The 225711-nt window shown below is 62.0% G+C and carries 222 protein-coding genes, 3 tRNA genes, 2 pseudogenes and 1 riboswitch (2 of these 228 only partly in view); of the genes and pseudogenes, 140 read left to right on the plus strand and 87 right to left on the minus strand.

What is annotated here, in order from left to right; genetic code table 11:
• The 5 genes from J2X76_RS22605 to J2X76_RS22625 form a co-directional block, all read left to right on the plus strand.
• Positions 1–349 carry the 3' portion of a MoxR family ATPase gene (locus tag J2X76_RS22605; RefSeq protein ID WP_310219558.1) on the plus strand. The gene continues 491 nt to the left of window position 1, outside the view, so the window shows 349 of its 840 coding nt (coding positions 492–840); its start codon lies beyond the left edge, outside the window; the stop codon is at positions 347–349.
• Positions 350–402: 53 nt separating this feature from the next.
• Positions 403–480: riboswitch (SAM riboswitch) on the plus strand.
• A gap of 59 nt (positions 481–539) precedes the next feature.
• Positions 540–1460, plus strand: coding sequence for a homoserine O-succinyltransferase (gene metA, locus J2X76_RS22610; protein WP_310219560.1), 921 nt, complete (start codon positions 540–542; stop codon positions 1458–1460).
• Between the two features lie 12 nt (positions 1461–1472).
• Positions 1473–2654 carry a VWA domain-containing protein gene (locus J2X76_RS22615; RefSeq protein ID WP_310219562.1) on the plus strand — a complete coding sequence of 394 codons (1182 nt, stop codon included), beginning with the start codon at positions 1473–1475 and terminating at the stop codon, positions 2652–2654.
• Positions 2655–2750: 96 nt separating this feature from the next.
• Positions 2751–3773, plus strand: a complete 1023-nt coding sequence (locus J2X76_RS22620) for an aldose epimerase family protein (protein ID WP_310219564.1) — start codon at positions 2751–2753, stop codon at positions 3771–3773.
• Positions 3774–4021: 248 nt separating this feature from the next.
• Positions 4022–6148 carry a methyl-accepting chemotaxis protein gene (locus J2X76_RS22625; protein WP_310219566.1) on the plus strand — a complete coding sequence of 709 codons (2127 nt, stop codon included), beginning with the start codon at positions 4022–4024 and terminating at the stop codon, positions 6146–6148.
• A 73-nt stretch (positions 6149–6221) separates the two neighbouring features.
• Here the strand turns inward: J2X76_RS22625 and J2X76_RS22630 are convergent, their stop codons facing one another.
• The 5 genes from J2X76_RS22630 to J2X76_RS22650 form a co-directional block, all read right to left on the minus strand.
• Complete coding sequence (locus J2X76_RS22630; protein WP_113126808.1) at positions 6222–8024, minus strand: PAS domain S-box protein; 1803 nt, start codon at positions 8022–8024, stop codon at positions 6222–6224.
• A gap of 220 nt (positions 8025–8244) precedes the next feature.
• A tRNA-Gly gene (locus J2X76_RS22635) sits at positions 8245–8319 on the minus strand.
• 192 nt (positions 8320–8511) lie between these two features.
• Positions 8512–9153, minus strand: coding sequence for an Isoquinoline 1-oxidoreductase subunit (locus tag J2X76_RS22640; RefSeq protein WP_310219568.1), 642 nt, complete (start codon positions 9151–9153; stop codon positions 8512–8514).
• Positions 9154–9166: 13 nt separating this feature from the next.
• Positions 9167–11320, minus strand: coding sequence for a xanthine dehydrogenase family protein molybdopterin-binding subunit (locus tag J2X76_RS22645; RefSeq protein WP_310219569.1), 2154 nt, complete (start codon positions 11318–11320; stop codon positions 9167–9169).
• A 3-nt stretch (positions 11321–11323) separates the two neighbouring features.
• Complete coding sequence (locus J2X76_RS22650) at positions 11324–11782, minus strand: 2Fe-2S iron-sulfur cluster-binding protein (RefSeq protein WP_310219570.1); 459 nt, start codon at positions 11780–11782, stop codon at positions 11324–11326.
• A gap of 319 nt (positions 11783–12101) precedes the next feature.
• On the opposite strand from J2X76_RS22650, the gene J2X76_RS22655 reads away from it, so the two are divergent.
• The 4 genes from J2X76_RS22655 to J2X76_RS22670 all read left to right on the plus strand — a co-directional run bounded on the left by J2X76_RS22655 (position 12102) and on the right by J2X76_RS22670 (position 14663).
• Positions 12102–12611, plus strand: coding sequence for a prolyl-tRNA synthetase associated domain-containing protein (locus J2X76_RS22655; RefSeq protein ID WP_310219571.1), 510 nt, complete (start codon positions 12102–12104; stop codon positions 12609–12611).
• 57 nt (positions 12612–12668) lie between these two features.
• On the plus strand, positions 12669–13643 hold the full coding sequence (gene trxA, locus J2X76_RS22660) for a thioredoxin (RefSeq protein WP_113126813.1): 975 nt from the start codon (positions 12669–12671) through the stop codon (positions 13641–13643).
• 141 nt (positions 13644–13784) lie between these two features.
• Positions 13785–14462, plus strand: a complete 678-nt coding sequence (locus J2X76_RS22665; protein WP_310219572.1) for an LON peptidase substrate-binding domain-containing protein — start codon at positions 13785–13787, stop codon at positions 14460–14462.
• Positions 14463–14474: 12 nt separating this feature from the next.
• Complete coding sequence (locus tag J2X76_RS22670) at positions 14475–14663, plus strand: Trm112 family protein (protein WP_310219573.1); 189 nt, start codon at positions 14475–14477, stop codon at positions 14661–14663.
• A 208-nt stretch (positions 14664–14871) separates the two neighbouring features.
• Here the strand turns inward: J2X76_RS22670 and J2X76_RS22675 are convergent, their stop codons facing one another.
• Entirely contained in the window at positions 14872–16086 is a 1215-nt protein-coding gene (locus tag J2X76_RS22675; RefSeq protein ID WP_310219575.1) for a ubiquinone biosynthesis hydroxylase, read from the minus strand.
• A gap of 87 nt (positions 16087–16173) precedes the next feature.
• On the opposite strand from J2X76_RS22675, the gene tesB reads away from it, so the two are divergent.
• The 6 genes from tesB (at position 16174) to J2X76_RS22705 (ending at position 23665) form a co-directional block, all read left to right on the plus strand.
• Complete coding sequence (tesB, locus tag J2X76_RS22680; RefSeq protein ID WP_310219576.1) at positions 16174–17058, plus strand: acyl-CoA thioesterase II; 885 nt, start codon at positions 16174–16176, stop codon at positions 17056–17058.
• A 223-nt stretch (positions 17059–17281) separates the two neighbouring features.
• Positions 17282–17620 carry a P-II family nitrogen regulator gene (locus J2X76_RS22685; protein ID WP_007773854.1) on the plus strand — a complete coding sequence of 113 codons (339 nt, stop codon included), beginning with the start codon at positions 17282–17284 and terminating at the stop codon, positions 17618–17620.
• Positions 17621–17648: 28 nt separating this feature from the next.
• Positions 17649–19076 (plus strand): ammonium transporter, encoded by a 1428-nt coding sequence (locus J2X76_RS22690; RefSeq protein ID WP_113126818.1) that lies wholly within the window; start codon positions 17649–17651, stop codon positions 19074–19076.
• A 240-nt stretch (positions 19077–19316) separates the two neighbouring features.
• Positions 19317–22019, plus strand: a complete 2703-nt coding sequence (locus J2X76_RS22695) for a DNA translocase FtsK (protein ID WP_310219581.1) — start codon at positions 19317–19319, stop codon at positions 22017–22019.
• Between the two features lie 74 nt (positions 22020–22093).
• Positions 22094–22750 (plus strand): outer membrane lipoprotein carrier protein LolA, encoded by a 657-nt coding sequence (locus tag J2X76_RS22700; RefSeq protein WP_113126820.1) that lies wholly within the window; start codon positions 22094–22096, stop codon positions 22748–22750.
• Positions 22751–22861: 111 nt separating this feature from the next.
• On the plus strand, positions 22862–23665 hold the full coding sequence (locus J2X76_RS22705) for an exodeoxyribonuclease III (protein ID WP_310219582.1): 804 nt from the start codon (positions 22862–22864) through the stop codon (positions 23663–23665).
• A gap of 185 nt (positions 23666–23850) precedes the next feature.
• Here the strand turns inward: J2X76_RS22705 and J2X76_RS22710 are convergent, their stop codons facing one another.
• Both J2X76_RS22710 and J2X76_RS22715 read right to left on the minus strand, forming a co-directional pair.
• Complete coding sequence (locus J2X76_RS22710; protein ID WP_113126822.1) at positions 23851–24306, minus strand: cyclic nucleotide-binding domain-containing protein; 456 nt, start codon at positions 24304–24306, stop codon at positions 23851–23853.
• Between the two features lie 69 nt (positions 24307–24375).
• Positions 24376–25059, minus strand: a complete 684-nt coding sequence (locus tag J2X76_RS22715; RefSeq protein ID WP_046637381.1) for a response regulator transcription factor — start codon at positions 25057–25059, stop codon at positions 24376–24378.
• Between the two features lie 243 nt (positions 25060–25302).
• Here J2X76_RS22715 and J2X76_RS22720 point away from each other — a divergent pair, with 243 nt between their 5' ends.
• The gene (locus J2X76_RS22720) at positions 25303–25854 is read left to right on the plus strand and encodes a L,D-transpeptidase (RefSeq protein WP_310219584.1); all 552 of its coding nucleotides are present in this window, start codon (positions 25303–25305) and stop codon (positions 25852–25854) included.
• 171 nt (positions 25855–26025) lie between these two features.
• On the opposite strand, the gene leuC is transcribed toward J2X76_RS22720, so the two are convergent.
• Positions 26026–27435 (minus strand): 3-isopropylmalate dehydratase large subunit, encoded by a 1410-nt coding sequence (leuC, locus tag J2X76_RS22725; protein ID WP_113126859.1) that lies wholly within the window; start codon positions 27433–27435, stop codon positions 26026–26028.
• Between the two features lie 321 nt (positions 27436–27756).
• Here leuC and ppk2 point away from each other — a divergent pair, with 321 nt between their 5' ends.
• Entirely contained in the window at positions 27757–28671 is a 915-nt protein-coding gene (gene ppk2, locus J2X76_RS22730) for a polyphosphate kinase 2 (RefSeq protein ID WP_113126824.1), read from the plus strand.
• Between the two features lie 123 nt (positions 28672–28794).
• Here the strand turns inward: ppk2 and J2X76_RS22735 are convergent.
• Both J2X76_RS22735 and J2X76_RS22740 read right to left on the minus strand, forming a co-directional pair.
• Positions 28795–29053: pseudogene (locus J2X76_RS22735) on the minus strand (amino acid ABC transporter permease); the annotation flags it as partial.
• A complete protein-coding gene (locus J2X76_RS22740; protein ID WP_310219586.1) occupies positions 29035–29217 on the minus strand; it encodes a hypothetical protein in 183 nt (60 codons plus the stop codon). The gene J2X76_RS22740 and the pseudogene J2X76_RS22735, both read right to left, overlap by 19 nt.
• 166 nt (positions 29218–29383) lie before the next feature.
• Between J2X76_RS22740 and J2X76_RS22745 the strand changes: the two genes are divergently transcribed.
• Together J2X76_RS22745 and J2X76_RS22750 are read left to right on the plus strand one after the other, a co-directional pair.
• On the plus strand, positions 29384–30664 hold the full coding sequence (locus tag J2X76_RS22745) for an MFS transporter (RefSeq protein WP_310219588.1): 1281 nt from the start codon (positions 29384–29386) through the stop codon (positions 30662–30664).
• Between the two features lie 120 nt (positions 30665–30784).
• On the plus strand, positions 30785–31297 hold the full coding sequence (locus J2X76_RS22750; protein ID WP_310219590.1) for a nuclear transport factor 2 family protein: 513 nt from the start codon (positions 30785–30787) through the stop codon (positions 31295–31297).
• A 66-nt stretch (positions 31298–31363) separates the two neighbouring features.
• Here the strand turns inward: J2X76_RS22750 and rplS are convergent, their stop codons facing one another.
• Positions 31364–31909 (minus strand): 50S ribosomal protein L19, encoded by a 546-nt coding sequence (rplS, locus tag J2X76_RS22755; RefSeq protein ID WP_113126826.1) that lies wholly within the window; start codon positions 31907–31909, stop codon positions 31364–31366.
• Between the two features lie 265 nt (positions 31910–32174).
• On the opposite strand from rplS, the gene J2X76_RS22760 reads away from it, so the two are divergent.
• Entirely contained in the window at positions 32175–32921 is a 747-nt protein-coding gene (locus tag J2X76_RS22760) for a sulfite exporter TauE/SafE family protein (RefSeq protein ID WP_113126827.1), read from the plus strand.
• Here the strand turns inward: J2X76_RS22760 and trmD are convergent.
• The 5 genes from trmD to ffh all read right to left on the minus strand — a co-directional run bounded on the left by trmD (position 32903) and on the right by ffh (position 36643).
• A complete protein-coding gene (gene trmD, locus J2X76_RS22765; protein ID WP_310219591.1) occupies positions 32903–33598 on the minus strand; it encodes a tRNA (guanosine(37)-N1)-methyltransferase TrmD in 696 nt (231 codons plus the stop codon). The genes J2X76_RS22760 and trmD overlap by 19 nt on opposite strands.
• Before the next feature lie 5 nt (positions 33599–33603).
• Positions 33604–34170: a ribosome maturation factor RimM gene (rimM, locus tag J2X76_RS22770; RefSeq protein WP_113126829.1), complete on the minus strand. Its 567-nt coding sequence runs from the start codon at positions 34168–34170 to the stop codon at positions 33604–33606.
• Positions 34171–34289: 119 nt separating this feature from the next.
• Positions 34290–34655 (minus strand): 30S ribosomal protein S16, encoded by a 366-nt coding sequence (gene rpsP / locus J2X76_RS22775; RefSeq protein ID WP_113126830.1) that lies wholly within the window; start codon positions 34653–34655, stop codon positions 34290–34292.
• Positions 34656–34733: 78 nt separating this feature from the next.
• On the minus strand, positions 34734–35048 hold the full coding sequence (locus J2X76_RS22780) for a chorismate mutase (protein ID WP_113126831.1): 315 nt from the start codon (positions 35046–35048) through the stop codon (positions 34734–34736).
• A 14-nt stretch (positions 35049–35062) separates the two neighbouring features.
• Complete coding sequence (gene ffh, locus J2X76_RS22785) at positions 35063–36643, minus strand: signal recognition particle protein (protein WP_310219593.1); 1581 nt, start codon at positions 36641–36643, stop codon at positions 35063–35065.
• A gap of 299 nt (positions 36644–36942) precedes the next feature.
• On the opposite strand from ffh, the gene J2X76_RS22790 reads away from it, so the two are divergent.
• From J2X76_RS22790 to J2X76_RS22850, 13 genes are all read left to right on the plus strand, one after another.
• On the plus strand, positions 36943–37188 hold the full coding sequence (locus J2X76_RS22790; RefSeq protein WP_113126861.1) for a type II toxin-antitoxin system VapB family antitoxin: 246 nt from the start codon (positions 36943–36945) through the stop codon (positions 37186–37188).
• The gene (locus tag J2X76_RS22795) at positions 37188–37625 is read left to right on the plus strand and encodes a type II toxin-antitoxin system VapC family toxin (protein ID WP_310219595.1); all 438 of its coding nucleotides are present in this window, start codon (positions 37188–37190) and stop codon (positions 37623–37625) included. The genes J2X76_RS22790 and J2X76_RS22795 overlap by 1 nt, the downstream gene beginning before the upstream one ends.
• A 63-nt stretch (positions 37626–37688) precedes the next feature.
• A complete protein-coding gene (locus tag J2X76_RS22800) occupies positions 37689–38771 on the plus strand; it encodes an MBL fold metallo-hydrolase (protein ID WP_113285176.1) in 1083 nt (360 codons plus the stop codon).
• A gap of 207 nt (positions 38772–38978) precedes the next feature.
• The gene (locus J2X76_RS22805; protein ID WP_310219598.1) at positions 38979–39545 is read left to right on the plus strand and encodes a sigma-70 family RNA polymerase sigma factor; all 567 of its coding nucleotides are present in this window, start codon (positions 38979–38981) and stop codon (positions 39543–39545) included.
• Positions 39538–40467 (plus strand): FecR family protein, encoded by a 930-nt coding sequence (locus J2X76_RS22810; RefSeq protein ID WP_310219600.1) that lies wholly within the window; start codon positions 39538–39540, stop codon positions 40465–40467. Before J2X76_RS22805 ends, J2X76_RS22810 begins: the two co-directional genes overlap by 8 nt.
• A 138-nt stretch (positions 40468–40605) precedes the next feature.
• Positions 40606–43149 (plus strand): TonB-dependent receptor domain-containing protein, encoded by a 2544-nt coding sequence (locus tag J2X76_RS22815; protein WP_310219602.1) that lies wholly within the window; start codon positions 40606–40608, stop codon positions 43147–43149.
• A gap of 28 nt (positions 43150–43177) precedes the next feature.
• A complete protein-coding gene (locus J2X76_RS22820) occupies positions 43178–43768 on the plus strand; it encodes a biliverdin-producing heme oxygenase (protein WP_310219603.1) in 591 nt (196 codons plus the stop codon).
• A 223-nt stretch (positions 43769–43991) separates the two neighbouring features.
• Positions 43992–44909 carry a diaminopimelate epimerase gene (gene dapF, locus J2X76_RS22825; protein WP_310219605.1) on the plus strand — a complete coding sequence of 306 codons (918 nt, stop codon included), beginning with the start codon at positions 43992–43994 and terminating at the stop codon, positions 44907–44909.
• The gene (gene mtaB, locus J2X76_RS22830) at positions 44906–46186 is read left to right on the plus strand and encodes a tRNA (N(6)-L-threonylcarbamoyladenosine(37)-C(2))-methylthiotransferase MtaB (protein WP_310219607.1); all 1281 of its coding nucleotides are present in this window, start codon (positions 44906–44908) and stop codon (positions 46184–46186) included. The genes dapF and mtaB overlap by 4 nt, the downstream gene beginning before the upstream one ends.
• Before the next feature lie 17 nt (positions 46187–46203).
• A complete protein-coding gene (ftsY, locus tag J2X76_RS22835) occupies positions 46204–47868 on the plus strand; it encodes a signal recognition particle-docking protein FtsY (protein ID WP_310219608.1) in 1665 nt (554 codons plus the stop codon).
• 61 nt (positions 47869–47929) lie between these two features.
• Complete coding sequence (locus J2X76_RS22840) at positions 47930–48613, plus strand: septation protein A (RefSeq protein WP_113126842.1); 684 nt, start codon at positions 47930–47932, stop codon at positions 48611–48613.
• Positions 48610–49197: a DUF2585 domain-containing protein gene (locus J2X76_RS22845; RefSeq protein ID WP_113286758.1), complete on the plus strand. Its 588-nt coding sequence runs from the start codon at positions 48610–48612 to the stop codon at positions 49195–49197. The genes J2X76_RS22840 and J2X76_RS22845 overlap by 4 nt, the downstream gene beginning before the upstream one ends.
• Before the next feature lie 549 nt (positions 49198–49746).
• On the plus strand, positions 49747–50949 hold the full coding sequence (locus J2X76_RS22850) for a GGDEF domain-containing protein (protein ID WP_310219612.1): 1203 nt from the start codon (positions 49747–49749) through the stop codon (positions 50947–50949).
• 18 nt (positions 50950–50967) lie between these two features.
• On the opposite strand, the gene J2X76_RS22855 is transcribed toward J2X76_RS22850, so the two are convergent.
• The 5 genes from J2X76_RS22855 to ccmA form a co-directional block, all read right to left on the minus strand.
• Complete coding sequence (locus J2X76_RS22855; protein WP_310219614.1) at positions 50968–51570, minus strand: DsbE family thiol:disulfide interchange protein; 603 nt, start codon at positions 51568–51570, stop codon at positions 50968–50970.
• Positions 51567–51752 carry a heme exporter protein CcmD gene (gene ccmD, locus J2X76_RS22860; RefSeq protein ID WP_310219615.1) on the minus strand — a complete coding sequence of 62 codons (186 nt, stop codon included), beginning with the start codon at positions 51750–51752 and terminating at the stop codon, positions 51567–51569. Before ccmD ends, J2X76_RS22855 begins: the two co-directional genes overlap by 4 nt.
• Before the next feature lie 5 nt (positions 51753–51757).
• The gene (locus tag J2X76_RS22865) at positions 51758–52528 is read right to left on the minus strand and encodes a heme ABC transporter permease (RefSeq protein WP_113126847.1); all 771 of its coding nucleotides are present in this window, start codon (positions 52526–52528) and stop codon (positions 51758–51760) included.
• Positions 52529–52616: 88 nt separating this feature from the next.
• On the minus strand, positions 52617–53276 hold the full coding sequence (gene ccmB / locus J2X76_RS22870; RefSeq protein ID WP_310219617.1) for a heme exporter protein CcmB: 660 nt from the start codon (positions 53274–53276) through the stop codon (positions 52617–52619).
• Between the two features lie 304 nt (positions 53277–53580).
• Complete coding sequence (gene ccmA, locus J2X76_RS22875) at positions 53581–54225, minus strand: heme ABC exporter ATP-binding protein CcmA (protein ID WP_310219619.1); 645 nt, start codon at positions 54223–54225, stop codon at positions 53581–53583.
• 53 nt (positions 54226–54278) lie between these two features.
• On the opposite strand from ccmA, the gene J2X76_RS22880 reads away from it, so the two are divergent.
• The 5 genes from J2X76_RS22880 (at position 54279) to J2X76_RS22900 (ending at position 59755) form a co-directional block, all read left to right on the plus strand.
• Positions 54279–54503 carry a hypothetical protein gene (locus J2X76_RS22880; RefSeq protein ID WP_113126850.1) on the plus strand — a complete coding sequence of 75 codons (225 nt, stop codon included), beginning with the start codon at positions 54279–54281 and terminating at the stop codon, positions 54501–54503.
• The gene (gene acnA / locus J2X76_RS22885) at positions 54496–57189 is read left to right on the plus strand and encodes an aconitate hydratase AcnA (RefSeq protein ID WP_310219621.1); all 2694 of its coding nucleotides are present in this window, start codon (positions 54496–54498) and stop codon (positions 57187–57189) included. The genes J2X76_RS22880 and acnA overlap by 8 nt, the downstream gene beginning before the upstream one ends.
• Before the next feature lie 199 nt (positions 57190–57388).
• Positions 57389–58126, plus strand: coding sequence for a sulfite exporter TauE/SafE family protein (locus J2X76_RS22890; protein ID WP_310219622.1), 738 nt, complete (start codon positions 57389–57391; stop codon positions 58124–58126).
• A gap of 196 nt (positions 58127–58322) precedes the next feature.
• The gene (locus tag J2X76_RS22895) at positions 58323–59072 is read left to right on the plus strand and encodes a thioredoxin family protein (protein WP_113131601.1); all 750 of its coding nucleotides are present in this window, start codon (positions 58323–58325) and stop codon (positions 59070–59072) included.
• A gap of 293 nt (positions 59073–59365) precedes the next feature.
• On the plus strand, positions 59366–59755 hold the full coding sequence (locus J2X76_RS22900; protein ID WP_113131600.1) for a DUF2794 domain-containing protein: 390 nt from the start codon (positions 59366–59368) through the stop codon (positions 59753–59755).
• A 24-nt stretch (positions 59756–59779) separates the two neighbouring features.
• Here J2X76_RS22900 and J2X76_RS22905 read toward each other — a convergent pair whose 3' ends face one another.
• From J2X76_RS22905 to J2X76_RS22920, 4 genes are all read right to left on the minus strand, one after another.
• Positions 59780–60337 carry an N-acetyltransferase family protein gene (locus J2X76_RS22905; protein ID WP_310219624.1) on the minus strand — a complete coding sequence of 186 codons (558 nt, stop codon included), beginning with the start codon at positions 60335–60337 and terminating at the stop codon, positions 59780–59782.
• A gap of 106 nt (positions 60338–60443) precedes the next feature.
• Entirely contained in the window at positions 60444–61226 is a 783-nt protein-coding gene (locus J2X76_RS22910) for a Bax inhibitor-1/YccA family protein (protein ID WP_113131598.1), read from the minus strand.
• A 234-nt stretch (positions 61227–61460) separates the two neighbouring features.
• Positions 61461–64004: an ABC transporter permease gene (locus tag J2X76_RS22915; protein WP_310219627.1), complete on the minus strand. Its 2544-nt coding sequence runs from the start codon at positions 64002–64004 to the stop codon at positions 61461–61463.
• On the minus strand, positions 64001–64714 hold the full coding sequence (locus J2X76_RS22920; RefSeq protein ID WP_113129330.1) for an ABC transporter ATP-binding protein: 714 nt from the start codon (positions 64712–64714) through the stop codon (positions 64001–64003). Before J2X76_RS22920 ends, J2X76_RS22915 begins: the two co-directional genes overlap by 4 nt.
• Before the next feature lie 77 nt (positions 64715–64791).
• Here J2X76_RS22920 and J2X76_RS22925 point away from each other — a divergent pair, with 77 nt between their 5' ends.
• The 4 genes from J2X76_RS22925 to J2X76_RS22940 all read left to right on the plus strand — a co-directional run bounded on the left by J2X76_RS22925 (position 64792) and on the right by J2X76_RS22940 (position 66904).
• Entirely contained in the window at positions 64792–65442 is a 651-nt protein-coding gene (locus tag J2X76_RS22925; protein ID WP_113285757.1) for an arylesterase, read from the plus strand.
• A gap of 66 nt (positions 65443–65508) precedes the next feature.
• Entirely contained in the window at positions 65509–66099 is a 591-nt protein-coding gene (thpR, locus tag J2X76_RS22930; RefSeq protein ID WP_113129328.1) for an RNA 2',3'-cyclic phosphodiesterase, read from the plus strand.
• Positions 66100–66135: 36 nt separating this feature from the next.
• Entirely contained in the window at positions 66136–66438 is a 303-nt protein-coding gene (locus J2X76_RS22935; RefSeq protein WP_113129327.1) for a 4a-hydroxytetrahydrobiopterin dehydratase, read from the plus strand.
• A 55-nt stretch (positions 66439–66493) separates the two neighbouring features.
• The gene (locus tag J2X76_RS22940) at positions 66494–66904 is read left to right on the plus strand and encodes a YkvA family protein (RefSeq protein ID WP_113129326.1); all 411 of its coding nucleotides are present in this window, start codon (positions 66494–66496) and stop codon (positions 66902–66904) included.
• A gap of 12 nt (positions 66905–66916) precedes the next feature.
• Here J2X76_RS22940 and J2X76_RS22945 read toward each other — a convergent pair whose 3' ends face one another.
• Positions 66917–67480: a sigma-70 family RNA polymerase sigma factor gene (locus tag J2X76_RS22945; RefSeq protein WP_113129325.1), complete on the minus strand. Its 564-nt coding sequence runs from the start codon at positions 67478–67480 to the stop codon at positions 66917–66919.
• A gap of 328 nt (positions 67481–67808) precedes the next feature.
• Here J2X76_RS22945 and J2X76_RS22950 point away from each other — a divergent pair, with 328 nt between their 5' ends.
• The 3 genes from J2X76_RS22950 (at position 67809) to J2X76_RS22960 (ending at position 70178) form a co-directional block, all read left to right on the plus strand.
• Positions 67809–68369, plus strand: a complete 561-nt coding sequence (locus J2X76_RS22950; RefSeq protein ID WP_113129324.1) for an invasion associated locus B family protein — start codon at positions 67809–67811, stop codon at positions 68367–68369.
• A 221-nt stretch (positions 68370–68590) separates the two neighbouring features.
• Positions 68591–69829, plus strand: a complete 1239-nt coding sequence (gene rlmN, locus J2X76_RS22955) for a 23S rRNA (adenine(2503)-C(2))-methyltransferase RlmN (RefSeq protein ID WP_310219629.1) — start codon at positions 68591–68593, stop codon at positions 69827–69829.
• 223 nt (positions 69830–70052) lie between these two features.
• Positions 70053–70178, plus strand: a complete 126-nt coding sequence (locus J2X76_RS22960) for a hypothetical protein (RefSeq protein WP_310219630.1) — start codon at positions 70053–70055, stop codon at positions 70176–70178.
• A gap of 3 nt (positions 70179–70181) precedes the next feature.
• Here the strand turns inward: J2X76_RS22960 and J2X76_RS22965 are convergent, their stop codons facing one another.
• Both J2X76_RS22965 and J2X76_RS22970 read right to left on the minus strand, forming a co-directional pair.
• The gene (locus tag J2X76_RS22965; RefSeq protein ID WP_310219631.1) at positions 70182–70823 is read right to left on the minus strand and encodes a LysE family translocator; all 642 of its coding nucleotides are present in this window, start codon (positions 70821–70823) and stop codon (positions 70182–70184) included.
• A 72-nt stretch (positions 70824–70895) separates the two neighbouring features.
• Positions 70896–71753, minus strand: coding sequence for an SDR family NAD(P)-dependent oxidoreductase (locus tag J2X76_RS22970; RefSeq protein ID WP_310219632.1), 858 nt, complete (start codon positions 71751–71753; stop codon positions 70896–70898).
• A 260-nt stretch (positions 71754–72013) separates the two neighbouring features.
• On the opposite strand from J2X76_RS22970, the gene J2X76_RS22975 reads away from it, so the two are divergent.
• On the plus strand, positions 72014–73237 hold the full coding sequence (locus J2X76_RS22975) for an argininosuccinate synthase (protein WP_113285750.1): 1224 nt from the start codon (positions 72014–72016) through the stop codon (positions 73235–73237).
• 55 nt (positions 73238–73292) lie between these two features.
• Here the strand turns inward: J2X76_RS22975 and J2X76_RS22980 are convergent, their stop codons facing one another.
• Together J2X76_RS22980 and J2X76_RS22985 are read right to left on the minus strand one after the other, a co-directional pair.
• Positions 73293–74468: a multidrug effflux MFS transporter gene (locus J2X76_RS22980; RefSeq protein WP_310219897.1), complete on the minus strand. Its 1176-nt coding sequence runs from the start codon at positions 74466–74468 to the stop codon at positions 73293–73295.
• 22 nt (positions 74469–74490) lie between these two features.
• Positions 74491–74955: a MarR family winged helix-turn-helix transcriptional regulator gene (locus tag J2X76_RS22985; protein ID WP_310219633.1), complete on the minus strand. Its 465-nt coding sequence runs from the start codon at positions 74953–74955 to the stop codon at positions 74491–74493.
• A gap of 148 nt (positions 74956–75103) precedes the next feature.
• Here J2X76_RS22985 and J2X76_RS22990 point away from each other — a divergent pair, with 148 nt between their 5' ends.
• A complete protein-coding gene (locus tag J2X76_RS22990; RefSeq protein ID WP_310219635.1) occupies positions 75104–75745 on the plus strand; it encodes a LysE family translocator in 642 nt (213 codons plus the stop codon).
• An 18-nt stretch (positions 75746–75763) separates the two neighbouring features.
• Here J2X76_RS22990 and J2X76_RS22995 read toward each other — a convergent pair whose 3' ends face one another.
• A complete protein-coding gene (locus tag J2X76_RS22995) occupies positions 75764–76060 on the minus strand; it encodes a hypothetical protein (protein WP_113129316.1) in 297 nt (98 codons plus the stop codon).
• Positions 76061–76372: 312 nt separating this feature from the next.
• Here J2X76_RS22995 and J2X76_RS23000 point away from each other — a divergent pair, with 312 nt between their 5' ends.
• The 7 genes from J2X76_RS23000 to ppa all read left to right on the plus strand — a co-directional run bounded on the left by J2X76_RS23000 (position 76373) and on the right by ppa (position 85701).
• Entirely contained in the window at positions 76373–78463 is a 2091-nt protein-coding gene (locus tag J2X76_RS23000; protein ID WP_310219637.1) for a M3 family metallopeptidase, read from the plus strand.
• 149 nt (positions 78464–78612) lie between these two features.
• Positions 78613–79728 (plus strand): ABC transporter ATP-binding protein, encoded by a 1116-nt coding sequence (locus tag J2X76_RS23005; protein WP_310219640.1) that lies wholly within the window; start codon positions 78613–78615, stop codon positions 79726–79728.
• Complete coding sequence (locus tag J2X76_RS23010) at positions 79721–80680, plus strand: extracellular solute-binding protein (protein WP_310219641.1); 960 nt, start codon at positions 79721–79723, stop codon at positions 80678–80680. The genes J2X76_RS23005 and J2X76_RS23010 overlap by 8 nt, the downstream gene beginning before the upstream one ends.
• A 10-nt stretch (positions 80681–80690) precedes the next feature.
• Positions 80691–82370, plus strand: coding sequence for an iron ABC transporter permease (locus tag J2X76_RS23015; protein ID WP_310219642.1), 1680 nt, complete (start codon positions 80691–80693; stop codon positions 82368–82370).
• Between the two features lie 115 nt (positions 82371–82485).
• Complete coding sequence (gene typA / locus J2X76_RS23020) at positions 82486–84309, plus strand: translational GTPase TypA (RefSeq protein WP_113129311.1); 1824 nt, start codon at positions 82486–82488, stop codon at positions 84307–84309.
• A gap of 203 nt (positions 84310–84512) precedes the next feature.
• Entirely contained in the window at positions 84513–85019 is a 507-nt protein-coding gene (locus tag J2X76_RS23025; protein WP_113129310.1) for a GNAT family N-acetyltransferase, read from the plus strand.
• 148 nt (positions 85020–85167) lie between these two features.
• Positions 85168–85701: an inorganic diphosphatase gene (gene ppa, locus J2X76_RS23030; protein WP_113129309.1), complete on the plus strand. Its 534-nt coding sequence runs from the start codon at positions 85168–85170 to the stop codon at positions 85699–85701.
• 4 nt (positions 85702–85705) lie between these two features.
• On the opposite strand, the gene J2X76_RS23035 is transcribed toward ppa, so the two are convergent.
• Positions 85706–86020, minus strand: coding sequence for a DUF167 domain-containing protein (locus J2X76_RS23035; RefSeq protein ID WP_310219646.1), 315 nt, complete (start codon positions 86018–86020; stop codon positions 85706–85708).
• Entirely contained in the window at positions 86017–86307 is a 291-nt protein-coding gene (locus tag J2X76_RS23040; RefSeq protein ID WP_113129307.1) for a YggT family protein, read from the minus strand. Before J2X76_RS23040 ends, J2X76_RS23035 begins: the two co-directional genes overlap by 4 nt.
• A 142-nt stretch (positions 86308–86449) precedes the next feature.
• Here J2X76_RS23040 and J2X76_RS23045 point away from each other — a divergent pair, with 142 nt between their 5' ends.
• Entirely contained in the window at positions 86450–87685 is a 1236-nt protein-coding gene (locus tag J2X76_RS23045; protein WP_162736414.1) for an MFS transporter, read from the plus strand.
• A 97-nt stretch (positions 87686–87782) separates the two neighbouring features.
• Here J2X76_RS23045 and J2X76_RS23050 read toward each other — a convergent pair whose 3' ends face one another.
• From J2X76_RS23050 to hemC, 5 genes are all read right to left on the minus strand, one after another.
• A complete protein-coding gene (locus tag J2X76_RS23050) occupies positions 87783–88262 on the minus strand; it encodes a TerB family tellurite resistance protein (RefSeq protein ID WP_310219650.1) in 480 nt (159 codons plus the stop codon).
• A 23-nt stretch (positions 88263–88285) separates the two neighbouring features.
• Complete coding sequence (locus tag J2X76_RS23055; RefSeq protein WP_310219652.1) at positions 88286–89968, minus strand: heme biosynthesis protein HemY; 1683 nt, start codon at positions 89966–89968, stop codon at positions 88286–88288.
• 15 nt (positions 89969–89983) lie between these two features.
• Positions 89984–91270 carry a mitofilin family membrane protein gene (locus J2X76_RS23060; RefSeq protein ID WP_310219654.1) on the minus strand — a complete coding sequence of 429 codons (1287 nt, stop codon included), beginning with the start codon at positions 91268–91270 and terminating at the stop codon, positions 89984–89986.
• Positions 91271–91360: 90 nt separating this feature from the next.
• Positions 91361–92071 (minus strand): uroporphyrinogen-III synthase, encoded by a 711-nt coding sequence (locus tag J2X76_RS23065; protein ID WP_310219656.1) that lies wholly within the window; start codon positions 92069–92071, stop codon positions 91361–91363.
• A gap of 4 nt (positions 92072–92075) precedes the next feature.
• A complete protein-coding gene (gene hemC / locus J2X76_RS23070) occupies positions 92076–93005 on the minus strand; it encodes a hydroxymethylbilane synthase (protein WP_310219657.1) in 930 nt (309 codons plus the stop codon).
• 71 nt (positions 93006–93076) lie between these two features.
• On the opposite strand from hemC, the gene tsaD reads away from it, so the two are divergent.
• The 5 genes from tsaD to J2X76_RS23095 are packed head-to-tail and all read left to right on the plus strand — an operon-like array spanning position 93077 to position 96597.
• On the plus strand, positions 93077–94174 hold the full coding sequence (tsaD, locus tag J2X76_RS23075; RefSeq protein ID WP_310219659.1) for a tRNA (adenosine(37)-N6)-threonylcarbamoyltransferase complex transferase subunit TsaD: 1098 nt from the start codon (positions 93077–93079) through the stop codon (positions 94172–94174).
• Positions 94171–95169 (plus strand): NAD(P)H-dependent glycerol-3-phosphate dehydrogenase, encoded by a 999-nt coding sequence (locus tag J2X76_RS23080; protein WP_310219662.1) that lies wholly within the window; start codon positions 94171–94173, stop codon positions 95167–95169. The genes tsaD and J2X76_RS23080 overlap by 4 nt, the downstream gene beginning before the upstream one ends.
• 36 nt (positions 95170–95205) lie before the next feature.
• Positions 95206–95496, plus strand: coding sequence for a YciI-like protein (locus J2X76_RS23085; protein ID WP_113128595.1), 291 nt, complete (start codon positions 95206–95208; stop codon positions 95494–95496).
• Positions 95497–95504: 8 nt separating this feature from the next.
• A complete protein-coding gene (locus J2X76_RS23090) occupies positions 95505–95945 on the plus strand; it encodes an EVE domain-containing protein (RefSeq protein ID WP_310219664.1) in 441 nt (146 codons plus the stop codon).
• A 7-nt stretch (positions 95946–95952) separates the two neighbouring features.
• The gene (locus J2X76_RS23095) at positions 95953–96597 is read left to right on the plus strand and encodes a methyltransferase (protein ID WP_113285735.1); all 645 of its coding nucleotides are present in this window, start codon (positions 95953–95955) and stop codon (positions 96595–96597) included.
• A 304-nt stretch (positions 96598–96901) separates the two neighbouring features.
• On the opposite strand, the gene J2X76_RS23100 is transcribed toward J2X76_RS23095, so the two are convergent.
• Positions 96902–97318, minus strand: a complete 417-nt coding sequence (locus J2X76_RS23100; RefSeq protein WP_310219666.1) for a hypothetical protein — start codon at positions 97316–97318, stop codon at positions 96902–96904.
• A 286-nt stretch (positions 97319–97604) separates the two neighbouring features.
• On the opposite strand from J2X76_RS23100, the gene sdhC reads away from it, so the two are divergent.
• The 20 genes from sdhC to J2X76_RS23200 all read left to right on the plus strand — a co-directional run bounded on the left by sdhC (position 97605) and on the right by J2X76_RS23200 (position 116008).
• The gene (gene sdhC / locus J2X76_RS23105; RefSeq protein WP_113128591.1) at positions 97605–97997 is read left to right on the plus strand and encodes a succinate dehydrogenase, cytochrome b556 subunit; all 393 of its coding nucleotides are present in this window, start codon (positions 97605–97607) and stop codon (positions 97995–97997) included.
• Positions 97998–98008: 11 nt separating this feature from the next.
• Positions 98009–98389: a succinate dehydrogenase, hydrophobic membrane anchor protein gene (sdhD, locus tag J2X76_RS23110; RefSeq protein ID WP_113128590.1), complete on the plus strand. Its 381-nt coding sequence runs from the start codon at positions 98009–98011 to the stop codon at positions 98387–98389.
• Positions 98390–98395: 6 nt separating this feature from the next.
• Positions 98396–100252 (plus strand): succinate dehydrogenase flavoprotein subunit, encoded by a 1857-nt coding sequence (sdhA, locus tag J2X76_RS23115; RefSeq protein ID WP_310219667.1) that lies wholly within the window; start codon positions 98396–98398, stop codon positions 100250–100252.
• Positions 100253–100254: 2 nt separating this feature from the next.
• The gene (locus tag J2X76_RS23120; protein WP_113128588.1) at positions 100255–100719 is read left to right on the plus strand and encodes a DUF3052 domain-containing protein; all 465 of its coding nucleotides are present in this window, start codon (positions 100255–100257) and stop codon (positions 100717–100719) included.
• Positions 100712–101491 (plus strand): succinate dehydrogenase iron-sulfur subunit, encoded by a 780-nt coding sequence (locus J2X76_RS23125; protein ID WP_113128587.1) that lies wholly within the window; start codon positions 100712–100714, stop codon positions 101489–101491. The genes J2X76_RS23120 and J2X76_RS23125 overlap by 8 nt, the downstream gene beginning before the upstream one ends.
• Before the next feature lie 174 nt (positions 101492–101665).
• Positions 101666–102208 carry an AprI/Inh family metalloprotease inhibitor gene (locus tag J2X76_RS23130; protein ID WP_113128608.1) on the plus strand — a complete coding sequence of 181 codons (543 nt, stop codon included), beginning with the start codon at positions 101666–101668 and terminating at the stop codon, positions 102206–102208.
• Positions 102209–102238: 30 nt separating this feature from the next.
• A complete protein-coding gene (gene zapE, locus J2X76_RS23135; protein WP_310219669.1) occupies positions 102239–103396 on the plus strand; it encodes a cell division protein ZapE in 1158 nt (385 codons plus the stop codon).
• A 183-nt stretch (positions 103397–103579) separates the two neighbouring features.
• Positions 103580–104542 carry a malate dehydrogenase gene (gene mdh, locus J2X76_RS23140; protein ID WP_113128585.1) on the plus strand — a complete coding sequence of 321 codons (963 nt, stop codon included), beginning with the start codon at positions 103580–103582 and terminating at the stop codon, positions 104540–104542.
• A gap of 36 nt (positions 104543–104578) precedes the next feature.
• Complete coding sequence (gene sucC, locus J2X76_RS23145; RefSeq protein ID WP_310219670.1) at positions 104579–105772, plus strand: ADP-forming succinate--CoA ligase subunit beta; 1194 nt, start codon at positions 104579–104581, stop codon at positions 105770–105772.
• Between the two features lie 19 nt (positions 105773–105791).
• Positions 105792–106697 carry a succinate--CoA ligase subunit alpha gene (gene sucD, locus J2X76_RS23150; RefSeq protein ID WP_310219672.1) on the plus strand — a complete coding sequence of 302 codons (906 nt, stop codon included), beginning with the start codon at positions 105792–105794 and terminating at the stop codon, positions 106695–106697.
• A gap of 238 nt (positions 106698–106935) precedes the next feature.
• A complete protein-coding gene (locus J2X76_RS23155) occupies positions 106936–109932 on the plus strand; it encodes a 2-oxoglutarate dehydrogenase E1 component (protein ID WP_310219674.1) in 2997 nt (998 codons plus the stop codon).
• Between the two features lie 12 nt (positions 109933–109944).
• Positions 109945–110271, plus strand: a complete 327-nt coding sequence (locus J2X76_RS23160) for a YciI family protein (RefSeq protein WP_310219675.1) — start codon at positions 109945–109947, stop codon at positions 110269–110271.
• Positions 110272–110300: 29 nt separating this feature from the next.
• Positions 110301–111557, plus strand: a complete 1257-nt coding sequence (odhB, locus tag J2X76_RS23165; protein ID WP_310219677.1) for a 2-oxoglutarate dehydrogenase complex dihydrolipoyllysine-residue succinyltransferase — start codon at positions 110301–110303, stop codon at positions 111555–111557.
• Between the two features lie 15 nt (positions 111558–111572).
• Positions 111573–111989: an MAPEG family protein gene (locus J2X76_RS23170; protein WP_310219679.1), complete on the plus strand. Its 417-nt coding sequence runs from the start codon at positions 111573–111575 to the stop codon at positions 111987–111989.
• Between the two features lie 4 nt (positions 111990–111993).
• Positions 111994–112494 carry a hypothetical protein gene (locus J2X76_RS23175; protein WP_113128578.1) on the plus strand — a complete coding sequence of 167 codons (501 nt, stop codon included), beginning with the start codon at positions 111994–111996 and terminating at the stop codon, positions 112492–112494.
• Positions 112491–113243: an SDR family oxidoreductase gene (locus tag J2X76_RS23180; protein WP_310219681.1), complete on the plus strand. Its 753-nt coding sequence runs from the start codon at positions 112491–112493 to the stop codon at positions 113241–113243. The genes J2X76_RS23175 and J2X76_RS23180 overlap by 4 nt, the downstream gene beginning before the upstream one ends.
• A gap of 81 nt (positions 113244–113324) precedes the next feature.
• On the plus strand, positions 113325–114731 hold the full coding sequence (gene lpdA, locus J2X76_RS23185) for a dihydrolipoyl dehydrogenase (RefSeq protein ID WP_310219684.1): 1407 nt from the start codon (positions 113325–113327) through the stop codon (positions 114729–114731).
• Positions 114732–114807: 76 nt separating this feature from the next.
• Positions 114808–115080: a type II toxin-antitoxin system ParD family antitoxin gene (locus J2X76_RS23190; protein ID WP_310219685.1), complete on the plus strand. Its 273-nt coding sequence runs from the start codon at positions 114808–114810 to the stop codon at positions 115078–115080.
• A complete protein-coding gene (locus J2X76_RS23195) occupies positions 115070–115375 on the plus strand; it encodes a type II toxin-antitoxin system RelE/ParE family toxin (RefSeq protein WP_310219686.1) in 306 nt (101 codons plus the stop codon). The genes J2X76_RS23190 and J2X76_RS23195 overlap by 11 nt, the downstream gene beginning before the upstream one ends.
• A 138-nt stretch (positions 115376–115513) precedes the next feature.
• A complete protein-coding gene (locus J2X76_RS23200; RefSeq protein WP_310219687.1) occupies positions 115514–116008 on the plus strand; it encodes a cytochrome b/b6 domain-containing protein in 495 nt (164 codons plus the stop codon).
• On the opposite strand, the gene J2X76_RS23205 is transcribed toward J2X76_RS23200, so the two are convergent.
• Together J2X76_RS23205 and J2X76_RS23210 are read right to left on the minus strand one after the other, a co-directional pair.
• Entirely contained in the window at positions 116001–117080 is a 1080-nt protein-coding gene (locus J2X76_RS23205; RefSeq protein ID WP_113285763.1) for a TraB/GumN family protein, read from the minus strand. The two genes, J2X76_RS23200 and J2X76_RS23205, sit on opposite strands and share 8 nt — an antisense overlap.
• An 82-nt stretch (positions 117081–117162) precedes the next feature.
• Positions 117163–118098: a tyrosine recombinase XerC gene (locus J2X76_RS23210; RefSeq protein ID WP_310219689.1), complete on the minus strand. Its 936-nt coding sequence runs from the start codon at positions 118096–118098 to the stop codon at positions 117163–117165.
• A gap of 152 nt (positions 118099–118250) precedes the next feature.
• Here J2X76_RS23210 and J2X76_RS23215 point away from each other — a divergent pair, with 152 nt between their 5' ends.
• The 18 genes from J2X76_RS23215 to J2X76_RS23300 all read left to right on the plus strand — a co-directional run bounded on the left by J2X76_RS23215 (position 118251) and on the right by J2X76_RS23300 (position 139618).
• Positions 118251–119180, plus strand: coding sequence for a GNAT family N-acetyltransferase (locus J2X76_RS23215; protein ID WP_113285721.1), 930 nt, complete (start codon positions 118251–118253; stop codon positions 119178–119180).
• Positions 119181–119185: 5 nt separating this feature from the next.
• A complete protein-coding gene (locus tag J2X76_RS23220; protein WP_310219692.1) occupies positions 119186–119683 on the plus strand; it encodes a GNAT family N-acetyltransferase in 498 nt (165 codons plus the stop codon).
• Between the two features lie 41 nt (positions 119684–119724).
• Entirely contained in the window at positions 119725–120867 is a 1143-nt protein-coding gene (locus tag J2X76_RS23225) for an AAA family ATPase (protein WP_310219693.1), read from the plus strand.
• A gap of 49 nt (positions 120868–120916) precedes the next feature.
• Positions 120917–123139: a primosomal protein N' gene (locus J2X76_RS23230; protein ID WP_310219694.1), complete on the plus strand. Its 2223-nt coding sequence runs from the start codon at positions 120917–120919 to the stop codon at positions 123137–123139.
• Between the two features lie 68 nt (positions 123140–123207).
• The gene (locus J2X76_RS23235; RefSeq protein WP_310219695.1) at positions 123208–123591 is read left to right on the plus strand and encodes a DUF4345 domain-containing protein; all 384 of its coding nucleotides are present in this window, start codon (positions 123208–123210) and stop codon (positions 123589–123591) included.
• Between the two features lie 261 nt (positions 123592–123852).
• Entirely contained in the window at positions 123853–124419 is a 567-nt protein-coding gene (locus J2X76_RS23240) for a F0F1 ATP synthase subunit delta (protein WP_113128569.1), read from the plus strand.
• On the plus strand, positions 124419–125948 hold the full coding sequence (gene atpA, locus J2X76_RS23245; RefSeq protein ID WP_113128568.1) for a F0F1 ATP synthase subunit alpha: 1530 nt from the start codon (positions 124419–124421) through the stop codon (positions 125946–125948). Before J2X76_RS23240 ends, atpA begins: the two co-directional genes overlap by 1 nt.
• Before the next feature lie 42 nt (positions 125949–125990).
• Positions 125991–126869, plus strand: a complete 879-nt coding sequence (locus J2X76_RS23250) for a F0F1 ATP synthase subunit gamma (RefSeq protein WP_113128567.1) — start codon at positions 125991–125993, stop codon at positions 126867–126869.
• Between the two features lie 23 nt (positions 126870–126892).
• Entirely contained in the window at positions 126893–128323 is a 1431-nt protein-coding gene (atpD, locus tag J2X76_RS23255; protein WP_113128566.1) for a F0F1 ATP synthase subunit beta, read from the plus strand.
• Between the two features lie 74 nt (positions 128324–128397).
• Complete coding sequence (locus J2X76_RS23260; protein ID WP_113128565.1) at positions 128398–128805, plus strand: F0F1 ATP synthase subunit epsilon; 408 nt, start codon at positions 128398–128400, stop codon at positions 128803–128805.
• A gap of 150 nt (positions 128806–128955) precedes the next feature.
• Complete coding sequence (locus J2X76_RS23265) at positions 128956–129849, plus strand: LysR family transcriptional regulator (RefSeq protein ID WP_113128564.1); 894 nt, start codon at positions 128956–128958, stop codon at positions 129847–129849.
• A gap of 183 nt (positions 129850–130032) precedes the next feature.
• Entirely contained in the window at positions 130033–130512 is a 480-nt protein-coding gene (locus J2X76_RS23270; protein WP_310219698.1) for a formate dehydrogenase subunit gamma, read from the plus strand.
• A complete protein-coding gene (locus J2X76_RS23275; protein WP_310219699.1) occupies positions 130509–132065 on the plus strand; it encodes an NADH-quinone oxidoreductase subunit NuoF in 1557 nt (518 codons plus the stop codon). Before J2X76_RS23270 ends, J2X76_RS23275 begins: the two co-directional genes overlap by 4 nt.
• A gap of 255 nt (positions 132066–132320) precedes the next feature.
• Positions 132321–135200, plus strand: coding sequence for a formate dehydrogenase subunit alpha (gene fdhF / locus J2X76_RS23280; protein ID WP_310219701.1), 2880 nt, complete (start codon positions 132321–132323; stop codon positions 135198–135200).
• Positions 135201–135421: 221 nt separating this feature from the next.
• Positions 135422–136249 (plus strand): formate dehydrogenase accessory sulfurtransferase FdhD, encoded by an 828-nt coding sequence (fdhD, locus tag J2X76_RS23285; RefSeq protein ID WP_310219898.1) that lies wholly within the window; start codon positions 135422–135424, stop codon positions 136247–136249.
• Complete coding sequence (locus J2X76_RS23290; protein WP_113128558.1) at positions 136239–136598, plus strand: formate dehydrogenase subunit delta; 360 nt, start codon at positions 136239–136241, stop codon at positions 136596–136598. The genes fdhD and J2X76_RS23290 overlap by 11 nt, the downstream gene beginning before the upstream one ends.
• Before the next feature lie 74 nt (positions 136599–136672).
• Positions 136673–138331, plus strand: a complete 1659-nt coding sequence (locus J2X76_RS23295) for an OFA family MFS transporter (RefSeq protein ID WP_113128557.1) — start codon at positions 136673–136675, stop codon at positions 138329–138331.
• A gap of 237 nt (positions 138332–138568) precedes the next feature.
• Positions 138569–139618 (plus strand): aldo/keto reductase, encoded by a 1050-nt coding sequence (locus J2X76_RS23300; RefSeq protein WP_113128556.1) that lies wholly within the window; start codon positions 138569–138571, stop codon positions 139616–139618.
• A 137-nt stretch (positions 139619–139755) separates the two neighbouring features.
• Here J2X76_RS23300 and J2X76_RS23305 read toward each other — a convergent pair whose 3' ends face one another.
• From J2X76_RS23305 to J2X76_RS23330, 6 genes are all read right to left on the minus strand, one after another.
• On the minus strand, positions 139756–140235 hold the full coding sequence (locus J2X76_RS23305; protein ID WP_038546443.1) for a chemotaxis protein CheW: 480 nt from the start codon (positions 140233–140235) through the stop codon (positions 139756–139758).
• A complete protein-coding gene (locus J2X76_RS23310; protein WP_310219705.1) occupies positions 140235–142022 on the minus strand; it encodes a PAS domain-containing methyl-accepting chemotaxis protein in 1788 nt (595 codons plus the stop codon). The genes J2X76_RS23305 and J2X76_RS23310 overlap by 1 nt, the downstream gene beginning before the upstream one ends.
• A 294-nt stretch (positions 142023–142316) precedes the next feature.
• Positions 142317–143246 carry an arginase gene (gene rocF, locus J2X76_RS23315; RefSeq protein ID WP_113128554.1) on the minus strand — a complete coding sequence of 310 codons (930 nt, stop codon included), beginning with the start codon at positions 143244–143246 and terminating at the stop codon, positions 142317–142319.
• A gap of 43 nt (positions 143247–143289) precedes the next feature.
• A complete protein-coding gene (locus tag J2X76_RS23320) occupies positions 143290–147792 on the minus strand; it encodes a translocation/assembly module TamB domain-containing protein (protein WP_113128553.1) in 4503 nt (1500 codons plus the stop codon).
• A gap of 29 nt (positions 147793–147821) precedes the next feature.
• A complete protein-coding gene (locus J2X76_RS23325) occupies positions 147822–149747 on the minus strand; it encodes an autotransporter assembly complex family protein (RefSeq protein ID WP_405030078.1) in 1926 nt (641 codons plus the stop codon).
• A 168-nt stretch (positions 149748–149915) separates the two neighbouring features.
• Positions 149916–150179 (minus strand): glycine zipper domain-containing protein, encoded by a 264-nt coding sequence (locus J2X76_RS23330; RefSeq protein ID WP_007759184.1) that lies wholly within the window; start codon positions 150177–150179, stop codon positions 149916–149918.
• A 316-nt stretch (positions 150180–150495) separates the two neighbouring features.
• Here J2X76_RS23330 and J2X76_RS23335 point away from each other — a divergent pair, with 316 nt between their 5' ends.
• The 4 genes from J2X76_RS23335 to hemA all read left to right on the plus strand — a co-directional run bounded on the left by J2X76_RS23335 (position 150496) and on the right by hemA (position 155702).
• Complete coding sequence (locus J2X76_RS23335) at positions 150496–150984, plus strand: (2Fe-2S)-binding protein (RefSeq protein WP_113128551.1); 489 nt, start codon at positions 150496–150498, stop codon at positions 150982–150984.
• A gap of 119 nt (positions 150985–151103) precedes the next feature.
• Entirely contained in the window at positions 151104–153449 is a 2346-nt protein-coding gene (locus J2X76_RS23340; RefSeq protein WP_310219710.1) for a xanthine dehydrogenase family protein molybdopterin-binding subunit, read from the plus strand.
• Positions 153450–153461: 12 nt separating this feature from the next.
• Positions 153462–154259: a xanthine dehydrogenase family protein subunit M gene (locus tag J2X76_RS23345; RefSeq protein WP_310219711.1), complete on the plus strand. Its 798-nt coding sequence runs from the start codon at positions 153462–153464 to the stop codon at positions 154257–154259.
• Between the two features lie 228 nt (positions 154260–154487).
• Positions 154488–155702, plus strand: a complete 1215-nt coding sequence (hemA, locus tag J2X76_RS23350; RefSeq protein ID WP_310219712.1) for a 5-aminolevulinate synthase — start codon at positions 154488–154490, stop codon at positions 155700–155702.
• A gap of 36 nt (positions 155703–155738) precedes the next feature.
• On the opposite strand, the gene J2X76_RS23355 is transcribed toward hemA, so the two are convergent.
• Both J2X76_RS23355 and dxr read right to left on the minus strand, forming a co-directional pair.
• On the minus strand, positions 155739–156500 hold the full coding sequence (locus J2X76_RS23355; protein WP_310219713.1) for a phosphatase PAP2 family protein: 762 nt from the start codon (positions 156498–156500) through the stop codon (positions 155739–155741).
• Positions 156501–156668: 168 nt separating this feature from the next.
• Entirely contained in the window at positions 156669–157856 is a 1188-nt protein-coding gene (gene dxr, locus J2X76_RS23360) for a 1-deoxy-D-xylulose-5-phosphate reductoisomerase (protein WP_310219717.1), read from the minus strand.
• Positions 157857–157986: 130 nt separating this feature from the next.
• Here dxr and J2X76_RS23365 point away from each other — a divergent pair, with 130 nt between their 5' ends.
• Together J2X76_RS23365 and J2X76_RS23370 are read left to right on the plus strand one after the other, a co-directional pair.
• The gene (locus J2X76_RS23365) at positions 157987–159219 is read left to right on the plus strand and encodes an FAD-dependent oxidoreductase (RefSeq protein WP_310219719.1); all 1233 of its coding nucleotides are present in this window, start codon (positions 157987–157989) and stop codon (positions 159217–159219) included.
• A 42-nt stretch (positions 159220–159261) separates the two neighbouring features.
• Positions 159262–159801 (plus strand): DUF2937 family protein, encoded by a 540-nt coding sequence (locus J2X76_RS23370; RefSeq protein WP_113284271.1) that lies wholly within the window; start codon positions 159262–159264, stop codon positions 159799–159801.
• Positions 159802–159809: 8 nt separating this feature from the next.
• Here J2X76_RS23370 and J2X76_RS23375 read toward each other — a convergent pair.
• The 3 genes from J2X76_RS23375 to J2X76_RS23385 all read right to left on the minus strand — a co-directional run bounded on the left by J2X76_RS23375 (position 159810) and on the right by J2X76_RS23385 (position 163781).
• A tRNA-Arg gene (locus tag J2X76_RS23375) sits at positions 159810–159886 on the minus strand.
• 55 nt (positions 159887–159941) lie between these two features.
• Entirely contained in the window at positions 159942–161105 is a 1164-nt protein-coding gene (locus J2X76_RS23380; RefSeq protein ID WP_310219722.1) for a M20 aminoacylase family protein, read from the minus strand.
• 246 nt (positions 161106–161351) lie between these two features.
• Positions 161352–163781, minus strand: a complete 2430-nt coding sequence (locus tag J2X76_RS23385; RefSeq protein ID WP_310219724.1) for an autotransporter domain-containing protein — start codon at positions 163779–163781, stop codon at positions 161352–161354.
• Between the two features lie 478 nt (positions 163782–164259).
• Here J2X76_RS23385 and J2X76_RS23390 point away from each other — a divergent pair, with 478 nt between their 5' ends.
• Complete coding sequence (locus J2X76_RS23390; protein WP_310219725.1) at positions 164260–165378, plus strand: D-alanyl-D-alanine carboxypeptidase family protein; 1119 nt, start codon at positions 164260–164262, stop codon at positions 165376–165378.
• Between the two features lie 13 nt (positions 165379–165391).
• Complete coding sequence (locus tag J2X76_RS23395; protein ID WP_310219726.1) at positions 165392–166567, plus strand: GTP-binding protein; 1176 nt, start codon at positions 165392–165394, stop codon at positions 166565–166567.
• A 174-nt stretch (positions 166568–166741) separates the two neighbouring features.
• Here J2X76_RS23395 and J2X76_RS23400 read toward each other — a convergent pair whose 3' ends face one another.
• The 5 genes from J2X76_RS23400 to J2X76_RS23420 all read right to left on the minus strand — a co-directional run bounded on the left by J2X76_RS23400 (position 166742) and on the right by J2X76_RS23420 (position 170603).
• Positions 166742–166975 (minus strand): sulfurtransferase TusA family protein, encoded by a 234-nt coding sequence (locus tag J2X76_RS23400; RefSeq protein WP_310219728.1) that lies wholly within the window; start codon positions 166973–166975, stop codon positions 166742–166744.
• Complete coding sequence (locus J2X76_RS23405) at positions 166972–168288, minus strand: murein L,D-transpeptidase family protein (RefSeq protein ID WP_113128602.1); 1317 nt, start codon at positions 168286–168288, stop codon at positions 166972–166974. The genes J2X76_RS23400 and J2X76_RS23405 overlap by 4 nt, the downstream gene beginning before the upstream one ends.
• A 181-nt stretch (positions 168289–168469) precedes the next feature.
• The gene (locus tag J2X76_RS23410) at positions 168470–169423 is read right to left on the minus strand and encodes an acetyl-CoA carboxylase carboxyltransferase subunit alpha (RefSeq protein ID WP_113128540.1); all 954 of its coding nucleotides are present in this window, start codon (positions 169421–169423) and stop codon (positions 168470–168472) included.
• Between the two features lie 63 nt (positions 169424–169486).
• Complete coding sequence (gene xerD, locus J2X76_RS23415; RefSeq protein ID WP_310219731.1) at positions 169487–170431, minus strand: site-specific tyrosine recombinase XerD; 945 nt, start codon at positions 170429–170431, stop codon at positions 169487–169489.
• Positions 170432–170444: 13 nt separating this feature from the next.
• On the minus strand, positions 170445–170603 hold the full coding sequence (locus J2X76_RS23420) for a hypothetical protein (protein ID WP_113128538.1): 159 nt from the start codon (positions 170601–170603) through the stop codon (positions 170445–170447).
• Between the two features lie 147 nt (positions 170604–170750).
• On the opposite strand from J2X76_RS23420, the gene J2X76_RS23425 reads away from it, so the two are divergent.
• From J2X76_RS23425 to J2X76_RS23435, 3 genes and pseudogenes are all read left to right on the plus strand, one after another.
• The gene (locus J2X76_RS23425) at positions 170751–171356 is read left to right on the plus strand and encodes a shikimate kinase (RefSeq protein WP_310219734.1); all 606 of its coding nucleotides are present in this window, start codon (positions 170751–170753) and stop codon (positions 171354–171356) included.
• Positions 171356–172498, plus strand: coding sequence for a 3-dehydroquinate synthase (gene aroB / locus J2X76_RS23430; protein ID WP_310219737.1), 1143 nt, complete (start codon positions 171356–171358; stop codon positions 172496–172498). The genes J2X76_RS23425 and aroB overlap by 1 nt, the downstream gene beginning before the upstream one ends.
• 11 nt (positions 172499–172509) lie before the next feature.
• Positions 172510–173382, plus strand: a pseudogene (locus tag J2X76_RS23435) (HlyC/CorC family transporter); the annotation flags it as partial.
• 42 nt (positions 173383–173424) lie between these two features.
• Here the strand turns inward: J2X76_RS23435 and J2X76_RS23440 are convergent.
• Together J2X76_RS23440 and J2X76_RS23445 are read right to left on the minus strand one after the other, a co-directional pair.
• Positions 173425–174339 (minus strand): sterol desaturase family protein, encoded by a 915-nt coding sequence (locus tag J2X76_RS23440; protein ID WP_310219739.1) that lies wholly within the window; start codon positions 174337–174339, stop codon positions 173425–173427.
• Positions 174340–174627: 288 nt separating this feature from the next.
• Positions 174628–174909, minus strand: a complete 282-nt coding sequence (locus tag J2X76_RS23445) for a BolA family protein (protein ID WP_310219740.1) — start codon at positions 174907–174909, stop codon at positions 174628–174630.
• A 102-nt stretch (positions 174910–175011) separates the two neighbouring features.
• Here J2X76_RS23445 and J2X76_RS23450 point away from each other — a divergent pair, with 102 nt between their 5' ends.
• The 4 genes from J2X76_RS23450 (at position 175012) to J2X76_RS23465 (ending at position 179646) form a co-directional block, all read left to right on the plus strand.
• Positions 175012–175659, plus strand: coding sequence for a DnaJ domain-containing protein (locus tag J2X76_RS23450; RefSeq protein ID WP_113128533.1), 648 nt, complete (start codon positions 175012–175014; stop codon positions 175657–175659).
• Positions 175660–175720: 61 nt separating this feature from the next.
• Positions 175721–176713 (plus strand): cobaltochelatase subunit CobS, encoded by a 993-nt coding sequence (cobS, locus tag J2X76_RS23455; RefSeq protein ID WP_113284278.1) that lies wholly within the window; start codon positions 175721–175723, stop codon positions 176711–176713.
• A 28-nt stretch (positions 176714–176741) separates the two neighbouring features.
• On the plus strand, positions 176742–178646 hold the full coding sequence (cobT, locus tag J2X76_RS23460; protein WP_310219742.1) for a cobaltochelatase subunit CobT: 1905 nt from the start codon (positions 176742–176744) through the stop codon (positions 178644–178646).
• Between the two features lie 10 nt (positions 178647–178656).
• Positions 178657–179646, plus strand: coding sequence for an esterase-like activity of phytase family protein (locus J2X76_RS23465; protein WP_310219743.1), 990 nt, complete (start codon positions 178657–178659; stop codon positions 179644–179646).
• Between the two features lie 12 nt (positions 179647–179658).
• Here J2X76_RS23465 and J2X76_RS23470 read toward each other — a convergent pair whose 3' ends face one another.
• The 3 genes from J2X76_RS23470 to rpmB form a co-directional block, all read right to left on the minus strand.
• Positions 179659–179991, minus strand: coding sequence for a pentapeptide repeat-containing protein (locus J2X76_RS23470; protein WP_310219744.1), 333 nt, complete (start codon positions 179989–179991; stop codon positions 179659–179661).
• A gap of 91 nt (positions 179992–180082) precedes the next feature.
• Positions 180083–180724 (minus strand): queuosine precursor transporter, encoded by a 642-nt coding sequence (locus J2X76_RS23475; RefSeq protein WP_113284280.1) that lies wholly within the window; start codon positions 180722–180724, stop codon positions 180083–180085.
• Positions 180725–180839: 115 nt separating this feature from the next.
• Entirely contained in the window at positions 180840–181139 is a 300-nt protein-coding gene (gene rpmB / locus J2X76_RS23480; protein WP_007753701.1) for a 50S ribosomal protein L28, read from the minus strand.
• 251 nt (positions 181140–181390) lie between these two features.
• Here rpmB and J2X76_RS23485 point away from each other — a divergent pair, with 251 nt between their 5' ends.
• Genes J2X76_RS23485 through J2X76_RS23495 form a run of 3 tightly spaced genes read left to right on the plus strand, consistent with a single transcriptional unit; the run spans position 181391 to position 183785 of the window.
• Positions 181391–182164, plus strand: coding sequence for a DUF3108 domain-containing protein (locus J2X76_RS23485; protein WP_113128599.1), 774 nt, complete (start codon positions 181391–181393; stop codon positions 182162–182164).
• Between the two features lie 45 nt (positions 182165–182209).
• The gene (locus J2X76_RS23490; RefSeq protein ID WP_310219746.1) at positions 182210–183097 is read left to right on the plus strand and encodes an EamA family transporter; all 888 of its coding nucleotides are present in this window, start codon (positions 182210–182212) and stop codon (positions 183095–183097) included.
• A gap of 34 nt (positions 183098–183131) precedes the next feature.
• Entirely contained in the window at positions 183132–183785 is a 654-nt protein-coding gene (locus tag J2X76_RS23495) for a lysoplasmalogenase family protein (RefSeq protein ID WP_310219749.1), read from the plus strand.
• On the opposite strand, the gene J2X76_RS23500 is transcribed toward J2X76_RS23495, so the two are convergent.
• Both J2X76_RS23500 and gloB read right to left on the minus strand, forming a co-directional pair.
• Positions 183782–184201, minus strand: a complete 420-nt coding sequence (locus J2X76_RS23500) for a cupin domain-containing protein (RefSeq protein WP_113128526.1) — start codon at positions 184199–184201, stop codon at positions 183782–183784. The genes J2X76_RS23495 and J2X76_RS23500 overlap by 4 nt on opposite strands.
• Before the next feature lies 1 nt (position 184202).
• A complete protein-coding gene (gene gloB / locus J2X76_RS23505; protein WP_310219750.1) occupies positions 184203–184973 on the minus strand; it encodes a hydroxyacylglutathione hydrolase in 771 nt (256 codons plus the stop codon).
• Positions 184974–185061: 88 nt separating this feature from the next.
• Between gloB and J2X76_RS23510 the strand changes: the two genes are divergently transcribed.
• The 3 genes from J2X76_RS23510 (at position 185062) to J2X76_RS23520 (ending at position 188137) form a co-directional block, all read left to right on the plus strand.
• Positions 185062–185802, plus strand: a complete 741-nt coding sequence (locus J2X76_RS23510; RefSeq protein WP_113284285.1) for a class I SAM-dependent methyltransferase — start codon at positions 185062–185064, stop codon at positions 185800–185802.
• Between the two features lie 299 nt (positions 185803–186101).
• Positions 186102–187211: a histidinol-phosphate transaminase gene (gene hisC, locus J2X76_RS23515; protein WP_310219753.1), complete on the plus strand. Its 1110-nt coding sequence runs from the start codon at positions 186102–186104 to the stop codon at positions 187209–187211.
• Positions 187208–188137 carry a prephenate/arogenate dehydrogenase family protein gene (locus tag J2X76_RS23520; RefSeq protein WP_310219755.1) on the plus strand — a complete coding sequence of 310 codons (930 nt, stop codon included), beginning with the start codon at positions 187208–187210 and terminating at the stop codon, positions 188135–188137. Before hisC ends, J2X76_RS23520 begins: the two co-directional genes overlap by 4 nt.
• Positions 188138–188143: 6 nt before the next feature.
• Here J2X76_RS23520 and J2X76_RS23525 read toward each other — a convergent pair whose 3' ends face one another.
• The gene (locus tag J2X76_RS23525) at positions 188144–189148 is read right to left on the minus strand and encodes a DUF2125 domain-containing protein (RefSeq protein ID WP_310219757.1); all 1005 of its coding nucleotides are present in this window, start codon (positions 189146–189148) and stop codon (positions 188144–188146) included.
• A gap of 66 nt (positions 189149–189214) precedes the next feature.
• Here J2X76_RS23525 and J2X76_RS23530 point away from each other — a divergent pair, with 66 nt between their 5' ends.
• Positions 189215–189766 (plus strand): gamma-glutamylcyclotransferase, encoded by a 552-nt coding sequence (locus tag J2X76_RS23530; protein WP_310219760.1) that lies wholly within the window; start codon positions 189215–189217, stop codon positions 189764–189766.
• Here J2X76_RS23530 and J2X76_RS23535 read toward each other — a convergent pair.
• The 4 genes from J2X76_RS23535 to ftsE form a co-directional block, all read right to left on the minus strand.
• Positions 189751–190542 (minus strand): 1-acyl-sn-glycerol-3-phosphate acyltransferase, encoded by a 792-nt coding sequence (locus J2X76_RS23535; protein WP_310219761.1) that lies wholly within the window; start codon positions 190540–190542, stop codon positions 189751–189753. The genes J2X76_RS23530 and J2X76_RS23535 overlap by 16 nt on opposite strands.
• A gap of 84 nt (positions 190543–190626) precedes the next feature.
• Positions 190627–191358, minus strand: a complete 732-nt coding sequence (locus J2X76_RS23540; protein ID WP_113126139.1) for a YdcF family protein — start codon at positions 191356–191358, stop codon at positions 190627–190629.
• 64 nt (positions 191359–191422) lie between these two features.
• The gene (locus tag J2X76_RS23545) at positions 191423–192373 is read right to left on the minus strand and encodes an ABC transporter permease (RefSeq protein ID WP_113126154.1); all 951 of its coding nucleotides are present in this window, start codon (positions 192371–192373) and stop codon (positions 191423–191425) included.
• Between the two features lie 100 nt (positions 192374–192473).
• Positions 192474–193133, minus strand: a complete 660-nt coding sequence (ftsE, locus tag J2X76_RS23550; protein WP_007770735.1) for a cell division ATP-binding protein FtsE — start codon at positions 193131–193133, stop codon at positions 192474–192476.
• 207 nt (positions 193134–193340) lie between these two features.
• Between ftsE and J2X76_RS23555 the strand changes: the two genes are divergently transcribed.
• From J2X76_RS23555 to J2X76_RS23565, 3 genes are all read left to right on the plus strand, one after another.
• Positions 193341–194000 (plus strand): hypothetical protein, encoded by a 660-nt coding sequence (locus J2X76_RS23555; RefSeq protein WP_113284293.1) that lies wholly within the window; start codon positions 193341–193343, stop codon positions 193998–194000.
• A gap of 62 nt (positions 194001–194062) precedes the next feature.
• Complete coding sequence (hpt, locus tag J2X76_RS23560; protein WP_113126137.1) at positions 194063–194605, plus strand: hypoxanthine phosphoribosyltransferase; 543 nt, start codon at positions 194063–194065, stop codon at positions 194603–194605.
• 131 nt (positions 194606–194736) lie between these two features.
• Positions 194737–195114: a response regulator gene (locus J2X76_RS23565; protein ID WP_113126136.1), complete on the plus strand. Its 378-nt coding sequence runs from the start codon at positions 194737–194739 to the stop codon at positions 195112–195114.
• 27 nt (positions 195115–195141) lie between these two features.
• On the opposite strand, the gene J2X76_RS23570 is transcribed toward J2X76_RS23565, so the two are convergent.
• The 4 genes from J2X76_RS23570 to argH all read right to left on the minus strand — a co-directional run bounded on the left by J2X76_RS23570 (position 195142) and on the right by argH (position 200993).
• Entirely contained in the window at positions 195142–197859 is a 2718-nt protein-coding gene (locus J2X76_RS23570) for a TIGR02302 family protein (protein WP_310219764.1), read from the minus strand.
• A gap of 135 nt (positions 197860–197994) precedes the next feature.
• Positions 197995–199263, minus strand: coding sequence for a diaminopimelate decarboxylase (lysA, locus tag J2X76_RS23575; RefSeq protein ID WP_310219766.1), 1269 nt, complete (start codon positions 199261–199263; stop codon positions 197995–197997).
• Positions 199264–199278: 15 nt separating this feature from the next.
• Entirely contained in the window at positions 199279–199485 is a 207-nt protein-coding gene (locus J2X76_RS23580) for an LPS translocon maturation chaperone LptM (protein ID WP_113126133.1), read from the minus strand.
• Between the two features lie 104 nt (positions 199486–199589).
• Positions 199590–200993: an argininosuccinate lyase gene (argH, locus tag J2X76_RS23585; RefSeq protein WP_113284296.1), complete on the minus strand. Its 1404-nt coding sequence runs from the start codon at positions 200991–200993 to the stop codon at positions 199590–199592.
• A gap of 23 nt (positions 200994–201016) precedes the next feature.
• Between argH and tlpA the strand changes: the two genes are divergently transcribed.
• On the plus strand, positions 201017–201685 hold the full coding sequence (gene tlpA, locus J2X76_RS23590) for a thiol:disulfide interchange protein TlpA (RefSeq protein ID WP_310219769.1): 669 nt from the start codon (positions 201017–201019) through the stop codon (positions 201683–201685).
• Positions 201686–202018: 333 nt separating this feature from the next.
• On the opposite strand, the gene J2X76_RS23595 is transcribed toward tlpA, so the two are convergent.
• From J2X76_RS23595 to J2X76_RS23625, 7 genes are all read right to left on the minus strand, one after another.
• On the minus strand, positions 202019–202900 hold the full coding sequence (locus J2X76_RS23595; RefSeq protein WP_113126130.1) for a 3-hydroxybutyryl-CoA dehydrogenase: 882 nt from the start codon (positions 202898–202900) through the stop codon (positions 202019–202021).
• Positions 202901–203046: 146 nt separating this feature from the next.
• Complete coding sequence (locus tag J2X76_RS23600; protein ID WP_310219770.1) at positions 203047–203976, minus strand: electron transfer flavoprotein subunit alpha/FixB family protein; 930 nt, start codon at positions 203974–203976, stop codon at positions 203047–203049.
• 20 nt (positions 203977–203996) lie between these two features.
• Complete coding sequence (locus J2X76_RS23605; protein WP_310219772.1) at positions 203997–204755, minus strand: electron transfer flavoprotein subunit beta/FixA family protein; 759 nt, start codon at positions 204753–204755, stop codon at positions 203997–203999.
• A gap of 139 nt (positions 204756–204894) precedes the next feature.
• Complete coding sequence (locus J2X76_RS23610) at positions 204895–205641, minus strand: rhomboid family intramembrane serine protease (protein ID WP_113126127.1); 747 nt, start codon at positions 205639–205641, stop codon at positions 204895–204897.
• Positions 205642–205666: 25 nt separating this feature from the next.
• The gene (locus tag J2X76_RS23615; protein ID WP_310219775.1) at positions 205667–206239 is read right to left on the minus strand and encodes a cob(I)yrinic acid a,c-diamide adenosyltransferase; all 573 of its coding nucleotides are present in this window, start codon (positions 206237–206239) and stop codon (positions 205667–205669) included.
• A gap of 15 nt (positions 206240–206254) precedes the next feature.
• Positions 206255–206458 carry a twin transmembrane helix small protein gene (locus J2X76_RS23620; RefSeq protein WP_113126125.1) on the minus strand — a complete coding sequence of 68 codons (204 nt, stop codon included), beginning with the start codon at positions 206456–206458 and terminating at the stop codon, positions 206255–206257.
• Positions 206459–206474: 16 nt separating this feature from the next.
• Positions 206475–207308: an SDR family oxidoreductase gene (locus J2X76_RS23625; protein ID WP_310219779.1), complete on the minus strand. Its 834-nt coding sequence runs from the start codon at positions 207306–207308 to the stop codon at positions 206475–206477.
• A 70-nt stretch (positions 207309–207378) separates the two neighbouring features.
• Between J2X76_RS23625 and J2X76_RS23630 the strand changes: the two genes are divergently transcribed.
• Positions 207379–208359, plus strand: coding sequence for a YihY/virulence factor BrkB family protein (locus tag J2X76_RS23630; RefSeq protein ID WP_310219780.1), 981 nt, complete (start codon positions 207379–207381; stop codon positions 208357–208359).
• Here the strand turns inward: J2X76_RS23630 and gluQRS are convergent.
• Positions 208288–209178 carry a tRNA glutamyl-Q(34) synthetase GluQRS gene (gene gluQRS, locus J2X76_RS23635; protein ID WP_310219782.1) on the minus strand — a complete coding sequence of 297 codons (891 nt, stop codon included), beginning with the start codon at positions 209176–209178 and terminating at the stop codon, positions 208288–208290. The genes J2X76_RS23630 and gluQRS overlap by 72 nt on opposite strands.
• Positions 209179–209211: 33 nt before the next feature.
• Here gluQRS and J2X76_RS23640 point away from each other — a divergent pair, with 33 nt between their 5' ends.
• Both J2X76_RS23640 and J2X76_RS23645 read left to right on the plus strand, forming a co-directional pair.
• Positions 209212–209853 (plus strand): DNA-3-methyladenine glycosylase, encoded by a 642-nt coding sequence (locus J2X76_RS23640; protein ID WP_113126153.1) that lies wholly within the window; start codon positions 209212–209214, stop codon positions 209851–209853.
• Positions 209854–209954: 101 nt separating this feature from the next.
• A complete protein-coding gene (locus tag J2X76_RS23645) occupies positions 209955–210512 on the plus strand; it encodes an HNH endonuclease (RefSeq protein ID WP_113126121.1) in 558 nt (185 codons plus the stop codon).
• A gap of 43 nt (positions 210513–210555) precedes the next feature.
• Here the strand turns inward: J2X76_RS23645 and J2X76_RS23650 are convergent, their stop codons facing one another.
• Positions 210556–211071, minus strand: coding sequence for a disulfide bond formation protein B (locus J2X76_RS23650; protein ID WP_113126120.1), 516 nt, complete (start codon positions 211069–211071; stop codon positions 210556–210558).
• 262 nt (positions 211072–211333) lie between these two features.
• Between J2X76_RS23650 and J2X76_RS23655 the strand changes: the two genes are divergently transcribed.
• The 10 genes from J2X76_RS23655 (at position 211334) to J2X76_RS23700 (ending at position 221240) form a co-directional block, all read left to right on the plus strand.
• Positions 211334–211410, plus strand: a tRNA-Arg gene (locus tag J2X76_RS23655).
• A 323-nt stretch (positions 211411–211733) separates the two neighbouring features.
• Positions 211734–213077, plus strand: a complete 1344-nt coding sequence (locus J2X76_RS23660; protein WP_310219785.1) for a DUF6538 domain-containing protein — start codon at positions 211734–211736, stop codon at positions 213075–213077.
• A gap of 99 nt (positions 213078–213176) precedes the next feature.
• The gene (locus tag J2X76_RS23665) at positions 213177–213359 is read left to right on the plus strand and encodes a hypothetical protein (protein WP_310219787.1); all 183 of its coding nucleotides are present in this window, start codon (positions 213177–213179) and stop codon (positions 213357–213359) included.
• Positions 213360–213828: 469 nt separating this feature from the next.
• On the plus strand, positions 213829–214860 hold the full coding sequence (locus J2X76_RS23670; protein ID WP_310219790.1) for a hypothetical protein: 1032 nt from the start codon (positions 213829–213831) through the stop codon (positions 214858–214860).
• A 453-nt stretch (positions 214861–215313) separates the two neighbouring features.
• Entirely contained in the window at positions 215314–217014 is a 1701-nt protein-coding gene (locus J2X76_RS23675) for an AAA family ATPase (RefSeq protein ID WP_310219792.1), read from the plus strand.
• Between the two features lie 140 nt (positions 217015–217154).
• Positions 217155–218213, plus strand: a complete 1059-nt coding sequence (locus J2X76_RS23680) for a hypothetical protein (protein WP_310219794.1) — start codon at positions 217155–217157, stop codon at positions 218211–218213.
• 227 nt (positions 218214–218440) lie between these two features.
• Entirely contained in the window at positions 218441–218938 is a 498-nt protein-coding gene (locus tag J2X76_RS23685; RefSeq protein WP_310219796.1) for a hypothetical protein, read from the plus strand.
• Positions 218939–219726: 788 nt separating this feature from the next.
• Entirely contained in the window at positions 219727–220437 is a 711-nt protein-coding gene (locus J2X76_RS23690; protein WP_310219798.1) for a hypothetical protein, read from the plus strand.
• A 13-nt stretch (positions 220438–220450) separates the two neighbouring features.
• On the plus strand, positions 220451–220897 hold the full coding sequence (locus J2X76_RS23695; RefSeq protein ID WP_310219800.1) for a hypothetical protein: 447 nt from the start codon (positions 220451–220453) through the stop codon (positions 220895–220897).
• Positions 220898–220979: 82 nt separating this feature from the next.
• Positions 220980–221240 (plus strand): hypothetical protein, encoded by a 261-nt coding sequence (locus J2X76_RS23700; protein WP_310219801.1) that lies wholly within the window; start codon positions 220980–220982, stop codon positions 221238–221240.
• 75 nt (positions 221241–221315) lie between these two features.
• Here J2X76_RS23700 and J2X76_RS23705 read toward each other — a convergent pair whose 3' ends face one another.
• On the minus strand, positions 221316–221489 hold the full coding sequence (locus J2X76_RS23705; RefSeq protein ID WP_310219803.1) for a hypothetical protein: 174 nt from the start codon (positions 221487–221489) through the stop codon (positions 221316–221318).
• Positions 221490–221531: 42 nt separating this feature from the next.
• Here J2X76_RS23705 and J2X76_RS23710 point away from each other — a divergent pair, with 42 nt between their 5' ends.
• The 3 genes from J2X76_RS23710 to J2X76_RS23720 all read left to right on the plus strand — a co-directional run bounded on the left by J2X76_RS23710 (position 221532) and on the right by J2X76_RS23720 (position 223547).
• The gene (locus tag J2X76_RS23710) at positions 221532–222023 is read left to right on the plus strand and encodes a hypothetical protein (protein ID WP_310219805.1); all 492 of its coding nucleotides are present in this window, start codon (positions 221532–221534) and stop codon (positions 222021–222023) included.
• Positions 222020–222577: a hypothetical protein gene (locus J2X76_RS23715; RefSeq protein ID WP_310219807.1), complete on the plus strand. Its 558-nt coding sequence runs from the start codon at positions 222020–222022 to the stop codon at positions 222575–222577. Before J2X76_RS23710 ends, J2X76_RS23715 begins: the two co-directional genes overlap by 4 nt.
• A gap of 349 nt (positions 222578–222926) precedes the next feature.
• A complete protein-coding gene (locus J2X76_RS23720) occupies positions 222927–223547 on the plus strand; it encodes a recombinase family protein (RefSeq protein ID WP_310219809.1) in 621 nt (206 codons plus the stop codon).
• A gap of 78 nt (positions 223548–223625) precedes the next feature.
• Here the strand turns inward: J2X76_RS23720 and J2X76_RS23725 are convergent, their stop codons facing one another.
• From J2X76_RS23725 to J2X76_RS23735, 3 genes are all read right to left on the minus strand, one after another.
• The gene (locus tag J2X76_RS23725; protein ID WP_310219812.1) at positions 223626–224450 is read right to left on the minus strand and encodes a hypothetical protein; all 825 of its coding nucleotides are present in this window, start codon (positions 224448–224450) and stop codon (positions 223626–223628) included.
• A 69-nt stretch (positions 224451–224519) separates the two neighbouring features.
• The gene (locus J2X76_RS23730) at positions 224520–225242 is read right to left on the minus strand and encodes a hypothetical protein (RefSeq protein ID WP_310219814.1); all 723 of its coding nucleotides are present in this window, start codon (positions 225240–225242) and stop codon (positions 224520–224522) included.
• Between the two features lie 319 nt (positions 225243–225561).
• Positions 225562–225711: the 3' portion of a hypothetical protein gene (locus J2X76_RS23735; protein ID WP_310219816.1), read on the minus strand. Its footprint extends 321 nt past the window's final position; only the last 150 of its 471 coding nucleotides appear in the window; the start codon falls outside the window, past its right edge; its stop codon occupies positions 225562–225564.

A 225711-nucleotide genomic window follows, 5' to 3' on the forward strand; every position in this document is an offset into this window, starting at 1 on the left:
GCCGGACGCCTTCCTGCGCCGCTGTTTCTTCCACTATATCCGCTTCCCGGATGTCGATACGCTCGCCCGCATCGTCGAGGTTCATTATCCCGGCATCAAGCAGACATTGGTGCGCAATGCGCTGACGCAGTTCTACGAAATCCGCGAAATGCCGGGGCTGAAGAAGAAGCCTTCGACGTCCGAAGCGCTGGACTGGATCCGGCTTCTGGTCTCCGACGATGTCGACCCGTCCGATCTGCGCGGCGACGTCAAGAACGCGCTTCCGAAGCTGCATGGCGCGCTCTTGAAGAACGAGCAGGACGTGCATCTGTTCGAGCGGATGGCCTTCATGGCTCGACGGGAGCGGTGAGCGGAAGATTTTGCTCCCATTGACGCCGGCCATAGCAAGGCGTATTTGAGCTTCTGAGAATTCGTGGTGATTTGGCCGGCCGGCTTGCAGCCACGTTAAAAAAGTCGCTAAAGGGCCGCGAGAAGATGTCTTCCCACGGACCGGTCGCGATTTTTGTCGTCGCCGGTTTTTTATTTTGTTGGGTAAAGACATGCCGATCAAGATTCCCGATACGCTGCCCGCATTCAGCACGCTCGTTTCCGAGGGTGTGCGGGTGATGACCGAAACCGTGGCGGTGCGGCAGGACATTCGTCCGCTGCAGATCGGGCTCCTCAACCTCATGCCGAACAAGATCAAGACCGAGCTGCAGATGGCGCGCCTCGTCGGCGCCTCGCCGCTGCAGGTCGAGTTCTCGCTGATCCGCATCGGCGGCCACAAGGCCAAGAACACGTCGGAAGATCATCTCCTCTCGTTCTATGAGACCTGGGAAGAGGTGAAGCATCGCAAGTTCGACGGCTTCATCATCACCGGCGCGCCGATCGAGACGCTTGCCTTCGAGGACGTCACCTATTGGGACGAGATGAGACAAATTCTCGACTGGACCGCGACCAACGTGCATTCGACCATGAATGTCTGCTGGGGTGCGATGGCGGCGATCTATCACTTCCACGGCGTGCCGAAATACGAGCTGAAGGAAAAGGCGTTCGGCGTCTATCGCCACCGCAACCTCGTGCCGTCCTCGATCTATCTCAACGGGTTTTCGGACGATTTCCAGGTGCCGGTGTCGCGCTGGACGGAGGTCCGCCGCCCCGATATCGAAAAGCACCCGGATCTCGAGATCCTGATGGAATCCGACGAGATGGGCATTTGCCTGGTGCATGAGAAGGCCGGCAAGCGGCTCTACATGTTCAACCACGTGGAATACGACTCCACGTCGCTGGCGGACGAATATTTCCGCGACGTCAACGCCGGCGTGCCGATCAAGATGCCGCATAACTATTTCCCGCATAACGACGACACGCTGACGCCCTTGAACCGTTGGCGCAGCCATGCACATCTTCTGTTCGGCAACTGGATCAACGAGATCTACCAGACGACTTCGTATGATCTGGAGAAGATCGGTACCGAATAGGGTCTCGACGCGATGTTCATTCCCTTCTTCCTGCAGCTCAAGGAAGCGAAGATCCCGGTGACGCTCCGGGAATTCCTTGCGCTTCTGGAGGGCATGGAAGAAGGGATCGCGGATTTCGATGTGGAGGCCTTCTATTTCCTCGCCCGCACCGCGCTGGTGAAGGACGAGCGGCATATCGACAAATTCGACCGGGTCTTTTCGTCCTATTTCCAGGGACTTGAATCGGTCTCCGGCAGGTCGGGCGTGGATGTCGCTAACATCCCCGAGGAATGGCTGCGCAAGCTCACCGAAAAACACCTGACCGACGAGGAAAAGAAACTCGTCGAGTCGCTGGGTGGTTTCGAGAAGCTGATGGAGACGCTGCGCCAGCGGCTGGAGGAGCAGAAGGGCCGGCATCAGGGCGGCTCGAAATGGATCGGCACCGGCGGCACCTCCCCCTTCGGCGCCTATGGCTACAATCCGGAAGGCGTGCGGATCGGCCAGGACCAGTCCCGCCATCGCCGGGCGGTGAAGGTCTGGGACAAACGCGAATTTGCCGATTTCGACGACAAGGTCGAGCTCGGCACTCGCAACATCAAGCTGGCGCTGAAGCGGTTGCGCCGCTGGGTGCGGGAAGGGGCGGTCGAGGAATTCGACCTGCCCGGCACGATCCGTTCCACCGCCGAACACGGTTATCTCGATGTCCAGACCCGGCCGGAGCGGCGTAACGCGGTCAAGCTGCTGATGTTCTTCGATGTCGGCGGCTCGATGGACGACCATATCCGCGTTGTCGAGGAACTGTTCTCGGCGGCTCGTGCAGAGTTCCGGCATATGGAGCATTTTTACTTCCACAATTGCCTCTACGAGGGCGTGTGGAAGGAGAACCGCCGCCGGTCGGACCGGACGCCGACGCTCGACCTCATCCGCAGCTACGGCGCCGACTACAAGGTGATCTTCGTCGGCGACGCGTCGATGAGCCCCTACGAGATCACCCATACCGGCGGTTCGGTCGAACACTGGAACCAGGAGCCGGGCGAGGCCTGGCTCAAGCGGGTCACCGATCATTTCCACCGCTGCGTCTGGCTCAATCCGGTGCCGCAGGACCATTGGAGCCATACGACTTCCATCACCCTGGTGCGGCGGCTGATGACCGAGCGGATGTTTCCCCTGACACTTGGCGGGTTGGAACAGGCGACCCGCACGCTGACCCGCTGAGTTTGCTTTTCCCTGAACTTTATCGGTTCCCGGCGTTGCGGCCTGCCGTCAAATCGCGCAGTTTGCCGCAAAATCTATTGGTGGAGGAGCAATCCCATGGCGGATCAGAATTTCGAAGTTTTCGGCACCACGGAAAAGGGCGAAACCGTCCATCGCGTCCGGATTTCCGGCGGCGGGCTGACGGCCAGCGTCATCACCTGGGGTGCGGTGATCCAGGATCTCAGGCTCGAAGGCCATCAGCCGCCGCTGGTGCTCGGTTTCGAGCGGTTTGAGGACTACCTGAACCATTCCCCCTATTTCGGCGCAACGCCGGGGCGTTCGTCCAACCGTACCGGCGGCGGTCGTTTCACGCTGGATGGCAAGCCGTATCAGCTCGAGCTGAACGAACGGGGCGTCACCCACCTTCACGGCGGCTCCGACGGCATCGGGCGCCGCAACTGGACGATCGTCGAACACGCCGCGGACAAGGCGGTGCTGCGGATCACCGATCCGGATGGCCGAGCCGGGTATCCCGGAAACTGCACGATCACCGCGACCTACCAGCTCAAAAAGGACGGCGTGCTTTCCGTCGTCTACGAATCCACCACGGACCAGCCGACGCCCGCCAATATATGCCAGCATTCCTATTTCAATCTCGACGGCCGTGAGGATGCGCTCGGCCACGACATCATGATCGCCGCCGACCATGTGCTCGTCCTAGACGAGAAACAGGTGCCGACCGGCGAATTGATGGACGTCGCCGGCACGCCTTTCGATCTCAGGGACATGGGGCCGATGAAACGTTTCGACGAGAACGCGCAGGTCCTGTTCGATCATAATTTCTGCCTCTCTCCGGAGCGAACGGACAAGCGCTCGGTCGCTTTGGCGCGCAGCATCCATTCCGGCGTATCGTTGGAGGTTCGCACCACCGAGCCGGGCGTCCAGCTTTATGCCGCCTTCAAGCTGCCGCAGATCCCCGTGCCTGGACTTGACGGACGCCGCTATGGGCCTTTTGCCGGGTTCTGCCTGGAAACCCAGGTCTGGCCGGATGCCATCAACCATGCCCATTTCCCCAATGCGGTGCTGCGTCCGGGCGAGGTGCTGCGGCAGGAGACGGACTACATCTTCTCGAAGCAATGATTGCCAGGGCCTTTGCAGGGCCGGGCTCATCGCAGCCTGGCCAAGCAACTCCTGTCGCGGCGCGTTGCCTTGCTTCGGTGAGGTTTTGCGAGGGAAAGTTATGGCCACGCGTTTTACATTGTGGAACGCAGTAAGATTTTGACATTAGTTAAATTTCAACCGATTTCGGCATAGTTTTCTTGAGGATTGGCACTGCCGCCCGCCGGGCGGGAGGCCCTCTGCCTTTGCGGAGCACATTCGAGGGACTTATGGACGAGATCAGCATCAAGAAGCCGCTGTCCAGGCGACTTACCTTCTTCGGTTTTGCAGCCGTGCTTTTTGCGAGTGCGGTTATCGGCGGACTTGCCTGGGAACGGCAGTCGAACATGACCGAGCAGGCGTTGCAGACGGAGCTCAACAGCGATCTCGCGGTCATCCAGGACGATATGGCCGCCCAGGGGCGTGCCGCGTCCGCGCTGGCGTTGACGATCGCATCCTTGCCGGAAACTTCCCCGCTCATTCTCGCCAACGATCGGCAGGGTCTGCTCTCCCGCTTCGCCAGCATGAAGAGCGTCAAGGACGCGAGCGGACTTGAAATGATCACCTTCAGTACTGCGGCGGCCGATGCGATTGCCCGCGTGCATGATCCGGATGTCTTCGGCGACAATATCAAGGCGCGCCGCAAGATGGTGGCGACCTCGCTCGGCGACAAGAAACTGGTGGTCGGCATCGAGACCGGCCGCACCGCCGTAAGCCTGTTTGCGACCGCTCCGGTCGTCACGGACGGCAAGGTGGTCGGCGTGGTGGATGTCGGGCTGAAGCTGGTCGATGCCTATTTCTCCCGCCTGACCAAGGAAGTGAACGCCTATGTCACGCTCTACACCAAGGGTGCCGACAAGTTCGACAAGCAGGCTTCCACCTATGGCGGCAATCCGATCCTCAGCGGCCCGGAACTGCAGGAGGCCTATGACAAGGGTTCCGTGCGCCGTTATGCCGATATCGGCGGAAAGCACTATGCCGTCGAGGCCGTTCCGCTCCTCGATTTTTCCGGAACCAAGGTCGGTGTTCTCGAAATCGCCTCCGACATCACGCCGCTGGTCGCCGCCAGCGAAACGGCGCTGTGGATGACCGCACTCGGCACCGTCGCGGTTTCGATCCTGTCGCTGATCGGCTTCCTGATCTTTGCCCGGTCGCTCGGCGGCACCGTGCGCCGCCTGACCACTACGATGACCAAGCTCGCCGCCGGCGATCTCGGCGCCGAGGTGAGCGGACAGGAGCGCCAGGACGAACTCGGCGCCATGGCGCGTGCCGTCCAGGTGTTCAAGGCATCGGCGCAAGAGAATGTCCGGCTGGAGCAGCAGGCAACGGAGGCGCGCGAGGCGCAGGACCACCAGCGCCGCCGCCAGTCGGCGATCGACAACGCCAAGGGCGAGGATCTGCGCGCCTTCGTGCATGCGATCGAGGAAGGCTTCAACCGCCTCGCCGGCGGCGACCTGACTGTCCGCATGGATCGTGCGGTTGCCGAGGAATTCGAGCCGATCCGCGCCAAGTTCAACAGTTCGGTCGGCAATCTCGAAGAGGCGATCGGCTCGGTGGTCGGAGCCGTCGGCACGATCCGCGCCGGCCTGCAGGAAATCTCGATCGCGTCCAACGATCTCGCCAAGCGCACGGAACAGCAGGCCGCGAGCCTCGAAGAGACCGTGGCGGCGCTCGGCCAGGTGACCTCGGCCGTCAACGACAGCGCCAGCGGCGCAAGCCGCGCCCAGGGCGTCGCATCGCTTGCCCAGCAGAAGGCCCAGCTCGGTGGCGAGATCGTCGCCAATGCGGTCGCCGCCATGGCGGCCATCGAAGGCTCCGCCGAGCAGATCAACCGCATTATCGGCGTGATCGACGACATCGCCTTCCAGACCAACCTGCTCGCGCTCAACGCAGGTGTCGAAGCCGCCCGTGCAGGCGAAGCCGGCCGCGGTTTTGCGGTTGTCGCACAGGAAGTCCGCGGGCTTGCCCAGCGCTCGGCCGATGCCGCAAAGGAGATCAAGGCTTTGATTTCCACCTCGTCGGCGCAGGTCAAGCAGGGCGTCGAGCTGGTCACGGCCTCCGGCAAATCGCTCGACGACATCGTCAGCGAAGTCGCGCAGATGAGCACCTTCGTCAACACGATCACCTCCAGCACCAGCGAGCAGGCGACCAGTCTTCGCGAAGTGGCGGCCTCCGCCGACCAGATGGACAAGGTGACCCAGCAGAATGCCGCGATGGTGGAGGAAACCACCGCCGCTGCGCAGAGCCTGACGCAGGAAACCGACAACCTCGCCGATATGGTCGCCCGCTTCAAGACGAATGCCGGTCCATCCTCGCAGGGGCAGGCGTCTGGCAGCTATCGCGCGCGGGCGGCCTGACGGGGCACTTTCGAAATTGACGATGCCGTCGTCGGCCTGACGCTGCCGGCGGCATCCATGCCGTCATTCCCGGTCATGCCGGCTGACGGATGCGACGCAGTTCGCCTTCCAGCAAGGTCATGTTCACGGGTTTTCGAATGGTCGTCTGGCCGCTGAAGGATTCATGATCGTGGAGCTGTTCATATCCGGTGCAGAACAGGAAGGGCACGCCCCGGGTCTGCAGCCATTCCGCAAAAGGATAGACCGGCTTTCCGCCGAGATTGACGTCGAGAACAGCGACGTCGGGTAGCGGCGAGCCGCCGACCAGGCGCATGGCTTCGTCGGTCGTCGCCGCCGGCCCGACGACTTCCCAGCCGCGCGATTCGAGTTCGTTGCAGAGTTCCATGGCGATCAGCGTCTCGTCCTCGACAACGAGTATCCGTCCCGCCGAGCCGGTCTGCGACGACTTGGGTTCGGCTTCGTGTCCGGCGACCGGGCCAGCCGAGACGTCGGGACGGTAGACGGACTGCGGCAGCGTCGCGACAAGGCACATGCCGGTTGTCGGCCAGTCGATATCGAGCCTGCCGGCCAGCTGTCGGGTAGCGACTTCGGCCACCAGGGTGGAGCCGAAACCCCTGGAGACGGGTTTGTGCACCGGCGGGCCGCCGGTCTCGGTCCAGCGGAGTTCGAGTTCGGAAGACGGCAGGATGCGCCAGGCCACGTCGACCCGCCCTTCTGCAACCGACAATGCCCCGTACTTGATGGCGTTGGTGCCAAGTTCATGGATGAGGAGGCTGATCGGCTGTACGGCATTGGGGGTGAGGGTGACGGCGGGGCCGCCGATCATCAACTGGTTGGCGCTCTGATAGGTCCGGGTTTCCTCCGTAAGGACCGCGGCGAGGTCACCGCCCTGCCAGCGGTTCTGGGCGAGCAGGGAATGTGCGCGGCTCAGCGTCGAAACGCGGCCCCGAACCGCGACGATGAACTCCTCCTTGGTTTCGGCGCGTGTCAGGGAAACCAGGGCCTGTACGACCGCCAGGGCATTCTTGGCCCGGTGATCGACTTCCCGGGCCAGCAACTGGCGGGAATCTTCGCTTGCCTTGCGTTCGGTAATATCGCGCAGGATGACGGTCGCGAGTTTTCCTTCGCCGATCTGTACCTGCGAGATCGACGCCTCGAGAGGGAATTCCTCGCCATTGGCGCGCAGGCCGCTGATGGCTCCCAATGCGCCCATCCGCCGGTTGGTGACCCCCGTCTCCTTGAAGAGGCGGATATGTTCGGCATGTCTGTGGCGAAACCGCTCGGGAATGAACCGCTCGATAGGCGAGCCGAGCGCATCCTTGCGGGCCACGCCGAACATGCGCTCCGCGGCCGGGTTGAACAGCACGATCCGCTGACTTTCATCGACGGTGATCAGCGCGTCCATCACCGATTCCACAATCCCTTCCATGCGCCTGCGGCTTTCCAGGAGGGCATCCTCGGCTGCCTTGCGTTCGGTGATGTCGCGCAGGATGACGGTTGCCAGGCGCGCGCCGCCGACCTCGACCTGCGAGATGGAAGCTTCGATCGGAAATTCGTTGCCATCCGCCCGCAGGCCGCTGATCGCACCGAGCGAGCCCATCTGCCTGGTGGTCACGCCGGTCTCGGTGAACCGGTGGATATGCGCCGCGTGGGTCGGGCGATGTCGTTCCGGCATGAAGCGGGAGATGTGCTGGCCCAGAGCTTCGGCGGCCGGCAGGCCGAACATCCGCTCGGCTGCGGGATTGAACAGGATGACCCGTTGCTCTTCATCGATGGTGATGATCCCGTCCATTGCCGAAGCGACAATGCCTTCGAGGCGTTGCATGGTCTCGATGGCGGTTTTCTGACTGAGTTTCTGGTTTGAGCGAGATTCCATGACGGCACCTCTCCAATTAACCGCCGAATCAGCGGCGCAACGTCGCGCAGTAAGTTGCATTGATATTCCATCTCGCGTGTTTGGTGAAGGCGGGCGGAAATCAATAAATTCATCGGGAAGCGAGGAGGAGAGCGGCCTGCGCCGCATAAACCGCACCGTCACGAAGTGACGCATGCCGAAGCAAGATGCTGCGGCTACATGTCGATATTCTAGGAGAATTTGGAGCGGGCGAAGGGATTCGAACCCTCGACCCCAACCTTGGCAAGGTTGTGCTCTACCACTGAGCTACACCCGCTCATCAATCCACCGGTCCGTGGTAGTAAGCTAGACCGTGGCGCCGCGGCTCGTTGCCGGCGACGGGCGCTATATGGCCCAGTCCTTTTTCAAATGCAACAGGGAAATGACGATTGGCGCGAAGAAAAATTGCGATCCCGCCAAAGCCCCTGCAAACCGCCGGTTCCGGGCGGAACCGGCGGCCACTTCATTCTCAGGAGGCGGGGCAGGCTGCTCCGGACTTCACCCAGGCGGTGATCAGTTCGCCGAATTCGGCCTGCGTGCCCGGCACCGGTTCGCGGCCGGCGCCCGGTTTCCAGCCCCAGCCGACCAGTTCGTCATGAGCCATGTGCTCGACGATCTGGTCCATGGTCTTGCCGCCGTTGCGGGCCGGGTCCTTGATCTGCTGGCAGATCTGGGTGAGCGATTTTCCGGCCCAGGCCATTTCGATCGGCGCGAGATGCCAGGCGGGGTTGCCCGGAATGCTCTTGATCGTGTCGGCCTGGCCGACGACGGGCGTGTTGTCGGCGCTGTGGCAGGTGGTGCACTGCATGCCCGGCAGGCCCATGCCGCCGTCGCCGCGGAAGACCGGCGGCTGGTGCGGGTGCATGTTGGCACCCTGCAGCGGCCTGTCCGTCGCCGGGTGACAATTGACGCAGCGCGGATGCTGGATGACCTTGCCGGCCTCCTGGAAGAGCGCCACGGAGCGTTCCCGCTCGTTGGCGATCGACTGGAAGGAGGCGGCAGGTTTCAGCGTCTTGGCATCTTGGGCGACCGAGGCGGGCGACAGGAGCGTGCCGGCGCCCACGAACAGACAGAGGGCGGCAACGCCGGTGAGTGCGAGTTTCCAATTCATCGGGTTTTGATCCTCAGGCCGAAACGATGTTGACGATGGGCAGCTGCCGGACCGGTGCCCCGGTCAGGCGTCGCCAGGCATTGGCAACCGCGGGGCCGACGGGCGGCACGCCGGGTTCGCCGACGCCGCTCGGCTTTTCGCTCGACTTGATGATCTCGACCGCCACGTCCGGCATCTCGTTGATGCGGATGGAGCGGTAGTCGTGGAAGTTCGACTGCACGATCTTGCCGCCCTTGGCCAAGGTCACCGCGTCGAAAAGGACCGCGCCGAGGCCGTAACCGACGCCGCCTTCCATCTGCGCCTTGATGACGTTGGGGTTGACCGCGACGCCGCAATCGACCGCCACCCACACCTTGTGGACGCGCGGCGCGCCTTCCGGCCCGACCGAGACCTCGACGATCTGGCCGACGAAAGTGTCGAAGCTTTCCACGACCGCCACGCCGCGAGCGCGGCCTTCCGGCACCGGAGAACCCCAGTTGGCCATTTCGGCCACCTTTTTCAGCACGCCCGCATGGCGCGGCTTTTTGTCAAGCAGCGCCATGCGACCCTCGACCGGGTCCTTGCCGATCTTCTGGAAGAGTTCGTCCACGAAGGTCTCGACCGCAAAGCCGGTATGGGTATGGCCGACCGACCGCCACCAGAGGGGTGGAATGGAAAGCTGGACGTTGTGGGCGCTGACTTTCAGGTTGGGGATCGTGTAGGGCAGGTTGGATGCGCCTTCGACCGAGGTCGGGTCAAGATCTGCCTTGCCCATGATCGACTGGCCGACGATCACCTGTTCCCAGGCGGTGATCTGGCCTTGAGCATTGATGGCACCGCGCATCTTGTGGGCATACATCGGGCGGTAATAACCGCCGCGAATGTCGTCCTCGCGGGTCCACATGTGCTTCAGGGGACGGGTCCGGTCGGTTGCGGCATAGACGGCCGCCGCCTCCTGCATGTAGGGCGAACCGAACTGCGCCTTGCGGCCGAAGCTGCCGCCGGCGAGCTGGGTGTTCACCCGCACCTTCCCCTCGTCGAGGCCGAGGACCTTGGCGGCGACCGCCTGGTCCATGGCGGGGAACTGGGCGCCGTTATAGATATCCACCGATCCGTCCGCCGCCTTGATGAAGACGGCGTCGAGCGGCTCCATCGGCGCATGCGCCAGGAAGGGGAAGACGATCTCGGCCTCCACCGTCTGCAGGCCGGGTGCCTTGAAGGCATTGTCGACATTGCCGTTGTTGGTCGCCTCCAGGCCTTTTTCGCCGAAGAGCTTCCGGTAGTCGCTGGCAAGTTCCTCGGAGGAGCGGGTCTCGGCCTTGGAGAGATCCCATTCGATGCTCAGCGCATCGCGGCCCTTGAGCGCCGCGAACGTGTTGTCCGCGTATACCGCGACGCCGGACGGCACCTGCTTGACGTCGACCACGCCCTCTACCTTGCGGGCTTCGGCATCATTGAAGCTCTTCACCGTCGCGCCAAAATGTTCCGGATGGGCGACGACGGCAATCAGCAGGTTGTCCGGCGTGATGTCGAGCGTAAAGATCGCCGTGCCGTTTGTCTTGCCGAGGGTATCGAGCTTCGGCAGTTCGGTGCCGATCAGCACGAAATCCTTGGGATCCTTGAGTTTCGGCTCCGCGGGCGGTGTCAGGCGCGCCGCCTTTTCGGCAAACGCGCCAAAGCCGCTTTCCTTGCCGGAGGCGGCGTGTCTGATGCGGCCCTTCTCGATCGTGATCTGGGAGGTCGGCACCTTCCACTCGTTGGCCGCGGCAACGACGAGCATGGCGCGTGCGGCGGCCCCGGCCTTGCGCATCTGTTCATAGGAATTGGCGATCGAGCTCGAACCGCCGGTGCCCTGCAGGCCGAACATCAGGTTGGCATAGATCTTGTTGTCGGTCGGCGAATGGACGGCGCGCATCTGGCTCCAGTCGGCATCGAGTTCCTCAGCGACCAGCGTCGCAAGGCCGGTGAACGGGCCCTGGCCGAATTCGATATGCTTGGAAAGCACCGTCACCGTGTCGTCGGTGCCGATCTTGACGAAGGCGTTTATCGGCGCAAGGGCCGCATCGCCGCCCGCATGTACGCCGGCCGGCGCTGCCGAAACGAATTTCGGGGCGATGGCAACGCCGATCACCAGTCCGGAGCCGGCGATAAAGTCACGGCGGGTGGTTTTGATGTTCTGGATCGTCATGGCTCAGCCCTCCATCGAACTGGCGGCATTGTGGATTGCCGCGCGGATGCGATGGTAGGTGGCGCATCGACAGATATTTCCGGCCATCGCGCCGTCGATATCGGCATCCGTCGGTTTCGGCACCATCTGCAGCAAGGCGACCGCCGACATGATCTGCCCGGACTGGCAGTAACCGCATTGCGGCACGTCGAGGCTGGTCCAGGCTGTCTTGACCGCATCGGCCTCGGTGCCGGAAATGCCTTCGATGGTGACGACCTCCGAACCTTCGATCATGGAGATCGGGGTCACGCAGGAGCGGCGCGGCATGCCGTCGAGATGGACCGTGCAGGCGCCGCACTGGGCAACGCCGCAGCCGTATTTGGTGCCGGTGAGTTTTTCGAAATCCCGGATGACCCAGAGAAGCGGGGTCTCGGGATCACCGTCGAACGTTCTTTCCCGTCCGTTGAGCGTGAAGGTGACCATGAGGCGGACCTTTCGGTTGAGAAGCCGGCGTCGCGCCGGCGCTGCGGATTGAGCGGCTGTTATCGGCCGGGGCCGGTATGGAGGGCGAGGAATGTCGCGCCGAAATAAACTTGAGCTAACTGGAGAAGTTATTGTTTATCAGCTGGGTACGGTCGACCGACGGAATTGCCGGATGCCGGTTCTCCACGTCTGGTAAAATGGTCGCACCATCATATCAGGTCAAGCGCTTCACGAGATCGTGTGAGCCTCGCTTGGCCCGCCGCTACATTGTGGTTATGGTTATAGTCCAATCCCCGCCAACAGAGCCAATTCCATCAGCATGAGCCAGACACAGCCGAAAACCGCCGAGGATCTTTTCCGTTTTCTCGACAGCCTGAACATTTCGCATTCGACCAAGACGCACCCGCCGGTCTTCACCGTGGCGGAATCCGAAAGCCTGCGGGACGAGATCCCCGGCGGCCATACCAAGAACCTGTTCGTGAAGGACAAGAAGGACCAATATTTCGTCCTGACGGTCGAGGAGCGCGCCACTGTCGACCTGAAGACCGTGCACAAGGTGATCGGCGCTTCGAGCCGGGTCTCGTTCGGGCGGGCGGAAATGCTGCTGGACTATCTCGGCGTGGTTCCGGGTTCTGTGACGGTGTTCGGCGCCTTCAACGATACCGGGCGCAATGTGACCTTCATCCTCGACGAAGACCTGATGAAGCACGACATCATCAACGGCCATCCGCTGTCGAACGACGCCACCACATCGATCGGACGCGACGATCTCATCCGCTTTCTGGAAGCGACCGGCCACACGCCGCTTGTCTTGAAAGTTACAGACTGACATACGATCTTTGCAGCCTAGAAGGCGAAGATGCGAAGCGTTCCCGGGAGAACATTCATGAGCGGCAGCAACAACCCCTATGGCGGTTCTTACGGCGGACAGATGACCGCTTCGGCGAGTTTTGGCGCGGCGCCTGCTGCATCGGGTCCTGCAGGGGGGTATGTCTCCGATACGAGCACGGCCGGTTTCACCAGGGACGTTCTCGAAGAATCGCGCCGCCAGCCGGTTCTCGTCGATTTCTGGGCGCCCTGGTGCGGTCCCTGCAAACAGCTGACGCCGGTGCTCGAAAAGGTGGTCAATGAAGGCCAGGGGCGCGTCAAGCTCGTCAAGATGAACATCGACGACCACCCGTCTATCCCCGGACAGCTCGGCATCCAGTCGATCCCGGCGGTCATCGCCTTCGTCGACGGCCGTCCGGTCGACGGTTTCATGGGCGCGGTGCCGGAAAGCCAGGTTCGCCAGTTCATCGACAAGCTCGCCGGACCTCCGGGCGCCGAACAGGCCGCCGAGATCGAAGCGGCGCTCACCGAGGCGGAAACCCTGCTTGCCGGCGGTGAGATCCAGGAGGCCGCGCAGCTTTACGGTGCCGTCCTCCAGGCCGATCCGGAAAATGCGAAGGCCGCCGCCGGCATGATGCAGTGCCTGATCGCCATGGGCGAAACGGCCCGCGCCGGCCAGATGCTTGCCTCGCTCCCGGAAGAGCTTGCCAAGGATCCGGCGATCCAGGCGGTCGCCAGGAAGCTCGAGCAGATCGAGGAAGCCCGCAAGCTCGGCGATCCCGTGGCTCTCGAGCGCCAGCTCGACGCCAATCCGGACGATCACGATGCCCGCCTGAAGCTCGCCAAGATCCTCAACGTCCAGGGCGAGCGCGACAAGGCCGCCGAGCATCTTTTGACGATCATGCGCAAGGACCGCACGTTCGACGACGACGGAGCCCGCCGCCAGCTGCTGCAGTTCTTCGAAGTCTGGGGGGCGAAGGATCCGGCAACGATCGCCGCCCGCCGCCGCCTGTCCTCCATCCTCTTTTCGTAGGCCCGCCTTTTCGCGAGCTGAGGCCAATCCCTAAAGGATTGGTCTTGCGTTCTGAGGTGGGTGCCCCACATTATTTGGTGCGGCGAATCCTTGCCCGAACCAGTGATCGTCTGGCCAGTGATTCCGGGAGGTGTCGGACCCATGCATGTGGGAAACGCAAGATATCTGAAGCGCGAGGATCTGCCGGAGACGATCCCCGTCTTTCCTCTCACCGGCGCCCTGCTTCTGCCGGGCGGACAGCTGCCGCTCAATATTTTCGAGCCGCGCTATCTCGCCATGTTCGATGCGGCGCTTGCGGGCAACCGGCTGATCGGGATCGTGCAGCCGTCGCTGCTCGAATCCGGCGAGGCTGCCGAAGGGCCGCGCGCGCCCCTCTCGACCGTCGGCTGCATCGGCCGCATCACCTCATTTGCCGAAACGGGTGACGGCCGCTATATCACCTCGATCAGCGGCGTTTGCCGCTTCCGGCTGATCGAAGAGGTGGGCGGAGGCCATCCCTATCGCACCTTCAAGATCGCGCCTCTCATGACCGACCTCTCCACCGAGGACGACGAGAGCACGGTCGATCGCGCGGAACTGCTGCGCGTCTTTCGCGCCTATCTCGACGCCAACAAGCTGGAGGCAGATTGGGAAAGCGTGGAGCGCGCCGGCAACCGCACGCTCGTCAACTCGCTGTCGATGATGTCGCCCTTCGGACCGGCCGAGAAACAGGCACTCCTCGAAGCCCCTGATCTTCGCACGCGCGCCGAAACGCTGATCGCGATCACGGAAATCCTGCTGGCGCGGGATTTCGGCGATTCCGACACCATCCTTCAGTAAGGCCCCAGATCGATGGACGAGAAACTCAGCAAGGTCGATCCGAAACTGCTCGAGCTGCTCGTCTGTCCGCTCTCCAAGAGCCGGCTGTCCTTCAACCGGGAAACCAACGAGCTCATCTCCGAGAAGGCGCAGCTCGCCTACCCGATCCGCGACGGCATCCCCATCATGCTGATCTCGGAAGCCCGCAAGATCGAGGATTGAGGTTGGCTGGGGGTGCCCCTCATCCGCCTGCCGGCACCTTCTCCCCGCACGCGGGGCGAAGGACGCTAGACTCACGAACTGCATTTCCCATTTGCGAGCTGCACCCCGCCGGCGTTCATTGCTTGAGCAAACCGGTGCGGCATAACCCCTTCGCCCCGCAAGCGGGGAGAAGGTGCCGGCAGGCGGATGAGGGGCTCCGGTCGCGGGCTTAGATTGTTTGCCCCGCCAGCAGCTTCGGCCCGTCCTCGCCGCTCTTTCCCGCCGCCTGGTCGATGAAGAAGCTTTTCAGCTTCGGCAGCCGTTCTACGACGCCCAGCCCGAAGTCACGAGCGATGCGGATCGGGGTGATGTCGTTGGAGAACAGCCGGTTCAGGACGTCGGTGGTCACGCCCATGCGGAAGGTGTCGAACCGCCGCCAGGACTGGTAGCGCTCCAGCACGTTGAGCGCGCCGATGTCGAGGCCGAGCCGGTCGGCCTCGACCACCGTTTCGGCCAGCGCCGCGACATCCTTGAAGCCGAGATTGAGGCCCTGACCGGAGATCGGGTGGATGCCGTGGGCGGCGTCGCCGGCAAGGGCGATGCGCGGCGCGACGAAAGCGCGGGCGAGCGTCAGGCCGAGCGGGAAGGCGCGCTTGCCGCCGACCACCGTCAGTTCACCCAGCTTGTGGCCGAAGCGGCGCTGCAGTTCCTCCTCGAACACCAGATCGTCGGAGGCGACCAGCCGGTCGGCTTCCGGGGTCCGTTCGGTCCAGACGAGTGAGGAACGGTTGTTGGTGAGCGGCAGGATCGCAAACGGCCCGGATGGCAGGAAATGTTCCTCCGCAACGCCCTCGTGCGGCCGTTCGTGTGCGACCGTCGCGACGATGCCCGACTGGCCGTAATCCCAGGTGACGGTCTTGATGCCGGCCATGTCGCGCAGCTTCGAGCGCACGCCGTCGCAGGCGACCAGGAGACGGGCCTCGACCGTCGAGCCGTCGGAGAGCGACACCGAGCAGCGGGTGCTGCCGGACTGGACGCCGGTGGCGGACAGCCCATGGCGGATGGCGATGCCGAGGCGTTCGGCGGCGCCGCGCAGGGCCCTCACCATCGCGACATTCGGCACCATGTGGGCAAACGGCCTGCCTTCCTCGATTTCGCCGTCGAAGGTGAGGAAGACCGGCCGCACCGGATCGGATGTGCGGCTGTCGGTGACGATCATCCGGTTGATCGGCTGCGCATCGGCTGCGATCTCGTTCCACACGCCGATGACATCCAGCATGCGGGTCGCCGCGGCGATGATGGCAGAGGCCCGCTCGTCCTTTTCCCAGACGCCCGCCGGCGCCGCCTCGATCACCTCGACCTTCAGATGCGGCGCCGCCTGCTTGACCGCGACAGCGGCGGCGAGACCCACATAACCGCCTCCTACAACCAGCATGTCCAGCATTTGCCTAAACTCCCGTGAGACTTGAGAATATCGTATCCTGGATATAGATCATCCCGCAGCCGCTTCCTATCACCGGAGTTCGTCATAATGTCGCGCCAGACCGAATCCTCGTCCGCCATGGAACAGCTGATCGCGACGCTCGACCTCGAAAAGCTCGAGGAGAACCTCTATCGCGGGACCAGTCCGGATGTCGGCTGGCAGCGGGTGTTTGGCGGGCAGGTGATCGCCCAGGCGCTGATGGCCGCCCAGCGCACCGCCGAGGCCGACCGTTTCGTGCATTCGCTGCATGCCTATTTCATGCGCCCCGGCGATCCTTCGGTGCCAATCCTTTATCAGGTGGAGCGCATCCGCGACGGGTCAAGCTTCGCCACCCGCCGTGTCGTGGCGGTGCAGCACGGCAAGGCGATCTTTTCCATGTCCGCCTCCTTCCAGGTGGAGGAGGGCGGCTACGAACACCAGATCGACATGCCTTCGGTCACGCAGCCGGAGGACCTGATGGGCGAGAAGGAGTTCAAGGAACTCTTCATGAAAAATGCGCCGGAGAGCGTGCGGCGCTACTGGAGCCGGGAGCGGCCGATCGAAGTGCGCCCCACCTCGCTCGCTCACTACCTCACGAGGGACAAGCTCGAACCGCGGCAGGACATCTGGGTACGCACCGTCGGCGACGTGCCGCACGACCGGCATTACCAGGCAGCCATGCTCGCCTGGCTCTCGGACATGACGCTGCTCGATGCCTCGCTTTATCCGCATGGTACGTCGATCTTCGATCCGAGGCTCCAGGCGGCGAGCCTCGACCATGCCATGTGGTTTCACAGGCCCGTCACATATGACGACTGGCTGCTCTACACCCAGGACAGTCCGAGCGCTTCGGGTGCCCGCGGAATGACCCGCGGCAGCATTTATACCCGTTCTGGCACACTGATCGCCTCGGTTGCCCAGGAAGGATTGATTCGGAAAAGGGCAAATGATTAATCTCTGTGCAATTTTTGAAAATTGCACAAGTTTTGGTCGCCTTTGCGCCATCCAAATGCCCGTTTCTTAGGGCTGGCTTTGTAAGCCTTTACATTTCAATAACTTATAGAGCCGATCAAAACTGGCACGTCCCTTGAATGTATCTCGCCAGTCGCTGTCATGATCTGACGACGATGAGGAGAGTCGGCCCCGGCCGAAGACAAACAAAGGATGGGAAAGCCAGATGAAAATCGTGATGGCCATTATCAAGCCGTTCAAGCTGGATGAGGTGCGCGAAGCCCTCACGGCTGTCGGCATCCAGGGCCTGACCGTGACCGAAGTGAAAGGTTACGGACGCCAGAAGGGACATACGGAAATCTATCGCGGCACTGAATATGCCGTAAGTTTTCTGCCGAAACTGAAGATCGAAATCGCCGTCCCCTCCGACCTCGTCGAAAAGGCCGTGGATGCGATCGCTTCGGCCGCCAAGACCGGCCAGATCGGCGATGGCAAGATCTTCGTCTATTCGATCGAGCAGGCCGTGCGCATCCGTACCGGCGAAACCAACACAGAAGCGCTTTAAGCACGGCTGACAGGGGAGTTTTTTAGCTATGCAATTTAATAGGATTTCCACTCTTGGACGCCTGGGTGCCGCTGGCGCGGCGCTTCTCGCGCCCGCCGTCGCTTTTGCGCAGACGGCTGCCGCACCGGCCGCTGCTGCCGCCGCCGCTCCGGCAATGACGATGGACAAGGGTGACAACACCTGGATGCTCGTTTCCACCATTCTCGTCCTGCTGATGACCATCCCGGGCCTCGCCCTCTTCTACGGCGGTCTCGTTCGCGCCAAGAACATGCTCTCGGTGCTGATGCAGGTCTTCATGATCACCGCGGTCGTGATGATCATCTGGGTCACCTACGGCTATTCGCTGGCCTTCACCAACGGCGGTTCGCTGAACAGCTTCGTCGGCGGCTTCTCCAAGATGTTCCTGGCGGGCGTCACCACCACGTCGCTGGCTGAAACCTTCACCAAGGGCGTCGCCATTCCGGAACTGACCTTCGTCTGCTTCCAGATGACGTTTGCCTGCATCACGCCGGCCCTGATCGTCGGCGCCTTTGCCGAGCGCATCAAGTTCTCGGCCGTCATGCTCTTCGTCATCCTGTGGGTCACCTTCGTCTACTTCCCGATGGCCCACATGGTCTGGTTCTGGGGCGGCCCGAGCGCCTATGCGGATCCGTCCGGCCTGATCTTCTCCTATGGGGCGATCGATTTTGCCGGCGGCACCGTCGTGCATATCAATGCCGGTATTGCGGGCCTCGTCGGCGCGATCATGCTCGGCAAGCGCACCGGCTACAAGAAGGACATCATGGCTCCGCATTCCATGACGCTTACCATGGTCGGCGCTTCGCTCCTCTGGGTCGGCTGGTTCGGCTTTAACGCCGGCTCCAACCTCGAAGCCAACTCCTACGCATCTCTGGCAATGATCAACACCTTCGTCGCGACGGCTGCCGCTGCCGTGTCGTGGTGCCTGGTCGAAACCTTCTCCCGCGGCAAGGCCTCCATGCTGGGTGCCGCCTCGGGTGCGGTTGCCGGTCTCGTCGCCGTCACCCCGGCTGCCGGCTTTGCCGGCCCGATGGGCTCGATCGTTCTCGGCCTCATCGTTTCGCCGGTATGCTACTTCTTCGTCGACGTGGTGAAGAACAAGTTCAACTACGACGACTCGCTCGATGTCTTCGGCGTCCATTGCGTCGGCGGCATCCTCGGTGCCATCGGCACCGGCATCCTCGTCAACCCGGCGCTCGGCGGTGCAGGCATCGTCGACTATTCGACGGCCGATTTCGCCGCCTCCTATTCCGGCACCGCGACCCAGGTCTGGGCGCAGCTCAAGGGCGTCCTGACGACCCTCGTGTGGTCCGGCATCGGTTCGGCGATCCTCTACAAGGTCGTCGACCTGATCGTTGGCCTGCGCGTTACCGTCGAAGCCGAACGCGAAGGTCTCGACCTTTCGACCCACGGCGAAGCCGCTTACCACGCTTCCTGATCAAAGGGCTCGCGGCGGCGGGGGGACCGCTGCCGCGAGACATTGCACCAAAGCTTTCGCAAGCTTCGCCCGGGCCTCGGCCCGGGCTTTTTTGTACATGTTTTCAGCCGTCGCGCGCCCCGTCGTGGTTAAAGGGACATTAACCACCCTCGCGCTAATATGCTCTGGAATTGCGTGAATCAGCCTTCAGGGCTGCCGATTCGCGCTTCGAGTTGCGTTCAAGGACGGCGGGCAGACACGATGGGCAGAAGCAGTTCAGCGGCTATGGCAAACCGGTCCACCCGCCTGGTACTCACCGCGTTCGTGTGGCGGCAGGCGGTGGCGCTTGCGGGGTTCGGCATCTTCTTCGCATTGGCGCTGGCCGTCGCGGCGCTCGCCACCTGGAACGTCGCCGACCCGAGCTTCTCCTACGCCACCGACAATGCGCCGACCAATATACTCGGCTTTCCCGGGGCCGCCTTCGCAGACCTGATGATGCAGTTTCTGGGGCTCGCCAGCCTCGTCGCGCTGCTGCCGGTGCTGGCCTTTGCCCTCGCCTTGATCGCCGGGCGCAGATATGACCGGGTCCCGGCCCGTCTTGCGGCCTGGGGCGGCGGCACGCTGCTTGCCTCGGCCACGCTCGGCTGTTTTCCCGCGCCGCTCACCTGGCCGATCCCGAACGGCATCGGCGGCGTCATCGGCGACATGATCCTGCGCTTCCCGGCGCTGTTCGTCGGCGCCTATCCGACCGGCTCCGTGGCGATCGTGCTCGGCTGCGTCTTCACCGCTCCTTGCATCTGGCTGATGCTGTTTGCCTCGGGCCTCGTCGGAGAAGCCTTTGAGGACGAGGCCGAAGATGACGACCAGCCGGTTGCCGCGGTCAAGGCCCGTGCCAAGCGCGAGGAAGTCGAGGAAGAGGACGACGAGGACCGGTTTGCCGGCTTCCTGGCATTCGGTGCCCTTGCCCACTACTGGTACATTGCCCAGGCGCGGTTGCGCCGCCTTGCCGGCATCAAGCCGCGCCGCCCGATGGATTTCGACCAGCCCTACGATTTCAACGAGGACGAGTTCGGCACGCTGAACGAACCGGTCCGCGCGCGCTCCACCCCCGTTACCCCGGGCCGCCGCATGGAGCCCTCGCTCGATGGTCCGGCCGAGCGGGTGACTTCGCCGCGCCGGGTGGTGGCCGCCCCGCCCATTTCCGGCCATGACGATGACGACGACGATTACGATCCGCCGTTCGACCGCGACGGCATGCCGCCGCGCCCGGCCGGCATCCTGGCCGATGACGACGAGGACGACGACGCGCCGTTCGTCGCCTCGCGCGCGCCTCAGACCGTCAACGGCGTCCGCGTCCAGCAGCGTGTCGCACCCTCGGCAGCCCCACCGAAGCCGAGTGCCCGTGTCGCCCGCGAGGCCCAGGGTTCGTTCATCGCGCCGGACGGATTCCAGCTTCCCTCCGTGCATCTCCTCAACGAACCGAAGGCCGTCGCCCGCGACGCCTCGCTGTCGGCCGACGCGCTGGAGCAGAACGCCCGGCTGCTGGAAGGTGTTCTCGAAGACTTCGGCGTCAAGGGCGAGATCATCCATGTCCGCCCCGGTCCGGTCGTCACGCTTTACGAACTCGAGCCGGCGCCGGGCATCAAGTCGTCGCGCGTCATCGGCCTTGCGGACGACATTGCCCGTTCGATGAGCGCGATCGCCGCCCGCGTCGCGGTCGTTCCCGGCCGCAACGCGATCGGCATCGAACTGCCGAACCGCAACCGCGAGACGGTCTATCTGCGCGAAATGATCGGCTCCAAGGATTTCGAGGGCAGCAAGGCGAAGCTCGCCATGGCGCTCGGCAAGACGATCGGCGGCGAACCCGTCGTTGCCGACCTCGCCAAGATGCCGCACCTGCTCGTCGCCGGCACCACCGGTTCGGGCAAGTCGGTCGCCATCAACACGATGATCCTGTCGCTTCTCTACCGCTACACGCCGGAGAAGTGCCGCCTGATCATGATCGACCCGAAAATGCTCGAACTCTCCGTTTATGACGGCATCCCGCACCTGCTGTCGCCTGTCGTCACCGACCCGAAAAAGGCGGTCGTGGCGCTCAAATGGACCGTCCGCGAGATGGAAGAGCGCTACAAGAAAATGTCGAAGATCGGCGTGCGCAATATCGACGGCTTCAACAGCCGCGTCGAGCAGGCGCTCGAAAAGGGCGAGGTGCTGACCCGCACCGTGCAGACCGGCTTCGACCGCCATACCGGCGAGGCGATGTACGAGACCGAGGAATTCGATCTCCAGCCGATCCCCTATATCGTCGTCATCATCGACGAAATGGCAGACCTGATGATGGTCGCCGGCAAGGATATCGAAGGTGCCGTGCAGCGCCTCGCGCAGATGGCGCGTGCGGCCGGCATCCATGTGATCATGGCGACGCAGCGCCCTTCGGTCGACGTCATCACCGGCACGATCAAGGCCAACTTCCCGACCCGCATCTCCTTCCAGGTGACCTCGAAGATCGACAGCCGCACTATTCTCGGCGAACAGGGCGCCGAACAGCTGCTCGGCATGGGCGACATGCTCTACATGGCCGGCGGCGGCCGCATCCAGCGCGTCCACGGGCCTTTCGTCTCCGATACGGAAGTGGAAGACATCGTCGCCTACTTGAAAACCCAGGGCCAACCCCAATATCTCGATGCGATCACGGCCGATGACGACGAGGATGGTGATGGTGCCGGTCCGGCCGGCATGTCCAATCTCGCCGAGTCGGACGACCCTTACGATCAGGCGGTGGCGATCGTGCTGCGGGACGGCAAGGCGTCGACGTCCTATGTCCAGCGCCGTCTCGGCATCGGTTACAACCGGGCCGCCTCGCTCATCGAGCGGATGGAGCAGGAAGGGTTGATCGGGCCGGCCAACCATGCCGGCAAACGCGAGATCCTGGTGCCGACCGAGGGCGATATCCTCGAACGGTAAGGCTTTCGTGATCACCGGGGGCCGGCCATCAAGCCGCCGCCTTTGGTGCGGAGGAGTAACGAAAGGAGACCAGAATGAAAAACGAAAAGACCATCCTTTCAGACATCGCTTCCGGCGCGCTCGGCCGCCGGCAGTTTTCGCTCGGGCTTGCCGGCCTGGCAGCGGCCGCTTTCGCGCCGAACCTCGGTTTTGCCCAGAGCGCCGGCAGTGCTGCGGCCCAGAAGATCGCCGACCATTTTTCCTCGGTCAAAACCATGATGGGCGAATTCGTGCAGTTCGGCCCGCGCGGCGAACAGACCGGCGGAAAATTCTTCATCGAGCGCCCCGGCAAGCTGCGCTTCAACTTCGAGGATCCGTCGCCGATCCGCGTCATCGCCGACGGTAACAACGTCGTTGTCGGCAATATGAAGCTCAAGACCTGGGATATCTATCCGCTCTCCAAGACGCCGCTCAGCCTGCTGCTCGCCAGCCGCATCGATCTCGGCAACCAGATGGTCCGCAACGTCAAGGAAGAGTCCGATCTCACCACGATCGTGCTCGGCAACAAGACGGTGTTCGGCGATTCGACCATCACCATGATGTTCGATTCCAAGACCTACGACCTGCGCCAATGGACGATCACCGACGCCCAGAACAAGGATACGTCGGTGATGATCTACAACGTCCAGAACGGCGTGAACCTGGACGAAAAGGTCTTCACCATCCCCTATGAGGACGTCCGCAAGGGCTGACCCCGGCAGGGCCGGAACTGAATAAGGGGCTGCGCTTGGTTGCGCGGCCCTTTTCGCTTCTCAGGGATCGCAAAATTTCCTAAAGCTCGCGGGCGAAGCCCGAGGGATATCATGACATTTTCGATCACGACCTGGAATATCAACTCCGTGCGGCTGCGCATGCCGATCGTCCAGCAGTTCCTCGTCCGCCACAAGCCGGACATTCTCTGCCTGCAGGAAATCAAGTGCCAGGAGCCTGAATTCCCGCTGCAGCCGCTGAAGGATCTCGGTTACCAGCACGTCATCATCCACGGTCAGAAGGGCTATCACGGCGTCGCCATCGCCTCGAAGGTGCCGCTCTTGGAAGATCACCGCCAGAACTACTGCAATGTCGGCGATGCGAGGCACATTTCGGCGATCTTCGAGCGGGGGTCGCGGCGCATCCGCCTGCATAATTTCTATGTACCGGCCGGCGGCGACGAGCCGGACCGGACGATCAATCCGAAATTCGGCCACAAGCTCGATTTCGTCGAGGAGATGAAGGCGCTGAAGGCCGACGGCATGCCGGGCATCTCGTCGATCCTGGTCGGCGACCTCAACATCGCGCCGCTGGAGCACGATGTCTGGTCGCACAAGCAGCTCCTGAAGATCGTCAGCCACACGCCCGTCGAGACCGAGGGCATGAAGGAAGTCATCGCCAAGGGCGGCTGGCTCGACCTGATGCGCCAGTACACGCCGGAGCCCGAAAAGATCTATACGTGGTGGAGCTACCGCGCCAAGGACTGGGAAGCGGCGAACAAAGGCCGCCGGCTCGACCATATCTGGTCTTCGCCCGACCTCGGCCCGTTCCTTGAGCGCATCGAGGTGCTGAAGGAAGCCCGCGGCTGGAACCAGCCTTCGGACCACGTGCCGGTGACGGCGGTGTTCAAGTTCTGACATCGAAGGGACGCGTCTGCGTCTGCCCCTCACCCTAGCCCTCTCCCCGCACGCGGGGAGAGGGGACGTGCCCCAAGACGGCTTTCGGGTATGACTGGGATCGTGCGGCACATGTCCTTCGCCCCGCATGCGGGGAGAAGGTGCCGGCAGGCGGATGAGGGGCAGCTGAGCGCAGAAAGCCCCAGTCAGGCAAACCGGTCCTGCATCGCCGCCGCCGCCTTGGCGAGGCTGGCGATGTTGTCGCGGATGCGGCTTTCGATCACCCGGCCGACCTGCGGATATTCCTCCAGCAGGCGATGGAACAGGGAGCGGCTGATCTTCAGGGCTTCCGCATCCTCGATTGCCACGGCCGTGAACTTGCGCTCCACCATGGTGATGAGCGCCAGTTCCGACAAAAGCGTGCCGGGGCCGACCGTCGCTTCGACTTTCATCTCGCCGTTGCGGTCAGCCATCAGCAGCTCGAAACGGCCCCTGGCGACAATGAAGGCAGATTCAGCCGGGGATCGTTCCCTGAACAGTTGCTGGCCCGTCGTCACCTGCCGCCGCTCGGCGCCGAAGGCGATGAGGCGGAGCTGGTCTTCGTTCATGTCCCGGAACAGCGGGACCTGCGACAGCAGGCGGATATCTTCGGTCAGCGACATGGGGGCCCTAGTTTCTCTGCTTGCCGCAATTCCGGACGGAAAACCGCAGCACACTTTTCCTGGAATTGCTCAGGGTACGATCTTGTAGCCGCCGTTTTCGGTGACCAGGATTTCGGCGCTCGACGGATCGCGCTCGATCTTCTGGCGAAGACGGTAGACATGGGTTTCCAGCGTATGCGTGGTGACGCCGGAATTATAGCCCCAGACTTCTTCCAAGAGCACGTCGCGGGTCACGACCTTCTGGCCAGCACGATAGAGATAGCGGATGATCGCCGCTTCCTTTTCCGTCAGGCGGATCTTCTTGCCGTCCTCGGTGGTCAGCAGCTTCTGGCTCGGCTTGAAGAGATAGGGGCCGACCGTGAAGGTGGCGTCCTCGCTCTGCTCGTACTGGCGAAGCTGGGCGCGGATGCGGGCAAGCAGAACGGCAAAGCGGAAGGGCTTCGTCACATAGTCGTTGGCGCCCGCTTCGAGGCCGAGAATGGTGTCGGAATCGGTGTCGTGGCCGGTCAGCATGATGATCGGCGCCTTGAAGCCGTTCTTGCGCAGCAGTTTCACCGCCTCGCGGCCATCCATGTCCGGCAGGCCGACATCCATGATCAGCAGGTCGATCTGGGCGTTCTTGGCGGTCTGCAATGCCTTGGCGGCATTCGCCTCCTGGAGAATTGCGAACTCGTCGTAAAACGACAATTGTTCGACGAGCGTTTCGCGCAGATCGTCGTCATCGTCCACCAGGAGTATCGTGCGCGCTGCCATGCGTTCTTGCCTTTCGTCTCGCCGTTGCGTCCGGACTGCCATTACAGTCAATCGAAGCGCATTTAGGGCTCCTCGATCTAAATCCCTACAGCATCGACCCGAAAATCGGAATCGATTTTCGGAAAGTATGGTGCTTCGATTCAATATGCTAAAGCGTCGTTTCCGTATCCGGAGGATGCGCGGCGCTTTAGTGTGCTATGAATTCAAACGAAATCATATTCAAAGCAAAACCTTGTGAGAGAAATGCAGCGTTTTCGCGAGGGAAATCACAAAAAGAGAGCTGTGGTTACCGTCCGGACCGCGCCGCGCGACCGGCGCCGGGCGATCGTCTCCTTCGGGGGCATTACCGTGCCGGCGGCGCTGGGGCGGTCGGGCACCACGCCCTTCAAGCGGGAAGGCGACGGCGGAACGCCGATCGCGGCAATGCGACTGCTCAAGGGCTATGTCCGTGGGGATCACGTGCAGCTGCCGCAGACCGCGCTTTCGATGACACGGATCGGAAAAGACATGTTGTGGTGCGACCAGCCGGATCACCCCTCCTACAACCGTCCCGTCAAAGCCCCTTTCAGGCCAAGCCACGAGGAAATGATGCGGGCCGACGGGCTCTACGACATCTGCCTTGTCCTCGACTGGAACATTTCCTCGCGTGCCCGCAACCGTGGTTCGGCGATCTTTTTCCACCTCATCAAGCCGGGATACCAGCCGACCGCCGGCTGCATCGCCGTCAGTTTACAGGATATGAAGCGGTTGCTCCGGTTCATGCGCAAGGGGACGGTGGTGCAGGTGCTGGGGTAAGAGCACCGGAAACGAAAATGCCCGGCGCTGGGGCCGGGCATTTTCGTTTCCATCATCCTTGGGCTTGCCCGAAGGATCCAAACCGTCTCGACCGATCCAATCGTTGCAGATGCTCGGGACAAGCCCGAGCATGACGGCGGAGACTAAGCTTCTTCACATCCCGTGAGTTGCCTACTTCCACTCGCGGATATCGACGAAGTGGCCGGCGACCGCCGCCGCCGCCGCCATGGCCGGCGAGACGAGGTGGGTGCGGCCCTTGTAGCCCTGGCGACCTTCGAAATTGCGGTTCGAGGTGGATGCGCAGCGCTCGCCCGGCTTCAGGCGGTCGTCGTTCATCGCGAGGCACATCGAGCAGCCCGGCTCACGCCATTCGAAACCGGCATCCTTGAAGATCTTGTCGAGGCCTTCGGCTTCCGCCTGTTCCTTGACGATGCCCGAGCCCGGAACGACCATGGCCGAGACGGTCGAGGCGACCTTGCGGCCTTCGACGACCTTGGCGGCGGCGCGCAGGTCTTCGATGCGGCCGTTGGTGCAGGAGCCGATGAAGACGCGGTCGACCGCGATATCGGTGATCTTGGTGCCCGGCTTCAGGCCCATGTAGTCCAGCGCGCGCCACTTGGAGCTGCGCTTGGTCTCGTCCTGGATGTCATCCGGGTTCGGAACGGTGCCCTGAACCGAGATCACGTCCTCCGGCGAGGAGCCCCAGGAGACGATCGGCGGCAGGTTGGCAGCGTCAAGCACGACGACCTTGTCGAAATGCGCGCCTTCTTCCGTCTGCAGCGTCTTCCAGTAGTCGAGCGCCATGTCCCAGGCCTTGCCCTTCGGGGCGCGGGGCTTGTCCTTGATATATTCGAAGGTCTTTTCATCGGGCGCGATCAGGCCGGCGCGGGCGCCGCCTTCGATCGTCATGTTGCAGACGGTCATGCGGCCTTCCATCGAGAGCGACCGGATCGCTTCGCCGGCGAATTCGATGACGTGGCCGGTGCCGCCGGCGGTGCCGATCTCGCCGATGATGGCAAGGATGATGTCCTTGGCGGTGACGCCCGGCGGCAGCTGGCCGTCGACGCGCACCAGCATGTTCTTCGCCTTCTTCTGCACCAGCGTCTGGGTGGCGAGCACGTGCTCGACCTCGGACGTGCCGATGCCGTGCGCCAGCGCGCCGAAGGCACCGTGGGTCGAGGTGTGGCTGTCACCGCAGACGATGGTCATGCCCGGCAGGGTGAAGCCCTGTTCGGGACCGACGATGTGGACGATGCCCTGGCGGACGTCCTTTTCGGAGTAATATTCGACGCCGAAGTCATGGGCGTTCTGGGCAAGCGCCTCCACCTGGATGCGGCTTTCCTCGTTCTTGATGCCTTCGTAGCGGTCGAGGGTCGTCGGCACGTTGTGGTCGACAACGGCGAGCGTCTTTTCCGGCGCGCGGACCTTGCGGCCGGCCATGCGCAGGCCTTCGAAGGCCTGCGGCGACGTCACCTCGTGAACGAGGTGACGGTCGATGTAGAGAAGACAGGTGTGGTTTTCATCCTCGGAAACGACGTGGTCGTCCCAGATCTTGTCGTAAAGGGTGCGGGGTGCGCTCATGGCTGCTGTCCGTAAAGCTGACTGAAACAGGAAATGGGTATCCGGCAGCACGCGGCTGCCTCAAGCTGAGGAAGGTCAGCTAAGTCGGTCGCAAAGCGCCCCGGATACGCGCGCGAAAAAGCGTGCCGGCAGACGCTTGTGGTCCTGCAGCACGACGATATGGTTCGCGAGGCATCCGAATTTCGATCCCATAGCGGCTGCAATAGCAGTTTCTGCAGAAATCGGCAATCGAATTGCGTCGTCGGAAACCTGTCGCATGATTGTCATAAAGCTTTCGCGGAAACGTGGTTGATCTCAATTTCCAGAACGGAGGAATGCCTTATGTCCGAACCCATCCAAGACCAGCTCAGCCGCATCAAGGACGAAATCGCCGACAGCTTCGATGAAGAGCTGGAAATGCAGATGGAGGAGGACCGGCTGGACGAGCTGGTCGCCGAGGGCATGTCGGAGCCGGCAGAGCCGACGATCGACCGGAAGATCTATTTCCGCGAACTCTTCCGCCTTCAGCATGAACTCGTCCGCCTGCAGGACTGGGTGCAGTACAAGAAGCTGAAGATGGTCGTGTTGTTCGAAGGCCGCGACTCGGCCGGCAAGGGCGGCGCCATAAAGCGCGTCACCCAGCGCCTCAATCCGCGCGTCTGCCGCACCGTCGCACTGCCGGCGCCGACGGAGCGCGAGCGGAACCAGTGGTATTTCCAGCGCTACGTCCCGCATCTGCCGACCGCCGGCGAAATGGTGCTGTTCGACCGCTCCTGGTACAACCGCGCCGGCGTCGAGCGCGTCATGGGCTTCTGCACCAAGGACGAGCTGGAGGAATTCTTCCGCTCGGTGCCGGAATTCGAACGCATGCTGGTCCGCTCCGGCATCGTCCTCCTCAAATACTGGTTCTCTATCACCGACGAGGAGCAGGAATTCCGCTTCAAGATGCGCATCCACGATCCGCTGAAGCAGTGGAAGCTGTCGCCGATGGACCTCGAAAGCCGCGTCCACTGGGAAGAATATACCAAGGCCAAGGAAGAGATGCTCCAGCGGACCCACATCCCGGAAGCGCCGTGGTGGGTGGTGCAGGCCGTCGACAAGAAGAAGGCGCGGCTGAACTGCATCGCCCATCTTCTTGCCCAGGTGCCTTACGAGACCGTGCCGAAGGAAGCGATCGACCTGCCCGGCCGCGTTCGTCACGACGATTACATCCGCCATCCCGTGCCGGCGGACATGTACGTCCCGGAAGTCTACTGAAGAGGGCCGCGCGTCCGGCCGGAGGCACCGTCGATCTCCGCCATCCGCTGCTCATCCAAGCGGTGCGGAAACATGGCGGGTCCGCGCCTCCGTTCATGTCGCAACCGTCGCTCGGGCGGAGGGCTAACGTTCCCTCCGTCCGCGCAACCGGCTCTCGATGCCGCGACAAGCCGATCGTCAGCAGCAAATAGATGTAGGTGACGATCGAATAGGTTTCGAAGAAGGGGAAGGAAGCGGCGGCATAGACCTTGGCCATCTGCGTCATGTCGGCGAGGCCGAGCATCGAGACGAGTCCTTCGCCAGTCGAGACGAAGTCATTGGAAAGCGGCGGCAGGATCACCCGCATCGCCTGGGGGAAGACGATCAGCCGGAAGCGCTGCCAGCTCGTTGAGCGCTATGACCGCCGCGATGCGTCGGCAAAGAACCCCGAAGACGACCAGCCACCAGGGGAAACCCCGCGGTGCGGAAGGCTTGCGGCGCAAGAGCGCCATGCCTCCATTCGCCCATCTTGTCGTCGAGGAACCATTTCCTGTTCAGGGCGAGCATTCTGGCACTCCTGACAAATGGTGTGCGAATCCCTCTCGTGAAAAGCCGGCGGATCGCAAGCGGCTGGCGGCGGGCATCTTCTCCTTGCCGCGGGTGGGTGGCTCCTCTACATCCCCCTCACCGAATACGCCGCGCCTTTCGCGGCAAAAGCATTGGAGTAAATAAGTTGGTTCAGGAAAAAGAGCTAATTTCAAAGATCGTGTGGCGGCTCATGCCGTTCCTCGGCGTGCTTTATCTGATTGCCTATATCGACCGTCAGAACGTCAGTTATGCCAAGCTGGAAATGGTCGGCGCGCTCGGCATGAGCGAATATGCCTACGGGCTCGGCGCGTCGCTGTTCTTCATCGGCTATTTCCTGTTCGAAGTGCCGAGCAACCTCTTCCTTACGCGTTTCGGCGCCAGCCGCTGGTTCGCGCGCATCATGATCTCCTGGGGCATCGTCACCATCGCGCTCGCCTACACGCAGAACGCCACCATGTTCTACATCCTGCGCTTCCTGCTCGGCGTCTGCGAAGCCGGGTTCTTTCCGGGCGTCCTTTATCTGCTGACCCTCTGGTTCCCGAAGGATTATCGCGGTCGCATGGTCGGCCTGTTCATGATCTTCAGCGCGCTCGCCAATGCCGTTGGCGCGCCGGTCGGCGGCATGCTGCTCGATCTCGACGGGCTTCTTGGCCTTGCCGGCTGGGAATGGGTCTTCCTTGCGACCGGGGTTCCGGCGGTGCTCGCGGGTATCGTCACGCTCTTTTATCTCGACGATACGCCGGAAAAGGCGAAATTCCTGACGGAGGATGAAAAGCGCTGGCTGCACGATCGGCTGGCGCGCGAGAATTCCGGAATGGAGGAACATGCGGACAACGGGTTCAAGGCGCTCGTCAATCCGCGGGTGCTTCTGATGGCGCTCTGCTATATCGGCTTTCCGCTCGCCGCCTACGGCCTCAGCTACTGGCTGCCGACCATCGTCAAGGGTTTCGGCGTCTCGAACACGACGAACGGCTTCATCAACATCATTCCGTGGGTGATCGTCGCGCTCGCGCTCTGGGTGGTGCCGGCTGCCGCCGACCGGGCGGAAAGCAAAACGCCCTATATCGTCATTCCGGCGTTTATCGGGGCTGCCAGCCTTGCCCTGTCGGCGATCTTCACCAATCCGACCCTGCAGTTCGGCTTCCTCTGCATTGCCGCTGCGGGCATCTTCGCCGGCCAGCCGGTCTTCTGGAGCCTCCCCTCGCGCTTCCTGCGGGGCGCGGGTGCGGCGGCCGGCATCGCGGCGATCAATTCGGTCGGCAATCTCGGCGGCTTCATCGCACAGAACGTCGTCCCCTGGATCCGGGATTCGACCGGAAGCACTATCCTGCCGATGGTCTTCCTGGCCGTCTGCCTTGCCGTTGCCGGCGTCCTCGTCATTATCGTCGGCCGCATGATGGCGGCGAGACAGGCTGCCTCTGACTGACCAATTGCCGCCCTTGGTTCCCTTTACGGAACCAAGGGCGGTAAAACTGCCTCCTTCCGCCCCATCGGCGTTTCTCCTATGTCTTCTGGCAAGCCAGATCAAAACACTCGGAGGAAGTCGATGATACCAGCCTTGAAACATGCCGCTTTGGGTTTGGTCCTGTTCGGGGCCGCGATGGGCACGCTTGCCGCGCCGTCGCTGGCGCAGGAGGCCGTGACGGCCGCAGCGGACAAGGAGGCGCTGTTCACCAGCACGGACCCCAAGCTGCACGCAAACAAGCAGGTTGCCTACGGCATCGTTCGCGACCTGCTGGAAGCCAACCAGTGGGACAAGGCCGATCAGTATCTCACGGAACGTTACATCCAGCACAACCCGAACGCCGCGTCAGGGCGCAAGGCAGTGGTGAGCTATTTCATCGACATCCTCAAGCGGTCGCCGAGCGCGGTTCCGGCCAAGATAAAAACCCCGGTCGTCTTCGTCACGGCGGAAGGCGATCTGGTGACCGTGGGGACGGTGCGCGAAATGAAAGATCCTCGCGATCCCTCCAAGAGCTATACCACCACCTGGTACGACACATGGCGTATCGTCAACGGCAAGGCCGACGAGCACTGGGATTCGGCCGTCAGGAACTGAACCCGCCCATCGCGCAATAAAAAAGGCGGTCCAGGGACCGCCTTTTTCACATTCGATTTCCGAAGCTTATTCGGCAGAGGCTTCAGCAGCCTTGGCGGCTTCGGCAGCTTCGGCTGCGGCCTTTGCTTCAGCGGCTTCCGCTGCTGCCTTTTCGGCGGCGAGAGCCTGGGCTGCTGCAACCTTCTCGGCTTCGAGGCGTGCCTTTTCGTCGGCAACGGCCTGACGCTCGGCGTCGTTCAGCTTGCGGGCGCGAACGCCGGTGTCTTCAACGATACGAGCCGACTTGCCGCGCCGATCGCGCAGGTAATAGAGCTTGGCGCGACGGACCTTACCGCGGCGAACGACTTCGACGCTTTCGACCATCGGCGAATAAACCGGGAATACGCGCTCGACGCCTTCGCCGTAGGAGATCTTGCGAACAGTGAAGCTTTCGTTGAGGCCGCCGCCGGAACGGGCGATGCAGACGCCTTCATAGGCCTGTACGCGGGTACGGTTGCCTTCGGTGACCTTCACGTTGACGCGGAGCGTGTCGCCGGCGGAAAATTCCGGAAGGGTGCGCTTGGCGGCGATCTTGGCGGCCTGTTCGGCTTCCAGTTCCTGGATGATGTTCATCGTCTCAAACCTTTGGTTCTTCTGAAACAGCCAGAGCGCTCGGGTTACATCCCTTTGGTCAAAGCCTCGGAGATTTGCCTTTCCGGCAGAGCGAATTCGCCATTCTTTGTTGCTGGTCGACGGGATATTTCCCATTTCCGGCTGGGCCAATACACGAAAGACTTCCGTTTGTCATCCCGTTGATTGCGATTTTGTGACGAAAAAGCCCGCTATTGCTGCCGTTCGCACAAGCCGCTATCTGGTGGCCAGGGATGAGGAAACTTCAATGACAATCACAATGATAGTCCTGCTCGCCGCAGCGGGCTTCCTGTCCGGCGCGGTCAACGCGATCGCCGGCGGCGGGACCTTTCTGACCTTCGGGGCGATGACGCTTGCCGGCGTTCCGCCGATCTTGGCCAATGCCACGTCCTCGATCGTGCAGTTTCCGGGCTATGTCACCTCGACGATCGCCTATTGGGACGAGATTTCCAGCCGCTGGCGCAGTGCGCTGGTATTGGCGCTGGTTTCGGTGATCGGCGCTTTCGCCGGCGCCTTCCTGCTGCTGTCGCTCGACAATCCATCCTTTCGCGCGCTGGTGCCCTGGCTTCTGGCGGCCGCAACGGCCGTATTTGCGGCGGGGCCGTGGCTGAAACCGAAGGCGTCGGCGGAGCGTTCCGCCAACTCCCCCGGTTCGGTCATCGGGCAATTCCTGACGTCGATCTATGGCGGGTTCTTCGGGGCCGGCATGGGCATCATGATGCTCGCCGTCCTCGGGGTGACGACCGGCGGCAGCTATCACCATCTCAATGCGCTGAAGAACATGCTGGCGATCCTGATCGCGGCGGTCGCCATCATCGTCTTCGTCGGCGGCGGCGTCATCGCCTGGCCGGAAGCGCTCGTGATGATCCCGGCCGGCGCGCTCGGCGGTTATGCGGGCGTGTGGATGGCGCGACGGGTGCCGCAGGCGGTGCTGCGCTGGTGCGTGGTCGCGGTTGGTGCGGCTCTGACGGTGTATTATTTCGTGACGGGGTGACCCGGGATCAGGTCCGGCCGGCGCTCCAGCGTCAGCCGCCGGCTCTCCTCCAGCCGCCATTTCTCTATTGCAGCATGATTGCCCGAGGTCAGCACCGCCGGGATCTCCCGCCCTTCGAACATCTGCGGCCTGGTATATTGCGGATGTTCGAGAAGTCCGTTTTCAAAACTCTCATGGGTGCCTGACAGCGCATTGCCCATGACGCCCGGCAGGACGCGCACGACCGCGTCGAGCAGCGTCAGCGCCGCGGGCTCGCCGCCGGACAGAACATAGTCGCCGATCGACACCTCTTCGAGATTGCGCGCATCGATCACCCGCTGGTCGACGCCTTCGAAACGGCCGCAGACGATCACAACGCCGTCGCCGCCGGCAAGCTCGCGCACTCTTTCCTGGGTCAGCGGTTTTCCGCGCGGGCTCATCAGCAGGCGGGGTCGGCTGTCATTCTCGGAGACGCTGTCGATCGCCTTGGCCAGAATATCCGGCTTCAGCACCATGCCGGCTCCGCCGCCGGCCGGCGTGTCGTCCACCGTGCGATGCCGGTCCTCGGCAAAATCGCGGATTTGCACCGTTTCGAGCGACCATTGCCCGCGCTCCAGCGCCTTGCCGGCCAGCGAAAAGGTCAGATGCCCCGGAAACATTTCCGGGTAGAGCGTCAGGATGGTGGCGCGGAAGGTCATCGCGCCTACTTGCCCTTTTTGGGGAAACCCGGTGCCGGACCGTCGTCTTCCGGGTTTTCGGTCAGGCCGGCCGCCTGCGGATCGATGAGGATCTTGCCGCCTTCCAGGTCGATCTCCAGCACGGCGGCCTCGGAGAAGGGGATGAGGGCGGGACGGCGGCCGGGGCCTTTCAACTCCAGCAGGTCGCCGGCGCCGAAATCGTAGACCGCGCTCACCGTGCCGTAACTCTTGCCCTCTTCGTCGACCGCTTCCAGGCCTTCGAGATCGGCGTAATAGAATTCGTCTTCCTCGAGTTCGTCGTCGGGCAGGTTGTCGCGGTCGATGAACAGTTCGAGGCCGGCCAGTGCTTCAGCCGCATTGCGGTCGTTGATGCCCCTGAAGCGGACGATCGCGACGTTCTTGGCCTCGCGGATTTCGAGGATCTCGAAAACCCTTCCATCCTCGCTGTGCAGGTGGCCGTAATCGCCGAGCGCGGTCGCGTCGGCCGTGTACGTGCGCACCCGCACCTCGCCCCGGAGACCCTGGGCGGCGCCGATGGTCGCCATCAGAACGGGATTTTCGAGCTTGGTCATGAGGGTCGTGATCTCGGTTGTCGTGCGCTCATTTAAGCTTTGCGCGCCCAAAAGCAAACAGCAAAACGGGCAGCGCGTTGCCGCGCCGCCCGTCGTTTGGGAAAGACCGGTTGCGAAGCTTATGCTTCGGCGGCAGCGGCTGCTGCTTCTTCGGCCTTCTGGGCGCGTTCCTTGGCGCGTTCCTGGGCCTTCTTGCCCGGCTGACCCTTGTCCGGGTTGTTCTTGGCTTCGCGCTGGGCGATGCCGGCTTCAGCGAGGAAGCGCAGAACGCGGTCGGTCGGCTGGGCGCCGTTGTCGAGCCAGTGCTTGATGCGCTCGGCGTTCAGCTCGACGCGCTTTTCATTGTCCTTGGCGAGCATCGGGTTCCAGGAACCGAGCTTTTCGAGGAAGCGGCCGTCGCGCGGCGAACGGGCGTCGGCAACAACGACGGTGTAGTACGGACGCTTCTTGGAGCCGCCGCGGGCGAGACGAATTTTCAGGGCCATTTCAATTACTCCTAGGTTTTTCTGGCCGCCGTCAGGCCGGCCGGGGTTCTTCTTGAGGCCGCCATCAGGCGGGCTGGTTCAGGCTATTTTCGTGCCGACATGTTCGGCGGCGATGGCTTCATGATGCCGGATCACTTCCTTGATGACGAAGTTCAGGAACTTCTCGGCGAAATCCGGGTCCAGATGCGCTTCCTTCGCCAGGCGGCGAAGACGCTCGATCTGGAATTCTTCGCGCGCCGGGTCGGCCGGCGGCAAATCGTACTGGGCTTTGAGGACGCCCACTTCCTTGGTGCAGCGGAAACGCTCCGCCAGCATGTGCACGAGCGCCGCGTCGATGTTGTCGATCGACTGGCGGTAGCTCGCAAGTTTGGCTTTCACTTCGGCGTCAACCATGGGTGCGTCCTCCCTCACTTCTTCTTTGGCAGGCCGGGAAGGCCCGGGAAACCGCCACCGAGGCCGGGCAGCTTGGCGCCCCCAAGACCCGGCATGCCTCCCCCTGGAATACCGGGCATCGAGCCCGGCTTGAAGCCCGCGGCCTCCGCCTGCTTCTGCAGCGCTTCGAGCTGTTTCGGATCGAGCTTGGAAAGGTCGGGCATTCCGCCCATTCCACCCATTCCGCCGCCCATGCCGCCAAGCCCCATCTTCGAGGCAAGGCCGCCCATCATCTGCTTCATCATGCCGCCCTTGCCTTTGCCGCCCATCATTTTCATCATGTCGGCCATCTGGCGGTGCATCTTGAGCAGCTTGTTGATTTCGGCCGCATCCGTGCCGGAGCCGGCGGCGATGCGCTTCTTGCGGCTGTGCTTCAGCATGTCCGGGTTGGCGCGCTCGGCCTTGGTCATCGACTGGATGATGGCGATATGGCGGGCAAACGTCTTGTCGCTCATGCCGGCGGCCGAAAGCTTGTCCTTCATGCCGCTCATGCCGGGCATCAGCCCCATGATGCCGCCCATGCCGCCGAGCGACTGCATCTGCTTCAGCTGTTCGGCCAGATCGTTGAGGTCGAACTTGCCCTTGGCCATCTTCTCGGCCATGGCGCGCGCCTTCTCGGCGTCGATATTCTCGGCGGCTTTCTCGACCAGCGAAACGATGTCGCCCATGCCGAGAATGCGGTCGGCAATGCGGCGGGGATGGAATTCGTCCATCTCCGTCATCTTTTCGCCGGTACCGATCAGCTTGATCGGCTTGCCGGTGACGGCGCGCATCGAAAGGGCGGCACCACCGCGGCCGTCGCCGTCCATGCGGGTCAGAACGAGGCCGGTAATGCCGACGCGTTCGTCGAAATTGCGGGCGAGGTTGACGGCGTCCTGGCCGGTGAGAGAGTCCGCGACCAGCAGGATTTCATGCGGGTTCGAGCGGCGCTTGATCTCCGCCATTTCCGCCATCAGCGGCTCGTCGATATGGGTGCGGCCGGCGGTGTCGAGGATGACGACGTCATGGCCGCCGAGCTTCGCGGCCTGCACCGCGCGGGCGGCGATCTCGGTCGGCGACTGGCCGGCGACGATCGGCAGCGTGTCGACGCCGGTCTGCACGCCGAGCTGGCGGAGCTGTTCCTGGGCTGCCGGGCGGCGCGTGTCGAGCGATGCCATCAGCACCTTCTTGCGCTCGCGATCGGTCAGCCGCTTGGCGATCTTGCCGGTCGTCGTCGTCTTGCCGGAGCCCTGGAGGCCGACCATCATGATCACGACCGGAGCGACCGCATGCAGATCGATGCCGACGCCTTCCGAGCCGAGCATCTCGATCAGCTCGTCATGGACGATCTTGACGACCATCTGGCCGGGCTTGATCGACTTCAGGACTTCGGCGCCGATGGCCTTTTCGCGCACCTTGTCGGTAAAGGAGCGCACGACTTCCAGCGCCACGTCCGCTTCGAGCAGCGCACGGCGAACCTCGCGCAGAGCGGCGGAGACATCCGCCTCGCTCAATGCGCCACGGCCGGTTAGTCCACTCAAGATGGAGCCAAGACGGTCCTGGAGGCTTTCGAACATCGTTTCTTCCTTCTCGCGTTTCGGGACCACCGAAACGTCGGGTTCCTATCCGCCAAAAACAAGGCGCAAAGCCAAAAAGCACCCGAGGGCGCAACGCGCTGTCGGGTGTTGACCTCCGGGCTCAGTTTGTCGGCCCCGGTCGGCGGCTCCAAGTCGCAACTTGTCAGCAGATTGGCGGGCTTAAACAGGAAATGGGCGGCAAAGTCAAGGCTGGCACCTCGATCGCGTCCGTCGCTTGCAGGGATATTCATTTTCTCTATAATGAATATTCCTGGAATTCTCCATCGGAGAGGATCGGCATGTCCCTTTATATCCGCGACGACAAGGTGGACGAGCTGGCAAACGAGGTGATGCGCCGGCTTGGCACCAAGACCAAGACGGAAGCGGTGCGCGTGGCGCTGGAGAACGAGCTGAAGCGGGTCGGCGAGGAACTGTCGCTGGAGGAGCGCGTAAAACGGCTGCAGGACCGCGTTGCCGCTCGCATGGGGCCGCACGCTGCCAATTTTGATGAAAAGGCCTACATGGACGAGATGTGGGAAAGCTGATGTTTCTCGACGCATCGGCCGTGGTTGCCATTTTGACCCGCGAAGAAGAAGCCGGGACCTTGCTTGCCAAGATTGCCGGCTCCAAGACGCTCGTCCACTATTCATCGGTAACGATGTGCGAGGCCGTGATCGCAATTTCCCGAAAAACCGCAATCAGCCTTTACGGAGACCAGCGTCCCACTCCACCTGAGTTGATCGCGCAAGCGCAGCAGGACGTGGACGAGTTCATGCGGAGCATCGGTGCCATCGAAGTCGTCTTTCCGCAGGGGCTGCATGTCGCAGCCCTCGAAGTGGCGCGAACTTATGGCCGGTTCGTCGGCCATCCAGCCAAGCTCAATTTTGGTGACTGCTTTTCCTATGCCGCCGCACGAGTGCTGAAATTGCCGCTCTTGTTCGTGGGCAACGATTTTTCCAGGACGGACATAGAGATCGCATAAATGTGTCCGCTCCCTCCGCAACGTCTCTTCCCACGCGCGAGAGGGCGCTGCTAGATAATGCCCATGAACCGACGAAAATTTCTGAAATGGTCCGGCATCGGTGCGATCGCCGCCCTCGTGGGCGGGTTCGCGGCAAGGGGAGCCATGGCTGCCAACAAATATTACTCCGGTCCCGTTTCCGATCATTTCGACGGGACGTATTTCTTCAATCCGGGCGGCGAAGACCCGCGCGGCGGTCTTGATCTGCTGCGCTGGAAGCTCGGCGGCAACAATATCGCCTGGCCGGCGAGTTTTCCGAGCCCGTTTCCGCAGGCGGTGCCGGAAAGCCGCGTCTCGGGCGATCGGCTGACCGTCACCATGGTCGGCCACGCCGCGATGCTGATCCAGGTCGCCGGCCTCAACATCCTGACCGACCCGGTCTGGGACGATCGCGCCAGCCCGGTGCGTTTCGCCGGTCCGAAACGGGTCAATCCGCCTGGCATCCGCGTCGGCGATCTGCCGCCGATCGATGTCGTGCTCGTCACTCACAATCACTATGATCACATGGACCTCGAAACCCTCTGGGTTCTGCAGGGCCGCGACAAGCCGCATTTCATCACGCCGCTCGGCAACGACTCGCTGATCCGGTCGCGTATCGAGGATGCGAAGATCACGGTGATGGATTGGGGCGGCCGCGGGGAGATCGCCCCCGGCATCGTCCTCCATTGCGAACCCTGCCATCACTGGTCGGCGCGTGGCGTCGGCGACCGGCGCATGGCGCTATGGGCCGCCTTCGTCTTCGAAACCCCGGCCGGCAAGATCTACCATATCGGCGATACCGGCTTCCACCAGGGCATCAATTATCGCGCTGCCCGCGAAAAACACGGGGCCTTCCGGCTCGCCAACCTGCCGTTCGGCGCCTACGAACCGCGCTGGTTCATGCAGGCGCAGCACCAGAACCCGGACGAGGCGGTAGAGGGCATGCTTCTCTGCGACGCGGCTTTCGTCGCCGGTCATCATTGGGGCACGTTCAATCTCACCGACGAAGGGATCGAGCAGCCGTTGCAAGCACTTCATGCCGCTCTCGACGCACGCCGCATTTCCCGCGACCGTTTCCGGCCGATGCGGCCGGGCGAAGTCTTCGAAGTGCCGGCGATTTCCGTCTGAGCATGCCGGGACTGTTGCGGAAACGCGACAAATCTGCCCCGATCAGCGAAAATTTCAGTCTCGGCCGTGGGCAGGTGCGCGGTTATTCAAGGCGCTGATTTTGCACAAAAACATGAATTTTCTAATCATGTTTTTATCATCCTCCTTGGATTCATTCCAAATCATTGATGTTGAATCATTTTTTAGGCGGCGCTAAACGCCGACCGATTGGTCGGGCAGGTCCCGGCCGCGGGGTTTAAGGACTTGGACATCAGCCTAATCGAACAATTGCAGCAGACCGAGGAGGGGAAGCTGCGGCGGTTCTTTCTTCGGCGTCTGCGCAACAGGGAGGATGCAGCGGATGCCACACAGGAGACCTTTCTGCGGCTTTTGACGGCGTCGCCGAAGGAGGATCTGCGCAATCCGCATGCCTATCTTTTCCAGGTCGCCCGGTCCGTCGCCCATGGCATCACCGCGCGGCTGATACGCGACAGCGCGCTCTTCGTCGAAGAGATGGGACAAGCACAGGTCGCAGACGAGGCCCCGAGCCCGGAGCGGGTGGTGGCCGCCCGCCAGCAGCTCGGGCTTCTGATCGAAACGATTTCCGCGCTGCCGCCGAAATGCCGGGTCGTATTCGTGCTCAGCCGGCTCGAAGGGCTTTCCAACGGGGAGCTAGCGGAGAAGCTCGGTATTTCCCGGAATATGGTTGAAAAACACATCATCCGTGCACTCATGGCTTGCCGTCAGGCGCGCCTTGCGGCATTGCCTCCGGCCGGGGGAAATGCATATGACTAATATTTCGGATAAGGCCCGCGAAGACGCGATTGCGGAGGAAGCGGCCGGCTGGGTGGCGCGTCTCGGATCCCGGGACGCGACGGAAGCGGACCGCCGCCGCTTCGAATTCTGGAAAATGCAGGATCCGGCACATGCCGCGGCCTTCGAGGAGATGAGCGCGCTCTGGGGCGATCTCGCCTCGGTGCCAAAAACGGTTGCCCCGCGCCGGCGCCGCATGGTCGGCGGCGGCATGGCCGCCTTGCTTCTGATGGGCTGTCTTGGCGTTGTCGCCAACGATACCGGCCTCGTCGCCTGGTATCGTTCGGATTTCTACACGCCGGTCGGCGTCGTCAAGCGCATCGACCTCGACGACGGATCGGTGGTGACGCTCAATACCGATAGCGCCATCCAGGTCCGATACGGCCAGACGGAACGCCGGATCGTGCTTCTGCGCGGCGAAGCCTTTTTCGACGTCACTCCGAACCCGGCGCGGCCTTTCGTCGTCAGCGGCAACGAAGCGCAGGCGATTGCGCTCGGCACCCATTATGCGGTGCGGGTCGGCGACTATGACGAGGTCATGGTGGAAGAGGGGCATGTCGCGGTCACTTCCGGTTCGCAGCGTGCGGTGCTCGATGCCGGCGGCACGGCGAAGCTCGATGCCGAGGGGCGCCTGGTGACCGGCTCCGGCGACGTCGCCAACCTGACGAGCTGGCGCGGCGGCAAGCTGGTCTTTTCCGGCCTGCCGCTGGGCGAGGTGCTCGACCGGATCGGCCGTTACCAGCACGGACGCATCGTCGTGCTCGACGACCAGGCTGCGCAGCTGCGGGTCAGCGGCGTGTTCGCCGCAAATGACATCGACCAGACGTTCGCCGCCCTGCAGGAGAGCCTGCCGATCCGTATCATCCGGCTTTCCGACTGGGTCACGCTGGTCCGTTCGCGCTGAGAACTGCCCGATCGAAAAATTGAGTGTTAAAATCATCTTTTTTCGAAAACCGACGTCAGGAGGTGGAGCCCTCTTCCACTCATAGCCATCAGGGGCCGCGATGAGAGCGGTCATGATGTTTGAGTACAGGGGGTCGACATGAGTTTGACGGGACCGCGTTTTTCGCGGCATGTCCGGGTGGCGCTGGCGGGCGCATCCTTGCTGGGCGGCATGGCACCGGCCAAAGCGCAACAACCGGCGCAAGGTGTCCAGTCACAGCAGGTCGCCATTTCCATTCCGGCCGGACCGCTTGAAAACGCACTTCTTGCACTGGGCCGCCAGACCGACCTGCGTCTCGTCTATCGCAGCGAAATCACCTCGGGCAAGACCACAGCGGGCGTGACCGGTTCGCTGACACCGTCTGCCGCCCTGTCGCGGCTGCTCTCGGGGACGGGGATCTCCCATCGGATCAACGGAAATACCGTAACGCTCGAGGCCGGCACTTCGGCGGCGGGCATGCCGGACCAGGCGGACGATACGACGCTCAAGCCGATCGTGCTGCGGGACGGTGGCAACGGCTATGCGGCCGACGCGCCTTACGAGACGGCGGGCTCGACGAGCTATATATCGTCCGAGCAGATCCAGCGCTTTCGCGGTTCAAGCGCCGGCGATGTATTCAAGAACGTGCCGGGCGTCATTTCCGCCAGCAATCACAGCAGCGGCTCCGTCAACGTCAATATCCGGGGCTTGCAGGGCCAGAACCGCGTTCGGGTTGCGATCGACGGCACGCAGCAGACGACAACCACCTGGCGCGGTTACGGCGGCGTCGACGACCGCACCTATATCGATCCGGACCTGATCGGCGGCGTCGGCATTTCCAAGGGGCCGACGGGCGGCGCGGTGGGTGCCGGCGTCAATGGCGGTGTGGTCGAGATCACCACGTTGAAAGCCAAGGATATCGTCGAGGGCGGCAAGCAATATGGCGGCCGCATCAAGATCGGCGCGCAGGACAACACGACGAGGGACTTCACGGTCAATTCCTATGACCAGCAGACGGATTCCGCCGAATTCTTCGATTTCACCAATGGTTCGGGTAGCTTCGCGATTGGCACGGTGCAGGACAATTTCGATTTCGTCATCGCCGGCGCCCGCCGCTATCGCGGCAACTATTTCGCCGGCAAGCACGGCAAGAACTATTACGAGTTCCAGGGCAGCAACCAGTTCCTCTCGCGTACCAAGCAGGGTGAGGAGGTCTTCAACTCGTCCAATGAATCCACCTCGTTTCTCGCCAAGGGTACGCTTCGCTTCGACGACGACCAGAGCCTGGAACTGGGATATATCCGCTATGAAAGCCAGTTCGGCCAGATCATGACCTCGCTTCTGACCTCCGGAGACAACACATTCCGGCAGGCACCGCTATCCGATGTCACGACTGACACGTTCACCAGCCGCTATCGCTATAATCCGAGTGACCTGATCGACCTGAAGGTCAATGCATGGCTGAGCATCGTCGATCAGAACTCCATGTCGACCGGTCTGGGCCTATACTACCCGCAGTTCAACATCATACCGGGTGACGATCCCCGCTACGCCATGACCCATACCTGGGGCGGCGACATTTCGAACACGAGCCTGTTCGACACGGAATACGGACCATTCAAGGCCAATTACGGTGTGTCCTACCTCCTAGAGGATATGGATTCCAGGCGCTATGTTAGCCGCAGTCATACAACCGACCGGGGTGTCCAGATGAACCCCAGCATCGGCAACCGGTCGATCGCTAGCGTGTTCACCGACGGCCAGTGGGAGGCGACCGACTGGCTGACCCTCAATGCCGGGCTGCGCTATGACGGTTACTGGATGAACGACAAGGGTATCGAATCCAGGACCGGCATCCGCCATAAGGAAGGCGGCCGGTTCAACCCGTCCGTCAGCGCCATCGTGGAGCCGGTCAAAGGGCTGCAGTTCTATGCGCTTTATGCCGAAGGCATGCGCCCGCCGACCATGCGCGAAACGATGGGGAATGACGGCAACGTCATCCAGAACCCCTATCTGAAGCCCGAGGTCTCGAAGAACTGGGAGGTCGGCATCAACTACAGCAAGGATGGCCTGTTGCTCGCCGACGACGCGTTGCGCCTCAAGCTGTCCTATTTCAACAACAACTACACCGACTATATTTCCCGCGTGCCGTCCAATGCAGGGCCGGGCCAGCCGGTTTTCACCTTCGACAATCTCAGGAGCACCCGGTTCTCCGGTATCGAAATCTCCGGCTCCTACGAGGCCGGCCCGTTCTTCAGCGAAGGATCGGTGACCAAGTATCTGAGCTACGAGTTCTGCCGCACCCTTTCCACCTGCTCGGACACGACCGTGTCGATGGACTACGCCGCCAACCACATGCCGCCCGAAATCATGGCGAGCCTGACGCTCGGCATGCGCCTGTTCGACGACAGGCTGAGTTTTGGCACCCGCTTCACGCACGGCGGCGCGCGCCTGTCGCCGGTCACGCAGGAAGCCAGGATGTATACGGGCATGTGGATTCCCTATACGACCGTCGATGCGTTCGCCACCTACAAGATCACCGACCACTTGACGTTCGATCTCCAGGCGGAGAACCTGACGGATCGATTTTACGTGGATGCGCTCGACGGGTTCACGCCCGCTCCCGGCCGAACAATCCGAGCGTTCCTGACGGCCAAATTCTAAAACATATAAGCATCCGGACATTGCACCCATGCAGACCGAACTTCAAACACCCGCCGCCCAGACCCGCATCCAGCGCCTCAAAGCCCTGACCGACGCCACCCATGAGCGTCTCGACAAGCGCATCATGGCGGCCGATCCTTTTGCCAGCCGTGAGCGCTACGCTCTGTTCCTCGCCGTGCAGCACCATTTCCACGCCGATGTCGATCCGCTGTTTACCGATCCGCGGCTCAATCGCCTCGTGCCCGATCTTCCGAACCGCGTCCGGCTTGAAGCGCTGCGGCAGGATATTTTCGATGTCACCGGCAAGGTGCCGCCGGTGCTCACCGCCGGAACGGGCGGGCTGAGCATCCCGGCTGCACTCGGCTGGCTTTACGTCGCCGAAGGCTCGAACCTCGGCGCCGCGTTCCTCCTGAAGCAGGCGGCTCGGCTCGGCCTCTCGGAAGAATTCGGCGCCCGCCATCTTGTAGGCCATCCCGCCGGCCGCGGCCTGCACTGGCGCACCTTCGTCGCGGCCTTCAACGGGTTCGACATGTCCGAGGCAGAGGAAATGGACATGGCCGAAGGCGCCAAGGCGGCGTTCCGACGGGTGCATGCTCTGGTGGATGAGTTTTTCGTTTGACGGCCCCACAAGCGGCGCATTCCAACGTTTCCACCAGCTTATCCTCTTTTGTGCTCCGCCCTCGCAGCCATGCCCATCATTTTGCTCTGTGCGCGGTATTCCGAGACAAGCGCGGCCTGTCGCCACGCCGAGGGCTATCCCCACGTCCCCACTGGTAATTCCTCGCCTTTTCCGCCATATACAGCCGGATAAGCGGGCATCCGGCCCGGAATGGATCGATGTCATGACGGAACTGGTGGAATTCGCGCGGATGAACGGGCTTGGCAACAAGATCCTGGTCGTCGACATGCGTGGGCGCACCGACTGGGTGACGCCGCAGGCCGCGATCGCGCTCAATGCCGATCCGGCCACCCAGTTCGACCAGATCATGGCGATCCACGATCCGAAGGCTCAAGGCACCGACGCCTGGATCGACATCCTCAATTCCGACGGTTCGAAGGCGCAGGCCTGCGGCAACGGCACGCGCTGCGTCGTGCAGGCGCTTAGCTCCGAGACCGGCCGCAAGACGTTTACCTTCCAGACGGTCGCCGGCATTTTGAATGCCGTCGAGCATGAGGATGGCACCATTTCTGTCGATATGGGCAAGCCGGTGTTCGAATGGGACCGCATTCCGCTGGCGGAAGAATTTTTCGATACCGGCCGGATCGAGCTGCAGATCGGCCCGATCGACGCGCCGGTCCTGCATTCTCCTTCGGCCATGTCGATGGGCAACCCGCATGCCGTCTTCTGGGTCGACCGTGATCCGATGAGCTTCGATCTCGAACGGTTCGGCCCGCTCCTGGAAAACCATCCGATCTTCCCAGAAAAGGCCAATATCACGCTGGCGCAGGTCACGTCCAATTCGTCGCTGCGCACCCGCACCTGGGAACGCGGCGCCGGCCTGACGCTCGCCTGCGGTTCGGCCGCCTGCGCCTCCGCCGTTTCCGCGGCCCGCACCGGCCGCACCGGCCGCACGGTGACGATCGACGTCGCCTCCAGCCCGGTGCGCCAGCCGCTTACCATCGAGTGGCGGGCAGACGATCACGTCGTCATGACCGGGCCTGCCGAATGGGAATGGTCCGGCAAGGTCGATCCGCAGAACGGCGGCTTCACCCGCGACCGGGAGACTGGTTCCGGCGAGCCCGAGGCTCGGGTCAGTTGAGCGGCGTCGAGGTTATCACCTTCGGCTGTCGGCTCAATACCTATGAATCGGAAGTGATGCGGGCGGAGGCGGAAAAGGCCGGGCTCAACAATGCCATCCTGGTCAATACCTGCGCCGTGACCGGCGAGGCCGTGCGCCAGGCCCGTCAGGCGATCCGCCGGGCGCGCCGCGAAAACCCGCATGCGCGCATCATCGTCACCGGTTGCGCCGCCCAGACGGAAAAAGACACCTTTGCCGGCATGGGCGAGGTCGATGCGGTGCTCGGCAACGAGGAAAAGCTGAAAAGTGCCTCCTACCGGGCGCTGCCGGATTTCGGGGTTTCGGCGGAAGAAAAGCTGCGCGTCAACGACATCATGAGCGTGCGCGCCACCGCGCCGCAGATGGTCAGGCATATCGATGGCCATGTGCGCGGCTTCATCCAGGTGCAGAACGGCTGCGATCACCGCTGCACCTTCTGCATCATCCCCTATGGCCGCGGCAATTCCCGCTCTGTGCCGATGGGTGCCGTGGTCGAGCAGGCCCGCAAGCTTGTCGAAGGCGGCTATCGCGAAATCGTGCTGACCGGCGTCGATGCCACCAGCTATGGCGCCGACCTTCCGGGCCAGCCATCGCTCGGGATTCTCGCCAAGACGCTGCTCAAACAGGTGCCGGAGATCCTGCGCCTGCGCCTCTCCTCGATCGACAGCATCGAGGCGGACAGGCATCTCTGGGACCTGATCGCCGACGAGCCGCGATTCATGCCGCATCTGCACCTGTCGCTGCAGCATGGGGACGACATGATCCTGAAGCGGATGAAGCGCCGCCATTCGCGGGCCGAGGCGCTCGCCTTCACCGAACAGGCGCGGCGACTGAGGCCCGGGATCGCTTTCGGAGCGGACATGATCGCCGGTTTCCCGACCGAGACGGAAGAGATGTTCGAGAATGCCGCGACGATGGCGGAAGAGGCGGGGATTTCCTTCCTGCACGTCTTCCCGTACAGCCCGCGGCCGGGCACGCCCGCGGCCCGCATGCCGCAGGTCGACCGGGCGCTGGTCAAGGATCGCGCCGCGCGGCTGCGGGGGCGGGGGGACGCGCTCTATCGCGCCCATCTCGACCGCATGGTCGGCACCGAGCAGGCGATCGTCGTCGAGAACAACGGCATGGCGCATACGGAAAACTTTTCGCTGGTAGCCGTGCCCGGTTTTGTTCCGCGCGCGTTGAAGCGCGTTATGTTGACGGGCCATAACGGCAAACATCTGGAAATGCAGGTCGCGTCCGTCCCATCCCGGGCGGCGTAACCGGAACGGGTTCTCTCATGGCATTGGGCTTCATCAAACGTGTCTTCACCTTCGGCAAGCCCGCCGAGGAACCGAGCCCCGATGCCGTGAGGCCGGAAGACCTGGCCGCCGTCCAGGCGGAACTGGAGCCCAGATCGCGCCATGAAGACCTGCCGGTCTCGCCGGTCGATCCGGTCGCGCCGGCGGAGATCGAGACGGCCGGCGGGCCTGTCGCGGATGTGGCGGCGGAGAATGTCGAGCCAGCTGAGCCGACGACTGCCGACGATGACGAGCCGCCGCTTCTTCCTGGTGTCGAGGCCGCGTCGGATATCGGCATGGTGCCGTTGTCGCTGCTGCAGGCGGAAGCCGAGGCCGATGAAGAAGCCGCAGCGCCTGCGGAAGCACTCCCCTCCGTCCTGCCGGACATCTCCGCCTCAAGGGGGGAGATCACGGATGCGCCGTCGGTTCCGACATCTGACGTTGGTCCAGCATCTGACATTGGTGATGTGGACCCCGACGCTGCCCCCACGAGTTCCAAGTCCGCTTTGGAGCGAGGAGCAAGCCACGATTCGATCTCCCCCCTTGAGGGGGAGATGTCCGGCAGGACAGAGGGGGGTGAGGCGCGGTCTGCGGAGCAGAGCAATCGATCCGGTGGATCGATTGCAGCAACGAACGCCCTGAGCCAAAGCGAAGGGCCGGATCGGCCAATAGAACCCACTCTCCCCAAAGGCTTCTCCACCGCCCGCCCGGAACCCAAGCCCGAACCCGTCGCCGCGGCCCCCAAGCTCACGTGGTTCCAGCGCCTGCGCGCCGGCCTTGCCCGCACCTCCTCGCAGCTCACCGGCCAGATCAGCGCGCTCTTCACCAAGCGCAAGCTGGACGAGGACACGCTGGAACAGCTCGAGGATCTGCTGATCCAGGCCGATCTCGGGGTCGAAACCGCCATGCGCGTCACCGGCGCGCTCTCTTCCGAGCGATACGGCAAGGATGTGACCGGCGAAGACGTATCGCGGATCATGGCGGACGAGATCACCAAGGTTCTGGGCCCGGTCGCAAAGCCGCTGCAGCTCGATCTCAATCACAAGCCGCATGTCATTCTCGTCGTCGGCGTCAACGGCACCGGCAAGACCACGACGATCGGCAAGCTGGCGGCAAAACTGTCCGGCTCGGGCCTCAAGGTCATGCTCGCCGCCGGCGACACGTTTCGCGCGGCCGCCATCGAGCAGCTGAAGATCTGGGCGGAGCGAACCGGCTCGCAATTCATCGGCACCAAGCTCGGCGCCGATGCCGCCGGTCTCGCCTATGACGCCTACGAGCAGGCGCGCGCCAACAAGTCGGACGTGCTGATCATCGATACCGCCGGGCGGCTGCAGAACCGCGCCGAGCTGATGGCGGAGCTCGAAAAGATCGTCCGTGTGCTCGGCAAGCTCGATCCCGATGCGCCGCACACGGTGCTGCAGACGCTCGACGCCACCACCGGCCAGAACGCCATGAACCAGGTGGAGATTTTCCGCAACGTCGCCGGCGTCAGCGGGTTGATCATGACCAAGCTCGACGGCACGGCGCGGGGCGGCATTCTCGTGGCGATCGCCGCCAAGCACAAGCTGCCGGTCTATTTCATCGGTGTCGGCGAAGGCGTGGACGATCTCGAACCGTTCGAGGCTCAGGATTTTGCGCGCGCCATTGCCGGTATCGCGCATTGATGCCACAAATCTGCCTTGGCGCTCGCGCAGGGCCAGGGCAGGACAAGCAGGTTTCCAGCATATGAAATTCGAAAGCGATACGACACCCACTGCAGCCGACCGGCACCATCCGATGCTGAAGCTCGCGCTCGAGCTCGGGCCGCTGCTCGTGTTCTTCTTCGCCAACCTGCGCGGAGAATGGCTTGCCGCGACCTTCCCGTCGCTGTCGGTGCTGGGCGGCCCGCTGTTCATCGCAAGCGGCCTGTTCATGGTCGCGACGGTCGTCTCGCTGGTCGTCTCGAAAGTCGTTCTCGGCCATCTGCCGCTGATGCCGTTCATTTCCGGCATCGTCGTGCTGGTTTTCGGCGGGCTCGGCATCTGGCTGCAGGACGAGCTGTTCTTCAAGATGAAGCCGACCATCATCAACACGCTGTTCGGCGTCGCGCTGCTCGGCGGCCTGCTGTTCGGAAAATCGCTGCTCGGCTACGTCTTCAACGCGGCCTTCCAGCTCGACGAGGCCGGCTGGCGCAAGCTCACCATCCGCTGGGGGATCTTCTTCCTGTTTCTGGCCGTCCTCAACGAGATCGTCTGGCGCGGCGCGAACGCCTATTTCCTGCCCGACGCCAAGGCGGCGGATAATTTCTGGGTCGCCTTCAAGGTCTGGGGCACGATGCCGATCACGCTGATCTTCACGATGACGCAGATGCCGCTGATCATGCGCCACACGGTGCAGGATGCTTCGGGCGAGGCAGAGGTGGAAAAGTGACGGCAGCGGATTTTTCCCCATCGAGTTCGTCTTCGCGGCGCTGGCTTCTCGCCGCCCTCATTCTCTTCCTGCTCCAGATCGCTATTCTTTATGCCATGGGTCGCATTCCGATCTGCGAATGCGGTTATGTGAAGCTCTGGGAAGGCGGGGTGAATACCAGCGGCAATTCGCAGCATCTCTCCGACTGGTACACGCCCTCCCACATCATCCACGGCTTCCTCTTCTACGGTCTCGGCTGGCTCGTCCTGCGCCGCGCGCCGCTGACTGCCCGGCTGTCGCTGGCGGTGCTGATCGAGGCGGCCTGGGAGATCGCCGAGAATTCTCCGCTGATCATCGACCGCTACCGTACCGCGACCATGGCGCTCGGCTATACCGGCGACAGCATTCTCAATTCGGCGATGGACACGGTGTTCATGGCGCTGGGCTTCCTTGCTGCGTCGCGCCTGCCGGTCTGGCTGACGGTCGCGATCGCCATCTTCTTCGAACTGGCGACCGGCTACATCATCCGCGACAACCTGACGCTCAACGTGCTGATGCTCGTCTGGCCGGTCGATGCGGTGCGGGTCTGGCAGGGCGGGCTATAGGCCGCGGCCGCCATGGGCGGGGACGATTTTCTCCGCCCCGCGCAAAATACCCTCATCCAATCAATCCATTACCCGAATTTGCTTTCCCTTCCGTCCCCGCCTCCCCGAAACAACCGGATAATCGGCGCGTCATCGGATGGGAAACCGGGTTCGCGAACCGGCCTCCTCATCAGGGTTTTCGGACCCCGGTTTCCGGTGATGGCTGCCAGGGTGATCGGCGAGGGCCTGGCAATCCTCGACAGGCCACCCAAAAGCAGCCGGGGCAGGCACAGATACCTACCTCCCTTATACCAATACCGCCTGCCCCGTTCCCACACCCGAAACCGCGCCGGAGTGACGTCCGGCGCGGCCAAAGGTGCTTGCGGTCGGAAACGGAAGTCCAGGTCGATGGTCGAAGACGGTCGGCCCGCTCCCGGGGCTCCAGGCGCCCGAATGATACAGCTTTGATCCATGTTTTTAGGGCGACCGGTCAAATTTTCTTAACGACAAACATCTAGATTCCCTCGCCAGCACCGAATGTTCGGGGGGATGTTTTCGTGCGGGGGTCTCATGGAATCGCACGATAACTTCGCCTATCTGCTGCCGTTCATCTTTTTCGTGTTCGGCTGTACGTTCCTGTTTCTGGCGCGCTGGGGTTCAGCTTCATCTCGATATTGGGGCCTTGGATATATCGGGACGTCGCTGGGCTTTGCCTCGCCGCTCATCCTGACCGCGGCGCCGATTCCTGCCCAGGCCATTGTCTCGAACGGCTTTTTTCTGGCCGGGTTCTTCTTCTACGGCCACGCCTTTCTTGTCCGTTTCGGCCGGCCCCTTCTGGTCACGGAGCGGATGTTATTGTGTGGGGCCGCGTTTCTCGGCATATCCTATCTCATCCTCGTCGAGCGCGACCTGAGGGGAGAGCTGGCGGTCAGCGACATATCCTGCTCGATCCTGCTGATCATCCCGCTGTGGCAGGCCCGCCACCATATCCGGCGGCCGATCGACCGGCTGCTTGCGGTTATGGTCGGATTGGCGGTGGCCGACAACCTCGTCAGGGTGTCGGCTCTCCTGATCCTCACGTCGTCCGAGAGCTACGCATCCCTCGACGACTTTCTGTCCTCCGATTACGCCTTCTTCATGCAGATGACGGCGAGCGTCTTCGGTTTCCTGCTTGCCTTGACGGTGCTCGGCACCGTCATGCTCGATGCGGTGTGGCAGCATCGCCATGCGGCCGAGCATGATCCGCTGACCGACCTCCTCAATCGCCGCGGCTTTGAACGGCTGGTCCCGGATTTCCGCAAGGAGAGTTTCCCCTCCGGCGCAGTCCTGGTCTGCGATATCGACCATTTCAAACTGGTCAACGACCGTTTCGGTCATGCGAGCGGTGATATGGTGATCGTCGGCTTCGCGTCGGCGCTCCGCGACGGATTGCCGGCCGATTCCCTCGTGGCCCGTTTCGGCGGTGAGGAGTTCGTGGCGTTCCTGCCGGGCGCCACGCTTGTTCAGGCTGGCGCATCCTGCAACGCGATCCGGCTGGCCTTTGCCGCGCGCGACTGGCGGGAGGGCGGCGTTGCCCACAGCATCACGGCGAGTTTCGGCGTGTCCTCCACCGCTCGCGGCGATCATTCCATGCATGATGCGATCGGGCGGGCCGACGCCTGTCTTTACGCGGCCAAATCAGCGGGCCGCAACACCGTCGTTCTGGAAGGTCAGCAGACGGAAGGCGCTCCGCCGCAACTCAGGATTGTTTCCGCGTCCGATCTTCGTGCCTGATCGGTTCCCGGCGCCCGATCAGCCCTTGGACGATGCCTTTTCGATCGCCGGCAGGAGGTCCTGGGTCAGGCTGCGCTGATCGAACGGGCCGACGCGCTTGTAGAGGATGGTGCCGTCCGGCCCGACCAGATAACTTTCCGGAATGCCGTAGACGCCCCAGTCGATCGCCGCCTTGCCGTTCGGATCGACGCCGATCGCCTTGTAAGGGTTGCCGAGTTCGCCGAGGAAACGCAGCGCGTTGTCGTTGCGGTCCTTGTAGTTGATGCCGACGATGGTGAGCCGGCTATCGTTTGCCAGTTCCTTGAGGATCGGGTGCTCCTGCCGGCAGGGCACGCACCAGGAGGCGAAGACGTTGACGAGCGTCAGCTTGCCGGCGATGGCGGCCGTCGTCAGGGCCGCGGTGTTGGAGCCTTCGAGCGGCGGAAGCGCCAGCGACGGCGCTTGTCTGCCGATCAGGGCCGAGGGAATGGCCGAGACGTCCCGGCCGTTGACACCCTGGTCGTAGAGCATCTTGCCGGCGACGGCGGCAAAACCGAGGAAGATCACCAGCGGGATCAGCGGCAGCGCATAACGCGCCAGGCTTTTGCGTGCGGCAGGCCGGTTTTCGGTCTCGATGCTCATGCCGTTTCACCCTTGCTCGCGTCATCCTTGCTCTGGGCGGAACGGCGGCGGATGCCGGCGGCTTCGAGCTCGGCCAGTTCCTGCCTGCGGGCGCGGCCATCGAGCCACGTCCAGGCGATCAGACAGAGGATGACCATGGCGGCAACGGCATAGGACATGGAGATATAGAATGTGTGGGTCATGATCTTTAAGCCTCCGACCCGCTCTCACGGCCGGCCAAACGCGCGGCCATACGGCGCTGGGCTGCGACGCGGCGGCGCCAGATCTCGTTGCGCATCGCCATCACATGCAGGGTGAAGAACAGAAGAGTGAAGGCGATCGCCATGATCAGAAGCGGCCAGAGGAATTCCTGGTCGATGGTCGGGCCGCCCATGCGGATGACGCTGGCGGGCTGGTGCAGCGTGTTCCACCAGTCGACCGAGAACTTGATGATCGGAATGTTGACGAAACCGACGAGGATCAGCACGGCCGAGACGCGCGCCGCCCGCGACGGATCGTCCATGGCGCGGTTCAGCGCGATCAGGCCGAGATACATCAGGAAGAGCACGAAGACGGAGGTGAGGCGCGCGTCCCACACCCACCACGTGCCCCACATCGGCCGGCCCCAGAGGGAGCCGGTGGCAAGCGCGATCAGCGTGAAGGCGGCGCCGAGCGGAGCGGCCGCCTTGTGGCTGACGTCGGCGAGCGGATGGCGCCAGACCAGCGTGCCGATCGCCGAAACGGCCATCACCGTGTAGCACATCATCGACAGCCAAGCGGCCGGCACATGCACATACATGATGCGTACCGTCATGCCCTGCTGGTAATCGCCCTCGGTGGCAAAGCTCAGGTAGAGCCCGACCGCAAACAGGATCGCGGTGACGGCCGCCATAAAGGGGAGGAGGCGGGCCGCCAGCGCCAGGAACCGCGTCGGGTTGGCCAGGTCGCTGAACTTGCTGATGGCGAGGCTTTCGGTCATGGACACTTTCTAATCTGCGCGCGGAAAAGCAGCTTGATCCCGGTCAACCCGATCCGATTCAACCTGATCCCAGTCAATCCGATTCTAGTCAATCGCCGGCATTGCGCAACGCCAGTGCCGCGCCGAGCGGACCGAGCACGGCAAAAAACATCGTGATCGCCACCAATATCAAGAAAGGCGGCATAAACGGGGCAGGGTCCTCGACGGCCGCATAGGAAGCGCTGACCCCGAAGATCAGCACGGGGATTGCGAGCGGCAGGACGAGGATCGAGACCAGCAGCCCGCCGCGCGGCAGCGCCACCGCGACGGCCGCGCCGACCGCGCCGATAAAGGTCAACGCCGGCGTGCCGACCAGGAGCGTCAGCATGGTGGCGCCGATCGCCACCTCGTTCATGTTCATGAACAGGCCGAGCAGCGGCGAGGCGATCACCAGCGGCAGGCCGTTGCCAAGCCAGTGGGCGAGGCATTTCATCAGCACGGTCAGGACGAGCGGGTGTTCCTGCATCAGCAGCAAATCGAGCGATCCGTCCTCGCGATCCGTCTGGAACATCCGGTCGAGGCCGAGCAGAGCAGACAGCAGTGCGCCGATCCAGACGATTGCCGGGCCGATGCGGGAAAGAAGGTTGAGATCCGGCCCGACGCCGAACGGGATGACGGCGACGACGGTCATGAAGAAGAGCACACCGATCAGGGCGCCACCGCCGGCGCGGACGGAAAGCTTGAGATCGCGGAGGAGCAGGGCGGTCATCGGCGGGCGCTCCGTGTCCGGGGTTTACCCCGCTCCGCCCTGCCGGGCGTCTCCTCCAACTCCGTTCCCGTCATCCTCGGGCCTGACCCGAGGACCCACTTTTCGTGCGGGAAGGCGTCGATCGGGTCTGGCTGGCCAAATGCGGATGCATGGATCCTCGGGTCAAGCCCGAGGATGACGGCGAGAGGGCGGCGGCTGACGGCGAGCCCTGGGATGATGCTGGGTATGAGAGCGACTGGCCGATCTCCCCCCTTGAGGGGGAGATGCCCGGCAGGGCAGAGGGGGGTAGCCACGGGCAGGACGATCACCACCTCTCCTCCCCCACGCCCGCAAATCCTGTCATCTTCAGTTCCCTTGCATTCTCCAGTCCCAGCGGCTGGTGAGTCGCCGCCAGCACGATGCCACCGGTCGCCAGATGCGCATTGATCAGCCCCGTGAACACCCCCTCCGCGCTCACATCCAGCGCCGCGGTCGGCTCATCGAGGATCCACACCGGGCGATACGCGACCAGCAGCTTGGCGAACGCCATGCGGCGCTGCTGGCCGGCGGAGAGATAACCGAAGGGCAGGTGGATGATCCCCCCGAGGCCGACGGCGTCGGCGGCCTCGCCAGGGGAGATGCCCTCGCCGCCATCAACGTCGCCGAAAAACTCCTTCCAGAAGGAGAGGTTCTCCGACACCGTCAGTTCCGCCTTCATCGCGTTGCGATGGCCGAGATAGTGGCAGGCCTCGGCGGCGCGCATGCCCGATTCGGCCTTGTCCGAAATCCATGTGACGCGGCCCGTTTCCGGGCGCAGCAATCCGGCGACGACCCGTAGCAGGGTCGATTTTCCCGACCCGTTGCGACCGGTAAGGACGAGGCTTTCACCGGCTCCGAGGGTAAAGGAGATATCCGTGAAAATCAGGTCTTCGCCGCGTCTTGCGCTCAGGTTTTCGGCGACAAGCCGCATGCTGGAGACCTTCATTAAGATTTTAATCATCGCGTTCCGAAAATTTATTCGGAATGGGCGCCAAGCGTCTGGAACCCTTCTTAGAAATTATCTATAAGCACTGCAACCACGCCAGCGGCCGGCGTGATTTCAATCTTCCGCCGGACCTGAAGATCGCAAAAAAATCTTCTCGTGCGGACAGCGGAAATGGTCGTACCCGCATCCTGATGTGCATGAAGTGCATAGGCGTCCGCACGCGCGTGTTGGCTCTTTATCAGCGGGGTTTATTCCGTGGCTAAATCACTCGACAGCTTCAATTGTCGCTCCGTCCTTACCGTAGGCGGTAAGGACTATGTCTACTACAGCCTTCCGAAAGCCGAGCAGAATGGTCTGCCGGGCGTTTCGAAGCTGCCCTTCTCCATGAAGGTGCTGCTCGAAAACCTGCTGCGTTTCGAAGACGGTCAGTCGGTCACCAAGGAACAGATCCTCTCGGTTGCCGAGTGGCTGAACAACAAGGGCCTGACCGAGGCTGAAATCGCCTACCGTCCGGCCCGCGTGCTGATGCAGGACTTCACCGGCGTTCCGGCCGTCGTTGACCTCGCGGCCATGCGCGACGGCATCAAGGCTCTCGGCGGCGATCCGGAAAAGATCAACCCGCTCGTTCCGGTCGATCTCGTCATTGACCACTCCGTCATCGTCGATGAATTCGGCACACCGACGGCTTTCGCCAAGAACGTCGAGCTGGAATACCAGCGTAACGGCGAGCGCTATCGCTTCCTCAAGTGGGGCCAGCAGGCATTCAAGAATTTTCGCGTGGTCCCGCCCGGTACGGGCATCTGCCACCAGGTGAATTTCGAATATCTCGGCCAGACCGTCTGGACCAACGAGGAAGACGGCGAAGTGACCGCTTACCCGGACACCTGCGTCGGCACCGATTCGCACACCACGATGATCAACGGCCTTGGCGTTCTCGGCTGGGGCGTCGGCGGTATCGAAGCCGAAGCCTCGATGCTCGGCCAGCCGGTCTCCATGCTGCTGCCCGAGGTCATCGGCTTCAAGCTGACCGGCAAGCTCAAGGAAGGCGTCACCGCGACCGACCTCGTGCTCACCGTCGTGCAGATGCTGCGCAAGAAGGGCGTGGTTTCCAAGTTCGTCGAATTCTTCGGCCCGGGCATGGACAACATGCCGGTCGCGGACCGCGCGACGATCGGCAATATGGGTCCGGAATACGGCGCGACCTGCGGCTTCTTCCCGGTCGACGCCGAAACCGTCAACTATCTCAACATGTCCGGCCGCACCAAGGAGCGCATCGCGCTCGTCGAAGCCTATTCGAAGGCGCAAGGCATGTGGCGTGACAATGACGGTTCCGACCTCGTCTTCACCGACACGCTCGAACTCGACCTTAACGACGTCGTCCCGTCGATGGCCGGCCCGAAGCGTCCGGAAGGCCGCATCCCGCTCGAAAAGATCGCTTCCGGTTTCGCCGGTTCGCTGGAAGGCGAATACAAGAAGCCCGGCCAGCTTTCCAACCGCTATGCGGTCGAAGGCACGGATTTCGATCTCGGCCATGGCGACGTGGCGATTGCCGCCATCACGTCATGCACCAACACGTCCAATCCGTCGGTTCTGATCGCCGCCGGTCTGCTGGCCCGCAACGCGGTTGCCAAGGGCCTGAAGTCCGCTCCGTGGGTCAAGACGTCGCTGGCACCGGGATCCCAGGTCGTCGGCGAATACCTCGCCAAGTCCGGCCTGCAGGAATCGCTTGACGCGCTTGGCTTCAACCTCGTCGGCTTCGGCTGCACGACCTGCATCGGCAATTCCGGCCCGCTGCCGGCGCCGATCTCCAAGACGATCAACGACAAGGGCCTCATCGTTTCGGGCGTGCTTTCGGGCAACCGCAACTTCGAAGGCCGTATCTCGCCGGATGTCCAGGCCAACTACCTCGCTTCGCCGCCGCTCGTCGTCGCTTACGCGCTGGCCGGCACGGTGCAGAAGGATCTGACTGCCGAGCCTCTCGGCATCGGCAGCGACGGCAATCCTGTCTTCCTCAAGGACGTCTGGCCGACCTCTGCAGAAGTGCAGGAGTTCATCCAGAAATACGTCACCCGCGAATTGTTCGAATCCAAGTATGCGGACGTGTTCAAGGGCGATGCGAACTGGCAGGCCGTCCAGGTTCCGGCGGGCGAAACCTATGCGTGGGACGACAAGTCGACCTACGTGCAGAACCCGCCATACTTCGTTGGCATGGGCAAGAAGGGCGCAGGCCTGAAGAACATCAAGGGCGCCCGCGTCCTCGGTCTCTTCGGCGACAAGATCACCACCGACCACATTTCCCCGGCCGGTTCGATCAAGGCTGCTTCTCCGGCCGGTGCCTATCTGACCGAAAACGGCGTCGCCGTCGCGGACTTCAACCAGTACGGCACGCGCCGTGGCAACCATGAAGTCATGATGCGCGGCACCTTCGCCAACATCCGCATCCGCAACCACATGCTCGGCCCGAACGGCAAGGAAGGTGGCTACACCATCCACTATCCGTCCAAGGAAGAGATGTCGATCTATGACGCGGCCATGAAGTACAAGGACGAGGGCACCCCGCTCGTCATCTTCGCCGGTGTCGAATACGGCAACGGTTCGTCGCGCGACTGGGCCGCGAAGGGCACTAACCTTCTCGGCGTCAAGGCGGTCATCGCCCAGTCCTTCGAGCGTATCCACCGCTCGAACCTGGTCGGCATGGGCGTCGTTCCCTTCGTCTTCGAAGAGGGCACGACCTGGGCCAGCCTCGACCTCAAGGGTGATGAAACCGTCACCATCGAAGGCCTCGAAGGCGATATCAAGCCGCGCGAATGGAAGATCGCCAAGATCACCTATGGCGACGGCACGGTGAAGGAAATCAACATCCTTTGCCGCATCGATACGCTCGACGAGGTCATCTACATGAACAACGGCGGCATCCTGCAGACCGTTCTGCGCGATCTGGCTGCCTAAGTGACGAACGCCGCCCGCAGGCTTAGCCTGCGGGCCACCAATTTCTCCACGAGAGTTACGCTGCCCCTCACCCTAGCCCTCTCCCCGCACGCGGGGAGAGGGGACTTCAGAGTTTGCGGCTCGTACCTTCTCCCCGCGAGCGGGGAGAAGGTGCCGGCAGGCGGATGAGGGGCAGTTCCAACACATAAGGTCCCGTGCCTTGACCGTCGTCATCCTCACCGGAATGGCCGTCACCGTTTTCCTGACATCGCTGCTTTCGGGAATCTTCGGCATGGCGGGCGGACTGATCCTGCTCTGGGTGCTGCTTTTTCTCTTTCCCGTCGGCACCGCGATCGCCATCCACGGCGTCATCCAGATGGTATCGAACGGGTCGCGCGCCTGGTTTTCCCGCGCCTATATCGACTACCGCATTCTCGGCATCCTCTGCCTCGGTCTCATCATCTCCAGCGTCATCCTGCTGATCGTCGACTACCAGCCGGACCTGATCGTCGTGTCGATCGCGATTGGGCTGATGCCGATCCTTGTCTGGATGCCGGTGTCGAAGCTGAGGCTCGATGCCTCGAAGCCGCTGCATGCGCTGGTCTGCGGGTTGATCGCCGGGGCGCTGACGGTCGGCGTCGGCGTGTCGGGGCCGACGATCGACATCTTCTTCATCCGCACCACGATGGACCGGCGCAAGGTGATCGCCACCAAGGCGGCGGTACAGGTCGCCTCGCATGCGACGAAGGTGGTGTTCTACTGGAATGCGGCCTCGCAGCTGCCGACCACCGAGTGGATCGCGGTGCTGGTGGCGGCGCCGGTTGCCATACTCGGGGCGCGGGCGGGCAATGACATCCTGCAGAGGATGACCGACCAGAATTTCCGCGCCTGGACGCGCTGGATCGTCACCGGTGTCGGTGCCGTTTATTTTACTCAAGGGTTGCTCAAACTGATTTGACCCGGGCGCGTTTTTCGCAAAATTTGGCACCCGACGAAACGCATTCGGGAAACCGATCAATTATCCGCTCTTCACCCCTTCGTGACTTTCTCTTGAAGGTTCCCGGTGGTTACTTTCCGCCATCCAGTGCGTTAGGCCCTTGATCGCCGCGAGCAATCGTGGATAACAGTTGCCCTGATAAAAAGGTCTGCCACCCATGCCCTTTCGTTTTCGCTCCGTAATCCTCGTTGCGGGCCTGGTCTATGCCGGCGCCGCATTTGCGGGGGAGGTCAGGGCGCCGAAGGGCGTGATCGAGCTTTTCACGTCTCAAGGATGCTCCTCCTGTCCGCCGGCCGATGCCGCGCTCGGCGAGCTTGTGGCCCAGGGCGACATGGTCGTGCTCTCCTATCACGTCGATTACTGGAACTACCTCGGCTGGACCGACACGCTGAGCTCGAAGGAGAATACGGAGCGGCAATATGGTTATGCCAAGTCGCTCGGGCGCAGCGGCGTCTACACTCCCCAGGTCGTCATCAACGGCCGCGACCACGTCAAGGGCACCGATCTCGCCGTCATCAACGACAAGGTGAAGACGCTTAGCCAGAACGGCAAGGGGCTCGACGTTCCGGTCACCGCGGCGATGCGCGGCGACGAGATCGAGATCGAGATCGACGCCGGCAAGGGACAGGCGGACGTCGTCGTCGCCTATTTCACCAAACGCCAGCAGGTGGATGTCACCAAGGGCGAAAACAGCGGCAAGACAATGGAATACTGGCACGCCGTTTACGACGTGCAGTCGGTCGGCACATGGAACGGCCAGAGCATGAAGCTGACCTTGCCGGGCAAGCTGATGGGCAAGTCGAAGAAGGATGGCTGCGCGATCCTGCTGCAGGCGTCGGGGCCGGGCGGCGAGCCGGGCGCCATCCTCGGCGCCACCGTGCTGATGGCGGGCCGCAAGAAATACTGACCGCTGGCGTGGTTCAAAGCTTGCCGGACTGTCGTGATTGATTGTTGGCGGCCCGATCCAATAACATTGGGGGGCTGGGGGTAAGGGTCAATGCGACCAGACCGGGCCATATGGCGCAGAAAAACGGCGCCAACCAACGCCATCAATCTCGCTTCGAAATCGGGCGCTCTTTTGTTCGAAATGGGGCAAGAATAAAATCGTCCGGTTCACCGCCGGCGGGATTGCGGGGTTGATTTTTACCGCCTCTCGGGCACACTGTCATATCTCTGACATTTGACGATTTGGGAGTCTTGATGACAGATCAGCCGGATTTGCCGGGGGGACAGAGACCCCAGGACACAGCCGTTGTCGTCGATCTCAGTGATTATCGGCAAAACCGCGATCCAGCACCGGTCACCTTCCACCGGCGGGAACTCGATGCGATATTAAGGATTTACGGCCGCATGGTCGGCGAAGGAGAGTGGAAGGACTACGCGATCGATCACCTGAAGGATCGGGCGGTGTTCTCCATCTTCAAGCGCTCCGGCGAAGCGCCGCTTTTCCGGATCGAGAAGGACCCGAAACTCGCCGCCAGGCAGGGTGCCTATTCGGTGATAAACACTCACGGGATGATCCTGAAGCGCGGCCACGAGCTGCCGCAGGTGCTGAAAGTGTTCGACAAGGTGCTGAAGCTGATCGACTGAGGCGGCCCGTTATCCGCCGATCCGCTATTCGGTAAACAGCGAGCCGGGATAGGCTGCCGGATCCGGATCGGTTTCATTGCCTTCGCCAAGGGTTGCTTGCATCAGCACCGTATCCTGCCATTTCCCGTGCTTGAAGCCGGTGCCTTTCAACGTGCCGGTCAGCTCGAAGCCGAGGCCGCGGTGGAGCGCCACGGAGGCCGGGCTCGCGCCGCCGATGACGGCGACCATCTGGCGAAAACCGAGCTTCTCGCAACGCACCAGCAGCTCTTTGAGCAGCGCCTTGCCGACGCCCTTGCCGCGCGCTTCGGGCGCGAGGTAGATCGAATCCTCGACCAGCCAGCGATAGGCGGGGCGGGTGCGGAAGGCCGACGCGTAGGCGTAACCGAGAAGCGTGCCGTCTTCCTGTTCCGCCGCGATATAGGGATAGCCCTTGGCCCGGATCGCCTCGAAACGGCCGGTCATCTCGATCTCGTCCGGCGGAGTGATCTCGTAGCTTGCGGTGCCGTTCAGCACGCTGTCGCGATAGATTTCGGTGATAGTGGGAAGATCGGCGGGGGATGCGTCGCGCAGATGAAATGTCATTGATATTGAGGCCTTCGAAAGAATGGCCAAGCCTATGCTGCGGCGCGAAGCGGGGCAACAAAAAAGGCGGCCCGGAGGCCGCCTTTTCCTGTTCGTATTCCTCGAATTAGTTGTTCCGGTTGCCCAGGAACTGCAGGAGGAACGTGAAGAGATTGATGAAGTCGAGGTAAAGGGTCAGTGCACCCATGATGGCCTTGCGGCCAGCAACCGCGACGTCGTCGCCGTCAAAATACATTTCCTTGATCTTCTGCGTGTCGTAGGCGGTGAGGCCTGCGAAGATCAGAACGCCGATGACCGAGATCGCCCAGGCGAGCGGGGCGGAACCCAGGAAGATGTTGACGATCGAAGCGATGATCAGGCCGAACAGGCCCATGATCAGGAACGAACCCATGCCCGACAGGCTTCTCTTCGTCGTGTAGCCGTAAAGCGACAGCGCGCCGAAGGACGCAGCGGTGATGAAGAACGTCTGCACGATGCTCTGGGCGGTGTAGACCAGGAAGATCGACGACAGCGAGAGACCCATCAGAGCGGCATAGCCCCAGAAGGTGGCCTGTGCCGAGCTGACGCTCATCTTATGAACGCGGAAGCTCAGGAAGAACACCACTGCGAGCGGTGCGAGCATGACGACCCAGCGAAGCGGCGAACCGTAGATCGCAGCGCCAAGGCTGGTCAGCAGGATGCCGTTCGGAAGCCGGGCGACAGCTGCGGCTGCATCCGTCGTCGTTGCGAGGGCCGAGATACCATAGGCGGCGATACCGGTGATGGCCAAGCCGACAGCCATCAGGTTGTAGACCTTGAGCATATAGGCGCGCAGGCCCTCATCGATCATCGCGCCGGACTGGGCGCGACCCTGCGCCGCCCGGGTCTGGTAGTTGTTAAAGTCAGCCATTGTTTCCTCTTTAAGCTCCGGAATTATTCACGGTGTCGGGCCCCCTTTTTTACGGACCCAGGCGCCGCTGCGGAGCTCCAGCAAGCCTGCGCATAAATATGATGCGAGATCGCTTGACATACAAGAGGTGCGGCAAGCGAAAAACGCAAGCCATGGGCGCTATTTAGCAACCTATGGGACGCTCTGACGGGAATTTGATCCGTGAGTTAACGCAAAATACCACCTTGGCGCGAATTAGAGCTCGCGGAGCACCGGTGCGGCTTTCTGGCCCAATATCCGCCAGGTGCCGGCAAGGCCTATCCCGACCGTCAGGACCAGCGAAACGGCGAGTGTCAGCACCGCCACATCGGGCAGAAAGACCGATTGCAGCCGCATGATCCGGCTGACGATGAACCAGGCGGAGAGGCCTCCGGCGACGAGCGCAAAGAGCGCGGTCGCGGCACCGAGGATCAGGTATTCGTAGCTGAAGGCGCGCATCAGCATGCTGCGCGTGCCGCCGAGCGTCTTCAGGATCACCGCGTCATGGGTGCGTGCCCGGTTGCCGGCCGCAAGCGCGCCGGCGAGCACCAGCACGGAGGCGATCAGCGCAACCGCGGCCGCCGCCCGGATCGCCGTCGCAAGCTGGCCGACGAGCTGGTCGACGATGTCGATCGCGTCCTTCACTCTGACGCTGGTGATGGTCGGATAGGCGTTGGTGACGGAGCGCAGGATCGAGGCTTCCTGAGGGGCGGTGGCCTTGGGGTCGCTCAGCGTTGCGAGCCAGGCATGCGGCGCGCCGCGGAAAGTGTTGGGCGAAAAGATCATCACGAAATTGATCGACAGCGATTCCCACTGCACCGTGCGGAAATTGGCGATGCGGGCGGTGATGTTGCGGCCGAGTACGTTGACGGTGACGGTGTCGCCGAGTTTCAGGCCGAGTTCGCCGGCCTCGTTCGCCGAGAAGGATACGAGCGGTTCGCCGGTATAGTTGTCGCCCCACCACTGGCCCGCTGTCAGCGCCGAGTTGGAAGGCAGCTTGTCCTCGTAGGTGATGCCGCGGTCGCCGCGCAGCACCCAGCGGCCGGCCGGCGGTACGCTCATCTGGGTCACGTCCTTACCGTTGAAGGCAAGAATTCGTCCGCGCAGCATCGGCACCTGGGTGATCGTACCTTCCGGCGCCTGCTGTTTCAGGATGTTGACGAAGCCTTCTCGCTCCGACCCCTGGATGTCCACGAAGAAGAAATTCGGGGCCTTTTCTGCGATGCTGCCGGTCAGCTGACGGCGCATGTTGCCGTCGATCAGGGCGAGCGTCACCAGCAGGGCAAGGCCCAGACCAAGCGACAGCACGACCGACGGCGTCAGCGCGCCGGGCCGGTGGATATTGCCGATCGCCAATCTCAGCGCCGGCGAGTTGACCCGCGGGCTTCTCCTGGCAAGGGCGGCGATCAGTGCCGCGACGAGGCGCAGCAGTACGAAGGCACCGGCGACGGCGGCGAGGAAGACGGAGGCGATGAAGCGCTCTTCCGCCGAGACGATCGCAAGCGCCGCGAGGGCCGCGAGCGCCACACCCGCGGCGAGGAGATAGGGCCAGGAGGGAAGGCGCGTGTTGTCGAAACTCTGTTCGCGGAAGAGCGCGGTTGCCGGCACTTCGCGGGCATGGCCGAGCGGCAGGACGGCGAAGGCGAAGGTGATGAGGATGCCGAACAGGGCGGCCAGCGCCAGCGCCGACGGATAGAAGGTCACTTCCTTCGGAACCGGCAGCACGCCTTCCAGGAATTGCAGCGCCACGAAGGGCGAGATGGCGCCGATGACGAGACCGATCAGGATGCCGACGACCGCGAGCAGCATGATCTGGATCAGATAGATCATCGTCACCACCGAGGCAGGCGCCCCGAGGCATTTGAAGGTGGCGATCGTGGTGCGCTTGGCGTCGAGGAAGGCGCGCACCGCATTGGCGACGCCAACGCCGCCGACGATCAATGCGGTCAGCCCGACCAGCGTCAGGAATTGCGAGAAACGATCGACGTTTTCGGTCAGCGAGGGGGCGGCGCGGTCGCTGGTGCGGATGGACCAGCCGGCGCTCGGGAATTCGCGGTTGGCGCGGGCGGCGAGCGTCGAGCGGATCGAAGGCTCGTCGAGCCGGATCTTGTAGGCATGTTCGACGAGGCTGCCGGTGGTGATCAGGCCGGATGCGGCGAGTGCCTCGCGGCTGACGATCAGGCGGGGTGCAAAACCGAAGCCTTCAGAGAGCGCGTCGGGCTCGGTGGTGATCGTGCCCCGCAATGTCAGCCGGGCATTGCCGAGCAAAAGCTGGTCGCCGTCCTTGAGGCCGAGGCGTTCCAGCAGCAGCGGCGCCGCGAGCACGCCGAAAGTGTCTCCCTGCCGGGCAAGAAGATCGGGCAGCGGCGCGGAAGGCTCGGCGCCGAAACTGCCATAGAGTGGATAGGCGTCGTCCACCGCCTTCACCTCGACCAGCGCCTGCTCGGAGCCATCGGGCTTGCGTGCCATGGAGCGCAGGCCGGTGGAGACGGAAACCTTGCCGAGGCTCGCCAGGAACGCGCGTTCCTGGTCGGTGGCTTCACGGTTGTTCAATTCGAAACGGATATCGGCGGCAAGGATTTCCTGGCCCTGCGAGGCGATTGCGCCGGTGATCGCCCGCGATACGGAATTGACGGCCGCGATCGCCCCGGTGCCGAGCGCGATGCAGGCAAGGAAGATGTAGAAGCCGGCGAGCCCGCCGCGCATCTCGCGCAGCGCCAGGCGGAAGGAAATCGAGAGGCGCGGAAAGGCCTGCCTCATGCGGAGACCGCCTGAACCGGGTGATGGGCGGCGGCGCTGTCGCCGACGATCTCGCCGGAGCGGACGCGGATCTGGCGCGAGCAGCGGGCGGCGAGCGCGTTGTCATGGGTGACGAGCAGCATGGTCATGCCACGCTCGGCCTGTTTCGAGAACAACAGGTCGGCGATCTGCCGGCCGGTCTCGGTGTCGAGATTGCCGGTCGGTTCGTCGGCGATCAGCACCGAGGGCGAGGGGGCCAGCGCCCGGGCGATCGCCACGCGCTGCTGCTCGCCGCCGGAAAGCTGGCCGGGATAGTGGCTCAGCCGTTCGCCGAGGCCGACGGCGGTCAGTTCGCGCCGGGCGATGTCGAAGGCGTCCTTCACATTAGCGAGTTCGAGCGGCACGGCGACGTTTTCGAGCGCCGTCATGTTGGCGATCAGGTGGAAGGACTGGAAGACGATGCCGATATTGCGGCCGCGGAAATCGGCGAGCCTGTCTTCGGACAGGGAATGAAGGGGAGCGCCGTTGATGACGATTTCGCCGCTGTCGAGGCGTTCGAGGCCGGCCAGCACCATCAGAAGGGTCGACTTGCCGGAACCCGAAGGCCCGACGATGCCGACGGCTTCGCCCGCGTGGATGTCCAGGTCGATCTGCTTTAGCACATGCACCGAGGCCGCCGCGCTGCCGAGCGTCAGATCGGCTTTCTTCAGCGTGATGATGGTTTTAGTCAAATCGAACCGTCCTATATTAGGCGTGAAGCGTAACCCGAACACCGCGTGGCGGTAGCGCTCAATCTAGGAGACGGATCGTGAGTTTTAAAGCAAGCCTGCTTCACTTCATTGTCATGTCCGGGCTGGCACTGGCGGCCTTGCCGGCCGCGGCGCAGGACCGGGCGATCCAGCTCGTCGGTTTCGGCGACAGCCTGATGGCGGGTTACCAGCTTGCGCCTTCCGAATCCTATACCGCCCAGCTCGAGGCGGCGTTGAAGGCCAAGGGCGAGAATATCGTGGTCACCAATGCCGGCGTTTCGGGCGATACGACGGCGGGGGGCTTGTCCCGCATCGACTGGTCGGTGCCCGACGGCACGGATGGCGTGATCCTCGAACTCGGCGCCAACGACGCGCTGCGCGGCATCTCTCCCGATCAGTCTGAGAAGAACCTCGATGCGATCCTGGCGCGGCTGAAGGAGCGGAAGATCCCGGTCTTCCTGGTCGGCATCCTGGCGCCGCCGAACATGGGCGGCGATTATGCCGAGAAGTTCAACCCGATCTACAAGCGGCTGGCCGACAAATACGCGGTGCCGCTCTATCCATTTTTCCTCGATGGGGTCGCGACCATTTCCAGCCTGCAGCTCTCCGACGGCATGCATCCCAATGCCAAAGGCGTCGCGGTGATGGTCGAAAAGACCGTCGAACCTGTCAAAAGCTTCCTGGGGGCTATTAAGGATACGGGAAAATAACAGCTTGCGCGGAACCCCGTTGCATGATTCGCTGTTAGCATCTGCAAAAGATTCGAGGAGGTCCCTATGCCGAGACTTTTCACCGCCCTCGAAATTCCGCGCAACGTAGCGATGAGCCTGTCTCTCCTGCGCGGAGGGATCCCCGGCGCCCGGTGGATCGACGTGGAGAACTACCACATCACGCTGCGCTTCATCGGCGACGTGGACGGACGCACGGCGGACGAGATCGTCGATCGTCTCGACCGCATCGACCGGCCGGAATTCCAGGCAACGCTGACCGGGATCGGCTCCTTCGGATCGAAGAAACCGCATTCCATCTGGGCCGGCGTTTCGCCCTCGCCGGAAATCTACGCGCTGCAGGCCGAAATCGAACGGATCTGCCAGCGCATCGGCCTGCCGCCGGATCCCCGCAAGTTCACGCCGCATGTGACGCTGGCGCGGCTCAAGAACTGCCGGCTGGACGACGTGGTTCACTACCTCTCCGGTCGCGGCAATTTCCATACCGCTGCCTTTACAGTCCCCCGTTTCGTGCTGCTGTCATCGAAGGAATCGGTCGGTGGCGGGCCGTACCTGACGGAGGAAATCTTCCCGCTGCAGGAGGCAAGCTACGGCAGTGCCTATGCAGGCGAGATGGAGCCGGTGAAGAGCCTCCTTTAAACCCGAAGGAGCCCTTTATCCCGAAGGAGCCTGTCGATGAATTACGAAAAGCTGGACGCGGCCGCCGTCGAGCGCGAACTCGCGACGCTTCAAGGCTGGGAACTGAAGCCTGAAGGCGATGCGATCTTCAAGAGCTTCAAGTTCAAGACCTTCATCGAGGCCTTCGGTTTCATGGCCGAATGCGCACTGTCCGCCGAAAAGCTCAACCACCATCCGGAATGGTCGAACGTCTATTCGCGGGTGGACGTGCTGCTGACCACTCATGATACGAAAAGCCTGACCAACATCGACTTCAAGCTGGCCAGGGCGATGGACAAGGCATCCTTGCGCCGCAATTGAACTTCATGGTCGAGAGCCCATATTGGATGGCACACGTTGAGCGAACGGAGCGACCATGGACGACGTGAAGATCGGTGAAATCCTGCTGCCGGGTGACGTGGACACGCAAGACCGCCGCGAACGGCGGGTGCGTGCCAAGTTCTGGCCGACCCTGAAGCGGGCCGTCCGGCAGGTGCCGTTCAGCCGCGACCTGATCGCCGCCTATTATTGCGCGATCGACCGGCGGACACCGACGCGGGTGCGGGGCGTGCTGCTTGCGGCGCTCGCCTATTTCGTGATGCCGATCGATTTCCTGCCGGACATGTTCGTTCTCGTCGGTTTCACCGACGACGTCGCGGTGCTCGCGGCCGCCTTCCGGATGATCCAGGGACATATCGCCGACCGTCATTACGAGGCCGCCGACCTGGCGCTCATGGACAATCCCGACCTCGCCCCGGACCGCGCCGAGGGCGTGCGCGGCAAATAGTCACGGCCGCCCCTACGGCTCCGCAGAATCGGCAAGAGCCCTTCGAAGACGCTCGAATGCGAGGCGAATTCGCGACTTCACGGTGCCGAGCGGAAGACCGGTAGACGAGGCGATTTCCGAATGGGACTGGCCGAGGAAGAACGCCGCGCGCACCAGTTCCATCTGTTCCCCGGGGATATTGGCAAGGGCCGCGCGCACCTGCGCATCCCGTTCCTCGCCTTCGAAGATCGTGTCGGCGCCGGGCGCCTCGGTGACCAGGTACAGGGGTTCGTAGACGTCCAGCTGCTTGTGCCTTGCCCGGCGTTCCGCATCGATGCGGCGGTTGCGGGCGATGCGGAAAAGCCAGGTGGACAAGGAGGATCGGGTCGGATCGTAGAGGCCGGCGCGGTGCCAGAGAACGGCCATCACCTCCTGGACAAGCTCCTCCGCATCGTCCGGCCGCATCGACCGTTTGACCAGCCAGGATTTCAGACGCGGCGCGAAATAATCGAACAGCTCGGTAAAAGCTGCCTGATCGCGCTCATCGGCCACTGCCCTTACCAAGCCGGCGAAGTGGTCTCTTTCGTCTACATCCATTTACGCTGCGCAAGGTTTCCGATGAGATTCGCGTCATATTCGACCATTCTAATGTCATTGTGAGAGTTAGGAAAAGAACAAACTCTCGCCCCAATCCTTGTGTCACTGATTGACGAAACGCATGGGATTTCTGCTGGTTGGGTCTTTTTCGGTAAATCGGGAGTGCCATTCTCGTGCGCCGGTTGGCCAAGCCAGGGAATTCGGCGGATTCCAATCGTCTGGTTGACGGTTTGGTAACCAGGATCAAGTCAAAATGCACCGAATCAGGATCATGCCTGGCAAGGCTTGCCCGCTCGGGCCGTGGAACGAACAAAACCGGCAGGAGACCATGTCTGTAAGAACAATCGCAACCGCATTGGCAATCTTGGCTGCAAGCTCCGGTCTGGCATCGGCCCAGGCGCCCAAGGCCACCGCCCCGGCCAAGCCCCAGCCGGCCCAGGCAGCGCCTGCAGCCGGACCCACCCGTATCCAGCAATTCAAGGCATGGGGCGCCTATTCCTACAAATCGGGCGCCAGCAACGTCTGCTACGTGCTTTCGGTGCCGACCACCAAGGAACCGGCCAGCGTCGATCACGGCGATATCTTCTTCATCGTCTCGCAGCGGCCCGGCCAGAACATTTCCTATGAGCCCCAGGCCATGGTCGGTTACGTGTTGCAGCCGAATTCCAAGGTGACGGTGACCATCGACAAGAAGAACTTCACGATGTTCACGAAAGACAAGGCGGCATGGGTCGAGAACGCGGCCGAGGAGCCGGCGCTCGTCGCGGCGATGAAGACCGGTCACAACATGAGCGTCAGCGCCGTTTCCGGCCGCGGCACCAAGACCTCCTATGCCTATTCGCTGCAGGGCATCGCGGCGGCGCTGAAGCAGATCGAAACCTGCAAGTAAACGTCTGCTCGCAAGAACAGTCGAAGGCCGGTCCCGTGACCGGCCTTTTGCATTTCTTGAAGAATAGTGACGTGGCGGCTATTTGATGATAAAGCCCCGCCTCAACGAAGGTCCGGCACATGTGCCCGATGGGCCGATACAGGTTTCACGCATTCAACATGCCCTGACTTTCCCGCTGATCGAGCGTGGGAAAGCCGCATGTGTTCGAACGGGATAGAAGAATGTCAGTCTCAGAGGCTCTGGCGCCGGTCGCCATCAAGAAGCCGCTCGTCGCCAACCCGGATCTGTTCGGCACCAAGCCGTCGCTGATCGGGCTTTCGCGCGAGGACATGGCGGCAGCGCTCAAGGAAAAGGGCGTACCGGAAAAGCAGGTGCGCATGCGCGTCAGCCAGCTCTGGCACTGGCTCTATATCCGCGGCGTTTCCGATTTCGATGCGATGACCAACGTCGCCAAGGACATGCGCGAGATGCTGAAGGCGCATTTCACCATCGCGCGTCCGGAGATCGTCGAGGAACAGGTTTCCAATGACGGCACCCGCAAGTGGCTCTTGCGCTTTCCGCCACGCGGCGCCGGTCGCCCGGTCGAGGTCGAGACCGTCTACATCCCGGAAGAAGGCCGCGGCACGCTGTGCATCTCGAGCCAGGTCGGCTGTTCGCTCACCTGTTCTTTCTGCCACACGGGCACGCAGCGGCTGGTGCGCAACCTGACGGCGGAAGAAATTCTTGCCCAGCTTCTGCTGGCGCGCGACCGGCTCGGCGATTTCCCGGGCACCGACACGCCGCCGGGCGCCTTCGTGCCGACCGGCGAGCGCAAGGTCACCAATATCGTGATGATGGGCATGGGCGAGCCGCTCTACAATTTCGACAGCGTCAAGACGGCGCTCCTGATCGCGACCGACGGCGACGGCCTGTCGCTGTCCAAGCGGCGCGTGACGCTCTCGACTTCCGGCGTGGTTCCGGAAATCTACCGCACCGGCGACGAAATCGGCGTGATGCTGGCGATCTCGCTGCATGCCGTGCGCGACGAGCTGCGCGACATGCTGGTGCCGATCAACAAGAAATATCCGCTGAAGGAACTGATCGGGGCCTGCCGCAACTATCCGGGGCTCTCGAACGCCCGCCGCATCACTTTCGAATATGTGATGCTGAAGGACGTCAATGACAGCCTGGAGGACGCCAAGGCGCTGGTCCAGCTGCTGAAGGGCGTCCCGGCGAAGATCAACCTCATCCCCTTCAACCCCTGGCCGGGCACGAATTACCAGTGTTCGGAATGGGCGCAGATCGAGAAATTCGCCGACTTCATCAACCAGGCGGGTTACGCCTCGCCGATCCGCACCCCGCGCGGCCGCGACATCCTCGCCGCCTGCGGCCAGCTGAAGTCGGAATCGGAGCGCATGCGCAAGACCGAACGTCTCGCCTTCGAAGCGATGATGATCGCCGGACACGGCGAAGACGATTGATGAGCAACCTCGTCCGGAACGAAAGGACGAAGTTGACGGCGACCTACTTCAATGGGGCCGCCGTCGCTGTCGCGGCGGTCTGAACGCTCGCGCCACTGATTTCCAGCCTCAATACTCCGGCCGGAATACCCAATCTTTCAACGGCCATTTCATGTCTGGTTTGTCTTTTGGCATCCGGCATATTACATTTTATTGCAAGGCGTCTGCTGAAAGGGTTGATCGAATGAACATCCCCGAATTCCTGACATTCCTGATCATGCCGGTCGGGTTGATTGTTTTTGCCGGGATCATGCTTTACGTCACGCGGCAGGACCGGATCGACGCCAAGAAGAACAACTCTTCGCACTGACCTCTATCGCGCCTGGGTGAAGAAGATCTTCGCCGCAAAAACCGAAAAAACACCCGCAAACGTATAGTCGAGTCCGCGCAGGACCTTCGGATTGGCCTGCAGCCAGCCCGAAAGCCAGTCGGCCGCCAGGACGACGATCAGGTTCACCGGCATGCCGATGGCGATGAAATAGAAGCCGAGGAAGATCAGCTTGCCGGTTACATGGGGATCGCCAGCGGTGACGAACTGCGGCAGGAAGGTCATGAAGAAGATGATGACCTTGGGGTTCAGGATATTGACCCAGAAGCCCGTCGAGATGTTGGCGAGCGGGCTGCTTGCGGTCTTTTCGACCTGTTCCACCGAAAAATTCGAGCCGAAGCGGATCGCCTGGACCGCCAACCACAGGAGATAGGCGGCGCCGCCGGTCTTCAGGATGAAGAAGGCGGTCGGCGACGCGGTGATCAGTGCCGAGATGCCGAAGGCGACCAGCAGCGTATGGCAGACGACGCCGAGGCTGGTGCCGAGCACCACGAACAGAGCCGGGCGCCGGCCCTGGCCGAGTGCGCGGCTGATCGATAGGGTCATGTCCGGTCCCGGCGTCAGCGCCAGAAGCAGGCCGGCGGCGGTGAAGGCAAGCAGGGTGGCAAGGCTCGGCAGGAATTCCATGGGTACGCTCGAATAGCCGGGTAAAGGAATGTTCCATTTACCCGGCTTTCGAAGCCGTGCCAAATCAATCTATCAACGTCCGTTGATGAATTCCTTTGATGCATCGGCAAAATCCGGATGCCAGCGCGACAGCGGCGGGCGGTTTTCGATGATATCGCCGATTGCCCAGGCCATACGGCGTTCGTCGGTTGCGCGGTCCACGTCGTTGTCGGGGCAAAGGATGTAGAAATCGCCGCGCACGAGGCTCGCCAGCATGAACTCGACGGTCTGTTCCGGTGTCCAGGCGCCAGCTGGCTTTTCGATGCGGTCGCCTTTGGTGAGGCTGGTAAACACGAAGCCGGGGATGAGGAGATGCGCCGAGACCTGGCAGTTCGGCGTGTTGCGCAGCTCGTGCTGCAAGGCTTCGGTGAACGCCTTCACGCCGGCCTTGGCGACATTGTAGGCGGGGTTGCCGGGCGGGGTGGTGATACCCTGTTTGGAGCCGGTATTGATGATCAGCGACGGTTCGCCATGGGCGATCATTGCCGGGCCGAACGTCCGTGTCCCGTTGACGACGCCGAGAAGATTGACCGCGAAAATGCTGTCCCAGTTGACCTGCGGCCCGAAGATCGAGCTTCCCGGGCTGATGCCGGCATTGTTCATCAACACGTGGACCCGGCCAAAACGCTGGATGACGGCGCGTTCGAGCGCCTCGATCTCGTCCGGCTTCGAGACATCCGTGCCGATGGCAGCGACATCCGCATCCCCGTCCTCGGCGAGAGCCGCGACTTCGCGGCACGCTTCGGCGAGCCGGTCGCCTTCCAGGTCGGCAAGGACGACGGAGAGGCCCATCTTGGCAAATTCCTTCGCGCTCGCAAGGCCGATGCCGGATGCGGCACCGGTGATCACGGCGACATTGTCCTTTTTCAGAGCGGGATGAGTGATGGTCATTTGCAGATCTCCTCTAGGGCGCTGCTGTTCAAAGGTCGGGCGGGATATGGTAACCTCATCAAAACCTGTCAACATGACAAGGGCGTCACAACAGAGGCTGTTGTCATTCGCGTCCTTCACCAGCGGATGAACATCGGCCGCCATCTCTGATCGGTCTCTCCCGGTTTTTCTTGCGTGCCTCAAGAAACTCGCTAAAAGTGCCGCAATTCCCGACAGAGCGGTTTTTTAACCGCTTCCACCCGCAGACGGACGCAATCGACATGGCACTCCCGAAAGACGTAAAGAAGGTCGTTCTCGCCTATTCCGGCGGTCTCGACACCTCGATCATCCTGAAATGGCTGCAGACCGAGCTCAACGCCGAGGTGGTGACCTTCACCGCTGATCTCGGCCAGGGCGAGGAACTGGAGCCAGCCCGCAAGAAGGCCGAGATGCTCGGCATCAAGGAGATCTATATCGAGGACGTGCGCGAGGAGTTCGTGCGCGATTTCGTCTTCCCGATGTTCCGTGCCAATGCCGTCTACGAAGGCGTCTACCTGCTCGGCACCTCGATCGCCCGCCCGCTGATCTCCAAGCACCTGATCGAGATCGCTAAAAAGACCGGCGCCGATGCGATCGCCCATGGGGCCACCGGCAAGGGCAACGACCAGGTCCGTTTCGAGCTTTCGGCCTATGCGCTGAACCCGGATATCAAGGTCATCGCGCCGTGGCGCGACTGGGCCTTCAAGAGCCGCACCGATCTTTTGAACTTCGCCGAGCAGAACCAGATCCCGGTTGCCAAGGACAAGAAGGGCGAGGCGCCGTTCTCCGTCGATGCCAACCTGCTGCACTCCTCTTCGGAAGGCAAGGTTCTGGAAGACCCGGCCATCGAGGCTCCGGAATATGTGCATATGCGCACGATCTCCCCGGAAGCCGCGCCGGACAAGGCGACCGTCATCAAGGTCGGCTTCAAGAAGGGCGACGCGGTTTCGATCAACGGTGTCGCGATGTCGCCCGCGACCCTGCTTGCCGCGCTCAACAATTACGGCCGTGACAACGGCATCGGCCGTCTCGACCTCGTCGAGAACCGCTATGTCGGCATGAAGTCGCGCGGCGTCTACGAGACCCCCGGTGGCACGATCCTGCTTGCCGCCCATCGGGCGATCGAGTCGATCACGCTCGACCGTGGTGCCGCGCATCTCAAGGACGACATCATGCCTCGATATGCGGAGCTTATCTATTACGGCTTCTGGTTCTCGCCGGAGCGCGAAATGCTGCAGGCGCTGATCGACAAGAGCCAGGAGCATGTGGAAGGCGAAGTGACGCTGAAGCTCTACAAGGGCAATGTCATGGTCATCGGCCGCGAGAGCGAAAAATCGCTTTATTCCGACAAGCTGGTCACCTTCGAGGACGACCAGGGCGCCTATGACCAGAAGGACGCGGCCGGCTTCATCAAGCTCAATGCGCTGCGCCTGCGCACGCTCGCCAAGCGCAATCTCGGCAAGTAATTTCCGATAGCCCGATCATTGAAGCCCGCTTGCCCGACGAGGCAGGCGGGCTTTTTCATGGCCTGCGGCTGGCGATCCGGAAACCGATGTAACCGAGCACTGCAATCAAGTGCATGGCCGGGATGATGATGCCGAAGGCGGGCAGCGGCGAGCCGATCGAGGCGGCCGCGACACCGCCCAAGAAGCCGGCGCCCATCTGGATGAAGCCCATCATCGCCGAGGCCGAACCGGCAATATGCGGGAAGGGGATGAGGCCTGCCGCGGTCATGTAGGGCGACACGAAGGCGATGCCGAACGCGCACATGGCGACCGGCCCCATGACCGACAGGAAGGACGGCGGCAGGTAGTGGACCGAAAGGGCCATGACGAGGCCGCCGCTGCCGCTGAAAATCAGTCCGACGAGGGGCGCGCGTTCCGCCGGCAGCCATTTCGAGATGACGCGGAGACAGACAGACCCCATCAGGAAGAAGCCGGATTGCATCAGCATGCTCAGGCCGAACTGGGTCGGCGTCAGCCCGACCTTCTCGATCAGGATGAACGGCAGCACGGCCGCCTGGGCATACATGGAGCCGACCGCGCCGGCGAGAACGACCGCGGTAAACAGGAAGCGCGGCAGGGCGACGATTTCCGCATAGGCCTGGGCGAGCCGCAGCGGCTTCAGCCGGCTGCGATCGGGGACCGTGGTTTCCGTCAGGCAGACGGTCGACAGGAAGACCAGCAGCGCGCCGAAACCGACCATCAGCAGGAAGACCGATCGCCAGCCGAACGCGGCCAATGCGAGGCCGCCGACCGTCGGTCCGAGGGACGGCCCGATCGCCAGGATAATGCCCATCGTGTTGATGATCCGGGCCGCGTCGCCGCCGTTGAACTGGTCGCGCACGATGGCGCGCGACACCGTGATGCCGACCGATGCGCCGATACCCTGGATGAGGCGGCCGGCGAGCACCCACTCGACCGTCGGCGCAAAGGCTGCCAGCAGCGAACCGGCGAGATAGATCAGCAGGAAGCTCAGCGAGGCCGTCTTGCGGCCGAAAGCGTCGGAGACGGGGCCGGCGACCAGCTGCGCCAGCGCAAAACCGGCGAAATAGAGCGACAGCGTCATCTTGATCGCCGCTTCCGTGGTCGAGAAGGCGTGCACCAGTTCCGGCATGGCGGGCGTGTAGATCGCCATCGAGATCGGCCCGATCGCCGTCAGCAGCGCGCCGATGATCGTGGTTCGGCGCTCGCTCATCCGAGCGGGGACAGGCGGCATGTTATCGGTTTTCATCGGATGCGGTCTGGAGCATGGCGGAAGGGGCTGCGGTCTGGAGGTTGGCGTTGAATACGGCAAGCGCCTCGCGCAGGATGCGGTTGTTTTCCTCGTTCAATCCGTCGGTCGCCTGGGCCAGGATGGCGTTCAGTTCCTTGCGGATCGAGCCGATCATCTCGTCGGAGGCGCCGGTGAGGTTCACCCGCTTGGCACGGCGGTCGGCCGCGCATTGCTGCCTTTCGACCAGTCCTAGTCCCTCCAGCTTGTCGAGATAGGCGCAGAGCGTCATCGGTTCGACGCCCATGCGCGCGGCGATGTCCAGCTGGCGGCTGCCGTCGACGGCTGCGATGGTGAGGAGCGCCCGTGCCTCGCCGGGCGTCAGGCCGAGACCGGCCTGGGCGATGCGGCGCTCGAATGCGGCGCGCAGCAATCGGGCACTGTCGACGATCAGAAATCCCAAACGGTCCATTGTCCGGCGCCTCTCGCCCTGTCTGTCAATTTTGTAAGGCACCCTTACTATCTTTCGGGTGGGAGGCAAATGGAAAACCGGGTCCGACTGCATTGACACCGGCGAAACCTGCGAGGAAATTGTCGCAGCCTTCCGACGGAGCCTCTCCATGTCCTCATCGCTGCTTGCCGGTGCCTTTTTCGCGGCGCTCGCCTATACGCTCATTCCCGGGCCCGCCTTCCTGGCGCTGCTTGGCATCGGTGCCGGCCAGGGGAGGCAGGCCGGCGCCTTCTTCATGGGCGGGCACCTAGCGGGGGATATCCTCTGGTCCGGGCTGGCGCTGGTGGCGATCATCGGCGCCAAGACGATCGGCACGACGTTGTTCGATATACTGGGGGTTTTCTGCGGCCTCTATCTGGGCTGGATCGGCTGGAGCGCCTTGCGGGCGAAGCCGAAGGAAAACGGCGGCGGCCTGATGACGGTCGAAAAGCCGCTGCGGCGCGGGCTGATCTTCGGGCTGACCAATCCAAAAGGGTATCCGGTGGCGCTGGCGACGTTCACCGCGCTGCTCGCGAGTTCAGCCGACGCGCTGGATTTCAGCGAACTGCCGGTGCTGCTTGCGGTATCGCTGATCGGGTTCCTGACGGCAGACGTGGTACTGATCGGGATTATCGGCGCCGGCGTGGTTCGGCGGTTCTACCGCAAACACGAGAGGGTGATCGTCCGGCTTTCCGGCCTGCTGTTCATGGGCTTTGCGATGCAGGCGCTCTGGCATTCGGCGCCAGGCCTGTTCGGCTACCGGCGCGCCTGAGGGGTCAAGGCTGGCTGATCAGACTTCGATAAAGGCCATGACCGCGCGCAGGACGTTGGCGCGGGACGTATCGCCAAGCGACATGGCGATTTCGAGCTGGTTGCGATAGAAATCGTGGAAGTTGAAACCGGTTTCGTCGGTGACCTGCGACAGGTCCATCAGCTGGCCCTGAGCATCGACGGCATGCGTGGGAAGTTCTTCGGAGAGCGTTATGTAAGTGTCCTGGTCGATCTTGCCGGCCTGGTAGTTTTCCAGCGCAAGGGCGCGCAGATCCCGCGGGGTGATCGCCGAATAGTCGATCGGCGATTCATCCATGTCGGGCACCTGAAAGGTGATCTGGCTCTGCCGACTTCCATGCTCCGATGTTTTCTCGACTTTATTGTTTCGAGAGTGGTCTCTTTGCAGTAAGTTGGTAGACCAGCGCAAGGAACTGATTTCCATGGCTATATCCTGATTCATCGGATACTGGGTAAAAACTACCTTTGATTACTGCACTGCGTCAAATGGTTAATAACCGTTAATTGTTGTGTATGATTTCTTAGCGAAAACGAAAATGGGCGGGCGCATACCCATTCCTGCCGCCTTCTCCTATATGAAGGGCGAAGCATCGTTGCGAAGGATATCTGCATGTCTTCTAATCTTCCTGTGAACCCCGCCCTCGTGGACTGGAACGGCCATCACGGCCTGCCGCGTTTCGATCAGGTGAAGGACGAGGATTTTGCGCCCGGTTTCGACGCGGCACTCGGCCTGCACGAGGCGGAGATCGATCAGATCGCCAACAACCCGCAAGAGCCGACCTTCGCCAATACGGTCGTGGCGCTGGAGACGGCGGGAGACGAGCTGTCGCGGGTCTCGTCGCTGTTCTGGGGCAAGGCCGGCGCCCATACCAACGAGAACATCCAGGCGCTTGAGCGCGAGATCGCGCCGAAGATGTCGCGCCATTATTCGAAGATCGGCATGAATGCGGCGCTGTTTTCCCGCATCGACACGCTCTGGGAAAAACGCAAGGAACTTGGCCTGACGCTCGAGGAAGAGCGGGTGCTGGAGCGGCACTGGAAGGGCTTCGTCAAGGCCGGGGCCAAGCTCGCCAAGGCCGAACAGGAACGGCTTGCCGATATCAACGAGAAGCTTGCCGGGCTCGGCGCCAGGTTCGGCCAGAACGTGCTCGGCGACGAGAAGAGCTGGTCGCTGAAGCTGACCGAGGAGGAGGATCTCGACGGCCTGCCGGCCTTCCTGCGCGATGCCATGGCAGCCGCTGCGCGCGAGCGCGGCGAGACGGACGGCTATATGGTGACGCTGTCGCGTTCGATCATCGAGCCGTTCCTGACTTTCTCAACCCGCCGGGATCTGCGCGAACAAGCTTTCAGGGCCTGGGCGGCGCGCGGCGCAAACGGCGGCGACACCGACAATCTCGGCATCGTGCGCGAAACGCTGGCGCTCCGGGCAGAAAAGGCAAGGCTGCTCGGATACGAGAACTTCGCCGCCTACAAGCTCGACAACACGATGGCGAAGACCGCGGATGCGGTGAACTCGCTGCTCCGCAAGGTCTGGGACAAGGCGCGTTCCAAGGCGCTGGAAGAAGAGGCGAGCCTTGGCGGGCTGATCGCCGAGGAGGGCAAGAACCACGAGGTCATGCCCTGGGACTGGCGGCATTACGCCGAGAAGCTGCGCCAGCGGACCTTCGATTTTTCCGAAACCGAGCTGAAGCCCTATCTGCAGCTCGAAAAGATCATCGAGGCCTGCTTCGACGTCGCCGAGCGGCTGTTCGGCGTCACCGTGGTGGAGGTGAAGGGCATTGCCGCCTATCATCCGGATGTGCGGGTGTTCGAGGTCCGCGACAAGGACGGCTCGCTGAAGGCATTGTTCATGGGCGACTATTTCGCGCGGTCCTCCAAGCGCTCCGGGGCCTGGATGAATTCGCTCCAGTCGCAGCACAAGCTGCCGCTGAAGAACGGTGCCACGGGCGAGCTGCCGATCATCTACAATGTCTGCAATTTCGCCAAGCCCGCCGAAGGCAAACCGGCGCTCCTGTCGCTGGACGACGCCCGCACGCTGTTCCACGAGTTCGGCCATGCGCTGCACGGCATGCTGTCGGATGTCACCTATCCGTCGGTGTCGGGCACCGGCGTGTCGCGCGATTTCGTCGAACTGCCTTCGCAGCTTTACGAACACTGGCTGACCGTGCCCGAAATCCTTGAAAAATACGCCGTGCATCACGAGACCGGCAAGCCGATGCCGAAGGCCTTGCTCGACAAGGTGCTGGCGGCGCGCACGTTCAACGCCGGTTTCGCCACGGTGGAATTCACCTCCTCGGCGCTGGTCGACATGGCGTTCCATACCCGCGGCGCGGTCGAGGATCCGATGGCGGTGCAGGGCGAGGTTCTCAGCGAGCTCGGCATGCCGGCCTCCATCGTCATGCGGCACGCGACGCCGCATTTCCAGCACGTGTTTTCGGGCGACGGTTATTCGGCCGGCTACTATTCCTACATGTGGTCGGAAGTGCTCGACGCGGACGCATTCTCCGCCTTCGAGGAAACCGGCAACGTGTTCGACCCCGTCATGGCCCGCAAGCTCAAGAACAACATCTATTCGGTCGGCGGCTCGATCGACCCGGAAGACACTTACAAGGCCTTCCGCGGCAAGCTGCCGGACCCGCAGGCGATGCTGAAGAAAAAGGGGCTGGCGATGGTCGAGGAGCTTTCGGGCAGCGACGCCTGAGGGCTACTGCGATCCCGGTTTCAAGTGACGCGGCATGCCGGTGATTACCAATCGTCGGCCTGTCATTCGGCTGTCATGAAACCGTAACACCACTGTCATGGAACCTTAATAGGAAACCGGCATCGCCCCCAACCGATGCCGGTTTCCCCATGAGCTTTCAGCCCCCAGCGACACATGCCGCCGTCTCGACGGCCGGGGTGGAATTGCATTACGGCGCGACGCCGGTTCTGAAGGGCATCGATATCTCGCTATCGAAGGGCAAGACGCTTGCCCTGCTCGGTCCTTCCGGTTGCGGCAAGACCACGCTTCTGCGCCTCGTCGCCGGATTGCTGGCGCCGACCAAAGGTTCGATCTCGATTGCCGGCCAGGTGGTTGCGGATGCCGCGACCGGCACTTTCGCGCCGCCCGAAAAGCGCAATCTCGGCATGGTATTCCAGGACTATGCGCTGTGGCCGCATCTGACGGTCGGCGGCAATGTCTCCTTTCCGCTCGAAATGCGCGGCCTCGGCAAGGCCGAACGCCAGTCCCGGTCGATGCGGGCGCTGGAACGGGTGGGCCTCGGCGCCTATGCGGATCGCCGCCCGAGCGATCTTTCCGGCGGCCAGCAGCAGCGCGTGGCGATCGCCCGCGCCATCGTCGCCGAACCGCAGCTCATCCTGTTCGACGAGCCGCTCTCCAACCTCGACCGGGAACTGCGCGAAAACATGGTCGGCGAACTCGCCGAACTGATCGCCACGCTCGGCCTGACCGCCATCTATGTCACCCACGATCATGCGGAAGCGCTGACGCTTGCCGACGATGTCGCCGTCATGCGTGGCGGGCTGATCGAGCAGCTCGCCTCTCCCGACCAGCTTATCGAGAGGCCGGCGACGCCGGAAGTGGCGGATTTCCTGCGGCTCGGCGGCATTGCCGATCTCGACTACCGCGACGGGCTCTGGGTGTTCAAGGGCAGCGACGTGGCGCTGCTGCGGGATGCCGGGGCTGCCGGTGCCAGCGCCCGCGTGCTCATCCCGGTCGGGGCGATCTCGGCCGGCGACGTCGGGCCGGGGCGGCTTGCGGCCACCGTGCTGCGCTCGCAGTTCCGCGGCGACGGGCACCTGGCGACCGTCTCGCTCGTCGGCCCTGCCCATATCGAATTGCAGGTCCTGAGCCGCGTCAAGCTTCGGCCGGGCGACGCCGTCGGCCTTTCGATCGACACGCATCAGGTCCGCTGGTTTGCCGGCGATATTCATTCGTCCAAAAAGGAGAGTTTGGAACATGCTTAAATCATTGAAGGGCATCACTTTCGGCGTCGTTGCCGCTGCACTTATGGCCGGCGTTGCCCATGCCGACGTCACCGTCTATACCGCCGGTCCCCAGAGCCTGATCGACAAGCTCTCGGCCGGCTTCACCAAGCAGACCGGCATCAAGGTCAATGTCTTCCAGGCAACGACCGGCAAGGTCATGGCCCGTATCGAAGCGGAAGCTGCGAACCCGGTCGTCGACGTTCTCGTCTCGGCTTCCTGGGATACCGCGACCGATTTCGCCAAGCGCGGCTGGCTCGTCAAGTATTCGAGCCCGAACGCCGCCAAGGTTCCCGATTTCCTGAAGACCGACAGCGCCGTCGCGCAGGGCATCTCGGCGCTCGGCATCGCCTGGAACACCAAGAGCGGCACGCCGAAGCCGACCGAATGGGCCGACCTGACGAAAAAGGAATACAAGGACCTCGTCAACATCCCGGATCCGGCGCAGTCCGGCTCGTCCTTCGAGCTGACCGCCGCTCTCGCCGGCCAGGACAGTTTCAAGCTGTTCAATGATCTCAAGGCCAATGGCGCGATCATTGCCGGCGCCAATGCAGACGCTCTGAACCCCGTCCTGCAGGGCGCCAAGGCTGCCGTGTTCGGCGCCGTCGATTACATCACGCTCGCCGCCAAGGCCAAGGGTGAATCGATCGACGTGATCTTCCCGGCTTCCGGCACGGTCATCGCGCCGCGCCCGGCGATGATCCTCAACTGGTCCAAGAACCAGGACGACGCCAAGAAGTTCATCGACTACATGCTCTCCGACGAAGGCCAGAAGGCCGTCGCCGACGAAATGCTGATGCCGGCCCGCACCGACATCCCGGCAAACCGTCCGCTGATCAGCGACCTGAAGCTGCTGAAGTACGATATCGCCGCCGTCTACGGCAAGCGCAAGGAAACGCTGGCCGAGATCACCAAGATCTACGGCGGCAAGTAAGGAACGGCTCATGAAGGCGAACGGCGTCACTGGGGCGGCTCCGGCCGCCTGGCTCGCGATAGCGGGTCTGGTCCTCGTCGTTGCCGTTCCCTTCATCGCCGTGGTGCTGCAGGGCATCTTCCCCAATCTCGGACAGGGCTCGTTTTCGGGCCCTTTCTCCTCGCTTTTCGCAACACTTGCCGATAGCGCGCTGATCGGCATGGCCGGCAATACGCTTTTGCTCGGCGGCTGCGTGGTGCTTGCCTCGGCTGTGGTCGCCGTGCCGCTCGGCGTCTTCCGGGCGCTTTACCGCATTCCCTACGCGCCGTTCTGGGATGTGGTCCTGCTCGTTCCCTTCATGATCCCGCCCTATATCGCGACGCTCGGCTGGATCATGACCTTGCAGCCGCGCGGTTACCTGCAGCAGCTGGTCGGCTTCAACCTGGCGCCCTTCCTGTTCTCGCTGTTCGGCATGACGCTGGTCATGGCCTTCAACACCTTCCCGGTCGTCTATTTCGCGGTGTCGCGCACGGTGGAAGCCGTCGGTTCGCGCTATGCGGATGTCGGACGCGTGTTCGGAGCGACGCCGGCGCGGGCCTTCTGGCGGATCACGCTGCCGTTGTCGGCTCCCGGCCTTGCCGCCAGCCTGATGCTGGTCTTTGCCGCCGCGATCGAGGAATACGGCACGCCGGCGGCGCTCGGCCGCCGCGCCGGGTTCCAGGTGCTGGTGACGGGCATCGACCTTCGCATCACCGACTGGCCGATCGATCTTCCGGGAGCCGCGATCCTGTCGCTGCTGCTGGTCGCCATGTCGCTCGTCACCTTCCTGGCCCAGCGCTGGATCCTGTCGCGGCGTTCCTACCAGACGGTGGGCGGCAAGCCGACCGCCAAGGACAAACGCCCGCTCGGTGCCCTGAAGGTGCCGGTCATGATCGCCTTTGCGGTCGTCGCCTTCCTGGCGACCGGGGTGCCGCTGCTCTCGATCCTCGCGACCGCCCTGTCGCGGACGATTTCCGGCGGGCTCTCCTTCGGCAATCTCAGCCTCAACAATTTCATCCTGGTGTTCGGCAACAGCGCCGGCGCCGTCGGGGCGCTGGTCAACAGTTTTTCGCTCGGTATCGCCACGGCTTTGATCACCGGCCTGATCGGCGTGACGGCGGCCTATACGGTGGTCAAGACGCGGATGCGCGGGCGCATGACCATCGACGTGATGACCATCCTGCCGAATGCGCTGCCGGGCATCGTCGTCGCCGTCGGGCTGATCCTCGCCTGGAACATGCCCTGGCTGCCGGCGACGCCCTACAATACCGGGTTCATCCTGCTGCTCGCCTATTGCTGCATTCTGCTGCCGCAGCCGGTGCGTTATACGACGGCGGCCTTCCAGCAGATCGGCGACAATCTGGAGGCGGCGGCGCGCGTCTTCGGCGCCAGCGGCATCATCGCCTTCCGGCGCATCCTGCTGCCACTGGTGTTTCCGAGCCTTGCCTCGGCCATGCTGCTCGTCTTCGCGCTCGCCTCGCGCGAGCTTGTCGCCTCGGTCGTCGTGGCGCCTGTCGGCATGCAGACGATCGCGACCTTCATCTGGCGGCAGTTCGAACAGGGCTCGATCGGTCTCGGCATGGCCATGGCCTTCATCGCCATCGTGATCACCACCCTTCTGCCGCTGCTCCTGCTGACCCTGTTGAGGCGAAGCGGGCTGGTGGCGGAATAGCCGTCAACCATCATCGCGCTCACCCCTTTCGCAATTGCGAAAAACAGGGTATGAGGCCGCAAAACGAATTGGGTGCCGCCTCCCGTCGCCGCGCCAAAGCTCAGAGATTCAAAACATGAAAATGCGAAATATCGCGATTATCGCACACGTCGACCATGGGAAGACCACGCTTGTCGACGAACTTCTGAAGCAGTCGGGCTCGTTCCGCGACAACCAGCGCACCGTCGAGCGCATGATGGACAGCAACGATCTCGAAAAGGAACGCGGCATCACCATCCTTGCCAAGGCGACCTCGATCGAGTGGAAGGGCGTGCGCGTCAACATCGTCGATACCCCCGGCCACGCCGACTTCGGCGGCGAAGTCGAGCGCATCCTTTCGATGGTGGACGGCGCGATCGTTCTCGTCGACTCGTCTGAAGGCCCGATGCCGCAGACCAAGTTCGTGGTTGGCAAAGCGCTGAAGGTCGGCCTTCGCCCGATCGTCGCGATCAACAAGATCGACCGCCCGGACGGCCGCCACGAGGAAGTCATCAACGAAGTCTTCGACCTGTTCGCCAATCTCGACGCTACCGACGAACAGCTCGATTTCCCGATCCTCTACGGTTCCGGCCGCGACGGCTGGATGAACTACAATCCGGAAGGTCCGAAGGAAGAAGGCCTCGCGCCGCTGCTCGATCTCGTCCTGAAGCACGTTCCAGAGCCGAGCGTCGGCGAAGAAGACGGCGCCTTCCGCATGATCGGCACGATCCTCGAAGCCAACCCCTTCCTCGGCCGTATCATCACCGGCCGCATCCATTCCGGTTCGATCAAGCCGAACCAGTCGGTCAAGGTGCTCGGCCAGGACGGCAAGCTGATCGAAAACGGCCGTATCTCGAAGATCCTCGCCTTCCGCGGCATCGAGCGCACCCCGATCGACGAAGCGCATGCGGGCGACATCGTCGCCATCGCCGGCCTCTCCAAGGGCACCGTGGCCGACACGTTCTGCGATCCGTCGGTCACCGAGGCGCTGCATGCCCAGCCGATCGACCCGCCGACCGTCACCATGTCCTTCATCGTCAACGATAGCCCGCTCGCCGGTACCGAAGGTGACAAGGTCACCAGCCGCGTCATCCGTGACCGCCTGTTCAAGGAAGCCGAAGGCAATGTCGCGCTGAAGATCGAAGAGGCCGAAGGCAAGGATTCGTTCTACGTTTCCGGCCGCGGCGAATTGCAGCTGGCGGTTCTCATCGAAACCATGCGCCGCGAAGGTTTCGAGCTTGCCGTCTCGCGTCCGCGCGTCGTCATGCACAAGGATGAGGCCGGCAACCTGCTCGAGCCGATCGAGGAAGTCGTCGTCGACGTCGATGAGGAACATTCCGGCGTCGTTGTGCAGAAGATGTCGGAGCGCAAGGCCGAGATGGTCGAGCTGCGTCCGTCGGGTGGCAACCGCCTTCGACTGCGCTTCTACGCTCCGACCCGCGGCCTGATCGGCTACCAGTCGGAACTGCTGACCGACACGCGCGGCACGGCGATCATGAACCGCCTGTTCCACGACTACCAGCCCTACAAGGGCCCGATCGGCGGCCGCGTCAACGGCGTGCTGCTCGCCAACGGCGCCGGCGAAGCCGTCGCCTATGCGATGTTCAACCTGGAAGACCGCGGCCCGATGATCATCGAGCCGGGCGAAAAGGTCTATCAGGGCATGATCATCGGCATCCACTCCAGAGACAACGACCTCGAAGTCAACGTGCTGAAGGGCAAGCAGCTCACCAACATCCGCGCCGCCGGCAAGGATGAAGCCGTGAAGCTCACCCCGCCGATCCGCATGACGCTCGACCGCGCGCTCTCCTGGATCCAGGAAGACGAACTGATGGAAGTGACGCCGAAGTCGATCCGTCTGCGCAAGATGTATCTCGACCCGAACGACCGCAAGCGCTACGAAAAGTCGAAGATCGCCTGATTTCGATAGCTTTCATTGGACCCTTCAAAACCCCAGTAGAAATACTGGGGTTTTTTTGTGCCTGTGGCCCGCCCGGCCTTGTGGCAATGGTTAAAAACACGTTAACGTTGCCTCGTCGTCCACATGAGAAGTCTGTGGGCAATCCCTGCTACGCATAATGGCGGAATGGCGGATTGCCTGCTTCGGGGCCTAGAGTAAGCGTTATGAAAACGTTGTCGATCGATGTCCGGCGGGCTGAACCGCAAGACGCCCGCGCCATTTCCGAGGCGCATCGCCAGGCGTGGACACAGGCCTATGCAGGGCTCATTCCCCACAAGCCGCTGACCCAGATGCTGGAGCGGCGTGGCGAGGCCTGGTGGCGCAAGGCGACGCGCGGTCCGGCCACGCTTCTGGTTCTCGATGTCGCCGACCAGGTCGCCGGTTATGCCACGATCGGCCTCAACCGGGCGCGTGCATTGCCTTATGACGGCGAAGTCTACGAGATCTATCTGCGGCCGGAATTCCAGGGCATCGGGCTTGGCCGCCGCCTGTTCGGCGAAGGCCGCCGGCTCCTGAAGTCGCTCGGCTGCGAAGGCCTGGTCGTCTGGTGCCTGGAAGACAGCGAGCATGCGGCGCGTTTCTTCCGGCGGCATGGAGGCGTGGATCTCGCCGAAGGCATGGAAGATTTCGGGGGTACCCAGCTCCGCAAGATCGGCTTCGTCTGGCCCTGATCCGCCGGATCGAAATTACTCTGGAATTTGAATATTTTCTAATGTTGCAACGCGTGCGGCAGTTTAACAATGGCGCAAAGCCTTGTTGCCTTGCAGCATGATTCCCGCTATCGACGCATAACTTTGTCGAACCTCATCGGGGACCAGAATGCGTATCGATGCAATTTCCGTTGGCAAGAATCCGCCTGAAGACGTCAACGTCATCGTTGAAGTGCCGGTCGGCGGCCATCCGATCAAGTACGAAATGGACAAGGAAGCCGGCGCTCTCGTCGTCGACCGTTTCCTCTACACGCCGATGACCTATCCGGGCAATTACGGCTTCGTCCCGCACACGCTGTCGGAAGACGGCGACCCGATCGACGTGCTGATCTGCAATACCCGCCCGCTGGTTCCGGGCTGCGTCATCAACGTGCGCCCGATCGGCGTGATGATCATGGAAGACGATGGCGGCAAGGACGAGAAGATCATCGCCGTGCCGGTTCCGAAGCTGACCCAGCGCTATGACAAGATCAAGAACTATACCGACATGCCCGAGATCACGCTGAAGCAGATCGAGCATTTCTTCGAGCACTACAAGGATCTGGAGCCCGGTAAGTGGGTGAAGATCGGCGGCTGGCAGGATGTCGACGTCGCCAAGAAGCTGATCGTCGAGGCGATCGAGCGCTACAAGGCCCAGAAATAAGCCGTCAGGCTTTCAGAACCTTTTCGAGCTTTTTCTCCAGATCCTCCGGGTCGCCATCGATCCGGAGGATTTTTTTGCGCGCGGTTTCGCCAGAGAGGATCGAAATGGAGGATTTGGGGAGGCGGAACGTCTCGGCCAGCAGCAGGATCAGCGCCTTGTTGGCCTTGCCGTCCTCGGGCACCGCGGTGACACGCGCCTTGAGGAAAACCTCGCCATCGGCGGCGGTCTCGATGCCGTCGACAGCATTGCGGCCCGAATTCGGCGTGAGCCGGATTGCGAGCCGCAGATGATCGGAATGCTTGCTGCAGGGACCGCTCACGCAAACAGCGGATAGATCGACGTCCACATCAGCGAGCGGATGAAGAAGATGATCAGGAGCAGGATGACCGGCGAGATGTCGATGCCGCCGAGATCCGGCATGATGCGGCGGATCGGGCGCAGAACCGGGTCGGTGACGTTGAACAGGAAACGTCCCACCGCATCGACGAACTGGTTTCGCGAATTGATGACGTTGAAGGCATAGAGCCACGAGAAGATGGCGCTGGCGATCAGCACCCAGGTATAGAGGTTCAAGGCCAAATCGATGGTCTGAAACAGGGCGAGCATTAACGTCTCCATTTCTTTGTTGACAGACATGTAGACATTGGCGAACTAACGGGCAAGTGCCGCACCCGCGCCTCTACCGAATCATGTTTAACGGGCGGCAGGCGTCCTGCCGGTCTCCGGGCCCCGCTGAAAGTGCTGCATCATGTCTCTTCCCGTCTCGGGCGATCGTTTCGCCGCCTTCCGGCACTCGTCCTATACCCGCTTCTTCTTCTCCCGGCTTTTCTCGGCTTTCGCGATCCAGATCGTCAGCGTTGCCGTCGGCTGGCAGATGTATGACGTGACCAGCAATCCGCTCTATCTCGGCCTGATCGGGCTCTTCCAGTTCCTCCCGTCGCTGGTCCTGATCCTCGTCACCGGCTCCGTCGCCGACCGTTATAACCGGCGTGCGATCATGGCGATCTGCATGGTGGTCGGGGCGCTCTGCGCCGGCGCGCTGCTGGTGCTCACCATCACCCACTCCTTTTCGCCCTGGCCGGTGTTCGGCATCCTGATCGTGTTCGGCATCGAGCGCGCCTTCATGGGGCCGGCAGTCCAGTCGCTCGGCCCGAACCTGGTGCCGGAGCAGGATCTGCCGAATGCGGTCGCCTGGAATTCCTCCTCCTGGCAGACGGCGGCGATCCTCGGTCCGGTGGCCGGCGGCCTGCTTTACGGCGTCAGCGCGGTTGCCGCCTATTCGGTCGCCTTCGCCTTTCTCATCCTCGCCGCGGTTCTGGTCTTCATGATCCCGAAGCCCGCGCAGCGCAATGCGGTGGACAAGGTGAGCTGGGAGCAGATCCTTGCCGGCTTCAGGTTCATCTCCGGTGAAAAGATCGTGCTCGGGGCGATCTCGCTCGATCTGTTCGCCGTGCTTCTCGGCGGCGCCGTGGCGCTGATGCCGATCTTTGCACGCGATATTCTCGAACTCGGGCCCTGGGGGCTCGGCATGCTGCGTGCCGCGCCGGGCGTCGGCGCCATCATCGTCGCGATTTACCTCGCCTTCTATCCGATCCGCCACCATGCCGGCGTGGCGATGTTCATCGGCGTCGGCCTGTTCGGCATCGGCACGCTGATCTTCGGCCTGTCGGCGACGCCCTGGCTGTCGATTTCGGCGCTGATGCTGATGGGCGCGTCGGACATGATCTCGGTCTATGTGCGCGAAACGCTGATCGCGCTGTGGACGCCGGACGAGGTGCGCGGCCGGGTCAACGCGGTCAACATGGTGTTCGTCGGTGCGTCCAACGAGCTTGGGGAATTCCGCGCCGGTACGATGGCCTCGATCTTCGGCGCCGTGCCGGCCGTGGTGATCGGCGGTATCGGCACGCTGGCCGTTGCGATCGCCTGGTCCGTCGGTTTCCCGAAGCTGCGCCGGATCGACAGTCTCGAAGCGCCGGAGCGGTAACGGAAAGCGTATCATCCGGCCTTTTCGCCGAGCGGCGACGCATCCGCGATATCGGAAGTGGTGGGGTACAAGGGAGGCATCGGCGGCAGGCGTGCCGTCAGTCTCCGTCGTCATCCTGTGCGGTTGCGCGTGCGGCGGCCTGCTGGCGCTCCAGAACCCGGTCGCGCGCGGAGACGCCAAGCAGGTCGGCGATCCTCCAGATCACATGATCCTCGATCTCGCTCCGCTGCCCGTCCGCATAAACGATATCCCAGAGGATGCCGAGAAGCTCGACGCGGTCTTCCTCGTCGACGAGATGTTTTCTAAGGTCGGACGTGAAGCGATAATAATCGACCGCCTCGCTGCCGGCCTGATGGCCGACCTCGATCAGTGCCTTCAACCGGTCCTCGCTGAGGTCGTAGCGCTCGCGCAGCAGGTCGCGAAATTTCTGCTGTTCCTGGTCGGAGATGTTGCCGTCCGCCTCCATGACCTGGAAACAGAGCGCGACGAAGGCTACCCGCGGATCGTCGGGGGCGAATTCGTGCGCATGATGGGATCCGGTCAGAGTGTGGAGGAAGGCCTGAATGCGGTCTAACATCTATCTCCAGGCCCTCGCCATTCTCAAAAGAGCCGGAGCCTCGTTGCGGGCTGCCCGGCCTCGGGATCTTTCACACCCGGATCATCCGGCGGACGGCCGAAAAAGGGAACGGGCTCCTCCCCATTTTCAGGGGTTTTTCCGGTTTTCGGCGTCACATTCGCGGAGGCTGGTGTTTTTGCTGCAACAGCCAATTCCCTGTGGGGCGGCTTGATCTCCTGGGGAGCGGGCTTGGCCTCCTGCGGGGCGGGCTTGATCGGGACGAGAATCGGCTTCGGAGCTTCTTCGGCCTTCGCTTCTCCCACCGGGGCGACCTTTGGCGCGGGAGACACCTTGCTGGCCGACGGCGCTTCGCTGACGGGCGGCAAGCTGGCGATCGCCGTGTCGGCCGCCAGCGAACCTTCCTCGACCGGACCTTCGAGCTGGTCGAACGGCGCCTTCCATTCGAAAGCGTCGATCCGGCCGGTGACGGGGGAAAGCGGCAGCCACTTTTCCGAGACGAAACCATCGGCCACCCAGGCAGGATCGCGCGGTGCGCGCAGCGCCTGCGCCATCCAGTGGCGAACGCGGCCCTGGTCGCCGGTCTCGGCCTCCTCGATATCGGCAAGCAGCAGGTAGACGGCTTCGCGGGGCTCCATGCGAGCGGCGGCCTCGGCCTTTGCGCGGGCTTTCTTGAATTCCTGCGCGTCGAGCGCCGCCTGGGCGACTGCGAGCAGCGACTCGACATTGTTGGGGCGCATCGCCTCCAGCTTTTCGGCGCGTTTCAGCCGGTCGATCGTACTGTCGCCGCTGCGGGCGCGGATATAGGCGCGGGCGATTTCCGGATGCGGACCGAGCTTCCAGACGCCTTCGAGGGTGGAGGCGGCCTTGCGGATGTTGTCCTCGCGCAGCCAGGCCTTGGCGGCGATGACGGCGGCGGGCACCAGATCCTTGGCGAGCTTGAGCGCCGCCATGGCGTCGTCGCGCGCACCTTTCGGATCGCCCTCCAGCCGGTCGTTGGCCTTGGCGGTCAAAAGCACCGCCTTCCAGCGCTCGGCCTGCGGCTTTTCGAGGATGTTTGCCATGCGCTGCTGGTCGAGCAGGCGGATCGCATCGTCCCAGCGGCCGGCCTGGCTGCGGGATTCGAGCGTCGCCTGGGCGGCCCAGGGCAGGTAGGGCGCATGTTCGACGGCCTTTTCGGCATATTGGCGGGCGGCCTCGTTGGCGCCGAGCCGGCGGGCTTCCATGTAGAGGCCGCGCAGGCCGAGTTCGCGGGTTTCCGGATCCTCGGCCATCTGCTCGAACTTCTTGCGCGCTTCGTCGTGCTTGCCTTCGATCAGCGCGGCCTGGGCTTCGAGGAGATGGATCAGCGGCTCCTGGTCGGCGCTGATCAGGCCGCGGGTGCGCAGACTCATCTTGCGGGCAAGCAGCGCATTACCGGCGCCGGCAGCGATCAGGCCGGTCGAGAGCGCCTGATAACCACGGTCACGCTTGCGGGCGCGAAAATAGCGGCGGACGGAATAGGGCGATGTCCAGATCACCCCGACGATCCACCAGAGGATCATCGCCAGACCGATCAGCGCGACCACGGCGGTGGCGGCCACCATCAGGCTGGTTTCGATCAGGTGGTCCTGCCAGGTGATGGAAATCAGGCCGGGGCGATCCGCAAGCCAGGAGAAACCCCAGCCGAGAGCCAGCACCACAACGAGAAAAATGAAAAGTCTGACCATCCGGTTCTTCCGTCCTCAGCCTTGGGTGCCGGCGACGGCGCGCGAAAGCGTTCCGCCCACGAGATTTTCCACCTGAATGCGGGCATCGAGCTTCTGCTTGAAATCCCGCGAAACGGCCTTTGCCGGTTCCGGCAGCGCGTCCCATTCACGGGCGGAGGCCTGGAGATTGCCGTTGCGCAGCGCCTCTTCCATGCGGGCGACGACCGCATCCGGCGTATCGCCCTGGACATCGCCGACGCGGCGGACCTTGACGACCGACATGGCCGACGAGAGCAGCCGGCCGGCAATGCCCTCGTTCGGGTCCCGCTGGACGGTCGCTTCCAGCATCGCATCTGCGACGCGGGGGAAGTCGCGCTGCAGCTCGGCGCGGGCCGGCACGCCGGCCGAGGCGAACTTTTGCAGGTCGGCGATCGCCGGATCGTCGCCGGCGACGGTCTTGAAGGTCTGGAGCTCGGTCTCGAACGGGCCGCCGCGATCGATGCCGGCCTTGAGGGCCGCGGCTGCGACAGCGCGAGCGACCTGCTGTTCCGGGCCGCGGTCGTTCAGCTTCGCTTCGGCCTGGTCGAGGCGCTGGGCGAGGCTGGAATCGGCGCTCGCGGAGGACTGGACCGTGGCACGGAGGCGATCGAGATCGGCCTTCAGTGCCGCAAGCGCCTGTTCGCCGGCGCCGCTCGACGTCCGTGGCGCTGATTCGAGTGCCGTAACGCGGTTGGCGAGCGCAGCATCGGGGGCCGCTGCAGCTGCAGGCCGGTTTTTGAGTGCCGCGATTTCCTGGCGCAGTTCGGCGAGTTCGGCGGAGAGACCGGCCGTGTTCGAGGCGGCGGGAGCGGGCGTGGCGCCGGGAAGATAACCGGCATATTGCATGCTGCCGGCGAGCAGGAGTGCGACGAGGCCGCCGAAAATGCCGGCGGCGATCAGCGTTGACGTAGCAGGGCTCGGGCGCCGGGGCGGAGCGGGGCTGGGCTCCGGTTCGGGGGCGACGGTTGCGGGTTGCGGTTCCTTCGGTATTTCCGCAGCGTCGTCGAAACGCGGCTCGTCGGTCGGCGAGCGGTCGAAGGCAGGTTCATCGACGGGCTCGTCAGCCCTAGAAAGGCCCGGGGCGGGGTCTTTGGCGAGCTCAGGATTTGCCGGCTCATCAGCGCTTGCGGAAACGTCTTCGGCGGGCTCGTTCGCGCTCACCGCATCATCGGTGTCGTTGCTGCGGACAGGCTCGGCGACCACGTCCGATTGCTCGGCGGTTAGGTCGATCGTGACCGGTTCCTTGTCTGTCTTCGATCGGCGGGGTGGTTGTTCCGGTACCATCTCGACCTCTTTTTGCATGCGCTCACAGGAAACTAGTGGGTGGGTTATCGGAAAGAAAGGGGCGGGCGGGATTTTGCAGCCACCCCTCGACTAAAGGAGTGCGAAAATACCCTCCTCGTCAGGGTGGCGGGCGATCTTGATATTTCTATGAAATTCCCGCGGAATGATTTCGGCCACATTGTCACTGAGGCAAAGCAACCGCATGGATGCGAGCTTTTTCAGGTGCGGCGCAGCGAAACCCCAGAAGAGCCTGGCGGTTTCCCGCGAGTAGAGAAGTACGGCATCGGCAGGCGGATCGAGCAGCGCGCCACGGACGAATGTTTCATCGTAGGCTATGGGCGCCATTTCGTAGACTTCGGAGACGGCGAACGCTACGCCCTTGCCGTGAAGTCCCTCTTCGAATTTCGGCGACCGGGGCTTGCCGGCCAGATAGAGCAGCGGGGCATCAAGCCTGGGTGCATAGCCGGCGATGAGTTCCGCAAGTCCGGCGCCTGTGCCGGGTCCGGCGCGAACATCCCGGAAGCCGGCATCCGCGGCCGCGTTCGCCGTCGTTTCTCCAACTGCGTAAAGGGTTTGGTCGAGAAACGGCGTCAGGCGCTGACCCAGCGCGGACAGTACGCGGACGGCTTCGGCGCTGGTGACGGCGAGCGCGGTATGTGGACCGGCGAGCGCCGCCGCGGCAGCGTCCGGATGGTGGATCGCCCTGGTCAACGGCAGCAGGACCGGCTCATGGCCGAGGTCCTGCAGCCGTTCGGCGGTGCGCCGGGCCGGGTTTTCGGGGCGGGTGACGACGACCCGCATCGCTTTACGACCAGCCTTCGAAGAAATCGGGGCCGGCGGCGGCGCGGACGGCTTCGCCGGCCTGGCGGCCGAGTTTTTCCGCGTTTATCCGTTTGCCTTCGGTTTCGATCGAATGTTCCCTGCGGCCGTCCGGCGTCAGGATGAGACCTGAGAATTTCAGGTGGTCGCCTTCGCAGATCGCATAACCGCCGATCGGGGTGCGACAGGAGCCGTCGAGTGCCGCGAGGAAGGCGCGTTCGCAGGAAACGGCGTCATAGGTCGGGCGATCGTTGATCGGGTCGAGCAGCGCGTCGATACGGGCATCGCCGACACGGCTTTCGACGCAGATCGCGCCCTGTGCCGGCGCGGGCGGAAAATCCTCCGGGTCGAGCAGTTCGGTGACGACGTCTTCCTTTGCGAGGCGCTTGAGGCCTGCATAGGCAAGCAGCGTCGCATCCACCTGGCCTTCGGAAAGCTTACGCAGCCGGGTTTCGACGAGGCCGCGGAAGGTGATGACCTGGATATCCGGCCGGATCCGGCGGATCAGCGCCTGGCGGCGCAGCGAGGAGGATCCCACCATGGCGCCATCGGGAAGTGCCGCCAGCGTATGGGCGGTGCGGCCGATGAAGGCATCGCGAAAATCCTCGCGGGGAAGATAGGCGGAAAGCCGCAGGCCGTCGGGCAGCCTGGTCGGCATGTCCTTGGAGGAATGCACGGCGAAATCGAGATCGCCGGAGAGCAGCCCTTCCTCCAGCTCCTGGGTGAACAGGCCCTTGCCGCCGAGTTCCGAAAGCGACCGGTCGGTGATGCGGTCGCCGGTGGTTGACAGCACCACGACTTCGAACATGTCCTCCGGCAGGCCATGCGCCGCCATCAGCCGCGTGCGGGTTTCGAACGCCTGCGCGAGCGCCAGCGGGCTGCCGCGCGTGCCGATCCGGAAAGGTTTTGTTTGCATCCGCGTCATTCCATTGTTACCGGAGGCTTTCGTAGACCGGTTTATCCGGCATCGCAATTATCGATAGGCGTATGGCGACCTTTCTTCGCATCCTTGGCATCGAAACCAGCTGTGACGAGACGGCGGCTTCCGTCGTGGCGCGCCACGAGGACGGCCGTGGCGAAATCCTCTCCGATGTCGTGCTCTCCCAGCTCGACGAGCACAGCGCTTATGGCGGCGTCGTGCCGGAGATTGCCGCGCGCGCGCATGTCGAGGCGCTGGACGGGCTGATCGAGGAGGCGCTGACGCGCGCCAACGTTTCGCTCGACGAGATCGACGCCGTGGCGGCGACTTCGGGGCCGGGCCTGATCGGCGGTCTGATCGTTGGGCTGATGACGGCCAAGGCGATCGCGCGCGCCGCCGGCAAGCCGCTGATGGCGATCAACCACCTCGAAGGCCATGCGTTGACGGCGCGGCTGACCGACGGGCTTGCCTTTCCCTACCTGATGCTGCTCGTCTCCGGCGGCCATACCCAGCTGGTGCTGGTGCGCGGCGTCGGCGAATACGAGCGCTGGGGCACGACGATCGACGACGCGCTGGGCGAGGCCTTCGACAAGACGGCAAAGCTGCTCGGCCTGCCTTATCCCGGTGGGCCGGCGGTCGAAAAGGCGGCGCTGAAGGGCGATCCGGACCGGTTTTCGCTGCCGCGGCCGCTGGTGGGCGAAGCGCGGCTCGATTTCTCCTTCTCCGGCCTCAAGACCGCGGTGCGCCAGGCGGCGACCGAGATCGCACCCTTGAGCGACCAGGACGTCGCCGATATCTGCGCCTCGTTCCAGAAGGCGATTTCGCGGACGCTGCGCGACCGGATCGGCCGAGGCTTGGCGCGGTTCACACAGGAATTCGCGCATCTCGATGTCGACAAGGCGCTGGTGGTCGCGGGCGGGGTCGCCGCCAACCAGGAAATCCGCCGCACGCTGCAGGCGCTCTGCATCGAAAACGGTTTCCGCTTCATCGCGCCGCCGCTCAGGCTCTGCACCGACAATGCGGCGATGATCGCCTGGGCGGGGCTCGAGCGGATGGCGGAAGACCTGCCGGCGGATGGCCTCGATGTGGCGCCGCGTTCGCGCTGGCCGCTCGACGGGCAAGCAAAAACCCTGCTCGGCTCCGGCAAGCGGGGAGCCAAGGCATGAGCGGGCGGGAACGGCCAGGAGAACGGATCGTCGTCATCGGCGCCGGTGCCTTCGGAACGGCGCTTGCCGCTGTCATCTCGCTGGAAGGCCGGCATCCGGTCACCCTGATCGGCCGCGACCCCTCGCTGATGAGCGACCTGCGCGACGACCGGGTGCATGATGCAGCCCTTCCGGGCGTGCCCCTTCCGGATGCGCTGGAGTTTTCCGCCGAGCCGGATGCGATCGGCGAGGCGGATCTCGTGCTTTTCGCCATGCCTTCGCAGGCGCAGGCGGATGCGGCGCGGCATTACGGACCTTATCTCGCAGAAGGCGCCGTCGTCGTCACCTGCGCCAAGGGCATCGACAAATCGTCCGGCCGGCTGCTGACCGATGTTCTGGAGGCGGAGTTGCCGCACCATGCCGTTGCCGTCCTCTCGGGGCCGGGTTTTGCGGCGGATATCGCCCGCGGCCTGCCGACGGCGATGGCGATTGCGGCTGCCGATCAGGTTCTGGCGGAGCGGCTCGCCAACGCGCTCTCCAGCCGCACGTTCCGGCTTTACGCCTCGACCGACCGGATCGGCGTGCAGCTCGGCGGGGCGCTGAAGAACGTGCTGGCGATCGCCTGCGGCATTATCGAAGGCGCGGGGCTTGGCGAATCGGCCCGTGCGGCGCTGATCTCGCGCGGCTTGGCCGAAATGTCACGGCTGATCGAGGCGATGGGCGGCAAGGCGGATACCGTGCGGGGCCTGTCGGGCCTCGGCGATCTGGTGCTGACCGGCACCAGCCATCAATCGCGAAACCTGCGTTTTGGCATCGCGCTCGGCAGGGGCGAGGGTAATCAAGCCGGCGGGCAGCTTGTCGAGGGCGCTTTCGCGGCATCCGTCGCGGCGGGGCTTGGCGAAAAATTCTCGGTCGAACTGCCGGTCACCAACGCGGTGGCCGATATCATCGACGGCAGGCTCGATATCATGATGGCCATGGAACAGTTGATGACCCGGCCGATCACCACCGAATAAGATCATTTCCCATATGGGGCATCCAAGGAGAGACTGATGCTGTTTGCGTTTCTGTGCACCGACAAGCCCGGCCATCTGAACGTCCGGATGGAAACCCGTCCGACCCATGTGGAATATCTGAACAAGCTGAATGCCGAGGGCACGCTGAAGTTCGCCGGCCCGTTCCTCGACGATGACGGCAAGCCGAACGGCAGCCTCGTGGTCGTCGAGGCCGCCGACATGGCCGCCGCCCGCACGATCGCCGAGGCTGATCCCTATTACATGGCCGGCCTGTTCGAGAAGGTCGAAGTGAAAGCCTGGAACTGGGTCTTCAACAAGCCGGAGTGAGGCGACAGATGGCGTACTGGCTTTACAAATCCGAACCGTCGTCCTGGTCCTGGGAACAGCAGAAGGCGGCGGGCGACAAGGGCACCGAATGGACCGGCGTTCGCAACTACCTGGCGCGCAACAACATGCGGGCCATGAAGATCGGCGACAAGGGCTTCTTCTACCACTCCAATGACGGGCTGGAGATCGTCGGCATCGTCGAGGTCTGCGCACTGTCGCATCCCGATTCGACGGCACAAGGCGACCCGAAGTGGGATTGCGTCGATATCCGCGCCGTGACCGACATGCCGAAGCCGGTGACGCTGAAGGACATCAAGGCGAACCCCAAGTTCGAGAAGATGTCGCTTGTGACCTCGATGCGGCTTTCGGTTCAGCCGGTGACGGATGAGGAATATTTCGAGATCTGCAGGCTTGGCGGTCTCGACAATCCGCCGAAATCGCCGGCCTGACGCGCTCTTGAAGACCGATCCGCGGACCTTCATCCTTCAGAATACCGAGATCATGCGGCCGCCGCATGTGCCGGAAATCCGGCTGCATCTGGCGAGCGAAGCGCATGACCTCTGGCAGAAGACGGAGGAGGACCTGGAGGAAATCGGCCTGCCGCCGCCCTTCTGGGCCTTTGCCTGGGCGGGGGGCCAAGGGCTCGCCCGTTATATCCTCGATAATCCCGATGTGGTTGCCGGCAGGCGGGTGCTGGATTTCGCGAGCGGCTCGGGGCTGGTGGCGATTGCCGCAAAGCTCGCCGGCGCCGCCGACGTGCTGGCGGCGGATATCGATCCGTGGACGCAGAGCGCGGTGGCGCTGAATGCGGCGGAGAACGGGGTGACGGTTCGGTTTACCGCCGAGGATCTGATCGGCCGGGCGGTGGAGGCGGATGTCGTTCTGGCCGGCGACGTCTTCTACGATCGGGAATTTGCGGCCGCACTCATTCCGTGGTTCGCCCGGCTGGCGGGCGAGGGGAAGCTGGTTCTGGTCGGCGATCCCGGCCGCAGTTATCTGCCGAAGGACCGGCTCAAGCAGCTTGCCGTCCATCAGGTGCCCGTGACCCGGGCGCTGGAGGACAGCGAGGTGAAGAAGACGACGGTCTGGCGGTTTGGGTAGAGGTGCGTTTTATTTTATAGGATGTGCCCAAGTTTATAGGACGTGCCCAAGCCCGGCCTCCTCTGCCCTGCCGGGCATCTCCCCCTCAGGTGGGGAGATCGGCTGGGCGCGGGCTCACAGCCCTGCATCCCCCGTCTCATCCTGAGAGCCTTCCGACTGAGATGCACGACTTTTGCTTGGAAGCGACGGTCATGCCGCTTGTAATCTCCCCACCCGAGGGGGAGATGCCCGGCAGGGCAGAGGGGGCCGGCTGGCGCAGGTGCCTATGCTTCAGCCGCCTGAGGCCTGTAAACGCCTTAAGCCCTCAATTCCCGCCACGGATGACGCAGACGCCGGATTCGAAGGAGCAGGCGCCGTCGGCGGCAAAGGCGTGTCCGCGCAGGCCGCCGTCGACATCGATGATCTTGGCTTTCGGCGCCAGCGTTGCGCCGCCTTCGGCGTCTCCCGGCCAGTAGCCGCGCGTGATATAGATGCCGAAGTCGCGCGGTGGGGGAGCCTGCAGCGCGCCGCTGAAGATGCCGAGCCTGCGCACGAACGAGGCCGACCCGGTATAGACGATACGATAGAACTCGCCTTCCGGTGCGGGATCGTCGCGGTTGGTTTCGATGCGATAGATGCTGCCGGCCGTGTCGGACCAGCGATCGCGGGCATCGGCGGCCGAGGCAACCGTCGCAAACAGAGCTGCGGCGAGGAAAACAGGCTTCATGTGATTCGCGATCATGGCGAACTCCGGCAGGTATGGTTAACCATTTACTAACACGAAATGGGTTGTCCGTTCGCCACGGCAACGATTTCTTTGCAAATCTTGGTTAACGTCGCCCGCAGGTTTGAGCCGCGTCAGCCACGAGAAAGACACAATCGATTAAATTGGAAATCGGTTTGAATTGTTCTTGTCGTCAGACATCCGTGCGATTAAACCACGCCAATGATGCAATGCACATTTCTTCGGCATACGTGCATTGTTGGGCGCCCGCCCTTGATACCGCATACGACGCCGCGAGGTTCTGATGGCGAATGTGACAAATAACCGGCCCCTGTCGCCGCATCTTCAAGTCTACAAGCTAATCCCCACCATGGCCATGTCGATTGTGCACCGCATCACCGGCGGCGCGCTCTACTTCGGCACCATCCTGGTGGCGTGGTGGCTGATCGCCGCCGCCAGCGGCCCGGCCTATTACGACTGGGCCAACTGGGCGCTCGGCAGCATTCTCGGCAAGCTTGTGCTGCTCGGCTATACCTGGGCGCTGATCCACCACATGCTCGGCGGCTTCCGCCACTTCATGTGGGACCTCGGCCACGGTTTCGAGAAGGAATTCTCCACCAAGCTCGCCATCGCCAATATCATCGCATCACTCTGTCTGACCGTGCTGGTCTGGGTGATCGGCTTCCTCGTTCGGTAAGGTTCTCATCCATGGATATGCGTACCCCGCTCGGAAAGGTCCGCGGACTGGGCTCCGCCAAGGACGGCACCGATCACTTCTGGCGCCAGCGCCTGACGGCCGTCGCCAACGTGCCGCTGATGATCTTCTTCGTCATCTTCATGATCATCTACGCCGGAAAGCCCTATCCGGAGGTGATCGCCGCGCTGTCGAACCCGTTCGTCGCCGTCGTCATGGGCCTCATCGTCATCTCCGGCGTCATTCACATGAAGCTCGGCATGCAGGTGATCATCGAGGACTATGTCCATGGCGAATTCGGCAAGGTCGCGCTGATCATGCTCAACACCTTCTTCTCGATTTTGATCGCCGGGCTCTGTCTGTTCGCCGTTCTGAAAATCGCATTCGCAGGATAACCCGTCATGGCATCAGTCACACCCATTGCTCCGAACGGGGCCGCCCAGAACGGCAAAGCCTATACCTATGTCGACCATTCCTATGACGTGATCGTCGTCGGCGCCGGCGGCGCCGGCCTGCGCGCCACGCTCGGCATGGCCGAGCAGGGTTTCAAGACCGCCTGCATCACCAAGGTTTTCCCGACCCGCTCGCACACTGTCGCAGCGCAAGGGGGGATTGCCGCCTCGCTGCAGAACATGACGCCGGACTCGTGGCAGTGGCATCTCTACGACACCGTCAAGGGTTCCGACTGGCTCGGCGATGTCGATGCCATGCAGTACATGGTCATGGAAGCGCCGAAGGCGGTCTACGAACTCGAACATTACGGCGTGCCCTTCTCGCGTAACGAGGAAGGCAAGATCTACCAGCGGCCGTTCGGCGGCCACATGCAGAACTTTGGCGCCGGCCCGCCGGTGCAGCGCACCTGCGCTGCGGCAGACCGCACCGGCCACGCCATCCTGCACACGCTCTACGGCCAGTCGCTGAAGAACAACGCGGAATTCTTCATCGAATATTTCGCGCTCGACCTGATCATGTCGGAAGACGGCCGCTGCACCGGCGTCGTTGCCTGGAACCTCGATGACGGCACGATCCATCGTTTCGCCGCCAAGATGGTGGTGCTGGCGACCGGCGGTTACGGCCGCGCCTATTTCTCGGCGACCTCGGCCCATACCTGCACCGGCGACGGCGGCGGCATGGTGGCCCGCGCCGGCCTGCCTCTGCAGGACATGGAATTCGTGCAGTTCCACCCGACCGGCATCTACGGTTCGGGCTGTCTGATCACCGAAGGCGCGCGCGGCGAAGGCGGTTACCTCGTCAATTCCGAGGGCGAACGCTTCATGGAACGCTACGCACCTTCGGCCAAGGACCTTGCCTCGCGCGACGTGGTTTCCCGCTGCATGACGCTGGAAATCCGTGAAGGCCGCGGCGTCGGCAAGAACAAGGACCACATCTTCCTGCATCTCGACCATCTTGATCCGGCCGTCCTGCACGAACGCCTGCCGGGCATTTCCGAGAGCGCCAAGATCTTTGCAGGCGTCGACGTGACCCGCGAGCCGATCCCGGTCCTGCCGACCGTGCATTACAACATGGGCGGCATCCCGACCAATTTCTGGGGTGAAGTGCTCAATGCCGACAGCAACAATCCGGAACGCATCCTGCCGGGCCTGATGGCCGTCGGCGAAGCGGGTTGCGCCTCGGTTCACGGCGCCAACCGCCTCGGCTCCAACTCGCTGATCGACCTCGTGGTCTTCGGCCGCGCCGCCGCCATCCGCGCCGGCCAGGTCATCGACCGCGCCGGCCCGATCCCCGCCCTCAACATCGCGGCTTGCGACAAGATCATGGATCGTTTCGACCGTCTGCGTAACGCCAATGGCGGCACGCCGACCGCGGTTCTGCGCGACAAGATGCAGCGTACCATGCAGGACGACGCCGCCGTGTTCCGTACCCAGGAATCGCTGGAATCGGGCTGCAAGCGGATGTCGGCGATCTGGGGCGAGATGAAGGACGTCAAGGTCACCGACCGTTCGATGATCTGGAATTCCGACCTCGTCGAGACGCTCGAGCTCGAAAACCTGATGGCGAACGCGATCACCACGGTCTACGGCGCGGAAGCACGCAAGGAAAGCCGCGGGTCCCACGCCCGCGAGGACTACACGTCCGGCCCGTTCGCCGGCCGCGACGACGAGAACTGGCGCAAGCATACGCTCGCCTGGGTCAACGAAACGGGCGACGTCAAGCTCGACTACCGCCCGGTCCATACCGAGCTCATTGCCGAAGGCATCGATCCGTACAAGATCGAGCCGAAAGCGCGCGTGTACTGATCATGGCGGCGGCGGGTGCGGGATATTCCGGAACGCCGCTCGTCAAGAAGCTGGGTTTCAAGCCTGGGATGACGGCAGCGTTCGTTGCGCTGCCGGACAGTCTGGAAGAGCTGGAAGCCCTGGTTGAATTCGCCGCCTGCGACCGGTTTTCCTCCTGGGAAGCGATGCGTGCGGCAGGCAAGGCTTATGATGCGATCCACGCCTTCACGATCATGAAGGCGGAGATTGAAAACGAGCTTTCCGGTCTTCAGGACCGAATCAGGCCGGATGGCATGATCTGGGTCTCCTGGCCGAAGAAGGCTTCGAAGGTTAGGACGGACGTGACCGAGGATGTCGTGCGTACGGCGGCTCTCGATCTCGATCTGGTGGATGTCAAGGTGGCCGCGGTCGACAATATATGGTCGGCGCTGAAGCTGGTCATTCGCAAGGATCGGCGCAAGGAAAGAACGGATAGGTCGCATGGTTGAACTCGCTCTCCCCAAGAACTCTCAGATGACCGAAGGCAAGGTCTGGCCGAAGCCGGCAGGCGCCAAGAATGTCCGTGAGTTCCGCATATACCGCTGGAACCCGGATGACGGCAAAAATCCGAGCATCGATACCTTCTATATCGACGTCGACGATTGCGGCCCGATGGTGCTCGACGGTCTGCTCTACATCAAGAACAAGATCGATCCGACGCTGACGCTGCGCCGCTCCTGCCGCGAAGGCATCTGCGGCTCCTGCGCCATGAATATCGACGGCACCAACACGCTCGCCTGCACCAAGGGCATGGACGATATCAAGGGCACGGTAAAGGTCTATCCGCTGCCGCATATGCCGGTCGTCAAGGATCTCATTCCCGACCTCACCAATTTCTACGCCCAGCACCGTTCGATCGAGCCGTGGCTGAAGACGGTATCGCCGCAGCCGGCCAAGGAATGGAAGCAGAGCCACGAGGACCGCCAGAAGCTCGACGGCCTCTACGAATGCATCCTCTGCGCCTGCTGCTCGACCTCCTGTCCGAGCTACTGGTGGAACGGCGACCGCTATCTCGGTCCGGCCGTGCTGCTGCAGGCCTATCGCTGGCTGATCGATTCCAGAGACGAAGCCAAGGGCGAACGCCTCGACAATCTCGAGGATCCGTTCCGGCTCTATCGCTGCCACACGATCATGAACTGCGCCCAGACCTGCCCGAAGGGCCTGAACCCGGCCAAGGCGATCGCCGAAATCAAGAAGATGATGGTCGAGCGTCGCGTCTGAGGCATTTTCGACAGTCGATCCCTGTCCTGGCGGGGATCGAGCGCATTGCCATCTTCTCGATCGAGCCCGCCAAAATGTTCCAGTACGACTTGATTAACCAAAGCGGTTTACGATAATTCGGTCTCAATTCAGTGGCATCGGTGGCGGGTACCGGCTGAAAGCAGGAGTGTGATGATGCAGTTCAGATATGTGGCGACGGGACTTGTTCTTGCCGTGGTGCTGGCCGGTTGCCAGCGGACTTCCTATAGCCCTTACAGCGATCTGCCCTCCCAGCCTTCCCAGCCCGCGCCGCTCCAGGCACAGCCCGTGCCGTCCGTTCAGGGCGGCCAGCTGCCGCCGCCTCCCGGTACCGCAGGTGCTTCCCAGTTTCCGAGCGCGCCCGGCGCAAATCCCGCCATGGCATCGGCCAATTCGGCCGCGCCGCCTGCGAGCGCGCTCGATGTCAAGAAGGAAGCCATGGTCGGCAACTGGCGTGTGTCCAATGGCGGCTCGTCCTGCGACATGTTCCTGACGCTCACCAATCTCGGCGGCGGCTCGCGCGGCGGTACCCGCGGCTGTGCCGGCGAGCTCACCGCCATGGGCTCCTGGGAAGTGTCCGGCAAGATGGTGCAGTTCAAGAACCGCGCCGGCGACGTGATCGGCCGCGTCTACAAGAGCGCCGAGAACCGCTTCGACGGCACGATGAATTCCGGCCAGCAGGTCAGCCTCAGCCGCTAAGCGGTCCCCCACAGTCTCGAGGGCGTCCGGTTGGAACCCATCCCCGAATACACGACGAGCGTCGGTGAGGAGCTGAAGGTTCTTGCCGTGTCGGGCGCTTTGATCGCCGACACGGCGCAGCTCGCGGTCGCCGCCAAGCTCGACCATCTTCTGATCTGCCTTCGCGAGACCAAGCCCGCCAAGAAGAAGAGCGCGCTCGGCTGGCTCTTCGCCAAGGGCAGCGGCCGGCCGCGCGAAATCCGCGGTCTCTACGTGCATGGCAGCGTCGGTCGCGGCAAGACCATGCTGATGGACATGTTCTTCAAGAAGGCGCCGAGCGAGAAAAAACGCCGGGCGCATTTCCATGAATTCATGGCGGACGTGCACAACCGCATCCACGAACACCGCCAGAAGCTGAAGCGTGGCGAAACCAAGCAGGCGGATCCCGTGCCGCCTGTCGCCGCCGCGTTGTTTGCCGAGGCGGAGCTTCTCTGCTTCGACGAGTTTTCGGTCACCGACATCACCGACGCGATGATTTTGGCGCGGCTGTTCACGGAGCTGTTTTCGCTCGGCTGCGTTCTTGTCGCCACCTCGAACGTTGCGCCGGAGGATCTCTACAGGGACGGACTGAACCGCGGGCTGTTCCTGCCGTTCATCGCGCTGCTCAACCGTTATGTGGACGTGGTTACCCTCGACTCGCCCAACGATTATCGCATGCAGAAGCTTGCGAGCCTGCCGGTCTATGTGACGCCGCTCGATGCCCGCGCCGATGCGGCGATGGAATCCGCCTGGCATCAGGTAACCGACGGCAAGAAGGCGGCGCCTGCCGAGATCCCGATGAAGGGCCGCAGCATTCATGTGCCCTCGGCCGCAGGGCGCGCGGCGCGTTTCGATTTCAAGGACATCTGCGGCAAGCCGCTCGGGGCCTCGGACTATCTGGCGCTCGCCGACCGCTTCGATGCCATCTTCGTCGAGCACGTTCCGCAGCTCGGCCCGGAAAAGCGCAACGAAACCAAGCGTCTCATCAATCTTGTCGATGCACTCTACGACCACACGGTGCGGCTCTACGTCTCCGCTGCCACGGCGCCGGAGGACATCCTGCTCGAGCGAAAAGGCACGGAAGGTTTCGAGTTCGACCGCACGGTTTCGCGTCTTTTCGAGATGCGCAGCCCCGACTATCTCGCGCTGCATCAGGAAAAGCGACGTTGATTTTTAACGGTTTGGTGACAGAAATTCTTACGTTTACGTAAGAATTTGATCATCTAACCGATTGAAAAACTTGAGCCAAAAATAATCGATTGCCATTTTGAGCGGATGGCGCTATGCGGTCTGGCACATGGGTAGGCGAGCCGTAGTCTGCCATGGATTCGGATCTCGAAAGGAAGCTTTTCGATGGCGCGCAAGAAGATCGCACTTATTGGTTCTGGCATGATTGGTGGCACGCTGGCGCATCTCGCCAGCCTGAAGGAACTGGGCGACATCGTCCTCTTCGACATCGCCGACGGCATTCCGCAGGGCAAGGGCCTTGATATCGCCCAGTCCGGCCCGGTCGAGGGCTTCAACGCCAAGCTCTCCGGCGCCAGCGATTACGCTGCCATCGAAGGCGCAGACGTCTGCATCGTCACCGCCGGCGTCGCCCGCAAGCCGGGCATGAGCCGCGACGACCTGCTCGGCATCAACCTCAAGGTCATGGAACAGGTCGGCGCCGGCATCAAGAAGTATGCCCCGAACGCCTTCGTGATCTGCATCACCAACCCGCTCGACGCGATGGTCTGGGCTCTCCAGAAGTTCTCGGGCCTGCCGAAGAACATGGTCGTCGGCATGGCCGGCGTGCTCGACTCGGCCCGCTTCCGCCTGTTCCTCTCGGAAGAATTCAATGTGTCCGTCCAGGACGTCACCGCTTTCGTTCTCGGCGGTCATGGCGACACGATGGTGCCGCTCGCCCGTTACTCGACCGTCGGCGGCGTTCCGCTCACCGACCTCGTCAAGATGGGCTGGGTCACCAAGGAACGTCTCGAAGAAATCATCCAGCGCACCCGTGACGGCGGCGCCGAAATCGTCGGCCTGCTGAAGACCGGTTCCGCCTATTACGCTCCGGCCGCCTCGGCGATCGAAATGGCCGAATCCTTCCTCAAGGACAAGAAGCGGGTTCTGCCGGCTGCTGCCCATCTCTCCGGCCAGTACGGCGTCAAGGACATGTATGTCGGCGTTCCGACGATCATCGGCGCCGGCGGCGTCGAGCGCATCATCGAAGTCGAGTTCAACAAGGACGAAGAGGCCGCCTTCCAGAAGTCGGTCGGCGCCGTCGCCGGTCTTTGCGAAGCCTGCATCAATATCGCACCGGCTCTCAAGTAACCAGCGCGCCGAAGTCATCGAAACAGGGATAAACCCATGAACATTCATGAATATCAGGCCAAGGCTCTGCTGAAGGGCTATGGTGCGCCGGTTGCGGAAGGCGTAGCCATCCTGAAGGCTGAAGAAGCCGAAGCTGCTGCGAAGTCGCTTCCCGGCCCGCTCTATGTCGTCAAGAGCCAGATCCATGCGGGCGGCCGCGGCAAGGGCAAGTTCAAGGAACTCGGCCCCGACGCCAAGGGCGGCGTTCGCCTGGCCTTCTCGATCGAGGAAGCCAAGGCGCATGCCAAGGAAATGCTCGGCAACACGCTGGTGACCGCTCAGACCGGTGAAGCAGGCAAGCAGGTCAACCGCCTCTATATCGAAGACGGCGCCGACATCGCCCGCGAGCTTTACTGCTCGCTGCTCGTCGACCGCTCCGTCGGCCGCGTCGCGTTCGTCGTTTCGACCGAAGGCGGCATGGACATCGAAGCCGTTGCCCATGATACCCCTGAGAAGATCCATACGATCGCCATCGATCCGGAAGCCGGCGTCACGGCTGCCGATATCGCCGCGATCTCCAAGGCCCTGGAACTCGACGGTGCTGCCGGCGAAGATGCCAAGTCGCTCTTCCCGCTGCTCTACAAGGCCTTCAATGAGAAGGACATGGCCCTTCTCGAGATCAACCCGCTGATCGTCATGAAGAACGGCCATCTGCGCGTCCTCGATGCCAAGATGTCGTTCGACGGCAATGCGCTCTTCCGTCACGACGACGTCAAGGCGCTGCGCGACGAGACCGAAGAGGACGCCAAGGAAATCGAGGCCTCCAAGTGGGATCTCGCCTACGTGGCTCTCGACGGCAATATCGGCTGCATGGTCAATGGTGCCGGTCTCGCGATGGCGACGATGGACATCATCAAGCTCTACGGCAAGGAGCCGGCGAACTTCTGCGACGTCGGCGGCGGCGCCGGCAAGGAGAAGGTGGCTGCGGCCTTCAAGATCATCACCGCGGACCCGAAGGTCGAGGGCATCCTCGTCAACATCTTCGGCGGCATCATGCGTTGCGACGTCATCGCCGAAGGCGTTGTCGCGGCGGTGCAGGAAGTGGGCCTGAAGGTTCCGCTCGTCGTGCGCCTCGAAGGCACCAATGTCGAACTCGGCAAGAAGATCCTGAACGAATCTGGTCTCGCTATCACGGCGGCTGACGACCTTGACGACGCGGCGAAGAAGATCGTCGCGGCGATCCAAGCCTAACCTGGAAGGACCGGAACCAATGTCTATTCTCGTCAATAAAGACACCAAGGTCATCGTCCAGGGCCTGACCGGCAAGACCGGCACCTTCCATACGGAGCAGGCGCTCGCCTACTACGGCACCAAGATGGTGGGTGGCGTTCATCCCAAGAAGGGCGGCGAATCGTGGTCGTCCGGCGTCGACGGTACGTCGCTGCCGATCTTCACCTCGGTTGCCGAAGCCAGGGAGCGCACCGGCGCCGACGCGACCGTGATCTACGTTCCGCCGGCAGGTGCCGCGGACGCGATCATCGAGGCGATCGAAGCCGAAGTCCCGTTCATCACCTGCATCACCGAAGGCATCCCGGTCATGGACATGGTCCGCGTCAAGGCTCGCCTCGACCGCTCCAATTCGCGCCTGCTCGGCCCCAACTGCCCGGGCATCCTGACGCCGGAAGAATGCAAGATCGGCATCATGCCGGGCTCGATCTTCCGCAAGGGTTCGGTCGGCATCGTGTCCCGCTCGGGCACGCTGACCTATGAAGCCGTGTTCCAGACCTCGAACGAGGGCCTCGGCCAGACGACCGCTGTCGGTATCGGCGGCGACCCGGTCAAGGGCACCGAGTTCATCGACGTCTTGGAAATGTTCCTCGCGGACGACGCCACGACCTCGATCATCATGATCGGCGAAATCGGCGGCTCGGCGGAAGAAGACGCGGCACAGTTCCTGAAGGACGAAGCCAAGAAGGGCCGCAAGAAGCCGATGGCAGGCTTCATCGCCGGCCGTACCGCGCCGAAGGGCCGCACCATGGGTCACGCCGGTGCCGTGGTCTCCGGCGGCAAGGGCGATGCGGAATCGAAGATCGCCGCGATGGAATCGGCAGGCATCAAGGTTTCGCCGTCTCCGGCCCGTCTCGGCAAGACCTTGGTTGAAGTCCTCAAGGGCTGACGCCACATAAAGGACACTCGCCGCCCCTAGATAGATAGATGGCGATTGATCCGACAAGCTTGGGACAGGCGAACCGCCATATTGCTTCGCCTGTCCATGTTTTGCGTCTCCCAGTTTCTGAAGACGCGTGACCGCCAAGGGCGGTTCGGTATCAAGACGAAGACCAAGAAAATGCGGAGGCCGGAAGTGTTCCGGTTCCGATTACGTCAGGAGGCGGGCGCGGCGCCCGCAGATAACCATGGCACGGCAAGAAGCCAACGAGCAGTTCCTCATCACCTCTTTCCTCGACGGACAGAACGCGGCCTATATCGAGCAGCTGCATGCCCGGTACGAAGACGACCCGACATCCGTCGCGCCGGAATGGCAGGCTTTCTTCAAGGCGCTCGCCGACAACCCGGATGATGTGAAGGCGGCCGCCAAGGGAGCCTCCTGGCAGCGCAGGAACTGGCCGATCGCGGCCAATGGCGAACTGGTCTCGGCGCTCGACGGCAACTGGCCGATCGTCGAAAAGGCGATCGAAACCAAGGTCAAGGCGAAGGCGGAAGCCGCCGCCGTCGCAACCGGCAAGCCGGTCAGCGAAGCAGAAGTGCTGCAGGCGACCCGGGACTCGGTTCGCGCCATCATGATGATCCGCGCCTATCGCATGCGCGGCCATCTGCATGCCAAGCTGGACCCTCTCGGCCTTGCCGCTCCGGTGGAAGACTATAACGAGCTTTCGCCGACGGCCTACGGCTTCACGGAAGCCGATTACGACCGCAAGATCTTCATCGACAACGTGCTCGGCCTCGAATATGCGACCGTCCGCGAGATGATCGAGATCCTGGAGCGCACCTATTGCTCGACGCTCGGTGTCGAGTTCATGCATATCTCCAATCCGGAAGAGAAGTCCTGGATCCAGGAGCGGATCGAGGGCCCCGGCAAGGGCGTCGAATTCACCGCCAACGGCAAGAGGGCCATCCTTCAGAAGCTGGTCGAGGCGGAAGGTTACGAGCAGTTCCTCGACGTCCGTTTCAAGGGTACCAAGCGCTTCGGCCTCGACGGCGGTGAATCGCTGATCCCGGCGCTCGAACAGATCATCAAGCGCGGCGGCCAGGAAGGCCTTGAAGAAGTCGTTCTCGGCATGCCGCATCGCGGCCGCCTGAACGTGCTCTCTCAGGTCATGGGCAAGCCGCACCGCGCCATCTTCCACGAGTTCAAGGGCGGCTCCTTCAAGCCCGACGAAGTCGAAGGTTCGGGCGACGTGAAGTACCATCTCGGTGCTTCCTCCGACCGCGAATTCGACGGCAACAAGGTGCACCTGTCGCTGACCGCGAACCCGTCGCATCTGGAAATCGTCAACCCGGTGGTCATGGGCAAGGCCCGCGCCAAGCAGGACATGCTTGCCAAGGCCTGGGATGGCGACATCATTCCGCTGAAGGAACGTTCCAAGGTCCTGCCGCTCCTGCTGCACGGCGATGCCGCGTTTGCGGGCCAGGGCGTGGTTGCCGAAATCCTCGGCCTTTCCGGTCTGCGCGGCCACCGCGTCGCCGGCACGATGCACGTCATCGTCAACAACCAGATCGGCTTTACCACCAACCCGGCCTTCTCGCGTTCGTCGCCCTATCCGTCCGACGTCGCCAAGATGATCGAGGCGCCGATCTTCCACGTCAACGGCGACGATCCGGAAGCGGTCACCTATGCCGCCAAGATCGCTACCGAATACCGGATGAAGTTCCACAAGCCTGTCGTCATCGACATGTTCTGCTACCGCCGCTTTGGCCATAACGAAGGCGACGAGCCGGCGTTCACGCAGCCGAAGATGTACAAGGTCATCCGCGCCCACAAGACGGTCGCGCAGATCTATGCCGACCGCCTGATCGCCGAAGGCCTGGTCACCGACGGCGAATTCGAGAAGATGAAGGCCGACTGGCGCGCGCATCTTGAAACCGAATTCGAGGCCGGCCAGAGCTACAAGCCGAACAAGGCCGACTGGCTGGACGGCCAGTGGTCGGGCCTGCGTTCGGCCGACAATGCCGACGAACAGCGCCGCGGCAAGACCGCCGTGCCGATGAAGGAACTGCGGGAGATCGGCCGCAAGCTGTCGACCATTCCGGAAGGCTTCAACGCGCACCGCACCATCAAGCGGTTCATGGAAAACCGTGCCCAGATGGTCGAGACCGGCGAAGGCATCGACTGGGCGATGGCGGAAGCATTCGCTTTCGGCTCGCTCGCCGTCGAGGGTACCAAGATCCGCCTGTCGGGCCAGGATTGCGAACGCGGCACCTTCTCGCAGCGTCACTCGGTCCTCTACGATCAGGATACCGAAGAGCGCTACATCCCGCTCGCCAACCTGTCGCCGACCCAGGCCCGTTACGAAGTCATCAACTCGATGCTTTCGGAAGAGGCGGTTCTCGGCTTCGAATACGGTTATTCGCTGGCCCGCCCGAACGCGCTGACGCTGTGGGAAGCCCAGTTCGGCGATTTCGCCAACGGTGCGCAGGTCGTGTTCGACCAGTTCATCTCGTCGGGCGAACGCAAGTGGCTGCGCATGTCCGGCCTCGTCTGCCTGCTGCCGCACGGTTATGAAGGCCAGGGTCCGGAACACTCTTCGGCTCGCCTGGAGCGCTGGCTGCAGATGTGCGCCGAAGACAACATGCAGGTCGCCAACGTCACGACGCCGGCGAACTACTTCCACATCCTGCGCCGCCAGACCAAGCGCGACTTCCGCAAGCCGCTCATCCTGATGACGCCGAAGTCCCTGCTGCGCCACAAGCGGGCGACCTCGACGCTGGCCGAACTGGCCGGCGAGTCCTCCTTCCATCGCCTGCTCTGGGACGATGCGGAGGTCATCAAGGACGGTCCCATCAAGCTGCAGAAGGATGCCAAGATCCGCCGCGTCGTGCTCTGCACCGGCAAGGTCTATTACGACCTTCTGGAAGAACGCGAAAAGCGCGGCATCGACGACATCTACCTGCTGCGCATCGAACAGCTCTATCCGTTCCCGGCCAAGGCCCTGATCAACGAGCTGTCCCGCTTCCGCAACGCGGAAATGGTCTGGTGCCAGGAAGAGCCGAAGAACATGGGTGCATGGTCGTTCATCGACCCGTATCTGGAATGGGTTCTGGCCCATATCGATGCCAAGTATCAGCGCGTCCGCTACACGGGCCGGCCGGCAGCGGCCTCGCCTGCAACGGGCCAGATGTCGAAGCATCTCGCACAGCTCGAAGCCTTCCTCGAAGACGCGCTGGGCGGCTGAGGGGTAGGGCGGATGGCCTATTTTCACCTGAAGCTCGTTTCGCCTCGGCCGGGCTTTCCGCATGACGCAACGCCGGACGAGATGACGGCGATGCAGGCCCACGCCGTCTACTGGCGGGGCCTTGCGGAGAGCGGCGTCGCGATCGCCGTCGGTCCCGTCTTCTCGGAAGGCGGGGCTTTTGGCATCGCGGTGGTGGAAGCGGCGGATGCCGCTGCCGCCCGGGCGCTCGGCGACAACGATCCGGTGATCAAGGCAGCTCTCGGCTTCCGCTTCGAAACGTCTTCCATGCCATCCATCATTCTTCGGACGTCTGCGGCGGGTGCCGCGGCCGCCGTCTAAACGAAAACAACCATTCAGGAACTCACACAATGGCCACTGAAATCCGCGTCCCAACCCTCGGAGAATCCGTCAGCGAGGCGACCGTCGGCACCTGGTTCAAGAAGGTCGGCGATACGGTCAAGGCCGACGAGCCGCTCCTCGAGCTCGAAACGGACAAGGTGACCGTCGAGGTTCCGTCTCCGGCTTCCGGCGTCCTGACCGAGATCGTTGCCGCCAACGGTGAGACCGTCGGCCTCGGAGCCCTGCTCGGCCAGATCGCCGAAGGTGCTGCCGGTACTGCCGCCGCCGCTCCGGCCGCAAAGCCCGCCGAAGCGGCACCGGCCAAGGCTGCCGAACCGGCCGCTCCGGCGCCGGTCGCCGCTGCCGCCAGCGCTTCTGCCGCCGCCACCTCGATGCCGGCTGCTCCGGCTGCCGCCAAGATCGCTGCCGACAACAACATCTCCACCGCCGATATCGACGGTTCGGGCAAGCGCGGCCAGGTTCTGAAGGGCGACGTGATCGCCGCCGTCGCCAAGGGCATCTCCGCTCCGGCTGCGGCCCCTGCCGCTCCGGCGGCACCGCGTCCGGTTTCCTCGGCTGACGACGCGTCGCGCGAAGAGCGCGTGAAGATGACGCGCCTGCGCCAGACCATCGCCCGCCGCCTCAAGGACGCGCAGAACACCGCCGCCATGCTGACCACCTACAACGAGGTGGACATGAAGGCGGTCATGGACCTGCGCAACCGCTACAAGGACGTGTTCGAGAAGAAGCACGGCGTGAAGCTCGGCTTCATGGGCTTCTTCACCAAGGCCGTCACCCACGCGCTGAAGGAACTGCCGGCCGTCAACGCCGAGATCGACGGTACCGACATCATCTACAAGAACTACTGCCATGTCGGCGTCGCCGTCGGCACCGACAAGGGCCTCGTCGTTCCGGTCGTGCGCAATGCCGACCAGATGTCGATCGCCGAAATCGAGAAGGATATCGGCCGCCTCGGCAAGCTCGCCCGTGACGGCGCGCTGTCGATGGCCGACATGCAGGGCGGCACGTTCACCATCTCGAACGGCGGCGTCTACGGTTCGCTGATGTCCTCGCCGATCCTCAACGCCCCGCAGTCCGGCATTCTCGGCATGCACAAGATCCAGGACCGTCCGGTCGTCGTCGGCGGCCAGATCGTCATCCGCCCGATGATGTACCTGGCGCTCTCCTACGACCACCGCATGGTGGACGGCAAGGAAGCCGTGACCTTCCTGGTGCGCGTCAAGGAAAGCCTCGAAGATCCGGAACGCCTGGTTCTCGATCTCTAAGACGGGAACGAACCTATGGAAACGCTCGGGGCCACTGCAACGCCATACATGACGCTGCTGGCCTTGAGCGTTGTCCTTCTGGTCTTCCACGTCCTGATGCAGGGCGTGCTTTCGACCCGCGAACTCGGTTCGCAGTGGAATGCCGGGCCGCGTGACGAGGGGCTGGAACCCAAGGGCAAGATGGCGGGACGCGCCGCACGCGCCTCCGGGAATTTCCGGGAAACCTATCCGGCTTTTGTGGGCCTGTTGCTGGGCGTCGCCTTTGCCGGCGACGATACGTTTCGCCTCGGATTGATCGGGGGCTGGATCTGGCTGGCCGCGCGGATCGTCTATATCCCCCTCTACATGGGCGGCGTTTACTATATCCGGTCTCTCGTCTGGACGGTCAGCCTGATCGGACTTCTCATCATGACCATCGCGCTGTTCCGATGACGCCATGACCGCATCTTTCAAAGCATGGTTTCCCATATTCTGCCTGCTGCCAGGCCTTGCTGCCGCCGCCGAACGCTGCGCGATCGAGAAGGCCGTGTTCGTCGAGGCAACTGCCGGGACGGTGCTTTCGTTCAAGCCGGTCGGTTCGAATGCGGCTGTCGTCAGCCACCTGTTCACGATCACCGGGGGCAAGCTGAAGCTCGACGGCAACGTGATGTATGACGACGAGTCCGAACGGCCGGGCGGCATGGTGACGAACAACTGCCCGCAGGGCGATGCGACCGGCGCGGAGCTTCGGGCCTGCACCCTCTGGACCGGCGTGCCCTATGCCCTTGATGTCGCGACCGGCCGTATCGACATATTGGGTGCCGCGGACACTCCGGCGCCGGACGCGATCCTGATGCCGGGTTTCGGCCCGGCGATCCGCCATTCGGCGCTATGGGGAAAGAGCGGTCTCAGCCGGGTGCCCTGGGACCTCTACCAATTCAAGGAATGCAAGGCATGAGCGAAACCCCTGTTCTTCTGGTGACCGGCGGAAGCCGCGGCATCGGCGCAGCGGTCTCGCTGATGGCCGCCAGCCGCGGCTGGCGGGTTGCGGTGAACTATGCGTCCAATCGAGAGGCTGCCGACAAGGTGGTCGCCGAAATCAGGGCCGCCGGCGGCGAGGCGATTGCCATCCAGGCGGATGTCGGCAATGCCGCCGAGATCGTCTCGATGTTCGAAGCGGTCGACCGGCATTTCGGGCGGCTGGACGGGCTGGTCAACAATGCCGGGATCGTCGACATGCCGCAGCGCATCGACGAGATGAGCGCCGAACGCATCGAGCGGATGATGCGGGTGAATGTTACCGGTTCGATCCTGTGTGCCGGAGAGGCGGTGCGCCGGATGTCGACGAAACACGGGGGCAGGGGCGGGGCGATCGTCAATATCTCTTCGATGGCGGCGAAGCTCGGCTCCCCGGGCCAATATGTCGATTACGCAGCCTCGAAGGCGGCGATCGACACGCTGACCATTGGCCTGGCGCGCGAAGTCGCGACCGAGGGCGTGCGCGTCAATGCGGTCCGCCCGGGCATTATCGACACGGATATCCATGCGTCCGGCGGTCTGCCGGACCGGGCGCGCGACATGGCGCCCAGTGTACCCATGCAACGGCCGGGCAGGGCGGAAGAAGTGGCGGATGCCGTCCTCTATCTTCTGTCGCCAGCGGCTTCCTATGTAACCGGCGCCATACTCGATGTGAGCGGTGGGCGCTAAAGCAATTCCAGCAAAAATCCGCAGCGGTTTTGCGTTCGGAATTGCGACGAAACGAAGAGATGAAGAGAAGGAAAAAGAACTATGGCTTATGATGTCGTCGTCATCGGAAGCGGCCCCGGCGGTTACGTCTGCGCGGTGAAGGCCGCCCAGCTCGGCCTCAAGGTCGCGGTCGTGGAAAAGCGCGCCACCTATGGCGGGACCTGCCTCAACATCGGCTGCATCCCTTCCAAGGCGCTGCTGCATGCGTCCGAAATGTTCGCTCACGCCGCCCACGGCATGGATGCGCTCGGCGTCGAGGTCTCGGCTCCGAAGCTCAACCTCGAAAAGATGATGGCCCACAAGGACGCGACCGTTAAGTCGAATGTCGACGGCGTCTCCTTCCTGTTCAAGAAGAACAAGATCGACGGCTTCATCGGCACCGGCAAGATCGTCTCAGCCGGCAAGGTCTCGGTGACCGGCGACGACGGCAAGGTCCAGGAACTTGAAGCCAAGAACATCGTCATCGCCACCGGCTCCGACGTTGCCGGCATTCCGGGCGTCAATGTCGAGATCGACGAAAAGGTGATCATCTCGTCCACCGGCGGCATCGCGCTCGAAAAGGTGCCGGCGCACCTGATCGTGGTCGGCGGCGGCGTCATCGGCATGGAACTCGGCTCTGTCTGGTCGCGCCTCGGCGCCAAGGTGACCGTCGTCGAATATCTCGACAAGCTGCTCGGCGGCATGGACGGCGAAGTCTCCAAGCAGTTCCAGCGGATGATGGCCAAGCAGGGTATGGACATCCGCACGGATGCCAAGGTCACCGGCGTCGAAAAGACGGCTTCGGGCGCCAAGGTCACCTACGAACCGGTCAAGGGCGGCGAAGCCCAGACGCTCGAAGCCGATGTCGTGCTGATCGCCACCGGCCGCAAACCGTATACGGCGGGCCTCGGCCTCGAGGAAGCGGGCGTCAAGCTCGACAACCGCGGCCGCGTCGAGATCGACGGCCACTTCAAGACCAATGTCGAAGGCATCTATGCGATCGGCGACGTGGTGCGTGGCCCGATGCTCGCCCACAAGGCGGAAGATGAAGGTGTTGCGATGGCCGAAATCATCGCCGGTCAGCATGGCCATGTGAATTACGACGTCATTCCGGGCGTCGTCTACACGCAGCCGGAAGTGGCCTCCGTCGGCAAGACCGAGGAAGAGCTGAAGGCGGCGGGTATCGCCTACAAGGTCGGCAAGTTCCCGTTCACCGCCAACGGCCGCGCCCGCGCGATGCTGGCGACGGACGGTTTCGTGAAGATCCTCGCCGACAAGGACAACGACCGGGTTCTGGGCGGCCATATCGTCGGCTTCGGTGCCGGCGAAATGATCCACGAGATCGCCGTGCTGATGGAATTCGGCGGCTCCTCGGAAGACCTCGGCCGGACCTGCCACGCGCACCCGACCATGTCCGAAGCCGTCAAGGAAGCGGCGCTCGGGACCTTCTTCAAGCCGATCCATATGTGATCGGACGATCGTAAGCGAAGATTGAAAAGGGTAGGATTTTGTCCTACCCTTTTTTCGTTGGAGCACAGTGACTGCGATGAACGAAAAGATCAGTGTCAGTTTGCCGTCTCACATGGTCGATGCGATCAGATCGCGCGTCGAGGCGGGTTCCTATGCCTCGACCAGCGAGGTTATGCGGGCGGCTCTGCGGGCGCTCGATCGGGAAGAGCATGTTCTCGATCAGGTGGCGGATGCGAAAATCCGGGAGGCGCTGGAAGATCCGCGGCCAGCTATACCAGCGGAGGAAGTTTTCGATCGACTGGAGCGCCTGCACGCAGCTCGGGTGAAGAGTAATCCGAATGGTTCGTGAGGTTTTGTTTCATCCGCTTGCGGATGCGGACCTTGAGGCTATCTACCATTTTATTGCCAATGACAGCCCGGAGCGAGCGATCGCCTTTGTCCGGCGCATCCGGGCTTTCAGTGCCACTCTGGCGACGATGTCGGAACGCGGCCGGCGCCGGGACGATCTGGCAGAAGGCGTAAGGACGATCGTATTCGAGCGCCGGGTCATCGTGGCGTATCGTCTGGCAGATGGCAGCATCATCATTCTGCGGATTTTCTACGGGGGCCAAAACATCGATGGCGCCGAATGGCCTTCGGGATAGCAATTACGGTCAGCTGAAATTATGATTGGTCAATTCCAGGATTAAATCTTGGACAGGCTTGCCGGTTTCGCTTGAGCGTCCGCCAGACAGGCATAGACTGGATACCATCACTCTAACCTTCTGAAAAAGGTCAAGAAAATGGTTTCATCCTTCTCGGTGCCGCAACGTATCACGCATTGGCTGATGGCAGCGCTCATTCTTTTCAACCTGCTTTTCACCGATGCCATGGAGACTGCCGGGCGGCTGATGTTCCGGGGGCAGGCGCTGACGCCGGAGCAGGTGAGTGCGGCAAATATCCATGCCTATGTCGGCATCAGCGTGCTGGTGCTCGCGGTGATCCGGCTCTGTCTGCGGTTCGCCCAGGGCGTGCCGCCGGAGCCGGTGGAGGAGCCGCCGTTCCTGCGGATGGTGGCAAGGGTTGGCCACTGGGCCTTCTATGCGCTGTTCTTCTTGATGCCTCTTGCCGGCATCGGCGCCTGGTATTTCGGGAACAAGACCGCGGCCTTCGCGCATACGGGCCCATTGAAACTGTTGATGTGGGCATTGATCGCCGCCCATATCGGCGGCGTCCTGGTCCACCAGTTCTATTGGAAGACGAACGTGCTGAAGCGGATGACAAGCGGCGTCAATTGACCGCCGTCACCTTGAAGCCCTGTTTGCGGAAGAGTTCGACAAGGCCTTCCTCGCCGGGCAGGTGAAGCGCCCCGACGGCCATGAAGGCACCGCCCTGTCCAAGGATGGGCGCTGCCCGCTCTGCCATGATGTGGTTGCGCTTGCTGACCACGAGGTTCTCGAAGTCGCCGTAACCGGCTTCGTCCTCGGTGCCGTCGGGCGCCACGGCCTTCAGCATCGGCATCGCGATGCCGATCTCGCCGGAAAGATAGACTTCCGTCAGCGTCTCGAAAATGTCGTCGACGCGCTTGCCGAGCTTGATGGTCTCGATCAGCGACTTCAAGTGAAGATCGATCGGAATGGCGTTCAGCGCCGCGGCCTGTTCCTCGAGCGTTTCCAGCCCCTTGACCGGCTTGCCTTCGGCGGTGGCCTGTTCGGCGATCTTCCTGTCGAGGAAGGCGACGTTCTGCGCCTTGCGGGCGAGCTCGCAGGCCGGCACGGAGACGAGCGCCATCAGCATCCATGGACGCATCCGCGAGACGGCCGAAAGCGGCACCCCGCGTGCCTTGAGGCCGGTTTCGAGCAGCGCGACGTCGTCCTTCGACAACAGCGAATCGATCGTGCTGCCGTCCGTCAGCATCATCAGTTCCGGTTTGGCCAGCATCTTGGCCATGGCCCTCTTTTCGTCGATCACCTCGTCGGATTCGATGATAATAGTCTTTGCTTTCGAGCGCGCCTCGGCAGCGCCCAGCGGCATTTTCAGCACCCGCGGATCGGAGACGTGCATCGTGCCGAGCAGATAGGAGGGCGTCAGCCCGTCCTTCTCGATCTTCCAGAAGATGCCCTTGCCGTTCGGCACCTTTCTGCCTTCGGCGACGATCTGATCGTAGACCGGCGATTTCGCGGCCTTCATCTCGTCGAGCAGGTTGCGGCCGTCGCAGGCGGGCGTTTCCGCCCGAGCCGGCGACAAGGAGCCGAGGACCAGAAGGAGGGAGGCAAGTGCAAGGACATGCGCCGCCGCGATCAGCCACAGCACGAAACCTTGGGCGCGCTTCATGAAAGCGCCGGTGGGAGAGGCAAGGGCGGGAGTCATCATGTCATCCGTCTGCGAGGGTCGCCGGCATGTTAGCGGTGGCGGCTGCACAAGCGTTTAACGCAACTGGTTAAAACTTGGTTCACGCGCGGGGATGGGCGCGGTCGTAGACGTCCAGCAGCCTGGACGAATCGACGCCGGTATAGACCTGGGTGGTCGAGAGGCTGGCATGGCCGAGCAGTTCCTGGATGGTGCGCAGGTCGCCTCCACCGGCGAGCAGGTGGGTGGCGAAGGAGTGCCGCAGCGCATGCGGGGTTGCCGTCTCCGGCAGGCCGAAGGCGCTTCTGAGCTTCTGCATTTCTCGCTGGACGATCGCCGGCTGCAGCGGGCCGCCGCGGGCGCCGCGGAACAGCGGTTTTTCCGCCTCCAGATGGTAGGGGCAGAGTTTCCTGTAGGCTTCAACGGCGTCGAATACGATCTGCAGCAGCGGCACGAGACGGGTCTTGCCGCCCTTGCCGGTGATCCGCAGCGTCGTCGCGCCCGGCGTCAGGTCGTGGGGCTTCAGCCCGAGCGCTTCGGAGATGCGCAGGCCGCAGCCGTAGAGAAGGGTCAGCACGGCGGCATCGCGGGCGGCGATCCACGGTTCTTCCTGCAACTGCGCGCCTGTCGTGACCAGATTGAGCGCCTGCCGGTCCGTCAGCGGTTTCGGCAAGGACTTCGGCTGCTTCGGCGCCCGGATGGCGCCGGCGGCTGCGGCGTTCACCAGGCCCTTGCGTTCGAGATAACGAAGAAATGAACGGAGCCCGGCGAGATGCCGGCCGAGCGAGCGGGCGCCGGAGCCTTCGCGGCGGCGCGAGGCGAGGAAGGCGCGCAGGTCGGCAGGGCGCAGGGTGTGGATATCGGCAATCCTGGTGGGGCCGCCCAGATGTGTGGTCAGAAACGTCAGAAACTGGCGGCTATCGCGCTCGTAGGCATCGAGCGTGTTCTCCGAGAGCCGGCGTTCGCTTGCCAGGCTCTCCAGCCATTCGCGACGCTTTTCGATGACATCGGGTGCGGCGATAATCAGCAGCTCGTTCAAGATCTGACCCGTTGAATTTGGAGGGGTTGCGCCCCAGATTGCTCTGGACGGCGTTACGAAATCCCTAAACCTGCCTTAGTCTTGGCAGACGTTGTCATCGTTCGATCATACGGGGCTGCGATATCCGACAGGTCCTGTCTGCGGGAGTTTCTATGGCGCGCCGTGATTCTACGACCACTTTTGGACATCTCGCGGAAACAATCGCTCTCGTCTCACAAGGCAAACCCGGCCACATCGTCGACACATTGATTGCCGAACGCGGCCAGAGGATCGTCCAGAACCCACTCTGGCCGGTGATGCGGCCGTTTCTCTACACGCTCCTGCGCTATGGCCGGGCGATCAGGTTCGCCAACGACATCTCGACGCTCAATGGTTTCCAGTGCTTCGAGTACATGAGCAACCTCCTGAAGCTCGACGTGACGGTCGCCAATGCCGAGCGCATTCCCGAAAAGGGCGGGTTCATTCTGGTCGCCAATCATCCGACCGGGATTGCCGACGGGGTTGCCGTCTTCGACCTCCTGAAATCGCGCCGGCCCGACATGATGGTGTTCGCCAACCGCGATGCGGTGCGCGTCAATCCGCGTTTTGCCGAGATGATCATCCCCGTCGAGTGGCGGGAGGAGCACAAGACCAAGCTCAAGGCCCGTGAGACGCTGGTCCTGACCAACAAGACCATTGCAGACGGCAAGGTCATGGTGCTGTTCCCGTCGGGACGGATCGCCTATTGGGCGGACGGCAGGCTGAACGAGCGGCCATGGAAAACGTCGGCCGTCAGCCTCGCCCGCAAATACAACCTGCCGATCCTGCCGATCCACATGCGGGCGCGCAATTCCGGCCTGTTCTACTGGTTCGCCAAGTGGTCGACGGAATTGCGGGACATGACGGTGTTCTACGAGCTTCTGAACAAGAAGGGCGACCATTTCGATTTCACGGTCGGGCAGATGATCCCGCCGTCGGCGCTGGAAGGCGACATGACGGAGGTGACCAAGGCCCTTGAGCAGCACACCGTGTTCGAGCTTGCCGCCGATGGCGATGCGGTGTTCAAGCCCGCCGAGAAACCGCAGACGGCGTCGGCGGCGTGAAAGACATGAGCCCCGGAGATATCGGTTCCGAAGCGTTAGGCACTGAAGATCTGGTTCTGGAAGGCCTGGGTATTGTGATTGCTCCCTTCGGCAACCGGCTTGCCAGCGACATCGGACTGCTGGCCGAGGCTGCGAGGCAGGAAGGTTATAATCATATCCTGCGGATTGCCGAGGAATGGTCGGCCGGGACCAACCGGTTCGAACGGCGCGGCGAAAGCCTGCTCGGTGCCCATGATCGGGGGCGGATGATCGGGGTCGGCGGGATGACGGTCGAACCGACGCGGGCCGACTGGCTGCGGATGCGCCGCTTTTATGTGTCGCAGCCATATCGGGGCAAGGGGATAGGCCGGCGTCTTGCCGAGCGGCTGCTCGAACATGCCCGCGCCTTCACCCCGGTCGTGACCGTCCATGCCGGCAGCGATGACGCCCGCCGTTTCTGGCAGGCCATGGGATTTCAGCCGCTGACCGGCGAGAGCTATACGCATAGCCTGCGTCTCGCCTGAGTTGCATTCTTTTCATCCCGCTCTTCGGCTAGGAATAGGGCATGCTGCTTCGCTCGATGTTTGCCGCCAACTACCGGTCGCTGCGCTCGATCCGCATGGATCTGGCCGGCGTCAACCTGTTCATCGGCGAGAATGGCGTCGGAAAATCCAATCTCTACCGGGCGCTGCAGCTCGTACAGGCGGCGGTTCGCGGCAATCTCGCCTACGAGATCGCCGCAGAGGGCGGCATGGCGTCGGCGCTCTGGTCGGGCACGCGTCGACAGGAGAAGAATTTCCGTATCAAGCTCGAGGTCGAAGTTCTTGACGAAGAGCGGGCGGTGACGTTCCGCTACCGGGTCGAGGCGGGGCTTCGGCCACCTGTCGATGCAGCGGGCTTTGCCTTCGAGCCGCAGGTGAAGGAGGAGGAGCTTGTCGTCGAAACCGGTTCGCGGCCGGTGACGATGATGAAGCGCGCCGGGCCGGGCATCATGGTGCGGGGGACCGGCGGCCGGATGGAGCAATATCCCGAACAGGCGATGACCTCCGAGACGGCGATCGCCCTTCTCGGCGATGCCGGGCATTATCCGGAAGCCGGCGCTTTTCGGCGGATGGTCGATGGCTGGCGGTTCTTCCACGGGTTCCGCACCGACCGGGATTCGCCGTTGCGGCAGCCATGCCTTGCGGTGACCTCGCCGCTGCTTGACGAGGACGGTGGCAATATGGCGGCGGTCTTTGCGACGCTGGTCCATACCCGCGGAGATACGGTGGAGCTCGACCGGGCGATCGCCGATGCCTTCGGCGGGGCGAAGCTTCGGGTTCCGGAACCCGGCGAGCACGCCGAATTCGGGCTCGTCTTTCCGGATTTTCCTGCCCGGGTGTTTCAGCCGCGCGAGCTTTCCGACGGGCAGATCCGCTTTCTAGGGCTCGCGGCGGCGCTGATGTCCTATCGCCAGCCGCCGCTGATCGCGCTCAACGAACCGGAGGCCAGCCTGCACCCGGACATGCTGCCGCCGCTGGCCGAGATGATCGCGCAGGCGGCTCGCCACAGCCAGGTCTGGATCGTCACCCATTCCGAACTGCTTGCCGCCGCCGTTCAGGAGCGTTGCGGCACGCGACCGCGGCGGGTGATCCGCAGGCAAGGCGCCACCTGGATCGACGGCATGCGGCTGACCGGCGTCATAGACGGTGAAGACGAGGACGAGTGATCCTGTTTAGGGTTCACTTTTGTTCCGGGTTTGGGCATGGTCGCCGCCCATGGGCATAGATTCGTCCGATCTCTTCGGTTCGCTGTTCGAAGCGCCGTCATTGGTAAGGGTGGTGCCGGTGCTGGTACCGCTGCCGGTGCCGGTTGCCTATAGTTATGCCGTGCCGGACGGTGTGCATGTCGAGCCCGGTTCGGTCGTGCAGGTGCCGGTCGGCCCGCGGCAACTGATCGGCGTCGTCTGGGACGGCGAGAACGACGACAAGCTCGATCCGAAGAAGCTGAGGCCGATCACGCTGGTCTTCGATTGCCCGCCGCTGTCCAAGGAGATGCGCGATTTCGTCGATTGGGTGGCGAGCTATACGCTGTCTCCGCCCGGCCTCGTGGCGCGCATGGCGATCCGCGCACCGGCCGCGCTCGATCCCGAGCCTATGGTCGAAGGTCTTCGATATCTCGGTGGCCAGCCGGAACGTTTGACGCCGGCGCGCGCGCGGGTGCTCGATATCGCCGGCGAGGAAGAAATTCCCTGGACCCGCAGCGGGCTGGCGCATGCCGCCGGCGTTTCCGTGAGCGTCGTTGACGGGCTGACAGCGCAGGGAATATTCGAGACGGTGTTCCTGCCCCCGCCGCCGGTCGTGGCGAGGCCGGACCCGGATTATACGAGCCCGCGCATCGAGGGGCCGCAGAAACAGGCCTCCGTGGAAATCCTGGAATCGATCCGGGCAGGCGGGTTCTCCACCTCGCTGATCGACGGGGTCACGGGTTCGGGCAAGACGGAAGTCTATTTCGAGGCGATCGCCGAAACGCTCAGGCGCGGCAAGCAGGTGCTGATCCTGCTGCCGGAAATCGCGCTGACCTCGAGCTTCCTCGAACGTTTCCAGGAGCGGTTCGGCGCCAAGCCCGGCGAATGGCACTCAGATCTTGCCCCCCGCATGCGCGAAAAGGTCTGGCGCGGGGTGGTGACCGGCGAGGTGAAGGTGGTGGCGGGGGCACGCTCGGCGCTGTTCCTGCCTTTCGAGGATCTCGGCCTGATCATCGTCGACGAAGAGCACGACCCTGCCTACAAGCAGGAGGACCGGGTGTTCTACAACGCCCGCGACATGGCGGTGGTGCGGGCCCGGATCGGCGATTTCCCGATCGTGCTGGTGTCCGCGACGCCCTCTGTCGAAAGCCAGGTCAACGGGCTTGCCGGCCGCTACAACACCGTGCATCTGCCGACCCGTTTCGGCGATGCGGCACTTCCGGATTTGCACCTGATCGACATGCGGCGGCATCCGCCGGAGCGCGGCGGCTTCCTGTCGCCGGTGCTTCTCAGGGCGATTGGCAGGACGATCGAGCGCAAGGAACAGGCGCTGCTCTTCCTCAATCGCCGCGGTTACGCGCCGCTGACGCTCTGTCGCGTCTGCGGCCACCGGTTCCAGTGCCCGCAATGTTCGAGCTGGCTGGTGGAGCACCGGTTCAAGAGCCAGATCCAGTGCCATCAGTGCGGTTATTCGGAGCGGACGCCGGAAGCCTGCCCGGAGTGCGGCACGTTCGACCATCTGGTCGCCTGCGGCCCCGGGGTAGAGCGGATCGCGGAGGAAGTCGAAAAGCATTTTCCGGATGCGCGCACCATCGTCATGTCGTCGGACCTGCTCGGCGGCGTCAAGCGCATGCGGCTGGAACTGGAGGCAATCGCCAAGGGAGAGGCGGATATCGTCATCGGCACCCAGCTCGTCGCCAAGGGACATAACTTCCCGCTGATGACGCTGGTCGGTATCGTCGATTCCGATCTCGGCCTGTCCAACGGCGATCCGCGCGCCGCCGAGCGCACGTTTCAGCTTCTCTCCCAGGTGACGGGCCGGGCCGGGCGAACCGGCCTCAAGAGCCACGGCCTGCTGCAGACCTTCCAGCCGCAGCATCCGGTGATGCAGGCGATCGTCTCCGGCGACGCAGGTGCCTTCTACGAGCGCGAGATCGCCGAGCGCGAAAAGGCGATCCTGCCGCCCTTCGGCCGGCTGGCCTCCCTGATCGTCTCGGCGGATACCCGGGCGGATGCGGAAACCCATGCGCGGGGCCTCAGGGCCGCCGCGCCGAAAGTCACCGGCATTTCTGTGCTGGGTCCGGCGGAAGCACCGTTGGCGCTGGTGCGCGGCCGCCATCGCTTCCGGCTCCTGGTGCATGGCCGGCGCAATTCCGACATGCAGGCGTTTCTGCGGGCGATGCTGGAAAACGGCCCGAAACAACGCGGCTCGGTGCAGATCCAGCTCGATATCGATCCGCAGAGTTTTCTTTGACCGCGGTTCTTTGCGACTTGTTTACCGGTTGCGCTAGAATCTGGCGATTCGAATGATGCGAGGCCGCGATGGAACTCTATTTTCCCACTGAACTCGGCGAGCAGGTGGCTTTCGTCTGCGCGGCGGCAACCGCGGCACTCGGCCTTCTCGTTTTCCTGTTTCCTGCGACCGTTCTGCGCCTGGCGGCGTTCCAGATCGGCGAGGTCCGTCCGGAAGGTTATGCCGCGGTCCGTTCGAGTGGCGCCCATCATCTCGGCTTCGGCCTGGCGGCGATCATGCTCGCCCAGGACTGGATCTACATGACGCTCGGGATCGCGCTCGGATTTGCCGCTCTCGGACGGTTGCTGTCCTGCGCTCTCGATCGCGGCTTCACGCCCAGAAATATCGCGTTTTCCTTACTTCAGGTTGTGCTGGCCGGCGGCCCGCTCGCCTATGTCTTCGGCTATATCTGACGCGTCTGTTCGAAAGTCGAAGCCTCAGCCGGCCGAAAATCCTTCCGCTTCCGGTATAAAATCGCTCTCAGCCCTTGCGCGTCCGGCTTTTTCCGTTATCAGGCGTGTTGCGAGTCCTTACAGCCTATGCTAGACGGACCGCGAAAGTCGGAAAGGGTAGGGCGCCAGCCCTACAGGTTCTGAGAAAAAATCAAACGATTTCAAGCTCTTGCTTCACCTCTCCCGCAGGGTCTGGCGCTTGGATGGCAATACAGGGAAACTGTGCCCGTGGCTGACACGTCCCAGCTTATTTCCGGTGTAGCGGAGCGTTACGCTTCCTCGCTTTTCGAACTGTCTCTCGAGACCGGTTCGGTCGACAAGGTCGGTGCCGATCTTGATCGTTTTCAGGCGCTGCTGGATGAGAGCGAAGACCTGCGACGCCTGGTCGCAAGCCCGGTGTTTTCCGCCGAGGACCAGCAGAAGGCCGTAATCGCCGTTGCCGAGAAGGCTGGCATTTCCGGTCTCGTCGCCAATTTCCTGAAGGTCGTCGCCGGCAATCGTCGCCTGTTTGCGATGCCCGGCATGATCCGCGCCTTCCGCCAGATCGCCGCAGAGCATCGCGGTGAAATCACTGCCGAGGTCACCTCGGCGCATGCGCTTTCCCAGGCGCAGGAAAACGAACTCAAGTCGGCGCTGAAGGGCGTAACCGGCAAGGACGTCGCAATCGTCGTGACGATCGATCCGTCGATCCTCGGCGGCCTGATCGTCAAGGTCGGTTCTCGTCAGATCGACACCTCCCTTCGCACCAAACTTTCCACCCTTAAGCTTGCACTGAAAGAGGTTGGCTGATGGATATCCGCGCCGCGGAAATTTCCGCAATTCTGAAAGACCAGATCAAGAACTTCGGCCAGGAGGCTGAGGTTTCCGAAGTCGGACAGGTTCTGTCCGTCGGCGACGGCATTGCCCGCGTCTACGGTCTGGACAACGTCCAGGCCGGCGAAATGGTCGAATTCCCGGGCGGCATCCGTGGTATGGCGCTCAACCTCGAAGCCGACAATGTCGGCGTCGTCATCTTCGGTTCCGACCGCGAGATCAAGGAAGGCGACACCGTCAAGCGGACCGGCGCCATCGTCGACGTTCCGGTCGGTCCGGAACTGCTCGGCCGCGTCGTCGATGCGCTCGGCAACCCGATCGACGGCAAGGGCCCGATCAATGCGTCGCGCCGTTCGCGCGTCGACGTCAAGGCTCCGGGCATCATTCCGCGCAAGTCGGTTCATGAGCCGATGTCGACCGGCCTCAAGGCCATCGACGCGCTCATCCCGGTCGGCCGCGGCCAGCGCGAGCTGGTCATCGGCGACCGCCAGACCGGCAAGACCGCGATCATTCTCGACACGATCCTCAACCAGAAGGCCATTCACGACAATGGCCCCGAGTCGGAAAAGCTGTTCTGCGTCTACGTCGCTATCGGCCAGAAGCGCTCGACGGTTGCCCAGTTCGTCAAGGTTCTCGAAGAGCGCGGTGCGCTGCAGTACTCGATCATCGTTGCTGCGACCGCCTCCGATCCGGCTCCGATGCAGTATCTCGCACCGTTCGCCGGCTGCGCCATGGGCGAATATTTCCGTGACAACGGCCAGCACGCCCTGATCGGTTACGACGACCTTTCCAAGCAGGCTGTCGCCTATCGCCAGATGTCGCTGCTGCTGCGCCGCCCGCCGGGCCGCGAAGCCTATCCGGGCGACGTCTTCTACCTGCATTCCCGCCTTCTGGAGCGTGCTGCAAAGCTCTCCGACGAGCGCGGCAACGGTTCGCTGACGGCTCTGCCGGTCATCGAAACCCAGGGTAACGACGTTTCGGCCTTCATTCCGACCAACGTGATCTCGATCACCGACGGCCAAATCTTCCTTGAAACCGACCTCTTCTACCAGGGCATCCGTCCGGCCGTTAACGTCGGTCTCTCGGTTTCCCGCGTCGGTTCTGCCGCGCAGATCAAGGCGATGAAGCAGGTTGCCGGCTCGATCAAGGGCGAACTCGCCCAGTATCGCGAAATGGCCGCCTTCGCCCAGTTCGGTTCCGACCTGGACGCCTCGACGCAGCGCCTCCTGAACCGCGGCGCACGCCTGACCGAACTCCTGAAGCAGCCGCAGTTCTCGCCGCTGAAGACGGAAGAGCAGGTCGCCGTGATCTTCGCCGGCGTCAACGGCTACCTCGACAAGATCGCCGTCAACCAGGTTGGCAAGTTCGAGCAGGGCTTCCTCTCGTACCTCCGTTCCGAAGGCAAGGCACTCCTCGATACGATCCGTAGCGAGAAGCAGCTTTCCGACGACACGCGCGCAAAGCTGAAGGCAGCTCTCGACAGCTACGCCAAGTCTTTCGCCTGAGAACGGATCAAGCCCACCTAACCCCCAGGGGACCGATAACGGATGCCTTCACTTAAGGATCTGAAAAACCGGATCGCCTCCGTCAAGGCGACGCAGAAGATCACCAAGGCGATGAAAATGGTCGCCGCGGCGAAGCTGCGCCGTGCCCAGGAGGCGGCCGAGGCCGCCCGTCCTTACGCGGAACGTATGACCAAGGTGCTGGCCGGCCTTTCGGCCGCCAATGCCGGCAATGCCGAAGCGCCGCTCCTGCTTTCCGGCACGGGCAAGGACCAGGTTCATCTCCTGATCGTCGCGACCGGCGAGCGCGGTCTGGCCGGGGGCTTCAACTCCTCGATCATCCGCCTTGCCCGCGATCACGCGCTGAAGCTGCTTGCCCAGGGCAAGACGGTGAAGATCTTGACCGTCGGCCGCAAGGGCAACGACATCCTGCGCCGCTCGTTCCGCGAAAACATCGTCGACTACGTGACGTTCCGCGAAGTCAAGCAGCTCGGTTTTGCCCAGGCGGACGAGGTGGCACACAAGGTGCTCGCGCTCTACAATGCCGGTGAATTCGATGTCGCGACGCTGTTCTTTGCACGCTTCCAGTCGGTGATCTCGCAGGTGGCGACCGCCTCGCAGATCATCCCGGCCAAGTTCGAGACCACCGAGCCGGCAACCGCCTCCTCGGCGCTCTACGAATACGAGCCGAGCGAAGAGGAAATTCTCGAAGACCTGCTGCCGAAGAACGTCGCCGTGCAGATCTTCCGGGCCCTGCTCGAAAACAACGCTTCCTTCTATGGCGCGCAGATGTCCGCAATGGACAACGCGACGCGCAATGCCGGTGACATGATCAACAAGCTGACGCTCTCCTACAACCGTCAGCGCCAGGCACAGATCACCAAGGAACTCATCGAAATCATTTCGGGCGCGGAAGCGCTCTGAGGTAAAGAAAGAGGGTAAGAATCATGGCTACCGCAACGGGCACGTCCCTCGGCAAGGTGACCCAGGTTATCGGCGCTGTCGTCGACGTCGCTTTCGACGGCGAACTGCCGGCGATTTTGAACGCGCTTGAAACCGACAACAACGGCAACCGCCTCGTTCTCGAAGTCGCGCAGCACCTCGGCGAAAGCGCCGTCCGCACCATCGCGATGGACTCGACCGAAGGTCTGGTTCGTGGTCAGCAGGTTACCGATACCGGCGCTCCGATCACCGTTCCGGTCGGTCCGGAAACGCTCGGCCGCATCATGAACGTCATCGGCGAACCGGTCGACGAAGCAGGTCCGCTGACCACTTCCGGCAAGCGCGCCATCCACCAGGACGCACCGCCCTACGTCGACCAGTCGACCGAAGGCCAGATCCTCGTCACCGGCATCAAGGTCGTCGATCTTCTCGCGCCTTACGCAAAGGGCGGCAAGATCGGTCTCTTCGGCGGCGCAGGCGTCGGCAAGACGGTTCTGATCATGGAACTCATCAACAACGTCGCGAAGGCGCACGGCGGTTACTCCGTGTTCGCAGGCGTCGGTGAGCGTACCCGCGAAGGCAACGACCTTTACCACGAAATGATCGAATCGGGCGTCAACAAGCATGGTGGCGGCGAAGGTTCCAAGGCTGCGCTGGTTTACGGCCAGATGAACGAACCGCCGGGCGCCCGCGCCCGCGTCGCTCTGACCGGTCTCACCATCGCTGAAGACTTCCGCGACAAGGGCCAGGACGTTCTGTTCTTCGTCGACAACATCTTCCGCTTCACCCAGGCAGGTTCGGAAGTGTCGGCTCTGCTCGGCCGTATTCCTTCGGCCGTGGGTTATCAGCCGACGCTGGCGACCGACATGGGCGCCATGCAGGAGCGCATCACCACCACGACCAAGGGTTCGATCACCTCGGTTCAGGCCATCTACGTTCCGGCCGACGACTTGACCGACCCGGCACCGGCAACCTCGTTCGCCCATCTGGACGCAACGACGGTTCTGTCGCGCTCGATCGCCGAAAAGGGCATCTATCCGGCAGTTGACCCGCTCGATAGCACCTCGCGCATGCTCGACCCGATGGTCGTCGGCGAAGAGCACTACGAAATTGCTCGTAAGGTGCAGACCACGCTGCAGCGCTACAAGTCGCTGCAGGACATCATCGCCATCCTCGGCATGGACGAACTGTCCGAAGAGGACAAGATGACGGTTGCCCGCGCCCGCAAGATCGAGCGCTTCCTGTCGCAGCCGTTCTTCGTCGCCGAAGTCTTCACCGGTTCGCCGGGCAAGCTGGTTGCGCTCGAAGACACGATCAAGGGCTTCAAGGGCCTCGTCAACGGCGACTACGACCATCTTCCGGAAGCTGCCTTCTACATGGTCGGCTCGATCGAAGAAGCCATGGAAAAGGCCAAGAAGCTGGCCGAAGCCGCCTGATCCTGAACGAGATGGCGCGCGGGAATTCTCCGGCGCGCCTTTCCCGCATAACCACGTGAAGGAAGTGGACCGTAATGGCCGACGCTTTCAACTTTGAACTGGTTTCGCCCGAGCGCCTGCTCGTCTCGGAAAAGGTCACCCAAGTGGTGATCCCGGCGACACTTGGCGAAATGACCGTGCTTGCCAATCACGCGCCGACGATGACGACAATCAAGCCGGGCGTGGTTTCGGTGAAGCTCGCATCTGGCGAAGTCAACAAATACGTCGTTTTCGGCGGGTTCGCCGACATCCTGCCGACCGGCTGCACGCTGCTGGCCGAATCCGCGGTTCCGGCCAGCGAGCTGACCCACGCGACGCTGCAGAAGCGGATCGAAACCACGCAGGGCGAGATCAACCACGCGCAGAGCGACGAACACAAGACCAAGCTCGAACAGTTCCTGGCGGAATTGACCCACCTCAACGGTATCGTCGTTCCGGCCTGATATTCCAGAATTCTCTGAAAAAGATCGAGGCGGTCCGAAAGGCCGCCTTTTTCTTTGGGCGGCGTCGTGTCGGCGGATGCCATCCTTGCGGCCGGATGCCGGCTTGTATGTATGGCGCCATCTTGTTAGCCCTTGGGGCGGAGGAACGCGATGATCGACAAGCTGGAATTCTTCATTGCGCTTGCACGCGAGGGCCATTTCGGCCGCGCGGCGGAGGAGTGCGGCATTTCACAACCCTCGCTATCGGCCGCGATCCGCCAGCTCGAGGAGCAGCTCGGCGTGCAGCTTGTCGTGCGCGGCTCGCGCTACCAGGGCCTGACGCCGGAGGGTCAGCGCGTGCTGGAATGGGCAAAACGCATCGTCGGCGATGCGCGCACGATGCGCGAGGAAATGCGCGCCGCCCGCAAGGGCCTTGTCGGCCATATCAGGCTGGCGTCGATCCCGACGGCGCTGGCGATGATCCCCAGGTTGACCGAGCCCTTCCAGGCCAAGCACCCGGAGGTAACCTTCTCCGTCGTTTCCCGCAATTCCCTGCAGGTGCTTTCGCAGCTCGACAATTTCGAGATCGACGCGGGCATTACCTATCTCGACAACGAGCCGCTGGGGCGGGTGACGAGCGTGCCGCTCTATGCGGAGCGTTACAATCTGGTGACCGCCGAAGGGGCGCCCTATGCCGACCGGGACAGCGTCACCTGGAAGGAGATGGCCGATCTTAGGCTCTGTCTATTGACGCCCGACATGCAGAACCGCCGGATCATCAACCAGCACCTCGCGGAGGCGGGGGTCACGGTGAAGCCGATGCTCGAATCGAACTCGATGGTGGTTCTTCTCTCGCATGTGGGGACCGGGCGCTGGGCGAGCATCATGCCGCGCAACGTGGCGCGATCATTCGGGTTTGCAAAAGAAATCAGGACTATCCCGATCGTCGATCCGGAAGCCACGCATATCGTCGGGCTTGTCGCCACCCACCGCGAACCCTTCACGCCGCTGGTCTCCGCCCTGCTTCACGAAGCCCGCAGCCTCACTCCCGCCGCCATGGCTTGATAGCTTTTTTCTATCGCGTAACCGATCTCCTTTATTGACGGTTGAGGTATCGGTTGCGACATTCCATTCCCAGTAGGCGAAGTACGGTTGTCGGACAACTTCGTCAGCTTTCTGATCCGTCTATGTGCATCTGGCGCCGACGCCAGGTGGCCCGGGAGCGGATCAGCCGGGAGGCTATGACATATGAATATGCGAATTTCCGCCGGTGAATTCACCGAGCGGTCGCTTCAGATCATCAGGGATCTGAAGCATCTGGAAGGCCCGATGCTGCCGATCCTGCATGCGATCCAGGCGGAGTTCGGTTATGTGCCGGAAGAGGTGAAGCCGGTCATCGCCAGCGAACTCAACCTGTCGCGCGCCGAGGTGCATGGCGTCGTCACCTTCTACCACGAATTCCGCGACCACCCGGCCGGCCGGCATGTGCTGAAACTCTGTCGTGCCGAAGCTTGCCAGTCGATGGGCAGCGACCGCATCGCGGATCGCGCCCGGGAGCTTCTCGGTATCGACTTCCACCAGACGACGCTCGACGGGGCGGTGACGCTGGAAGCGGTCTACTGTCTCGGGCTCTGCGCCTGTGCGCCTGCCGCCATGCTCGATGGCGAAGTTTTTGGTCGCGTCGATGAGCACTGTCTTAGCGAAATCGTTGCGGAGGCACGCCGATGACGGTGACGATTTTCGTTCCCCGCGATGCCGCCGCGCTGGCGCTGGGTGCCGAGAAGGTAGCCAAGGCGATCGCCCAGGAGATCGAGGCCCGCGGGCTCGATGCCACGATTGTCCGCAACGGTTCGCGCGGCATGTTCTGGCTCGAGCCGCTGGTTGAAGTGCGCACGGAGCACGGCCGTATCGCCTATGGCCCGGTGAAGCCCGGCGACGTCAAGGGACTGTTCGATGCGGGCTTCCTGGAGGGCGGACAGCATGCTTTGCATCTCGGGCCGACCAAGGACATCCCCTTCCTGCGGCAGCAGACGCGGCTGACTTTCTCCCGTTGCGGCGTCACCGATCCGCTGTCGCTCGACGACTATCGCCACTATCAGGGCTTCAAGGGTCTCGAAAACGCGATTGCCATGACGCAGGCGCAGATCGTCGCCCAGGTCACCGACAGCGGCCTTCGCGGTCGTGGCGGTGCCGGCTTCCCCACCGGCATCAAGTGGAAGACGGTGATGGATGCGGCCGGGCCGCAGAAGTACATCGTCTGCAATGCGGATGAGGGCGACAGCGCCACCTTCGCGGACCGGATGATCATGGAAGGCGATCCCTTCGTGCTGATCGAGGGCATGATCATTGCCGGCATCGCGACGGGCGCCACCAAGGGCTATGTCTATATCCGCTCGGAATATCCGCATGCGATCGCAACGATGACGGAAGCCGTCGAGATCGCCCGTGCGGCCGGCATTCTCGGTCCGTCGGTAATGGGCTCGGCGCATGCCTTCGACATGGAAATCCGCTCCGGCGCCGGGGCCTATGTCTGCGGCGAGGAAACCTCGCTGCTGAATTCGCTCGAAGGCAAGCGCGGCATCGTGCGCGCCAAGCCGCCATTGCCGGCGCTGCAGGGATTTCTGGGCCGTCCGACGGTGGTCAACAACGTCATTTCGCTGGCGTCGGTGCCTGTGATCATGGATCGGGGGGCCGCCTTCTATCGCGATTTCGGCATGGGTCGTTCGCGTGGGACGATCCCGATCCAGATCGCCGGCAATGTCAAATATGGCGGCCTTTACGAAACTGCCTTCGGCCTGTCGCTTGGCGAGATCGTCGATCATATCGGCGGCGGCACCGCGACCGGCCGGCCGGTGAAGGCGGTGCAGGTGGGCGGACCGCTCGGCGCCTATTTCCCGCGGGCGCTGTTCGACACGCCGTTCGACTACGAAGCTTTTGCGGCCCGGGACGGGCTGATCGGCCATGCCGGCATCACCGTGTTCGACGATTCGGCCGACATGCTGAAACAGGCGCGGTTCGCGATGGAGTTCTGCGCCATCGAAAGCTGCGGCAAGTGCACGCCGTGCCGCATCGGTTCGACCCGCGGGGTCGAGACGGCCGACAAGATCAGGCAGGGCATCGAGCCGGAGAAGAACAAGGCGTTGCTGGCAGATCTCTGCAATACGATGAAGTTCGGCTCTCTCTGCGCGCTCGGCGGGTTCACGCCCTATCCGGTGATGAGCGCGATGAACCATTTCCCGGAGGATTTTTCTCCGGCTCCGATGGTGGAGGCGGCGGAATGATGGTTTTGAGCACGTCAACTCCGGCTGAGTTCCTGAGCACCCCCCTCTGCCCTGCCGGGCATCTCCCCCTCAAGGGGGGAGATCGGCTGGGGGCTCGCTCATCGCTTTCCGTTGCACCTCGCATCCTCCGTGTCGGCTCACTTGAAACGGCGGTTCCGCCTTTTGTGATCTCCCCACCCGAGGGGGAGATGGCCGGCAGGCCAGAGGGGGGCATTCTTGCTCCCGCGTTTACTTTTTCCAGCAAGGAGACACACAATGTCCCTCGTTCATGAAATCGACTACGGCACGCCGGCTTCCCGATCCGAAGCCCAGGTAACCCTCACCATCGACGGCCGCGCCATCACCGTGCCGGAAGGCACGTCGATCATGCGCGCTTCGATGGAAGCAGGCATACAGGTGCCGAAACTCTGCGCCACCGATATGGTCGACGCCTTCGGGTCCTGCCGGCTCTGTCTCGTCGAGATCGAAGGCCGCAACGGAACGCCGTCGTCCTGCACCACGCCGGTGATGCCGGGCATGGTGGTGCATACCCAGACCGGCCGGCTGAAGGATATCCGCCGCGGCGTGATGGAGCTCTACATCTCCGACCACCCGCTCGACTGTCTCACCTGCGCCGCCAACGGGGACTGCGAATTGCAGGACATGGCAGGCGCGGTAGGCCTTCGCGACGTGCGTTACGGCTATGAGGGCGACAACCACGTCCGCGCCCGCAACGATGGCGCGATCAACGCCAAGTGGATGCCGAAGGACGAGTCGAACCCTTATTTCACCTATGATCCCTCGAAATGCATCGTCTGCTCCCGTTGCGTGCGCGCCTGCGAAGAGGTGCAGGGCACGTTCGCGCTGACGATCGAGGGGCGCGGTTTCGAAAGCCGTGTTTCGCCTGGTGCGCACGAACATTTTCTCGATTCCGAATGCGTCTCCTGCGGCGCCTGTGTGCAGGCCTGCCCGACGGCGACGCTCACCGAAAAGTCGGTCATCGCGATCGGCCAGCCGGAACATTCGGAAGTCACCACCTGCGCCTATTGCGGAGTCGGCTGCTCGTTCAAGGCGGAAATGCGCGGCGAAGAGCTTGTCCGCATGGTGCCGTGGAAGGATGGCCAGGCGAACCGCGGCCATTCCTGCGTCAAGGGCCGTTTTGCCTACGGTTATGCGACCCACAAGGACCGCATCCTCAATCCGATGATCCGCGAAAAGATCTCCGATCCGTGGCGGGAAGTGACCTGGGAAGAGGCCTTTTCGCACGTGGCTTCCGAGTTCCGGCGCATCCAGTACCAATACGGCCGGGATTCGATCGGCGGCATCACCTCGTCGCGCTGCACCAACGAGGAGACCTTCCTCGTCCAGAAGCTGATCCGCGCCGGTTTCGGCAATAACAATGTCGATACCTGCGCCCGCGTCTGCCATTCGCCGACGGGTTACGGCCTCGGCCAGGCGTTCGGCACCTCGGCCGGCACGCAGAATTTCGACTCGGTCGAGCATACCGATGTCGTCATCGTCATCGGCGCCAACCCGACCGACGGTCATCCGGTGTTCGGCTCGCGCCTCAAGAAGCGGCTCCGTCAGGGCGCAAAACTGATCGTCATCGATCCGCGCCGCATCGATCTCGTCAAGACGCCGCATGTGGAGGCCGATTATCACCTGCCGCTGCAGCCGGGCACCAACGTGGCCGTGCTGACGGCGCTGGCGCATGTCATCGTCACCGAAGGCCTGTTCGACGAAAAGTTCATCCGCGAACGCTGCGACTGGTCGGAATTCGAAGACTGGGCGGCCTTCGTCGGCGAAGAACAGCACAGCCCGGAAGCCGTCGAGAAGTTCACCGGCGTGAAGCCTGAGCTGGTCCGTGGTGCTGCCCGGCTTTTTGCCAAGGGCGGCAATGGGTCGATCTATTATGGCCTCGGGGTCACCGAGCACAGCCAGGGTTCGACGACCGTCATGGCGATCGCCAACCTTGCCATGGCGACCGGCAATATCGGCCGCCCGGGCGTCGGCGTGAACCCGCTGCGCGGCCAGAACAATGTCCAGGGCTCCTGCGACATGGGCTCGTTCCCGCATGAACTGCCGGGTTATCGCCATATTTCCGACGATGCGACCCGCGACACTTTCGAAAAGTTGTGGGGCGTGACGCTCAACAACGAACCGGGCCTGCGCATCCCGAACATGCTGGATGCGGCCGTCGAGGGTACGTTCAAGGGCATCTACATCCAGGGCGAGGACATTCTGCAGTCCGACCCGGACACCAAGCACGTTTCGGCCGGCCTTGCCGCGATGGAATGCGTCGTCGTCCACGACCTCTTCCTGAACGAGACGGCCAATTACGCGCATGTCTTCCTGCCGGGTTCGACCTTCCTCGAAAAGGACGGCACGTTCACCAATGCGGAACGCCGCATCAACCGCGTGCGCAAGGTGATGAGCCCGAAGAACGGTTATGCCGACTGGGAAGTCACCCAGAAGCTTGCACAGGCGATGGGGCTTGCCTGGAACTATGCGCATCCGTCGCAGATCATGGACGAGATCGCCGTGTCGACGCCGAGCTTCGCGCTGGTTTCCTACGACTATCTCGACAAGATGGGCTCGGTTCAGTGGCCGTGCAACGAGGCCCATCCGGTCGGTTCGCCGATCATGCATGTCGATGGGTTCGTGCGCGGCAAGGGCAAGTTCATCCGCACCGAATATGTGGCGACCGACGAACGCACCGGTCCACGTTTCCCGCTGTTGCTCACAACCGGCCGCATCTTGTCCCAGTACAATGTCGGCGCCCAGACCCGGCGTACCGAAAATGTCGCCTGGCATGCGGAAGACCGGCTGGAGATCCATCCGCACGATGCCGAACAGCGCGGCATCAAGGAAGGCGACTGGATCAAGCTCGCCAGCCGTTCGGGCGATACGACGCTGAGGGCGCTGATCACCGATCGTGTGGCGCCGGGCGTGGTCTACACGACCTTCCACCATCCGAACACGCAGGCGAACGTCATCACCACCGACTTCTCCGACTGGGCGACCAATTGCCCGGAATACAAGGTGACCGCGGTGCAGGTGTCGCCGTCGAACGGCCCGACCGAGTGGCAGAGCGATTACGACGAACTGTCGCGGCGGTCCCGGCGGATTGCGGGGAAGCTGGAGGCGGCTGAGTAGGATGGCTGCGAGTGCCTGGCTTACCCCCCTCTGCCCTGCCGGGCATCTCCCCCTCAAGGGGGGAGATCGGCCAGAGGCATGGGCGGCATTTCAAGGCGCTAGGCACAAGTTTGCTTATTGGCTCACTTCGATAGAGGGTGGGGCCTTGCCACATCCGATCTCCCCCCTTGAGGGGGAGATGCCCGGCAGGGCAGAGGGGGGTATTCTTGCTCCAACATCCAATGGCTGAATTCAATACCACCATGTCCGCCCCCGAGATCGCACGCCGCAACGGCGTGACCCGCGCCGGTTCGCGGGTGGTGCCGGAGGAGGTGCCGATCGCCTTTTCCTATGGCGGGTCCACCCATGCGGTGATGATGGGCTCTCCGGCCGACCTTGAGGATTTCGCCGTCGGCTTCAGCCTTACGGAAGGCATCATAACGTCGATGGCGGAGATCGAGAGTATCTCCGTCGTCGAGGAGGGTGCAGGCCTCGATGTGCAGGTGGTGCTTGCCGAGGACAAGGAAGATGCGCTGCGCGCCCGGCGCCGGCACATGGCCGGGCCGGTCGGCTGCGGGCTCTGCGGCATCGAATCGATCGAACAGGCCATGCGCCCTGTTCCGGACGTTTCCTTGGTGGCAATGGCCTTGAGCCCGAAAGAGGTGAGCGAGGCGGTCGCGGCGCTCAACAGCGCGCAGCCGCTGCATCGGGAAACGCATGCGGTTCATGGCGCCGGTTTCGTCGTACCGGGCAAGGGACTGGTCGCGGTCCGCGAGGATGTCGGCCGCCACAACGCGCTCGACAAGCTGGCGGGAGCGGCCATCCGCCGGGGTATCAAGGGGTCGGAGGGCGTCGTGGTCGTCACCAGCCGCATCTCGGTCGAGATGGTGCAGAAGACGGCGATCCTCGGAAGCGCCGTGCTGATCGCCATTTCCGCCCCCACCGCGCTTGCCATCCGCACGGCAGAGGAGGCGGGCATGACACTCATCGCGCTGACGCGCGGCGAGGATTTTGAAATCTTTACGCGTACCGATCGCATAACCACTGGAGTTGTCACCGATGTCGCATGACCAAAGCCCCGAGCAACTGGTGCTCGACAAACTGGTCCGGATGGCGAACCAGATCGCCACCTTCTTCCTGTCGCAGCCGGAAAAGGTGCGCGCCGAAGGTGTCGCGACGCATATCAACAAATTCTGGGAGCCGCGCATGCGCCGGCAGTTTTTCGAGCATCTCGACAAGGGCGGAGAAGGGCTTTTGCCGCTCGTCATCGAGGCTTCCGCGCTGATCCGCCGGCCAGAGGCCAAGGTCGGGTCGGGCGTCGGTGTCGGCCAGGATGCGGCTGAAGGTGCGCCGGGCGGCAAGGGTCCCGCCGAAGGGGAGTCGCTTTCCGAACCGAGCATTCCCGAAAGCGCCGCATGAATTCATCCATCCGGCAGGTGAGGGGCCGGAGGGGGGATAGAGCCTAGCCATCATCCAGAGGGAGGATATTTTAAATGGCAATTGCAGGAACGACGAACGAGGGCCTGACAGGCAATGTCGGGCTCCTCGATAGGGAACGTATTATCGCAAAACCGGGTTTCAATCGCTGGCTCGTGCCGCCGGCAGCACTCGCCATCCACCTTTGCATCGGCATGGCTTACGGGTTCAGCGTTTTCTGGCTGCCGCTTTCCAAGGCCATTCCGGGAGCAGCAGATCCATCCTGCGCCAGTCTGAACCTCCTGTCTGCTCTGTTTACGACAAGCTGCAACTGGCGCGTGGCGGATCTGGGCTGGATCTACACGCTGTTCTTCGTGCTCCTCGGTTGCTCGGCCGCTATCTGGGGCGGGTGGCTGGAACGGGTCGGCCCGCGCAAGGCCGGTTTCGTGTCGGCCTGCTGCTGGTGCGGCGGCATCATCGTCGCGGCGATCGGCGTCATGACCCATCAGCTGTGGCTGATGTGGGTCGGTGCCGGCGTGATCGGCGGCGTCGGCCTCGGCCTCGGCTATATCTCGCCCGTTTCGACGCTCATCAAATGGTTCCCTGACCGCCGCGGCATGGCGACCGGCATGGCCATCATGGGCTTCGGCGGCGGCGCGATGATCGGTGCTCCGCTCGCCAACCTGCTGATGAACTATTTCAAAACCGATGTCTCGGTCGGCGTCTGGCAGACCTTTATCTGCATGGCGGTGATCTATTTCTGCTTCATGATGGGCGGTGCCTTCGGTTATCGCATCCCGCCGGCCGGCTGGCGTCCGGAAGGCTGGACGCCTCCGGTCTCCAAGACGACGATGATCACCACCAGACATGTCCATCTGCGCGACGCGCACAAGACCAAGCAGTTCTGGCTGATCTGGGCGGTGCTTTGCCTGAACGTCTCGGCCGGCATCGGGGTGATCGGCATGGCGTCGCCCATGCTGCAGGAAATCTTCGCCGGATCGCTGATCGGCCTGCCGAACCTGACCTTCTCGCAGCTCGATGCGAGCCAGAAGGCACAGATCGCCACGATTGCCGCCGGTTTTGCCGGGCTGCTCTCGCTTTTCAATATCGGCGGCCGTTTCTTCTGGGCGTCGCTCTCCGACAAGATCGGCCGCAAGAACACCTATTATACGTTCTTCGTGCTCGGCATCGTGCTTTATGCGCTCGCTCCGACGCTTGCCGACATGGGCAGCAAGGCGCTCTTCGTGCTCGCTTTCGGCATCATCCTGTCCATGTATGGCGGCGGCTTCGCCACCATCCCGGCCTATCTTGCGGACATCTTCGGCACCCAGTTCGTCGGCGCCATCCACGGCCGTCTTCTGACGGCCTGGGCGACTGCCGGCATCCTCGGTCCCGTCGTCGTCAACTACATCCGCGAAGCGCAGCTCACGGCGGGCGTTCCGGCCGGGCCGGCGCTCTATACCGGCACGATGTATATCCTCGCCGGCATGCTGGTTCTGGGGTTGATCGCCAACTCGCTGGTCCGGCCGCTTCCCGACAAATGGTTCATGTCGGACCACGAAGTCGCTTCGCTGCAGGCAAAGACGGCTGCAGCGAATGCCGGCCCGACCGGTTCCTTCGGTATCGGCACCGGCGGTCTGGATGCCAAGGCGGCGCTTGCCTGGGCGGTCGTCGGCATCCCGCTTCTCTGGGGCGTCTGGGTGACGCTGAAGAGCAGCTTCGTGCTGTTCGGCTGATATCCATCGGCAAGGATCAAGGAAAGGGCGGCTTATGCCGCCCTTTCTGTTTGGCCGCACGAAAATGTGAGGATAAAAACGGAGGCGGCTCCGGTTGACGCCGCCGGAAACCGGATTACATTACGTCCCGGAGCCCGACTTCGCATTCCCGCGAGATGCACGCGCCCGCGTGCCAGATCCGGCTCAGCACGACTGCCTTTATCTCTTCATAACCTTCAGTGCACACGGGAGTTCTCCATGCGCTACAATCAATTGGGCAATACAGGTCTTTTCGTCTCCGAACTCTGCCTCGGCACGATGACCTTCGGCGAAAACCAGTCAGGCGCCGTCTGGAGCGCCGTCGCGGGTCTCGGCCAGGAGACGGCCGACAGGATCGTCGAGCGGTCGCTTGCCGCGGGCGTCAATTTCATCGACACCGCCAATGTCTATTCCGAGGGCCGCTCCGAGCAGATCCTCGGGCAGGCGATCAGGAACCTCGGCGTGCCGCGCAAGGACGTGGTCATCGCCACCAAATTCTACGGCCAGATGGGCGGCAAGCCCAACGATCGTGGCGCGTCGCGCGGCCATATCATGGATTCGGTCGAGCAGAGCCTTAAGCGGCTGCAGATGGACCATATCGACCTCTATCAGATCCACGGGACCGACACGGTGACGCCGATCGACGAGACGCTCAGGGCGCTTGACGATCTCGTGTCGCGCGGCCTGGTCCGCTATATCGGCCTTTCCAACTGGGCAGCGTGGCGAATGGCGAAGGCGCTCGGCATTTCCGAGCGCAAGGGTTATGCCCGGTTCGAGACCGTGCAGGCCTATTATTCGATCGCAGGCCGCGACCTCGAGCGCGATATCGTGCCGCTGATGCAGGAGGAAAAGCTCGGCCTGATGGTCTGGTCGCCGCTCGCCGGCGGGCTGCTCTCCGGGAAATATGGTCCGGGTGCGCCGGGCAATGGCGAAGGCCGCCGTGCCGCCTTCGACTTTCCGCCGGTCGACAAGGACCGCGCATGGGCCTGCGTCGCGGCGATGCGCGAGATCGGCGCCAGGCACGGCGCGAGCGTCGCGGAAGTGGCGCTTGCCTACATTCTGGCGAAACCTTTCGTGACGAGCGTCATTATCGGCGCCAAGCGGTTGGAACAGCTTGAAGAGAATTTGAAGGCCGTGAAACTGCGGCTCGATGCGGAGGACATGGCAAAGCTCGACGAGGTGAGCGCGCTTGCTCAGGAATATCCGGGCTGGATGCTCGCCCGCCAGGGTGCGGGGCGCCTGCCGGCACCGTTCGAGCCGAAGGAATAGTCATGAAAAAAAGCCCGCGGCGGTTCAACGCTGCGGGCTTCGAAGTCGCGTGGCGGGTTTGAGGTCTTGCCGGCCAACCGCCTTGGCCTTGAGGTCTATTGTATGCCGCAGGCATGTCCTACGGCTTCGGTTGCCGATCAGGCAGCCAGATCGTCGGCTTCGGTGCCCTTGAACATCTTGGCGAGGTTCAGGAAGCAGATCATGCCGTTTTCATTGGCGATGATGCCTTCGGAAAAGGACTTGTCGAAGGAGGCGGAGATTTCCGGAACCGGCTGAACCTGGCTCGAGGGGATCGTCAGGATGTCCGAAACCCGGTCGACCAGCATGCCGATCACCATGTTGTGGACTTCCGCGACCACGATGGCGCTGCGCTCGTTGGCAACCGTGCTCTTCATGCCGAGCTTGTAGGCAAGGTCGATGATCGGAATTACCGAGCCGCGCAGGTTCATGACGCCGATGACATCGGCCGGAGCGTGCGGGATCGGCGTCGAGGGCGCCCATCCGCGGATTTCGCGGATCGTCGTCGTCTTGACGCAGAATTCCTGGTCATGGAGACGGAATGCGATGATTTCCAGCGTTTCGCCGCTGTAGCTTGTGGAGTTGATCGTCGTAGCCATCAGAATTCTTCCCAACTATCCGTTGCCAGAGCGGCAGCGGCGGCACCCGTTGTGGTCCGCGCGACCGTTGCCATGAGTTTGCGTGCCGGCGATGCAACGGGTCGTGCATCAGGTCGCGCTATTGCAATCTTATGCGAAGAATGTTGCGCAAATCTAAATCGCGCCAGGAGATCTCGCAGGGTTTCGGCTTCGCGCGCCAGGCTGTGGCTGGCGGCAGTGGTTTCCTCGACCATGGCAGCGTTCTGCTGCGTGTTCTGGTCCATGGAGTTCACGGCCTTGCTGATCTCCTTGATGCCCGTGGACTGTTCCCGGGCGGCCTCGACGATCGCCGCGACATTGCCGTTGATTTCGTCCACCTGGGACATGATCTCGTCGAGCGCCTTGCCGGTTTCGTCGACGAGGGTGACGCCCCGCTTCACCTGTTCCGAGGAGGTCGAGATCAGCGTCTTGATCTCCTTGGCGGCGCTGGCGGAACGCTGGGCGAGTTCGCGGACTTCCTGGGCGACGACCGCAAAGCCCTTGCCCGCTTCCCCGGCGCGGGCGGCTTCAACGCCGGCGTTGAGTGCCAAGAGGTTGGTCTGGAAGGCGATCTCGTCGATCACGCCGATGATGTTGGATATTTCCCGCGAGGAACTCTCGATCTGGCCCATCGCACTCACCGCGTTGCGGACCACGGCGCCGGAATGTTCGGCGCTTTTTTTCGCGCGCGAAACCAGACCGCCGGCTTCTTCCGCGCGCTTGGCGCTGTCGGTCACCGTGCGGCTGATTTCTTCCAGCGCCGCGGCAGTCTCCTCGACCGCCGCCGCCTGCTGTTCGGTGCGCTTGGCAAGGCTGTCGGAAGCCTGGCGAATCTCGCTGGAGCCGCCGGCAATGCCCACGGCATTCTCGCCCACGGTGCCCATGGCATCCGCCAGCTTTGCGATGGCGTCGTTGAAATCGGTGCGGATCTGTTCAAGCGTCGAAATAAACGGTCTTTCGATCCGGACGGTCAGGTCGCCGTTGGAAAGGGATGTCAAACCACCGGCGATGTCATCGACGGCACGAACGCGCTCGGTGATATCGGTCGCAAACTTGACAACCTTGAAGACCCGGCCGTCCGCATCGAAGATCGGGTTGTAGGAGGCTTGGATCCAGGTCGTCTTGCCGCCCTTGCCGATGCGCTTGAATTCGGCAGCGATCGCTTCGCCGCCGGCAAGCTTCTTCCAGAATTCGGGATATTCGGCGCTGTTACGGAAGGATGCTTCGCAGAACATGCTGTGATGTTTGCCGACGATCTCGGACAGCTGATAACCGAGACAGGCGAGAAAGTTCTCGTTGGCGGTCAGGATGTCGCCTGTCGGAGTGAACTCGATGACAGCCTGGGTGCGCGAGATGGCGTTGATCTTGCCCTCGTCCTCGGCCGATTTGAGCTTCGCGGCGGTAATGTCGGTTGCGAACTTGACGACCTTGTAAGGCTTGCCGCCCGAGATCACCGGATTGTAGGAGGCCTGGATCCAGATTTCCCGACCGCCCTTGCCGATGCGCTTGTAGGCGGCGGCGTCGTAATTGCCCTTGCCGAGGTTTGCCCAGAAATCCCTGTAGGCCTGCGACTTCACGTATGTCGGGTCGCAGAACATGCTGTGATGTTTGCCGACGATTTCGGAGAGCGTGTAACCAAGGGTCTTGCAGAAGTTCTCGTTGGCCGTGAGGACATTGCCGGATAAATCAAATTCGATAATGGCCTGCGACTTGTTGAGTGCTGCAAGTACTGATTTGGCGTCAGCACCTGGGAGTGAAAGTATGGACATCTGGCTTGCTTGCCCCCGACCCTGAGTTCGCGTTTCGCTCAAGCCATCATCTGCCCTCCCAGGGGGAATTCCGCAGTGCAGGTGACATTTGAGTTCTGCAAAAAATAGCCGGTAAAAATTAACGCAAGGTCAATTGTTTTTTATATTACCAATGGGAAAATTACGTAGGCGACTTGGTAATCGTCAAATCCTTGTCACCCAAAGTATATGCTCAACGGTCCCGTTTCGGAAAAGTACTGGTCGGTACGTTTTCAAGAATAGTGCAGCGTTGCTTTTAAAGCGCGGCCTGAAATGTCAGGCCGAACGTGTCGGGCGATCGAGTACGCGTCGACCGAAGAGGCTGGCGGTCAATTCCACCATGATCCTCGCGCTCTTGCCGCGATCGTCGAGGAAGGGGTTGAGCTCGACCAGATCGAGCGAGGCGACGAGGCCGGTATCATGGAGCATTTCCATGATCAGATGCGCCTCACGGAACGTCGCGCCGCCCGGCACGGTGGTGCCGACGCCCGGTGCGATATCGGGGTCCAGAAAATCGACGTCGAGGCTCACGTGCAGGAGGCCATTGGCGGCGCTGACCGTCTCGATCACCTGGCGCATGATCGCAGCAATTCCATGCTCGTCGATGGCGCGCATATCGAAGACGTTGACGCCATGATCGGCGATCAGTTTCCGTTCGATCTCGTCGACGGACCGGATGCCGATCTGGAAGACGTTTTTGGGATCGACCATCGGGCGGCCGCCGTCAAGGATCGGCGCGAATTCCGCCTGGCCTGTAAAAAAGGCGACCGGCATGCCGTGGATATTGCCGGAAGGCGACGTTTCCGGGGTGTTGAAATCCGCATGGGCATCGAGCCAGAGCACGAAGAGCGGTCGGCCGATCTCGGCGGCATAACGCGCCATGCCCGGCACGCTGCCCATGGAAAGCGCGTGGTCGCCACCCATGATCACCGGAACGGTGCCGGCCTTCGCCTTTTCGTAGGTCCGGGCTTCGAGCGCACGGCTGAACGCAGCCACGACCGGCAGGTTCTTCGCGTCGCTTCTATCCTGCAGATCGCCTGCCGGCTCGGGACGCAGGTCGCCGCTGTCGGTGACCCGAAACCCCAGTCCTTCCAGCGCCTTGACGATGCCGGCAAGCCGGAAGGCCGCAGGGCCCATGGCGCAGCCGCCGCGGCCGGAACCCTCTTCGAGAGGCACGCCGATCAATGTGATGTCCTTGGAGGTCATGCTTTTCTCCCGAGCAAGCAGGAATCAGATGGAATATGCGAAATCAATATTCGCGCTCGTAAAAAACGCCGGCCTTGCCGCCTTCGGTGCCGGCGCCGGCCTTGAGCTTCACACCGCGGCCGACATCGAGGTTGATCGTCGCCTCGGCCCCGCTTTCGCCGCCCTGTTCGACCTGGATATAGGTGCGGTTGTTGATGTAGCGGCCGACCGACACGGTGGTCTGGCCAGTGGCATCCGTGTTGATGTCGAGATCGTCGACACCGAGATTGTTGCGCAGCGTTTCGAGCAATGACGTCGAGCCGCCGCCGGCGAGTTGCGCGACGGCGTCTGCCAGCTGGGCAATCTGCAGCGGCGAAAGCCGCGACATCGACTGGCCGAAGATCAGTCGCGCCAGAACCTCGTCCTGGGGCAGGGCGGGGGCGGAGGAGAAGGCGATCGTCGGGTCGTTGGCGACGCCGGTGACCTTGACCGTGATCGTCGTCGCGGCGGAGGTGGTGTTGGCCTCCATGTTGAGGATCGGGATCAGGCCGCCGCCGAAGGTGATGTCGCCATCGGTGAAATCCAGCCGCTTGGCGAGGATGACGATACGGCCGCGGCGCATCTTGAAGCCGCCGGCGACGACCGGCGCAATCGCCGTGCCCGTCACGGTCAGATCACCGCCGAGTTCGGCGTCGATGCCGCGTCCGCGCACGAAGATACCGTTCGGCGCGCTGATCTGGAGGTTGAGCGCGATCGGGTTGGAACTGCCGCTGGCGTCCTTAGGCCGCAGCTTTTCCATCTGCCGCAGCACGTCGGGCGGCGCGTTGCGATGGCGGATATCGATGGCGGAAAGCGAGGTCGGCAGACGGGCGGGTACCGTGATCGCCGCCTTGGTCAGGGTAACTTTGCCGCCAAGGATCGGGCCTGAGGTGAGCGGCCCGGTGATCGTCAGGGCGCCGTCGGCGGTTGCGGCAAAGAGGGCTCCGTCGGCATAGGCCGCCTGGGCGAGGGTAATCTTCAGGTCGGCAGGAAACCCGGAGGCCGGCGTGATGCCGACCGAGCCCTGCACCGACACCGTTCCGCCGCCCGAAAGCTTGCCCGTGAGCCGTGAAATATTGGCGCTATTGCCGTCGAACGCGACATTGGCTGCGAGATCGGTCAGCGCCAGATTGCGCCGGACATCGACGAGCCGGGCCCCGGACGAGGACGCAGTGCCGGTGATCGCCGGTGCCGCCGCCGTGCCGCCGATTGCAAGGTCGACCTTGCCGGTCCCTTCCAGCACGAACCCCTGGGCGGCCATCTGTCCGGCGAGGATGGAGAAGGGCAGCTGCCCGTTGAATTTCAGATTGAGCGGCTTGTCGCCCGCAAGCGAGACGGAGCCGCCCCCCGACAACGCTATGCCGCCTCCGCCCGAAAGGCGGGTATCGACCGTGACGGTGCCGTTCTGGAACGTGCCGCCGGCGGTGATGTTGAAGGCCGCGATACCTGCCGACGTGGTCTGCGCAATACCCGCATCGGCCCAGCGCAGGTCATAACGAACGGCCGGCGCCTGCGGCGTTCCCGTCGCGGTCACGGTGCCGGAGATCGTACCGCGGGCGCCAAGGCTCGGCGCCACGGCGTTGACCAGGCTGGCGGGCACGGCGTTGGCGCGGGCATTGATGTCGAGCGCGGGAATGCCGTTTTTCAGGATGACCTTGCCTGCTGCGGTGAGATCGAGCCCGCCGGAGCCGGTCAGGCGGGTCTTGTCTAGTGTGACTGTCCCGTTGGCGAAGCTGCCGCTTGCTTCGACTCGAAACGGGCTGATGCCAGCATCGCGCGACTGGCGAAGCTGTGCATCACTCCATTCTAGGTCATAACGTACGGCCGGGGCAGACGCGGTGCCGGTTGCGTTGATCGTGCCGGAAATCGTGCCCGCCGCATTGATCGCGGGCACGAAGGCGTTGATGAGGTTGGCGGGCAGAGCCTTGATGTTGGCCATGAGGTCCAGCGCCGAGCCGGCCGTGCCATTCACCGTGACGCTGCCGGTCCCGGTGGCGATGGTCAGGTCGGTCAGGCGCGCGCCGCCATTGGCGATCGCGATGCGGGTCGGCGCGGCAAGCCGGACCGCGATGCTGCGCGGCGCCGCCGTGAAGCTCTCGATGCCGACCGAGATGTCGGTGCCGGTCTGGATGTCGCCGACCGCCGTGAGCGGGGCGTTGTCATACTGGGCGGCAAGGTTGAAATTGGTCCGGTTGCCGCCCTGAGTAACGCCGAGGTTGATGTCGTTGATCCCGACCGCGCCGGCGCCGATACGGGCGGCACGAACCGTGCCCTGGGCGGCGATCGCCTTGATGTCGGGAATGGCGAGGTCGATATTGGGCTGGGCGATTTCGATCGTGCCGCGGCGAAGCGCACTGCCGGAAGCCCTGATCGCTGCGCCTGCCTTGCCGCCGGTGTTGCTGAACATCACCGTTCCCTTGAGATCGCCCTGCGCCTGCTGGGCCGCGAGTGCCGCCAGCAGCGAAACGTCCGGGAAATCGAAGGTCAGCTGGCCTTCCGGCAGGAAGGCAGGGGAGAAATTCAGGGCGCCGGTCAGCTTGTTCGGGCCGATCTCGGCGGTGATGGCCGGTGCGCTGGTGCGGCCCTGCACTGAGGCGACATCCGCATTGATCCGGATCGGCTGGCCGTCGAGCGAACCTATGGCCGCCAGCTTGCCCTTGGGGGCGTTCGGATCGGCGGTGCCTTCGAGGGTGAAGCTCATGTCCTGGAGCTTGCGGCCGACCAGCCGCGCATCGGCGGAATTGACCACCGCCTTGACGCCCATGGCGGCAAGCGGTCCCTTGGCGGAAATATCGAACCCGGCGGCGCCCTCGGCTTCGGGCAGCCAGCGCTTGAGATCGGGTACGCGGCCGGCGAGGCGGCCGGTGACGTTCTGGTTCTCGAAAAGCATGTTGCCATGCGCTTCGATTGCGTTGGACCGCATCACGAAGTTCTCGAGGCTGATGCGGCCGCCGCTGACCATGTTGACATAGCCTTCGGCGGAAAGCTTGCCTTCGAACTTGGAAACCAGCGCCGGCGGCAGGACGGCCGGGTTGGCGAAAATCCTGAAATTGCCGGTCACCGCCTGTTTCGACATGTCATAGGCGCCGGAAAGCGTGCCGTTGACATTGCCGCTGTCGAAGGTTGCGGCATCGAGGCCGATTGCCGGGGGAGCGAGCCTCAACGGCGCATCGAGCGTGACCGGTCCGCGGATCACCCGGTCGAGATCGTCGCTGGTGAAATCCGTGCGGGCCACGGTGAAGCGGCTGCGGATGCTGCCCGAGCGGCTGATGAGGTTGAGATCCTCGCTTTCCGCCTGGAGGCGGATCTGGCCGAAGCGCCCCTGCGGCAGGTCGGCGGCGCTTAACGCGGCCGTCGCGTTGAAGCGGGCGGAGGTGGCGGCGCCGGTCAGGGTAAAATTGATGCTCTCGAAGGAGAAGCGGCTCTCCTGGCCACTGATCGGCCAGACGAAGTCGACCGGTCCCTTGACGCCGTTGAGGCTGGCCGTGAGGCTGTTGTCGCCCGTCTGGTCCCATGCGCCCTTGGCGGCGACCTTCACGGCGCCGGAGGTGAGTTCGCCGCGTTCGATGTCCACCCGGCCGGACGGCGCATAGACCGCGGAAATGTTGATATTGGTCGTGCCGCCGAACAGCGGCCGGAAGGCCGGCGGCAGAAGCGTCGACAGCTGCCCGCCGCCGGTGACCTCCACCCTGTGCCTGCCGTTTTCGATCTGTACGTGCCGGCCGTCGACCGAGATGACAGGGGTGCCGGCAACGCTGCCCTGCAACTTGCCGGCCCATTCGGAAAGCGGGCCTTCGCCGCCGAGCGCCAGTTCCACCGCGGGAGCACCGGGCAGGCGCAACAGGCGGGCGAGGAGGCCCCCCTGCGGCTCGGAGACGGATGCCTTGAGGGTCAGGCGGTTCTGGGACGGCGCATAGACCACGTCCGCGAAGGCCTTGGCGTCCGGCTCGTCCTTGCGGGTCGCCTGCAGGTCGAGCGAGATGTCGGGGCCGGTGGCGTTGATCGAACCCTTGACCGACAGGGAGAAGTCACGTCCCGAAAGGGCCTGCGAAAGGTTGATGTCCGGCAGGTCGATCTGCGCTACACGAATGCCGACGGGCAGGGGCGATCCGGAGGAATTCGTGGTGGTTGTCGTCTGGCTGGCTGCCGGGGTCTTCGGCGGGCGTGGCGCCCGGATGAGATTGACGGTGTCGGCAGAGATATGCTCCGCGCGGAAGACGCCGGTCACCAGCGAGGTCGGAGACCAGTCGATCTTGATGCCGCCGATCTGGGCATAGGGGCCCATGTCGTCCGAGAGCGTAAGCGCATCGATACGCAGGTCGCCGGTCAGAAGCCCTTCCGGCGGGGTGAAGGAGACGCCGCGGTCAGGTGTGGAGACGATGGCGGAAATGCGGTCCGCGGCGACGCGTCCGCCGACCGGGGTGAGAGCCACGAAAAGGACGACGCCCAACGCCATGACGAACAGGATCGCGACCACGCCAAGCGCGGCCTTCAAGATCCATTTCAACAGGCGAACCATCAGCATCATGCCTTGAACGTTACCCTTTCTACTGCCTTTCAGAATGCCTGTCCTATGCCCGCATAGATACCGTACTGGCTGCCGCCGTCATAGCGCTGCAACGGGATTGCAACGTCCAATCGGAGCGGTCCGAAAGGCGTGGCATATCTCACGCCGATCCCCGCGCCAGCACGTATATCAGAAAAATCAGGCACGATTCCGGTCGATACCGTACCGACATCGACAAAAGGTACAATGCCTATGTTTTCTGACACTTTTACCCTCACTTCGAAAGATCCCAGCGTATAAGATCGTCCACCTGTGGCTTCATCGGCACTGTTGTAGGGCGAAATTTCCCGATAGGCGTATCCGCGCACCGATCCGCCGCCGCCGGCGAAGAATCTGCGCGTCGCCGGAATTCTTTCAAGGTCGCTTCCGCCGACCAGCGTTCCGGCCGCAAGACGGGCCGCGAGCACGACCTTGTCTTCCTGTCCGAGCCCAAGATAACCCGAGATCGAGCCCTCGAAGGACGAGAAGATCGTCCCGTCCATCAGCTCGTAGCTCGGCTTGGCGGAGAGCGTCGCGTAATATCCCTTGGTCGGGTCGAGCTTGTTGTCGCGCGCGTCGCGCTCGAAGCTGATCGGCAGGCTCAAGGTGAGATACTGATTGTTGCCGAAGGCGTCGTCGGCGTCGATATAGGCGATCTCCCCGCCGCCCTTGAGCTTGTCGGTTTCGTTCAGCTCGTAAGCGATGCCGGCCGAGTAGATGATGGTCTGCGCCTCGTAGACGTCGGGCGTCTCGCTCTTGGCTTCCAGGCGGGATTCGAAGGTCGCCTCCGGCACGAAGGCGCCGGGCTTGGTGAAGATGATGCCGGCGGAATAATCGAAGGTGGTGACGTCGGTGGTGGCGCCGATGCCGGACACCTTGCCTTCGATGCGCAGCGATTCCGCTTCACCGAAGAGGTTGCGGTGGCCCCAGTAGCCTTCGAGGCCGGCGCCGTCGATCGAGGAATATTCGGCGCCGAAACCGAAATAGCGATGCTTGCCTTCAGAGACCTCGATGGTCAGCGGCAACGAACCGTCCGCCGCCAGCTTGTCCGCCTCGTGGATCGTCACGCTCGAAAAGACGCCGAGTTCGCGCAGGCGGTCGTTGGCCTTCTTCAACTGGACTGGCGAATATTGTCCGTGCTTGTCGAGCCGCGAATAGCGGCTGATAAAGGCGGCATCGACGGTCCGCGATCCTTTCACGGAGACGGTGCCGAGCGGGGCGACGGGACCGCTGACGGCGCCGAGCACGACATCGATCGTGTCGGTGCGATGATCGGCTGTCACCTGTCGCTTGGTCAGTTTCGCGAGCGGGCGGCCTTCATTCTTCAAATCGACGAGAAGCTGTTCGCTGGCCTTGAGGATCAGCCGCGAACCGGCCTCGCCGCCGGCAACGAGATCGTATTTTTCCGGATCGTGGCCGACCGCGTCACCCTCGAAGCGAACCGAGCCGAGCTTGAAGACCGGGCCTGGATCGATGCGGACCGCAACCGGCACGGGTGCTGCGTGATCGAAGGTCGGGTTGGGCGGCAGGCGGTCGATATCGGTGCCGGCGACCGAGATATGCACCGTGCCGCCGTATCGGGCCTCTTCGTAAAGCACGGCGATGAGTCGGTCGCGGTCCTCGCGCGCCTTGATGATGACGCCGAGATCGCCGGAGACCGGCTGCTTTTCGTCGGTAACGAGGGAGGCGGCGGTTTCGAGGCGCTTCTTGAGGTCTTTGTCGGCGTTACCGGCGTCGAGGGTCGCGTCGTAGCGGACGGGATCGATCACCTCGACGGCGTCGTCGTCATCCCCGAACAACGTGATGCCGAAGAGTTTGAACGCGTAGGCGTTGCCGGAAAGCGGCGGGGAAACGAGAAGTGCAGCGGCGAGCATCGCGGCGGTGCCTGCTCCCCTCAGCTTCCGTTTTTCTGTCCGCCCAGTGTTTTCGTTCCGCATACGCAAACTGCTGTGGATCCCCCGGCTGGAAGCCCTCATAGCATCCGACGAAGCGACCTATCTAACTGCAAAAGGTGAAGCCGGGTACCCCTTGGCAATGATTTCATGAAAGAAAAAGCCCCGGAGCGTGCTCCGAGGCCACATTTTCTCATGCAATCCACGCGTTTGTCAGTAACGGCGCGGGCAGCTGTCGATATAGCGGCGGCCGTAGCGGTCGCGGTAGTAGCACTGCCCCGGCTGTTCGGCGACGGAGCCGATCAAGGCGCCGGAAACACCACCGATCGCAGCGCCCACGGCGGCGCCGCGAACGTTGCCGGTGGCCAGGCCACCGATCACGGCGCCGGATGCCGCGCCGATGCCGGCGCCCTGTTCAGTTGCCGTGCAGCTCGCGAGCGACGCGCCGACCATCAAAAGCACCAAGGCTTTCTTCATGAGATCCTCCTGTTTGTTCTTCGTTTGCCCGGCTGTCTTGCAGGCGTCAGACGTTTCCGTCGGCCAATACTGCAGCAACCATCAAGGGGAACAATAGGTCGCGATGTGGAAGAGTCCATATGAGCTCAATATTTTACGCCAGGATTTTTGCTTTTGTCTTGCCGGTGGTTGCCGCGGCATCCCGCGGAATCGTAACGTGGCGACCTGTCAGATCGCGGGCCAAAATATTGCCGATTCCATACAAAGTAGCGGTTGATCCGCTAATTAAAAAAGCAAATGATGGGCGCGTGTCCGGGAGGGACGCGAGGAGGACAATATGACGAAAGTGACGCTGACCGTGAACGGCCGCACGATGAGCGGCGAGTGCGAGGATCGCACCCTGCTCGTGCATTTTATCCGTGAAAAACTTGGTCTGACGGGAACGCATGTCGGCTGCGATACGACCCAGTGCGGTGCCTGCGTCATCCATATGGACGGGCATTCGGTGAAGAGCTGTTCGATCCTGGCGGTGCAGGCTTCCGGTTCGACGATCACGACGATCGAAGGCCTTGCCGGCCAGGGTGAGCTGCATCCGGTGCAGGCGGCCTTCAAGGAACATCACGGCCTGCAATGCGGTTTCTGCACGCCCGGCATGGTGATGACGGCTGTCGACCTTATCGGCCGCGAAGGCGGAAAGCTGACCGAAGAGACGGTCCGCGCCGGGCTCGAAGGCAATATCTGTCGTTGCACCGGCTATCACAACATCGTCAAGGCCATCCTCGCCGCCGATGCCGAAATGGCCGGCGGCCGGCAGGCCGCTGAATAGGTGAGTAGCGAGTAGTCGTTAGTGAGCAGTGGTTCACGCGCCGCTTTGGCTTGAACTGCTTTCTACCGACTAATTCCTAATCACTACTCACTTAACCACCATCTCGGGAGGAGATGAAAATGGGTGTTGAAGGAATCGGTGCACGCGTTACCCGCAAGGAAGACAAGCGCTTCCTGACCGGCAAGGGCCGGTATACGGACGACATGACCGTCCCGGGCATGAAATATGCCTACTTCGTCCGCAGTCCCTATGGGCATGCGAAGATCAGGAACATCGATGCGACCGCGGCGAAGGCCATGCCGGGCGTGATCGACGTGCTCGACGGCAAGCAGCTCCAGGCGGACGGCATCGGCAATCTCATTTGCGGCTGGATGATCCATTCGAAGGACGGGACGCCGATGAAGATGGGCGCCTGGCGTCCGCTGGCCGTCGATACCGTGCGTTACGTGGGCGATGCGATCGCGATCGTGGTTGCGGACTCCTCCGGCGAGGCCCGTGATGCTGCGGAGGCGGTGGTTATCGACTACGAGCAGCTTCCGGCCGTGACCGAAGCCGTTGCCGCGCTTGCCTCCGGCGCGCCGCAGATCCACCCGGAAGCTCCAAACAACCTGATCTTCGACTGGCAGATCGGCGAGCCGGATGCGGTCGACAAGGCGATCGCCTCGGCTGCTCACGTCACCGAGATCGAGATCCACAACAACCGCCTGTCGCCAAACCCGATGGAGCCGCGCGCCACGCTCGGCATCTACGATACGGCGGAGGATCACTATACCTGTTACACGACCAGCCAGAACCCGCATGTGGCGCGGCTGGTGATGAGCGCGTTCTACAATGTCGCGCCGGAAAACAAGCTGCGCGTCATCGCGCCTGATGTCGGCGGCGGTTTCGGCTCGAAGATCTATATCTATCCGGAAGAGATCATCTGTCTCTGGGCCTCGAAAAAGACCGGCGTGCCGGTGAAATGGACATCCGACCGTACCGAAGCCTTCCTCACCGACGCGCATGGCCGCGACCACGTGTCGAAGGTAAAGATGGCGTTTGACGCCAACAACCGGATCACGGCGCTGAAGGTCGATACGATCGCCAATCTTGGCGCCTATATGTCGCTGTTCTCCTCGGCGGTGCCGACCTATCTCTATGCGACGCTGCTGTCCGGCCAGTACGACATCCCGGCGATCCATGCCAATGTCCGCACCGTCTATACCAACACGGTGCCTGTCGACGCCTATCGCGGCGCCGGCCGCCCGGAAGCGACCTATCTGTTGGAACGGACGATGGAGGCGGCGGCCCGCGAACTCGGCGTCTCGCCGGCGGAACTGCGCAAGACAAACTTCATCCGCTCCTTCCCGCACCAGACGCCCGTCATCATGAACTACGACGCGGGTGACTACGAAGCCTCCCTGAACGCGGCCATGCAGGCGGCCGACTGGGCGGGTTTTGCCGCCCGGCGGTCGCAATCGGAAGCCCGGGGCAAGAAGCGCGGCATCGGCATAAGCTGCTATATCGAGGCCTGCGGCATTGCCCCGTCGGCAGCGGTCGGCTCGCTCGGCGCCGGCGTCGGCCTTTGGGAATCCGCCGAAGTGCGGGTCAATGCGGTCGGCACGATCGAAGTGCTGACCGGCTCCCACAGCCATGGCCAGGGCCATGAAACCACGTTCGCGCAGCTTGTCGCCGGCCGCCTCGGCGTGCCGATCGAGAGCATCAACATCGTGCACGGGGATACCGACAAGGTGCAGATGGGCATGGGCACCTACGGCTCGCGCTCCGGCGCGGTCGGCATGTCGGCGATCGTCAAGGCGCTCGACAAGGTCGAGGCCAAGGCGAAGAAGATCGCCGCGCATCTGATGGAGGCCTCCGAAGAGGATATCGTCATCGAGAACGGTGAATTGAAGGTCGCAGGCACCGACAAGTCGGTGCCGTGGTTCCAGGTGGCACTCGCCTCCTATACCGCCCACAACCTGCCTTCGGGCATGGAGCCGGGCCTGAAGGAAACCGCCTTCTACGACCCTTCCAACTTCACCTTCCCCGCCGGCTGCTACATTGCCGAGGTGGAGATCGATCCGGATACCGGCGAGACGGATATCGTCCAGTTCGTCGCGGCCGACGATTTCGGCAATATCATCAACCCGATGATCGTCGAGGGGCAGGTGCATGGCGGCATTGCCCAGGGGGTCGGCCAGGCGCTGCTCGAGAACGTCCAGTATGACGCGAACGGCCAGCTTCTGACGGCAAGCTACATGGATTATGCCATGCCGCGCGCCGACGACCTGCCGTCGTTCAGCCTCTCGCACCAGAACACGCCTTGCCCCAGCAATCCGCTCGGCATCAAGGGTTGCGGCGAGGCAGGAGCGATCGGTTCGCCACCGGCGCTGATCAACGCCATCACCGATGCGATCGGCCATGACAGGCTCACCATGCCGGCGACCCCGATGAAGGTCTGGCAGGCATTGCACGCGGCTCACTGAGGAGAAACAGACATGTACGCTACCAGCTATCATCGTGCATCCTCGGTGGAAGATGCCGTCAAGCTCAAGTCCGCCAATGAGGAAGGCAAATACCTCTCCGGCGGCATGACGCTGATCTCGACCATGAAGCAGCGGCTCGCCGCGCCGAGCGACCTGATCGATCTTCGCCACATTCCGGCAATCCGGGGTATCCGGATCGAAGGCCGCAAGGTGACGATCGGCGCCGCCACGCCGCATGCGGACGTGGCCGCTTCGCGCGAGCTTGCCGCCATCTGTCCGGCGATCTGCAAGCTCGCAGGGCATATCGGCGATCCGCATGTGCGCCACATGGGCACGATCGGCGGTTCGATCGCCAACAACGATCCGGCCGCGGACTACCCCGCCGGCCTGCTCGGGCTCGGCGCGACCGTTGTCACCGACCGCCGTTCGATTTCGGCCGACGACTTCTTCACCGGTCTTTTCGAGACGGCGCTGGAGGAGGGCGAGATGGTGACGTCGGTCACATTCGAGGCGCCGGAAAAGGCGGGTTACGCCAAGTTCAACAATCCGGCCTCGCGTTTTGCGATGACGGGCGTGTTCGTGGCCAGCACTGCCGGCGGCGTGCGCGTCGCGGTGACGGGCGCCGGCTCGTCCGGGGTCTTCCGTCACCCAGGCTTCGAACAGGCGCTGGCTTCCAACTGGTCGCCGGATGCGCTGAACAATGTCGCGGTCGACCCCTCTAACCTGATGTCGGACCTGCATGCAAACGCCGAATACCGCGCCAACCTCGTGAAGGTCATGGCGAAAAGGGCGGTGGCGTCTGCCGGTTAAGGCGAATCGAGAGCATCGGTAAAAGCCTGGAAGAGCGGGGAACACCGCTCTTCTTTTTGCTGCTTGACGTGGATCAATTCTCACATTTTCGAAATCGCTTACCTTTTTATTGGAATAATTCAAAAAAAGCGGGCCTTTTGCCGCAGGTTGGTTCTATTCGCGCGGTCCGGGGTTGACGAAAAGCGCGGCTGAAACCAAAACCGAAGCAGGTTCTGGAGTGTGATGAGCATGGACTTTGAGGCATTTTTCAAGAGCGAACTGGACGGGCTTCATGGTGAAGGCCGTTACCGCGTGTTCGCCGATCTGGAGAGGCACCGCGGCAATTTTCCCCGCGCCACGCGCCATACTCCCGATGGCCCGAAGGAAGTGACCGTCTGGTGTTCCAACGATTATCTCGGCATGGGCCAGCACCCCGCCGTGATCGAGGCGATGAAGGAAGCCATCGATCACTGTGGCGCGGGTGCGGGAGGCACCCGGAATATTTCTGGCACCACACACTACCACGTCATGCTGGAGCAGGAGCTTGCCGACCTGCACGGCAAGGAAGCGGGCCTGATCTTCAATTCCGGCTATATGTCGAACTGGGCGACGCTCGGCACGCTCGGCCAGAAGATCCCCGGCCTGATCATTTTCTCCGACGCGCTGAACCACGCCTCGATGATCGAGGGCATCCGTTACGCCAAGTGCGAACGGGTGATCTGGAAGCACAACGACCTCAATGACCTCGAAGCCAAGCTGGCGGCCGCCGATCCGAACGCGCCGAAGCTGATCGCCTTCGAAAGCGTCTATTCGATGGATGGCGACATCTCGCCGATCAAGGACATCTGTGACCTTGCCGACAAATACGGCGCGATGACCTATCTCGACGAAGTGCATGCGGTCGGCATGTACGGCCCGCGCGGCGGCGGCATTGCCGAACGCGAAGGCCTGATGGACCGTGTGACGATCATCGAAGGCACGCTCGGCAAGGCTTTTGGCGTGATGGGCGGTTATATCGCCGCCTCCAGCGCGCTCTGTGATTTCATCCGCTCCTTCGCCTCGGGCTTCATCTTCACCACCGCCCTGCCGCCGACGCTGGCAGCCGGGGCGATCGCCTCGATCCGGCATCTGAAGGCAAGCCCGTTCGAGCGCGTCCGCCATCAGGACCGCGTCAGAAAACTGCGCACGATGCTCGACCACCAGGGCATTCCGCATATGCACAACCCGAGCCATATCGTTCCGGTCATGGTCGGGGACGCGGCCAAGTGCAAGTGGATCTCGGATATCCTGCTCGACACCTGCAACGTCTATGTGCAGCCGATCAACTATCCGACCGTGCCGCGCAAGACCGAACGCCTGCGCATCACCCCGACGCCGCTGCACAGCGATGCGGATATCGAGCACCTGGTCGGCTCGCTGCACCAGCTCTGGTCGCGCTGCGCGCTGGCGCGGCACGTGGCTTAGTCGTGCTGGTATCCTTTATTCGATAAGTTTCCGCTCTCAGTTATGGCGCGCGGAGACAGTAATATCATCATGTCCACGAGCTATCTTGAGATAGTCTTGCTGTATGGCCCGTTTGAGCTCGCTACTTGACGATCGCAGGTCATCGAACATGGTTGCCGCCTGAAATAGAAACAAAATCAGCGCGACGTTAGTGACCCAAAAATAATTGGCCAAGGAGTATCGCAGCATTTTCACGAGGTGTTTGCGGAGAAGCTTGTCCACCAGCAGTGTCCCCGCCACGCCGAGAAATGCTCCGCCGACAACGTCGGTCATATAGTGAAATCCTGCATACATTCGCGGAAAACCCACGATCGCGATAGACCAGATGAAAAACAGCACTCCGAGGCGCCGAGAATGCAGGAAGATAGCTGTTGCCATGGCCATGGCTAACGCCATGGTATCGCTGGGAAACGAACTCCAGTCCCTTAGGATTTCATCTCCTATGCCGAAGGGGGGAATGAAATCGGGAATATTGGCGTGAAGTGGCCTCGGGCGCGCCGGGAGAAAATCCTGCAACAGCCGGCTGGATGCGATCGTCAGAATAGCCCCGATTACCAGATTGCATATAAATGCATTTTTCCGATCATCTCTGGTGCAAAAGAAAACATACATTGCGAAGATGACGCATGGGAACATCTTGAATGTTGGTCTGGTCAGAATCTTTACCAGAACAGCATCCGCGATCTCGCTGTGATGGGATAGCTTTTGAAGTGCATCAACAATAGGAAGATCTATCCAATAGCTCAGGAACTGGTACACGATACAAAGCCTCCATCCGCATGGAAATAATGCCACGTGCGAACGGTGTTTGAAGGATGTACTTTATCAGTAGGGCTGAGCTTTAATAAGTAATGTCCTACCCCGGCCGATTTAAGCAATTTGAGCGCCGGCCCAGGACTTTGACGGATGAGAGGCTGTGACGGACGGTTAAGCCGCCATCTCCTTCTGCGCGACGATCTCTCCGGCCCGACGTCTCGCCTCGGCATCGGCAGCAAACACCTCGTCCATTGTCGTCGCCGCAGCGACCCCGGCCATGTCGTCCATGACCCGTTCTGCGACATCGGCCATTTCAAGAAAACCGATGCGGCCGGCGCAGAAGGCGTGGAAGGAAATCTCTTCAGCAGCGTTCATGACGGCGCCCTGCACGCCGCCGCGCTCCAGCGCGGTGCGCGCCAGCCTCAATGCCGGGAACCGCACCTCGTCCGGTGCCTCGAAATCGAGCCTGGCGAGCCTGGCGAAATCCAGCCGCTCGACATCGAGCTTCGAGCGGTTCGGATAGGTCAGCGCGTAACCGATCGCGGTGCGCATGTCCGGACAGCCGAGCTGGGCCAGCACCGAGCCATCCGCATAACCGACCATCGAATGGATGACCGACTGCGGATGGACGATCACCTCGATCTGGTCTGGGCGGAGGTCGAAGAGATGTTTCGCTTCGATCATCTCCAGCGCCTTGTTGAACATCGAGGCGCTGCCGATCGAGATTTTCAGGCCCATGGACCAGTTGGGGTGGGCACGGGCGATATCCGCCGTCACGCCCGCCATCTGCTCGCGGGTCCAGGTACGGAAGGGGCCGCCGGAGGCGGTGAGCACGATGCGTTCGACCGCATGGTGCTGGTCGTCTTCGAGCGACTGGAAGATGGCGCTGTGCTCGCTGTCCACCGGGATCAGCCGTCCGCCGCCCTCGGCGACCGCCTTGACGAACAGTTCGCCGGCCGAGACGAGGCATTCCTTGTTGGCGAGCGCGATATCGGCGCCGCGTTCCGCGGCGGCCAGCGTCGGGGCAAGGCCGGCGGTGCCGACGATCGCGGCCATCACCCAGTCGGATGGCCGCGCGCCCGCCTCGATCAGCGCCTCGCGGCCGGCGGCGACCTCGATACCGGTGCCGGCAAGAGCATTCTTCAGTGCGGCATATTGGCGATCGTCGGCCGTCACGGCGAGCTTGGCGCCGCATGCCTTCGCCTGTTTCGCCAGAAGCGCGATATTGCTGTTGCCGGTGATCGCCACGACGTCGAAGGCCTCGCGACCGCCGAGCTGGTTCACCACATCGAGCGTATTGACGCCGATCGAGCCGGTGGAACCGAGGATGCTGATGCGGCGCTTGCCGGTTTCGGCCATGCTGTCTTCCATTTCCTAAAGCTGCCTTCGGTCTACAAGCGAAAGCCGCGGCTCACAAGAGCGGGCTTGAATTCGGCCCCGCTGCGACCAAGTGCAGCTTGCACAACGGATTGTCTTTGCGCGAAGTGGGATGATGAACGAACAAGGTGAAATTCGGACGACCTGTGTGATTGCCGGTGCAGGCCCGGCGGGGCTGATGCTGGGCCTTCTGCTGGCGCGGGCCGGCGTCGATGTCGTCGTCGCCGAGAAGCACGCGGATTTCCTGCGCGATTTTCGCGGCGACACGATCCATCCCTCGACGCTGGAGGTGATGCACGAGCTCGGCCTGATCGACGAATTCCTGCGGCTGCCGCACACGCGGGCGCCAAAACTCTCCGCCGAGATGGGCGGCAAGACGATTACGATCGCCGACTTTTCACGGCTGCCGGTCAGGAACCGCTTCATCGCCTTCATGCCGCAATGGGATTTCCTGAGCTTTCTGGCCGCCAAGACGCAAGCCTATCCGAACTTCCGGCTGATCATGCAGGCGAAGGTGGTCGACGTGCTGGAGGAGCAGGGAGTAATCCGTGGCCTCAGCCTGGAGACGCCCAAAGGAAAACTCACGATCCACTCCACGCTTGTCGTCGGCGCTGACGGCCGCAATTCCGTCGTCCGCGAAAAGGCGGGGCTCGAGGTGGAGAGTTTCGGCATTCCGAGCGAAGTGGTCTGGATGAAGCTGTCGAAACAGCCGGGCGATCCCAATGAGGTCATGGGCCATGCCGGCCCGCGCCAGGGTTTCGTGCTGATCGACCGCGGCGACTATTGGCAGTGCGGTTATGTCATCCGCCGCACCACGTTTGCGGAAATCCGCGAAAAGGGCATCGAGGCCTTCCGGCGGATGGTGGCCGATGTCTCGCCGTTGCCGGCGGCGCGAATGCAGGAAATCCGCAGTTTCGAGGACACGAGCCTGCTCACGGTGCGGATCGACCGGCTGAAGCAATGGTGGCGCTCAGGGCTGATCTGCATCGGCGATGCGGCGCATGCAATGTCGCCGATCGGCGGCGTCGGTGTCAATCTGGCGATCCAGGATGCGGTGGCGGCCGCCAATATCTTGATCGCGCCCCTGCGCGAAAGGCGCCTGACCGATGGCGATCTCGCCGCCGTCGAAAAGCGGCGCAGCTTTCCGACCAGAGCGACGCAGAAGCTGCAGTTGATGATGAGGAGCAGCCGGCGCACTGATCAGGCGGATGATCGGAAAAGCAAAGGTCCGCCGGGCTTCATCCGGGGCATCGCCCGCTTTCCGCTGCTTGCCCATCTCGCGGGCCGGCTGATCGGCCTCGGCTTTCGCATGGAGCATGTGCGGGCCGGGCAAGGCAACCTTTGACGCCCCCGCGTCGTTGATCGGCGAAACAACCGAGGTTTTGCCATGCTCATGCTCGGAAGAATGCTCACGATGGCGATGGCGCTGCTTGGCGGGATCTTCTTCTCGCAGGCGCCGGAATTCGCGCAGCAGTACCGCCAGCGGATCGGCGGGGCACTCGACGAGCTGAAGATCCTGATCTCGGAATTCGACGCCCAGGCCAACCATAACGGCCTCGATCGCCAGGAGGCGCTCAACATCTATTCCGCCTCGCCGCAGACCTTCCTGCGCAATCAGGGCGAAGCGATGCGGCGAACCTTTTCGCGTTATGAAATGCTCGCGAAGCAGCAGAAGGAGCTGACGCTCGCGCCGCCCTTCACCAAACCTTTCGTGGTGATGCGCAACCCCGATTCGACGACGTTTGCGAACGCCTGGCGCGATTACGTGCCCGGCGTGCCGGTGGATTTCGCCGGTCTCACCTGGGCGGCAGGCGGGCTTTTCTGCGGCTGGCTGATTGCTGCACTGCTGGGCGCCGCCCGTCGTGGCGTGCTCCGCTCGGTCAGGCGGCCGAAACGAATGGACCGGACGCCGACGATTGTTCGATGAGAAGCGAGTGGTGATCCCAGATGGATTCGAACCATCGGCCTCAGGATTAGGAATCCTGCGCTCTATCCTGCTGAGCTATGGGACCACGTGAGGAATTCCATACAAAAGGCGAGGCGTTTAGCCAAGCCCTTTCATTGGCCTCATTCCGTCAACCGATGTTCGGCGAGACGCACCCAATACGAAATGCCGTATGAAATCGCCTCGTCGTCGAAATCGTAGTGCGGGTTATGGAGGGCGGCCGTATCGCCGTTGCCGATGAAGATGAAGGCGCCGGGACGCTTTTTCAGCATGAAGGCGAAGTCCTCGCCGGCCATGGTCGGATCGACATTGGCATCGACATTGGAAGCGCCCGCCACCTCGGTCGCGACGGCGACGGCATGTTCGGTTTCCCGGTCGTGATTGACGGTCACCGGGCATTTGCGTTCGTAATCGATCTCCGCCTCGGCGCCATGGGCGCCGACGATACCTTCGACGATCTGGCGGATCCGCGTTTCGGCAAGATCGCGCGTCTCTTCGCTGAGCGTGCGGACCGTGCCCCAGAGCGTCGCTTGGTCGGGAATGATGTTGTGGGTCGTGCCGGCATCGAAGCGGGTAACCGAAATGACGATCGAGCGCACCGGATCGGCATTGCGGGCGGCGATCGCCTGCAGGCTGCCGACCAGCTGCGAGCCGATGAAGATCGGGTCGATGGTCTTGTGCGGCTGTGCCGCATGGCCGCCGCGGCCCTTGATGGTGATGGTGAAGCGATCGGGCGCCGCCATGATGCCGCCCTTGCGGATGGCGAACTGGCCGAGCGGAATGCCCGGCATGTTATGCATGCCGTAGACTTCCTCGATGCCGAAACGTTCCATCATGCCGTCTTCGACCATTGCCAGCGCACCGGCGCCGCCCTCTTCGGCGGGCTGGAAGATCAGTGCGACGGTGCCGTTGAAATTGCGGGTTTCCGCAAGGTATTTCGCCGCGCCGAGCAGCATCGACGTGTGGCCGTCGTGGCCGCAGGCATGCATCCTGCCGGGGTGTTTCGAAGCCCAGGGCTTGCCGGTGATCTCGGTGAGCGGCAGGGCATCCATGTCGGCCCGAAGCCCGATCGTGCGGCCGCCCGGGCCCTTGCCGCGGATGATGCCGACGACGCCGGTGCGGCCGATGCCGGGCACGACCTCGTCGACGCCGAATTCCCTCAGCTTCTGTTCCACGAACGAGGCAGTGTTCTCTACCTCGTAAAGAATTTCAGGATTTTCATGAAGATATCGTCGCCACTCGCTGACTTCGCCCTGAAGTTCGGCAGCCCGGTTCAAAATCGGCATAAGATTCCCTGTTGTTGGCTGGTCACGCGGTTATAACAAGTCCTCCCGGGTGGAGTGTGCCTGTCATGATCGACGTAATCAATCTTCCTGCAAGTTGCCTCCCTTGCAGGATAAGGCAGATTTCTATCAAGGCGTTGTGATAGCTGGCCTTTTTCGGGGCATTGCAATGAACATCGCCGGTCGGTCGCCTGCGCCAGCGAAACACATTTCGATCCGGTGACGGCTCCATCCTCATATTCAGCGGGGTCAGAATATGGCTTTCATCCCGATCCGCCCGGTATATGCTTTCGATTGATCGGTGTTCACCGAACCTTCGACGGCGCCGTAGATGTTGGTTGTCGCGCTTACCGGGACGTCGAAGCCGATACCAACAGTGGCGCCGAGAACGTTGCGGTCAGAGGCGTTTTCGAGGCTGAATTCGGTATTGTTCAAAGAGGCGACGTAGCTGTCTGATCCGAGGTTCTGGCGACCGGTGATGGCGCCCGAGAACGAAATGGAGCCTTTTCTCCCAGCCTCCATGGCAAAATGACGGCTGAATTCCAACTGGAAACGTCCTTCCAATGAATGACTGTCGCGCCCTGCATAGCTCAGGTTCTGGGACGAACCCGATTCGTCGTAGCCTTCGTAGTAGGCTCCCACATATCGCAGGCCCGCACTTGGCGTCATCGTCCAGTCCGACGCGATCGAATACCTGCGGCTGAGCGAGAACTCGGGTGACGCATACCAGCCCAGGAAATTGCCTTCTGCGGTTTCAGCGCCGGAATTGATCGAACGTTTGCTGTCGCTGTCTATCATGCCCAGCGTCAGAGACGCATTGAGTGTCAAGTCGCCGACGGGGGCGGCGGCATAAACGCCCGCAAAGCCGGTGCTTCCTTCGAGCCAGTTTCCGCTTTCCGCGGAACTCGCCGATACCGCGCCGCCGCCCGCAAAGATGCCCAGCCGTTTATTGTCGAATTGCCGATCCGCGCCGAAGATAAGGCCATAATGGTAGATATTGCTTTCCGGCGTGCTCCCGGAACCTGACTGTTCCCGGCCACCGCCAAAGACGCGCGCCCAAAGCAGGGTCCCATACGGATCGACAACCGTTCCATGGGTGATGGACGCAATCGCGTTTTCGGCAGGCGACTTCCTCGTGGGCTCGGCGTAGAAGGTTGGGCCGGTATTCACTTCTCCAAGCGTGGCGGTGGGACGGTCGATATCAATCGCCAGAATGCTGCCGATCACATCCGAAACCGAATTCGTATAGCTGCCGACCGCCTTGCCGACTTCCGGGGCGGCCGAGATCACGTCAATGCTTCCCGACGTGTCGGCATTGGCCAGGATCGCCAACTGGGAGCTGTTGTCGAGCCGGATGGTGTTTCCGGCTGCGATGTAGTTGGCAGCGGGAATGTGATAGCTGCCCGATCCGAATGCCGTCGTGTTGCCGGTCGTGTTGTTGTAATCCACAACTCCGGTGAATTTCGCATTCGGACTGATATTCAGGGTGTTTCCACCCGTGGCGAAATAGACCGACGCGACGTCGCCGGATATCGTTCCGCTGTTGGTCACGATGCTGCCGGACACGTCCAGACTGAGACCATAGACGTTGCCGCTTATCGAGCCGCTGTTTGTCAGCCGGCCGCCTCGCAGCGTCACGCCGTTGCCGCTGGCCGTGATTTCGCCCATGTTGACGATACCAACGGTCCCGCTACCGGTGACGGCGTCGATGCCGGTCAGCGCGTTGATGCGGCCGGAGTTGGTAATGGTGACGTTTCCGCTGTCTGTCTGGGCGTAGATGCCGATCGAATCGGGCGCGTTGACAACGCCCCCCGTGCTATTGGTCACGGTTATGTTGCCGGAGGTGTCGGCACGCGCGTGGATGCCGTAGTGACCGCTACCCGCATCGGCATGGGCGGTGTCATCATGAGAATTGAGTTCGCCGCTGTTATAGACGGTTACGTCTGCCGCGGTGCTCCACGCCTGCAGAGCGATGCTGTCTTCGGCGGTTACCGTGCCCGAGTTGGTCACGTCAACCGCACCGGAGGCCGACCAGGCTATCAATCCCTGCAAGGTCTCGGAGGTAACCACCCCGGAATTTTCGATCGTCGAAAGCCCGTGCCAGTTTATCGCCCGGATGCCAGCAAGGTAGGCGTCGACCGTCCCGCTGTTGTCAATCGACACTTCCACCGGCGCGAGGTCGCTATCGTTGTAGCCTCCGTCAGCATAAATGCCCCTGTCCGTGGTCGCAGTGACGCTGCCGCTGTTGATGATCGAGACGGCCCCCTGGTTCGTCGTCACGGTAATCGCAGGGCCGCTCGTCGATGTCACCGTTGCGGCGCTTTCAACGGAAATATCACCTGAGACCTGGTTTCTCAGCCAGATCGCCCCCAAGCCGCCGCCATCCGAACCGACGACCACATCACCGCCAAGATAGAGTTCGAGATCATGGTCCTGTGCGTCGGTATAGGTATAGATTGCCGCGTAGGCGGGATTGTAGATCGTCGTGCTTCCAGTGATGCGAAGCGTATGTTGCGTCGGCGTCGTGGAGGCGTTCAGCGGCGCCATCCTGACATAGACCGTGGTTTCGTCGCTGATCGTCAAAGACGAAGAGCCGGCATTCGTAATTTGCTGGATGTAAGACGCGTCGCAATTTTGAGACGCAATCGATCCCGTAGATACGCAGGAGGCCGATGCCATGTCAGGCGCCGACCAAACTGGTATGGCTGTGCAAGAAAGAAGAAAAACACGCCATTTGAAGTTCATTCTGGTAACGGAACCGAACATTTTTGAACATGCTTTCCGCGAAGAAAAAAACTTTTGCAATTGTGTCCGCATTATGGCCGGATTCGCGTCGTTTGCAATCTGTTAACCTATCGGTTTCTTGGGGCGGGCTGGCTCGCATTTTTTCCATCCGATCGCGCACGGCTCCCGCTGAAGCGGTTTTTCGGTCATTGTGACTGAGGAACAGGGCGATGGGTGGCGATCAAATTCTGTCGTGCATTGCGCCTTGATGCTTGCCAAATCAGGCTGGCATAGGCTTAAAAGAGCAGGGTGAAAGACACACTGGGCTTGAGCGTCTTGGGCCATGCAATATCAGCAGAGAGCTTTGCCATCGGTTGGCCACATAAGCCGCATATGCGCCACACTCGTTAAGCCGCAACAACGAGGGACTATCTTGCCGACCTTCAGCCTCCGATCCGCCTCCGCCACCCGGCTGATCTGCGCCCTCTCGGCGCTTGCCCTTGTCGCTGCCGCCGGAACCGCTGCCGCCAATCCGAAAATCGTCGTCGATGTAAAGACCGGCAAGGTGATCGCCCATGAGGATGCGTTCCTCAAATGGTATCCGGCGTCGCTCACCAAGCTGATGACGGCCTATGTGACCTTCAAGGCGCTGAAGACCGGCAAGCTCTCGCTCGACACGCCGGTGGTGATGAGCAAGGTCGCCGCCGACCAGCCGGCGAGCAAGATGTACTTCACGCCCGGCACGACGATGACGATGGACAACGCGTTGAAGATGATGCTCGTCAAGTCGGCGAACGACATGGCGGTTGCGGTGGCCGAGGCTGTCGGCGGCACGCAGGAACAGTTCGTGGCGATGATGAATGCCCAGGCCAAGGCACTCGGCATGAATTCCACCCAATATATCAATCCGCACGGCCTGCCGGGCAAGGGTCAGTTCTCGACCGCGCGGGATCTCGCGCTGCTGACGCTGAGGCTCAAGCAGGATTTCCCAGAATACCAGAGCTATTTCTCGCTCGAGGGTATCGATACCGGCTCCAAGCAATATCCCAATTTCAACACGCTGATCGGCCGTTTCGACGGTGCCGACGGCATGAAGACCGGTTTCATCTGCGCCTCCGGCTTCAACCAGATCGGTTCCGCGACACGGGACGGCCGTTCGGTGATTTCCGTGGTGCTCGGCTCGGACAGCCTCGCCGGCCGCGCCGACGACACCGCCAACCTGTTGCAGCAGGGGCTGAGCTCGGCCGTGCCCCAGGGCGTGGCGCTGCCGGCGCTAGCACCCTATGGCGATACGGCTCCCGTCAACGACGTCAGCGCCGAAATCTGCAATCCGAAGGCGGCCAAGGTGCGCAGCGAAACCCGTGACGATACGGGCCGCACCATCCAGCATTCGCCCTATATCCATGAAATGGCCCGCCCGCCGGTCTACACGATGCTGACCCTGATTTCCGGTGGCGAGGCGCCGCCCCCGCCGCCCAAGGGCGCCAAGAAGGCAACGGTTGCCGCCAATGCCGTCAACGTGCCGATCCCGCAGCCGCGCCCGACATTCTGAACGGGAATAGATGATGTCTTCTGCCCAGAACCGGATCCCGGTCTCCATCCTCACCGGCTTTCTCGGTGCGGGAAAATCGACGCTGCTCAACCGTATCCTCAAGGATCCCGGCACCAGCGACACGGCCGTGATCATCAACGAGTTCGGCGAGGTCAGCATCGACAATTTCCTGGTGGAGGCGTCCGGCGATGCGCTGCTGGAAATCGCCAATGGCTGCCTCTGCTGCACGGTGCGCGGCGAGCTGGTGGATTCGCTCGCCTCGATCATGGACGGCATCCAGACCGGTCGGCTGAAACCGATCCGCCGGATCGTCATCGAAACGACGGGCCTTGCGGATCCGGCACCGGTCATGCAGTCGGTGATGGGCAATCCGGTCATCGCGCAGAATTTCGAGCTCGACGGCGTCATCACCGTGGTCGACGCGGTCAACGGGGTATCGACGCTCGACCGTCACCAGGAGGCGGTAAAGCAGGTGGCGGTGGCGGACCGGCTGATCATCTCCAAATTGTCGATGGCGGATGCTGCCCAGCTGGCGGCCCTCAAATCGCGGCTCGCGGAACTCAATCCCCGGGCGCCCATCGTCGATGGCGACAGCAACGAGGCGGGTACGGCGGCCATCCTCGTGAACGGACTTTACGATCCGGCGACCAAGATCGCAGACGTGGACCGCTGGCTGCGCGACGAGCTGGCCAGCGATGCCGGCGAGAATCATGACCATCATCACCACGACCATGGTCACGACCACCAGCATGGCCATGATCATCACGGGCACGGCCATCACGACCACCATCATCATGACGTGAACCGCCACGGCGACGACATCCGGTCCTTCTCGATCATTCATGACAAGCCGATCGAGCCGATGGCGATCGAGATGTTCATCGACCTGTTGCGCTCGGCGCATGGCGAAAAGCTGCTGCGGATGAAGGCGATCGTGGCGCTTTCCGACAATCCGGACCGGCCGCTGGTGCTGCATGGGGTGCAGAGCGTCTTCCACCCGCCGCAGCGCCTGCCGAAATGGCCCGACGGTTCCGACCGGCGCACCCGCATGGTGCTGATCACGCAAGGACTGGAAGAAGCCTTCGTCTCGGATCTTTTCGCCGCGTTTACGGGCCAGCCCCGCATTGACCGGCCGGATCGTGCGGCGCTGGAGGACAATCCTCTCGCGGTTCCTGGCCTTCGCATGTGATCGTTTTAGGGCGGGCTTGCCCCTCACCCTAACCCTCTCCCCGTAAACGGGGAGAGGGGACTTGCCCCATTCGCGGTTGGTGATTGAGGCGATGTCGGTGTGGCATCCGTCCTTCGCCCCGCGTGCGGGGAGAAGGTGCCGGCAGGCGGATGAGGGGCTAATCGGAGGATTCGCCTATCCCTTGCGGATCAGGAAACGATGTCCCGTCTCGGTCTTTTCCGAACGGACCAGTTCGTGGCCTTCCTGCGTGCAGAAATGCGGAATGTCGAGGCCGGCCAGAGGATCGGTGGTTTCGATCGCAAGTTCCGCGCCGCTCTCCATGTTTTTCAGCCGGCGGCGGGTCTTCAGCACGGGCAGGGGGCACTTCAGGCCTCTCAGATCGTAGAGGCCGTCGGTGGTCGAGGTCATTCCTTGCTCCAGAACTTCCAGAACGGCTTTTTCTGCGGTTCGCTGATCGGCGGTGCCGCGTAGGCAAGCGGGTTCTGGGCCGGGATCGGAACCGTGGTCGTGTTGCCCTGGGCCGTGGTGATCGTCGGGATGGTGCCGGTGCTCTGCGCGACGTTGCCCTGCGCTGTGGGGGAGGCGGTTGCCTCGGCCGGCAGGCGGTCCTGCTTCATGCGGTCGGCGGCGGAGCCGGGGCGAAACGTGACGGGAGAGGCTGACGCAAGCACGGTATTGGCCGGCTTGTTCTGGGAGGCCATCCGCTTTTCCATCATTTCCTGGAATTCCGACTGGCTGAGCAGCTTGCCGGCTTCGAGCGAGGTTCCGGTCGGTGCATAGGCGATATCGCGGCCCTTGCGCTTGCCGGCGACCACCGCCTTGCGTTCGGCCTCGGTCGGCTCGTACCAGACCTTGCCGTCGAACTTCTCCAGCGCCTTCGCGTAGGAGACCTGATAGGTCTTTTCGTAGGAGGTCAGCGCCGAGACGAGCGCCGGAGGCGTCGACATGGGCGGGCAGGCAGCCGCGGGAGCAAAGGTGCCATTGCCGGAGAGCTGCTGGTTGAAAACGTATTTCTTGTCGCAGACATTGACTTCCGGCGGGCGCTTGGTGACTTCGAAATTGTCGTAGCCGACCTTGATCATCTTCCAGAAGTCGAAGTTCTGGCTGTCGCGGTGGCGCGCCATGTTCTCCGCGGTCATCCGGAACGGCAGAGCCTGGAGCTGCACGGAGGTCTGGCCGCCCTTGAAGGCGTCCCGCGCAAACGCATAGATCTCCAGAACCTGTTCGTCGGTCATCGAATAGCAGCCGGACGACGAGCAGGCGCCGTGGATCATCAGGTTCGATCCGCTGCGGCCGTTGGCGGCGTCGTAGCGGTTCGGGAAGCCGGTGTTGATGGCGAGGTAATATTTGGAATTCGGGTTCAGATGCGCCGGCGTCAAGCTGTAGAAGCCTTCGGGAGCCTGGCGGTCGCCTTCCTTGACCTTGGGGCCGAGCTTTCCGGACCAGGCGCAGATATCGTAGCTCTTGATCACCTCGAACCGGTTGTCGGCCTTTGCCTTCCAGATTTCCAGCTTGCCCTCTTCCTTGAGGATGCGGATCATGATCGGCGAGGTGCGCGGCATGTCCTTCTTCTGCATCTCGGCGAGAATGCTCGAAGGCAGCGGCTGCTCGACCTTGTTCTTGACGCTCTTCAGGTCGATGCTCGCGGAATCGAGCGTATCGTTGCAGCCCGTCAGGGCGGTTGCCACGAGGAGAGCGAGAGCGATGTGTTTCAGGCGCATCGGTACGGACCACATAGACTTGGAACGACGAACGAATTCGGTACAGGACTTCGATAATGAAGCGGTAATCTTTAGATATTCTTAACCGCTTGCGCCGGCCTGTCCAGCAAAACCGCCCGGCACCCAATGTTATCAGCAATATGGCCCAAATTTGGCTAATTGAGCGGCAGAGCTCTACCGATCAGAGATTGCGGCCGATATCGAGGAATTTTTGCCGGCGGGCCGCCCGCACCTCGTCGCCCGAAAGCCGCCCAAGGTCTTCCAGCGCCGAGGCGATCATCTTGCCTGTCGCGGTGATGACGGCCTCGGGCTCGCGATGCGCGCCGCCGATCGGCTCGGGAATGATATCGTCGATGATGCCGAGGCTCTTCAGGTCTTCGGCGGTGATCTTCATGTTGGTCGCAGCCTCGCGGGCGCGGGTCGAATCGCGCCAGAGGATCGATGCCGCGCCTTCCGGCGAGATGACAGAATAGATCGAATGCTCCAGCATGTAGACGCGGTTGCCGGTGGCGATCGCGATCGCGCCGCCGGAGCCGCCTTCGCCGATCACGACGGAAACCATCGGCACCTTGAGGCCGAGGCACATTTCGGTCGAGCGGGCGATTGCCTCCGCCTGGCCGCGTTCCTCGGCGCCGACGCCCGGATAGGCGCCCGCGGTGTCGATGAGCGTGATGACCGGCAGGTGGAAACGATCGGCCATTTCCATGACGCGGATCGCCTTGCGATAACCTTCCGGGCGCGGGCTGCCGAAATTGTGCTTGAGGCGGGTCTTGGTGTCGTGGCCCTTTTCCTGGCCGATGACGGCGACCGGCATGCCGTTGAAGCGCGCAAGACCGGCCTGGATGGCGGCATCCTCGCCGAAATTGCGGTCGCCGGCGAGCGGCGTGAAATCGGTGAAGAGATGGGCGGAATAATCGACGAAATGCGGCCGCTGCGGATGGCGCGCGACCTGCGTCTTTTCCCAGGCGCCGAGCTTGGAATAGATTTCTCGGGTGGCTTCCCTGACGCGGGTCTCCAGCCTGCCGATTTCCTCGGACGTATCGATGCTTTCGTCTTCCGAGGCGAGCTTTTTCAGCTCGTGAATCTTGCCCTCGAGGTCCGAGATTGGCTTTTCGAAATCGAGATAAGTCTGCATGGGAGCCGGTTTCCGGTTGTTTTATCTCAGGAACACGGAGTTCCCATTTTCTGTTTGGGGCTTCTATTCCCGGTTTTTGGCCTGTTTTGCAAGAGGGTGGTGTGTTTGAACCAGCTCGCGCAGCCGTTCTTCCAGTACATGCGTGTAGATTTGTGTGGTGGAAATGTCCGAATGGCCGAGCAGTTCCTGCACAACGCGAAGGTCCGCCCCGTTCTGAAGGAGGTGGCTGGCGAAGGCATGGCGCATCACATGGGGGGAGATTGCGGCGGCTCTAAGTCCGGCGCGGGCGGCCAGCCCCTTGAGGTCGCGGGCGAAGACCTGTCTCGGCAGATAACCCTCCTTGCCGGCCGAGGGAAACAGCCACGGGCTGTCGCCGGACTTTGCGAGCGCCTGTCGCCGGACCTCACCATAGGATGCGACGGCGGCGATCGCCGAGCGTGACAGCGGCACCAGGCGTTCCTTGTTGCCCTTGCCGCGGATGACCAGGAAACGGCCCTCCTGATCGAGCACCTTGACCGGCAGAGACACGAGTTCGCTGACGCGCATGCCGGTCGCGTAGAGAAGTTCGAGCAGCGCCAGCATCCTGAGGCGCGCGAGCTGCTCCGGGCCGGGTTCGGCGGCCTCCTTGGCGGCAAGCTCGAGGAGCCGCGTCACCTCGTCCTCGCTCATGATTTTCGGCAGCGAGCGGCCTTTTTTCGGCGCGTCGAGGATCGTCGTCGGATCGTCGCCGCGCAGGCCTTCGGCATAGAGGAATTTGTAGAACTGCCGCATCGCCGACAGTTTTCGCGCCTGGGAGGAGGCGGCAAAACCCTGGGCGCCGAGATGGGCGAGATAGGCGGAGAGATTGGCGCTTTGCGCCGTCAGGGCCGAAGTGCTGCTCGCCAGCAGGAAGGATTGCAGGTCTTCGAGGTCGCGTTCGTAGGATGACAGCGTGTTGCCGGCGGCTCCCCGCTCGGCGCTCATCATTTCGAGAAAGGCTTCGATATGGGCTCGGGAAAGATCGGCCATTATCCGTCCGCCCTTATTGCTGCGGCGTTGTCTGGTTCAGCCGCTCGGAGGGTATGCGAACCGTCACGTCGCGTTCGTGCGGATCCACCAGCATGACGAGAGCCACCATGCTTCCATAAACGATGCCTGCGATCGCCGCCAGCACGAAGAGGAAACGGAAAAGGGTGGGCATTCACGACTCCCGGAGTTGCGTCGCACTATATCGATAAAGGTTTACATATCGGCAAGAACAAACAATCCCCCGCATTCTTTGAGGGTTGCGACGGCTTGACGCTGCCGGTGCATTTGTCGATACCGTTTTTTCGAAACGGACCGAACAATGACAGAAGCCGCAACTTCCGCCGCATCGGCACTCAGCGAAAAGGCGCGCGCCGTGCTCGGCAAGCGCAACCTGATCTTTGTCGGGCTGATGGGGGCCGGCAAATCGGCGATCGGCCGGCTGGTGGCGCAGACGCTTTCCATTCCCTTCATCGATACGGATGCGGAGATCGAGAAGGTTTCGCGCATGACCATCAGCGAACTCTTCGCCGCTTACGGCGAGACGGAATTCCGGGCGCTGGAAACCCGCGTCATCGAACGGCTGCTGAGGGGCGGTCCGCGCGTCGTCTCGACCGGCGGCGGCGCGTTCATCAACGAGGCGACCCGCCATCAGATCAAGATCGGCGGCATCTCCGTCTGGCTGAAGGCCGATCTCGACGTTTTGTGGGAACGGGTGAACAAACGCGACCACCGGCCGTTGCTGAAGACCGAGAACCCGAAACAGACGCTGGAAAACCTGATGAGCCAGCGTTATCCGATCTATGCCGAGGCGGATCTGACGGTTCAGTCCGAGAATGTTCGCAAAGACCTGATGGTCAACGAAGTGCTTGCGGCGGTGGCCAATCTGGCGAGCGAAGGCGAATTGCCGAGCGAAGGTGAATTTTGATGAACATGTCTTCCCGAACCGACGAAAGAGGCTCCGAGCGCCTGGTGCATGTGCCGCTCGGCGAACGCGCCTATGACATCCTGATCGGGCCCGGCCTGATCACGCGTGCCGGCGGTGAGATCACCTCCCGCCTGAAGGGCCGCAAGGCGGCCATCGTCACCGACGAGCATGTCGGCCCGCTCTATCTCGAAGCGCTGATGGACAGCCTGCAGACAGACGGGATCGAAGCCGTCTCGCTGACGCTGCCGGCCGGCGAGAAGACCAAGAGCTTCGACCACCTGGCGACCGTCTGCGACATGGTGCTTTCGGCCCGCATCGAGCGCAACGACGCGGTGATCGCGCTCGGCGGCGGCGTGATCGGAGACCTCGCAGGCTTTGCGGCCGGCATCGTGCGCCGCGGCGTGCGCTTCGTGCAGATCCCCACCTCGCTTCTGGCGCAGGTGGATTCGTCTGTCGGCGGCAAGACCGGCGTCAATACCCGCCACGGCAAGAACCTGCTCGGCGTCTTCCACCAGCCGGATCTCGTGCTTGCAGACACGGCGGCGCTCGATTCGCTTTCGGAGCGCGAATTCCGGGCCGGTTATGCGGAAGTGGCGAAATACGGCCTGATCGACCAGCCGGATTTCTTTGCCTGGCTCGAGAAGAACTGGAAAGCCGTATTTGCCGGTGGTCCGGAGCGGATCGAGGCGATTGCGGTCAGCTGCCAGGCGAAAGCCGATGTCGTGGTCGAGGACGAGCGCGAGACCGGGCGCCGGGCGCTGCTCAATCTCGGCCACACGTTCGGTCACGCGCTGGAGGCCGCCACCGAATACGACAGCAGCCGCCTGGTGCATGGCGAGGGCGTGGCGATCGGCATGGTTCTGGCGCACCAGTTCTCGGCGCGCCTCAACCTTGCAAGCCCGGACGACGCGGCGCGGGTCGCGGCCCACCTGAAAGCCGTCGGCCTGCCGACGTCGATGAGCGACATTCCCGGCAAACTGCCGCCGACCGAAAAGCTGCTCGAGGCCATCGCGCAGGACAAGAAAGTCATGGGCGGCAAGCTCACCTTCATCCTGACCCGCGGCATCGGCCAGTCCTTCATCGCCAACGACGTGCCGTCGTCCGAGGTGTTGAGCTTCCTGGAGGAAAAACGGCCGAAATGACGTCCAGGGCGGGCCTCAAGTCGCGTGCCGTCAACGCGGTGATCCGCGGGCTCCTCCGCCTGTGCGGCGTTTCCCTGTCGCAGGAGACGTTGTCGCTTTCCGGCCATGACGACCTGCACGAGGCCTTGGATGCGGCCCATCGCGAGGGCAATTTCGACAAGGAGGATCGCGACCGCCTGAGCGGCCTTTTCGAGCTCGAAGAGCTGGAAGTCTCCGACGTCATGAAGCACCGGACGGTGATGCGGGCGGTCAATGCCGACGATCCACCGGAAGTGGCGGTCCGCACCGTGCTCGAAAGCCCCTATACGCGCATGCCGCTCTGGCGCAATTCGACCGAGAACATCATCGGCGTGGTGCATGCCAAGGACCTGCTCCGGGCGCTCGCCGAGCCGAATGTCGAGCCGGAAAACCTCGATATCGTCAAGATCGCCCAGAAACCGTGGTTCGTGCCCGACAGCACCAGCCTCAAGGACCAGCTCAGTGCCTTCCTGAGGCGCAAGGGACATTTCGCGGTCGTCGTCGACGAATATGGCGAGGTGCAGGGCATCGTCACGCTCGAAGACATTCTCGAGGAGATCGTCGGCGATATTGCCGACGAGCACGATATCGAAATCCAGGGCGTGCGCCAGGAAGCGGACGGCTCGATCGTCGTCGACGGCTCGGTGCCGATCCGCGATCTCAACCGCGCGCTCGACTGGAGCCTGCCGGATGGCGAGGCGACGACCATCGCCGGCCTCGTCATCCATGAATCGAAGCTCATTCCGCAGGAGCGGCAGGCGTTTACGTTCTATGGCAAGCGATTCATCGTGTTGAAGCGGGAGAAGAACCGCATTACCAGGCTGAGGATACGGCCGGCGGAAGATGTGACGCTGCCGGCGGAGTAGTTACCGCCACGTCCGCGGACAGTCGTCCTTCGCGCTCCGGTTTCAGTTGCCTTTCGGGCGCCGCCCGAGGATCTGGCGGACCCCTTCCTTGGTGAAGGGCTGAGCCAATTGCGGCAGGAAACCTCGGGCGATCTGCCCCTTGATGCCGATATCCGTGGATGAAGGGCGGTCGGGATTGAAATAGGTGCCGAACAACAGGTCGAAGACGACGATATTCTCGCCGTAATTGGTGTTGCCCTCGCGAATTTCCTGCGAGTGGTGCCACCGGTGAAGACGTGGAGTGCTGAACACGAAGTCGAACGGCCCCGTCTTCATGTCGACATTGCAATGGGTGAGGATGCCGATGAAAGCGGTTACCGCGGCAAGCCACCAGAAGACCTGCAGCGGCGCGCCGAGAAGATAGAGCGGGATCTGGCTGAGCGTGAGCTTGAACAGCGAATCGACCACATGGAAGCGTCCGGTATTGACCACCCAAAGGCGGGTCACGCTGTGATGCAGCGCATGAAAGCGCCAGAAGAACAGCTTTTCATGGGCGATGCGATGCGACCAGTAGAGGCCGAATTCGGCAATGGTCACGGCCAGCACGATCTGGATGATCATCGGCAAGGCCGAGGGCCAAAGGCTGAATTGCAGCGTGGCCAGCGGCTGCAACACGCTGGCGGCGAGCATCGGGAAGATCGCGGCCAGGAGCGTGGCGATCTCCAAAAGCCCCTTGGTGAGCAGCGTATGGGCGATATCGTTTGCCGTTTCGCCGTCCGGCTGGAGCCACCGCCCTTCGTAGGGAATGTATCGTTCGAGACCGAAAAGAACCGCAATCGCACTCAGATAGACGGCTGAGAACGCCACCATCGGATGGTCGCTGGAGAAGGAGAAATAGGAGCCTGTAAGGCCGGAAAAGAACACCAGCGGCCATGAGCAATAGGAAAGGACCCGCTTTACAGGTTCAATTTTCGACATGGACCCGAGTTCCCCAGCAACCACCTGACCTGCAGCCAGCGGATCAACTCCCGTGGAACCGCAGTCGCCCCGTTCCCTCGTCTGTGCCACGCCTGCCGTAATAGTTTCTTCCCCGCCGCGTCCATTGCGGATGTCGGCTGGCCCGGCGGGATAATGACCAAATTCGGCGCCGGAGCAATCGCAATCCGTCACTTTGTCTGCGAAAATTTGAGGCCGTTCCTGCGGCATCCGACATCGATCGAGGCTGGGATCTTGGCCTTGGGCCCCGTCGTCCCTATCTAAGTTCCGCTACCAGCGGGTCGGCTCGCCCGGTGCCGAGGCTTCCACCGCAAGCGCGTGAAGTCCGGCGTCGAGTTCGGGTTTCAAGAGGGCATTCACCGTGCGATGCCGGTCGAGCCGGCTCATTCCGGAAAATTTTTTCGAAACGATGCGGACCCGCATGTGGGTTTCGCCGGTTCCGGTGATGTCGGGCTGATGGCCGGCGTGCTGATGGCTTTCATCGATGACGACCAGCCGTTCCGGCTGGAGATGGTCGGTGAGCGTGATTTCGATTCGGGATTTGACGGACATCTCGGTCTCCGTTGCGACGCAAAAGGGCATCCCACAAACCAGTAAGAAAGGACTTTGTCAATTCTTGCCGCGCCCTCTTCGTCGCCCCATAATGAGGGCCTTATGAAATTAGATTCCAAATATTTCGACCGTATCCGGACGCGCCGGAACAGGGAGCAGGAAGCGGCGCCGCAGGCCCCCACCTGTCAGTGGGACGGGTGCGACAAGCCCGGCGTCCATCGCGCTCCCGTGGGCCGCAACGCGGAAGGCCAGTTCTTTCTGTTCTGTTTCGAACACGTCCGGGAATACAACAAGGGCTACAATTATTTCTCCGGCCTGTCGGATGGCGAGATCGCCCGATACCAGAAGGAAGCGATCACCGGCCACCGGCCGACCTGGACTGTCGGCGTCAACAAGGCCGCCAAGGATGCGCCGCTTCATTCCACGGCCCGTTCGGGTGCCGCCGGAGCGGCGGGCGCCACCGGCACCCAGCAGCGCTTCAAGGATCCGTTCGGCTTCGTTTCGCAGGCGCGGGCCACAGGCGGATCGCGCTTCCAGACGCAGGGGCGCAAGCTGAAGACATTGGAGGCCAAGGCCTTCGATACGATGGAGTTGGCCGCCAATGCGACCGCGGCGGAGATCAAAACCCGCTACAAGGAACTGGTCAAGAAACACCACCCGGATGCGAACGGCGGCGACCGCGGTTCGGAAGAACGTTTTCGTGCCGTCATTCAAGCATATCAGTTGTTGAAGCAGGCGGGTTTCTGCTAAGCCGTAAAAATTATGGCAGTGAGGATGACGGCCGGGCGGCGGCTCGCGCCTTGGAGAGACGATGAGTAAGATTGATCTAGATATTTCCAACCTTCCCGATACCACCGTTTCGGTCCGGGAAGTCTTCGGCATCGACAGCGATATTAAGGTTCCGGCATATAGCAGCGGCGACCCCTACGTTCCGGATCTCGATCCGGACTATCTGTTCGACCGCGATACGACGCTCGCCATTCTCGCAGGCTTTGCTCATAACCGACGCGTCATGGTGTCCGGCTTCCACGGCACCGGCAAGTCCACCCATATCGAGCAGGTCGCCGCCCGTCTCAACTGGCCGTGCGTGCGCATCAACCTCGACAGCCATGTCAGCCGTATCGATCTCGTCGGCAAGGACGCGATCGTGCTGAAGGACGGCAAGCAGGTCACCGAATTCAAGGACGGCATCCTGCCCTGGGCCTACCAGCACAATGTCGCGCTCGTCTTCGACGAATACGATGCCGGCCGCCCGGACGTCATGTTCGTCATCCAGCGCGTTCTGGAATCCTCCGGCCGCCTGACCCTGCTCGACCAGAGCCGTGTCATCCGTCCTCACCCGGCATTCCGCATCTTCGCGACCGCCAACACGGTGGGTCTCGGCGATACGACCGGCCTCTATCACGGCACGCAGCAGATCAACCAGGCACAGATGGACCGCTGGTCGATCGTGACGACGCTGAACTACCTGCCGCATGAGAAGGAAGTCGATATCGTCGCCGCCAAGGTGAAATCCTTCGGACGCACGGCCGAGGGCCGCGAGACGGTGTCGAAGATGGTGCGTGTCGCCGACCTCACCCGGTCCGCCTTCATCAACGGCGATCTTTCGACCGTCATGAGCCCGCGTACCGTCATCACCTGGGCGGAAAACGCCGAGATCTTCGGTGATATCGCGTTCGCCTTCCGCATCACCTTCCTCAACAAGTGCGACGAACTGGAACGCACGCTGGTTGCCGAACAGTACCAGCGCGCCTTCGGCGTCGAGCTGAAGGAAAGTGCCGCCAACATCGTCCTCGGAGCGTAAGCCCAGAGGGAGTTGAGAGGACGAGGTCATGGCAGGTCGCGGAGACAATTCGAAAGCCAAATCCGGCGGTCCCGTCGATACGGAACCGTTGCGGCGGGCGATCACCGGCTGCGTGCGGTCGATCGCCGGCGACGCTGAAGTCGAGGTCACGTTCGCCAACGAGCGGCCGGGCCTTGCCGGCGAACGCATCCGCCTGCCGGAAATCTCCAAGCGGCCGACGGCGCACGAGCTCGCGGTGACCCGCGGGCTCGGCGATTCCATGGCGCTCAGGCTCGCCTGCCACGACACGGCCACGCATGCCAGCATGTCGCCGCAGGGCGCCGATGCGCGCGTCGTCTTCGACGCGGTCGAGCAGGCGCGCGTCGAGTCGATTGGCGCATTGCGTATGGCCGGCATGGCCGCCAACCTCAATTCCATGCAGGCCGAGAAATATTCGAAGGCGAATTTTTCCGGCATCGAACGGCAGGAAGACGCACCGATCGGCGAAGCGGTCGCCATGCTGGTGCGCGAAAAGCTGACCGGCCAGAAGCCGCCGGCCAGCGCCGGCAAGGTGCTCGACCTCTGGCGCCCGTTCATCGAGGACAAGGCGGCCGGCGATCTCGACAATCTTCGCAACGTGATCGAGGACCAGCAGGCGTTCGCCAAGCTGGTGCGGCACATGCTCACCTCCATGCAGATGGCGGAGGAGTTTGCCGACGAGGACACCGATCCGGAGGAGATGGAGAACCCGGACCAGGACGACCAGCCGCGCAGCAACGAGACCGAGAACGACGAGGTCGAGGAAGAGGCCGGTTCCGACGCGGCACCTGCCGAACAGAGCGATGCTTCCGACGAGGAACTCGATGACGGCGAGATGGACGGCGCGGAAATGTCCGACGAGGACATGTCTGACGACAGCGACGAACATTCCGAGACGCCCGGCGAGACCCGGCGCCCGAACAGCCCGTTCGACGATTTCAACGAGAAGGTCGATTACAGGATCTTCACCCAGGAATTCGACGAGGAGATCCACGCCGAAGAGCTTTGCGACGAAGCGGAACTCGACCGGTTGCGTGCCTTCCTCGACAAGCAGCTCGCTCATCTCCAGGGCGCCGTTGGCCGGCTTGCCAACCGCCTGCAGCGCCGCCTGATGGCGCAGCAGAACCGCTCCTGGGACTTCGACCTGGAAGAGGGTTATCTCGATCCGGCTCGTCTGGTGCGCCTGATCATCGATCCGATGCAGCCGCTCTCCTTCAAGAAGGAGCGCGACACGCAGTTCCGCGATACGGTGGTCACTCTCGTCATCGACAATTCCGGCTCGATGCGTGGCCGGCCGATCACGGTTGCCGCCACCTGCGCCGATATCCTCGCCCGCACGCTGGAGCGCTGCGGCGTCAAGGTCGAGATCCTCGGCTTCACCACCAAGGCCTGGAAGGGCGGGCAGGCGCGCGAAAAGTGGCTGGCGAGCGGCAAGCCGCCGACGCCCGGCCGTCTCAACGACCTGCGCCACATCGTCTACAAGTCTGCCGATGCGCCCTGGCGCCGCTCGCGTCGCAATCTCGGCCTGATGATGCGCGAGGGCCTGCTCAAGGAAAATATCGACGGCGAAGCGCTGATGTGGGCGCATAACCGCCTGATCGCCCGCCGCGAGCAGCGCAAGATCCTGATGATGATTTCGGATGGCGCGCCGGTCGACGATTCGACGCTGTCGGTCAATCCGGGCAATTATCTCGAACGGCACCTGCGTGCGGTGATCGAGCAGATCGAGACGCGTTCGCCGGTCGAGCTTCTTGCAATCGGCATCGGCCACGACGTGACGCGCTATTATCGCAAGGCCGTGACGATCGTCGATGCGGACGAGCTTGCCGGCGCCATGACCGAGCAGCTTGCCGAGTTGTTTGCGGAAAACGGTGGCCGTTCGGCGGGTGCAGGCCGCATGCGTCGGGCCGGTTGAGGTCCGCCGCTTGAGACTCTGCCGCCTCGCCGTCTGGGCCGGTCTTTTTGGCGCCATCGCTTTTCCGGTGGCGCCGGCGACCGACAATGTCCCGGTTCGGGTGCAGGCGATCACCGAATTCAAGCGGGGGTCGGCGGAAACCCGGTTCGGTCCGCTCGAATTCCTCGGCGGTATCGAGTTTTCCTCGTCCGACAGCAGGCTCCAGTCCTTGTCGGCTATCCGCTTTCGCGCCGACGGGGAACGTTTCGTGTCGGTGCTCGACACCGGTTCCTGGTTGACCGGCCGTATTCAGCGGGATGCCAAGGGGCGGCTTGCCAACCTCACCGAGCTTGCCATCAACCCGATCCTCATCCGCGGCGGCCGGGTCGGCACGAAATACAATTCGGATGCCGAGGGGCTGGCGCTGCGGGACGGCCAGGCGATTATCGGCTTCGAGCAGCTGCATCGTGTCGACGCCTATCCCGATCCCGGGTTCGAGATGTCCGCGCCGCTGAAGAGCCTCGATCTTCCAATCCCGCGCCACGAGTTCCGGATGAACGCCGGCATGGAGACGGTGGCGGTATCGCCGAAATCAGGACCGCTCAAAGGGTCGCCCATCGTGGTCACCGAGCATAGCCTCGATGATCAGGGAAATCTGTTCGCCGCGATCCTGGAAGGCCCGCTGAAGGGCGTGTTCAAGGTGGTGCGGCACGATCCTTATGACGCGACGGACGGCGCCTTTCTGCCCAACGGCGATTTTCTGCTGCTGGAGCGCCGCTTCAGCTATCTCGGCGGCCTTGGCATGCGCATCCGCCTGATCAAGGGCGAGAGCATTCGCCCCGACGCCGTCGTGGATGGCGAGGTGCTGGTCGATGCCGACATGGGTTATGCCATCGACAACATGGAAGGCCTGGATGTCGTCATGGGGCCGGAAGGCCGGCCGCATCTGATCCTCATCTCCGATGACAACGGCAATCTGCTGCAGCGTAACGTCATGCTGGAATTCCGGCTCAACCGGTAGCGGTTTCCGGCTTCAGTCCTGTTTCGCGGCGTTGTACGCATCGAGCAGGGCCTGAACGGGTATGCCGTCGATCTTGGCGCCCGTCATTCTGCATCCCACGAACTCGGCGCCCGAAAGGTTGGAGTTGTGCAGCCGCAGGCCGGACAGATTGACGTCATCGATGGACCAGCCCGACATATTGCTGTCATTGATCGTCGCGCCTGCAAAATTGATCTGATTGAAACTCGCGCCTGACAAATTGGTGTTGTGGAAGCGTGTGCCGGACAGGTTCACGTCGTCAAACGACGAGCCTGAAAGGGTTGCCCGGGTGGCTTCCAGAATATCGAAGACTTCGTGAATCTGCATGGTGGCCCGTCCAGAAAAGTTGCGACGCGGCGCAGACTGCCGCGCAACCTTTCAACTTGCAAGCCGGATCGAGCCGGGACTTTACTGAAAGTCAGGCTGCAGCCTTCGCCACCTGCGGCATCGGCTTCAGCACGTTCATCAGCGCGCCATAGGGCAGCAGCAGCACGACGCCGACCAGGACCTTGACCACGAGATCGCCGAGTGCCCAGGAGATCCAGCGCGGGGCTTCCGCCGCAAACGCGCCGAGGATCGGGGCGGACTGGATCGCGAAGTCCTCATTGGGGCCGATGAAGGCGAAGAGCGGGGCGAAGGCCAGCGAGAAGAACAGGATCGTATCGATCACCGTGCCGATCAGCGATGCCGCGAGCGGCGCCTTCCACCAGGTCTTGCGGCGCAGTTCGTTGAAGACCGAGATATCGAGAAGCTGGCCGATCAGGAATGCCGTGCCGGAAGCGATGGCGATGCGCGGAACGGAAATCCAGAAGGACAGCGCAACGCCGACGACGAAGCCGACCAGCACGACGCGCCGCGCGATCGACGGGCCGAACTGGCGGTTGGTCAGATCGGTGATCAGGAAGGCGACGGGATAGGTGAATGCGCCCCAGGTGAGGAGGTCGCCAAGGGCGATGCTCCAGAGCGTTCCCGTGACGGGAAACTGCACCAGGAAATTGGAGGCGACGACAACGGCCGCCATCAGCAGGGCATAGATAAGAGTATAGCGGGAGCTCAGCATTTTTTTATCCTGGGTGATGCCACCAGTTGGAGTTATGAAGGCCCAAGAGAAAAGGCCTGGCCGGTGTTACCCGTTCAAGCCTTCCTCAAAGCCGGATGATTTGTCGTCGGACCGATCAGGCCGCAGCAGCGACTTCAGCGGTCTTCTTGACGATCTGGCGGCGCAGCAGGCGGGCGCGCATCGACAGTTCGGTCTCGTCGGCCTTCAGCAGGAAGGCATCGAGGCCGCCACGATGTTCGACGGAGCGCAGAGCGTGCGCCGAAACGCGCAGGCGATAACGCTGGCCGAGAGCGTCGGAGATCAACGTGACCTGGCACAGGTTCGGCAGGAACCGACGGCGGGTCTTGTTGTTGGCGTGGCTTACGTTGTTGCCGGTCAGAACGCCCTTGCCGGTCAGTTCGCACACACGAGACATGGATACACCTTTGTTCTTCTTCAATCGGATGGTACTTCCGGACAATGCCCGGTGCGCCGATCCAACTGGTCCTGAGTGGAAAGTTGCGGTTCTATAGTCAGTGGGGCTCGTCGCGTCAAGCCAAAACCTTGACTTCCGCCCAAGAGATTCCGCCCGCAGTGCCGTAAAGCGGCTATTTTCTTGCCATCATGCACCGTCTATATGTCTCCAGGAAGACGCTTTCCGGCGTCCGCATCGGTCAGGGCAGAATCATGAACCTTCGCGGCAGTTTCGTCAGTGCCTTCGTGCTCATCTTCGGGTTCACGGCCGTTCCGCTCGGCTCGGCGGAAATCCGGCATGTCAGCGAATACGATATCTCGCTCGGAATCCTGCCGATCGCCAAGGCGTCTTTCGCCAGCGAATTCAACAGCAGCGACTACAAGATCAGCGGAACGTTCAAGTCCGCCGGGATCGTCAACATCATCAGCCGGATCTCCGCCGAAACCAGCGTCAGCGGGCGCATGCAGGCCGACAAGCTGCAGGCCGACCGCTACAACCTCGTCTATAGCGCCGGCCGGCGCACGCGTGTCTACGACGTCGAATACCGCAACGGCAATGTCACCGAGACGACCGTGAAACCGGAGCCGAGCCGCAATCCGGAAACCTGGATCCCGGTGACCGACAAGGACCTGCGCGCGGTGCTCGACCCGTTGAGCGGCCTGATCTTCCCGGGCGATGCCAAGGTCTGCCCCAGCCGGCTACCGATTTACGACGGCGAGTCGCGCATGGATCTGGTGCTGACGCCGAAGGGAACTAGGCCGTTTTCGACCGACGGCTTCAAGGGGGAGGCGATCGTCTGCTCGATCCGCTACCTTCCCAGATCCGGCTTCCGGCGCGGCCGCAGCGATATCGAATACTTACGCAAGACGCCGATGGAAATCTGGTTTGCCAAGGCGCAGTCGGTAAATGTATATGCTCCGGTCTATGCCGTCATCCCGACGAGGATGGGGCAGGTTTACGTGACCGCCGTCAAATACGGCGGCTGATGGGGCGCTCGTCCGGGCGTCCATAGAGCGTTCGGGGGAGCGGGAGTGAAAGTCCGGGGAACGTTGATCGGTTTTACGGCGATCCTCATGTGGTCGCTGCTGGCCCTGATGACGGCTGCATCCGGAAAAGTGCCGCCTCTCCAGATGAATGCGATGACGTTTGCGATCGGCAGCCTGCCGGGCATCGTGCTTTTCATCCTCAAGCCGCAACGGATCGTCCTACTGAAGCAGCCGGCCAAGGTCTGGATCATCGGCATTGGCGGCCTTTTCGGCTACCATTTCCTGTATTTCACCGCGCTCCGGAACGCGCCGGCCGTCGAGGCGGGGCTGATCGCCTATCTTTGGCCGCTGTTCATCGTCGTCGGATCCGCGCTGCTGCCGGGCGAGCGATTGCGCTGGTATCATGTGCTAGGCGCGATCGCCGGGCTGTGCGGCACGATCACGATCGTTTCGCGCAAGGAGCTCTCGTTCGACGACGCCTATCTGCTGGGTTACGGCGCGGCTTTCCTCTGTGCCTTCACCTGGTCGGGTTATTCGCTGTTGACGCGGAGCTTCGACCGGGTTGCGACCGATGTGGTCACCGGCTTCTGCCTCGGCACCTCGCTTCTTTCGCTGATCTGCCATCTGGCGCTTGAGACGACCGTCTGGCCGGCCGATGGCGGCGAGTGGGCGGCGGTCGTCGGGCTCGGTCTGCTGCCGCTTGGCGCGGCCTTTTATGCCTGGGACTATGGGGTCAAGAACGGCGACATCCAGATCATCGGCGCGGCGAGCTACGCGGCGCCGCTGCTTTCGACGCTGATCCTGGTCGCTTCCGGCTTTGCGGAGCCGGACTGGCGCATTCTGATTGCCTGCCTGCTGATCACCGGTGGGGCGGTGCTGGCCGCGCGGGATATGTTCCGGCCGAAGCCGATTGCCGAGGCCATTGCCGAATAGGCGTCCCTGATGGATCGGGGACGTGGGGGAAGACATGGTTCTGTTGATATGGGCGGTGCTTGCCGCCTCGATTGCGCTTGCGGTCGGTTATTTCCGCTGGGTCAGAAGGCCCGCCGGCCATCTGCGCACAGTGCTGAAGGCCACGCCTGTTCTGCTGCTTGCGCTCTACGCGGTTCTGGCCGGCGCGCCTGCGCTGTTCATCGTTGCGCTGATATTCGCGGCGTTCGGCGATGCCTGCCTTGCCTATGAGGGAGAGGCAGCCTTCGTTTCGGGGCTCGTGGCCTTCCTCGCGGCGCATCTTGCCTATGCGGCGCTGTTCTGGCCGTCGATAGATCCCGGCCTGCTGGTCGCTTCCGCCTGGCGTTACACGGCGGCCTGGCTCTTCGTCGTGATGACGGGCATGACGCTTTTCATGCTGTGGCGTCCGGCCGGGCGGCTTGCCATCCCGGTCACCGTCTATGGGATCGTTCTCCTCGCCATGGCGCTCTCGGCGCTCTCGGTAAAGCCGATCCTGCCGTCGGCGGGGGCTGCCCTGTTCGTGATGTCCGACACGGCGCTGGCGATCCAGACATTCCTGGTGAAGCCCAAGGCGCCGGTGATCGCCAGGCTGAAGCCCTTCGTCTGGGGCACCTATTTCGCGGCACAACTCGTCTTCACGCTGGCAATTGCCGGCCTGCGCTTGTCCTAAGCCGACGGCTCCCAGCCGGGCGGTGCCATCTCGAAGCGCGAAAACTCGAAGCCGGGTGCCACCGTGCAGCCGACCAGCGTGAAGCGGCCGAGCGGTTCCGCCGCCTGCCAGGCATCGGCGGGGACCACTGCCTGCGGTCTCGCGCCCTTGGCAAGATCGATGCCGAGCGTCACCTCTTCGACGGTTTTGCCATCGGAAATCCGCAGGCGCAACGGATCGCCGGCATGGAAGTGCCAGATTTCCGCCGCGTCGCGAACCCGGTGCCAGTGGGACCGTTCGCCGGCTTCCAGCAGGTAATAGATCGCCGTCGAATGGCCGCGTGAACCGCCCTCTGAATCGCGAAAGGTCTCGACATACCAGCCGCCTTCCGGATGGCGCTGCATGCCGAGCGCGGCAATGATCTCCTGCGGCGTCATTTTAGAAATTGTCCTTGCGCTTGCGGATTTCCGCAAACACTTCCTCGTTGGACTTGCTCTCCATCAACAGGTTGCGGCGGATGGCCGGATCGGTGGCGCGCAGGAAGGGGTTGGTTTCCTTTTCCAGCCCGACCGTCGTCGGAATGGTGAAGCGGCCGGCGGCGCGCTGCTCTTCGATCTCCCTCGCGCGGCCCTGCAGTCGCTCATTGTCGGGATCGACGCTCAGCGCGAATTTCGCGTTCGAAAGCGTATATTCGTGACCGAAATAGACGGCCGTCTCGTCCGGCAGGACGGCGAGCTTCTGCAGCGAGTGCCACATGTCCGCGGCGGGACGTTCGAACAGCCGGCCGCAGCCGAGCGCGAACAGCGTGTCTGCCGCAAACAGGATCTTGTCGTCCGGAAAATGGTAGCAGATATGGCCGGCGGTATGGCCGGGCGTCTCTATGACGCGCACGAGATGTTCGCCGAACTGGAATTCGTCTCCGTCCGCCATGGTCCTGTCGAGACCGGGGATCGCCACCGCCTCGTTGAACGGGCCGATGATCTCAAGCCCGAACTTTTCCTTGAGCGCCAGGTTGGCTTCCACGTGGTCGCCATGGTGATGGGTGGTGAGGATGTGGGTTATCTTCCAGCCACGGCGGGCGGCCGCGTCGAGGATGGGCTTTTCCTCCGGCGCATCGATCGAGGCCGTCAGCCCGCTTTCCGGGTCGTGCACGAGAACGCCGTAATTATCGCTGCGGCATGAAAAAATTTCGAGTTCCAGTGGTCTCATAACATAACCCCATTGCTGAAAGAGTTTTGCGTCACAATGTAGAGACTGGTCCCTTGAAGTCCAACCACCGTCTGGTACCAAATTAAGCATGCACGCCGATATCGTCGATCTCCGCGAATTCTACCACTCGCCCCTCGGCCATCTCGCCGAGCAGTCGATCGCCTTCGCGCTCTCTTCCCTCTGGGCAAGGCTGCCGGAAGAGCGGCTGGTCGGTCTTGGTTATGCCGTGCCCTATCTCGACCGCTTTCGCGCCGATACGGAGCGCACCTTCGCCTTCATGCCGGCGGGGCAGGGGGCGGTGAACTGGCCGGTCGGAGAGCTCTCCTCCACGGCTCTGGTTTTCGACGAGGAACTGCCGCTGCCGGATTCCTCCGTCGACCGGGTGCTGATGGTGCATTCGCTGGAATTCGCCGAAAACCCGCGCGAGACCCTCAAGGAGCTCTGGCGGGTGCTGGCGCCCGGCGGGCGGCTGGTCATCGTCGTGCCGAACCGGCGCGGCGTCTGGGCACGCATGGAGCATACGCCGTTCGGTTCCGGCCGGCCCTATTCGCGCGGCCAGCTTACCTCGCTGCTGCGCGAGACGAATTTCACGCCCGGCGCCAGCGCCGAGGCGCTGTTCTTCCCGCCGTCGAAGATCCGCGCCGTGCTGAAGCTGCGCCACGCCTTGGAGCGCCTCGGCCGGCGCTTCTGGCCGGTGTTTTCCGGGGTGATCGTGCTGGAAGCCCAGAAGCGCCTTTATCAGGGCCTGCCGGTTGCCGCCCGTGCCTCGCGGCGCGTCTTCGTGCCGGTGCTGGCGCCGCAGGGCGTGCCGACGACGCGGACGCAGTGAGCGCCGGATTGCCCCTCATCCGCCTGCCGACACCTTCTCCCCGCAAGCGGTGAGAAGGACGCAAGCCGCCCGCTCCTCATTTTTTTTGCTCATATCCTCGGACAGGAGGGAACGAAACGGTGCGTCAGATCCCTTCTCCCCGTCAGAACGGGGAGAAGGTGCCGGCAGGCGGATGAGGGGCATCGCCGGCGCCCGCATCTCTCCTGGGAGCCCCAAGCACATACTCGACAAAGGCCTTTTTCGGCTTTAATGCCTCAAGATCACCCGCCGTTTCAGGCATTTCCGAAAAGGTTGATCCGATGAGCATCGTCACGAGTGAGCCCGTTCCGCGTCCCGGCATTCTGGATATCGCCGCCTATGTGCCCGGCAAGGAACATGCTCCGGGCGTGGCGCGCGTCTTCAAGCTCTCCTCCAACGAGACCCCGCTCGGCGCGAGCCCGAAGGCGATCGAAGCTTTCAAGCAGGCCGCCGGCAATCTCGAACTCTATCCGGACGGGCAGGCGATAGCGCTGCGCGAGGCGATCGCCTCGGTGCATGGGCTGAACGTCGCGAACATCATATGCGGCAACGGCTCGGACGAGTTGCTCGGCCTGCTCTGCCACGTCTATCTCGGCGCCGGCGACGAGGCGATCATCACAGAGCACGGTTTCCTCGTCTACAAGATCCAGATCATGGGCGCCGGTGCCACGGTGGTCGAAGTGAAGGAGAAGGACTGCACCGTCGATGTCGACGCGATCCTCGCCGCCGTCACCGACAGGACGAAGATGGTGTTCATCGCCAATCCGGGCAATCCGACCGGCACCTATGTCCCGGTCGCCGATATCCGCCGGCTGCATGCCGGCCTGCCGAAGGGCGTCATCCTCGTGCTCGATGCCGCCTATGCGGAATATGTGCGCAAGAACGACTACGAAGCCGGCCTCGAACTGGTGTCTTCCAACAAGAACGTGGTGATGACCCGCACCTTCTCTAAGGTGTACGGGCTTGCGGCGCTGCGCATCGGCTGGATGTACGGCCCGGCCGGCATTCTCGACGCGCTGAACCGCGTGCGCGGCCCGTTCAACATGAACGCTCCGGCAATCGCTGCCGGTGCCGCGGCCATCCGCGACCAGGCCTTCGTCGAAAAGGCTGTCGAGCACAACAAGCTCTGGCTCGACAAGCTTACCCATGCGCTGGAAGTAATCGGCCTCAAGGTGACGCCGTCGGTCACCAATTTCGTGCTCATCCATTTCCCGGATGTCGAGGGCAAGCGGGCGCCGGAAGCCGATGCCTTCCTCACCAGCCGCGGTTACATCCTGCGCGCCGTCAAAGGCTACGGTTTCCCGAATGCGTTGCGCATGACGGTCGGCTCGGAAGAGGCCAATCGCGGCGTCATCGAGACGCTCGGCGAATTTATGGGCAGAAGCGCATGAGCACGCCGCATTTCGAACGGATCGCGCTGATCGGCATCGGCCTGATCGGCTCCTCGATCGCCCGGGACGTCAAGGAACTGGGGCTCGCCCGCGAGGTGGTGATTTCCAGCCGCAGCGTCGAAACCCTGAAACGCGCCGAAGAGCTGGCGCTCGGCACCCGTTATGTCGCATCCGCGGCCGAGGCGGTGAAGGATGCCGATCTCGTCATCGTCTCGGTGCCGGTCGGCGCATCGGAGGAAGTGGCCAAGCAGATCGCCGGCAGCCTGAAGCCCGGTGTTATCGTCACCGATGTCGGCTCCACCAAGGCGTCGGTCATCGCGCAGATGGCGCCGCATATGCCGCAGGGCGTGCATTTCATTCCGGGCCATCCGCTGGCGGGCACTGAAAAATCCGGCCCCGATGCCGGCTTCGTCGGCCTGTTCCGGGATCGCTGGTGCATCTTCACGCCGCTGCCGGATACGGACCAGGCGGCCCTCGACAGGCTTAAATCCTTCTGGACGGCGCTCGGCTCGCGCATCGACGAGATGGATCCGCAGCACCATGACAAGGTGTTGGCGATCGTCTCCCACCTGCCGCATATCATCGCCTACAATATCGTTGGCACGGCGGACGATCTCGAGACGGTGACCGACGCGGAAGTGATCAAATATTCCGCCTCCGGCTTTCGCGATTTCACCCGCCTTGCCGCGTCCGACCCCACCATGTGGCGGGATGTGTGCCTGCACAATAAGGATGCGATCCTGGAAATGCTGGCCCGGTTTTCGGAAGACCTCGCCTATCTGCAGCGGGCGATCCGCTGGGGCGAGGGCGACAAGCTGTTCGAACTCTTCACCCGCACCCGCGCCATCCGCCGCTCGATCGTCCAGGCGGGCCAGGACGTCGACGCGCCGGATTTCGGCCGCCACGCGCTGGACGTCAAGAAGTGATCCTGCTCAGATCGGCGGGATTTCGCCGATCTGGATGAAGCCGCCGGCAAACACCTTGCCGCGGTTGATGGTGAGATCGAGCGACGCGCTCTTGCCGCGGCCGAGCGCCGACAGCATGTTGGCAGCGGTCTTCAAGGTCGGCGCGAGCTGCGGAAAGGCCTGGGCCAGGCTGTCGCGCCAGGCATCGATCTGTTCGATCCGGAGCTTCAGCTTGCCAGACAGGTAACCGCGCTCGTCGAAGGAGAAGGGGCCGGACACGGTGATCAGCTTGCCGTCTCCGAGATCGGCGGTAAGGCTGCGCATCTGGCCCTCGGTGCCGTAGAGAGCGGTCCCGTTCGGATCGCTGCCGTCGATCATGCCGGCGCGGCCTGTCAGCGTCAGGTCGAGATTGGCTGTGAACCGCGGCAGAAGCTGCGGCATGTCCTTCATCACCATGTCGGTATTCTGGAGGGTCAGGGCTGCGTCGAGATCGCTGCCGTTCTGGCGCAGGTGGATTTCCGTGTGGCCGGCGCTGATGTTGAAGGCCTGGCCGGTCGCGGACGACAGAATGTTGGTCCTGGCGTTTTCGATCACCGTGGACGTGCGCTCGACGCCGCGAAACCGGGTGGTCAGGCTCGACTGGAAATTCTCCCAGGTGGTCGAGACCGAAAGCCCGTGGCCGGTGCGGATCTCGACGGGGGAATCGAGTTCCCAGACGATATGGCCGGGATTGTAGACCTGGGCTGCGGACCGCAGGGCGCCGAACGTGGCAGAAATGCCGTTGCCGCGATCGTCGACCGCGACTTTCGAGCAGAACAGGCCGATCCGGAACGGGTAGCCGCGATAATCCGCGTCCGTGCATTCAGCCGAGAGGCCACGCTTTTCCTGGCTGCCGAGCAGGGCCAGCGTCCGCTCCTTCAGCACCGAGGCGCCATAGAACCACCCGCCCGTATAAAGGGCGATCACCAACACCACTCCGGAGGCGAGGAGCCATAATTTTCCGCTGACGCCAGTTCGGCTTGACGCTGCCATGATGTTCTCCAATGGTGCTGAAAACTTGGGGCGGGATGCTTCAGATGGAATGGTGTGGCGCGGGATATGGACGAATTTTGGGTGTTTGGCTACGGGTCCCTGATGTGGAATCCGGGTTTTGCGTTTGAGGAAAGACTGCCCGCCCGTGCCTTCGGCTTCCGCCGCTCCCTCTGCGTCTGGTCTCACGTGCATCGCGGCACGCCGGATAACCCGGGCCTGGTCCTCGGCCTCGACCGTGGCGGTTCATGCCGCGGCGTCGCCTTCCGGGTAGACGAGGAGAACCGCCCGGACGTGCTTGATTATCTGCGCCGCCGGGAACTCGTCACCAATGTCTATCTGGAACGGGTCCTGCCGGTGACGCTCGGCGACGGGCGGCAGGTGAAGGCGGTCGGCTATATCGTCGATCGCAGCCATCTCCAATATGCCGGCGCGCTCGAGGTCGAACAGGCGGTGGCGATAGTGCGCAGTTCCATCGGCAAGTCAGGTCCGAACGATGCCTATCTCTTCAACACGCTGGCGCATCTGAAGGACATGGGCATCCGCGATCATTGGCTGGAAGCCGTCGGCGCGGCGGTGGCCGACGCCAGCACCGGCACCGGCGTTCAGGCCGCCGTCTGAGCCTTCAGTTCCGCAAGCCGTTTCGCGGCTGACTGCGGCAGGGGCAGGTGCGGATTTGCCGCCACGGTCTCGACCAGCAGCTTGTCGCTTTCCCGTTCCAGCGTTTCCACCAGATGCGCGTAGAAGGCGTCCGGATCCATGCCGGGCGCGATCGGCGGCAGGATGCGGACCTTGAAGTGGCCGGGATATTTGATGAGCTTGCGGCGGCCCCAGAACAGGCCCCAATGGGCGACGACCGGCACGACCGGCACCTGAACGTCGCGATAGATGCGGGCGATGCCGTAGCGGTATTGCGGCTCGGCGCCCGGTGGCCGGCGCGTGCCTTCCGGATAGATGATGAGCTGGCGGTTGTTGGCCATCTCCTCCTTCGTCCGGTTCATCACGTCGACCATGACCTTGCCGCGGGCGCCGCGGTTGACCGGGATCATCTTCTGCTTGGCGGCATACCAGCCGAACAGCGGGATCCACATCAGCTCGCGCTTGAGGATATAGACCGGATCCCGCTGCCAGGGCAGGAGAGCGACGGTGTCCCAGGCGGACTGATGTTTGGGCGCGAAGATGCAGCCGCCTTCGGGAACGTTTTCCAGGCCCTCGATCTCGAACGTGGCGCCGACGATCCTTGCCATCAGCCAGTTGCAGGACGCGGCCCAGGCTTTCGGAATCCGGTAGGCCGCCTTGCGCGGCATCAGGAAATAGACCGGGCTCAGCACGATCATGCGGACGATCAGGTTTGTGTAGAAGGCGATATTGAAAAGAACCGAACGCACCAGCAGCATGAAAGGCTTCCTCTTGGACAGGCGTTGCCTACACGAGATCGCGCCGTGAAAAAAGCGCCGGTGCGCTGCGGGCAAGGAAAAGTATCAATTGGCCGGCTTCGAGGCGGTCTTCGGCGGGTCGTCGTTGCGCAGCCCGGTGCCGCGCTCGATCCCGAACCAGTCGCGGAAGGTGGCAAGCACGACCTTGCCGTATTCGGAAAGCATGGTGCGCAAGACGTCCGGCTCTGCGAACCAGGCTTTCCGGGTCAGGTCGGAATTGATGACGGGATAGGGGATGAACACCGTCACCGGGTCGGCGCGGCGCAGTTCGTGCAGGCTGCGCAGCATGTGGTAGTTGTTGGTAACGACCAGCACGGACTTGTAGTGGTGGTCGTGGATCCAGCGGGTGATCTCGTTGGCATTGCCGATCGTGTCGATGGCGTCGTAGCCGATATCGACGCAGCAGGCGAAAAGGTCGGGCGAGGCCTGTGTGACCTTGCGGATCTGGGTCGGGCTGGTGGACGGATGCGCGCCCGAGATCAGCAGCCGCTGGCCGGCTCCGTCCCGCAGAAGCCCGAGCGCCTGCTCTATCCGCAGATAACCGCCGGTCAGGACGACGATCGCATCCGCCTTGACGCCATCAGGCGCCTTCAGCGACGTGACGGCGTTCGCGAACCATAAAAATCCGCCGAAAAGCAGCGCCAATCCGAGCACGCTGGCCATGATGATGCGGCGCGCGGCCCATCGCAGCCGGCTATTGCGCGAAAACACTCCACCGAACCACCGCCGCGGGTGGCGCTCCGTTCCATTGTCGGGTGTGGTCGGGGCCGGTGTCATGACTGTCCATAGCCGGAGATTCGTGGCGAGAACAGGGCCAACCTACAGAGGGACGGGGCCCGATTCAAGAAGCTGACAATCCGTCGGATCGTGCGGGATCGGAACGGATCAGGTCGATTTCGTCGATCGTGCGCATCACTGTGAACCTGGCAGTCAGCGTCGTCAGCAACGCGATCACGATCATCGTGGCAAAGATGCCGAGATAACCTCCGATGCCGATCGTGAAGGAGCCGAAGAGCGCGGTTGCCTGGTCGCTTTCCGGCGTCGCCAGCGAGTTGGCCTGCCACATGTTGGCAATCGCGAACATCACGGCCGCGAGCGCACCGCCGGCGGCCGAGCCCTTGATGCTGATCTTCAGGAAATGCTTCTGGAACTCGCCGGCCACGAACGAGCCTTCGGCGCCGACGAAATGCAGCACCTCGACGATATGGCGATTGCCGGAGAGAGCGCCCCGCGTGGCGAAGATCACCGTCAGGATCATCGCCGTGAAGACGAGAACCAGGACGCCCATGCCGATCAGAACCGTGGTGTGCGCCATCGATACCAAGCGGTCCACCCAGGTGCGGTGGTCGTCGAGGAAGGCCTGGGGGATTTCCGTCTTCAGGAGATCGCGCATTCCGGCGAAATCGGGCGGGTTCTGTTCGTCGATGGTGACGATGACCAGGCGCGGCACGGGCAGGTCTTCGAGGTTCAATCCGGTGCCGAGCCACGGCTCCAGAAGTCGTGCCGTGGCGCTCTCGTCCATGATCGTGCCCTCGCGGGTGCCGACGAAGGTAAGTGCCAGGTCGCGGGCTTTTTTCAGAGCCGCATTCATGTCGAGCCCGTCGTCGGGCTTGATCTGGATGGTGATCTCGCGGGAAATCTGGCTCTGCCAGCTCGATGCCGTCGCCCTCACCATGCTGACCGCGCCGAGCGTCAGGCAGGCGAGGAAGGCCATGATGGCGATCACCACCATCAGCGCATTGCCCTGTATGTTGGAAGGCGGCAGGATCGGCGCGGTCGGCCGTACCCGCATCTCGACGCGGCGCGCCTGCTTCTGGCCGGGCGGCGGAGCCTGCTGCTCATTCGCGGGCTTCTTCGATTGGGCGCTCTTCGTCGCTTTCGGGCGGCTCAGCTCATTCATAGATGTCGAGCCGCCCTTCGGTGAGGATCATCCGCCTGGCATCCACCTGGTCCATTAGCGCCAGATCGTGGGTGGCGATGACGACGGCGGTGCCGAGCCGGTTGAGTTCGAGGAAGAGATTGAGCAGCCGGCGCGCCATCGGCGGGTCGACATTGCCGGTCGGTTCGTCGGCGAGCAGGATTTCCGGCTGGTCCATCAGCGCGCGGGCAATCGCGGCGCGCTGCTTCTCGCCGCCAGAAAGAACCGCCGGCAGGACGTTGATGCGCTCGCCGAGCCCGACCCATTTCAGGAGCTCGATCACGTCGTTGCGGTAGGAGCTTTCCTCCTTGCCGCGCACGCGAAGCGGCAACGCGACGTTCTCGTAGGTCGTCAGGTGGTCGAGGAGGCGGAAATCCTGGAAGACGATGCCCACCCGCCGGCGCAGCATCGGCAGTTCGGCGCGCGGGATCTGGGACAGGTCGCGGCCGAACATGTGGATGATGCCGCGGGTCGGGTGCAGCGACATGAACAGCAGGCGCAGGAGGGTGGTCTTCCCAGCGCCCGACGGGCCCGTGAGGAACTGGAACGAGCGCTTGGGGATGTCGAAGGTCATATCCCGCAGGATCTCCGGACCCATCCCATAGCGCAGACCAACGTTTTCGAAATGAATCAACGGATGACCCGGTCCTTGCTCTTTCGACTCTCTGGTGCCCGTCTATCTCTTAACGACCCGGGTAAACGAACGGTAAATCACGCGCGGAAAAGGGCTAATTTCAGGCCTTATTTGCGAAGCGTTAACCATTTGAATTTACGACTAGGCGGGATTCGATTCAATGCCCGCCATCCCGAACTACGGGGAAAACGGGCCGAAGAGGGCCCCATGAGCACATTTGGCAGCCATCAGGGCAAGACAACGGCGCGGATGGACATCCTGCCGCCGGAACCTTCCATCCGCACCACAAGGGTGAGCCAGCGGCGCGGCGAGGTGATCGACGCCCAGTTCGTCCCTGTTCGCGAGACCTTCCGCCGCGGTCCGACGCCGCGCTCGCACAACGACAATCGCACCAGGCGCGCGCCATCTGCCGCTGCCGTACCGTCGTTGGCAGAGCGGGCGCTTGCCGGCATCGAGCGTGGCCTGAGGGGCCTTTCCGCCGATTTCTTCTCGGCGATGGTGGCGGTCGTCTTCGTTACCGTTTTCAGCATTGCGGGGGGCTTCACCTTTCTGTTCGCCGGCTCGGCGACGGCAGAGAGCGGGCCAACCCTCGACATCACCCATGTCACGATGACCCCGCAGGATGCCAACGGCATGCGCGTGCTCTTGATCAACGGCATCGTGGAAAACCGCAGCGGCGACAATCGCGTCATGCCGCAGATCCGCGCCGAACTGATGTCCGGGCAGTCGCTCGTTGCGACGACGCTGATCTCGCCGCCCGTCTCGTCCATCGAAGGCGGTCAGAGCCGCGGCTTCTCAGCGCGCGTGCCCCACCCCGGTGGAAAACTGCCCGATCTGCGGCTTTCCTTTGCCGAACGGGGCGCCTGACGCTTTCTCTTTCTCGGCCGATTGTGGTATCGCGGTTTTTTACGGACACGTAGGAGAACCTCATGCCCGTCGTACGCGGCAAAAACATCGAGCCGCTTTATACCGCCGAACAGATCGCCGAGCGCAACCACGCGATCGCGGCACAGATCGCCACAGGGCCGACCAAGGATCTGCTGGTCATCGCCATCCTCAAGGGCTCGTTCATCTTCGCCGCCGACCTTTTGCGGGCGCTGCATGACGTGGGCCTTGCGCCGGAAGTGGAGTTCGTCACGCTCTCGAGCTATGGCGCCGGCACCGTTTCGCAAGGCGTGCGGATCGTCAAGGACATCGACAGCGACGTGAAGGACCGCGACGTGCTGCTGATCGACGACATCCTCGAATCCGGCCGGACGCTGAAATTCGCCAAGGAATTGCTTTACGAGCGCGGTGCCCGCAACGTCTCGATCGCCGTGCTGCTTGACAAGCGCGTCAAGCGCCAGGAGAATCTGGAGGCGGATTACGTGGGTTTCGAATGCCCGGATTACTTCGTCGTCGGTTACGGCATGGATGTGGCATACGCCTTCCGCGAGCTGCCTTTCGTGGGCGTCGTGACCGGAGACGCCTGAGCGATACGCCCGCGCCGGGTGAGACGAGGTGTTAACCATGTCGGTCCGCAATGGACCGGCGTTTACTCCTCGACAAGAAAACTCTGTTGATTTGCGTCCCATACAAACAAAACACGGGAGCGATCACCGCCATGGCAAAAATCCTGATTACCGAGGACGAGGATTCCCTTCGCATGTTCGTTGCGCGGGCGCTTCGTCTCGATGGTCATGAGACCCATGAAGCGGCTGACGGCGCCGAAGGGCTTGAAAAGCTGAACGAAGGTCCGTTCGATCTGCTGCTGTCCGACATCCGCATGCCGGTCATGGACGGTATCGAACTGGTGCACCAGGCATCCGCCAGGTTCCCGGAACTCAAGATCCTGCTGATGACCGGTTATGCGGAGCAGCGGGAGCGGGCCGACGATCTTGCGACCAAGATCATCGACGTGGTGCAGAAGCCGTTCGCGCTGCCCGATATCCGCCGTGCCGTCGCGGCGGCGCTGTCCTCGGGGAACTGCCGGGCCGCCTGAGGCGCCGGAGCCCAAGTTTCCGTTTAATCAGCGAATGTCCAGAAGTCGCTCCAGATACTGCCGCTCCGCTTCGCCGGAGAGGGCATTGCCGAGTTTTTGGCGGATCGCTTCGAGGATTTCCCGGGCGCGCTGGACGTCGATCTCGTCCGGTACCTTCACCTGATCGCCGAAATCCGGGCCTACCGTGGCGCGCGGGCGGCCAAGCGGGTCGCGGCCGTTCTGGCCGCCTTGCGAGGTCATGTTCTCGCCCGGTCCGCCGCGGTCCTGGCCTTGGCCCTGACCCTGCTGCTGCATGGCCTGCATCATCTGCTGCATCATGTTCTGGGCGCCCTGACGCAGCGCGTTGAGGGCGTTGCCCTGTCCCTGCACGGCCTGCTCGCCCTGGCCTTCGCCGAGCGCCTTGCCGGCATTGCCCATCTCGCTCTGCGCCTTGCCGAACCCTTCGCCGGGCTGCATTCCAAGTCCCTTGAGGGCTTTCTGCAGTTCGTCCAGCTTCTTGCCGAGGCCTTCCTGCTGTGCGCGCAGGTTCTTCAGCGCCTCGCGAAGCTGCTCGGCGGTCATCTGGTCGGTGTTCTGCTGCCCTTGCTGACCCTGTTGGCCCTGCTGACCTTGTTGCTGCTGGCCCTGCTGCTGGCCTTCCTGGCCCGGGCGTTCGTTCGGATCGCCGCGCTGCATGCGGTCGCGCAGCGCCTGGTCCAGCTTGAAGGTCTGGTCCATCAGCCGCTGCTGTTCCTGCATGATCTCACCAAGCTTGTCGATCTGCTGGCGCATCTGGCTGTTCTGCTGCTGCTGGCCCTGCTGGCCGCGCTGCGGCCTGCCTGCCTGCAGGTTGTTCATCATCCGCTGCAGTTCGTTGAGCATCTGCTGGGCGGCATCGCGATTGCCGGACCGAGCGAGGTTCTCGATCTGGTCCATCATGTTCTGCAGGTCGCGCTGGCGGATGACGTTCTGCGACTGCATGGTGTTGGGTGCCTGCGGGGCGTTCTGCATCCGCTGCGCCAGTTCGTTCATGAACTGCTGCATGGCTTCGCGCAGTTCCTGCATCAGCTTTGCGATTTCCTGGTCGGAGGCCTTGTTCTGCAGCGCTTCGGCAAGATTGCGCTGGGCGTCGCGCAACCGGCGTTCGGCCTGCGACAGGTCGCCATCCTCGATGCCGAGGGCGATTTCCCAGAGATATTCGGCCGTATCCTTCAGCTGTTCCTCGTTGCGGGCGAGCTTCATGCGCTCGAGCGCCGAGCGGATCAGCAGGAAATGGCTGAGGTTCGGGATGGTTTCGTCGGGACGGATCGCCAAGGCCTCGTTGAGCTCGATGGCGCGGGGCATCCGGCGGGTGTCGAGCGCGAAGACCTGGCGCTCTTCGGCGACGGCTGCGGCGAGCGGTTCGGAGAAGCCGCGCGATGGCAGCACCATTTCATGGGTCGGGCTGCGGCCGGTCTGGCCGGCGCCGTCCTTGGCGATCAGGGTGATCTTGACCCGCTTGCCGGCAAGCGGGTGCTCGATAAGGCTGCGGCTCGTCAGGCCCTTGACCTCGCGGCTGTTCTGCCGCGGCAGATCGAGCCGGTAGTCCGGTGGCGGATAAAGCGGGGTGGCGGCCGGATCCGTCGGGCCGACGGGCTCGATCAGCGCATGGGCTTCGCGAATGCCGTAATCGTCCTTGCCGGTGAAGCCGATCTCCAGCGCGCCGTTGACCGAGGGCTTCGGCTGGCCTTCGAAGGCAATTTCGGGGGGGCGATCCGGGATGACCTCGAAGGCCCAGGTCTGGCCATTGACGGTCAGGCTGCCGCTCTCGCCGACGTTGAGCGCATAGGTGCGGGGCGGCCGCTGCTGGTTGGGTTGTTGCGGTGCGGCCGGCTGGGCAGGTGCCTGGGCCGTCTGCTGCGCCTGCTGTCCCGGGGCACTCTGTGGCTGCTGCTGGGCTGCGGCTTCTGCCGCCTTCTTGGCTTCCTCGGTGATCAAGGTCGACGGCTGCCCGCCGGCCTTTGGGGCAAAAACAACGGCCTCTCCGCCTTCACCGCCGGTGACGCGCACGGTCAGGGCCGAATTCTGCGGGGTGGAGACGGAGGCAACAGCCGCGGTCGCCTCGCGGCCCGTCAAAAAGATCGGCGCACGGCCGGTATAGGAGGGCGGCGTCAGCCATGCGTCGATGCGCAGGTCCGGATTGATGCTCGGCGCCGGCGGCGCAGGCCGGAAGGCATCGGCAGGAGAGCCGCCGCCGTTCGAGAAGGAATAACCGAGCGCGACGACGAAGACGAGCGCGGGAATGGCGCGAAGCGCGAACCGGTCGTGCCGGGCGATATCGGGCTGCGGCAGGCCGGCATCGAGCGCTGCAATGCGCTCGGCCATGCGGATCTGGTGTTCCTTCCAGAGCGCGCGGGAGAAGGGTGTTTCGAAAGCCGGTTGATCGTCCTGCACGCCGACCGGCTGGTGCGGCAGGTTGTTGCGGACTTCCAGAAGCCGGTCGGCTTCGGCCACCGCCGGCCAGCGCAGGCGGCTGAACGGCAGAAGCGCATAAACGAAGGCAAAGGCGAAGCCGCCGACCAGGATCCAGCGCACCCAATCAGGAGCGACCCGGAAAATCCCGAACCAGGCGGCCGACAGGAAGAGGGCCGCGATCCCGAGAGGGGCGAGCAGCAGCGGCAAAATCCGTTCGAAAAACAACACGATCCGTGCGAAGGACCGTTTCAGTGCGACGCGACGCGCAAGCACAGGATGCAATTCGAAGGCACCTTTGCGGATGAAGCTCATGCGGTCCGTCTCCAGTCGTGGCGGCGCAAATCAAGCTTTCAAGATAACGATGTTTGTGGCGAAGACGAGGGCAGGGGGCGGGCCGCCCCCATAATTTCCCGGATTTCCCGCAAAAGTGAACGTCGTGTCAGGCGCTCATGCAAGCCACGCGGGCACGGAGTCGAGGCCGATGAGTTCTTCGTAAGTGCCGCGCGGACGCACCACATGGAACTCGGAACCCTTTACCAGAACCTCGGGCACCAGCAGCCGCGTGTTGTAGGTTCCCGCCTGCACGGCGCCATAGGCGCCTGCCGAAGCGACGGCAATCAGGTCGCCGGGCTTGGGTTCCGCCATCTCGCGGTCGAGCGCCAGGTAGTCGCCGGTTTCGCAGACCGGGCCGACGACGTCGCCCTTGATGCGCGGCGCATCGGCGGCCGGCACGACGACCGGGCGGATCATGTGATAGGCGTCGTAGAGCGTCGGGCGGATCAGGTCGTTCATCGCGCCGTCGACGATCACGAAGGACTTTTCGCCGCCATCCTTCACGTAGATGACCTCGGTCACCAGAATGCCGGCATTGCCGACGATCAACCGGCCCGGTTCGGTGACGATCTTGCATTCCAGCGACCGCAGCTGGCGCTTGACCGTTTCCGCATAGGCATCGGGAAGCGGCGGCGGGTTGTTGTCCTCGCGATAGGGAATGCCGAGGCCTCCGCCGATATCGACGTGATCGATGCGATGGCCGTCGCCGCGCAGCGTATCGACCAGTTCGCGCAGCAGCCGGAAGGCATGTTCGAAAGGCTGCAGTTCGGTGATCTGGCTGCCGATATGCATGTCGATGCCGGTGACGTCGATGCCGTCAAGGGTTGCAGCATGGGCGTAAACGGCGCGGGCGCGCTCGTAAGGTATGCCGAACTTGTTTTCCTTCTTGCCGGTCGAGATCTTGGCATGCGTGCCGGCATCGACGTCCGGATTGATGCGGAAGGAGACATGCGCCTTTCTGCCGGCCTTCAGAGCGCGCAGGTTCAGGACCTCCAGCTCCGGCTCGGATTCGACGTTAAAGCAGTAGATGCCGGCTTGCAGCGCCAGATCCATTTCCGGCACGGTCTTGCCGACGCCCGAGAACATGATGCGGCTTGCCGGAATACCGGCCGCCAGTGCCCGGCGCAGTTCGCCGCCGGACACGACATCGACACCGGCGCCGAGCCGGCCGAGCGTCTTCAGCACCGCCTGGTTAGAATTCGCCTTCATGGCGTAGCAGACCATGGCGTCGACGTCGGAAAACGCCTTTGCGAAAACCTTGTAATGACGCTCCAGAGTGGCCGTCGAGTAGACGTAGAAGGGCGTGCCGACGGCCTTCGCGATTTCCGGGATCGGCACGTTCTCGGCGTGCAGCACGCCGTCGATGTAATGGAAATGGTTCACGGCAAAACTCGAAAATTACAGAAGCGGATCAAGCAGGAAGGGGCGCTCGGCAACCGGTTCGGCTTTCTGCGCGCCCGGCTTGCCGCTCTTGCGGACGTTCTGCTGCTCCACCGGCGTGCTGGGGCGGTCGAGGCCGCCCTTGCGGCCGCAGCCGACGACAACGATGCCGGCGAGGCTCAGAACAAGAGTGATGCGGGCGATTTTTACCAGGGACTTCGACATTCTATTCCTTCTCCGGCACGGCTGCGGAACTTTCATAGCGAAGTTCCACGCGCTTGTGCAGTCACTATCCGGCATCACTTCTCAAGCGTTCGTCGCGGCCGTCGTCAATTCCTGGCGCGCCACCAGGCAATCTGCTTGCGGACTTCGGCAGGCGCCGTGCCGCCGAAGCTGGTGCGGCTGGCGACGGAGGCATCGACCGACAGGACGTTGAAGACCTTGTCGGTGATCGCCGGATTGATCGACTGCAGCTCTTCGAGCGGCAGTTCGGAAAGGTCGCAGCCCTTCTCTTCGGCAAGCGCCACGGCGCGCCCGGTGACGTGATGGGCTTCGCGGAAGGGAAGGCCGACCTCGCGCACCAGCCAGTCGGCAAGGTCGGTCGCGGTCGAGAAACCGGCGCCGGCCGCAGCCCGCATCTTGTCGGCGCGGATGGTCATGTCGCGCATCATGCCGGTCATCGCGGCGATCGCCAGTTCCAGGTTTTCGGCGCAATCGAAGACCTGTTCCTTGTCTTCCTGCATGTCCTTGGAATAGGCGAGCGGCAGGCCCTTCATGACGGTCAGCAGCGCCACCAGCGAGCCGTTGATGCGGCCGGTCTTGGCGCGCACCAGTTCGGCGGCATCCGGGTTCTTCTTCTGGGGCATGATCGAGGAGCCGGTCGAGAACGCGTCCGACAGGCGCACGAACCCGAACTGCGGCGTCGACCAGATGACGATCTCTTCGGCAAGGCGCGACAGGTGCACGGCGCAGATCGCCGCCACCGACAGGAATTCCAGCGCGAAATCGCGGTCGGAGACGGTGTCGATCGAGTTGCGGGTCGGCTCGCGGAAGCCGAGCGCCTTCGCCGTCATGTGGCGGTCGATCGGGTAGGGCGTGCCGGCAAGGGCCGCGGCGCCGATCGGACTTTCGTCGAGATGGTCGATCGCGTGGCGCACGCGGGCGCGGTCACGGCCGAACATTTCCACATAGGCCATGCAGTGATGGCCGAAGGTGACCGGCTGGGCGGTCTGCAGATGGGTGAAGCCGGGCATGACGGTATCGGCATGTTCCTCGGCGCGATCGAGGAAGGCGGCGATCAGGCCGGTCAGCATCTTCTCGGTCTTGACGAGTTCTTCCTTGACCCAAAGCCGGAAATCGAGCGCCACCTGGTCGTTGCGCGAGCGGGCGGTGTGCAGGCGTCCGGCCGCGGGGCCAATCAGCGTCGCCAGCCGCGCTTCGACATTCATATGGATGTCTTCGAGCTTGCGCGAGAACTCGAACTGGCCGCTTTCGATCTCTGACATGATCGTGTTCAGGCCGGATACGATCTTGTCTTTATCTTCGCTCGAAATGATGCCCTTTTCCGCAAGCATCGTCGCATGCGCTATTGAGCCGCGGATATCCTGGGCGAAGAGCTTCTTGTCGAAACCGATCGAGGCATTTATCTCCTCCATGATCGCATCCGGCCCTGAAGCGAAGCGTCCGCCCCACATCTGGTTGGAGGATACTGCGTCCTTCGTGCCGTCAGCCATGATGCCTAGTCCTGGAGTAGTTGATGACGACCAAAAGACCTTTCGGCCTTCCGTCCGCCAGATTGATCGTGATTGCCGCCGTCGCGGGAATACTTGCCGGTGCCGTGGCGGTATACGTGAGGAGTGTGGGGTCTGGCAATGGCGAGTCCGGCCTCCTCGCCCAATCCGCCGGTGCCTGCGAAGGCGCGATCGAAAGGGTGAAGTCGGTTTCGCAATTCGCAAGGGGCCAGGTCGCCGCCATGGTTGCCGCCCAGCCGCCGCGACCGCTCGACCTTGCCTTCAAGGGGCCGGACGGAAAAGATCTCAGGACGGCCGATTTTGCCGGCAAGACGGTGCTGCTCAACCTCTGGGCAACCTGGTGCGGCCCGTGCCGGGAAGAGATGCCGGCCCTGAACGCGCTGCAGAAGGGCATGGGGAGTAAGGATTTCGAGGTCGTGGCGGTCAATATCGATACCGGCAGCGACGAAAAACCGAAGGCTTTCCTCGCGGAATACGGGGTCGATACGCTCGGCTACTATCGCGACAGCTCGATGGGCGTCTTCAATTCGCTCAAGAAGGAAGGCCTCGCCTTTGGCCTGCCGGTGACGCTGGTGATGGACAGACAAGGCTGCCTGATCTCGGCGATGAACGGCCCGGCTGCCTGGGACAGCCCGGATGCAAAGGCGCTGATTGCGGCAGCCAAGGCGCCCTAAGCCGACAACTTTCCAATTGAAGTAATGTAAATCTCTACTCTATGCTGCTTTTGGTTGTGATGACGAAAGCAGACGCGCACTGCCATGCTCCTCGGAGAGGATAGGCCGCTTCGACCCGGCGAGGGCCTCGCCATTCAACCGGAGGAGTGATCTATGTGGTCCAGGCCATTTAGCATCACGGTCACCATACGGAAAACCCGCACGAACTGGCAAGTAACCGTGCGGGTGTTATTCCGGAGGTGATCTAGAGGGGCGGGCGAAAGCTCGCCTCTCACTCCCTCAATATAGTTGGCAATGCCTTTTCTGACAAGGCAAGGCCACAGCAGGGTCCGCTTACCGCGTCGGAACCGGCACTTCGCCGCGATAGTCGTAGAACCCGCGGCCGGATTTCCGGCCGAGCCAGCCGGCTTCGACATATTTCACCAGAAGCGGGCAGGGGCGGTATTTGCTGTCGGCGAGCCCATCGTGCAGGACCTGCATGATCGACAGGCAGGTATCGAGGCCGATGAAATCGGCGAGCTGCAGCGGGCCCATCGGGTGGTTGGCGCCGAGTTTCATGGCGGTGTCGATCGCCTCGACCGAGCCGACGCCTTCATAAAGGGTGTAGATCGCCTCGTTGATCATCGGCAGCAGGATGCGGTTGACGATGAAGGCCGGAAAGTCTTCCGCGACCGTCGCGGTTTTCTCGAGCGCGGTCACATAGTCCCTGGCGGCCCGGAAAGTCGGCTCATCGGTGGCGATGCCGCGCACCAGTTCCACGAGCTTCATGACCGGAACCGGGTTCATGAAGTGAATCCCCATGAAACGCTCCGGACGGTCGGTGGCGGATGCGAGGCGGGTAATGGACAGCGACGAGGTATTGGTGGCGAGCAGGGCCTCGGGTTTAAGGACCGGACAGACCTGCGAATAGATCTTGCGCTTGACGCTTTCGTCCTCGGTCGCGGCCTCGATCACCATGTCCATCGGGGCGAGGTCGTTGAGGTCGGAAGAACCGGAAATCAGCGCAAGTGCGGCCTTGCGTTCGTCGTCGCCGAGTTTGCCGTTGGAGACCTGGCGGGCGAGATTGCCGTTGATGGTTGCGAGCGCTGCCTCGATCCGGTCCTTGGAAACATCGTACATCTGCACCCTGTAGCCGGCCAAAGCCGAAACATGTGCAATGCCGCAGCCCATCTGGCCTGCTCCGATGATGCCGATGTTTTTTATGACCAGACCCATGGTTTCGCTCCCTGGGCGTTTACGCTAGCCCCAGCGTACGCCGATTTTATGAAAATGCCGGACTGCATGTATGCAGCCCGGCAGATTGTTATTCCGCTGTTTGTGGTTTTGCCAGCATTTTTCGCGCTTGCGAAATGAACAAAAGCTCACAAAGCCTTTTCGAGCTTCGGCAGGATTTCGAAGAGATCGCCGACGATGCCAAAGTCTGCGACCTGGAAGATCGGGGCTTCCTCGTCCTTGTTGATGGCGACGATGACCTTACTGTCCTTCATGCCGGCGAGATGCTGGATGGCACCGGAAATGCCGGCCGCGATGTAGAGATCGGGCGCGACCACCTTGCCCGTCTGGCCGACTTGCCAGTCGTTCGGGGCATAGCCCGCATCCACCGCAGCACGCGATGCACCGACGGCAGCGCCGAGCTTGTCGGCGACCGGCAGGATGACCTCCTGGAATTTCTCCGACGAGCCAAGCGCCCGGCCGCCGGAGATGATGATCTTGGCAGAGGTCAGTTCCGGACGTTCCGACGACGAGAGCGCATCGGAGACGAACGAGGAAACGCCCGGGTTTGCGGCAGCCGAGACGGCCTCGACCGAGGCGGAACCACCTTCGCCGGCAGCCTGGAAGGAGGCGGTGCGCACGGTGATCACCTTCTTGGCGTCGGTCGACTGCACCGTCTGGATGGCGTTGCCGGCATAGATCGGACGCTTGAACGTGTCTGAGGAAACCACTTCGATGATTTCCGAGACCTGGGCGACGTCGAGCAGCGCTGCGACGCGCGGCATGACGTTCTTGGCCGACGCCGTTGCCGGCGCGATGATCACCTCATAGGAATCGGCGAGCGAAACGATGAGCGCCGCCAGCGGCTCGGCGAGGTTGTTGGCGAGGCCCGCGTCGTCGGCCAGCAGGACCTTGGAAACGCCGGCAAGCTTGGAAGCCGCATCGGCAGCAGCCTTGGCACCGGAACCGGCGACCAGCACATGCACGTCGCCGCCGATTTTAGAGGCTGCCGAGAGCGCCTTGGCGGTCTGGTCGTTGAGGCTCGAACCGTCGTGTTCGGCGAGAAGAAGAATGGCCATGGTGATGTTCTCCCTTTCCCTTACAGAACGCCGGCGGTCTTCAAGGCGCCGACCAGTTCCTCGACCGTCTTCACCTTGATGCCGGCCTTGCGGCCGCCCGGTTCCTCGGTCTTCAGCACCTTCAGGCGCGGCGCGGTGTCGACGCCGAAATCGGCGGGCGTCTTCTTGTCGAGCGGCTTCTTCTTGGCCTTCATGATGTTCGGCAGCGAGGCGTAACGCGGCTCGTTCAAGCGCAGGTCGGTGGTGACGACCGCCGGAAGCTTGACCTCGATCGTCTGCAGGCCGCCATCGACTTCGCGGGTGACCTTTGCTGTCCCCGGGGCGGAACCGTCGGCAAGCTCGATCTTCGAGGCGAACGTCGCCTGGGCGGAACCGAGAAGAGCGGCCAGCATCTGGCCGGTCTGGTTACTGTCGTCGTCGATCGCCTGCTTGCCGACGATGATCAGGCCCGGCTGTTCGGCGTCGACGATGCCTTTCAGGATCTTGGCGACGGCAAGCGGCTCGACCACGTCGTCGGTCTCGACCAGGATCGCCCGGTCGGCGCCCATGGCGAGCGCGGTGCGCAGCGTTTCTTCCGCCTTGGCGGGGCCGATCGAAACGACCACCACTTCCTCGGCCTTGCCCGCTTCCTTCAGACGCAGGGCCTCCTCGACGGAAATCTCGTCGAACGGGTTCATCGACATCTTCACGTTGGCGAGTTCAACGCCCGTTCCATCCGGCTTCACTCGGATCTTCACGTTGTAATCAACAACCCGCTTCACAGGCACGAGAATCTTCATGGGGTCCTTCCTTGACTATCTCCGGCCGCAAATTGCGACATTTGCCGCGTCCTCATTTGTCAGTGGGCGACATGGATACGCATTTTTCGCGCGATTACAACGCGGATCTGCCGCTGGGCATTGCCGTTTTCTCATAGTTCTATTCGGTTGCCGCAGCGACATCGCGAACGCCCGGCTTCCGCTCGACGGCCTTGGGGGTGACGATGTTGCGGTCGAACAGCGGCACACCCCTGCGGCGCATGAACAGCACCAGGATCGCACCGGCGACGATGCCGCCCACATGAGCGCCCCAGGAAACCATTCCGTCGAGATCGAGGGCCAGCATGGCGAACTGCTGGACGATCCAGAGCGCCAGCGGAATGAAGGCCGGCAGCGGCAACGGAATACGAAACAGCACCAGCACCCAGACCCGCACACGCGGATGAAGCAGGAAATAGGCGGCCACAACGCCGGAGATCGCCCCCGATGCACCGATCAGCGGCCCTTCCGAATTCGATGCCACGAATCCATGCAGGGCGGCACCCGCCGCCGCGCAGAGGAGATAGAAGGCGAGGAATTTGAGATGCCCGAGCGCATCCTCGACATTGTCGCCGAACACCCAGAGGAACAGCATGTTCGAGGCGAGATGCCAGAAATCCATGTGCAGGAAGGCATAGGTGACGAAGGTCAGATCGTCCGGCACGATCACCAGCGAGGGATCGAGCGTCGCATAGTCGAAGATCACAGCCGGAATGAAGCCGAGCCCGAGCGAGGCGCGCTCGGCGACTTCCGGTGCGGAGAAATTCGTAAACAGCCATGCGAGCACATTGATGGCGATGATGCTGATCGTGACGTATTGCACGCGGATGTATTTGAGTTCGACGGCGTCGTGCAGCGGGATGAACATGCTGTGGCTTCTCCGCCCGTTGCGGTTACCGGTTTTTTCCCGGGACCCAGAGGATATCGGCCTTGCCGCCGTCATTGGCGAAGCGCGCCGCCACGAACAGAAAGTCGGAAAGCCGGTTGATATATTTCAGCGCCGCAATACCGACGGTCTCGGTTCGCGACAGCTCGACCATCAGCCGTTCGGCGCGGCGGGAAACGGTGCGGGCGAGATGCAGGTGAGCTGCGGCGGGCGAGCCGCCCGGCAGCACGAAGGATGTCAGCGGATCGAGATGGGCGTTGAGCGCGTCGATCTCCGCCTCAAGCCGCGTTGCCTGGGCTTCGACGATGCGAAGCGGCTCGTAGTCGAGTTTTTCGCCGGTATCGGGCGCCGCAAGATCGGCGCCCAGATCGAAGAGATCGTTCTGGATGCGGAACAGCATGGCGTCGAGGTCGGCCAAACCGGCGGTCTGCAGGCGGGCGAGCCCGATCGTCGAATTGGTCTCGTCTACCGTGCCATAGGCTTCGACGCGCAGGTCGTGCTTGTCGCGGCGCGGGCCTGAGACCAGCGCCGTGGTGCCGTTATCGCCGGTGCGCGTGTAGATCTTGTTGAGCTTTACCATCCGCCATCATCAGAATCAGGTCGGGCGACCGCCGCCCGTAATCCAGAGAGTGAGCATGATGAGGACGATTGCAACCGCCTGCAAGAGGATACGCAGCTGCATCAGCTTGTTGGACTTGTTGGCGTCGGTGCCCTTCATCATGTTGAACAGCCCGCGGATCAGGACGAGCACGACGAGGCCCATGACGATCAGGGTCAGCACGGTTGTGAAAGTGGACATTGTCGATTGCTGCCTTTCAATCCAGCCGGCGCATCAATTTATAAAAGAGCGCGGCCGGGAGTATTCTTTTCAGGAAAGCGCCCTGCTTGGCGGGCTTGGTTACCAGATAATGCGGCTTCGGGCGAGGCGCGGTCAAGGCATGCGTCAAGACGTCGTAGACCGCTTCCGGGCCAAGTTTATGGCGGCTGATCTGGCCCCGCCCGTCGAGGCGCCTGAGCTGCCGCTCATACTGCTTGGCATGCACCGAACCCTCGAGATCGACATGCTCCCGGATCTTGGAAAGCGCATTGGCGGTGAAGCGCGAGGCGATCGGACCGGGTTCGATCAGGCTCACCCCGATGCCGCTGCCCTCGAGCTCCATGCGCATGGTAATGGTCAGGCCCTCGAGCGCGTATTTCGAGGCCGTGTAGGCGCCGCGGTAACGATAGGGCAGGAGGCCCAGGATCGACGAACAGTTGACGATGCGGCCATGGCCCCTTGCGCGCATGACCGGGATCACCCGCCGCGTCAGCTCGTGCCAGCCGAAGAAATTGGTCTCGAACTGCTGGCGCAGCACGTCGGTGCTCAAGTCCTCCACTGCCCCCGCCTGGCCGTAGGCGCCGTTGTTGAACAGCGCGTCGAGTCGTCCGCCGGTGCGCCCGAGCACCGTTTCGACCAGGGCCTCGATCGTGTCCGGCCTGGTATAATCCATCAGCAGGGCCTCGATGCCGTCCGCTTCCAGGGCTGCGAGATCGGCTGCCTTGCGCACCGTCGCGAACACCCGCCAGCCGTCCGCCTTCAGAGCCCGGGCGCAATGGGCACCGATGCCGGAGGAACAGCCGGTAACGATGATCGTTCTATTTTCGGCCATTGAATAAGGTTCCCTGTACAATCGGATGAGTTCCTCCCATATTTCCCGCGACGTCACAACGGAGTTGCAATTGTCCGAAGAAAACCGCCCCGTCCGGTGGTATCGCCTCGCCTTCAAAGTGCTTTGGGACGCCTATTGGCACTTCTCGGATGACGATGGCTGGGCAATGGCGAGCCATGTCGCGCTATCCGGCCTGCTCGCGCTGTTTCCGTTCCTGATCTTCGGCACGGCACTTGCCGGTTTCCTCGGCGCCGGGGATTTCTCGCAGACGACGGTCCACCTGCTCTTCGATACCTGGCCGGCCGATATCGCGCAGCCCATCGCCTCAGAACTGCAGCGTGTCCTGGAAATCCCGCGCGGCGGCCTTTTGACGATCTCGGTGCTGGCGGCCGCCTATTTCGCGTCGAATGGCGTCGAGGCATTGCGCATTTCGCTCAATCGAGCCTACCGCGTCACGGAAACCCGGCCCTGGTATGTGACGCGCCTGGCGAGCCTCGGTTACGTCGTCATCCTGGTCGTGATCTTTGCGGTCATCAGCATTCTGCTGCTTGCCGTGCCCGTGGCGTTGCGTTTTGCCGAGACCCGCTTCTACTTTCCATGGCTGATCAGCGACCTCACCACCGCGGCAAACTGGGGGCTCTACGGCACCGCCCTGCTGCTTCTGATGGGCCTGTTGGCCTCCCACAAGTGGCTGCCGGCCGGCAATCGCCGCCTGATCGACATCATCCCGGGGGTGACGTTGACGATCGTCGTCTGGACGGGTTTCGGGCTCGGTTTTGCCGCCTATCTCTCGACCTTCGCCAATTATACCGCCACCTATGCCGGTCTGGCGTCGATCATGATCGTGCTGATCTTCCTTTACATGGTGGGCGTCATCTTCATGCTCGGTGCCGAGTTCAATGCCGCGCTGATGAAGTACAAGATCTACTCGGTCTTCTCGCGCCGCCGGAAGGCGCATCGCGAAAAGGAGAAAATCCGCTCAAAGGCCAACGAGGCGGCGAATATCGCTGCCCGAGAGGCCCCGGTCGCGAAGCGCCGCGAGCCCGGTTGAGCCTTCGCTTTTCGACAGTTTCCTGCCGTCCGCACCGACGACCAGCCGGTGGTGGTGATAGACCGGCTGCGGAAGCTCCAGCAACTCCTGCAGCAGGCGGTGTACCGCCGTCGCCTCGAAGAGGTCGAGCCCGCGCACCACGTGGGTGATCCCCTGCGCCGCGTCGTCCACCGTCACCGAAAGATGGTAGCTCGACGGCGCATCGGAGCGGGACAGGACCACATCGCCCCAGGCCGACGGATCGGCGGGGATCTCGCCGCGGTCTCCGGTCTCGGTCCAGCTCAAGGGTGCCGCGATGAGACCAAGCGCCTTTTGCATGTCGAGGCGAAAGGCATGCCGGACACCGTCGGCGGTCAGCTTCCTCCGCTCCGTCTCGCTGCGATGCCGGTCGTCATCGGGGTAAAGCGGCGAGCCGTCCGGATCGCGCGGCCAGCTTTTCCCGTCCGCCTCGCAAGCCGCGACCTTGGCTTTCACCTCGCCGCGGGTGAGAAACGCCGGATAGACGACGCCCATTTCGGACAACCGGGCGAGGGCCTCATGGTAGGCGTCGAAATGTTCGGACTGGCGCCGCACCGGTTTTTCCCAGTCGAGCCCGAGCCACGCAAGATCGCGATAGATCGCCGCCTCGAATTCCGGCGTGCAGCGCGTCAGGTCGATATCCTCGATGCGCAGCAGGAAACGGCCGCCGACTGCTTCCGCCATGTCGTGGTTGAGGAGTGCGGACAGGGCATGGCCGAGATGCAGGAGCCCGTTCGGGCTTGGCGCGAAACGATAGACCGGTTTATCTGGAGGCGAGGCGGGCATGGTTTCTTCTGCCATGCTTTTTGAAAAACGGCCATGGGAGAGGCGAGGGTGTCCATCATCCGCGATCATTCGGACATTCGGGCGGGGCTCGAAGCGCTTGTCGAGCTCGACCCGCGACTTACGGCGATCGTCGAGGTCTCCGGCCCGGTGCCGCTCAGGCTGAACGAGCCGGGTTTTTCAGGCCTTGCCTCGATCATCGTCTCGCAGATGGTGTCGAGGGCGAGCGCCGAGGCGATCTGGCGGAGGATGGTGGCGGCCGGTCCGGTCACCGCGGATGGGTATCGCGCGCTCGACCCGGCCGTCGTCGCGACGTTCGGCCTGTCGCGGGCCAAGGCGGCGACGCTTCTCAACTTGTCCACAGCAATTTCGGAAGGGCATTTCGACCTCGCGTCCGTCTGCGCGCTCGAAACGGCGGAAGCCATCCGGCAGATGACCGCGCTGCCCGGCATCGGCCCCTGGACGGCGGAAGTCTACCTGATGTTCTGCGGCGGGCATGCCGATATATTCCCGGCCGGCGACGTGGCGCTGCAGGCGGCGGTGGCTCACGGTTTCGGCCTGGAGGCCCGGCCTTCGTCCAAAAACCTGGCTGCCGCGGCACGCATATGGAGCCCGTGGCGTTCCGTCGCGGCAAGGCTTTTCTGGGCTTATTACGCGGCGAAAATGCGTCGCGATGTCACACCTTTGACCTGAAGCCGGGCCAGAGTATCCCACTGCATTTATTGGGCTTCACAATCCTGTAACAACGGACCTAATATAGAAAGTACAGATGCCGAATCGGGTAGGAGCGTCACTTGACGATTGCAGTCTCCCCGCAGGCCCTGCCGGCGCTCGTTCTGAACGCTGACTACCGGCCGCTGAGTTATTATCCCTTGTCGCTTTGGTCCTGGCAGGACGCGATCAAGGCGGTTTTCCTCGACCGTGTGAACATCATCGCGGAATACGATCAGTCGGTCTGCTCGCCGAGTTTCTCGATGAAGCTGCCGAGCGTCGTCAGCCTCAAGACCTATGTCCAGCCGACCCGCAACCCGGCCTTTACCCGGTTCAACGTCTTCCTGCGCGACCGGTTCGAGTGCCAGTATTGCGGTGAACACGACGACCTGACCTTCGACCATGTCATCCCGCGCGCCCATGGCGGCGAGACCACCTGGGAAAATGTCGTGGCCGCCTGTTCGCCCTGCAATCTGAGGAAAGGCAGCAAGCTGCCGAAGCAGGCCGGCATGTTCCCGCACCAGAAGCCATATCAGCCGACGGTGCAGGACCTGCACAATAACGGCCGGCTCTTCCCGCCGAACTACCTGCATGAAAGCTGGATGGACTATCTCTACTGGGATACGGAACTGCAGCCGTAAGGCGAGACGGATCGCGCCGGTATTCGATAGGACGAAGGCCGCTTCACGCGGCCTTTTTTGCCCCGGTAAATGCGATGGCGGCGAGGATGACGCTGGCGATCACGTTCCAGCCGGCAAAGGAGAGGCCGAGCACGCGGAGAGCCGCTTCGGTACAGGACGGGCCGTGCACGGTGTTCAGGTCCGACAGCAGGCTGCCGGCATTGGTGGTGACGCCGGCCCCGCCGCCGCAGCTCGCCGGACCTTCCCAGAAGGCCCATTCGACGCCCGAGTGATAGACGCCCATGCCGGCGCCGACCAGCATCATCACGCCGATGACGACCAGCAGCGCACGGGTGACCCAGGAGGGCAGGCCGATCGCCGAGGCGACGATCGCCAGAATGCCGACGGGGATGCCGTAATAATAGGGATTGCGCTGCAGGAGGCAGAGCGCGCAGGGGATGTAGCCGCCGATATACTGGAAAGCGAGCGCCCCGCCGACGGTCGCCGCCATGCCCAGCGTCAGGACGATGGCATAGCCGATACCGGCGCGGGAACGGGGTGTGGAAGCTGTCAGCGCCATGCGCTTCTCCTGATCTGCATTTTTAACCGGCTGGGACGCCACGGCCTCACTTAGAGCAGATGAGCCGGCTCGGTAAGACAAATTATCTTGAACTCGTCGCTGCGATCGCCGCAGGGGCTGGAGGCGGAAGGTCTGGCTTCCAACAAAACCCGATATCGAGCCTGGATGATTTGCGGCCATCGCAAATTGGCGATTGATGCGGGCCAGATCCTGAGTTAAGAACCACCATCGGACGGAGGCGAGTCATCGCCTTTCACGGTTAGCACCCGTAGCTCAGCTGGATAGAGTGTTGGATTCCGATTCCAAAGGTCACAGGTTCGAATCCTGTCGGGTGCGCCAAAATTCTAAATAAAATCAATGATTTAACTGTGTTTCGCTACGGAATGCTACGATTCCGCGCTACGATTTCAACGTTGTCTTCAGTAAAGACAAGATTTGAAATCATTTCAAATTCCGATCTACTTACGATCCAAATATTCATTCGTCCGGACGAAAATATTTCCGACGTCAAACGCAATTCGTTATTGACGACGTCACCGCCTTTGTGGCAGTCTATACGACATTAAGAGCGACATCCTCCGGGAAGCGCCTTTACCTCCCCATTTCAAATTTCGCTGAAACGTCGCGTTGCTCGACGACAGCATTTATTTCAGGTCTCGATCATGACCAAGAACCACATCGTCCGTCGAAAGAGCGGCAATTACAGTTTTCGTATCGCTATTCCTGAAGTCCATCGCCATCGCTTTGAAGGTAAGCGGGAAATTTGGGAAACGCTCAATACGACCAGTAGAACAGTCGCGAATGCCAGCGCCGCTCAACGAGTCCTGCAATACAAGACATTGTTTCTGACCTACGACGTGGCGTCGGACACCCCGATGAGCTCCAAGGATTCAGCAGAGAAAGCGGCTCTTCTCGGCTTCGAACATTACACCGCTCAAGAAATTCAGAATGCCAGCACCAAGGACAAAGTCCTGATGCTAAACGCCTCGCATAAGTTGCTTGATCGTCTCGCCGTACCGACCAGACAGGAAATCGCTTTGATTGGTGGTGTCGTAGAAGACTCGCTTTCGCTGGATGACCTGTTCAAACGCTACCAAGAGTTGGCGGCGGGCAAATGGAATGACCTTGACCACCGTGCCCATCAGAAGAAATGGAACCGCTACTTGGAGCCGATCAAGGACTTCAAGCGTGAAATGGGCGATCTCGACGTATTGACTATCACGACCAAGACCGTCGGTGACTACGTCGTGAACCTGTCAAAGCGTGTGGCGGATAGGAACGTAAGGTTCACGTCCGAGACGGCAAACAAGAAACTGCTGTTCCTCAACGCAATGGTCGCGAAAGTTTTCAAAACAGATTTCCCGAAGCGAGAAAACCCTTTTGAAGACGCGAAAGTTGAACATCGAGGCAACGACAAGGAAAAGCGTCAACCCTTCACCGAAACAGAGATCATTGCTCTGCATGAGAAAATGGAGGAATCTCAAGCCAATGACGAGTTGAAGGCGGTGCTGACTCTGATGGAATATACTGGAGCGATCGCATCGGAAATCGTCTACCTGCACGAGTCTGATATCCATTTGGACGAAGAAATCCCCTTCATCCACATCGGTCCCAATCCAAATCGCAAGAGCTTGAAGACGGAAAACCGACCACGGGATATCCCGCTTGTAGGTCCGGCGCTGGAAGTCGCCAAGGCGTTCCGTCATGGCTTCCCGCGATACTGCCGGTCCAACGGATCAGAAGCACTGTCTGCCGTTGCGAACAAGCAGATCAAACAGGTTGCTCCCGATAAGACCACATACTCATTCCGGCACAGATTCATCGATTGGCTCAGAGAGGTGGACGGAATGCAGGACAGTTGGCTGCAAAGCATAGTCGGTCACGACGGCAGCATCACCGCGAAATACGGCAAAGGCTATTCGATGCGCAAAAAACTCGATGCAATCGAAAAAGCGATAGCATTAGTAAAGGAGAAGCAGGAATCGATTACATCGAAGAGAAATTGAGCAATCTATAATAAGCAAATCGAAATCAATATGCCTGACGTGAGGCGCTCGCCACTTATACATCATGAAAGAAGGCATATTCCGTAAAAGGAATATGCATTGGACAAGCATCCATACGACATCATCGCAGTAGACGAAAAAGCACGAATTGAATTCTACCGGCTCTGCAAAAAGCGGATAAAATTACTTAGGCAACACGGCTTCATTGATGAGGCAGTTTTACACGCCAAGGCGCTGAAAAGCATCAAGGACGACTTAGCAGCTCTGGCAGAATTCGACTGAACGCGGAGACAGAAGGATGACCGAAATCTTATTGACGTGGTGGCAAGCCGCTGGGCTTGCCTACGCGGTTTTCTCCGGCGGATACACGATCACGAGGAATACCGAATGGTCGCCGTTTCGGTCCCGACCCTTCTTTTCGCCTGCTTCGTCGTTCTCGTGATCGCCGCAAAGGCGGGGTAAGGCGCAGAACAGGCGGCATATCGAAGAGCGAGAGCGGGTCCGTCGTGTTCGCTGCGATTTGGCTACCTGGCTGAAAGAGATTCCATCGGATAGCATTTGAACTGCCAAGTAGGGATGACAGCTTCGGAGCCTCGGCTGTGACCGCATCAGAGTAGTTCCTGCTTCGTCGCGAACTTCATCCAAAAAACTTGTTGTGAATTACCGGTTGCGTTGGTGCGCAATCGCAATCTGGCAATCTAATATAGCCGCTCGTTTCTCGTTATTCATTGCGCTCGCCGGAGGACGCCAGTTGTTCAAGGATAATACGGTCTTCGTCATAGGTGCTGGATCAAGCGCGGAGTTTGGATTCCCGATCGGATCAGGCTTAACAACTGCGATCAAAACGAATTGCGACTTCGTGTACGACCATGGAAGCTTTACGAAGGGACCGAGCCGCATTGTCAATCACTACGACCGGACGATCGGGAGGACAAAGCACGGAGAAGTACACGAGTACAATAAACGCTTGGAAGCCTCGTGGCGAATACGTGATGGAATAGAGAGTGCCGACAGCATTGACGAGTACATTTATCGGTATTCCGACGATCCAATTATTGCAGAGGTTGGCAAATTACAGATTGCCTATGCCATCTCTCTCGCTGAAGAAGATTCGATACTGGGTTCCAAACGCGGATTTGATCAGAGCATTTCCGGAGCAAATGACACGTGGATTTGGGCGTTCTTCAAGACACTGATCAGTGGAATTAAAGCGAGCGAAATAGAGAAAATTGGCAGCAACATCACGATCATCTGCTTCAATTATGATCGATGCATTGAACAATATCTCGAACATGCAATTGCGCGAAGCTTCCATGATGTATCTCTCGCTCAAGCCAGAGAGATCGTAAGAAATATCCGGATTGTTCACCCCTACGGAAAACTTGGTGAGCTTGACGATCTTCCCTTTGGTGCGTCGGAAAAATTCGCAAGAATGGCTGAAAACCTCATCACTTGGTCTGAGACGATCAGAGAGCCGGAAATCTTGGACGATATCCAGCGAGCCATCACCGGCGCGAAACGTATCGTCTTTTTAGGATTCGCATTTGCCAATCAAAATATGCAGCTTTTGAACGCAAAACCAACTTCCAAAAACTATAGTGGTCCCCGTGTTTATTCGACCGGCTACCTACTCCCAAGGGAAACCGAAGAGTCGCTGAAGCTGAACATAAATGGTCTCTATTCAGATGGAGTTGCGGAAGGTCAGTTGCAAAACATCCATTTTCAATACGGGGCGAAATGTAAGGAATTCTTCGACATCCACCGGCTGAACCTCGCACGATAGTCGATGAGTTTGAATCATCGTCGTGAGAAGATCACATCTCCCGAACCGACTTTTCCAGAAAACTGACCACGAACGATGTCGGACTACGGTTGCTGAACATCTGAGCAAAGCAAGAACATATTTCCAAGGTTGGAAATAAATCCTACGGTTTGGGAGTATCGAATATGTCAGCCGCCACCACTGCCACGACAATCAAAGAGGATCGCGTCGTCCTTGCCCAACTCATCCCTAATGCCCGCGCCGGTGAGCGATTGCAGCATTGCGGAGGGTGATCGCTAATGCGGAATTTCTCTGCGATCAGCTCGAAACGGCTTCGTAGGAAGGGAATTCGCTTTTTGTGGGACATCTGCCGAGATAATTTAGCGGAAACCAAACCATTAAAGCCGAAAATCCTGAGTTGTATCGAATCAGTCGGCTTGCCATCGTGTCTGTTGAGTTGGCGGGACACTGAGCATGAAAGACATGACTGTTTTAGTTGACGGGCGATTGGAGCAAATCACCTTCAAAAGCGGGTTGGAGGTAGGGCTCAGCGATAATGCTATACTCGCAATAATAGGGCCGAATAACTCCGGAAAAAGCACCGCGCTCGCAGAAATCAGAACCCTCGTTGCCGGACAGCCTCCAAGCACTAAGCTCGTTAGCTCCACGAAGCTTCAGCGACGATCGTCGCAGGCAGATATTCGGTCTAATCTTATGCCTCTTGCTGATCAGGACGGGCATATACAAATTCCGGGTTTCGGGTTTCACATAGGAGGCGTATTCGAGTGGGACTCAACTAATGGCATTGGCACCTTCTTAGCCAGCTTGCTCTTCTCAGAGCTAACCACGCGCACAAGGCTCGTGGATTGCGATCCGCCGCAATCATTCGATGCTCGGCAAAAAAGGCACGCACAACACCCATTTCAGCGGATGTTTGCCGACGATCGGCTCGAACAGTTGGTTTCAAACGTGTTTAAGCGCGCCTTCAAGATGGACTTAGTCATCCATCGGGTTGCTGGTAATATTATTCCAGCATACGTCGGGGAGCGACCTAAACCCGAACACGGTGAAGATAGGCAGTCCCGCACCTACATCGACCGTATAGAAGCTCTTGAAAAATTAGAGCAGCAGGGCGACGGAATGAGAAGTTTCGCATCTGTCATCGGTCGTGTGATCACCGAAAATCGGCCCATTCGGCTTATCGACGAGCCTGAAGCATTCCTTCATCCTCCTCAAGCCAAAATCCTTGCAGAAACGATTGCGGCAAATGGGGCGGACGCGCAGACGATAATCGCCACCCACAGCAGCGATATCCTTCAAGGTCTACTCGGCGACAACAAGGACCGTGTTTCGGTGGTTCGGCTCAAGAGAACACCAACGGGATCGACCGCTTCACTTCTGACAACGCAAAATATCTCTAAGTTCTGGAATGATCCTATCTTGAGATTCAGCAGGGTCTTGGATGGGCTCTTCAGCGATGGGGTGATCCTCGCGGAAGCTGAGCCTGATTGTCGTTTCTATGAAAGTTTGGCGGAGAAGGCGCTTCCAACCTCTGATCGCATCGATGTTCATTATTCCTATTCAGGCGGAAAGGATCGTATTCCGGTACTTGTATCCGCGCTCACGGCAGTTGACGTTCCTGTCGTCAGTATTCTCGATTTCGATGTGCTCAATAACGACCAGCCATTAAAGCGCATCATTGAATCTCATAATGGCAGTTGGGCTGACTACGAAGCAGATTGGCTAACGATAAAGGAAGCAGTGGAACGCAAGGATGCTTTCCTTGGAGCTACCCAATTTAATGAAGAACTTGGGAAGCTTTTGAAAGGTCTTCCGAAAGACGGAGCAGTACCCAAAGACGCATTGACCAGAATTCGAAAGCTTGCACGAAACGCCTCACCATGGGACAACGTCAAAGACGCGGGTGTCGGTATTGTTCCAAAAGGGCCAGCAACAATAGCTGTGCATCGCCTGTTGGATAACCTCAGCCGAATCGGTATTTTTATAGCGCCTAACGGAGAAATGGAGGGGTTTTGTAGAACTATTGAACCCAAAGGCATTAGGTGGGTTGAAGAGGTTATTAAAAAAGATCTGGCAAGTGATCCTGAACTTGATGCAGCACGGAAATTTATTGCCAAGGTGCTTGCCTATCTGAGCACATTGGCAGCGCGTTAAGGACCACCCGCCACCACCATGGTCGACCACGTCGGGTCGTACTCACTCTTATACTGACCCCTATCAGAATGGACACGAATAACGAGAAGCTCGATTGTTGGACACAGCCGTCTCCGAAATTTTTCAACGGAACGCACAAAATGCTACTTCAAGACAACGATGGGAACGCACTCGACGCACGGGTGGACATAACAGACGACGGCATTATTCTGCACAGCCGCAGCGGAAAGGATCGTAACCCCGATTACCGAGAAGCACTTGAAGCGTTGTTGTCGCGGTTGGATTCGGCTGGCATTCAGTATGAAATCTACCTCGATAGCCGACCAGTTCAGACTCGGGAGTTAGCCGGACGGCAACTGCATTTTGATATTCAGGCATCTGTTGAGAGGCGCTTTAACGAAATCGTTCGCGCCATGAATGTCGGCAGCTCAAGTCACGGAGCTTGGCGGAGACTGCTTATCACCACTCCCGGTGTCGCCACGGATGACCTCGAAAAAATCATCAAGGTATTCGTCGCGGAAATTAAGGTCGCCCGATTGTCCGCGACCGAGCTACGGCAGGTCACTTCTCTTCATATTCAACACGCCGTCGAAAAGCTTCTGAATGGGGGAGACGCTCCGAATTTTGCGCCCTCCCGCGACTATGATGCAATGACCGGTGATGGTACGCCACTCGCTCCGAAGAAAGTTTTTGGTCTCGCCTTGGAAGAGGCGCTTGGGATAGAAGCGTTCCCGGGACATTTCAGCGCCGGATGGGGACAAGTCAGTTTTGAACTGCTTGAAAAAGCAGGATTGTGGATCGCCCGAAAAGGGGATGGCGTGCCGAGACCGGTCCCTACGCCTTCGGAAATGAAGAATAGGCTCGCCGAGTTTATTCCGACCGAAGAGGAAAAGATTTGGATAGAGGGAAATCCAAAAATCGTTTCTCACCTTGTGCGAGAACGACAGCCGGGCCTGGCGAAAAAGAAGCGAGAAGAGTTCTTGGCGGAGCATGGACGGCTATTTTGTGAGGACTGCCAACTTGATCCTCTTGAGCTCTACGGGGAAGAAGTCGGAGCAGCTTGCATTGAAGTGCATCACCACCGCACTCAAGTGGCGGAGATGCAGCCCGGTCACCAATCAACAACGGCGGACCTAAAATGTCTCTGCGCCAATTGTCACCGGGTTTTGCACCGGAGGCTGGCGCTTGGGCTTATATAAAACAGCATCGCCCAAGGGCGGTAAAAGCCTTCCTGTTCATTCATCCGACATCTACGCAAATCGCAATTCCGCCGTATGCCTCCCAAAGCCGTTCTCCCCATGACGGTGCTAAACCTCCGAGTTGGCATCAAGGCACGCAACATTATTCAATTTGATGATTTCAGCGTGTAGAAAACCCCTCTTACATGCGGTACGAGTGTTAATGAGCCAGATTGTAGGGGTTTCCCATGCAAGCGCAGCGATATTATTGGGATACGTTTACCAACCTCAAGCGTGACCAGATTTACTTTAGCCTCCATCACCACAAGCTCGACGGGATTGAGCGGTGGCAAAACATCATATCCGCGATTGCAGCGAGTACAGCGATAGCTGGTTGGGCTGTTTGGCAATATGCGTCGTTCCTTTGGGGGTTCATTATAGCGGCATCGCAAGTTCTAACTGCGGTGAAGCCCCATTTGCCATATGGTCGTCGGCTGAAATCACTCGAAGCCCTATGCCCCGAAATAGAAGTCCTCGCACTCACGGCAGAAACTGACTGGTGGAAGGTTTCGCGAGGGATGCTGACAGAAGAAGAAATTTTCTCATTAGCGACCGCCCTAAAACAAAAAACAATCGCTGCAACCGACAGACATTCCAAGGGCCTCGTCCTACCGGAAGACAGTAAGCTCCTTGCGCTTGCTGACCAGAGAGCTACCGCCTACATGAAAACCTTCTCGGAGGAATAGCAATGTCAGACTTTGAGGAAACTCCGTCGCCAAATCCCGGAAATAGGTTCCCTGAAGGAAGTGTTCTCCCCCACACAACTCTTAGGGTTCCTATGCCGCCCGTCGAACCACCAAAAGAGCCGCCGCCGGTGGAGCAACCGTCGCCTTCTGACGATCAACAATCGGGAAACATGCCGATCTGATAGGGTCGCTTTGGCAATACAAGGCATCCATGCGGACCAAAGCTGCGACCATTTGGCAGCGGCTTACATTAGATAGTTCGCATATCACCCAGCTTGGAAGTACCCCTGATATCTTCGATGTCGCTTCCACTGCGATGGGCAAAGGCTGTGGCTCCATAGCCTTTCCTCTCCGCCGCCCGTTGAACAACAGCAGGTCTCGAATGTCTTTGCGTCAACTGTCAGACGGTCTTGCGCCGACGGCGGAGCTCGGAGCCACTCCTGACCATTCTGTGGTCATCCAAATAATCGCTACGCCGAACTTGCAATAATTTCAAATTTCAAAATGTTTTCAGGCACATAGGCATTTTCTGCTTGCAAGCAAGCGCGGAACGAGGTAGTATTTCTCAACGCTTGGAGTTGACAACACGACCCATCGTTCACTCATAACCTCCAGACCATTACCGTGTGCGACTGTATTGCTCTCGAAAGAGACGCGGTGGCATACCGTTTTCTTCTGGATAAATATCAACTGCATCAAAATCAATTACCGACTACGGAAGTCGAATTCGATTTCTATATTATTTGACCTGTGAACATTACTACGAATTTCGACCCTCCCCGGAGGGAATGGTTTCATATTGCCAAATTAAACAACAAAAACTGATGAATCTACAAAAACATAGCCATACCAACAGCATCAGGTTGGCAAGCATCGATCACTCAATCGATCTAATAAAGTCAAAAATCAACTATGAAATGAATAATCCAAATTATATTGGTCCATCAACGGAACAGGATTACATTTCAAAATGCCTGTTCGCCTTAACGGTATCGACTCCGCCATCAAGAGCGTGGGCTCCTCTTTATAAAGCTCAAGAAAATGCCAGAAGCAGCTTTTCTGCATTATATGCCAAGGAGCTAAGGCTTTGGGGTATCCGAAACAAGAAGTTGAACAAGCGAAACGCGAACCTTCAGCCGCTTGTAATGACCTTCTTCGACGTTGAAGGCTCCCGCCATTCACAAGGTGGCAAGGGAGCGACGATGCCACACTACCACGGCATCGTTCTTCTCCACCATGACACGGTTGAGGAGTTTCTCCAGCATCTGACTCGAAACGAGCTTGATCGCTCCTATTCGAAGTCCAAGCCGACATACGACTTCAGTTCGATCCACCTCCAGCCCTTGCCATCGTATAATGACGCAAGACGTTTTTTGGAATACTCGACAAAGTATTCGAAAATCATCGATGATTACAGAATAAATCATTCACATTCAATTATTCTTCCGGAAGAATCAAAGTATTTTTCATTTTTTGAACATCATAGAATCGTAAAATAATATAGGAATTAAAATGAAAATCATTAAATTGCAGAATTCAAATGTGGAATTACTATTCAATTACACCTACGAATACGTTTCAGAACGCAATGCTTTTCTCCAGACAATTTGCACAGCCCATGAGAAATACGAATGGCGAAAACTGCGCATATCGACCGGCAGCTATCAGGTCCGGAGACAATGCCTATGTTGCGGACACGTGTTTGGTGACGCGCGCTCGCATAGCGATGACGATATTTTCCTTCGTTGGACCGATCCCGATCTCAAGAGCCGATATTTAGCGAAGCGGAAGAAAGAAGAGGACGCGCTGATACAGAAGCATGCCCTGAAGCAAGCAAAGGCTGGAGTGTTCGTCCGATACGACCGGAACAAAAGGCTTCGCGATCGCCTCTTTATTTTCGATGGGACAGAGCAGGGCAAGAAGCGGCTGGACGCCGAATTAGGAGTCGGCTCTCGCTGAAGTTTGCTCGGAGAGAGGGCGATCTCTCGAAAATCCGAATATGATCGACATTGTTGCTGATGCCTAAAAATCAGGAGGTACGATGAAACCTACCGGCTACGGCAGTTGGTTGCAGGAAATCGTCATCGATGTAGCGGACGCCGACAAAGCGGCGTTCGCTCGTGAAGTCGGCATCGATCCTGTACCCCATATAGATGATGCCGCAACGGCACGGTTTCTCTGGCGACGCAAATCGCGGTCGCGAGACGACGATCAAGCCGTGCTTTGGGATTTGACGATGGCGTTGGGCGATCTGGCGGAGAAAGCAAGCTGGTGTGTCGATTGGCGGGATTCGAAAATTTAGTAACGCTCAAAACGGATCGCCCTTACCGTTGCTACCGTCGCGAGTTTCCATAAGCCCCGTCCAATCCGCTATCCGCTACTTTTTCCCGATTGTTCCGCGACATGCGCCAAAAAATGCCGAAGCTTCCGGAATTTGACGGAAGCGAAGCGCCTCAGCAGCGCCCATATATAGCGCGTTCGGACGGCGAAACCTGACTTTTCCAGAAATCACGACGTAGAAGGCTTTTGATTTCGGTTGAACCCTTTCCATCTGCAACTCTCCTTGGCATTGTACGCGCTTTGGGGGAAACGCATGAATCTGCAAGGACCAGCACGTTTCAAGGTCAAATACACACCGGAGGAAAAGGCGATCACCTGTGAAAAAGGTTTGCCGAAGTTCTCCGGCGAGATGACCAGCAAAAAGCCAAAACTGTACATCTTCTCGCGTGACGGCGTGCCGATTTATGTTGGTGCAACCGTGCGTTCGATGTCGAGCCGGTTGGCGACCGGTTGGACCGCCGAAGGTAAAGGCGGCTATTACGGCTATGGTTTTCGCCACGAAGGCAGCGCGGTCGATCTCGATGTCTGGTACGATTCCGATCCTGTCAAACTGCGGGAGGACGGAAAGCGGAGCGGTAGCGACATAGAAACGGTCGAAGCGGAGGTAGTGTACCTACTTCGACACCGCACTGGACAGTGGCCCGCCTACCAAACCGAAATCCACTTTTATCAGTCGAACGCAGACCACCGGGAATCGGCGGAACGGATCGTCGACTTCTTCGAAGAAGTGAGGCGAATCCGTTGAAATTTCGAGCGATCGTTTTTGCCGCATTGACGATAGCGACCAACGTCGAGGCGGGCGAGGTGGCGCAACGAAGTCGGGAATATTTCGTCATTGGAAATTTCGACACTCGAAGGGGAGCTAAAGCTGCCCGCAACTTGCTAACAGACCAAACAACACAGGTGTTCAGCGGCTCCAAAATGTTCACTCGGGGCAAAGACCCGCTCACCGCACAGCAAGTCGACATCGTATGGGAAGGGGATACGATTTGGTCGTTCAGTTACGACATTGCAGTTGCCGTTTGGCCTCACAACGAGGAACAAGTGAGAGCGGTTGAGGACAAGTATGAATTGTCGCACCTGAAAGGTCGAAGGGTAGAAACCGGGCATGCTGGCGGCATCTGGCTTCAAATCGACTACGAATGCGAGGGCGCTGGCGTTGACGAAATATGCCCGATGATTTTCAGGTCTAATCCCGGAGCGCAAAATCCGAAAGTCAACCTGACTTGGACCAACATTGAAGCAATCCGTCAGGCGGCTCGCGCTCGCTATGACGAAGTGAAGTCGAAGTTGCCGTGACGATTATAGTAAAGTGGATGGGACAAACGACCGCTGGATAGTCCCATCAACCGAAGATGGCATTTGGTCTTGGCTGCTATGATGGTAACAGGCGACAGCAATCTTTGTGATTCCAACCAGTCCACCATGAAGAACACGACGGTCAGCGGCATCAACGCTAAAGGCGCTTTGCAATGAAGGTCTTGGAGGCAAGGGGGGCACCGGAGCGATAGCTTCAGAGTGATGGCGGTGGTTCAAGTAGGCTGTGCCTCTGCCAGACCAGCGTAATGGATGGTTCAAAAAGGCTATTTGACTATTCAAAATGAACCGCTTACAACTGAACCATCCAAAATAAACTAACGAGGTAATTTTGCTGGTTCGAGCATATCTCCGTGCATCCACCGATGAGCAGGACGCCACGCGCGCCCGCGCGCAACTTGAAGCCTTCGCAGAAGAGCGGGGCTTGATAATCGCCTCAACCTATATCGAGAATGAAAGCGGCGCGAAGCTTGCTCGCCCGGAACTGTTCCGGCTTCTCTCCGACGCTCGCAAGGGTGACATTCTCCTCATCGAACAGGTAGACCGTCTTTCACGACTTACGGCAGACGACTGGCAAAAACTGCGCACCGAATTGCATCAGCGCGAAGTGAAGGTTGTTGCGCTCGACTTGCCGACAAGCTGGATTTCTGCCGCGCCCTCCGATGAGTTCACGGGCAGGATGTTCGAGGCTATCAACGGCATGATGCTCGATGTCCTCGCCGCCGTAGCGCGCAAGGACTACGACGATCGCCGTCGTCGGCAAGCTCAAGGGCAGGCGAAGGCAAAAGCCGAAGGTCGCTATCGCGGTAGAGTCGAAGATGTGAAGCGCAATGACGGCATTGCTTCCATGCTAAGAGCGAAAATGTCGTGGACGCAAATTCAGCATGCCACCGGAGCATCCCGCGCAACAATCGCGAAGATTGCCAAGCGGGACGTGTCTATCACAGCATAAGTGGCGTCGCCCTTTTAGACGAAAATCCCAAGTTGGCGCCGAGACATCGTGCTGTTGTCCCGTCAAAAATGAACGAGGTTACGGATTCAGCGGCAACGGCAATCGTACGAACATCCCGTCCTTCAGAGGGTCGAATGCTCTTTTATTCGCTCGCCTCTCGGAAATTTCGTCACGCTCCTCATGACTGCTGCCGATTCTCTTCCGCATAATCCGCTGATTGAAGCGATCCCGCGCCCATCGAAATTCGATGTCATCAAGCTTCAAAATGTAGCCGAGCTTGTTTGATCTTGAGTCACGAAACCACGCCGCAAGCGTCTTTGGCAGGGAAGTGCACATCACCTGCGCGGCAACAATATTCTCAAGAGCGTCACGCGCACTTAGCTCTTGATGAACCAGCGAATAGGCGATGTCGCCGAAATCTTTGAACGGCGCAGAGACTTGGACGGATTCTGCGTCACTGGCCTCGGCGTTTGTGAGATACAATTGCACCAAGTCATAGCGACGCAGCAGGTCGAAAGCTGAATCTAACAAAGCCCGGGCATCGGAAAGGACTTCGGGGCGGTTAGGATCAGGAAATTCGGTTGGTCCCGAAAAGAGGATCGCGGGACGGAAATCGTCGATCGGGGGCGTCGGCTGGTCCGCGTTGAAGGTGGTAGTGTGAAGGAAATTAGCGTCTTCGAAGAAATGCGTGTTGATGGCGTCAACACCATCACACGCAACTCGCAATGACGTGAGAAGCCCCGCAACTTCGGTGTTGCGATTAGCGGCGACAAGCGATCGTTCAGATATCTCAGCCTGCCTTACTGAAAGCTGGTAGCTCCCATACGACAAGCACGTGGCGACCACAGCCGTCGCGGCGCTCAATACAGCTGTGTAAGCGATAGCTTTTTCTGCAAATGGCATGTTTTCGCCGTGCTCCCGGTGGCATGCTAACCCGCACTTAAAGGATCAACTTTTCAAATCTCTTCGCCTTCACCACGGAACGTTATCCCATTCCTCAAGACGCTCCCGATAAGCCTCCTCGATTTGCGTGTGCGACCTTTGGATGGCACCGCGAAGATCGTCCAGAGTTGTGTCCGTGATCTTCAACAGATTGCCGTCTTTGTCCTTGCCGCTGCGATGAACGCAGTGATGCCGCGCATCCCGCATTTTATTCAGGATCTTTTGGTCGTCTTTGCTTGCAAATATCGAGGTTCCCACAGTCGCCTTGTAGAGACCATCAACCGCTTCGAAACGGTGATACAGCATGTTGCCAACGAGTTCCTTCATCACCGCATCCAGAATAACCTGAGAACCCTCGTAGAATTCCTCGAACGTCAGCGTTTTCGCCTTCCATACGGTATGCGACTTAACCAACGACTGCAGTGCCTCGTGATGTTCCTTTACGATTTTTACTAACCGATCCCCAAGGTAGGTTTCGAAGATCGACCAGTAATGGACAAACAGCATGCGCGTTATAGCAGGTGAGGAGATTGAGGAGACCTGTTCTCGGATCAAGTCGGCGTCTTTAATCGCATCTCGATAAACGTTTTGTGGAAAGCGATCGGCAATACCTCGAAGATATTCGCTGATGAGTTCATCAAATTGAACCTCTATATCGTCTTGGAGCACGCCGCCTTTGACAGGCAGGTCGTCGATCTTGGAGACATATGCGCTAAGTCTTCCACCAACACCGCGCTCGACATCTACTTCCAAGTCGCTACCACAATTCGCGCAGGGAACCTGTGTTGCATTGGTTCGATGATCTGCATCGAAATCTGAGGGAACTTGGGCAGCGTTAGACGTACCGCACGCGGGACAGATAACGTTAACTTCCATTTAAAAACCTTGAAACAATTCTACTATGATCGAATTCTCTATCACTCAACTTTAGAAAGCGAAAAGCTATCCGGTAAATTTGATGTCACCGAACGATTTCACGGGGTGAAAACTGGTACTTGGAATTTATATGCCGGAGCAGGGGAAGGCCTGGCATTAACACCCCAGTTGCGCCGCTTCCCCTTTCCTCGCGGTATCATTGCATTTTCTTTTTCACCCGTTCAAGGATATCACCATCGCATCCGCCGGACGGTCCAGCCGTCCCAGAGGCAACAGCAGTTTTCGCAATCCATTCACCGTTTTGGAACAGCAAGGATTCGAAAATACATCCTTCCCAAGAGGTATC

This window comes from Neorhizobium sp. 2083, from assembly GCF_031455615.1.
Lineage (GTDB): Bacteria > Pseudomonadota > Alphaproteobacteria > Rhizobiales > Rhizobiaceae > Neorhizobium.

Excerpts from the sequence above, each read along its gene's own strand:
- J2X76_RS23235 (WP_310219695.1), top strand. The coding sequence starts at position 123,208 with ATGGAACTCTATTTTCCCACTGAACTCGGCGAGCAGGTGGCTTTCGTC.
- J2X76_RS23230 (WP_310219694.1), top strand. The coding sequence starts at position 120,917 with ATGGGCATAGATTCGTCCGATCTCTTCGGTTCGCTGTTCGAAGCGCCG.
- J2X76_RS22760 (WP_113126827.1), top strand. The coding sequence starts at position 32,175 with ATGACAATCACAATGATAGTCCTGCTCGCCGCAGCGGGCTTCCTGTCC.
- trxA (WP_113126813.1), top strand. The coding sequence starts at position 12,669 with ATGAGCGGCAGCAACAACCCCTATGGCGGTTCTTACGGCGGACAGATG.
- J2X76_RS23015 (WP_310219642.1), top strand. The coding sequence starts at position 80,691 with ATGAAGGCGAACGGCGTCACTGGGGCGGCTCCGGCCGCCTGGCTCGCG.
- J2X76_RS22800 (WP_113285176.1), top strand. The coding sequence starts at position 37,689 with ATGAACCGACGAAAATTTCTGAAATGGTCCGGCATCGGTGCGATCGCC.
- J2X76_RS23085 (WP_113128595.1), top strand. The coding sequence starts at position 95,206 with ATGCTGTTTGCGTTTCTGTGCACCGACAAGCCCGGCCATCTGAACGTC.
- J2X76_RS22715 (WP_046637381.1), bottom strand. The coding sequence starts at position 25,059 with ATGGCAGCGCGCACGATACTCCTGGTGGACGATGACGACGATCTGCGC.
- J2X76_RS23385 (WP_310219724.1), bottom strand. The coding sequence starts at position 163,781 with ATGGCATCGGCCTCCTGCGTATCTACGGGATCGATTGCGTCTCAAAAT.
- odhB (WP_310219677.1), top strand. The coding sequence starts at position 110,301 with ATGGCCACTGAAATCCGCGTCCCAACCCTCGGAGAATCCGTCAGCGAG.
- J2X76_RS22810 (WP_310219600.1), top strand. The coding sequence starts at position 39,538 with ATGACTAATATTTCGGATAAGGCCCGCGAAGACGCGATTGCGGAGGAA.
- ccmD (WP_310219615.1), bottom strand. The coding sequence starts at position 51,752 with ATGACCCACACATTCTATATCTCCATGTCCTATGCCGTTGCCGCCATG.
- J2X76_RS22750 (WP_310219590.1), top strand. The coding sequence starts at position 30,785 with ATGATACCAGCCTTGAAACATGCCGCTTTGGGTTTGGTCCTGTTCGGG.
- J2X76_RS22895 (WP_113131601.1), top strand. The coding sequence starts at position 58,323 with ATGCCCTTTCGTTTTCGCTCCGTAATCCTCGTTGCGGGCCTGGTCTAT.
- J2X76_RS23485 (WP_113128599.1), top strand. The coding sequence starts at position 181,391 with ATGAACCTTCGCGGCAGTTTCGTCAGTGCCTTCGTGCTCATCTTCGGG.
- J2X76_RS22720 (WP_310219584.1), top strand. The coding sequence starts at position 25,303 with ATGCAGCGTTTTCGCGAGGGAAATCACAAAAAGAGAGCTGTGGTTACC.
- J2X76_RS22910 (WP_113131598.1), bottom strand. The coding sequence starts at position 61,226 with ATGGCTGACTTTAACAACTACCAGACCCGGGCGGCGCAGGGTCGCGCC.
- J2X76_RS23650 (WP_113126120.1), bottom strand. The coding sequence starts at position 211,071 with ATGGCGCTGACAGCTTCCACACCCCGTTCCCGCGCCGGTATCGGCTAT.
- J2X76_RS23365 (WP_310219719.1), top strand. The coding sequence starts at position 157,987 with ATGATGAACGAACAAGGTGAAATTCGGACGACCTGTGTGATTGCCGGT.
- thpR (WP_113129328.1), top strand. The coding sequence starts at position 65,509 with ATGCCGAGACTTTTCACCGCCCTCGAAATTCCGCGCAACGTAGCGATG.
- fdhF (WP_310219701.1), top strand. The coding sequence starts at position 132,321 with ATGTCCCTCGTTCATGAAATCGACTACGGCACGCCGGCTTCCCGATCC.
- J2X76_RS23595 (WP_113126130.1), bottom strand. The coding sequence starts at position 202,900 with ATGGGTCTGGTCATAAAAAACATCGGCATCATCGGAGCAGGCCAGATG.
- J2X76_RS23260 (WP_113128565.1), top strand. The coding sequence starts at position 128,398 with ATGGCCGACGCTTTCAACTTTGAACTGGTTTCGCCCGAGCGCCTGCTC.
- sucC (WP_310219670.1), top strand. The coding sequence starts at position 104,579 with ATGAACATTCATGAATATCAGGCCAAGGCTCTGCTGAAGGGCTATGGT.
- J2X76_RS23450 (WP_113128533.1), top strand. The coding sequence starts at position 175,012 with ATGAAATTAGATTCCAAATATTTCGACCGTATCCGGACGCGCCGGAAC.
- J2X76_RS23620 (WP_113126125.1), bottom strand. The coding sequence starts at position 206,458 with ATGTCCACTTTCACAACCGTGCTGACCCTGATCGTCATGGGCCTCGTC.
- J2X76_RS22705 (WP_310219582.1), top strand. The coding sequence starts at position 22,862 with ATGACATTTTCGATCACGACCTGGAATATCAACTCCGTGCGGCTGCGC.
- J2X76_RS22840 (WP_113126842.1), top strand. The coding sequence starts at position 47,930 with ATGAAATTCGAAAGCGATACGACACCCACTGCAGCCGACCGGCACCAT.
- J2X76_RS23695 (WP_310219800.1), top strand. The coding sequence starts at position 220,451 with ATGAAAATCATTAAATTGCAGAATTCAAATGTGGAATTACTATTCAAT.
- J2X76_RS22865 (WP_113126847.1), bottom strand. The coding sequence starts at position 52,528 with ATGACCGAAAGCCTCGCCATCAGCAAGTTCAGCGACCTGGCCAACCCG.
- J2X76_RS23675 (WP_310219792.1), top strand. The coding sequence starts at position 215,314 with ATGAAAGACATGACTGTTTTAGTTGACGGGCGATTGGAGCAAATCACC.
- J2X76_RS23410 (WP_113128540.1), bottom strand. The coding sequence starts at position 169,423 with ATGCAGACTTATCTCGATTTCGAAAAGCCAATCTCGGACCTCGAGGGC.
- J2X76_RS22880 (WP_113126850.1), top strand. The coding sequence starts at position 54,279 with ATGGGCGCCAAGCGTCTGGAACCCTTCTTAGAAATTATCTATAAGCAC.
- J2X76_RS23540 (WP_113126139.1), bottom strand. The coding sequence starts at position 191,358 with ATGACACCGGCCCCGACCACACCCGACAATGGAACGGAGCGCCACCCG.
- J2X76_RS23170 (WP_310219679.1), top strand. The coding sequence starts at position 111,573 with ATGGAAACGCTCGGGGCCACTGCAACGCCATACATGACGCTGCTGGCC.
- J2X76_RS22965 (WP_310219631.1), bottom strand. The coding sequence starts at position 70,823 with ATGGAATTCCTGCCGAGCCTTGCCACCCTGCTTGCCTTCACCGCCGCC.
- J2X76_RS23120 (WP_113128588.1), top strand. The coding sequence starts at position 100,255 with ATGGCGGCGGCGGGTGCGGGATATTCCGGAACGCCGCTCGTCAAGAAG.
- J2X76_RS23680 (WP_310219794.1), top strand. The coding sequence starts at position 217,155 with ATGCTACTTCAAGACAACGATGGGAACGCACTCGACGCACGGGTGGAC.
- rplS (WP_113126826.1), bottom strand. The coding sequence starts at position 31,909 with ATGAACATCATCCAGGAACTGGAAGCCGAACAGGCCGCCAAGATCGCC.
- sdhC (WP_113128591.1), top strand. The coding sequence starts at position 97,605 with ATGGCGAATGTGACAAATAACCGGCCCCTGTCGCCGCATCTTCAAGTC.
- J2X76_RS22820 (WP_310219603.1), top strand. The coding sequence starts at position 43,178 with ATGCAGACCGAACTTCAAACACCCGCCGCCCAGACCCGCATCCAGCGC.
- J2X76_RS23420 (WP_113128538.1), bottom strand. The coding sequence starts at position 170,603 with ATGCCCACCCTTTTCCGTTTCCTCTTCGTGCTGGCGGCGATCGCAGGC.
- J2X76_RS23335 (WP_113128551.1), top strand. The coding sequence starts at position 150,496 with ATGACGAAAGTGACGCTGACCGTGAACGGCCGCACGATGAGCGGCGAG.
- J2X76_RS22850 (WP_310219612.1), top strand. The coding sequence starts at position 49,747 with ATGGAATCGCACGATAACTTCGCCTATCTGCTGCCGTTCATCTTTTTC.
- typA (WP_113129311.1), top strand. The coding sequence starts at position 82,486 with ATGAAAATGCGAAATATCGCGATTATCGCACACGTCGACCATGGGAAG.
- dapF (WP_310219605.1), top strand. The coding sequence starts at position 43,992 with ATGACGGAACTGGTGGAATTCGCGCGGATGAACGGGCTTGGCAACAAG.
- J2X76_RS23615 (WP_310219775.1), bottom strand. The coding sequence starts at position 206,239 with ATGGTAAAGCTCAACAAGATCTACACGCGCACCGGCGATAACGGCACC.
- J2X76_RS23405 (WP_113128602.1), bottom strand. The coding sequence starts at position 168,288 with ATGCGCCTGAAACACATCGCTCTCGCTCTCCTCGTGGCAACCGCCCTG.
- J2X76_RS23395 (WP_310219726.1), top strand. The coding sequence starts at position 165,392 with ATGTCTTCTGCCCAGAACCGGATCCCGGTCTCCATCCTCACCGGCTTT.
- J2X76_RS23555 (WP_113284293.1), top strand. The coding sequence starts at position 193,341 with ATGAGCACATTTGGCAGCCATCAGGGCAAGACAACGGCGCGGATGGAC.
- J2X76_RS22620 (WP_310219564.1), top strand. The coding sequence starts at position 2,751 with ATGGCGGATCAGAATTTCGAAGTTTTCGGCACCACGGAAAAGGGCGAA.
- cobS (WP_113284278.1), top strand. The coding sequence starts at position 175,721 with ATGAGTAAGATTGATCTAGATATTTCCAACCTTCCCGATACCACCGTT.
- ppa (WP_113129309.1), top strand. The coding sequence starts at position 85,168 with ATGCGTATCGATGCAATTTCCGTTGGCAAGAATCCGCCTGAAGACGTC.
- ftsY (WP_310219608.1), top strand. The coding sequence starts at position 46,204 with ATGGCATTGGGCTTCATCAAACGTGTCTTCACCTTCGGCAAGCCCGCC.
- ppk2 (WP_113126824.1), top strand. The coding sequence starts at position 27,757 with ATGTCCGAACCCATCCAAGACCAGCTCAGCCGCATCAAGGACGAAATC.
- J2X76_RS22625 (WP_310219566.1), top strand. The coding sequence starts at position 4,022 with ATGGACGAGATCAGCATCAAGAAGCCGCTGTCCAGGCGACTTACCTTC.
- J2X76_RS23535 (WP_310219761.1), bottom strand. The coding sequence starts at position 190,542 with ATGCTGCTGGTGCGTTCGGTTCTTTTCAATATCGCCTTCTACACAAAC.
- leuC (WP_113126859.1), bottom strand. The coding sequence starts at position 27,435 with ATGAGCGCACCCCGCACCCTTTACGACAAGATCTGGGACGACCACGTC.
- J2X76_RS23325 (WP_405030078.1), bottom strand. The coding sequence starts at position 149,747 with ATGCGGAACGAAAACACTGGGCGGACAGAAAAACGGAAGCTGAGGGGA.
- J2X76_RS23725 (WP_310219812.1), bottom strand. The coding sequence starts at position 224,450 with ATGCCATTTGCAGAAAAAGCTATCGCTTACACAGCTGTATTGAGCGCC.
- rlmN (WP_310219629.1), top strand. The coding sequence starts at position 68,591 with ATGTCAGTCTCAGAGGCTCTGGCGCCGGTCGCCATCAAGAAGCCGCTC.
- J2X76_RS22665 (WP_310219572.1), top strand. The coding sequence starts at position 13,785 with ATGCATGTGGGAAACGCAAGATATCTGAAGCGCGAGGATCTGCCGGAG.
- J2X76_RS22630 (WP_113126808.1), bottom strand. The coding sequence starts at position 8,024 with ATGGAATCTCGCTCAAACCAGAAACTCAGTCAGAAAACCGCCATCGAG.
- J2X76_RS22975 (WP_113285750.1), top strand. The coding sequence starts at position 72,014 with ATGGCACTCCCGAAAGACGTAAAGAAGGTCGTTCTCGCCTATTCCGGC.
- tesB (WP_310219576.1), top strand. The coding sequence starts at position 16,174 with ATGTCGCGCCAGACCGAATCCTCGTCCGCCATGGAACAGCTGATCGCG.
- mdh (WP_113128585.1), top strand. The coding sequence starts at position 103,580 with ATGGCGCGCAAGAAGATCGCACTTATTGGTTCTGGCATGATTGGTGGC.
- tlpA (WP_310219769.1), top strand. The coding sequence starts at position 201,017 with ATGACGACCAAAAGACCTTTCGGCCTTCCGTCCGCCAGATTGATCGTG.
- rpsP (WP_113126830.1), bottom strand. The coding sequence starts at position 34,655 with ATGGCCCTGAAAATTCGTCTCGCCCGCGGCGGCTCCAAGAAGCGTCCG.
- rocF (WP_113128554.1), bottom strand. The coding sequence starts at position 143,246 with ATGACCTCCAAGGACATCACATTGATCGGCGTGCCTCTCGAAGAGGGT.
- J2X76_RS23060 (WP_310219654.1), bottom strand. The coding sequence starts at position 91,270 with ATGGTACCGGAACAACCACCCCGCCGATCGAAGACAGACAAGGAACCG.
- J2X76_RS23705 (WP_310219803.1), bottom strand. The coding sequence starts at position 221,489 with ATGGAAAGGGTTCAACCGAAATCAAAAGCCTTCTACGTCGTGATTTCT.
- atpD (WP_113128566.1), top strand. The coding sequence starts at position 126,893 with ATGGCTACCGCAACGGGCACGTCCCTCGGCAAGGTGACCCAGGTTATC.
- aroB (WP_310219737.1), top strand. The coding sequence starts at position 171,356 with ATGAACATGTCTTCCCGAACCGACGAAAGAGGCTCCGAGCGCCTGGTG.
- J2X76_RS23305 (WP_038546443.1), bottom strand. The coding sequence starts at position 140,235 with ATGGCTACGACGATCAACTCCACAAGCTACAGCGGCGAAACGCTGGAA.
- J2X76_RS22670 (WP_310219573.1), top strand. The coding sequence starts at position 14,475 with ATGGACGAGAAACTCAGCAAGGTCGATCCGAAACTGCTCGAGCTGCTC.
- J2X76_RS22945 (WP_113129325.1), bottom strand. The coding sequence starts at position 67,480 with ATGGATGTAGACGAAAGAGACCACTTCGCCGGCTTGGTAAGGGCAGTG.
- J2X76_RS22690 (WP_113126818.1), top strand. The coding sequence starts at position 17,649 with ATGCAATTTAATAGGATTTCCACTCTTGGACGCCTGGGTGCCGCTGGC.
- J2X76_RS23200 (WP_310219687.1), top strand. The coding sequence starts at position 115,514 with ATGGTTTCATCCTTCTCGGTGCCGCAACGTATCACGCATTGGCTGATG.
- sucD (WP_310219672.1), top strand. The coding sequence starts at position 105,792 with ATGTCTATTCTCGTCAATAAAGACACCAAGGTCATCGTCCAGGGCCTG.
- ccmB (WP_310219617.1), bottom strand. The coding sequence starts at position 53,276 with ATGACCGCCCTGCTCCTCCGCGATCTCAAGCTTTCCGTCCGCGCCGGC.
- J2X76_RS23000 (WP_310219637.1), top strand. The coding sequence starts at position 76,373 with ATGTCTTCTAATCTTCCTGTGAACCCCGCCCTCGTGGACTGGAACGGC.
- J2X76_RS23130 (WP_113128608.1), top strand. The coding sequence starts at position 101,666 with ATGCAGTTCAGATATGTGGCGACGGGACTTGTTCTTGCCGTGGTGCTG.
- J2X76_RS23025 (WP_113129310.1), top strand. The coding sequence starts at position 84,513 with ATGAAAACGTTGTCGATCGATGTCCGGCGGGCTGAACCGCAAGACGCC.
- J2X76_RS22740 (WP_310219586.1), bottom strand. The coding sequence starts at position 29,217 with ATGCTCGCCCTGAACAGGAAATGGTTCCTCGACGACAAGATGGGCGAA.
- tsaD (WP_310219659.1), top strand. The coding sequence starts at position 93,077 with ATGGCGACCTTTCTTCGCATCCTTGGCATCGAAACCAGCTGTGACGAG.
- J2X76_RS23125 (WP_113128587.1), top strand. The coding sequence starts at position 100,712 with ATGGTTGAACTCGCTCTCCCCAAGAACTCTCAGATGACCGAAGGCAAG.
- J2X76_RS23625 (WP_310219779.1), bottom strand. The coding sequence starts at position 207,308 with ATGGCCGAAAATAGAACGATCATCGTTACCGGCTGTTCCTCCGGCATC.
- J2X76_RS23330 (WP_007759184.1), bottom strand. The coding sequence starts at position 150,179 with ATGAAGAAAGCCTTGGTGCTTTTGATGGTCGGCGCGTCGCTCGCGAGC.
- J2X76_RS23225 (WP_310219693.1), top strand. The coding sequence starts at position 119,725 with ATGCTGCTTCGCTCGATGTTTGCCGCCAACTACCGGTCGCTGCGCTCG.
- J2X76_RS23290 (WP_113128558.1), top strand. The coding sequence starts at position 136,239 with ATGTCGCATGACCAAAGCCCCGAGCAACTGGTGCTCGACAAACTGGTC.
- J2X76_RS23175 (WP_113128578.1), top strand. The coding sequence starts at position 111,994 with ATGACCGCATCTTTCAAAGCATGGTTTCCCATATTCTGCCTGCTGCCA.
- J2X76_RS23005 (WP_310219640.1), top strand. The coding sequence starts at position 78,613 with ATGAGCTTTCAGCCCCCAGCGACACATGCCGCCGTCTCGACGGCCGGG.
- J2X76_RS23530 (WP_310219760.1), top strand. The coding sequence starts at position 189,215 with ATGGACGAATTTTGGGTGTTTGGCTACGGGTCCCTGATGTGGAATCCG.
- J2X76_RS23320 (WP_113128553.1), bottom strand. The coding sequence starts at position 147,792 with ATGATGCTGATGGTTCGCCTGTTGAAATGGATCTTGAAGGCCGCGCTT.
- J2X76_RS22915 (WP_310219627.1), bottom strand. The coding sequence starts at position 64,004 with ATGAGGCAGGCCTTTCCGCGCCTCTCGATTTCCTTCCGCCTGGCGCTG.
- gluQRS (WP_310219782.1), bottom strand. The coding sequence starts at position 209,178 with ATGGCAGAAGAAACCATGCCCGCCTCGCCTCCAGATAAACCGGTCTAT.
- J2X76_RS23685 (WP_310219796.1), top strand. The coding sequence starts at position 218,441 with ATGCAAGCGCAGCGATATTATTGGGATACGTTTACCAACCTCAAGCGT.
- cobT (WP_310219742.1), top strand. The coding sequence starts at position 176,742 with ATGGCAGGTCGCGGAGACAATTCGAAAGCCAAATCCGGCGGTCCCGTC.
- J2X76_RS23295 (WP_113128557.1), top strand. The coding sequence starts at position 136,673 with ATGGCAATTGCAGGAACGACGAACGAGGGCCTGACAGGCAATGTCGGG.
- J2X76_RS23040 (WP_113129307.1), bottom strand. The coding sequence starts at position 86,307 with ATGCTCGCCCTGTTTCAGACCATCGATTTGGCCTTGAACCTCTATACC.
- J2X76_RS22640 (WP_310219568.1), bottom strand. The coding sequence starts at position 9,153 with ATGAATTGGAAACTCGCACTCACCGGCGTTGCCGCCCTCTGTCTGTTC.
- J2X76_RS22995 (WP_113129316.1), bottom strand. The coding sequence starts at position 76,060 with ATGGATGAATCGCCGATCGACTATTCGGCGATCACCCCGCGGGATCTG.
- J2X76_RS23160 (WP_310219675.1), top strand. The coding sequence starts at position 109,945 with ATGGCCTATTTTCACCTGAAGCTCGTTTCGCCTCGGCCGGGCTTTCCG.
- J2X76_RS23440 (WP_310219739.1), bottom strand. The coding sequence starts at position 174,339 with ATGTCGAAAATTGAACCTGTAAAGCGGGTCCTTTCCTATTGCTCATGG.
- trmD (WP_310219591.1), bottom strand. The coding sequence starts at position 33,598 with ATGACCTTCCGCGCCACCATCCTGACGCTCTACCCGGAAATGTTTCCG.
- J2X76_RS22655 (WP_310219571.1), top strand. The coding sequence starts at position 12,102 with ATGAGCCAGACACAGCCGAAAACCGCCGAGGATCTTTTCCGTTTTCTC.
- J2X76_RS23600 (WP_310219770.1), bottom strand. The coding sequence starts at position 203,976 with ATGGCCATTCTTCTTCTCGCCGAACACGACGGTTCGAGCCTCAACGAC.
- rpmB (WP_007753701.1), bottom strand. The coding sequence starts at position 181,139 with ATGTCTCGTGTGTGCGAACTGACCGGCAAGGGCGTTCTGACCGGCAAC.
- J2X76_RS23310 (WP_310219705.1), bottom strand. The coding sequence starts at position 142,022 with ATGTCCATACTTTCACTCCCAGGTGCTGACGCCAAATCAGTACTTGCA.
- J2X76_RS23215 (WP_113285721.1), top strand. The coding sequence starts at position 118,251 with ATGGCGCGCCGTGATTCTACGACCACTTTTGGACATCTCGCGGAAACA.
- J2X76_RS23545 (WP_113126154.1), bottom strand. The coding sequence starts at position 192,373 with ATGCGGGTACGGCCGACCGCGCCGATCCTGCCGCCTTCCAACATACAG.
- J2X76_RS22710 (WP_113126822.1), bottom strand. The coding sequence starts at position 24,306 with ATGTCGCTGACCGAAGATATCCGCCTGCTGTCGCAGGTCCCGCTGTTC.
- J2X76_RS22990 (WP_310219635.1), top strand. The coding sequence starts at position 75,104 with ATGTCCTCATCGCTGCTTGCCGGTGCCTTTTTCGCGGCGCTCGCCTAT.
- hpt (WP_113126137.1), top strand. The coding sequence starts at position 194,063 with ATGCCCGTCGTACGCGGCAAAAACATCGAGCCGCTTTATACCGCCGAA.
- J2X76_RS22815 (WP_310219602.1), top strand. The coding sequence starts at position 40,606 with ATGAGTTTGACGGGACCGCGTTTTTCGCGGCATGTCCGGGTGGCGCTG.
- J2X76_RS22795 (WP_310219595.1), top strand. The coding sequence starts at position 37,188 with ATGTTTCTCGACGCATCGGCCGTGGTTGCCATTTTGACCCGCGAAGAA.
- ffh (WP_310219593.1), bottom strand. The coding sequence starts at position 36,643 with ATGTTCGAAAGCCTCCAGGACCGTCTTGGCTCCATCTTGAGTGGACTA.
- J2X76_RS22790 (WP_113126861.1), top strand. The coding sequence starts at position 36,943 with ATGTCCCTTTATATCCGCGACGACAAGGTGGACGAGCTGGCAAACGAG.
- atpA (WP_113128568.1), top strand. The coding sequence starts at position 124,419 with ATGGATATCCGCGCCGCGGAAATTTCCGCAATTCTGAAAGACCAGATC.
- J2X76_RS23495 (WP_310219749.1), top strand. The coding sequence starts at position 183,132 with ATGGTTCTGTTGATATGGGCGGTGCTTGCCGCCTCGATTGCGCTTGCG.
- J2X76_RS22900 (WP_113131600.1), top strand. The coding sequence starts at position 59,366 with ATGACAGATCAGCCGGATTTGCCGGGGGGACAGAGACCCCAGGACACA.
- J2X76_RS23475 (WP_113284280.1), bottom strand. The coding sequence starts at position 180,724 with ATGCTGAGCTCCCGCTATACTCTTATCTATGCCCTGCTGATGGCGGCC.
- J2X76_RS23340 (WP_310219710.1), top strand. The coding sequence starts at position 151,104 with ATGGGTGTTGAAGGAATCGGTGCACGCGTTACCCGCAAGGAAGACAAG.
- J2X76_RS23050 (WP_310219650.1), bottom strand. The coding sequence starts at position 88,262 with ATGTTAGACCGCATTCAGGCCTTCCTCCACACTCTGACCGGATCCCAT.
- J2X76_RS23400 (WP_310219728.1), bottom strand. The coding sequence starts at position 166,975 with ATGACCTCGACCACCGACGGCCTCTACGATCTGAGAGGCCTGAAGTGC.
- metA (WP_310219560.1), top strand. The coding sequence starts at position 540 with ATGCCGATCAAGATTCCCGATACGCTGCCCGCATTCAGCACGCTCGTT.
- J2X76_RS23500 (WP_113128526.1), bottom strand. The coding sequence starts at position 184,201 with ATGACGCCGCAGGAGATCATTGCCGCGCTCGGCATGCAGCGCCATCCG.
- J2X76_RS23155 (WP_310219674.1), top strand. The coding sequence starts at position 106,936 with ATGGCACGGCAAGAAGCCAACGAGCAGTTCCTCATCACCTCTTTCCTC.
- J2X76_RS23710 (WP_310219805.1), top strand. The coding sequence starts at position 221,532 with ATGAATCTGCAAGGACCAGCACGTTTCAAGGTCAAATACACACCGGAG.
- J2X76_RS22650 (WP_310219570.1), bottom strand. The coding sequence starts at position 11,782 with ATGGTCACCTTCACGCTCAACGGACGGGAAAGAACGTTCGACGGTGAT.
- J2X76_RS22675 (WP_310219575.1), bottom strand. The coding sequence starts at position 16,086 with ATGCTGGACATGCTGGTTGTAGGAGGCGGTTATGTGGGTCTCGCCGCC.
- J2X76_RS23370 (WP_113284271.1), top strand. The coding sequence starts at position 159,262 with ATGCTCATGCTCGGAAGAATGCTCACGATGGCGATGGCGCTGCTTGGC.
- J2X76_RS23180 (WP_310219681.1), top strand. The coding sequence starts at position 112,491 with ATGAGCGAAACCCCTGTTCTTCTGGTGACCGGCGGAAGCCGCGGCATC.
- J2X76_RS22935 (WP_113129327.1), top strand. The coding sequence starts at position 66,136 with ATGAATTACGAAAAGCTGGACGCGGCCGCCGTCGAGCGCGAACTCGCG.
- rimM (WP_113126829.1), bottom strand. The coding sequence starts at position 34,170 with ATGACCAAGCTCGAAAATCCCGTTCTGATGGCGACCATCGGCGCCGCC.
- J2X76_RS23565 (WP_113126136.1), top strand. The coding sequence starts at position 194,737 with ATGGCAAAAATCCTGATTACCGAGGACGAGGATTCCCTTCGCATGTTC.
- J2X76_RS23425 (WP_310219734.1), top strand. The coding sequence starts at position 170,751 with ATGACAGAAGCCGCAACTTCCGCCGCATCGGCACTCAGCGAAAAGGCG.
- hisC (WP_310219753.1), top strand. The coding sequence starts at position 186,102 with ATGAGCATCGTCACGAGTGAGCCCGTTCCGCGTCCCGGCATTCTGGAT.
- J2X76_RS22905 (WP_310219624.1), bottom strand. The coding sequence starts at position 60,337 with ATGACATTTCATCTGCGCGACGCATCCCCCGCCGATCTTCCCACTATC.
- lpdA (WP_310219684.1), top strand. The coding sequence starts at position 113,325 with ATGGCTTATGATGTCGTCGTCATCGGAAGCGGCCCCGGCGGTTACGTC.
- J2X76_RS22780 (WP_113126831.1), bottom strand. The coding sequence starts at position 35,048 with ATGGTTGACGCCGAAGTGAAAGCCAAACTTGCGAGCTACCGCCAGTCG.
- J2X76_RS22685 (WP_007773854.1), top strand. The coding sequence starts at position 17,282 with ATGAAAATCGTGATGGCCATTATCAAGCCGTTCAAGCTGGATGAGGTG.
- J2X76_RS23055 (WP_310219652.1), bottom strand. The coding sequence starts at position 89,968 with ATGGTCAGACTTTTCATTTTTCTCGTTGTGGTGCTGGCTCTCGGCTGG.
- sdhD (WP_113128590.1), top strand. The coding sequence starts at position 98,009 with ATGGATATGCGTACCCCGCTCGGAAAGGTCCGCGGACTGGGCTCCGCC.
- J2X76_RS22950 (WP_113129324.1), top strand. The coding sequence starts at position 67,809 with ATGTCTGTAAGAACAATCGCAACCGCATTGGCAATCTTGGCTGCAAGC.
- J2X76_RS22645 (WP_310219569.1), bottom strand. The coding sequence starts at position 11,320 with ATGACGATCCAGAACATCAAAACCACCCGCCGTGACTTTATCGCCGGC.
- hemC (WP_310219657.1), bottom strand. The coding sequence starts at position 93,005 with ATGCAAACAAAACCTTTCCGGATCGGCACGCGCGGCAGCCCGCTGGCG.
- J2X76_RS23510 (WP_113284285.1), top strand. The coding sequence starts at position 185,062 with ATGCACGCCGATATCGTCGATCTCCGCGAATTCTACCACTCGCCCCTC.
- J2X76_RS23100 (WP_310219666.1), bottom strand. The coding sequence starts at position 97,318 with ATGATCGCGAATCACATGAAGCCTGTTTTCCTCGCCGCAGCTCTGTTT.
- J2X76_RS22615 (WP_310219562.1), top strand. The coding sequence starts at position 1,473 with ATGTTCATTCCCTTCTTCCTGCAGCTCAAGGAAGCGAAGATCCCGGTG.
- J2X76_RS23470 (WP_310219744.1), bottom strand. The coding sequence starts at position 179,991 with ATGCAGATTCACGAAGTCTTCGATATTCTGGAAGCCACCCGGGCAACC.
- J2X76_RS23250 (WP_113128567.1), top strand. The coding sequence starts at position 125,991 with ATGCCTTCACTTAAGGATCTGAAAAACCGGATCGCCTCCGTCAAGGCG.
- J2X76_RS23610 (WP_113126127.1), bottom strand. The coding sequence starts at position 205,641 with ATGTTCATCCCGCTGCACGACGCCGTCGAACTCAAATACATCCGCGTG.
- sdhA (WP_310219667.1), top strand. The coding sequence starts at position 98,396 with ATGGCATCAGTCACACCCATTGCTCCGAACGGGGCCGCCCAGAACGGC.
- J2X76_RS23220 (WP_310219692.1), top strand. The coding sequence starts at position 119,186 with ATGAGCCCCGGAGATATCGGTTCCGAAGCGTTAGGCACTGAAGATCTG.
- J2X76_RS22980 (WP_310219897.1), bottom strand. The coding sequence starts at position 74,468 with ATGAGCGAGCGCCGAACCACGATCATCGGCGCGCTGCTGACGGCGATC.
- J2X76_RS22960 (WP_310219630.1), top strand. The coding sequence starts at position 70,053 with ATGAACATCCCCGAATTCCTGACATTCCTGATCATGCCGGTCGGGTTG.
- J2X76_RS23605 (WP_310219772.1), bottom strand. The coding sequence starts at position 204,755 with ATGAAGATTCTCGTGCCTGTGAAGCGGGTTGTTGATTACAACGTGAAG.
- J2X76_RS23045 (WP_162736414.1), top strand. The coding sequence starts at position 86,450 with ATGTCTCTTCCCGTCTCGGGCGATCGTTTCGCCGCCTTCCGGCACTCG.
- J2X76_RS23065 (WP_310219656.1), bottom strand. The coding sequence starts at position 92,071 with ATGCGGGTCGTCGTCACCCGCCCCGAAAACCCGGCCCGGCGCACCGCC.
- J2X76_RS23445 (WP_310219740.1), bottom strand. The coding sequence starts at position 174,909 with ATGTCCGTCAAATCCCGAATCGAAATCACGCTCACCGACCATCTCCAG.
- J2X76_RS22940 (WP_113129326.1), top strand. The coding sequence starts at position 66,494 with ATGGACGACGTGAAGATCGGTGAAATCCTGCTGCCGGGTGACGTGGAC.
- ccmA (WP_310219619.1), bottom strand. The coding sequence starts at position 54,225 with ATGCGGCTTGTCGCCGAAAACCTGAGCGCAAGACGCGGCGAAGACCTG.
- J2X76_RS23090 (WP_310219664.1), top strand. The coding sequence starts at position 95,505 with ATGGCGTACTGGCTTTACAAATCCGAACCGTCGTCCTGGTCCTGGGAA.
- J2X76_RS22855 (WP_310219614.1), bottom strand. The coding sequence starts at position 51,570 with ATGAGCATCGAGACCGAAAACCGGCCTGCCGCACGCAAAAGCCTGGCG.
- J2X76_RS23570 (WP_310219764.1), bottom strand. The coding sequence starts at position 197,859 with ATGAGCTTCATCCGCAAAGGTGCCTTCGAATTGCATCCTGTGCTTGCG.
- J2X76_RS22695 (WP_310219581.1), top strand. The coding sequence starts at position 19,317 with ATGGGCAGAAGCAGTTCAGCGGCTATGGCAAACCGGTCCACCCGCCTG.
- gloB (WP_310219750.1), bottom strand. The coding sequence starts at position 184,973 with ATGAGACCACTGGAACTCGAAATTTTTTCATGCCGCAGCGATAATTAC.
- J2X76_RS22985 (WP_310219633.1), bottom strand. The coding sequence starts at position 74,955 with ATGGACCGTTTGGGATTTCTGATCGTCGACAGTGCCCGATTGCTGCGC.
- J2X76_RS23265 (WP_113128564.1), top strand. The coding sequence starts at position 128,956 with ATGATCGACAAGCTGGAATTCTTCATTGCGCTTGCACGCGAGGGCCAT.
- argH (WP_113284296.1), bottom strand. The coding sequence starts at position 200,993 with ATGGCTGACGGCACGAAGGACGCAGTATCCTCCAACCAGATGTGGGGC.
- J2X76_RS23205 (WP_113285763.1), bottom strand. The coding sequence starts at position 117,080 with ATGACTCCCGCCCTTGCCTCTCCCACCGGCGCTTTCATGAAGCGCGCC.
- J2X76_RS23520 (WP_310219755.1), top strand. The coding sequence starts at position 187,208 with ATGAGCACGCCGCATTTCGAACGGATCGCGCTGATCGGCATCGGCCTG.
- J2X76_RS22970 (WP_310219632.1), bottom strand. The coding sequence starts at position 71,753 with ATGACCATCACTCATCCCGCTCTGAAAAAGGACAATGTCGCCGTGATC.
- J2X76_RS23380 (WP_310219722.1), bottom strand. The coding sequence starts at position 161,105 with ATGCCGATTTTGAACCGGGCTGCCGAACTTCAGGGCGAAGTCAGCGAG.
- J2X76_RS23190 (WP_310219685.1), top strand. The coding sequence starts at position 114,808 with ATGAACGAAAAGATCAGTGTCAGTTTGCCGTCTCACATGGTCGATGCG.
- J2X76_RS23660 (WP_310219785.1), top strand. The coding sequence starts at position 211,734 with ATGACCAAGAACCACATCGTCCGTCGAAAGAGCGGCAATTACAGTTTT.
- hemA (WP_310219712.1), top strand. The coding sequence starts at position 154,488 with ATGGACTTTGAGGCATTTTTCAAGAGCGAACTGGACGGGCTTCATGGT.
- J2X76_RS23690 (WP_310219798.1), top strand. The coding sequence starts at position 219,727 with ATGGTTTCATATTGCCAAATTAAACAACAAAAACTGATGAATCTACAA.
- J2X76_RS23275 (WP_310219699.1), top strand. The coding sequence starts at position 130,509 with ATGACGGTGACGATTTTCGTTCCCCGCGATGCCGCCGCGCTGGCGCTG.
- J2X76_RS23010 (WP_310219641.1), top strand. The coding sequence starts at position 79,721 with ATGCTTAAATCATTGAAGGGCATCACTTTCGGCGTCGTTGCCGCTGCA.
- fdhD (WP_310219898.1), top strand. The coding sequence starts at position 135,422 with ATGGCTGAATTCAATACCACCATGTCCGCCCCCGAGATCGCACGCCGC.
- dxr (WP_310219717.1), bottom strand. The coding sequence starts at position 157,856 with ATGGCCGAAACCGGCAAGCGCCGCATCAGCATCCTCGGTTCCACCGGC.
- J2X76_RS23580 (WP_113126133.1), bottom strand. The coding sequence starts at position 199,485 with ATGTCGAAGTCCCTGGTAAAAATCGCCCGCATCACTCTTGTTCTGAGC.
- xerD (WP_310219731.1), bottom strand. The coding sequence starts at position 170,431 with ATGGCCGATCTTTCCCGAGCCCATATCGAAGCCTTTCTCGAAATGATG.
- J2X76_RS23300 (WP_113128556.1), top strand. The coding sequence starts at position 138,569 with ATGCGCTACAATCAATTGGGCAATACAGGTCTTTTCGTCTCCGAACTC.
- J2X76_RS23080 (WP_310219662.1), top strand. The coding sequence starts at position 94,171 with ATGAGCGGGCGGGAACGGCCAGGAGAACGGATCGTCGTCATCGGCGCC.
- J2X76_RS23525 (WP_310219757.1), bottom strand. The coding sequence starts at position 189,148 with ATGGCAGCGTCAAGCCGAACTGGCGTCAGCGGAAAATTATGGCTCCTC.
- J2X76_RS23700 (WP_310219801.1), top strand. The coding sequence starts at position 220,980 with ATGAAACCTACCGGCTACGGCAGTTGGTTGCAGGAAATCGTCATCGAT.
- J2X76_RS23270 (WP_310219698.1), top strand. The coding sequence starts at position 130,033 with ATGAATATGCGAATTTCCGCCGGTGAATTCACCGAGCGGTCGCTTCAG.
- J2X76_RS23195 (WP_310219686.1), top strand. The coding sequence starts at position 115,070 with ATGGTTCGTGAGGTTTTGTTTCATCCGCTTGCGGATGCGGACCTTGAG.
- J2X76_RS23345 (WP_310219711.1), top strand. The coding sequence starts at position 153,462 with ATGTACGCTACCAGCTATCATCGTGCATCCTCGGTGGAAGATGCCGTC.
- J2X76_RS22700 (WP_113126820.1), top strand. The coding sequence starts at position 22,094 with ATGAAAAACGAAAAGACCATCCTTTCAGACATCGCTTCCGGCGCGCTC.